At 54.5% G+C, this 230686-nt stretch carries 171 protein-coding genes, 2 tRNA genes, 1 pseudogene and 1 CRISPR repeat array (1 of these 175 cut by a window edge); of the genes and pseudogenes, 86 read left to right on the top strand and 88 right to left on the bottom strand.

Going from position 1 to position 230686, the window contains the following annotated elements; all coding sequences use genetic code 11:
- The 4 genes from C5Y83_RS23635 to C5Y83_RS23620 form a co-directional block, all read left to right on the top strand.
- Nucleotides 1-1147, top strand: the 3' portion of a protein-coding gene (locus C5Y83_RS23635) for a type II secretion system protein GspK (RefSeq protein ID WP_105332267.1). It extends 440 nt beyond the left edge of the window; only the last 1147 of its 1587 coding nucleotides appear in the window; the start codon falls outside the window, past its left edge; the stop codon is at nt 1145-1147.
- A gap of 63 nt (nt 1148-1210) precedes the next feature.
- Entirely contained in the window at nt 1211-2860 is a 1650-nt protein-coding gene (locus C5Y83_RS23630) for a hypothetical protein (protein ID WP_105332266.1), read from the top strand.
- Entirely contained in the window at nt 2857-4038 is a 1182-nt protein-coding gene (locus C5Y83_RS23625; protein WP_105332265.1) for a putative Ig domain-containing protein, read from the top strand. Before C5Y83_RS23630 ends, C5Y83_RS23625 begins: the two co-directional genes overlap by 4 nt.
- Nucleotides 4039-4315: 277 nt before the next feature.
- Entirely contained in the window at nt 4316-8032 is a 3717-nt protein-coding gene (locus C5Y83_RS23620; protein ID WP_158262490.1) for a secretin N-terminal domain-containing protein, read from the top strand.
- Between the two features lie 1009 nt (nt 8033-9041).
- Here C5Y83_RS23620 and C5Y83_RS30205 read toward each other — a convergent pair.
- Nucleotides 9042-9485, bottom strand: a complete 444-nt coding sequence (locus C5Y83_RS30205; RefSeq protein WP_409994600.1) for a BON domain-containing protein — start codon at nt 9483-9485, stop codon at nt 9042-9044.
- A 677-nt stretch (nt 9486-10162) separates the two neighbouring features.
- Here C5Y83_RS30205 and C5Y83_RS23610 point away from each other — a divergent pair.
- The 4 genes from C5Y83_RS23610 (at nt 10163) to C5Y83_RS23595 (ending at nt 14871) form a co-directional block, all read left to right on the top strand.
- Nucleotides 10163-11956 carry a hypothetical protein gene (locus C5Y83_RS23610; RefSeq protein WP_105332262.1) on the top strand — a complete coding sequence of 598 codons (1794 nt, stop codon included), beginning with the start codon at nt 10163-10165 and terminating at the stop codon, nt 11954-11956.
- Between the two features lie 255 nt (nt 11957-12211).
- Nucleotides 12212-13213: an alpha/beta fold hydrolase gene (locus C5Y83_RS23605; protein WP_105332261.1), complete on the top strand. Its 1002-nt coding sequence runs from the start codon at nt 12212-12214 to the stop codon at nt 13211-13213.
- A 123-nt stretch (nt 13214-13336) separates the two neighbouring features.
- A complete protein-coding gene (locus tag C5Y83_RS23600; RefSeq protein ID WP_158262489.1) occupies nt 13337-14017 on the top strand; it encodes a DUF2461 domain-containing protein in 681 nt (226 codons plus the stop codon).
- An 86-nt stretch (nt 14018-14103) separates the two neighbouring features.
- On the top strand, nt 14104-14871 hold the full coding sequence (locus C5Y83_RS23595; RefSeq protein WP_158262488.1) for a DUF1080 domain-containing protein: 768 nt from the start codon (nt 14104-14106) through the stop codon (nt 14869-14871).
- Here C5Y83_RS23595 and C5Y83_RS23590 read toward each other — a convergent pair.
- Nucleotides 14868-16004: a Gfo/Idh/MocA family protein gene (locus tag C5Y83_RS23590; RefSeq protein ID WP_105332258.1), complete on the bottom strand. Its 1137-nt coding sequence runs from the start codon at nt 16002-16004 to the stop codon at nt 14868-14870. The genes C5Y83_RS23595 and C5Y83_RS23590 overlap by 4 nt on opposite strands.
- Nucleotides 16005-16024: 20 nt before the next feature.
- A complete protein-coding gene (locus tag C5Y83_RS23585; protein WP_105332257.1) occupies nt 16025-18046 on the bottom strand; it encodes a WD40 repeat domain-containing protein in 2022 nt (673 codons plus the stop codon).
- A gap of 461 nt (nt 18047-18507) precedes the next feature.
- Between C5Y83_RS23585 and C5Y83_RS23580 the strand changes: the two genes are divergently transcribed.
- The 8 genes from C5Y83_RS23580 to C5Y83_RS23545 all read left to right on the top strand — a co-directional run bounded on the left by C5Y83_RS23580 (nt 18508) and on the right by C5Y83_RS23545 (nt 27077).
- Entirely contained in the window at nt 18508-18897 is a 390-nt protein-coding gene (locus C5Y83_RS23580; RefSeq protein WP_105332256.1) for a response regulator transcription factor, read from the top strand.
- A 731-nt stretch (nt 18898-19628) separates the two neighbouring features.
- The gene (locus C5Y83_RS23575; protein WP_105332255.1) at nt 19629-21683 is read left to right on the top strand and encodes a PrkA family serine protein kinase; all 2055 of its coding nucleotides are present in this window, start codon (nt 19629-19631) and stop codon (nt 21681-21683) included.
- A 211-nt stretch (nt 21684-21894) separates the two neighbouring features.
- Nucleotides 21895-22998 carry a DUF444 family protein gene (locus tag C5Y83_RS23570; RefSeq protein ID WP_105332254.1) on the top strand — a complete coding sequence of 368 codons (1104 nt, stop codon included), beginning with the start codon at nt 21895-21897 and terminating at the stop codon, nt 22996-22998.
- Between the two features lie 26 nt (nt 22999-23024).
- On the top strand, nt 23025-23237 hold the full coding sequence (locus tag C5Y83_RS23565) for a hypothetical protein (RefSeq protein ID WP_105332253.1): 213 nt from the start codon (nt 23025-23027) through the stop codon (nt 23235-23237).
- 16 nt (nt 23238-23253) lie between these two features.
- The gene (locus C5Y83_RS23560) at nt 23254-24780 is read left to right on the top strand and encodes a SpoVR family protein (protein WP_105332252.1); all 1527 of its coding nucleotides are present in this window, start codon (nt 23254-23256) and stop codon (nt 24778-24780) included.
- A 231-nt stretch (nt 24781-25011) separates the two neighbouring features.
- Complete coding sequence (locus tag C5Y83_RS23555; protein ID WP_105332251.1) at nt 25012-25482, top strand: hypothetical protein; 471 nt, start codon at nt 25012-25014, stop codon at nt 25480-25482.
- 201 nt (nt 25483-25683) lie between these two features.
- Nucleotides 25684-26538, top strand: a complete 855-nt coding sequence (gene hemQ, locus C5Y83_RS23550) for a hydrogen peroxide-dependent heme synthase (protein WP_105332250.1) — start codon at nt 25684-25686, stop codon at nt 26536-26538.
- A 68-nt stretch (nt 26539-26606) separates the two neighbouring features.
- Complete coding sequence (locus C5Y83_RS23545) at nt 26607-27077, top strand: hypothetical protein (protein ID WP_105332249.1); 471 nt, start codon at nt 26607-26609, stop codon at nt 27075-27077.
- 165 nt (nt 27078-27242) lie between these two features.
- On the opposite strand, the gene C5Y83_RS23540 is transcribed toward C5Y83_RS23545, so the two are convergent.
- Entirely contained in the window at nt 27243-28178 is a 936-nt protein-coding gene (locus tag C5Y83_RS23540; RefSeq protein WP_146117899.1) for a YdjY domain-containing protein, read from the bottom strand.
- 151 nt (nt 28179-28329) lie between these two features.
- Here C5Y83_RS23540 and C5Y83_RS23535 point away from each other — a divergent pair, with 151 nt between their 5' ends.
- The 5 genes from C5Y83_RS23535 (at nt 28330) to C5Y83_RS23515 (ending at nt 35925) form a co-directional block, all read left to right on the top strand.
- Nucleotides 28330-30132 carry a hypothetical protein gene (locus tag C5Y83_RS23535; RefSeq protein WP_146117898.1) on the top strand — a complete coding sequence of 601 codons (1803 nt, stop codon included), beginning with the start codon at nt 28330-28332 and terminating at the stop codon, nt 30130-30132.
- 17 nt (nt 30133-30149) lie between these two features.
- Complete coding sequence (locus tag C5Y83_RS23530) at nt 30150-30842, top strand: YggS family pyridoxal phosphate-dependent enzyme (RefSeq protein WP_105332246.1); 693 nt, start codon at nt 30150-30152, stop codon at nt 30840-30842.
- A complete protein-coding gene (locus C5Y83_RS23525) occupies nt 30839-31147 on the top strand; it encodes a DUF167 domain-containing protein (protein WP_105332245.1) in 309 nt (102 codons plus the stop codon). The genes C5Y83_RS23530 and C5Y83_RS23525 overlap by 4 nt, the downstream gene beginning before the upstream one ends.
- A 147-nt stretch (nt 31148-31294) precedes the next feature.
- The gene (locus C5Y83_RS23520; protein ID WP_105332244.1) at nt 31295-32644 is read left to right on the top strand and encodes an efflux RND transporter periplasmic adaptor subunit; all 1350 of its coding nucleotides are present in this window, start codon (nt 31295-31297) and stop codon (nt 32642-32644) included.
- A 17-nt stretch (nt 32645-32661) separates the two neighbouring features.
- On the top strand, nt 32662-35925 hold the full coding sequence (locus C5Y83_RS23515) for an efflux RND transporter permease subunit (protein ID WP_105332243.1): 3264 nt from the start codon (nt 32662-32664) through the stop codon (nt 35923-35925).
- A 26-nt stretch (nt 35926-35951) separates the two neighbouring features.
- Here C5Y83_RS23515 and C5Y83_RS23510 read toward each other — a convergent pair whose 3' ends face one another.
- The 6 genes from C5Y83_RS23510 to dnaG form a co-directional block, all read right to left on the bottom strand.
- On the bottom strand, nt 35952-36674 hold the full coding sequence (locus C5Y83_RS23510; protein WP_105332242.1) for a hypothetical protein: 723 nt from the start codon (nt 36672-36674) through the stop codon (nt 35952-35954).
- Between the two features lie 93 nt (nt 36675-36767).
- A complete protein-coding gene (locus tag C5Y83_RS23505; RefSeq protein ID WP_105332241.1) occupies nt 36768-37715 on the bottom strand; it encodes a PmoA family protein in 948 nt (315 codons plus the stop codon).
- Nucleotides 37716-37849: 134 nt separating this feature from the next.
- Complete coding sequence (gene greA / locus C5Y83_RS23500) at nt 37850-38341, bottom strand: transcription elongation factor GreA (protein WP_105332441.1); 492 nt, start codon at nt 38339-38341, stop codon at nt 37850-37852.
- 198 nt (nt 38342-38539) lie between these two features.
- Entirely contained in the window at nt 38540-39247 is a 708-nt protein-coding gene (locus C5Y83_RS23495) for a zinc ribbon domain-containing protein (RefSeq protein WP_105332240.1), read from the bottom strand.
- A gap of 171 nt (nt 39248-39418) precedes the next feature.
- A complete protein-coding gene (locus C5Y83_RS23490; protein WP_105332239.1) occupies nt 39419-41092 on the bottom strand; it encodes a sigma-70 family RNA polymerase sigma factor in 1674 nt (557 codons plus the stop codon).
- A gap of 100 nt (nt 41093-41192) precedes the next feature.
- Nucleotides 41193-43067, bottom strand: a complete 1875-nt coding sequence (gene dnaG / locus C5Y83_RS23485; RefSeq protein ID WP_158262487.1) for a DNA primase — start codon at nt 43065-43067, stop codon at nt 41193-41195.
- Between the two features lie 301 nt (nt 43068-43368).
- On the opposite strand from dnaG, the gene aat reads away from it, so the two are divergent.
- Nucleotides 43369-44046 (top strand): leucyl/phenylalanyl-tRNA--protein transferase, encoded by a 678-nt coding sequence (gene aat, locus C5Y83_RS23480; RefSeq protein WP_105332237.1) that lies wholly within the window; start codon nt 43369-43371, stop codon nt 44044-44046.
- 3 nt (nt 44047-44049) lie between these two features.
- On the opposite strand, the gene C5Y83_RS23475 is transcribed toward aat, so the two are convergent.
- Nucleotides 44050-45234 carry a CinA family nicotinamide mononucleotide deamidase-related protein gene (locus C5Y83_RS23475; RefSeq protein ID WP_105332236.1) on the bottom strand — a complete coding sequence of 395 codons (1185 nt, stop codon included), beginning with the start codon at nt 45232-45234 and terminating at the stop codon, nt 44050-44052.
- A 289-nt stretch (nt 45235-45523) separates the two neighbouring features.
- On the opposite strand from C5Y83_RS23475, the gene C5Y83_RS23465 reads away from it, so the two are divergent.
- From C5Y83_RS23465 to C5Y83_RS23455, 3 genes are all read left to right on the top strand, one after another.
- Nucleotides 45524-46318: a YkgJ family cysteine cluster protein gene (locus tag C5Y83_RS23465; RefSeq protein WP_105332234.1), complete on the top strand. Its 795-nt coding sequence runs from the start codon at nt 45524-45526 to the stop codon at nt 46316-46318.
- A 160-nt stretch (nt 46319-46478) separates the two neighbouring features.
- Complete coding sequence (gene murB / locus C5Y83_RS23460) at nt 46479-47357, top strand: UDP-N-acetylmuramate dehydrogenase (protein WP_105332233.1); 879 nt, start codon at nt 46479-46481, stop codon at nt 47355-47357.
- 256 nt (nt 47358-47613) lie between these two features.
- A complete protein-coding gene (locus tag C5Y83_RS23455; protein ID WP_146117897.1) occupies nt 47614-48501 on the top strand; it encodes a hypothetical protein in 888 nt (295 codons plus the stop codon).
- 16 nt (nt 48502-48517) lie between these two features.
- Here C5Y83_RS23455 and C5Y83_RS23450 read toward each other — a convergent pair whose 3' ends face one another.
- The 6 genes from C5Y83_RS23450 to C5Y83_RS23420 all read right to left on the bottom strand — a co-directional run bounded on the left by C5Y83_RS23450 (nt 48518) and on the right by C5Y83_RS23420 (nt 59144).
- Nucleotides 48518-48751 (bottom strand): carbon storage regulator, encoded by a 234-nt coding sequence (locus C5Y83_RS23450; RefSeq protein WP_105332231.1) that lies wholly within the window; start codon nt 48749-48751, stop codon nt 48518-48520.
- 262 nt (nt 48752-49013) lie between these two features.
- Nucleotides 49014-50486 (bottom strand): PQQ-dependent sugar dehydrogenase, encoded by a 1473-nt coding sequence (locus C5Y83_RS23445; RefSeq protein ID WP_105332230.1) that lies wholly within the window; start codon nt 50484-50486, stop codon nt 49014-49016.
- A gap of 56 nt (nt 50487-50542) precedes the next feature.
- Complete coding sequence (locus C5Y83_RS23440) at nt 50543-53278, bottom strand: c-type cytochrome (protein ID WP_105332229.1); 2736 nt, start codon at nt 53276-53278, stop codon at nt 50543-50545.
- Between the two features lie 235 nt (nt 53279-53513).
- Nucleotides 53514-55784 carry an ATP-binding protein gene (locus C5Y83_RS23430; RefSeq protein ID WP_105332227.1) on the bottom strand — a complete coding sequence of 757 codons (2271 nt, stop codon included), beginning with the start codon at nt 55782-55784 and terminating at the stop codon, nt 53514-53516.
- Between the two features lie 4 nt (nt 55785-55788).
- Complete coding sequence (locus C5Y83_RS23425) at nt 55789-57276, bottom strand: sigma-54-dependent transcriptional regulator (RefSeq protein WP_105332226.1); 1488 nt, start codon at nt 57274-57276, stop codon at nt 55789-55791.
- 284 nt (nt 57277-57560) lie between these two features.
- Complete coding sequence (locus C5Y83_RS23420; protein WP_105332225.1) at nt 57561-59144, bottom strand: alginate export family protein; 1584 nt, start codon at nt 59142-59144, stop codon at nt 57561-57563.
- Nucleotides 59145-59603: 459 nt separating this feature from the next.
- Here C5Y83_RS23420 and C5Y83_RS23415 point away from each other — a divergent pair, with 459 nt between their 5' ends.
- From C5Y83_RS23415 to C5Y83_RS23365, 11 genes are all read left to right on the top strand, one after another.
- On the top strand, nt 59604-61088 hold the full coding sequence (locus C5Y83_RS23415) for a CmpA/NrtA family ABC transporter substrate-binding protein (protein WP_105332224.1): 1485 nt from the start codon (nt 59604-59606) through the stop codon (nt 61086-61088).
- A gap of 100 nt (nt 61089-61188) precedes the next feature.
- Nucleotides 61189-62892 carry an ABC transporter permease gene (locus C5Y83_RS29905; protein ID WP_233207340.1) on the top strand — a complete coding sequence of 568 codons (1704 nt, stop codon included), beginning with the start codon at nt 61189-61191 and terminating at the stop codon, nt 62890-62892.
- 39 nt (nt 62893-62931) lie between these two features.
- On the top strand, nt 62932-63777 hold the full coding sequence (locus C5Y83_RS23405) for an ABC transporter ATP-binding protein (protein ID WP_105332223.1): 846 nt from the start codon (nt 62932-62934) through the stop codon (nt 63775-63777).
- Between the two features lie 32 nt (nt 63778-63809).
- Nucleotides 63810-64718 carry an ABC transporter ATP-binding protein gene (locus C5Y83_RS23400; RefSeq protein WP_105332222.1) on the top strand — a complete coding sequence of 303 codons (909 nt, stop codon included), beginning with the start codon at nt 63810-63812 and terminating at the stop codon, nt 64716-64718.
- A 21-nt stretch (nt 64719-64739) separates the two neighbouring features.
- The gene (locus C5Y83_RS23395) at nt 64740-65603 is read left to right on the top strand and encodes a GAF domain-containing protein (RefSeq protein WP_105332221.1); all 864 of its coding nucleotides are present in this window, start codon (nt 64740-64742) and stop codon (nt 65601-65603) included.
- A gap of 4 nt (nt 65604-65607) precedes the next feature.
- Nucleotides 65608-67218, top strand: a complete 1611-nt coding sequence (locus C5Y83_RS23390; protein ID WP_105332220.1) for a DmsC/YnfH family molybdoenzyme membrane anchor subunit — start codon at nt 65608-65610, stop codon at nt 67216-67218.
- A 23-nt stretch (nt 67219-67241) separates the two neighbouring features.
- Nucleotides 67242-69479 carry a molybdopterin oxidoreductase family protein gene (locus tag C5Y83_RS23385; RefSeq protein WP_105332219.1) on the top strand — a complete coding sequence of 746 codons (2238 nt, stop codon included), beginning with the start codon at nt 67242-67244 and terminating at the stop codon, nt 69477-69479.
- Nucleotides 69480-69712: 233 nt separating this feature from the next.
- The gene (locus C5Y83_RS23380; RefSeq protein ID WP_105332218.1) at nt 69713-71716 is read left to right on the top strand and encodes an FAD-dependent oxidoreductase; all 2004 of its coding nucleotides are present in this window, start codon (nt 69713-69715) and stop codon (nt 71714-71716) included.
- Nucleotides 71717-71719: 3 nt separating this feature from the next.
- A complete protein-coding gene (locus C5Y83_RS23375; RefSeq protein WP_105332217.1) occupies nt 71720-73069 on the top strand; it encodes a cytochrome c3 family protein in 1350 nt (449 codons plus the stop codon).
- A 69-nt stretch (nt 73070-73138) separates the two neighbouring features.
- Nucleotides 73139-73750: a DUF3365 domain-containing protein gene (locus tag C5Y83_RS23370; protein WP_105332216.1), complete on the top strand. Its 612-nt coding sequence runs from the start codon at nt 73139-73141 to the stop codon at nt 73748-73750.
- A gap of 240 nt (nt 73751-73990) precedes the next feature.
- Complete coding sequence (locus C5Y83_RS23365) at nt 73991-74485, top strand: hypothetical protein (protein WP_105332215.1); 495 nt, start codon at nt 73991-73993, stop codon at nt 74483-74485.
- Here the strand turns inward: C5Y83_RS23365 and C5Y83_RS23360 are convergent.
- On the bottom strand, nt 74482-75945 hold the full coding sequence (locus C5Y83_RS23360) for a hypothetical protein (RefSeq protein WP_105332214.1): 1464 nt from the start codon (nt 75943-75945) through the stop codon (nt 74482-74484). The genes C5Y83_RS23365 and C5Y83_RS23360 overlap by 4 nt on opposite strands.
- 321 nt (nt 75946-76266) lie before the next feature.
- Nucleotides 76267-77559 carry a DUF6666 family protein gene (locus C5Y83_RS23355; RefSeq protein WP_105332213.1) on the bottom strand — a complete coding sequence of 431 codons (1293 nt, stop codon included), beginning with the start codon at nt 77557-77559 and terminating at the stop codon, nt 76267-76269.
- A 365-nt stretch (nt 77560-77924) separates the two neighbouring features.
- Here C5Y83_RS23355 and C5Y83_RS23350 point away from each other — a divergent pair, with 365 nt between their 5' ends.
- The gene (locus C5Y83_RS23350; protein ID WP_105332212.1) at nt 77925-78533 is read left to right on the top strand and encodes a hypothetical protein; all 609 of its coding nucleotides are present in this window, start codon (nt 77925-77927) and stop codon (nt 78531-78533) included.
- 165 nt (nt 78534-78698) lie between these two features.
- Here the strand turns inward: C5Y83_RS23350 and C5Y83_RS23345 are convergent, their stop codons facing one another.
- Nucleotides 78699-79844, bottom strand: coding sequence for a trans-sulfuration enzyme family protein (locus C5Y83_RS23345; RefSeq protein ID WP_105332211.1), 1146 nt, complete (start codon nt 79842-79844; stop codon nt 78699-78701).
- Between the two features lie 15 nt (nt 79845-79859).
- Nucleotides 79860-81059, bottom strand: a complete 1200-nt coding sequence (locus C5Y83_RS23340; RefSeq protein WP_105332210.1) for a trans-sulfuration enzyme family protein — start codon at nt 81057-81059, stop codon at nt 79860-79862.
- A gap of 473 nt (nt 81060-81532) precedes the next feature.
- Between C5Y83_RS23340 and C5Y83_RS23335 the strand changes: the two genes are divergently transcribed.
- A complete protein-coding gene (locus C5Y83_RS23335) occupies nt 81533-83713 on the top strand; it encodes a peroxiredoxin family protein (RefSeq protein WP_105332209.1) in 2181 nt (726 codons plus the stop codon).
- Between the two features lie 49 nt (nt 83714-83762).
- Here the strand turns inward: C5Y83_RS23335 and C5Y83_RS23330 are convergent, their stop codons facing one another.
- From C5Y83_RS23330 to C5Y83_RS23305, 6 genes are all read right to left on the bottom strand, one after another.
- Nucleotides 83763-84416: a hypothetical protein gene (locus C5Y83_RS23330; RefSeq protein ID WP_158262486.1), complete on the bottom strand. Its 654-nt coding sequence runs from the start codon at nt 84414-84416 to the stop codon at nt 83763-83765.
- A 71-nt stretch (nt 84417-84487) separates the two neighbouring features.
- Nucleotides 84488-84925 (bottom strand): hypothetical protein, encoded by a 438-nt coding sequence (locus C5Y83_RS23325; RefSeq protein WP_146117895.1) that lies wholly within the window; start codon nt 84923-84925, stop codon nt 84488-84490.
- A gap of 148 nt (nt 84926-85073) precedes the next feature.
- Nucleotides 85074-85406: a hypothetical protein gene (locus C5Y83_RS23320; RefSeq protein ID WP_105332206.1), complete on the bottom strand. Its 333-nt coding sequence runs from the start codon at nt 85404-85406 to the stop codon at nt 85074-85076.
- Nucleotides 85407-85721: 315 nt separating this feature from the next.
- On the bottom strand, nt 85722-86195 hold the full coding sequence (locus tag C5Y83_RS23315) for a hypothetical protein (protein WP_105332205.1): 474 nt from the start codon (nt 86193-86195) through the stop codon (nt 85722-85724).
- A gap of 31 nt (nt 86196-86226) precedes the next feature.
- Nucleotides 86227-86862: a hypothetical protein gene (locus C5Y83_RS23310; RefSeq protein WP_105332204.1), complete on the bottom strand. Its 636-nt coding sequence runs from the start codon at nt 86860-86862 to the stop codon at nt 86227-86229.
- 165 nt (nt 86863-87027) lie between these two features.
- Nucleotides 87028-88641, bottom strand: coding sequence for an NAD-dependent malic enzyme (locus C5Y83_RS23305; protein ID WP_105332203.1), 1614 nt, complete (start codon nt 88639-88641; stop codon nt 87028-87030).
- A gap of 437 nt (nt 88642-89078) precedes the next feature.
- Here C5Y83_RS23305 and C5Y83_RS23300 point away from each other — a divergent pair, with 437 nt between their 5' ends.
- The 4 genes from C5Y83_RS23300 (at nt 89079) to C5Y83_RS23285 (ending at nt 91598) form a co-directional block, all read left to right on the top strand.
- On the top strand, nt 89079-89618 hold the full coding sequence (locus C5Y83_RS23300) for a CAP domain-containing protein (RefSeq protein WP_105332202.1): 540 nt from the start codon (nt 89079-89081) through the stop codon (nt 89616-89618).
- 219 nt (nt 89619-89837) lie between these two features.
- The gene (locus C5Y83_RS23295; protein ID WP_105332201.1) at nt 89838-90572 is read left to right on the top strand and encodes a family 16 glycoside hydrolase; all 735 of its coding nucleotides are present in this window, start codon (nt 89838-89840) and stop codon (nt 90570-90572) included.
- A gap of 40 nt (nt 90573-90612) precedes the next feature.
- The gene (locus tag C5Y83_RS23290) at nt 90613-91011 is read left to right on the top strand and encodes a TA system antitoxin ParD family protein (protein WP_105332200.1); all 399 of its coding nucleotides are present in this window, start codon (nt 90613-90615) and stop codon (nt 91009-91011) included.
- Nucleotides 91008-91598 (top strand): zeta toxin family protein, encoded by a 591-nt coding sequence (locus C5Y83_RS23285; protein ID WP_105332199.1) that lies wholly within the window; start codon nt 91008-91010, stop codon nt 91596-91598. The genes C5Y83_RS23290 and C5Y83_RS23285 overlap by 4 nt, the downstream gene beginning before the upstream one ends.
- A gap of 4 nt (nt 91599-91602) precedes the next feature.
- On the opposite strand, the gene C5Y83_RS23280 is transcribed toward C5Y83_RS23285, so the two are convergent.
- The 3 genes from C5Y83_RS23280 to C5Y83_RS23270 form a co-directional block, all read right to left on the bottom strand.
- The gene (locus C5Y83_RS23280) at nt 91603-92283 is read right to left on the bottom strand and encodes a DUF2293 domain-containing protein (protein WP_105332198.1); all 681 of its coding nucleotides are present in this window, start codon (nt 92281-92283) and stop codon (nt 91603-91605) included.
- Between the two features lie 91 nt (nt 92284-92374).
- On the bottom strand, nt 92375-93775 hold the full coding sequence (locus C5Y83_RS23275; protein ID WP_105332197.1) for an AI-2E family transporter: 1401 nt from the start codon (nt 93773-93775) through the stop codon (nt 92375-92377).
- Nucleotides 93776-93868: 93 nt separating this feature from the next.
- Nucleotides 93869-95737 carry a sulfatase-like hydrolase/transferase gene (locus C5Y83_RS23270; protein WP_105332196.1) on the bottom strand — a complete coding sequence of 623 codons (1869 nt, stop codon included), beginning with the start codon at nt 95735-95737 and terminating at the stop codon, nt 93869-93871.
- 201 nt (nt 95738-95938) lie between these two features.
- On the opposite strand from C5Y83_RS23270, the gene C5Y83_RS23265 reads away from it, so the two are divergent.
- Nucleotides 95939-96838: an amidohydrolase family protein gene (locus C5Y83_RS23265; protein WP_158262485.1), complete on the top strand. Its 900-nt coding sequence runs from the start codon at nt 95939-95941 to the stop codon at nt 96836-96838.
- 104 nt (nt 96839-96942) lie between these two features.
- On the opposite strand, the gene C5Y83_RS23260 is transcribed toward C5Y83_RS23265, so the two are convergent.
- From C5Y83_RS23260 to mch, 12 genes are all read right to left on the bottom strand, one after another.
- Nucleotides 96943-100437: a beta strand repeat-containing protein gene (locus C5Y83_RS23260; protein ID WP_158262484.1), complete on the bottom strand. Its 3495-nt coding sequence runs from the start codon at nt 100435-100437 to the stop codon at nt 96943-96945.
- Nucleotides 100438-101035: 598 nt separating this feature from the next.
- Entirely contained in the window at nt 101036-101848 is an 813-nt protein-coding gene (locus tag C5Y83_RS23255; protein WP_105332193.1) for an enoyl-ACP reductase, read from the bottom strand.
- A gap of 38 nt (nt 101849-101886) precedes the next feature.
- Nucleotides 101887-102318 (bottom strand): 3-hydroxyacyl-ACP dehydratase FabZ family protein, encoded by a 432-nt coding sequence (locus C5Y83_RS23250; RefSeq protein WP_105332192.1) that lies wholly within the window; start codon nt 102316-102318, stop codon nt 101887-101889.
- 31 nt (nt 102319-102349) lie between these two features.
- Nucleotides 102350-103801, bottom strand: coding sequence for a phytoene desaturase family protein (locus tag C5Y83_RS23245; protein ID WP_105332191.1), 1452 nt, complete (start codon nt 103799-103801; stop codon nt 102350-102352).
- 252 nt (nt 103802-104053) lie between these two features.
- Nucleotides 104054-105445 (bottom strand): phytoene desaturase family protein, encoded by a 1392-nt coding sequence (locus C5Y83_RS23240; protein WP_105332190.1) that lies wholly within the window; start codon nt 105443-105445, stop codon nt 104054-104056.
- 250 nt (nt 105446-105695) lie between these two features.
- Nucleotides 105696-105947 carry an acyl carrier protein gene (locus tag C5Y83_RS23235; RefSeq protein WP_105332189.1) on the bottom strand — a complete coding sequence of 84 codons (252 nt, stop codon included), beginning with the start codon at nt 105945-105947 and terminating at the stop codon, nt 105696-105698.
- Between the two features lie 26 nt (nt 105948-105973).
- Nucleotides 105974-107227: a beta-ketoacyl-[acyl-carrier-protein] synthase family protein gene (locus C5Y83_RS23230; protein ID WP_105332188.1), complete on the bottom strand. Its 1254-nt coding sequence runs from the start codon at nt 107225-107227 to the stop codon at nt 105974-105976.
- Between the two features lie 64 nt (nt 107228-107291).
- On the bottom strand, nt 107292-108344 hold the full coding sequence (locus tag C5Y83_RS23225) for an NAD-dependent epimerase/dehydratase family protein (RefSeq protein WP_233207339.1): 1053 nt from the start codon (nt 108342-108344) through the stop codon (nt 107292-107294).
- A 39-nt stretch (nt 108345-108383) separates the two neighbouring features.
- Nucleotides 108384-109313 carry an MJ0042-type zinc finger domain-containing protein gene (locus C5Y83_RS23220; RefSeq protein ID WP_105332187.1) on the bottom strand — a complete coding sequence of 310 codons (930 nt, stop codon included), beginning with the start codon at nt 109311-109313 and terminating at the stop codon, nt 108384-108386.
- Nucleotides 109314-109374: 61 nt separating this feature from the next.
- Nucleotides 109375-111063, bottom strand: coding sequence for a fatty acid CoA ligase family protein (locus C5Y83_RS23215; RefSeq protein WP_105332186.1), 1689 nt, complete (start codon nt 111061-111063; stop codon nt 109375-109377).
- Complete coding sequence (locus tag C5Y83_RS23210; protein WP_158262483.1) at nt 111045-111950, bottom strand: RimK family alpha-L-glutamate ligase; 906 nt, start codon at nt 111948-111950, stop codon at nt 111045-111047. Before C5Y83_RS23210 ends, C5Y83_RS23215 begins: the two co-directional genes overlap by 19 nt.
- A 7-nt stretch (nt 111951-111957) precedes the next feature.
- Nucleotides 111958-112905, bottom strand: a complete 948-nt coding sequence (gene mch, locus C5Y83_RS23205; RefSeq protein WP_105332184.1) for a methenyltetrahydromethanopterin cyclohydrolase — start codon at nt 112903-112905, stop codon at nt 111958-111960.
- A gap of 249 nt (nt 112906-113154) precedes the next feature.
- On the opposite strand from mch, the gene C5Y83_RS23200 reads away from it, so the two are divergent.
- Together C5Y83_RS23200 and C5Y83_RS23195 are read left to right on the top strand one after the other, a co-directional pair.
- Complete coding sequence (locus tag C5Y83_RS23200; RefSeq protein WP_105332183.1) at nt 113155-114339, top strand: tetratricopeptide repeat protein; 1185 nt, start codon at nt 113155-113157, stop codon at nt 114337-114339.
- A gap of 127 nt (nt 114340-114466) precedes the next feature.
- On the top strand, nt 114467-115423 hold the full coding sequence (locus C5Y83_RS23195) for an RluA family pseudouridine synthase (RefSeq protein ID WP_105332182.1): 957 nt from the start codon (nt 114467-114469) through the stop codon (nt 115421-115423).
- A gap of 22 nt (nt 115424-115445) precedes the next feature.
- Here C5Y83_RS23195 and C5Y83_RS23190 read toward each other — a convergent pair whose 3' ends face one another.
- Entirely contained in the window at nt 115446-116195 is a 750-nt protein-coding gene (locus C5Y83_RS23190; RefSeq protein ID WP_105332181.1) for a PIG-L family deacetylase, read from the bottom strand.
- Nucleotides 116196-116257: 62 nt separating this feature from the next.
- Nucleotides 116258-117511 (bottom strand): precorrin-6y C5,15-methyltransferase (decarboxylating) subunit CbiE, encoded by a 1254-nt coding sequence (cbiE, locus tag C5Y83_RS23185; RefSeq protein ID WP_233207338.1) that lies wholly within the window; start codon nt 117509-117511, stop codon nt 116258-116260.
- 153 nt (nt 117512-117664) lie between these two features.
- On the opposite strand from cbiE, the gene C5Y83_RS23180 reads away from it, so the two are divergent.
- Entirely contained in the window at nt 117665-118639 is a 975-nt protein-coding gene (locus tag C5Y83_RS23180) for a phosphoglycerate dehydrogenase (protein WP_105332179.1), read from the top strand.
- 178 nt (nt 118640-118817) lie between these two features.
- A complete protein-coding gene (locus tag C5Y83_RS23175) occupies nt 118818-119870 on the top strand; it encodes a linear amide C-N hydrolase (protein WP_199195118.1) in 1053 nt (350 codons plus the stop codon).
- A 273-nt stretch (nt 119871-120143) separates the two neighbouring features.
- Here C5Y83_RS23175 and C5Y83_RS23170 read toward each other — a convergent pair whose 3' ends face one another.
- The 4 genes from C5Y83_RS23170 to queA form a co-directional block, all read right to left on the bottom strand.
- Nucleotides 120144-120476 carry a HesB/IscA family protein gene (locus tag C5Y83_RS23170; protein ID WP_105332178.1) on the bottom strand — a complete coding sequence of 111 codons (333 nt, stop codon included), beginning with the start codon at nt 120474-120476 and terminating at the stop codon, nt 120144-120146.
- Nucleotides 120477-120701: 225 nt separating this feature from the next.
- Nucleotides 120702-121883 carry a cysteine desulfurase family protein gene (locus tag C5Y83_RS23165; protein ID WP_105332177.1) on the bottom strand — a complete coding sequence of 394 codons (1182 nt, stop codon included), beginning with the start codon at nt 121881-121883 and terminating at the stop codon, nt 120702-120704.
- A gap of 213 nt (nt 121884-122096) precedes the next feature.
- Nucleotides 122097-122717: a phosphoesterase gene (locus C5Y83_RS23160; RefSeq protein WP_105332176.1), complete on the bottom strand. Its 621-nt coding sequence runs from the start codon at nt 122715-122717 to the stop codon at nt 122097-122099.
- Nucleotides 122718-122992: 275 nt separating this feature from the next.
- Nucleotides 122993-124039: a tRNA preQ1(34) S-adenosylmethionine ribosyltransferase-isomerase QueA gene (queA, locus tag C5Y83_RS23155; protein ID WP_105332437.1), complete on the bottom strand. Its 1047-nt coding sequence runs from the start codon at nt 124037-124039 to the stop codon at nt 122993-122995.
- 126 nt (nt 124040-124165) lie between these two features.
- Here queA and C5Y83_RS23150 point away from each other — a divergent pair, with 126 nt between their 5' ends.
- Both C5Y83_RS23150 and rsmH read left to right on the top strand, forming a co-directional pair.
- Nucleotides 124166-125299 carry a glycosyltransferase gene (locus C5Y83_RS23150; protein WP_105332175.1) on the top strand — a complete coding sequence of 378 codons (1134 nt, stop codon included), beginning with the start codon at nt 124166-124168 and terminating at the stop codon, nt 125297-125299.
- 485 nt (nt 125300-125784) lie between these two features.
- The gene (gene rsmH, locus C5Y83_RS23145; protein WP_105332174.1) at nt 125785-126675 is read left to right on the top strand and encodes a 16S rRNA (cytosine(1402)-N(4))-methyltransferase RsmH; all 891 of its coding nucleotides are present in this window, start codon (nt 125785-125787) and stop codon (nt 126673-126675) included.
- 22 nt (nt 126676-126697) lie between these two features.
- On the opposite strand, the gene C5Y83_RS23140 is transcribed toward rsmH, so the two are convergent.
- A complete protein-coding gene (locus C5Y83_RS23140; protein ID WP_105332173.1) occupies nt 126698-127207 on the bottom strand; it encodes a hypothetical protein in 510 nt (169 codons plus the stop codon).
- Between the two features lie 503 nt (nt 127208-127710).
- Here C5Y83_RS23140 and C5Y83_RS23135 point away from each other — a divergent pair.
- Nucleotides 127711-127977, top strand: a complete 267-nt coding sequence (locus C5Y83_RS23135) for a hypothetical protein (RefSeq protein WP_105332172.1) — start codon at nt 127711-127713, stop codon at nt 127975-127977.
- Between the two features lie 119 nt (nt 127978-128096).
- Here C5Y83_RS23135 and C5Y83_RS23130 read toward each other — a convergent pair.
- From C5Y83_RS23130 to C5Y83_RS29495, 3 genes are all read right to left on the bottom strand, one after another.
- A tRNA-Lys gene (locus C5Y83_RS23130) sits at nt 128097-128169 on the bottom strand.
- 188 nt (nt 128170-128357) lie between these two features.
- A complete protein-coding gene (locus C5Y83_RS23125; protein ID WP_233207352.1) occupies nt 128358-129728 on the bottom strand; it encodes a DUF1501 domain-containing protein in 1371 nt (456 codons plus the stop codon).
- Nucleotides 129729-129789: 61 nt separating this feature from the next.
- Entirely contained in the window at nt 129790-133098 is a 3309-nt protein-coding gene (locus tag C5Y83_RS29495; RefSeq protein WP_158262482.1) for a PSD1 and planctomycete cytochrome C domain-containing protein, read from the bottom strand.
- Nucleotides 133099-133218: 120 nt separating this feature from the next.
- On the opposite strand from C5Y83_RS29495, the gene C5Y83_RS23115 reads away from it, so the two are divergent.
- Nucleotides 133219-133788: a DUF1802 family protein gene (locus tag C5Y83_RS23115; RefSeq protein ID WP_105332171.1), complete on the top strand. Its 570-nt coding sequence runs from the start codon at nt 133219-133221 to the stop codon at nt 133786-133788.
- Nucleotides 133789-134239: 451 nt separating this feature from the next.
- Here C5Y83_RS23115 and C5Y83_RS23110 read toward each other — a convergent pair whose 3' ends face one another.
- From C5Y83_RS23110 to C5Y83_RS29900, 3 genes are all read right to left on the bottom strand, one after another.
- Nucleotides 134240-135070, bottom strand: a complete 831-nt coding sequence (locus tag C5Y83_RS23110) for a DUF1559 domain-containing protein (protein WP_146117892.1) — start codon at nt 135068-135070, stop codon at nt 134240-134242.
- A 20-nt stretch (nt 135071-135090) separates the two neighbouring features.
- Nucleotides 135091-135861 (bottom strand): DUF1559 domain-containing protein, encoded by a 771-nt coding sequence (locus C5Y83_RS23105; RefSeq protein ID WP_261341477.1) that lies wholly within the window; start codon nt 135859-135861, stop codon nt 135091-135093.
- A 191-nt stretch (nt 135862-136052) separates the two neighbouring features.
- Nucleotides 136053-138959: a zinc-dependent metalloprotease gene (locus C5Y83_RS29900; RefSeq protein WP_233207336.1), complete on the bottom strand. Its 2907-nt coding sequence runs from the start codon at nt 138957-138959 to the stop codon at nt 136053-136055.
- Between the two features lie 384 nt (nt 138960-139343).
- Between C5Y83_RS29900 and C5Y83_RS23085 the strand changes: the two genes are divergently transcribed.
- The gene (locus tag C5Y83_RS23085; protein ID WP_105332167.1) at nt 139344-140357 is read left to right on the top strand and encodes a phosphotransferase; all 1014 of its coding nucleotides are present in this window, start codon (nt 139344-139346) and stop codon (nt 140355-140357) included.
- Nucleotides 140358-140563: 206 nt separating this feature from the next.
- The gene (locus tag C5Y83_RS23080) at nt 140564-143182 is read left to right on the top strand and encodes a thioredoxin family protein (RefSeq protein WP_158262481.1); all 2619 of its coding nucleotides are present in this window, start codon (nt 140564-140566) and stop codon (nt 143180-143182) included.
- Between the two features lie 63 nt (nt 143183-143245).
- Here C5Y83_RS23080 and C5Y83_RS23075 read toward each other — a convergent pair whose 3' ends face one another.
- The 3 genes from C5Y83_RS23075 to C5Y83_RS23065 form a co-directional block, all read right to left on the bottom strand.
- The gene (locus C5Y83_RS23075; protein WP_105332165.1) at nt 143246-143563 is read right to left on the bottom strand and encodes a hypothetical protein; all 318 of its coding nucleotides are present in this window, start codon (nt 143561-143563) and stop codon (nt 143246-143248) included.
- Nucleotides 143564-143671: 108 nt separating this feature from the next.
- Complete coding sequence (hisG, locus tag C5Y83_RS23070; RefSeq protein ID WP_105332164.1) at nt 143672-144523, bottom strand: ATP phosphoribosyltransferase; 852 nt, start codon at nt 144521-144523, stop codon at nt 143672-143674.
- Nucleotides 144524-144557: 34 nt separating this feature from the next.
- Nucleotides 144558-144914 carry a phosphoribosyl-ATP diphosphatase gene (locus tag C5Y83_RS23065; RefSeq protein ID WP_261341475.1) on the bottom strand — a complete coding sequence of 119 codons (357 nt, stop codon included), beginning with the start codon at nt 144912-144914 and terminating at the stop codon, nt 144558-144560.
- A 173-nt stretch (nt 144915-145087) separates the two neighbouring features.
- Here C5Y83_RS23065 and miaA point away from each other — a divergent pair, with 173 nt between their 5' ends.
- Nucleotides 145088-146044: a tRNA (adenosine(37)-N6)-dimethylallyltransferase MiaA gene (gene miaA / locus C5Y83_RS23060; protein WP_105332163.1), complete on the top strand. Its 957-nt coding sequence runs from the start codon at nt 145088-145090 to the stop codon at nt 146042-146044.
- 25 nt (nt 146045-146069) lie between these two features.
- On the opposite strand, the gene C5Y83_RS23055 is transcribed toward miaA, so the two are convergent.
- Nucleotides 146070-146789, bottom strand: a complete 720-nt coding sequence (locus C5Y83_RS23055; RefSeq protein WP_105332162.1) for a hypothetical protein — start codon at nt 146787-146789, stop codon at nt 146070-146072.
- 251 nt (nt 146790-147040) lie between these two features.
- On the opposite strand from C5Y83_RS23055, the gene C5Y83_RS23050 reads away from it, so the two are divergent.
- Both C5Y83_RS23050 and mqnC read left to right on the top strand, forming a co-directional pair.
- Entirely contained in the window at nt 147041-148030 is a 990-nt protein-coding gene (locus C5Y83_RS23050) for a menaquinone biosynthetic enzyme MqnA/MqnD family protein (RefSeq protein WP_233207335.1), read from the top strand.
- Nucleotides 148008-149135: a cyclic dehypoxanthinyl futalosine synthase gene (gene mqnC / locus C5Y83_RS23045; RefSeq protein WP_105332161.1), complete on the top strand. Its 1128-nt coding sequence runs from the start codon at nt 148008-148010 to the stop codon at nt 149133-149135. The genes C5Y83_RS23050 and mqnC overlap by 23 nt, the downstream gene beginning before the upstream one ends.
- A 126-nt stretch (nt 149136-149261) precedes the next feature.
- Here mqnC and C5Y83_RS23040 read toward each other — a convergent pair whose 3' ends face one another.
- The 6 genes from C5Y83_RS23040 to C5Y83_RS23015 all read right to left on the bottom strand — a co-directional run bounded on the left by C5Y83_RS23040 (nt 149262) and on the right by C5Y83_RS23015 (nt 159899).
- Nucleotides 149262-151304, bottom strand: coding sequence for a prolyl oligopeptidase family serine peptidase (locus C5Y83_RS23040; protein ID WP_105332160.1), 2043 nt, complete (start codon nt 151302-151304; stop codon nt 149262-149264).
- Nucleotides 151305-151448: 144 nt separating this feature from the next.
- Nucleotides 151449-155372: an AAA family ATPase gene (locus C5Y83_RS23035; RefSeq protein ID WP_105332159.1), complete on the bottom strand. Its 3924-nt coding sequence runs from the start codon at nt 155370-155372 to the stop codon at nt 151449-151451.
- 51 nt (nt 155373-155423) lie between these two features.
- Nucleotides 155424-156644 (bottom strand): exonuclease SbcCD subunit D, encoded by a 1221-nt coding sequence (locus C5Y83_RS23030; protein ID WP_105332158.1) that lies wholly within the window; start codon nt 156642-156644, stop codon nt 155424-155426.
- A 192-nt stretch (nt 156645-156836) separates the two neighbouring features.
- Nucleotides 156837-157286 (bottom strand): hypothetical protein, encoded by a 450-nt coding sequence (locus tag C5Y83_RS23025; protein WP_105332157.1) that lies wholly within the window; start codon nt 157284-157286, stop codon nt 156837-156839.
- A gap of 182 nt (nt 157287-157468) precedes the next feature.
- On the bottom strand, nt 157469-157765 hold the full coding sequence (locus C5Y83_RS23020; protein WP_146117891.1) for a hypothetical protein: 297 nt from the start codon (nt 157763-157765) through the stop codon (nt 157469-157471).
- A 172-nt stretch (nt 157766-157937) separates the two neighbouring features.
- On the bottom strand, nt 157938-159899 hold the full coding sequence (locus tag C5Y83_RS23015; RefSeq protein ID WP_105332432.1) for an ATP-dependent helicase: 1962 nt from the start codon (nt 159897-159899) through the stop codon (nt 157938-157940).
- A 425-nt stretch (nt 159900-160324) separates the two neighbouring features.
- Here C5Y83_RS23015 and C5Y83_RS23010 point away from each other — a divergent pair, with 425 nt between their 5' ends.
- A complete protein-coding gene (locus C5Y83_RS23010; RefSeq protein ID WP_158262480.1) occupies nt 160325-161245 on the top strand; it encodes a YihY/virulence factor BrkB family protein in 921 nt (306 codons plus the stop codon).
- Between the two features lie 149 nt (nt 161246-161394).
- Here C5Y83_RS23010 and C5Y83_RS23005 read toward each other — a convergent pair whose 3' ends face one another.
- The gene (locus C5Y83_RS23005; RefSeq protein WP_105332154.1) at nt 161395-162840 is read right to left on the bottom strand and encodes a PLP-dependent aminotransferase family protein; all 1446 of its coding nucleotides are present in this window, start codon (nt 162838-162840) and stop codon (nt 161395-161397) included.
- 174 nt (nt 162841-163014) lie between these two features.
- Here C5Y83_RS23005 and metE point away from each other — a divergent pair, with 174 nt between their 5' ends.
- The 8 genes from metE to C5Y83_RS22965 all read left to right on the top strand — a co-directional run bounded on the left by metE (nt 163015) and on the right by C5Y83_RS22965 (nt 172584).
- Entirely contained in the window at nt 163015-165303 is a 2289-nt protein-coding gene (gene metE / locus C5Y83_RS23000; protein WP_105332153.1) for a 5-methyltetrahydropteroyltriglutamate--homocysteine S-methyltransferase, read from the top strand.
- A 157-nt stretch (nt 165304-165460) separates the two neighbouring features.
- A complete protein-coding gene (locus C5Y83_RS22995; RefSeq protein WP_233207333.1) occupies nt 165461-165874 on the top strand; it encodes a Dabb family protein in 414 nt (137 codons plus the stop codon).
- 295 nt (nt 165875-166169) lie between these two features.
- Complete coding sequence (locus C5Y83_RS22990; protein WP_105332151.1) at nt 166170-166493, top strand: hypothetical protein; 324 nt, start codon at nt 166170-166172, stop codon at nt 166491-166493.
- Nucleotides 166494-166714: 221 nt separating this feature from the next.
- The gene (locus C5Y83_RS22985) at nt 166715-167329 is read left to right on the top strand and encodes a carbonic anhydrase (RefSeq protein ID WP_105332150.1); all 615 of its coding nucleotides are present in this window, start codon (nt 166715-166717) and stop codon (nt 167327-167329) included.
- A gap of 29 nt (nt 167330-167358) precedes the next feature.
- Nucleotides 167359-169083: a SulP family inorganic anion transporter gene (locus C5Y83_RS22980; protein WP_158262479.1), complete on the top strand. Its 1725-nt coding sequence runs from the start codon at nt 167359-167361 to the stop codon at nt 169081-169083.
- A gap of 417 nt (nt 169084-169500) precedes the next feature.
- Complete coding sequence (locus C5Y83_RS22975; RefSeq protein ID WP_233207332.1) at nt 169501-170985, top strand: OprO/OprP family phosphate-selective porin; 1485 nt, start codon at nt 169501-169503, stop codon at nt 170983-170985.
- Between the two features lie 115 nt (nt 170986-171100).
- Complete coding sequence (locus C5Y83_RS22970; protein WP_105332147.1) at nt 171101-171634, top strand: hypothetical protein; 534 nt, start codon at nt 171101-171103, stop codon at nt 171632-171634.
- A 140-nt stretch (nt 171635-171774) separates the two neighbouring features.
- Nucleotides 171775-172584, top strand: coding sequence for a TrmH family RNA methyltransferase (locus tag C5Y83_RS22965; protein ID WP_105332146.1), 810 nt, complete (start codon nt 171775-171777; stop codon nt 172582-172584).
- A gap of 1 nt (nt 172585) precedes the next feature.
- Here C5Y83_RS22965 and C5Y83_RS22960 read toward each other — a convergent pair whose 3' ends face one another.
- The 7 genes from C5Y83_RS22960 to C5Y83_RS22930 form a co-directional block, all read right to left on the bottom strand.
- Nucleotides 172586-173374 (bottom strand): biotin--[acetyl-CoA-carboxylase] ligase, encoded by a 789-nt coding sequence (locus C5Y83_RS22960; RefSeq protein WP_105332145.1) that lies wholly within the window; start codon nt 173372-173374, stop codon nt 172586-172588.
- A 3-nt stretch (nt 173375-173377) separates the two neighbouring features.
- On the bottom strand, nt 173378-176821 hold the full coding sequence (locus C5Y83_RS22955; protein ID WP_105332144.1) for a pyruvate carboxylase: 3444 nt from the start codon (nt 176819-176821) through the stop codon (nt 173378-173380).
- Between the two features lie 185 nt (nt 176822-177006).
- Nucleotides 177007-177414, bottom strand: coding sequence for a hypothetical protein (locus tag C5Y83_RS22950; RefSeq protein ID WP_105332143.1), 408 nt, complete (start codon nt 177412-177414; stop codon nt 177007-177009).
- 120 nt (nt 177415-177534) lie between these two features.
- On the bottom strand, nt 177535-178308 hold the full coding sequence (locus C5Y83_RS22945; RefSeq protein WP_105332142.1) for a response regulator: 774 nt from the start codon (nt 178306-178308) through the stop codon (nt 177535-177537).
- Between the two features lie 33 nt (nt 178309-178341).
- Nucleotides 178342-179028: a phosphate signaling complex protein PhoU gene (gene phoU / locus C5Y83_RS22940; protein WP_105332141.1), complete on the bottom strand. Its 687-nt coding sequence runs from the start codon at nt 179026-179028 to the stop codon at nt 178342-178344.
- 132 nt (nt 179029-179160) lie between these two features.
- Entirely contained in the window at nt 179161-180948 is a 1788-nt protein-coding gene (locus C5Y83_RS22935; protein WP_105332140.1) for an ATP-binding protein, read from the bottom strand.
- A gap of 228 nt (nt 180949-181176) precedes the next feature.
- Nucleotides 181177-182565, bottom strand: coding sequence for a Gfo/Idh/MocA family protein (locus C5Y83_RS22930; RefSeq protein WP_105332139.1), 1389 nt, complete (start codon nt 182563-182565; stop codon nt 181177-181179).
- 187 nt (nt 182566-182752) lie between these two features.
- Between C5Y83_RS22930 and C5Y83_RS22925 the strand changes: the two genes are divergently transcribed.
- Nucleotides 182753-183817 (top strand): FAD:protein FMN transferase, encoded by a 1065-nt coding sequence (locus tag C5Y83_RS22925; RefSeq protein ID WP_105332138.1) that lies wholly within the window; start codon nt 182753-182755, stop codon nt 183815-183817.
- 10 nt (nt 183818-183827) lie between these two features.
- On the opposite strand, the gene C5Y83_RS22920 is transcribed toward C5Y83_RS22925, so the two are convergent.
- Together C5Y83_RS22920 and C5Y83_RS22915 are read right to left on the bottom strand one after the other, a co-directional pair.
- The gene (locus C5Y83_RS22920; protein ID WP_105332137.1) at nt 183828-184355 is read right to left on the bottom strand and encodes an opioid growth factor receptor-related protein; all 528 of its coding nucleotides are present in this window, start codon (nt 184353-184355) and stop codon (nt 183828-183830) included.
- A gap of 109 nt (nt 184356-184464) precedes the next feature.
- Nucleotides 184465-185325, bottom strand: a complete 861-nt coding sequence (locus C5Y83_RS22915; protein WP_146117890.1) for a hypothetical protein — start codon at nt 185323-185325, stop codon at nt 184465-184467.
- 339 nt (nt 185326-185664) lie between these two features.
- Between C5Y83_RS22915 and C5Y83_RS22910 the strand changes: the two genes are divergently transcribed.
- Complete coding sequence (locus C5Y83_RS22910) at nt 185665-187206, top strand: cryptochrome/photolyase family protein (RefSeq protein ID WP_105332135.1); 1542 nt, start codon at nt 185665-185667, stop codon at nt 187204-187206.
- Nucleotides 187207-187249: 43 nt separating this feature from the next.
- Here the strand turns inward: C5Y83_RS22910 and C5Y83_RS22905 are convergent, their stop codons facing one another.
- Both C5Y83_RS22905 and C5Y83_RS22900 read right to left on the bottom strand, forming a co-directional pair.
- Nucleotides 187250-187666, bottom strand: a complete 417-nt coding sequence (locus tag C5Y83_RS22905; protein ID WP_146117889.1) for a carboxypeptidase-like regulatory domain-containing protein — start codon at nt 187664-187666, stop codon at nt 187250-187252.
- A gap of 101 nt (nt 187667-187767) precedes the next feature.
- On the bottom strand, nt 187768-188829 hold the full coding sequence (locus tag C5Y83_RS22900; protein WP_105332133.1) for a DUF1559 domain-containing protein: 1062 nt from the start codon (nt 188827-188829) through the stop codon (nt 187768-187770).
- Between the two features lie 279 nt (nt 188830-189108).
- On the opposite strand from C5Y83_RS22900, the gene C5Y83_RS22895 reads away from it, so the two are divergent.
- Nucleotides 189109-189792 carry an AraC family transcriptional regulator gene (locus tag C5Y83_RS22895; RefSeq protein ID WP_158262478.1) on the top strand — a complete coding sequence of 228 codons (684 nt, stop codon included), beginning with the start codon at nt 189109-189111 and terminating at the stop codon, nt 189790-189792.
- A gap of 21 nt (nt 189793-189813) precedes the next feature.
- Here C5Y83_RS22895 and C5Y83_RS22890 read toward each other — a convergent pair whose 3' ends face one another.
- On the bottom strand, nt 189814-191412 hold the full coding sequence (locus C5Y83_RS22890) for a M20/M25/M40 family metallo-hydrolase (RefSeq protein ID WP_105332131.1): 1599 nt from the start codon (nt 191410-191412) through the stop codon (nt 189814-189816).
- A gap of 195 nt (nt 191413-191607) precedes the next feature.
- On the opposite strand from C5Y83_RS22890, the gene C5Y83_RS22885 reads away from it, so the two are divergent.
- Nucleotides 191608-191696, top strand: a tRNA-Ser gene (locus C5Y83_RS22885).
- Nucleotides 191697-191907: 211 nt separating this feature from the next.
- Here C5Y83_RS22885 and C5Y83_RS22880 read toward each other — a convergent pair.
- Complete coding sequence (locus C5Y83_RS22880) at nt 191908-193122, bottom strand: tyrosine-type recombinase/integrase (protein ID WP_105332130.1); 1215 nt, start codon at nt 193120-193122, stop codon at nt 191908-191910.
- A 23-nt stretch (nt 193123-193145) separates the two neighbouring features.
- Nucleotides 193146-193391 carry a helix-turn-helix domain-containing protein gene (locus tag C5Y83_RS22875; RefSeq protein ID WP_158262477.1) on the bottom strand — a complete coding sequence of 82 codons (246 nt, stop codon included), beginning with the start codon at nt 193389-193391 and terminating at the stop codon, nt 193146-193148.
- A 178-nt stretch (nt 193392-193569) separates the two neighbouring features.
- Between C5Y83_RS22875 and C5Y83_RS22870 the strand changes: the two genes are divergently transcribed.
- From C5Y83_RS22870 to cas2, 9 genes are all read left to right on the top strand, one after another.
- Nucleotides 193570-194817: a hypothetical protein gene (locus C5Y83_RS22870; RefSeq protein ID WP_105332128.1), complete on the top strand. Its 1248-nt coding sequence runs from the start codon at nt 193570-193572 to the stop codon at nt 194815-194817.
- A 261-nt stretch (nt 194818-195078) separates the two neighbouring features.
- Complete coding sequence (locus tag C5Y83_RS22865) at nt 195079-195249, top strand: type I restriction-modification system subunit M N-terminal domain-containing protein (protein WP_105332127.1); 171 nt, start codon at nt 195079-195081, stop codon at nt 195247-195249.
- 399 nt (nt 195250-195648) lie between these two features.
- Nucleotides 195649-197847: a CRISPR-associated helicase Cas3' gene (cas3, locus tag C5Y83_RS22860; RefSeq protein ID WP_158262476.1), complete on the top strand. Its 2199-nt coding sequence runs from the start codon at nt 195649-195651 to the stop codon at nt 197845-197847.
- Nucleotides 197848-197870: 23 nt separating this feature from the next.
- The gene (cas5c, locus tag C5Y83_RS22855; protein WP_105332125.1) at nt 197871-198581 is read left to right on the top strand and encodes a type I-C CRISPR-associated protein Cas5c; all 711 of its coding nucleotides are present in this window, start codon (nt 197871-197873) and stop codon (nt 198579-198581) included.
- The gene (gene cas8c / locus C5Y83_RS22850; RefSeq protein ID WP_105332124.1) at nt 198578-200359 is read left to right on the top strand and encodes a type I-C CRISPR-associated protein Cas8c/Csd1; all 1782 of its coding nucleotides are present in this window, start codon (nt 198578-198580) and stop codon (nt 200357-200359) included. The genes cas5c and cas8c overlap by 4 nt, the downstream gene beginning before the upstream one ends.
- Nucleotides 200360-200362: 3 nt before the next feature.
- Nucleotides 200363-201229, top strand: coding sequence for a type I-C CRISPR-associated protein Cas7/Csd2 (gene cas7c / locus C5Y83_RS22845; protein ID WP_105332123.1), 867 nt, complete (start codon nt 200363-200365; stop codon nt 201227-201229).
- 37 nt (nt 201230-201266) lie between these two features.
- Nucleotides 201267-202016, top strand: coding sequence for a CRISPR-associated protein Cas4 (gene cas4 / locus C5Y83_RS22840; protein ID WP_105332122.1), 750 nt, complete (start codon nt 201267-201269; stop codon nt 202014-202016).
- A complete protein-coding gene (cas1c, locus tag C5Y83_RS22835; RefSeq protein WP_105332121.1) occupies nt 202013-203044 on the top strand; it encodes a type I-C CRISPR-associated endonuclease Cas1c in 1032 nt (343 codons plus the stop codon). The genes cas4 and cas1c overlap by 4 nt, the downstream gene beginning before the upstream one ends.
- Nucleotides 203045-203053: 9 nt before the next feature.
- A complete protein-coding gene (gene cas2, locus C5Y83_RS22830) occupies nt 203054-203344 on the top strand; it encodes a CRISPR-associated endonuclease Cas2 (protein ID WP_105332120.1) in 291 nt (96 codons plus the stop codon).
- Between the two features lie 210 nt (nt 203345-203554).
- Nucleotides 203555-205635: direct repeats of the CRISPR family, unit length 32 nt; unit sequence ATCGCTCCCTGCGCGGGAGCGCGGATTGAAAC.
- A gap of 824 nt (nt 205636-206459) precedes the next feature.
- Here cas2 and C5Y83_RS22820 read toward each other — a convergent pair.
- From C5Y83_RS22820 to C5Y83_RS22790, 7 genes are all read right to left on the bottom strand, one after another.
- Nucleotides 206460-206870, bottom strand: coding sequence for a glyoxalase superfamily protein (locus tag C5Y83_RS22820; RefSeq protein WP_146117887.1), 411 nt, complete (start codon nt 206868-206870; stop codon nt 206460-206462).
- A gap of 940 nt (nt 206871-207810) precedes the next feature.
- The gene (locus C5Y83_RS30020) at nt 207811-208110 is read right to left on the bottom strand and encodes a transposase (protein WP_261341476.1); all 300 of its coding nucleotides are present in this window, start codon (nt 208108-208110) and stop codon (nt 207811-207813) included.
- Nucleotides 208082-208612 carry a transposase gene (locus C5Y83_RS30015; protein WP_199195116.1) on the bottom strand — a complete coding sequence of 177 codons (531 nt, stop codon included), beginning with the start codon at nt 208610-208612 and terminating at the stop codon, nt 208082-208084. Before C5Y83_RS30015 ends, C5Y83_RS30020 begins: the two co-directional genes overlap by 29 nt.
- 932 nt (nt 208613-209544) lie before the next feature.
- On the bottom strand, nt 209545-210510 hold the full coding sequence (locus C5Y83_RS22805; RefSeq protein WP_105332116.1) for a WD40 repeat domain-containing protein: 966 nt from the start codon (nt 210508-210510) through the stop codon (nt 209545-209547).
- A gap of 8 nt (nt 210511-210518) precedes the next feature.
- Nucleotides 210519-211859 carry a DUF1501 domain-containing protein gene (locus C5Y83_RS22800; RefSeq protein WP_105332115.1) on the bottom strand — a complete coding sequence of 447 codons (1341 nt, stop codon included), beginning with the start codon at nt 211857-211859 and terminating at the stop codon, nt 210519-210521.
- Entirely contained in the window at nt 211837-213957 is a 2121-nt protein-coding gene (locus C5Y83_RS22795; RefSeq protein ID WP_105332114.1) for a DUF1549 domain-containing protein, read from the bottom strand. Before C5Y83_RS22795 ends, C5Y83_RS22800 begins: the two co-directional genes overlap by 23 nt.
- Nucleotides 213958-213980: 23 nt before the next feature.
- A complete protein-coding gene (locus C5Y83_RS22790; RefSeq protein ID WP_105332113.1) occupies nt 213981-214961 on the bottom strand; it encodes a hypothetical protein in 981 nt (326 codons plus the stop codon).
- Between the two features lie 654 nt (nt 214962-215615).
- Here C5Y83_RS22790 and C5Y83_RS22785 point away from each other — a divergent pair.
- The 7 genes from C5Y83_RS22785 to C5Y83_RS22755 all read left to right on the top strand — a co-directional run bounded on the left by C5Y83_RS22785 (nt 215616) and on the right by C5Y83_RS22755 (nt 227579).
- Nucleotides 215616-216362: a DNRLRE domain-containing protein gene (locus C5Y83_RS22785; RefSeq protein ID WP_105332112.1), complete on the top strand. Its 747-nt coding sequence runs from the start codon at nt 215616-215618 to the stop codon at nt 216360-216362.
- Nucleotides 216363-216495: 133 nt separating this feature from the next.
- Nucleotides 216496-217851, top strand: a complete 1356-nt coding sequence (locus C5Y83_RS22780) for a DUF1501 domain-containing protein (protein WP_199195115.1) — start codon at nt 216496-216498, stop codon at nt 217849-217851.
- A 297-nt stretch (nt 217852-218148) separates the two neighbouring features.
- Complete coding sequence (locus C5Y83_RS22775; protein WP_146117886.1) at nt 218149-220401, top strand: hypothetical protein; 2253 nt, start codon at nt 218149-218151, stop codon at nt 220399-220401.
- A 64-nt stretch (nt 220402-220465) separates the two neighbouring features.
- The gene (locus tag C5Y83_RS22770) at nt 220466-222937 is read left to right on the top strand and encodes a DUF1549 domain-containing protein (RefSeq protein ID WP_158262474.1); all 2472 of its coding nucleotides are present in this window, start codon (nt 220466-220468) and stop codon (nt 222935-222937) included.
- 10 nt (nt 222938-222947) lie between these two features.
- A complete protein-coding gene (locus tag C5Y83_RS22765) occupies nt 222948-225020 on the top strand; it encodes a c-type cytochrome domain-containing protein (RefSeq protein WP_105332108.1) in 2073 nt (690 codons plus the stop codon).
- Between the two features lie 51 nt (nt 225021-225071).
- The gene (locus tag C5Y83_RS22760) at nt 225072-226313 is read left to right on the top strand and encodes a PQQ-like beta-propeller repeat protein (RefSeq protein ID WP_158262473.1); all 1242 of its coding nucleotides are present in this window, start codon (nt 225072-225074) and stop codon (nt 226311-226313) included.
- 246 nt (nt 226314-226559) lie between these two features.
- Entirely contained in the window at nt 226560-227579 is a 1020-nt protein-coding gene (locus C5Y83_RS22755; RefSeq protein ID WP_158262472.1) for a DUF1559 domain-containing protein, read from the top strand.
- Nucleotides 227580-227710: 131 nt separating this feature from the next.
- Here the strand turns inward: C5Y83_RS22755 and C5Y83_RS30200 are convergent.
- A pseudogene (locus C5Y83_RS30200) lies at nt 227711-228221 on the bottom strand (integrase core domain-containing protein); the annotation flags it as partial.
- A 508-nt stretch (nt 228222-228729) separates the two neighbouring features.
- On the opposite strand from C5Y83_RS30200, the gene C5Y83_RS22740 reads away from it, so the two are divergent.
- On the top strand, nt 228730-230686 hold a 1957-nt coding region (locus C5Y83_RS22740; RefSeq protein WP_158262470.1), incomplete at its 3' end, for a pre-peptidase C-terminal domain-containing protein.

Below are 230686 nucleotides of genomic sequence, written 5' to 3'. Positions count from 1 at the left end.
ACAGTCGGAAGGCGCCGGCAAGACGCTTCTACTGGCGTTGCCAGGCATGACGGAAGACATCGCCGATTGTATTCTCGACTACCTAGACGAAGACGACGAACCTCGCGACTTCGGAGCGGAATTCGAATACTACAACACGCTTGATACCCCTTACAACCCAAAGAATGGCCCGCTCGAAACGGTCGAAGAATTACTTCTGGTCAAAGGTGTCGTGCCGGAGCTTTTGTTCGGACGCGATACTAATCGCAACGGCCAGGTCGACGAGCACGAGTGGGCAACCAGCCCCAACATGGACCAAGCCGAGACCGAGATGTTGTCTTTGGTACCTGACCTCGGCTGGTCTTCCTATCTGACCCTGGTCAGCATGGAAAAGAACTACGCCACCGACGGTCAGCCGAAGATCTACTTGAACGAGGAAGATCTGCAGACGCTGCACAACAACATCACTGCGATCTTCCCTGCCGAATACGCGGACTTCATCTGTGCGTATCGAATCTACGGAAGCAACTCCAACGGATCGAGTGGCAACAGCGGTGGTGGCGGACAAAATGTAAACTCAGTTCAACTCGACCTGAGCCAGCAAGGTCAAACGCAGATCACCAACATTCTCGATTTGGTCGGTGCGTCGGTGCCTGTGCAAAACGGTACACTGCAGTCGCCGTTCTCGGACGATTTGATCTCGATGAGCACCTACCTGCCCGAACTGCTAGACAACATGACGATCAATCCGTCGCCGGTGATTCCTGGCCGGATCAACATCAACCAGGCCCCCTACGAAATCCTGATGGGTATCCCTGGTATGGATGAAGAAATCGTGAGCCTGATTCTGGAACAACGAATCCCGACGCCAGATCCAGAAAACCCGATTACACGACACGAAACTTGGATCCTGACGCAAGGGCTTGTCACGCTTGATCAAATGAAGACGTTGTCACCATTCATTTGTGGCGGTGGAGATGTTTACCGAGCTCAGGTCGTTGGTTATTTCGAGGACGGCAAGGCTTTCAGCCGTCATGAAGTCGTCTTGGATGCGACGCAACCGCAACCTAAGGTCATGCTTTGGCGTGATTTGACCGAACTTGGCCGGGGACACCCTTTGGAGGTTCTCGGGGTTGAATTAGGAATGGACGACGGACAAATCGACTGATTTCAGCCAGCAAGCGGGCGAATTTTACCCCCGCTATCGGCCTAAGTGAAATACAATAGAGACATGGCTAAAAAACTCGCAATAGAATGGGACTCGCAAGCACTGCGGATGGTGGTCGCCCGCCAACGCGGCTCGAGTATTACCGTCGAACAGGCGATCGTGGTGCCGCTGAGCGCGGCGGGCGAAGGTTCCGAATCTGCTGAAGCACGCGCGGGCCGACTGTTGACAGAACAAGTCGCCAGCTTCGGTTTGAGCAAGGTACCAGCGATTCTGGGTATCAATCGCTCATCGATCGAGTTGCAAATCTTTTCTGTTCCTCCCGTACCCGACGCAGAACTTCCGGAAATCGTCCGCTACCAGGCGATCCGCGAATGTGCCACGGTCGGCGATGACGGCGTGGTCGACTTCGTTCGCCTTCCGATGACGGCCGAAGGACAGACACGTGTCCATGCCGCGGCTATTTCAGCCAAGCAGTTGAAGGCCTGCCACAAGCTGTGCAGTCAGGCCCAGCTTCAACCACAAAGCTTCTACATTCGCCCGTTTGGTGCTGCCCGCCTGGCCGCCAGCCAGTCGAACTTGGCGGGGCAAACGTTTCTGCTGATCGAAACGTTGGCCGATCGAGTCGAGCTTACCGTCGTTCATCAGAACGAAGTGGTGATGACCCGGTCGACGCGACTTCCTGGCGAACCTGGCTCCGAAGAGTTCGTGAAGGCGCTACAAGGAGAAATTCGACGTACGATCTTCGCCGCTCGGACCAAGGATTCTTCCGTCGCGATCTCGCAGATTGTCATCCTCGGCCAACCGACCGCGCAGACTCAGTGGGAGGAATTTGGTCGAGACGTAAAGACGTCAGTCTCGTTCCTTAATCCACTCTCGGCGGAACATGTCACCAGTTCCGTGGAAGTGCCACCCGAAACGGCCGGTCAGCTTGGTGCCCTCATCGGGTTGCTTCTCGCCGACTCAACCGGCAGCCACCCAGCGATCGATTTCCTAAACCCTCGCAAGAAACCTGAGCCCCCCGATCGTCGTCGCACGTACGTCTTGGGGGCACTCGCCGCAGCGTGTGTCGTACTGGTGCTTGGTTATGTCATCTGGGGAGGCATCGGCGCCAAGGACGCTGAGATCGAGCGATTGAAAGCTGAAATCGCGAAGATGAAGAAGTCCAACGAACCACTTCTCAAAATCGAAGAACAGATCGGCGAGATCGACCGCTGGGTTGCCGCCGACGTGCAGTGGCTCGACGAGTTATACCGACTTTCCGACAAGATGCCGCCCGCCGATGAAGCGATCATCAAGCAGATGCATATGGGAACCCGTAATGATGCCGGGGGAACGATCTCGTTCGATGGCTACGTTTCGGATCAATCGGTAATCGCCAAGCTGGAAGGTAGTCTGCGAGATGACTATCACCAAATCCAAGGTCGTGAGAGCAAGTACGAAGAATATGCAGGCGGTGTTTATCGCTGGAGTTTTCTGGAGAGCATCACCGTGATCGATGACGAATCGGATCGGTTTGCTCCGCAAGCGGTCGCTTCGGCAAAAGAAGAAGCCGAAACCGCTGAGTCCGAAGAAGCTTCTCCTGAAGACACAACCGAAGGAGAGACCGAGGCAGTCAGCACCGAAGAAGCAAACCAAATCGCCCCAGAAGAAAATCCTTCGCCGGCTACTGACACGGCCGACACGAACATCAGCAATCAGCAGGACCAGTCATGAGCCAACGCGAACGATTTCTAGCCATCCTGGTTGGCGTCCTGGTGTTGGGCGTTGGTGGCTACTACTTCATGAATCAGTACTTCAGCGCGATCAAGCACCGAGATCGCCAAATCGACGCGCTTGCGAAAGCCCTCAAAGAAGAGGAATTCAGCGAGGCGAAGGCAAATCAAGCGCTACAGCGTTTGGATACCTACCAGAAGCATGCCTTGCCGGAAAGTGTTCGTGCGAGTCAAGCTTTCTACCAAGATCGCTTGCGTGACACGCTTGAGGCGAACGGTTTCAGCAACGTGAGTGTCAAACCGAACAACTTCCGCCGGGCTGGCAATCATGGTCAGCACAGCTTCAACCTCTCAGGCAAAGCAACCTTGGAAGAATTGGTTCAGTTCACTTACGAGTTCTACTCGTTCAACGTGCTGCACAAGTTCACCAAGCTGTCAATTCATCCGTCAAAGACGAGCGACAAGCTCGACATCTCGATGGATGTCGCCGTGCTCAGCGTGGATGGAGCCGCTGAAGTTCCTAACCCGGACGACGTTCGTCTCAATCAGCTGACTCACGGTAACGTGAAGGACTACATCGACAAGATCACCACTCGCAATCTCTTCTCGCCAGCGAACAAGCCGCCGCTATTTACGTCGAAAACTCAGGTCGAAGCCGAGCGAGGCAATTCGTTTAAGTATCGCGTGAGTGCTAGCGATCCGGACAAGGACGACAAAGTCAGTTTCTACCTGGGTAAGGAATTTCCTGAAGGGCTCGAACTTAGTGAAAGTGGTTCGTTGAATTGGACGCCGGCGGAACTGGGTGAATATAAGGTCACCATCGAAGCACGCGATAATCGAACCCCTGCGAAGTCGACAACTCAGGAACTGGTGATCAACGTCAAGGAACCTGCCCCAGTCGAACCGCCCCGGGAGCGTCCACCGTCGTTCGATGAAGCGAAGTACACCTATCTCACTGGTACCGTCACCGTGGGTGGCGAGCCGCGAGCTTGGTTGAACAACCGCCCTAAGAATCGCCAAATGCGACTCGCACCCGGCGAAACGTTCACGATTGGGACACTCAAAGGCAAGGTGATTGACGTTCGCGACCGAGAAGTTGTGATCGAGATCGAAGGAGATCTTCGTTTGCTTTCCATCGGTCAACCCGTGGCCGATGCCCTGCCGATGGGGCCTTCGTAAAACTTCATTCGAAACACGATTCGACATCCAATTTCTGTCGAATAACCAAGAGCCCGCAGCTAGCTGCGGGCTCTTTTTGTTTCTACGGCCCTTCTCCAGGCGTCAAAGTCTAACATGGCGCGAATATTTGTCGGCTGTACCGATTGAAATCGGTGTAGGGGTTAATCCCCACCTTCCGAATATTCCAAGTAGTGCGAGGTGCGCGGTAATCCAGCTAACTTCAGCTGCGCCATGGAAGTGAGGACAACGGATGATCACCCCCAACGATCAAAGTTTTATGGCTCGAACTCTTGCCCACACAATCGTCGTGGTGCTAAGCAGCCTACTGTGCGTTCCCGCCTGGGCCCAAACGCCCATACAGGATGCCCAGATCCAGGCATATCGAATCGCTCCTGAGAAGTTGGACAACTTGTCCAATGTGCTCAAGCAGTTGTTCGACGGCAAGTCGGGCGTCTCGATCAGCATGGACAAATCGAATAGCCAAATGATTGTCTCGGCGCCTGCAGCTACGCAGCAGCAGATCGCTGAATTCGTCAATCGTTCGGGCTATCAAGTCGCTTCGCCAGCAGAAACTCCGCAGCCAACGATGCTGGAGCAAGCCGAAGTTCGAGTTCGCCCGCAACCACAAAAGCCCACCACCAAGGCGACATCGCAGACCGCTAAATACCAACGCACCAAGGACCTGGGGGATGGCATGCTGGAGCTTGAGATCCAGCTGAAGAACCTGCAAGGTGAAGGTCTCGAATCAGGCATCAACAAACTAGTCGGCAAGCGAATTCCCGTCAGCTACTCGGCCGAGGGTGCGTTGGTGATCATGACCCTGCCAACCAATACCGCTAAGAAGGTCAGTCTGCAAGTTTATCGCAATGACAACACCGCGATTCTTCGTGGCGATCAAGATGCCGCTCGTAGCTGGGGCGAAGTGATCCGGGCGATGGACACGCCTTCGCATAGCGATGCGTTTCGAACGTCGCTGGTTGCCTTCCGCAACGCCGATCGCGCAGACGTTGCCAAGGCCCTCGATCCGTTGAAAGACGTAGAAAACAGCCTGGCCAAACGCCAAGTCTTTGAAGCCCTTAAGGGTGTCGCCGATAAAAAGACGCTGCGTTGGAGTGGCGACATGGCAGCAATGATCTTCCAGCCAGAATCGCCAGAAGCGACTGCTGACGATGAAGACAACGCAGCCCAGATCATCGGCCAGCCAAGCGGCCAAGGCCCAATCGATATTCCCGCCGAAGCTGATCCTAACAATCCGCAGTTCACGATCACCCCCGAAGAAGATGGCGGTTTGATCGGTCCTGTTCAAATCGAATTCCTGGAAGGTTTGGATGTCATCGTTGTTCGTGGTCATGCTCGGGATGTCGCCCGCATCACGCGAATCATCAACGATATCGAAAAACTGAGCGTCGAGACGCGTCCGGTCATCGAAGTTCGCGAACTGCTGCACGCCAACAGCGAAGCCGTCGCCACAATGATCAATGAACTGTACGAGAGCATGCTCAACACCCGCTACGGCCAGGTGAGCATCGTTGCGTTGAACAAACCCAACGCAATTCTCTTGATCGGTCGCGAACAAAGCGTTGAGGGTATCATGGAATTGATCGACAAGCTTGATACGCCAGTCGGTCCTTCCAAGTCGATGCGTGTCTTCCTGCTGTCCTACCTATCGGCGGCAGAAGCACAAACCAAGCTGTCGGAGTTTTACGCAGAACCGACTGCCCTGGGTACACGCGTTCGCGTCTCGTCCGATGTCCGCAGCAATGCCTTGATTGTCTCCGCCAGTCCACGTGACATGGTCGAGATCGAAGCATTGATCAAGCAGATCGACGTTCCTAAAAGCGAATCGACTCTCCAATTGGAAATCGTCCAGCTTCGCAACTCCGTCGCGGAAGACCTGGCTCCGATCCTGCAAGAGGCGATCACAGGTGTCTCGACCGGTACCGGTGGTCAGCAGCAGAACCAGACCAGCGCCCAGGTTCGTGCGGCGATGCTGACCTTCATGACCTTGGATGCTAGTGATAAGCAGATTCTGCGATCAGGTATCTTGAACGAAGTTCAGGTCACTGCCGATACCCGCTCGAACAGCCTGATTATTCGGGCTCCGGAAAACAGCATGGCCTTGGTCTTAGCCGTCGTGAAGCATCTCGATTCACAGCCATCGGCCGAATCGCAGATCAAAGTCTTCACGATCGTCAATGGCGACGCCACACAGTTGTCGAACATGTTGAACGAACTGTTCCAGACCGTTCAATCGGCGAACAGCCAGGCTCAGCAAGCCAACCCCTTCTTCGCGGCCGCAGGTGGTGCGGGTGGAGCAGGCGAATCGAGTCTCATCCCGCTTAACTTCACCGTTGATACACGAACGAACAGCATCATTGCTTCCGGTTCGTCGGCTGCCCTAACCGTGGTCGAAGCGATCTTACTTCGCTTGGATCAAGATGAAGCAACGGAACGTAAGAGCACGGTGGTTCGCCTGCTGAACGCTCGAGCCGACATGGTGGCCGAATCGTTAACCGCCCTTTTGGACGAACAACGTCAGCTGCAAACGCTCGATCCTTCTGTGGTCAGCCCGTTCCAGCAATTGGTGCGAGATGTGATCGTGGTGCCGGAACTGTTCAGCAATAGCCTGATCATTAGTGCCACACCGCAATACTTTGACCAAGTGCTCGAGATCATCCGTGAGTTGGATGCACGCCCACCCATGGTGATGCTGCAAGTGCTGATCGCGGACGTTCGCTTAAATGACACCGAAGAGTTCGGCATCGAACTTGGCTTGCAAGACTCGCTACTGTTCGACCGTAGCGTTGTTTCCAGTGGCACCTCAGTCCCTGGTTTCAACTTCAACAATCAGCCACTTGGCAATAGCTCGAGTGCCGCGAGCCTCGCCACGGCAAGTGCCGTTGGATCGCAGGGTCTTACCAACTTCGCCCTGGGCCGCAGCAGCAGCGACCTCGGTTATGGTGGTTTTGTCTTCTCAGCCGCCAGCGAATCGGTGAGCGTGCTAGTCCGAGCATTGGAACAAGAAAGCCGTTTGGAAGTCTTGGCTCGTCCACATATTCAAACGATGGACAATCAGCCTGGCTTCATTCAGGTTGGTCAGCGTGTTCCCTATATCACGTCGACCCAGCAAACCAACAACGGTACGATCAACTCGACCGAGCTGATCAACACCGGTATCATCCTGAGCGTGACACCACGCGTCAGCCCAGATGGGATGGTCGTGATGGCTCTTCAAGCAGAGCGTTCGGCGACCGGCTCCGATGCGGACGGCGTGCCAGTTTCGATCAACCAGAACGGTGACGTAATTCGCTCGCCACGAATCGACACGCAAACGGCAACCGCCGTGGTCAGTGCTCGCTCCGGTCAAACAATTGTCTTCGGTGGTTTGATTAACAACTCGGTCGAAGTCGAAAATCGTCAGGTTCCGCTGATTGGTGACATCCCGCTCTTGGGTCGCCTCTTCCGCTACGATCGCTACAACTCGCAGCGAAGCGAGCTGTTGATCATCATCACTCCGATCGTGGTACGCACGGAAGCCGACGCGAACTACCTGAAGGAGCAAGAGATGTGCCGCATGAGCTGGTGCTTGGCCGACGTCGCCAACTTGTATGGTACGGACGCCTTGTCTGGTATCGACCCGTCGATGCCAATGGATTCTGGAATCATGGCGATCAACCCTGATGAAAACCCAACGGGCTTCCCAGAGATCGTGCCACCGCTGTACCAAATGCCACCGGCCGGTCCACAGAACCCAGTGATTCCATTCCCGGAAACCTTGCCGCAGCCGAACATGCCGCTGCAAGGCACTCCGCAGACGAACTTTCCCAGTATCCAACAACCAAACGGCTCGCCGCTGCGTCCAGTGAACCTGGAAGCAGCTGGGGTCCGGCCTGTTGGCTACCAGCAAGGCTTCTATCCAAATACGCCACCGCAAGCTCAGCCACAACAGGGCTATTACGCCCCACAGGCTCCGCAACAACAGCCGGTTCGCTAGTGCCATTGGGAAGACAAAAGGAGAAACACCATTATGCGACGCTTCACCATCGCGATCAGTTTGTTTTGCCTGACTATCGTCTCGGCCAGCGGATGTGCTTCGGTCGGCAAGATGCCAAAGATGCCGTGGGAATCGGATGAACCAGAATACAAGATGCCCATTAAGATGGTCGTCAACTGGAAGGACACGGTACGGTATAACCCCAACGATCCTCCGATTCGCGGCTTTGGCGGACGGGTCCACTTCTACGACGAATCGAATCGTCCGGTGCGTGTGGAAGGTCAACTAACGGTCTACGGTTACGATGAATCGGGTCCCGAAGGATCGGACCCAGAACGTCCCGATCGCAAGTTCGTCTTCGAGCCAGATAAGCTGCAGAGTCATTACAGCATGTCGAAGCTGGGACACTCGTACAGCTTCTGGGTTCCTTGGGATCGAGTTGGCGGAGAACAGAAAGAAATCATTCTCGCTCCGTTTTTCCGAACCACCGCAGGCCAAGTGCTAATGGGGGAACAAACCCAGCAGCCGCTGCCAGGCATTGTCAAACAACCTACGCAGCAATATCCGCAGCAAACGGCACCGAGCCCCAGCGATTTCCTTCCGCCAGAAGTCGCTCAGGTCAACTATCAGCGCAACTCGTATCCAGTGATGAACACTCACAGCAACATGCAGCCAAGTGGATCGCAGTTACGAACTACGACGATTTCGTTGCCAACATCGGTCGAAGGCCGACTGCGCAATTCGTCATTGCCAGCCCAAGCACCGAGTCAGCCTAATGCAGCAGCCTACCCGACTCAGAATGTGGCCCCGAAGATCGAGCGAACTTCGCGTCCGCTAATGCAGCAGCAACAGGCCATTAATAACGCGGGGCCCTTTCAGAGTCGGGCCCCTCAATCGATGCAGCTGAAGCCGGGAATCAACATGCAGAGTTACCGGCCGGAGTTCACCAACGCGTCGAACTATGCCGACTACTTGTCAAAGGGGAACTCGTTACCAAACCAGCAAAGTGTTACTTATCCTCTAGGTTCGGTTCCAGGACAACAACCTGGTTTTCAACCTCAGACACCCCAGGCTCAAGCGACACAAATCGGTCCACGAGGTCAAAATCATCTTGTGATGCCACAGTCCCCGTCACCGTGGCCACACGGCCTTCCACAGTCACGGTAACGTTTGGAAACTTAGCAACCTTGCTAACCCGCCGGCTCACATCGCTGTTGACCACATTTGCGGGAATCGAAGGATGCTCGAATTTGATCGCTAACTTTGTGGGCAGACGAGGAGTGTCGTTCTGCCCGAAGCCGTTTTGGAATGCTTGGTTACCAAATAGGCTATTGAACGCACCGAATTGACCGAAGCTGCTCGCCCGGGAACTGCTTCGACTTCCCAACGCGCTGGTCGCACCCCCAGTGGTGCCCGTTGCTCCGCCAAACGGATTTAGCGCGTTCTGAGACATCATCGAGGCGCCACCGTTCGTAGCGCCCGATGTTCCGGCAGCTCCCGAAGTCGAAGAAGCACCAAAGTTGCCACTTGCCGAGCTCGAACCGCTGGAGATCGAACCGTTACCGAACGTAGGGGTCGGTAACGGCGATGAAAACATATTGTTGCCTGGGCTAATGGAATTGCCGAGGTTGCTGTTTGAGTTTGAGCCGAAGTTGCTGCTTGGCTGCTGAATGGTTTGAGCCGACGCGTCCCAGGCTCCCCAGCTGAGGGTTCCTAGCAAAGCGACACAGGCACCGGCAATCCAGTTCTTGCGCATGGTTTTTCTCGTCCTTGGCGAGCAATCTTCAAATTGGGTAACCGCGCGTTCTATCTGATACGCCCCATTATCGCGGACATTCGAGGAAATACCAAGGGAATTTCGCGATTCACGGCCCCGCAGTGGGTCATGCTATCGCTTTTCCAACGAACAACGGGTTGATCACTATCATCGGTCAAACGGCCGCGACAGCAGCGGCTTTCCCGTGCACCACGGTACAATAGGTTCGTCTGGAAACGTTCGGCCACTTGTTAGGGATACCCCAGCGGTATATTCCGCTACAATCTTGAAACTTTACCTGATCGAATCTGGTATGAAGTTTTAGTACGTCAGCTCAGAAACCGTTCTCTGTTCACCACTTAAGGTGCTTTGCAATGCGATTCCCGCCCACCCTCTTCAGTCTGCTCCTCGTATCTTTGGTGGCTGCCAACTGCTTAGCGGCCGAGCCTAATGCCGCTCAGATCATGTCAGACCAGACGGTTGCCTTTATCCGGGTGGCCGATACTCAGGATTACGTCAAAAAGCTCGATCAAACCGCAATTGGGCGTGCCGCGAACGACCCTCAGATGAAGCCGTTCGTCAACGGCATCTGGCAGACCATCAAACAATCGATAGCCGACGCCGAAGAGCGAAGTGGTATCACCTTGGAAGAACTGCTGAGCATTCCCCAGGGGGAGCTTGCTATCAGCGTGGTCGCGATGCAGGAAGGTGTTCCCGGTGTGGTGATCTTCTGCGAACTGGGGGACGACACACGTGTGACCGAGAAAGTTTTGGACCTGCTGGAAAACCTGGCCGCGAATGACGGTGCCCCGGTCGAACAAAACAAGTTCAAAGACTCCGAAATCATGTTGATCCATGGTCGCGGCGGCCCCTTGGCAGTCTGCATCCACGACAACACCTTGTTGGCCTCGAATCGCATCGAAGCGCTCGAAGATATTATTGATCATTGGGAGGGTACACGAGAAGACAGTTTGGCATCGGATGATCGTTTTCGCACGATTGTCGCCTCGTCGCGCGGCACCAAGGATGAGCCTGCCCAGATGGTTTGGTACGTCAATCCAATGGAAGTCCTTCGTTCGATCGTTCGCAATCAAGACGGCGGCGGGTACATCATGGCCTTCATGCCCGTGCTCGGGTTGGACGGCGTGAAAGCCGTCGGTGGAAGCACGATCTTAGCAGCCGAGGAATTCGATACCATCAGCCATTTTCACGTGATGCTCGAACGCCCGCGAACTGGGATCATCGAGATTATTCAGATGAAGAATGCTTCGACCGAACCAGAAGCATGGGTCCCGGACGACGTTACCAATTACATGACGATGAACTGGGAAGTTGATAAGAGCTACAAAGCGATCGAGAAGTTGTACGATAGTATCATTGGCGAGGGCAAACTGGCCGACGACATCGATCGCCGCATCAATCAGCCCACCGGGATCGACTTCAAGAAAGAAGTAATTGACAACCTGGAAGGCAAGTTCACGCTGGTTCAGTGGTACGAACCGCCGGCTCGAATTAACAGTCAGGCTACGTTTATCGCCGCCAAAGTTAAAGATCGAGCCGCGATGCAGCGAACGCTCGACGGTCTTGTGGAAGCTTTGCCACGCTTAAACGATATGGTCGAACGTCGGAATTTCGGCGATGCGACTTTCTTCCAACTGAAGATCGCGGATGCTCCGATTCCAGAAGATGTCTCTGACGAACGTCGGCAACGCATGCAGAATCGTCGTTCGCTTCGTCCCCATCCTTGCTTTGGCTTGATTGGCGACTTTGTATTCTTCGCGGATCGACCCGGCATCGTCGAGCATGTCGCGCTAACGCAGGGTGGCGACACGCCTCGTTTAGCGAATGATCTCAGCTTCAAGCTGATGATGAATCGTTTGCTCGAGCAGGCCGGGGAACGAAAAGTTGCCATGGTCAGCTTCTCGCGTCCGGAAGAAGGACTACGGATGTTCTACGACCTGATCCAAGCCGATTCGACGCGGAGCTTCATCAACGGCCGCGCTGAGAACAACAACTTTTTCAGCAACCTGGAAGGCAACTTGAATGCCAATCCGTTGCCCGATTTCAAGGTCATCTCGCAGTACCTTGCTCCCCAAGGTTCGATCATGGTGGATGATGAAACAGGCCTGCACCTGATTCAATTCTCCTTGAAGCGATCTACGGATTAACACTCAGAGCGTTCCTCCACGATTCCCCACGCCTCAGCGTTTTTAGCTGGGGCGTTTTTATGCGCCCGTCATCGACGAAACTGGCACGTTCCGCTAACGGAGCGTTTTCATTTCTTTGCGAAACATTTCTTCCGTACACCTTTTGCAACGGTCTGGTTCCCCGAGACGGAAGGATTGGCTGAAGCCTCTTGGGCGCTACAATCCGAGCGAGAACTAGCTGTCCCTAGATGTGCCCAACAATTGAGAAGAGACTGTATGACTCGCGTTCTAATCCTGGCGATCACCATCATTACTGGGCTGGCAAGCACCGCTGTGGCGCAACAAGACGCCCTATCGTTCGACCAGCGGCTCAGCGGCTACGACTATCCCTTTCCGGTTAAGACGTACGATTTCAGATCGCAAGGACACGATTTGGAAATGGCATACATGCACCTCCCGCCCACCACGCAAGGGATGCCAAACGTTGTTCTGTTGCATGGTAAGAATTTTAACGGGGCCTACTGGCAGCGTACGGCGAAGTGGCTTCAATCGCTCGGTTACGGTGTGGTGATGCCAGACCAGATTGGCTTCGGCAAATCAAGCAAACCGAAGGATTATCAATACAGCTTCGCAGCACTCGCCAACAATACGCACGGCTTGTTGGAATCTCTTGGAATCGAAAAGCCGATCGTTGTCGGTCATTCCATGGGTGGCATGCTGGCCTCGCGATATACTCTGCTCTACCCAGACTCCACGCAGCAACTGATCCTCGTCAATCCAATTGGCTTGGAGAACTATCTCCAATATGTCCAGTACAAGGACGTCGATTTCTTTTTCCAGAATGAATTGCAGCAGACGCCTGAGAAGATCGTCGCTTATCAAAAAAAGAACTATTACGACGGTGCCTGGAATGAACAATACGCTGCCCTCACCGAGCCCTTGGTCGGTTGGGTGCAAGGACCTGACTGGAAGGATCTAGCTTACGTCAACGCGCTGACCTACGACATGATCTTCACCCAGCCGGTCGTCGAAGAGTTTAAAGACTTCCAGGTGCCAGCAACGCTTATTGTCGGAACCCGCGATCGCACTGGCCCCGGCCGAAACTGGAAACGCGATGGTGTCGAATACGAACTGGGACGTTATGACGCGATTGGTCCGAAGATCAAAGGCCGAAATCCCGACATCGATGTCATCGAACTTCCCGGTCTCGGCCACCTGCCACAGATCGAAAACTTCGAGATGTTTCAGGAAGCGTTCAAGCTGGCGTTACCAAAATGAGCATTCTGTCTTCTTAAGGAAGCGGGCATATGTGGTGACGGTGGTTCGAATGAATTACAAATGAAGACTTTAGTGAGCAGGTTGCCCTGCTCCGCAAGCGACTCATCTTATTCAATCAACACGATGACCAAATTTGGATTCGCGAAACGCTCGTTCCAACTGCTGGAAGAACTGCACGACAACAACAATCGCGAGTGGTTCCAGCCCCATAAGCAGGAAATCCGTGAACTGTTGCAAGATCCATTCGCGGATCTGTTAGAAGTTACGTCGCGCAAGTTGAAAAATGCCCGGCGGCCGATGTCTGGCAGCAAACAGACCATGTTCCGCATGAATCGTGACGTTCGCTTCTCCAAAGACAAACGTCCCTACAGCGAACACGTGAGTGGTCTGCTGACGCCGTCCGGCTTCAAGAAAGACGACACCGCCCTGCTCTACGCGCACCTTGCTGCCGATGGCGGATTTATCGCGGCAGGTTTCTATCAATTGGAAACAAGAGTCTTGAATTTCTTTCGCGATCGTATCCTCGAAGATGCGAAGCAATTTCGCACGATTACGAAGAAGCTGCTCAAGTCCGGTTACGAATTCGCCCAGTTCGAGCCACTTAAATCGATGCCGCGTGGTTACTCGCAATACTCCGATCACGAACACGCCCCTTACCTGAAGCTGAAGTCCCTGGTTGTTACGCAAAATCAAACACCTAACGTCTGGATCGACGGGACGATCGTAAACCAGCTGGTCAAACTGCATAAGGCGAGTACGCCACTCCTGGAATTTGGTTTGGATGCGATCAGAGCTGGCCTCTGAAACCGCGTCAATCGAATTGAGACGGGGATCGTGATAGAATGATGCGATCTTACCTTCCCCCCACAATCCCTTCCCGGAAGCTCAACATGCCCACGTTCCGTCTGGCTACTTACGCGGTCATTACTCTTTCGCTGTTCACTTGCCACAGCTTCGCGGGCGAATTCCAGCCGACACAGTCGCCGCTGCCAGTTCAGCCGCCGGAAGATGCGATTGTGCTTCTCGGCGAGAATCAGAATGGATTCTTGAGCAAATCTGGCGGTACGATCGATTGGCCGAACGAAGATGGCGTGGTGACATCGACTCGTGGCGAAACACGTTCCAATCATATCGTCTCGCAATTGCACTTCCGCGACGCCGACATTCATGTCGAGTTCCTGCTTCCGGAAAAGGGAAGCGGGAATAGCGGCATCTACATTCATGGCAACTACGAATTACAGATCATCGACTCGGCCGACAAAGAAAAGCTCGACCAGGGAGACATGGGCGCCGTCTATGGTTTTGCCCCTGCGTTGGTGAATGCCGCCAAAGGCCCTGGAGAATGGCAAGTTTATGACATCCGCTACCAAGCCCCTCGCCGCGATAACAATGGGAAGATCACTGAAGAAGGTGAAATCACTGCCTGGTTAAACGGAAAGAAGGTGCAAGACGCCACGAAGCTCAGCGAACCGCGCTCGAACTATCATCCCTTTCGCTATCAGACAACACCTTACCTCGATGCCATCGCCGAGCAGCAGCTAAAAACATCGATCGGCCCCGTCTTTCTACAAGATCATGATAACCCGGTGCAGTTTCGTAACGTGTGGGTGAAGCCGCTGGATAATCAGGCGTTTTCTTACCAGCCTGAAGAGAACTAGTCGCATGGACTCGGCATTCGCCGAACCTCCCCCGGCACAACCACCTCCCCGGTTTCCGCACTGTGAACCGCCGCAAAGCAGGTCGCCAGACCAGTAAGGTTCTGCCCAGCACTGTTGGTCGGTTGACGGTTTTCCGCGATCGCCGATAACAACTCGCCCATCGTGCCGTGAAAGCCATCGGGGAACCAGCATCCTTCGAGTTTCGGCTGGGCAATTCCTTGTTTGGTGGAAAGCGTAAGCGTTTGCTCTCGCTCGTGCGGACCGGTGCTAAAAATGCTTCCTTCATTGCCCGCCAGATAAGTACTTTCCTGTTGGCCATACGGTGTGGCTGCATCGTAGGTGAGCGTGACTTGGGTGTGCGGGTAGAGAATCGTTACGTTCGCTGACAGTGGCGGCATTAGCGTTTGATCGCTGGTGCGTGTGGTTGAAGCGAAGACTTTCTGCGGGTTCTCACCGTCAAGCAGATAGTTAACGAAGTCGAACGCATGGATTGCGAAGTCGTAAAGAAGCAAGTGTTTGATGTTCTCGAACGGTGTCCCAGCGACCCAACGATGATCCCAACGTTTGGAAACGTGGACACCATGAAGTCGCCCTAGTAGACCAGTTCGATAAGCCTCACGCGCATAACTGAAGTGAGGAGCCCAGCGGGCATTCTGGTTCACCGCGAGCAGTCGCTTCTTTTCGTCCGCCAAAGCAACCAATTGCCGCCCGACGTCGAGATCCAGCACAAACGGCTTCTGACTTAAGACATGCTTTCCAGCATTGAGTGCCGCTTCAATCAGCGGTGGCCGGACCTCCGGGTGAGTTGTAATATCAACCACCTCAATATCGTCGCGGGCAAGAAGGTCGCGGAAATCAGTGTAGATGTCGGCCTCAGGAAAGTATTCCTGCTGACGCTTCTCAGCATTGCTACGAATCACATCGCACAACGCTGCGATATCGTACTTTGCGTTTCGGTAAGCGTTGAGATGTTGCCCTGTGATTCCGCCACAGCCGATTAGCCCAATCCGCGGTCGATAATCAGGGGGATCGGACGGGCGATAGGGAAGATCGGGAGCGATGATTGTCTCATTTGAATGGTCAGGCTTGTTGGATGCTTCCTTCGACGAGCCTACCTTCCTTTTGGCGGTCATAAATCCTTCTTTGAATCTTCCTATTTTGCCATTGCCTCGAACTTTGCTTTCCTTGCATCGGCGATCGCTTTATCGATTAACTCGAATTTCCTCGGCCAGATCTCTGAACTTGGCTTTACATCCAACTCGAGAAACTTGTCAGCGAATTTGCGTGCCATCGCTGCATCATTCAATACATTGGAGGCAAAAATTCCAAGATTTAATGCGTTATGGTTGGACTTCTGCTGCCCCAGCAAAAACATCCCCCGTAAAAAACGCTCGTGATCACAAGCAGGATCTTTAAGGATTTCCGTGACACTCGTGTATCTCGAAACGTAACGAAAGATTTGAGCGTAAAGGATATCTCCTTCGTCTCCACCCACGTTTTCCGCCATTTTACTAGCGAACCGAGCCGTATCCCCTGGCTCTCCTCCCCAGCGAGGTAACCTTGCCACTGCTTCCTCGGAGTAGGTGCGATGATATTTTGGCCACTTGGCGGCAGAAGCGCGGAGATAACTTTCGATTACGGCAGGCTCCCATTGAAAATTCTTGCCGGCCATAATGGCACAGGTGTAAGCTTCCGCTGGAACGTCCTCTTGATCGAAGATCGGCTCAAGAACCTCCCAGGCCCGTTTCATGTAGTCCTCATACTTGACGGCACCTTTCTCGGTAACAGTTGAGGCCGGCCCGTTACCTCGATGCAGATAGGCAGTTCGATAGTAGACATGAAACATCACCAAACGCATGAACTGACAATCCTCGGCATGGCTCGCGATCCAGTCTAAGTAACGCGAGTTACGTTCTTCCTTGGGCAGATCAACCTCTTCGTAAGTGACCAATTCGTCGATCAGATACGAAGTTGGAGTCTCGTGAGAACTGTACCGAAAATGATCGATCTGCCCATTCCAACGCCGGGCAATTTCTTCAATCACGTCGAAACGCTCTTCGGCGATGAGTTCGTTTACGCGACTTTTCGTCCCCTCGATTATCCCCATTCGGTCACCGGTGAGTTGCCAGAGCGAAGCATTGTCCCCCTTACAAGTGACCAGCATACGTTCCTCGTCGGGAAACAGATAACACACGGTACCGGGATAAATAACCTCCATCCATGTCGCGTTTGCTACTCTTTCATCAGTCTTCGTGTCGTAAACTTCTAAGGATTCGCGGTCCATCCGCCAAAACGTCTCGCCAGAGCGATCGAAGGCCATGGCGATGCCACCTCTTTGCTCAAGCGGCATCGTCTTGAAAGTCTCCCCGTTTGGGCCAGTCTCCACCCTTCGAATCCAATATTTCGATGCCGCATCTAGCAGCATGATGTAATTGGGGCCCGATTTCATCCAACCAAATGTATAGCCAGCGCGAATGGGAGAGTCACTTTCATCGAGTGGACCTTCTGAGCTGAATTGGTGAATTTCTGGCCTATCGCGCATGTTGAGCACTTTCCACCACCGATTGTTGCTAGTCGCAGCCATCAGAACATGTTTGATGATTTTGGTATCGATACCAGGATCGATCTTCGTAGTCCTCTGAAGTAGAGGTGTAATGAAAGAGAAGCCTTCCATGTCAGCGCCAAAAACCTGGCTTCCGTCGTATGTGAACCCGACGGTAATTACAGCTAAGTCTCGCAATTGATGAGTGATGAGAACTTCCCCCGTCTTTCCATCCAGCACGGCCACCTTGCCGGCGTTGTATCCAATCGCGGCATGCGCACCGTCCGGCGATATAGCAATCGAGCGAACATTCTCTGGCATGTCTTTCCGTAAGAGAGTCCACAACTTCTTGCGATTCTCAACGTCCCACAGAAACACATCTTCTGATTCAGTTTGGCAAAACAGTAGTCGTCCGCCATTTGCTGGCGATTGCGCAACGACACCGAATTCTTTCAAAGGAATGTCAGCGATCTTCTCGAAATGAAATTTGACTGGGTTCTCAATTGGATCAAGGACTTCCCGAGCCATGCGAGCAACTTCCGTTGTTGACTCGGCGCACTCTGAGGTATCTGAACCGAACAGCACAACCACAATAAGTCCTGCCGCCCACACCAATGGATTGAGTTGCCGCATGTATAAGTCCTTTCGCTGACAGGGGAAATAAATCCCCCAAAATCTACTGCCTGAGTATTGAGCGACTCATGATACCCCGATCGGACGGCAGCTTCATCTTTTATTTTCCTTTCCCAGTATTTTCTAACGCCAGTGCAGTATGACTGACCCTGGAAACTCCGTTCTTAATTGATTTGCAGGTAAAAACAGACTCCGCATTCCTTGCATCAAAGCGTCGCGAAAGTGCTTGAGACAACCGCTCCCACTGAAGCTCCTAATTCGCGATCGATTGGGAGAACGCTCCATTTCCCCACCGATGTAGGTAAACCCTGCGGATTAGGAACCTTACGTGTGCCCCGAGGCACTGCCGAAATCGGTTGCCTACCGTTGCGATTGGGTGCTAAATCGAGTAGTAGTATAAAATTACCGATGGACAACGTATTCGCTTCGACAACTCTCTTTTCACAAAGCAGCCACTCGTAATGAGCGAAAAGGAAGCCAAGACGGCCGATCAGAAGACCATTCTGCTGGTGGACGACGATACCGAAATCGTTGAAACCATGCGTTTCGCTCTCGAGGGGAACGGATATCGTGTGCTGGTTGCCCGTGACGGCAATCAAGGTCTCGCCTTGGCCGAACGAGACGATCCTGATTTGATTGTCCTAGACATGATGATGCCTAAGCGCAGCGGCTTCCTCGTGCTAGAGAAATTGCGACAGACCAACCGCGTGCCGACCAAGGTGATCATGGTCACCGGCAACGAAGGCAATCGCCATAAGGCTTACGCTGAGATGCTGGGCGTTGATGACTACATCCGCAAACCTTTCCCGATGGATCGACTGCTCGAAGCGGTCCGGAAGGTATTGGGTTAGTTGCAACTCGTTCGTTAAGCGCACGATCGGCTGAGATGTGGGAGCGCATTCGCCGATGCTCCGATCAAGTTAAGCTGTGGAATTTGGGCGAAATCACTTCGCTCAATCACGCTGATTTGGACGTTGCAAAGCGATATCTTGCGATTACTTTCTACCGATCGCCCTAAGACGTACGATATCGCGTTTTCTGGCCAATTTCTGATCACTAACACCATTTGGTTTGCTTCTATCGCGCGCAAACTTCTCTATTTTGAAAAAAATACGGGCATCCGATTTCTGTCTGACAATCGCACCGAAAGCGAAGCTAATTGCCTAGTTACAACTAGTGCCATTTTTCACAAGCCGCAGCCTTTCAAAATTCGATCCAATCTTTCTATTGCTTATATTCACCCTTCGGTCGATACTTCAATGAAGGGAAGGCAAAGTGATCTTGTAGCCGATCCGACGCAAATTCTTCCCATTTGTTCTTTCTTCGCGACGTTCTTTCTCAATCGCGCTCGGCGTTTGGCAACCTTTTATCCGAGATGTTGCGTGCGCATGCGCGGACCGAGAGAATAAGCAAGTAAGATACGACTTGGCAAGAATCGCAGAATTCGTCATACAAGACCCAACTGCCCCATCCCCTAGAGCTTTCGTGGCCAAGATTGGCTATCGATCTTGGTCGCGGTCTCATTCCTAATTCAGGTCTACCGAGTTGGACTCGGTAACCAAACTCAGGAGGGATCAGCAATATGGCCGGCGGTCGTGAAATCGTTTCTTTCCTGGCAGAACGCCAGAACCTGGATCAGTTTCGCAAAAAGAACTGGCAGGGAACGTTCGAGGCGTACCTCGATCTCATTGCGGAACATCCCGCCATCACGCGAAATGCCTTTCAGCGTTGCTACGACATGATCCTTTCCTACGGGATCGATACGTACGAAGTATCGCGTGAGAAGAAGGTTCATTATCGCTTCTTCGACGATCCGCTGGATGGTGGTCGCGATGCGATCTTCGGCCTTGAAGACGCCCAGGTCTCGCTGGTCAACGCATTGAAAAGTGCCGCCCACGGTTATGGAATCGAGAAGCGTGTACTTCTCTTACATGGACCGGTCGGTAGCAGCAAAAGCACCATGGCTCGCTTGCTCAAGAAAGGGCTCGAACGGTACTCCGCCACAGATGAAGGTGCCATTTACTCGCTGGGCTGGATTGATCCCCACAAGCCGGACGACATGTCTGCCGTTCACTGGTGCCCGATGAATGAAGAGCCGCTGCATCTAATTCCAGAAGAGTTCCGGGCTGATATCGCAGCACAACTAACCAATCCAGCAAAACAGAGTGAGTACCCCCTCAGCATCTCCGGCGAACTCTGCCCCTTCTGCCGGTTCATGTACATGGACAGCCTGGCACGACATGGTGGTGATTGGACGAAAGTGATTCAGGACGTGCACGTCCGCCGTATCCTTCTCAGCGAAAAGGATCGTATCGGTATCGGTACCTTCCAACCAAAGGACGAGAAGAACCAAGATTCGACGGAACTCACCGGCGACATCAACTATCGCAAGATCGCCGAGTACGGCACAGATAGTGACCCACGTGCATTTAACTTCGACGGTGAATTCAACGTCGCCAACCGTGGCATCATCGAGTTCATCGAAGTGTTGAAGTTGGACGTCGCGTTCCTGTACGACCTGCTAGGTGCCAGCCAGGAACACAAGGTGAAACCAAAGAAGTTCGCTCAGACCGACATCGACGAGGTGATCCTCGGTCATACGAACGAACCGGAGTATCGTCGACTTCAGAACAACGAGTTTATGGAAGCCTTGCGAGATCGTACCGTTAAGATTGACGTGCCATACGTTACCAAGCTCTCCAATGAAGTAAAGATCTACGAAAAGGATTACAACAACCAAAAGGTCAAAGGGAAGCACATTGCCCCGCATACCATCGAAATGGCCGCAATGTGGGCAGTCCTAACTCGGTTAGAAGAACCAAAGAATGCCAGCCTGACGTTGATGCAAAAGCTGAAGCTTTATGACGGCAAATCACTGCCTGGTTTCACCGAAGAGAACATCAAGGAACTCAAGTCTCAAGCCAAACGGGAAGGGATGTTGGGCATCTCGCCTCGTTATGTCCAAGACAAGATTTCCAACGCACTCGTGGCACATCCCGACGCGACTTCGATCAACCCATTCATGGTGTTGAACGAGCTCGAGTCGGGTCTCGGCAACCATTCGTTGATCACCAGCGAAGACCAGCGCGATCACTATCGCCAACTGCTCGAGGTGGTCAAGGAAGAATACGAGAACATCGTCAAGAACGAAGTCCAACGCGCCATCGCCGCAGACGAAGACGCGATGATGCGACTCTGTGCCAACTACATCGATAACGTCAAAGCGTACACCCAGCGTGAGCGTGTGAAGAACAAGTTCACTGGGCAGTACGAAGAACCAGATGATCGTTTGATGCGATCGATTGAAGAAAAGATAGACATTCCCGAGAGCCGTAAAGACGACTTCCGCCGTGAGATCATGAACTACATCGGTGCTTTGTCAATCGATGGTAAGAAGTTCGATTTCAAGACGAACGAACGGTTATACAAAGCTCTCCAGTTGAAGTTGTTCGAAGACCAGAAAGACTCGATCAAGCTCACTAGTCTCGTCTCCAGTGTCATCGACCAGGAAACGCAAGAGAAAATCGACGTGGTCAAGCAACGACTCATCCGCGACCACGGTTACGACGAAGAGAGCGCGACCGACGTGCTCAATTACGTCGCCAGCATCTTCGCTCGAGGAGATGTGACCGAATAGCAAGCTGCCACAACCACTCACAACGAGGTGCCATGCGAACGTCCTCGCTTGGTAGTTGCTGTATGCTGCTTTCCCTGTCAGGGCCAAGCAAGCGACACAGCCGTCCATGAAGACGAGAGCATGGCACCCGTTATCGGACAACGGGCCTTCGACAATGATCGCCCGTCCTATTTCCAACTTTCCGATATTGCCCGCGCAAGGAGATCGTGCCATGGGGCTGAAGATTGATCGCGACGTCCACCGCTTCCGCGAAATCGTGCGAGGTAGGGTCCGTGATAATCTTCGTAAGTACATCACGCACGGCGAGATGATCGGGCGCAAGGGGAAAGATCTCGTTAGCATCCCGGTCCCCAGCATGGATGTACCTCACTTTCGTTACGGCAAAAACAAAGGTGGCGTCGGCCAAGGTGATGGTGAGCCAGGCGATCCAGTGGGTAAAGGAGATGATGGTGACGGTGCTGGGCAAGCTGGGAGCGAGCCGGGCAAGCACATGCTGGAAGTCGACGTCCCGCTCGAAGAACTCGCCGCGATGCTTGGCGATGAGCTAGAACTCCCCAAGATCGAGCCGAAAGGGGATGCGAACATCTCGCAATATAAAAATCGGTACGACAGCATTCGATCGACCGGCCCCGAATCGCTACGACATTTCCGACGTACCTATGTCAAGGCATTACGCAGGCAAATCGCCTCAGGCATCTACAACCCCAAGAATCCCGTCATCGTACCGGTGCGGGAAGATACGCGTTATCGCAGTTGGACCAGCATCCCCCAACCAGAAGCGAACGCCGCCGTGATCTACGTGATGGATGTCTCTGGCTCGATGACCGACGACCAGAAAGATATCGTCCGGACCGAAGCATTCTGGATCGATACCTGGCTCCGCAGCCAATATAACGGCGTCGAAACTCGTTATGTCATCCATGATGCCAGTGCCAAAGAAGTCGACGAGCATACCTTCTACCACACCCGCGAGAGCGGCGGCACGCGGATTAGTTCTGCTTACAAAGTGGTGCAAGGCATCTTAGAGAAAGAATTCCCCACGTCGGAATGGAACATTTACTGCTTCCAGTTCTCCGACGGCGACAACTGGGGAGAAGACAACAAAGCCTGCATGCGGGTACTGGAAAATTCGCTGATCCCGGTCTGTAACTTGTTTTGTTACGGACAAGTCGAGAGCCCCTACGGGAGTGGCGAGTATATGAAATCGCTTGCTAATCAATTTGGCAAGAACCACGAAACCCTCATCTTGTCCCACATTGAGGACAAAGATGCGATTTACGACTCCATCAAGCTCTTCCTAGGTAAAGGTAAGTGAGGTTCTTCATCTTAAGGTAACGGTTTATGTCGACAGCTGATTTTGATTCCGTCATGCCACATCGCTACTTGGTACGCGTGGGGCACAATCAGGTTACGGTGGTTTGCCAGACGGCGGCCGAAGCAATCCAACGCGCGAAAACACAATTGCGTCACGACTTCCCAAGACTGTGGGATGTGATCAGTTCGCTTTCGGAAAGCAAGTTCGAGGTCCAGGATCTCGATCAACCATCGAGCTAGGCGAGGGAGGAAATCCATGCCCATCACGCATCGAAGTTTCGCGAATCTGCCCGAGGAACTGGCAGAAGTGCAAATCGAAATCGAGCAACACGCGCTCGATTACGGCTTGGACTTCTTCCCCACGATCTTCGAACTGGTCGATGTCGACCAATTGAACGCGATCGCGGCGATGGGTGGTTTTCCAACTCGGTATCCCCATTGGCGTTTCGGCATGGAGTACGAACGCCTCTCGAAAGGTTACCACTACGGTCTTCAGAAAATCTACGAGCTGGTGATCAACAACGACCCATGTTATGCGTACCTGCTTTCCAGCAATATGTACGCCGATCACAAGCTGGTCATGGCTCATGTGTACGGCCATTGCGATTTCTTTAAGTGCAACCAATGGTTCAGTAAGACCGATCGCAAGATGATCGATCAGATGGCCAACCACGGAAATCGTATTCGCCGCTACATGAATCGCTTCGGTGTCGAGGAAGTCGAGAACTTTATCGACGCCTGCTTAAGCATCGAAGACCTGATCGACATTCACTCTCCCTTCATTCAGCGGTCACGCTCGGAAGATCGCTATAAGTTCCACGCTCACACTGACGAGGACGCCCAGCCAGAATCCGCTCCCAGCTTTCGACTTCCCGCCAAGGGATACATGGATAACTTCATCAATCCCCGCAAGAAAGCGAACGATGCGGAAGAATCACCACGGCCAGCCCGAGCGATCCCGGTGCCGGATGAACCGACCAAAGATGTGATGCAGTTCTTATTGAACTATGCTCCGCTGCGTCCTTGGCAGTTAGATGTGCTGTCAATGATTCGCGACGAAGCCTATTACTTCGCCCCGCAAGGGCAAACGAAGATCATGAACGAAGGGTGGGCTACTTACTGGCATTCCACCATTATGACTCGGCATGGACTGACCGCGTCGGAAGTCATAAACTACGCCGACCATACCTCCGGCACGTTAGCCTCGAGCCCCACTCGCTTGAACCCGTACAAGCTGGGACTCGAACTTCTACGAGATATCGAAGATCGCTGGAACCGTGGCTGCTTCGGCCAAGATTACGACGACTGCGATGACTTTTACGAACGCCAGAACTGGAATACCGATGTCGGCCTCGGACGTGAAAAGATCTTCGAGGTCCGCCGAATCCATAACGACCTGACCTTCATCGACGAGTTCTTCACGCTCGATTTCTGTCGCCGTTACAAGATGTTCCAGTTCGGTTACAACGAAACAACCGAATACTACGAGATTGAAAGCCGCGAATTCCCCAAGGTCAAACAGCAACTTCTGTTCAGTTTAACCAACATGGGCCGCCCCGAGATCTTCGTCACCGATGGCAACTACAAGAACCGCGGCGAGATGCTGCTGACCCACCGCCATCAAGGCATTGAACTGAAAATGGACTATGCCCGCGATACGCTTACCAACTTGTTCACGCTTTGGAAGCGTCCAGTCCACATCCATACCATTCTCGATGAGCAAGAAGTCGTGCTGAGCTGGGATGGAACGCATCACGAATGCGTCAAACTCGAAACGAGCTAGTTGATTGAAAGAAGATGTTTAGCCACAGAGGACACCCCGTGAACGGAAGAGTCTAGTCAGAGCAACCACTGATCCCGAATACGTGAAGCAAATCAGGAAGAAAGCATCCATGCTTATCGGTGTAATCGGTGGTTAAAACCTCCCGCTGCTCTTCGGTGATCATCGTGTCCTCGGTGGCAAACCCTCTTCTCCTTGTTTTTATCATTCATACTTCCCAAAAGGAGAAACATCGTGTCTCACGGACTAAGACAATCGCTGGATAACCATCCAGCGCCGAACAGGAAGTTCGAAACGGCGCTAAACCAGGGAAAGGTCACGGCTACCGACCTGACGGTCGAAAAGGTGGGCGTTTCGGCTCGACAAATCGATTACCGATTCAACGAGGTCAAGTCTCATGAAGAAGCAACGGACGTTGCGGAAAACCTGGTTCGCCGTGTCGACTACTTGTTGGAACCGCTGGCGATCATCGAACGTGATCCATCCGGACGTCAGATTCAAATCCGCTCGCAAAAACCAAGCAGCGACGGCGATACGCGGCGTTATTATGAAATGAACGTCGATCACAGCGGCGTCTCGATCGAACGTTATGCAGCCGCTGGAGGTGATCGAGAACAGGACGAAATCCATCTCACCCGAGAATCGTTCGAACGCCTCTGCCACGACCTGGACGATGCTTCCGTAAATTCAACAACGAAGCGATGATTGCCTGACCGATCGGAACAATTTGTAACCACGGATGGGCACGGATATTTGGAAGCGAATCGCCGTTAAATCCGTGGTTAATATTCTCTTCGTTCTGCTTCGCCTGCTCTCACAACTCGGGCTACTTCGACCGGACCGCGCGATTTGATAGACTGAATGTTTCAGTTGTCATGTTTCGCCCTCTTGTAAGAAGTCAGTTCCATGAGCCACGGTCGTCCCGGTTCCGCCCCACTTCCTGAACCCTCTATTATCCCGACCGAGGGTTGGCACTGCGGTCATTTCTATTACTCGTTCGATCGGGCCCTTCTTTTAGGATTCTCGCCGGAAGAACTCGCTGACGGCTGCCAAGAGATCATCGCGATTCTCAATCCGGAAGCGGAAGGTAATCCGCAGCGGCTTCAGGTTTCGATCGTCAGCGGGCACAAAGCCGATTTCGCCTTGATGCTAATGGACCCAAATCCATTGGTGATCGATATGGTTCATCAGAAACTATTGGCCAGTAAGTTCGGCGCGGCGATCACACCGACGTATTCCTTTGTTTCGGTCACCGAAATCTCGGAATATGTTCCTTCAATTGAACAGTTCGCCGAACGTTTGATTCGCGAGGGGGAAGAGAAGGACTCGCCTTCGTTCGAGGCCAAGGTCAATGCCTACGCCAAGCGTTTGCCGATGATGAATAATCAGCGTCTGACACCAGACTTCCCTCCTTACCCGGCGACTTGCTTCTACCCGATGAACAAGAAGCGTAAAGTCGGTGAAAACTGGTTCACGCTCCCTTTCTCCGCACGAAATGCGTTGATGGCCGAGCATGCTCAAAGCGGGATGCAGTTCGCGGGAAAAGTTTCGCAGTTGATCACGGTCAGTGTTGGCCTGGACGACTGGGAATGGGGTGTCACGCTCTGGGCACGCAATCCGGAGTACTTAAAAGACATTGTCTACAAGATGCGATTCGATGAAGCGAGTGCCCGGTACGCCGAGTTTGGTCCGTTCTATACCAGCTATATCAGCACGGCTGAAGAGATGCTAAAGCATTGCCGAATTGGTAAGCTGGATTAGTCACGCTACCAGCCATAGCGGTTTGCGTAATGGCTATTCATCCTTCTTCCGTCTGACGGGAAGCCGACATGACCTCTTCCAACTCCAATCGTCCTTTGAGAATGGACGACTTGAAGAAGCCTGATTTGGCCGAAGGGGGAAATCCATTCCGGGACGAGTTGGCGGAAGAAGGAAAAGAAGCGGACGTCAACGCGCCTGCCGATTATCGTGGCGCGTACGAAACCGAGGCGAACTCGCGGGGCATCGTGCTTTTGCTTTCGTCGCTAGTTGCCTTCTTCGCAAGTGCAATGCCCATGACTCGCTTCTTTTGGCCCATTGCCAGCGGACTATTGGGACTTTTCGGGTGGGTCGTGTCTCTGATCATCGCTCCCGTTGCGCTCGCCTACGCCGTAGCTGACTTGAAGGCAATTCGCATGGGTCAGCTCTCGGGAGATGGTGCCTGGCAAACCCACTGTGCATTTTGGATCTCGCTGCTTACCATCCTCAACGCAGCGGCGACCGTCGTCGCGATCATTTATGAAAGCTTCATGGTCGTCTAGCAGTCTGTTGATTTTCTGCTTCGGTAGCGAGTCATTGAGATTGGAGCGAGGGCAAGACGTGAGTCCGCAGGCATATCCACTAGATATGTCGAGGAATTCACAACGCCGCAATCGCCCCAATCTCAATTAAGTAGCCGATCTGAGAAATTCAACAGGCTGCTAAGCTTACGACTCTGGCGCTTCTTTGTTTTCTTCCTTCATCGGGGCCCGCTTGAGGTTTTCTGCTGCTTTCGCCTTTTGAGCCGCCTCGAGCTTGGCCGTTTTTCCCTTATTCGGGATCAAGAAGATTCGAACCTTGGTTCCTTCCGGTGGAATCTTTTCGGTGTTGGCCTCGAACCAAAGATTGTTATTCGCATCGGTGCTAGGCACGGGCAGGTCAAGCATGGAAGAACGGAAGTTACTCACACAGATTAGCTCGCCTCCTTCCGCCGCGTATACCTGTTTGCCAGGCAAGGTATCCGGATCGATGCCTTCCTTTTTCGCCTTCTGGATCTCTTCTAAAGGAATATCCTTCCAGAAATAACTGCCTGGAAATACCCAGTTGTAAGCCATCTCTTTCTTTCCTTGTGCTTCACGCACCCACTGCTGAGCTCGAACCGATTGCAACTTCTTTTTGTCGTCGGTCCACTGAACAAGCACGTCGATGACATCACCAGACGGGGGAGTGTACTCTGGATCAAACGAGACTGGCTCGCCCTGTTTCGCACCAATTCCCAGCAAGGCAGCATGCACCACATAGGCGTCAACCGGCACCGCCACAATCGACTCGTGTTCCTTCGTTCCCCTTAAACAGGCAAACATTTCCAGCGACCCCTTACGAAGGCAGACTTCGCCGTCCATGATCACCATCTTCCGCTTGGTGTCGATCCAGACCGGCATATTTGGCATGAGCTTACGAATCCCGTTGGATTCCTGTAGCTTCACATCCTCAGGGTTTACCATCGGAGTTTCGGCTTCCGCCGGCTTTGTCTCGGCGGGCGAAGCTTCCTTTTCTTCTTCCTCTTGAGCGTTAACCGTCGTGATCGGTAAGAGGCAAACCGTTAACATGAGGGTTAGAAAAAGGCAACGAACAACGCTCGACAGGAGGCTAGACGCGGGCATGGCATTTCTCGGCGGAAAACGGTAACCGGGGGGCGTCAAAGTCAGCCCATATTGCTAAGATGATCAAGCCAGCATGCTCCCCTTTGACAGGCATTCCGCATGCGGCGATCACGATGGACCTATTCTAACAAACTCTTGCTCGATGGAAGCCATGGCCACGGATACTAGCTCCCAATCCCAAGACGCCCCAGCCACCCACAAAACAAAACTTCCGGCTTGGGTAAAGCTTGCCAAGACAGCCCCTAAAGAGGCTGATTGTCGCGATTGGCAACAGTGGAGTAGTTACCTTGCAGCCCGAAAGGATGTGGCACCATTACAAAGTCTGGTTTCTGGTAAGAAGTCATCTCCATTCGCCTGGGCGCTATTCGCCGATGAAGTGATCGATAGCTGCACAATCCCGCTGTTGGAAAAGCTGGGAGAGGTTGCCTCAGGACGAACCAAACCAACCGCTAAGCTGGCCGATGAATTGGAAGCTTGGCTGGGAAGCCTTGATCGTCGAATTGCCGAACGCAATTTGGTGCTCGAATTGTTGGCATGCACCCATGCCTTGCCACAGTTGACCTCGGTGCTGGATGCCGACTTGTGGTGGCGAATTCTCGACAAGGTCATGAGCCACGCAATCGATGCGACCTCCACCAATTTCGAGAAGAAGATCTTCGAACAAGGACTCGCCGGCGAGTTACCTCTGACCCTTGCGTACATCTTCCCCGAACTGAAAGCCTGCCGCGATCTAGGCAAAGCAGCAGTTCAGGTAATTGATGAAGGGATGCAATCGCTGACCGACGGCGAAGGCCTGGTAAAAGTAGACCAGTTACTGCACCTGCGTGCGTTGTTGGCATGTTGGACGCGTAGTCAAGCGATGATCCAAGCAACCGACGGCTGGAAGCTTTCGTCCGATGCGTATACGCAGTATCAATGGACGGTTCGCCATTTATTGCGGTTTACCCGAGCCGACGGAACTCAAACGCTGGCCTCCGGTCTCTCAGGGGTTTACAACAAGCACCTATACCATACCGCATTAGCCCAAGGCAAAGACGAAGAAGATGACGTCATTGCCCATCTGACACTTCCCAATGCCAAAGGGAAAGCGTCCGAGTGGCAGCTTCCCTACCCCAGCTATGAATCAACCTGGAGCGAGTTCGCGTACCTGCGTGCCGATTGGCACCGGACCAGTCCTCGCTTTGCCGTTCGACACGACCTAGAACCGCTAATCGTCGAACTCGAATCGCGTGAAGACGTCCTCCTAAGCGGAGCATGGGACACCAAGATCACCGTCGACGGCTTCGTCCTGTCGCCGACCAGCAACTGGGAACAAGTCGGCTGGCTGGCGGATGACGACGGCGATTACCTGGAACTTGAGCAAGAGTGGACTGAAGGGGTTCGCCTACAGCGGCTCTTTTTCATGGCTCGTGAAGACGACTTCCTCTGGGCGATGGATTCGGTCTTGCTAACCGACCCAGCTCAAAAGATTGAATACCAAGCCCATCCACCTCTCACACCACAAGCCCAGATTGGTTTGGCGGAAGAGACGAACGAAGTGTTCCTCGATTTACCCAAATCGAAAGCAACCTTGCTTCCCGTCGGTATCAACGAATGGCAAAGTGACTCTTCGCTGGGCAAGTTCGGTATGGTCGAAGACAAACTCACGTTACGTCAGACCGGTAGTGGCAAGGCGTTGGTGGCCCCAATGTTCTTCGACTTGGCGAAGAAGGGCCAAGGTAAACCGCTTACCTGGCGACAATTAACCGTGGCCGAAAAACTGGTTATCCAGCCGCGAGATCGTGCGGTTGCCTACCGCGTGCAGACTGCCAATGGCCATTGGGTCTTCTATCGGTCCCTCACCGAAAAGGCCAGTCGCACGTTCCTGGGTGTGAATTTGATTTCCGAGGCCGTCGTGGCTCGGCTTGACGAAAACGGCGACATCGAGAAACTTCTGGAAGTCCAAGCTTCCTGAACACCAGCGATCCTCCCATGCAGACTCGATTACGCGAAAATCTCGACCGCGTACGGCAAACCTTGGCAGAAGCCGCCGCGGCATCTGGTCGCCAGGCGGACGCGGTACGCCTGATCGGCGTAACGAAATACGTTGATATCGAAACGACCCAAGCTCTCCTCGAATTGGGCTGCCAAGACCTGGGGGAAAGCCGTCCGCAGCAACTTTGGACGAAAGCAGAAGCCTTGGCCAGTTTCTCGCCGCGGTGGCACATGATCGGTCATTTGCAGCGCAACAAAACGAAGCGAACCATTCCGCTTTTATCCGTGCTGCACTCCGGAGATAGCTTGCGTTTGCTAAGAGCAGCAAACGACGATTGGACAGGTGAAGCTCCGCTTTCGACGCTGATCGAAGTCAATATTTCTGGCGACTCTGCCAAACATGGCTTCCCGCCCGTGGATATCGAGCCTGCACTGCGACAAATTGCCGCGTTGAAACAGCTGAAGATTGTGGGCTTAATGGGCATGGCTTCGCTTGAAGGAGGTCGAACCCAAGCTCAAAAGGATTTCGCGGCATTGCGTCAGTTACGCGACAAGCTGCGTGAAAACTGCCCGGATGAAATCTCGCTCGACGAGCTTTCGATGGGAATGAGTCATGATTTTGACTTGGCAATTCGTGAAGGTGCCACGATGGTGAGAGTGGGTTCCATACTTTTCGAGGGTATTGCGTGAACGTCAACGTTCAGCCGCACGAACTGGGTTGCGTTTTGGAAATCAAAGCGCAACCCGGTGCTCGCAAGGCCGAACTCCGCGGTTTGCAAGCTGGAGCCTTGAAAGTCTGTGTCACTGAGGTGGCTGAGAAAGGGAAAGCGAATAAGGCGATTATTACCCTTTTGCGCAAAATGTTTAAGCTTCGCGGTTCGCAGCTTGAGATCCTTTCCGGGGAAACTTCCTCGCAAAAGAAGTTGTTAATCCGAAACGTTTCGCCTGATTCGTTGGTACAACTCTTAGTCGCCCATGGTGTTACTGACGAGTAAAATGGACGATCCGTCCAATTTATCTTGTCACCGATCGTTTCCTAAAATACGATCTACCAAAATTGCTAGTCCATTACCTTCCTATCGAGCTAGTCTTGAGGCAAATCGGCGGGAAGAAACCTTATCATTTCAACGCGCGGAAAATTCATGAAACGGCGGATTGGAAAATTCGTTGGTCTCATCATCGTCACCATCTTTGCCCTGGCTGTCATGTACGTCAGTGGCGGGCGCAACCATTTTAGTGCCCCCCAAAAAGAAACCGGCGAGACCACCGTTCCCACTTCAGGCAGCGAATCTCTGGCACCTGTCACATTGATGCCGTTGCATCGACAGCCAATCGAGATTCTCGACACCTACGCTGGTACCATCGAGCCACTGGAAAGCTTCTCGCTTGCATTCCAGCAAGCCGGGCGGATCGAGTCGCTTGGCACCACCCCCGAAGGCAAGATGCTGGACATTGGCGATCGTGTTTCTGCGGGACAGGTGCTCGCGAAACTCGATACTCGGATCCTCCAGGCTCGTCGCAACGAAGCCAACGCCAACATCGAAAACGCCCAAACCGAATACGAGCGTCTCGCCAATTTGCAGAAGCGGAGCCCGGGTGCCGTTACCGAAACATCCTTTCAGCAGGCCATGCAGCAACTGGCCGTCGCCAAGGCGATGCGCGACATTGCTGAAAAGAACCTGGAAGACGCCGTCTTGATCGCACCGGAAGATGGCGTAATCTCGAAACGATTAGTCAACGCGGGCGAATCGATCAACATGCATCAAGCGGCCTTCGAGATCGTTCAGGTTGACAAAGTCTTGCTGACCGTCGGTGTGCCCGAATCTCGGATCATCGCCATGCAGCGTCAGTTCAATCAAACACGCCGCAAGGTAGAACCTTCCAACCGAGCAAGCTCGCCGAATCCGGCCTCGGACTTTAAGGTCTACGTCCGACGATTTGACACTTCGTCCAATTTGGAAGGGGATTCCGTTTTGGAAGGAACCGTGTATCGTATGGCGGAAACGGTGAGCGACCGTAACGGATTGTTCGAGGTCGAGGTTCTACTCGATAACCCGAATCGTTTGCTAAAGCCCGGTTTGGTCGCCAAGGCTGACTTTGTCATCAGTGAAATCGAAGGGTACCAGATTCCGGTTGAGAGCGTCGTCTTCAACGATCGGACTGCAAATTTGTTTTTCGCCGCTGTTTCGCCGGAGTCTCCCACTACCAAAATCGACTTCGCTGGCATGGACCTGGCGAACGTGCCACACCTGATCGCTCATCGTGTCGAGATCCCCCGCTACATCGAGCAAGGTCGTCACTTTATTCTTTCCTCGATCCCAGGTAATTACGAACTGCTGGTCGTCCAAGGCCAACATCGCCTGGTCGACGGTCGGCCTTTGGAAGTGATGGGAGCAGTCAACGAAAAACAATCTCCATTGTTCTCGCCTGCCAACGACCAGGGTCCCATGACAGAAGTATCGCGTCTGAAAACCGACAACTCCGGAAAGTGAGCTAGGAGCAACTTCCCATGAAAATGAGTGCCGGAGCGATCGAGCAGCCGCGGTTCGTGATTGTTTGCACGGTGATTGTCCTATTTGCCGTCGCACTGGTGATCATGAATATCGCCGTACAGCGTACGCCTGCGATTTCTAAGGCGGTTGTTCTCGTCGCCGTCCCCTACCCTGGGGCACAGCCAGTCGAAGTTGAAGAACAAATCACCAGCAAGATTGAAGATGCGCTGCAGAAGCTAAAGAACGTCGACTTCATCGCTTCGACCAGCATGCGTGGATCGAGCATCACGCAGATTATCTTCCTGGACGGCGTCGATCCCGATCAGGCTCGCGGTGAAGTGAAGGATTTGGTCGATGAAATCCGCCGCGATCTTCCCGTTGCCCGCGAAGTTCAGCCGTCGGTGACCGATATCGACTTCGAGAACACACCACTGATGCTCGTCAATATGACCGCTCCGCAAGGTTTCGACGAAGCAGCCCTGAAAACGCTGGCCGAAGAAGTTCAGGAGGAACTTGAGACCATCCCGGGAATCGCCAATACGCAGCTCTTTGGCGGCCGTGAGCGCGAGATTCATGTCAATGTGAACGTTGATTTAGCGGCGGAATATGGCTTGACATTGGGCGATTTTCGCCAAGCCCTGGCGAACTTTCATGCCGAGATGCCTGCTGGTGAACTCGATACTGGTACGTTCGACTTCCGCGTCCGCAATGAGACCCAATTCCGGGGTGTCGATGACATTCGCAATGCGATCATTAGTAACTCTGGTGGCAAGCTGATCAAGATTGGTGATGTCGCCGAAGTCGAAGACACGTACCGCCGACTTCGCAACGTCGCCCTGCTCAACAGCGATTCGTGCGCGACGATCATCGTTAACAAAGAAGCCGATATCAATACTCTGGCTGCCGCGATTTCGGTGAAAGAGAAAGTCGAAGAACTGCGTCCACAGTATCCAAATATCAAGTTCTCAATCACGCGCGACACGTCGGCCGAAATCTCGATCATGTTCCGTGTGCTCGGTTCCAGCTTTGTCTTTGGAGCGATGCTGGTATTGGTGATCCTGGCCTGGAGTATGGGTCTGCGAATCTCGCTGCTGGTGCTGACCGCGATTCCTTTAAGTTCGGCCGTGGGATTGATTTCGCTTTATGCCTTGGGGATTCCGATCTCCAACATGGTGATCTTCGCCTTCATCTTGGTGCTCGGTATGGTGGTCGACGGTGCGATCATTGTGGCGGAAAACATTCACCGTCATATCGAACGTGGCGAAGATCCAGTCGATGCCGCCAAGATTGGTATCGAAGAGGTTGGCACTCCGGTGATCATGGCCGACCTGACAACGATCGCCGCTTACCTTCCGATGCTGCTAGTCCCCGGCATCATGGGGGATTTCATGCGGGTGATGCCTCAGGTGGTGAGCGTGTCGCTGTTTGGAAGTATCTTGGTCGACCACTTCTTTATCCCGGTGGTTGCGGCTCGCTGGTACGGACGCCGTAAACCGAGTGAAGTGGTCGCCGACGAGTCGGTTCACTCCGCGATTCCGCGAACCCACGACGACGCCGAGATCCGGATTCGCCCAAACCTCGGCTTCTTCACCAAGGTGTATATCTACGCATTACGTTGGAGCCTGCAAACTCGCTGGGCGATTGTTGCCTGTACGGTGTTGGCCTTAGTTTGGGCTGGCTTCATGATGGTACATGTCGAGAAAGAGTTCTTCCCACCGAGCGATCGTGGCCAGTTTGAAGTAAAGTACGAGCTTCCCTTGGGCAGCAGTATCCACCAAACAATCGCCGCAGCAGAAGCGATTCAAGAACCACTCCGCGAACTTGCAGCCCGTCCAAATAGCGAGTTGGTGAATTTCGTCTCGGCGCTCGGTTCGTCGGAAGGTTTGGCTAGTCGCTTGGAAAACGACCCAGCGGTTGGTCCGGAATTCGGCACCATCATGGTCGAATTGCTTTCTCCTTTAGATCGCGAACGCCACGAACGAACGATCCTAGCCGAGCTTCGAGAACGATTCGATCAAACTATCAAACAGTTCCCCGGCATGACTTACACCATTAAAGAGGTCGAGGAAGGCCCGCCTGGTGGTGCCAAGGTGGCTGTCCGCTTCACTGGGGACGATCTTGATCAACTTGGTTATGCAGCCGACTACACAACCGAAGCACTTCATAAGATCCCACAAGCAGTCGACGTTCGCTCAGACTACCGCAATTTGAATCCAGAAATCGTGGTCGAGCCATTCCCGGAAATTGTCGGCTTGTATGGCATGACCGAAGCCCAGGTTGCTCAGGCGATTCAGACGGCGATTAACGGCGACACGACGATCGAACTGAATCTAGGGGACGAAGATATCACCCTGCGTCTACAAGCTTTGGATGAGTATCGCGCATCCAAGGATCAACTGGAACGAATCATGCTGACCAGCCCCAGTGGGAAGAAGGCGACGATTGGGCAACTTGCTGAGCTTGATCGAACGACCAGCTTGTTTGCGGTGAATCGTTACGATCGAAAGCGAGCCGTCACCGCCAAGTGTGATGTGGTCGACAATCCCGATACCGACCTGATCTTCGAGCGGTTGCGGGAGGAAATTCTGCCCTCCCTTGGCTTCCGTGCCGTAAACGATCCGTCGATCAGTTTCATGGATATGGCCTTCGTCGGAACCGTCGGCACACCCTCGGAAGGATTACGGGCCGAGTTCACGGGTGAGAGTGAAGAAACGGCCAAGAACATGAACTATCTCACGGCCTCGATGGCGATTGCCGTGGTGTTGATCTTCGCGATCCTGGTTTACCAGTTTGGTAGTTTTCGCCAGGCGTTCATCGTGATGCTAACCGTTCCGCTGAGCTTTGTGGGGGTGGTCGCGGGCATGTTTATCAGCGACTTCCCGTTTAGTTTGGCCACGTTCATTGGCTTGGTCAGTCTCACCGGCATTGTGGTGAACGATGCGATTGTGGTGGTCGACTTCATCAACCAAGCAAGAAAGCGTGGCTTGAACGTTCAAGATGCGATCATTGAAGCAGGTATCAATCGCTTGCGCCCGGTGATGCTAACCACGGCAACCACGATTGGCGGGCTGCTGCCGCTGTACTTGAACCTAAGCGGCGGAGCTGAATTCTGGCAGCCGCTGACCGGGGCGGTGATCTTCGGTTTGGGATTTGCCACGATCTTGACGCTGTTGGTCATTCCGGTCGCGTACAGCTTGGCTTACTTCAACGCCGATTGGCAACCAGGTGCGTTTGCCCGCTGGTGGGGATCACGCTTCGGCCGGAAAGCAGCGGCCAACTAAGCCGCTGCTTGAACACCAAAGGAAATCTAGTTGGTCGCTTCGACCTCAGGCTTTACTTCTTCCTTTTTGCCATCCAAAACTTCATCAACCGCCTTCTTCATTTCGGCGGCGAAATCGATCTCGTAGTTTTGATCTGGAATATCTTTTGAATCGGCCAGATCCTTACAGGCCGTGATGAATTGGCGTAGCTCTTCGTCAGAGACCTTTTCACGAAACTCCAACTTGCCGTCGGAGTTTTTATCGGCGATTCGTCCTACGACGAGCTTCTCGAATTCTTTCTCGTCAATCTTCTTTTCAAACATACCGTGCGCGATGCGCTGTAGCTGTTTGACGGCATTCGCTTTCTCTTCGTCGGACAGTCCGGAAGGATCAATATACTTGGTCCGGGCAACTTCTACCGGAATCGCCGCGATCATTGGGGACTTCATAATCTTCTCCCCCACCTGCTTCAATTGCTCGAAGGTGATCTTTCCATCGCGACTTCCGTCGGCCAAACGAGTGATCTGGGCTTTCATTCCTTCCTTCTGCTCTTCTGGCAGATCGGTGTCGTCGATCATCTGCTTCATGCCAGGCTCGACCACGTTAGCAGCCACGGCGTTCCAGTTCGTCGTCGCGTAGAAGTAATAACCGACGCCGCAAGCGACGCCTGCCAAAACGAGACACACCACCAAACAACCAATGACGATGGTCGTGCAGCCGCTGCCACCAGAGGATCGTCTGTCTTCTACCGTGAACTGATCGTTGGACATCGCCGCAAACTCCTTTGACTAATGAATTCAATACGAGAGCTCGTCTGCAATCGCATTGATACCTCCCCGGAATGGGGACGATTATCGCCGATTCTACTTGGCAGGCAATAATGGAACTTCGTGGTAGGCGGCAAAAGCTTGCTCGATTTTTTCGGGAGAAGCCACTCCAGCATGCACATAAAGTCCATATCGCAGCAAAAGCGACTCGCCTTGTTTTAGTTGTACCGGTTTTTCATACGACATCGTGGCCCCCATCCAACCATCGTTGCGCACATGGAACGCGCTCGGGAAGGTTGGGTTATCACGGTGATTCATCAGCGTAATGCCCTCGTTGGTCGCCGGCGCGATCGGCCCCGAATAGTCAACCCAACGGGCTGGCTTACGGAACACTTCCTTCTCGTCAACTTGTCCCTCACTGTTACGAATCGTTCCCCCGCCGTCGTGCACGCCGACCGTTTTCGCCATACGCACTCCCAGCGGACCAAATGGCGTATCACCGAAAGTCACGGGTTCGTTCTTCGCGGTCAATTGAATGTCGATCGCCAACAACCATTCATCGTTCGTCAAAGGAACGAACGTCATCGTACGTGATTCTTCGAGTAGTTGCTTGTCACTTTCGGTATCAATCCAAGCGTTTGTCATCTGTATCACAGCACGATCGTCGCGATCGACGAATTGACCGATGCGGGTATGCTTGATCTTGCCAGGAGAAGGATCGGCCCAAAAGTCGACACCGTTGACGTCGTGATGCGTCACCCAAACCGAGTTGTGATGGCTGTGCCCATTCGGATCGTGCGGATGCCCCATGCGGGTCAAGCTTTTGCCCGACGGTCCTACCATGGGATAGAGGAACGGCCGCTCAAGATCGGGGGCGAAATGGTACCGCGATATCTCCTTACCGTTGCGTGTGACCGAGATCTGATCGTGTGGCAAAGGCAAGACCTGCATTTGCGGAATCGGCTTAGCTTGAGGCAGCGGCTCGTCAGCATGGACCAGAAGCGGCAAGAACATCAGCAGTAGCAGAGAGAGGCGGGAAGCCATCGAAAGAACTCCAGGCAAAGGTGGGAAATCAGAAGGAGTTCCTACAGCGTATCCGCTGGCGACATGGTGCTCAAACAAAAACGGCCTGACAAATTGCCAGGCCGTTTGCTTAAGCTTGCTCTGAACTGTGCGATTTATTCGTCTTCATCGAACTTATATTCGATCTTCAGCACTTCCAATTCATAGGTGCCCTTCGGTGCTGGAATCTCGACGACATCGCCAACTTTCTTACCGATCAGCTTCTGCGCCATCGGGCTGTCAACAAGGATCTTGTTGTTCATGAAGTCCTCTTCGCCCGAACCAACCAGCGAATAGACTTCTTCTTCGTCCATGTCGACGTCGCGCACGGTGATCGTTGCGAAAAAGCCAATCACGGAGGTGTCGACCGACGACGGATCGATGATGTGGGCTTTGCTCAGCTTGGATTTCAGCAGGTTGATCTTAGCCTGGATCATGCCTTGAGTTTCCCGCGAGCCGTGGTACTCGGCGTTTTCTTTCAGGTCACCTTCGGCACGGGCGTTAGCTACCTTTTCCGTGATTGCTGGCATTTCAACGTCTTCGAGATGCTGCAACTCGGCCTTAAGCTTCTCGTACCCTTTACGGGACATGGGCATTCTATCGGCCATGCTCGACATGTCAGAAACTCCCTAGCTGAAAAAAAAACGCGACCTGGGTCAGGCCGCATGTTGGTCTTGTTTGTGTTGTTCTTTTTATTGTTATTGAAATGTGAGGCGTTTGTAAAGCCAGCTTCCGCCAACCGCTAGCGTATTACCCTAATTGGGCATAACACGCCGAAAAATCGGCAGTAAACGATTGCTTTTCGTCTATTCAGGGAAGTAAAGAAACGCCCCGCACGACGAGCAAAACACGGGCTTACCAAGCTTCAAGTCGCTAACCGTCTGGATTCGCAGCTGTACATTACACTGCGTGCAATAGCCGTTAACGACGGAGGATAGTGCTTCCTCACCCCTAGTTTTCACCACGCGTTTGTAGTCGGCTCGAATATCAGGAGGAATGTCTTTCTCAACGCCTTCTAACTCTTCGAGCACGCGTGCGATTTCCGATTCTAACTGCCCACGTTGCTGCTCGACTTCGGCTTCAACTTTCGCCAGATCGGCCTGAGCACGCTCGACACCTTTGTTGGCTTCGATCGCTTTCGCTTCCAACTGGTCAATCTTTTCCAGTGCCTCGAGAATTTCGTCCGACATCACGCTGTTGGCCATTTGAGCGGCCGCGATTTGTTCCTTGAAAATCTGGAACTCGTCGTTCGTCCGGGCGGCATTCAGCTTACCTTCGGTCGCCTCGATCTTGCTTTCGCTTTCCTTGAGCATCAACTGCTTCCGGTCAGCGGTCATCTTGGTTGACTTGATTGCTTCCTTCGTTGCGCTAACCACTTCCTCGGCGGCCGTCACGCGATTGCGCGCGGCGTTCACACGAATCGGGCACCGCGTCAAACGACTTCGCAGGTCGCTGAGCTGTCGGTGGATCCGGTGAAGTTCCTGGAGCACCTCGCTGTATGGTCGGTCGGACATATTCCATCCATCAGGGGGATAAAGCGTTTCGATGTTCTGGATAATGTACCAGTCCCCTTGGTTCTAGCACACGCCACACCCTTATTTTACCCGTGAGCGAAAACAAAAAAGCATGGGCCCTTGGACAAGACCCATGCTTTTCAGGTTCACATGATTTGAAAATCACTTAGCCTACGCGGCATCCGCCGTATGCAGGAAGCCCGCCAATTGCTGGCTACGAACTGGATGTTGTAGCTTTCGCACGGCTTTGGCCTCGATTTGGCGGACACGTTCGCGGGTCACTTTGAAAATGCGTCCCACTTCTTCCAGAGTATATGTGTAACCGTCTTGGAGGCCGTATCGCAACTTAATGATCTCGCGTTCGCGATAAGTCAACGTCTTCAGCAGCCCGCCGATCTTGTCTCGCAAGATTTCGTTGGAAGCCTTGCGGATGGGGGTTTCTTCATGCCCATCCTCGATGAACTCGCCGAAGCTGCTATCTTCGCTCTCGCCGATCGGACGATCCAGGCTCACCGGGTGGCGGCCGATGTCCATCACACGGCGAACTTCTTCAACCGGAATTTCGCTGCGACGTGAAATTTCTTCCATGGTCGGCTCACGACGCAGTTCCTGCAGCAAACGCTTTTGAACGTTACGCAGTTTCGACAAGACGTCGATCATATGAACCGGAATGCGGATCGTACGAGCCTGATCGGCGATTGCCCGGGTGATGGCCTGACGAATCCACCACGTGGCATACGTCGAGAACTTGAAACCACGGCGATATTCGTACTTGTCGACGGCACGCATCAGGCCTGTGTTGCCTTCCTGAATCAAGTCGAGGAAGCTCAGACCCCGGTTGCGATATTTTTTCGCGATCGAAACGACCAATCGAAGATTACCGCTGGAAAGTTCGCGTTTGACACCTTCGTATTGATCGAATTGCTTGCGGAATTTCTCGCAGCGAGCACGCAAGCTACGGGGACTTTCCAGGGTGAGCAGCATCAAGTCGCGAAGTTCTTTGCGGAGATTGGCGCGTTCGTCCTTGGCCGCGGGGATATCGCGGATCAGGTCCAAGCGAGCTCGGATTTCTTCCATCCGTTCAGCAAAGTCTTCTAACTGAGCCATGACCGGCTGCACTCGACGCGTTCGCAGGCTCAACTCTTCGACCAACTGCAAACACTTCTGGCGACGGCGAATGAAGCGTTTGCGAGCGGCCAAGCGTTCTTCGCGTGGCGTGCTCTTTCGCAGCAGACGCTGGAAGTCGCGACGATTTTGTTCCAACATGACGCGCAACGTCTTCAAGTTGTGCGGCATGCGACCTTGAATTTGTTCCTTGGTTAGATTCTCGGTAAGCGAGACCTTGATCGTACGATCAAATGGCAATTCACCGCGGTGAACCTTTTCCAAAATCTCTACGGTGTGACGTAGTGCGAAGTCGCAGCCGAGAACCAAACGGCGGAACTGCTTACGAGTGATTTCAATCTTCTTGGCAAGGGCGATCTCTTCGGTGCGAGCCAATAGCGGAATGGAGGCCATTTGCGAGAGATACATACGAATCGGATCGTCGCTGCTCTTCGTGATTTCCTCCGAGCCAAACGATTCGCCACTGCCATCTTCATCGAGCGCTTCAGCAAATTCGCGGGCCGAAGGTGATTTATTGGAAGGAGCGTCATCGAAATCATCTTCTGGCGGATCGGTAACCAGTTCGATCCCGCGATTCTCGAGTTCAGCCAACAGGCCGTCGAGCTTTTCGCTTCCACTGGCTTCGTCCGGGAGATATTTATTGACCTCGTCATAGGTCAAATAACCTTGCGACTTGCCTTTTTCCAGAAGTACAGCCAACTCTTGATCGGCGAATTCCATAGTGAAGACCTCCTTGCCTTCCCATAAAATACCTTGGTCATTTACGCAGTGAAATTGAAATGCGGGTCAATTCAATCTCTGCGACGTCAAGCGGTATCCTTTACCCATCCGTGGGAAAGGAAATACCCTGGCGATTTCGTTGTTGCTCGATGATTTGATTGAGGATGTCGAGCTCGTCCTCAGGGGAAACCTGTCTCTGTTGTATGGAAGCTTCTTGTTGACCAGAGAATCGATTCTCATGTTCACGTCGATAGGCATCGACAATGAGTTTCAATTCTTCGCTCGGATCTCCAAACTTCTTGTTTGCAGCTGATTCGTCGAGCTCTATCAACAAGTAACGCAACGACTCGTTTTCAACGGCATCCAAGATCCCAGGAAACCCACAATCCTGATGGGCATCGCTACGGGCCTTGAATACTTGATAAACGGCTTTGCCAACCTGACTGTGAAGTTCGTCAGGTCCAATCTCCTCAATACACCAGTCGATTGTTTCGGGTAGCGCCAACATTAGCTGGAGCAGTGTTTTATCCCAAGTATGAAGTTCGTCAATACGATAGACCGTGTTATTACTGACCGGCGACTTCTTTTCCTCAGACGCGAATCGATCTTTCGCGCCGGTAGCCTGTCGCAAGGCCGACAATCGGGTTCGTAATGCGGAATCTTCCACCTGAAACTGGCGAGCAATGCGCGCCAGAAATTGATGTTCGCGAAGCCGGACTTCCGAGGAAGTTTCCGAGGCCAGGTTGGGTGCTTTGGCCAAAGTATTTAGGACGTCTTCCAGCGCATCGTTCGCTCCGTGCAGGTCATTCGCCAGGTCGATGCCGGCGGTCGCGATTCGAATCTTGTGCTCTAAGGCATCCAGCGATTTGGCCAGGTGAGCCCGGAATGCGTCAGCTCCTTGCTGTTGCACGAAGTCACACGGATCTAAGTTGCTGGGGAGCGTCGTAATTCGCAGGTCGACTTGTTGAGCGATGAACAGTTCCAGCACTTCGCTGGTTCGCTTTTGCCCAGCTTCGTCACCGTCGAGCACCAGGTAAACGGTGTCGGCGTATCGTCGCAGAAGTTGAATGTGACGTGCCCCTAAAGCGGTTCCCAGCACGGCCACGGCATTTTTCACGCCAGCTTCGTGCAAGGCAATCACATCGGTGTAACCTTCGACGACGATCACTTTCTTACTGCTGGTGATGTGATCGCGAGCCAAGTCCAACGCGTAAACATTGTCGCTCTTCGAGAACAGTCGCGTTTCTGGCGAGTTCACGTACTTGGCCGACTTGTCATCGGCGTAAGCCGGCAGAATTCGACCGCCAAATGCGATCGGACGGGACTGAGCATCGCGGATCGGAAAGATCACGCGTCCCTTAAAGCGATCGTACGCGTTGCCCGACTGCGACTTGCCGATTAAGCCCACCTTTTCCAAAACGGGCTGCGTGTACTGGCTTTGGTGCGATTTGTTGCAAAGCCACTGCCAATCGTTCGGCGAGAACCCGATATGAAAATGGTGAATCGCGTCCTGCGTAATACCGCGATCGTGTAGATAGCGTCGGGCTTCGTCGGCAATGGGATCTTTCAGCAGCAACTCATGGAAGAGTCGCTCGGCCCAAGCCAAGGCGTTGTATTGATACTTCTTGTCGTCCGGGCTTCCAGCTGGGGCGACAGGCCCTTGCGATGGCAGGGCAATATTGGCTCGATCGGCCAACAACTCCAGAGCTTCTCGAAATTCGATTGACTCGCGACGCATGACAAAGCTGAAGACGTCGCCACCGATCCCACAGACCCAGCACCGCCACGATTGGCGTTGTGGATTGACCTGAAAACTGGGACGCGAGTCGTCGTGCCAAGGGCACAAGGCGACGTAGCCGCGACCTTGCCGTCTCAGATTCAAGTACGAACCGAGGATATCAACGATGTCAGATGCGGCACGCACCTGCTCTTTGATGTCTTCTTTCGTCGCGTTGTTGTCTGGGGGTAAAGCCACCCTTTGGACTTCCTTCCAGGGTTGAACGGGAACCCTTTGCCCGAAAATGTCAGCGTGATTGCAACATCCTTGCGATCACCACTCAGCCTGAGTTTGACATTCTAGGCAGTGCCTTCCGTGACACGTGGGAGCAATTTAGCCCATTTCCCGATTTTAGGTCAAGTTCGCATTGACCTCTGCCGACACACTTTTGGTTTCACGCTAGCGGTTATCATTTACAATATCGATTTTGGGCTTTTAAGCGTAGTACTTTCGACTTTTTTCCCGTTGCCAGCATTGCTGTAAGAAAAGAGCAAATAATTTGGTCTCTCGTTTTTTTCCTCCCGCCGAACAAGCTGATGAACACGATTTGGTGTTGGTGGGTGGCCGACTGACATCGGAATGGCTGATGGACGCTTACCGTCACGGAATTTTCCCGTGGCCCATGTGGGGCGACTGGATGCCAATGACCTGGTTCTCCCTTGATCCCCGTGCGATCATCCCCCTAGATGGCCTATACATTAGCAGCCGGCTGAAACGAACCATCCGAAGTGGCAAATTCACCGTGACCTGCGATCAGGCATTCAGCGACGTCATGCGTGGCTGCTCGAAGCCGCGCCACAAGAAGGATGGCACTTGGATTACGCCCGCCATGATCAAGGCCTACAGCAAGCTAAACGAAGAAGGGCATGCCCACAGCATCGAGGTATGGCACGAAGGAGAACTTGCTGGCGGGATCTATGGTGTATCCATCGGTGGGGCATTCGCCGGCGAGTCGATGTTCCACAAAGTCCGTGATGCTTCGAAGGTCGCGTTAGTGGCGCTCGTTTCACACTTGAACGCACGCGGCTACCAATTGTTCGACATTCAGCAATGGACCGAACATACCGGCAGCATGGGAGCGATCGAGATCAGCCGACACGACTATCTGACACTCTTGAAGCAGGCCGTGGATCTTCCCGTTACCTTCGGCACCGAGCTGGCCCCAATCCTGCCGTAAGCATTACTCGCTGATAAGTTTCTTCCGCAGTAGATCGAGTCCCTGCTTGGCCATTCGTGGTGCCCAAATCTCTGGGTGCCCGGCCAGGCCGCTAGTAAGCGATTCAACGCCGTCTGGCCCCGCCAGTGCGATGGCATATTCGTCGGCCGACTCTGGATCGCAAAAAGTCCCCAGGGCCAAAGCAAAGTCAGTTTGATTCCCTTCTCGAGCAGAAGCCGCCGCCTGTTCGACTTGCTGTTTGGTGGCTAGTTCGCTCAAGGGGAGAATACTTCCCGCGACGAGAGACGTTCGCTTTTCGTCTACACTTCCCAGCCAGAAAGCTAACATCCCAGATGTGGAAGATTCGACGGTCGACAAGGTCTTGCCCTTTTGTTGAAGCAGGTAAACAACCACATCTTGCAGCTCTTGCTCTCCTTCGCCAAAGACCAACTCTCCTACGGCGTCATGAATCTGTCGGACGGTATCGTCAATCGCCGCATTGCACTGTTCGGCGGAAGTCCCGGTCGCAGTAATTCGGAGCGAAATGGTCGCTTGATGAACCGTAATGCCAACGCGCGGTTCGCGACCTCGCTTGATCAGATCGGGCAGCAGCGCCTCCATGTGGCTCTCACCGACACCAAAGCACTTCACCACGTGGTGGCGAATGATTTTCTTGATGGTCCCCTGCCCTCCGAGTGAAGGAACGACGGTTGCCTGCCACATCTCTTTCATTTCCGCCGGCACGCCGGGGAGGGCGATGAAGCGAGACGCATTGCCATCGATCTTGCAATCGAGATCGATCCCTGGCGCAGTCCCGTTGGGGTTTGAAATGACACGACTTCCCTGGGGAAACATGGCTTGAATCTGATTCTTGGGTGGCATCTGCCGTCCACGCATCGAGAAACGTCGCTCGATATGCTCCAAGCTCTCACCATGCAGTTCCAATTCAGTTCCGGTTGCTTCGGCGAGTGCCTGCCGAGTGAGATCGTCGTCGGTTGGTCCCAACCCGCCAGTCGCGATGACTAATGCGGCACGCGACAGGGCAATGCGAAAGACCTGGATGTTCGATGCCAGATCGTCACCGACGGTTGAATGGAAACGAACTTCGATTCCCAACGCTTCCAATTGCTGACTCAACCACTGCGAATTGGTATCTAAACGTTGCCCGCTGGTCAGTTCGTCTCCGATGGCGACTATCTCTGCAAACATACGCTTCCGTCTTCCTAGTGCGAATCTCGAGTCGATTGGTGGATGGAATCTATTCCCTACGATACCGAAAGCTGCCCGTTTCGGCACGACCCCGATATTTTGCGAAGGCGCACGGCGGACGCCAATCGTTATGACACGTCGCGCCTAACCACAATTGGCACGTTTATGGTTCCCCTCAGACGCGGGACAATGCTTTTCCTGCCGATGCTTGCCATGAAAGCGGTTCCCCACATCCGGACGTGCCGTGGCAAGTCCGACTCCGCCAACCTCAAGATTTACGTACTTAGATATGGCCTCAAATAACGCAAAGCCTTCCGTCTCGCCCCAAATTACCTCGATATTCCATCAAGCATCGCGCGATGGGCGTCAGTTGGTCGAACGTTTGCTCCGGCAGAATGGGGAGAGCTTGGACTGGATCGACGATCTTCGCCAACTTCAGGGACGATACCTGGAGAAGTCCCCTCAAAAAGCTCAGCGTGATTGTTCGGCCGGCTGCCCTGCATGCTGTATGACGGCTCAAGTTGATGCCACACCAATTGAAGCAATTGCGGTCAGCGAGTACCTCAGGGCCTATCTCGAACCAGACGAACTGTACGCCGTGAAAGCTCGACTCACGCGTGTCACGAAATTGCGCGAAGCGCAGCTCAACGCGCAAGCTCCGCAACGACCGCTCGCGTGTGGTCTATTAGGGATGGATGGAAAATGCACGGTCTATCCTGTCCGCCCGGTTGTTTGCTCAGGCGTCTTTTCCTTGAACCAAAACGAATGCCGAAAAGCGGAGCGAGAGGCGAAAGCAGGCGACTTCTCCCAATCGATCCCGTTGGACAACGAGGCGATCCAGGCAACCGGAGGGATTTCCGGAAGTTTGCAGCGCGTGCTAGTAGAACATGGCTTGGACGGCAATCTGTACGAGCTCAGTTCGGCCGTGTTGGTCGCGATTCAAATTCCCGATTGCTTGGAAAGATTCCTCAACCGAGAAGATATTTTCAAAAACGCGATCTGCACAGATGCTCACTCCCCCCCCAGAAAACGTATCGTCCCAGCCCCGAAATTCCTCCGCCGCCCTGCGTCCCGACCTGCCTAACGAGAATCCGCCGTCTGTCTATCCCAGGTTGCCAAACCAAAATCATAATTGGTACCGTAGAGGATTATTGATGCGATCATGATGGAACGTGGACGAGGGATTCATCTTTAAGGTAGATGCAGTTCCCTTGGGGCTTCTTATCTTTTGGAACGATAGACCTATGGAATTGACGGCAGGATTCGAGCACTTCGTTCGCACAGATGAACCATTGGCCCAATACACCGGATTAAAGCTGGGTGGATCGGCCGAGTACTTCGCAGAACCTACCTCGGTCGAAGAATTGGCCGCTGTGGTGAAACGAAGCCGCGAACTCAACATTCCGACCCGTGTTCTCGGAGGGGGCTCGAATCTCCTTATCAACGACGACGGCGTACCTGGATTGGTCATCTATCTGCACCATCCTGCGTTCAGCACGATCGAAATCGACGGAAATCGCCTCACCGCGGGTGGTGGAGCCAAGCTGGCCCACGTGATCAGTACGGCGGTCGGAAACGGACTCGCCGGGCTCGAGGGACTTGCCGGTGTTCCTGGAACGGTTGGTGGTGCTTTGCATGGCAATGCTGGTGGAAACGGAGTCGACATCGGTCATCGCACCGTGGAGGCCACTGTGATGACACGCGCTGGCGAGATTGTCACCCGGACGGCACAAGACCTTCATTTCACATACCGCGAAAGCAGCCTCGACGAATTAGTGATCTTAAATGGCGTGTTCGAACTCGAACCGACCGATTCTCAGGAATTGACTCGACGGATGCAGAAGTTCTGGATTGTGCAGAAAGCTTCCCAGCCGGGCGGTTCCGAGAATATGGGGTACCTCTTCTTCGATCCCCCGGGTTTGTCAGCGAGTTCACTGATCGAGCAGTCAGGTCTCAAGGGGACCAAGGTAGGGGGAGCCGAAATCTGTGCTGAGCACACCAACTTCGTCCTTACCAGTCCCGAGGCAACTGCCAGCGACGTTGCTCGTTTGGCTGAACTGGTTCAAGGCCGTGTAAAAGAAGTCACTGGCATGGACCTGAAGTGCCAGCTGACATCTTGGTAGCACCGGCAGCAGCCCGCCCCCTTCCCCTCACGCACCATACGAAGGGGGCGATTCCGCCGTAGCAAAATAATCGTTAAACCAGCAATCAAGTTGCCCGACTCGCGCTGCCGATCTGACATCATGGGTAAGACTTCGTTTCCATAAAATCGTGCAGAGACACGTTTATAGGAAGCGAAGGATGCATTATGCTCTTCAAAGTGGAATGTGGAACTCTCCACAAGCCAAGGATTGGCCAGCTTTCACAAGGATGTCTCCATTGAGTCGCAGCACTCAAACCCCATCGGGTTTGTTGGGCTTGGGTTCGCCCGTTGCTCGCCAGCTATTGGTGTGCGTCGTTATCGTCGCCGCGTTCGCGCTGATGATGATTGCCGGGTGGAACCACTATGCGGATAAGTTCGCATCGCGGGAGGAGTTCCTTCTCACGCCGCGTGACATTCTTATCAACAAACAGCCCGATTGGATTCATTCCAACGTCTTGGTCGATACCATCGATGAACAGAAGCTTCCCGAGAAGCTCGACTTGCGCGATCGCGACCTAACGTCGAAAATCGCCGCTGCGTTCTCGAACCACGCCTGGATCCGCAAGGTCAACAAGGTCGTTAAGCAGTATCCTGCGAAAGTCCTGGTCGACGTCGAATACCGACGCCCTGTCGCGGTTGTCGAAGTCGTTTATGTTGAAAAGAATACCCAGAAACGCGGTCTCGTCCCGATCGATATCGAGGGAACCATCCTTCCGGATCGCGACTTTTCGCCAGCTCAGGCCGTGCAGTATCCACGAATCTTAGTCGACCTGAAAACGCCCAGGGTCGGGCCAGGTCGTAAGTGGGAAGATCCTCGCATCACGGATGCCGCCACGATCGCTGCGGAATTGCTTCCGTACTGGAACGACTTGAAGCTAACCCGGATTGTGCTTCGGGAAGATGGTGGCAGCCACTTCGAGTTGGAACTGGCGGATAACACGCGTATCATCTGGGGCAGTCCACCTGGCAAAGAATTGCCACAAGAGGCGATGGCCAAACACAAAGTACAGGTCATCTTGCAGAAAGCTGCCGAGTCGAGCCTATCGAGTAACGAAACTCAACCTTCACTCGATCTACGAACTGCCGGCCGCGGAACGACCGCCGCGGACACAGTCCACCGGTAACCCGCTTAACGGCCAGTCATGCAAAGCGGTTGCCCGCTTGAGATGGATCAAACGTCGCTGGATTGGCGTCATCCGATTCCGGCGGCGTTGGCCACGAGCTCGGAGCACAAATCTCCGAGCGACGAATCGGGACTTCATCAGGGGCTTCAATCCCCAAGCGAATCGTTTTCCCGGTGACTCGCAGGACGGTGATCGTAATCCCGTCTCCAATGTCGATCTTCTCGCCAACTCGGCGGCTTAGAACTAACATCGCTTCCCTGCCTCTGTAACAAAGAGAACTCTCAAAACCAGCGACCTGCCCCTGGAAGGTGTTACGTGCCTTCAATCGCGGTTCCCTTCGGCGATAGTGCACGCAGTCTACCGCAGGTAACTGAAAGCCAACCTACGGCTTACCGAGAGTATAAGAAGTTGTCATAAAATTCGGTCAAGAAAATAGAAACTGCGACCAGTTTTCCTGGAAAATGCGCGGAATGACCAGAGCGACAACTTCTAATGAATTCAGTAAGAAATACTTACTTCGCAGGTATCTGATTCAACGTGTAATACAGTACATCGTGCCACAGAGATTCTCCACTTGCATTCTTGATCCCAGGGAAGTGGATCTCGTGAACATGGCCTTCCTGTGGCTTATTTAGCGTAATTCTTAGGGACTTGTTGTCTGGTGCAACTTCGATCCCGGTGATCTCGGGCTGGGTATGATCGACTTCAGGGCTACCATAGCTCGATTGATAGATATAGGTATATGTTTCGATCTGTATGGCATCCGCTTTCTTCGCTGACTCGGGATTGATTGGCTTAGTGAAGCTAACCGTGAATCCGTCAGGATTGGCTTTCACATCCAAGATCTCGAATGGTGTAACCCCCGTCCAATTGATTCGTTCTAGGGAAAACGGCTTGTTACCACGAGAACCCCAGCCACGATTCGTGCCACCGACGAACAAGTTTCCGTCTTCGGTCACCAGAATCGGTAGCGTGCCTGACCCGATGTTTTCCAGAAACGGAATACACGCTCCCTGGTAGCGACCATTCACCTTTTCCATCACGACACGCATGATCGTGCTGTGCGATTGATCCCCAACCAGCATCTGGCCGGCGAATGGACCGAACTTGCCACCTGAGCGATCATAGTCGATACCACTGGCCGATTTGCCCATCTTGTCGTATGGGAACAAGACCGCGGCCGGCATGTATTCCGGGATCTTCTTAGCCTCGATGTGAAAGCGACTATTGCTTTCTGGCTCCTTCGGCGGTGTGCCAAGATTCGGTGCCAGATCGTACCACTGGTTGCCGCCCGGATGCCCAACGAAGTGCCCCGGCACCAAGTGCTTCAAACCACTCGTTCCGTTCCAGGGACCTTGATTGTCGGTGTAGAACATGTCTCCTTCCGCGTTCATTCCCATTCCGCCTGGGCTGCGAATCCCACTAACCGTCGGCACGGTCGTTCCATCTTCATTCACTCGCAAACACCAACCTCGAAATGGAACCTGGCTCGAGAACGAACCGGTCAGGCAGAGCGTAACCCAAATGTTGCCTTCCTTGTCGAACTTCGACCCGAAAGCGTACTCGTGATAGTCACCGGAAACGCCCCAGCCATCGGAGACCACTTCGAACTCGTCCGCTTCGCCATCGTCGTTGGTATCGCGAATCTTCGAGACATCGCAGCGTTGGGTCACGTACAGCCACCCTTTGCGATAAGCCAAGCCTAAGACTTCGTGTAGACCATGTGCATAGCGTTTGAATGTCGTATCCGTTTCTGGTGAGCTCGCCTTGGGGTTGGTCACCATGTAGATCTCACCACGGCGAGTTGAAACAGCCAGCTTACCATCTGGCATCATCTCGAGAGCCCCCGCCTCTAAAACCACTCCATCCGGCACGGGAAGCGGGGTGATCTTGTAGTATTTGTCTTGCTCCTTCTCTTGGGCCACTGAGATGCTGGCCGTTAGACAAACGAGAGCGAAAAGCGATGCGGTGCAGTAACGAATCATAAGAAACGCCTTTGAATTCTCGGCGGGTAATTTATGCGGGAACAAGTGTGATCGGCTTACCAGACGTACTTGAGCGTGAATGTCCGCTCGACACCTTCTGGGACTTCGATCACCAAGTCGGATTGATCATTGCGAACGATTGCCTTCGCGCCGGTTACTTGAAGTTTCAAGCCGTTGCCCATCTGATACCAGCCGTCCTTCAGAGGATGGATATCAGCTCCGGTCAGGGCGCGGAACAAGAGCTTACCCTCCGGCGCGTGCCCCTCAAGCGTGATTGTCCGCGTGAGTGAAGGGAATTCCCCCTGTTTCTCGGCATCGTAAGCTTCCGAGACCGTCAAATCGCCATATCGGTAGCGGAATGTGGGATTGTTGAGTTCGTCCAGGCGGTACCCAAGAAACTGATAGCCTGCCTCCTTACCGCTCGCTTCCGGCCACTTGGCGGACGGATCGGAAAGTACGGCCAGCGGGGCACCTTCTGGTAGATGGACAACGTTGTCTCCCAACGGCGGCTGGAATCCTTGCCCACGGCCGGTCCAGTGACGGGAGGCGTCGATAAAGGAGCCTTGCCAGATCATTGCCAGGTTCAAATTCGCCGCGTCGAAGGCTAGGTTGGCTTTCTCCGGAAAACCAATTCCGATCGCGCGGCTACCAGCTCCTTCGATGAAATTGCGATAGATAACTGCTTTGCGCCAGGCAACCAGTTCAATTGGCTGTTGGCCAACACCGAACGGCTTCGCGGCATCGGTGCCATCTTTCAAGTACCGCCAAATAGCCTCGACTTGTTGATCAGCGTCGCCGCTGAGGATGTTGCGCATTACCGACTTACCGTTGGGCCACGCGGTTGGCATACGGGTTCCTTTGCGGAAGCGTGGTGGATCCATGACGTAAGCTAAGAACCAATCATGATTGAGTCGCTTCGTCATTAACGTCATATCAATCCCTTGAACACCAGAGGCCTTCTCGCCGGCGAAGGTGTGACATTTGATGCAGCCGAAGACTTTATCGCCGACCATATGACGACCAGTCGCTTTGATGCGACCTTCCGTCTCAGGAATTTCGATAGGTGGATGTTCGGGTAGCGTGTCCAGTTCAGCGAATAGCGGAGCGAGCCCGCCAACGTTTGCGTAACCAAAGTTTGGCATCACGGTCTGCATGTAAGGACGATCCTTCGCGCCTTCGCTGAGCACCTTCTTCATCCAGGTTTCCGTCAGCTTCGCCCCCACACCTTCGAGCGTTGGCGGAATTCGTCCTTCATCTCCCATTTCCGCCTGAGTGGTATGGAAGAAGGCATTGAGCTCAGGTGTCACGCCTCCAATTTCATTTCGATCGTGGCATGCGTAACAATTGAACGTGACCATGTGCCGTTGAACCTTTTGCCAAGGTTTCCATGGTTTGGCGTCACTTTGCTTGCGATGGTTGATTGCCGCAGCCAAAGCTTGACGTTGCCCTGCGGTCAATTGGTAATTCGGAGCGTTTTCAGGGCTTTCGGCCAAGCATCCTTTCGCCAGATCAAGCGAGGCGAAGCTCGGCCCCAGCAGAGCGTTAGGATCTGGCTTGAGATCTCCCATGCTGTGACAGTTGGCACAGCCGAGCGAGACGAATTGAACGCGTCCTTTCTCAACCCGCTGTGGATCGACCTGAAAAGATTTATTGGCTTCGTCGCTGGCCGTTTCCTTCTTCATGAAGACATGATCAGCAACGTAAGCATTGCGGAGACCGCCTGGTCCGTCGAAGGTGACGTCAAACTCTTCTTCGCCACCCCCTTCGAAGTACTCGACACGCAGTTCATGCATACCGGGCTTCAATCGAACTTTGCCCGAGCGTCGCTGTTTGGGGTGAATGCCGTCATTGATCGCGACCTGCTTACCATCAATTTCGATGCGGCTACCGTCGTCGGAATCGATATGGAAGGTGTACTCCCCTTCCTGTCCAATGTTCAGGAAGCCTTCGAAGACCAGGGCAAAGTTATCCTTACGATGGGCGATTCCCAGATCGAACGACATCGTTTCGCCTGTTTCCTTCGGCGTCAGCTTCGAGAAGTCGGGCAACTTGCTGAAGTTCGGTTCTTCATAGTAGGCATACTGTAAGTTCGCTGGAACTTCGACATCGAGATCTTGCAGCAAGTATTGGGCAATCTTTCCCGCGTCAGCACTGCTCAGTCGCAGCGACGGCATGCGACCGGAGGCACGAACTTTCAGTGGATCTTGCAGAAAAGCAGTCAGCGAAGGAACCGAGTATTTCGCGGTAAGATCACCGAGCGGCTTCCATTGGCCTGATCCGGCCATGTTGCCTTCCTGAGGCCCATGACACGCGACACAACCGACTTCGTGGTAGAGAGCTTTCCCGTCGTTGATCTCCCTCGTTCGTCGTCGACCTTCCTGCAGTCGTCCGGTCGAAGCTAAGAAGTGGGTGAGATTCGAAATCGCGTCCTCTCGCTCGGCCGCTGGCAATCCGCCGAGAACATCGGGCATGGTCGCCCCTGGCTTCAGCTGGTGCGGATCTTTCAAATACGCCGACAAGTACTCTGGTCGAACGCGACTACCAACCAGCGACAAATCAGGAGCGGCCTTGGGAGCCAGGTTACCCAGTTGCGAACCAGTGTCGGCATGGCAGGCCACGCAGTTCAATTCGCTCAGCAGCAATTCGCCACCGAAAGCGTCACTGGTCTGCCCATGAAATCGCTCGTAGCCAGGAATCACCGGGCCTGATTGAGCGTAAAGAGAAACGGAACCCAGTGCGGCGAAAGTCCATGCCGCAACGGCCACGAAAGTACAGCGCTGCAAGCTCATCATGCGTCGTGCCAATAGTCAGAAGCAAGGATTGGGAGGTTGTCAGGAGATATTGCGAGGAGAGCCAGGAAGGCGACTGACCACGGAAGGGCAAATCGTTCAGGCCGAAATCGACTTTGTCAGGGAGGGGTATCTGATGATTCTGCGCAATAATCTCGCCAGGATCAATAACTCTCCTGCCGAGAACTTGTTATCACCGCCCGATCAAGCGGAGCCGTGGCCAAAGAATTGATACCACCTATAACGAGATATTGCGGTTGGCTTCTTCCGCGAGTTGCTGGAGCACCTCGAACAGGCGGTCCATTTTCTCTGGAATGGACGGGTTCTCGAGATCAATGTTGTCCTCGTCGAACTCGCGCAAGATTGGGATCGCGTCGTTAAACCCAAAGTTAGCTGCCATACCTAACAATCGATGCGCCGCAAAAGCAAAACGCTTGGAATCCTTCTCCGAAAATGCGGATTGCAGCTCTTCATACTGCGGCAGATAGGCGTCGCAGTACATCGTCCACAGCTTGTGACGCAGCGACAATGGGTAGGACGCCAATGGATCTTCAACGGTTTCCCCTGACTCTCCCGATGGCTCAGCCGTCGATGCCTGATCGTTAGCGGAATCAGACGACTCAGCTAACGATTCTGGTAACAAACGAAGCACCATTCGCAAGCCTTCTAAAGTGACAGGCTTGGTGAGAAACCCATCCATGCCGGCATCTTCGGTCTTGGTCCGGATTTCCTCCGTGGCATGGGCCGTGAGGGCGATAACCAACGGCCGGGCATGATCCGAATTCAAGCACTTACCGATCAGATCGTAAAAGAACTTGAAACCGTCGCCATCGGGCAATTCCAAGTCGAGCAAGATCATGTCAGGCCAACTTTCATCGACCTTCGTAAGTCCATCTGCAATCGAAACGGCAAACCGGTGCGGAACGGCCAACTCGCCTAACATCTCGCCAACAACTAGGCGATTCGCCTCGACATCTTCAACCACCAACAAATTGGCGGACTTCAAGGCGGGCATCACTTCAATCGGCGCGGTCTTATCGTGTCGCCACTCGTCGAGTTGCTCGATGTGGCCTAGCGATCGCGGGAAAGGAATGTCGACGATAAAAGCCGTCCCCTCGCCCAGTTTGCTAACCACACGGACACGACCGTTCATCGCTTCGACAAGCCGATAAGCAATGCTCAGCCCAAGCCCGGCTCCCCCATGCTTGTCACGATCTCGTTCCGCTTGTTTGAAGGGCTCGAAGATCGTCTTTTGATCTTCGGCTGAAATCCCAGGCCCCGTATCGCGGATACAGAGATTAACGAGCACTTCGTTCGCCTGCTGACGCTGCACGGACGCTTCAACTGAGATGCTTCCCTCGGTCGTAAACTTCAGTGCGTTTTGAATCAGGTTGACCACAACTTGCCGCAATCGGTTCTCATCGCCGAGTACCCACAAATCGAGGTCTTCGTCGATATCGAGATTCAATTCCAGGCCGCGGTCGATGGCTTGATGGGTGAACATCTCGGCCACCCTCTGGAATGTTTCCTTCGGATTAAGCGGTTCTCGACGCAGCTTGAGCGATGTATCGACTTCCAGCTTGGACATATCCAATAGGTCGGTCAAAAGCCCCATCAGAGACTGGGCCGAGTCATGAATCGTGGTCAGCAGCTTCTTTTGATTATTGACCAGTTGCCCACGGAGCAGAACTTCGGAAAGCCCCAAAATCGCGTTCATCGGAGTCCGTAATTCGTGACTCATTTTGGCAAGGAAGCGAGACTTTTCTTTGTTCGCTGTCTCCGCAGACTCTTTCGCTCTTTCCAGTGCCGAGGTGTTTTCGCGTAAGTCATCGACCATGCGGCGGATCTGCCCCACGGCTGGCCGAAAGACAAAGAGCCCTTCGAGCAGAAGCACTGTGAGTGTCACGAGCAGCAATCCATGCTCGACACGTTTCAGGCTCGAAACACGACTTTCGGCCTCCTTATCGTACAGATAGACAATCTGATCCATCCCTGCGAGGAAGTTCGCTTCGTGGGCCATAATGGTCTTGAGCGTCACGGGCAATTCTTCTGCGGGCTTTCGATCAGCCGTTTCTTGGACGAGAAATTGCTCTGCTGCGTCTCGGATAGTAATGAATTCCGGTTCCAGCGTTCGATACAGCTCGGTTACATTCTCACTGTTATTGCCTGGCAAACCCAGCTTTTCGTTGCCATCTTGTAGACCACGATGACATGTTTCCCACAGCGTCAGCGCACTCCGCAGGTCAGCCCGGTCTTTACTACGTTTGAAGGGATCGTCCGACGCGTGGATCTGCAGCGCAAGCTTGGTAATTTTCTGGCTGAGCATTCGTTGGCGACCCGCGATGTTAATCACCGTCGAGTCACTTAGCTGCCGTTCGAGGCTTCGTTGGACCAAAATTTGACCAACGATGGTCAACAGAGCGACCGCACTCAGAGCGAGAACGTACAGAACGGTCAATCGATTGGAAGACGATTGAGCAGTGGGAACCTGTTCCCCCTGGGCGGGCATAGGCTTAAACCGTACTTACGAACTCTTCAATTGCCAGCCCGAGATAGTGGATCTTCTTACGAAGGCTGGTCCGTGTAATTCCAAGCATACGGGCCGCCTTAGCCTGATTACCAGACGTCTTTCGCAGAATTATGGTTAAGACATGCCGCTCCATCTCCATCACCGCGTCAGAATAGAGATCGTTCGAGCCGGCATCAATCTTATCTTGAATGAAGTCTTCCCAATCACATACGTGGGTAGAGAGCATTTTAGTCTCAAGACCCACGTCGTTTCGTGGCAGGTCTCGCAAAGCCGTACGGAGGTAATCACCGGCTATCACGGTTCCCCGCGACTCGACGAGTGCACGCCGCAATACGCTTCGCAGTTCGGCGACATTACCTGGCCAAGGGTAATCGGTCAGCAAACGCAAAGCGTCAGGAGAAGTTCGCACGGCGCCCGTCTGGCCGATTCGTTCCACTCGGCAGAATTGTCCCACGAAATGATCGACCAATTTCGTCAGGTCAGCCCCACGCTCGCGTAATGGTGGGATGCGAATCATAAATGAGTTGAGCGAGTAGAACAGATCGTGGCGAATCACCCCTTCGGTCGTCAGTCGCTCGGCGTTCTTGCTCGACGTAAACAGAAGCGTAGTGTTCACTTGAATCGCTTCCTGCCCGCCGATTCGCTCGAAGGTTTTGTCTTGAATGAAACGTACTAGCTTGCTTTGCAGCGGCTGCGGAATCGCGGAAATGTCCTCTAACAACACGGTTCCGCCGTGGCATTGCTCGATCTTGCCGATTCGGCGTTCGGTCGCCCCAGGGAAGGAGTTCGGTTCGTGGCCGAACAATTCGCTTTCGAGCCATTCCGGGCCAAAGTCGCTGCAAACGACTTTGACGAAGGGGCGATCTTTGCGGCGTCCATGTTGATAAATTGCTCGCGCCACGAGCTCTTTACCCGTGCCGATCTCACCTTCTATTAGCACAGGCACGTCGTGGGCCGCTGCCCGACCGATTGCCTTGTAAACTTCCTGCATCTCCGGACACTGACCAATCAAGTGGTCCGCGCCGTCGATCATGGGATCGACTTGGGAAGGAAGTTGCACCGGCATCAACATCAAGCGGCGGCTTTCCAGAGCCTGCTGCGTCTTTTCCTGGATTTTCTCGAGTTGCAGAGGTTTGGAGAGGAAATCAAACGCCCCCTGCTTCATCGCCTCGATCGCCAGTTCACTCGAGTTCCGAGCGGTGACGAACAGCACTGGCAGGCGGGCATCAATGCGATTCACTCGTCCTAGGATCTGCAGGCCTTCGCCGTCAGGAAGAAGGTGATCGAGTATCAAGACATCGGGACGAAACTGGACCAATTGCTGCAGTCCGTTAGCACCGGTTTCCGCATGTTGAATGCGCACTTCGTCCTGCGAAAGGGCGGAGGTGACCACCGTTGCTACGCTGGGATCGTCATCGATCACCAGAACGCGTCGTTCCCGCTTCGCTCCGAGGTAGTTTTGCGTTGTCAATTTGTCTTGATGCTTCTGATTGAAAGAGTTTTTGCCGCGATAACTCCGTGGGTTCGCATCATTGCATGCAAGTCATGTACCGACCGCCTTACGGCTTCCCGGCACCAAGACATATCTCTCTATACAGAAAACACTTACATCTACACCTATCTCATGTTAATTATGGAGAAATTCCCCTTGCGCGGTTTCCAGGGCCTGGGATGCAACCTTTTTAGGCAATAGAAAAAGGGATGGCGGTTGCCGCCATCCCTTGTGTGTGGTTACCAGTTGTGAGAACCAATTTCTTAGAATCGCAGGGTGAATTGCGTGTAGAAGAAGTTGGCGTCATCATCCGTCACGTTCGGATTCAGGGCGTGCTGATCCTGGAAGTACGTCCCCGTGAAGAAGTGGGAGTACCCGAAGATGATGTCCGAGTGTGGCGTCATCTGGCACTTGGCCATAAAGTCGATTTCCTGACCCAAGTAACGCGATCCAGCCGCCGTGGTGCCAGGGTACGGTGCGTTAACCACCGTGTACGGCACGTCGTTGCTGTCCTGACGGTTGAAAATGTGATGCCACAGAATCAGCGTCCAGGCATCGCAGGGCTTCATCGTTAACTGGAAGTTGAAGTCTTCGATGTTGCGACGAGCGAACAAGTCCATCCAGCCTAAGTAGGCGTGGGCAAGCGGAAACAGTTGATCGAACCCGTTCCCCGTGATCGCATCGCCAGAAGCCCAGTCGTAGTAAGCCATGAACTTCGGCTTCCAAGCGAGGTCTTCAAACTGGTGGCCAAAGCCAATCGTGTAGAAGCCGGCGTTATGGTTGGCTTGTTGGTATTCACCAAACTGGTAGGCGGCTTCGATGTCGTATAGCACACCATGTTTGCCACCGTTGAGGCGGCTACCGGCGGTTTGGTAACGGAACGGCGAGGCGTTGTTTTCGTAGCCCAGCCAGTACATATCGATCGTCCCCCAATCGCTCTTCTTGTAGGTCGAAAAGACGCCGTAGAAAGATTGATCGAGGTTGGTCGAATCCCACTCGTACAAGGCTTTCTTGATCGGCCGGGTAGCGAAAGCATCAATATCCCAGGCATCCCCACGGTAGAAGACCTTGGCACCGTCGAATCGGCGACGAATGTTGGCCCAGTCGAGCGGCGACACGAGACGTTGGCTACCGTACAACAACTCTTGGCGACCGACACGAGCGAACCAGGCACCATTGCATGTATCGAGCAACTTACCGTCAATGAACGCATTCTGGATTTCCCAGTAGTTTTCATCGATCGGGCGTGGCGGGGCCGTTTCGTATTGGCTGTAGGCGTGCAGAATTTCGCCGTAAACGCGCAGGTTTTCCGAAACCTCATAATTCCCGTAAACACGCAACCGCTGTAGCAGAAAGTTGTCGTTTACGTTGTTGAGGAACGGCTTCATGTGTGCTTCGTTGTGGAATCGAAGGCGATACTCACCGCCGATGTCCAAGACACCATGATTGCCAACACAAAGCCGCTTGAGATCTTCCCCTAACAAGCAACCGTCGTAGCAGGGATCGCATAGGTAGTCGAAGTTATTATCAAAGAAGAGCGGTTTATAGGCACTAGCCGCCGCCTTCTTGAGCGCCTTCATTTTTTCTGCATCGCAAGCGGGTGCCGCCATGTCCATGTTGCTGGTTACGTTTTCGTACCCAATCATAGAATCGGCACTCTCAGCGATTGGAATCGCCGGGATGAAGGCAGAGTCTTCCTCGGCCTCATCGGTGATTCGCGTAACCGTCGCGTTCTCCAACAATGCGGACTGCGGTGGCACTAGCTCTTGGGCTAACAGAGCCAGCGGAGATGCCGCACCTAGACTCACTGCCAGGGCAGCCAGCCAAGAACGTTTCGTGCGGGTCATAAGCCGTTGTTCCTTCAACGAAAGTCATCCGTGGGTCGTCCATATTGTGGGGTATTGCTGCTTTCGGCCCCTTAATCGCGGATTCTCCAGGCAATTTGGGAAAGATGCCGCAAATGCGTTTCCCAGGAAACGGAATGAACAGCATGTGGTCGCAAGTGGCACCAGAATGACCGCCTCAAATTAAGCACCGCGCGATTACTGCGCGTCGGCTTTGCTGCATTTGCCGTCGCGTCTTGCAGTAAGACACGTGCCTGGATCTGGGCGTGAATCGAAACATTGTCATCGCAACCTCTTACTCTTATGTGCCTTACGACTTTCTTTTAAGAAACGGCACACCTCTTGCGTTTCTCCTGACAGGTACCAAAGCACATGGTGCCTATGGGTCCAGAGGCGGTTTCCCTTTATTTACAAACGAACATTCAACATCCCCTCCCGATCAGACTCAGTTAGGAAACAAGCATGAATTGGATTGGTATTCTTAATCGCACACTGTCTCTCTTGGCCTTGCTAGCGGCAGTCGGCCTAAACGGTTGCAGCAAGCCAACCTATTCTGGCCCAACTCTCGACGAGCTCGATCTCAGTTCCTTGGCAGCCGCTGCCAAAGCGCCGACCGACGGAGCGGCAGTACCCAAAATTGCCGATGTCGCCCCACTCGGCGGTGCTCCGGAAAAGGTCAACCTGAAACTAGGATTCATCAAACTGACCGATTGTGCCCCGCTGGTGATCGCTAAGGAGAAGGGTTTCTTTGCCGACGAAGGGCTGCAGGTTGATGTGGAAGCTCAGCCGAACTGGAAGACACTACTCGATCGAGTCATCAATGGCGAACTCGACGGAGCCCACATGCTTTCCGGTCAGCCCATTGCTGCCACAATTGGCATCGGCACCAAGGCTCACATCGTGACGGCGTTTACGATGGACCTAAACGGAAACGGCATCACTGTCTCCAATAGCATCTGGCAGAAGATGCAAGAAAACGATCCGCAGCTGAATAGTCCAACGCCGCCCCACCCGATCTCAGCCGAATCACTTCGCCCAGTGGTTGACGAGTACAAAGCCAGCGGCACGCCGTTGAAGATGGGAATGGTCTTCCCCGTGTCAACGCACAACTACGAGCTCCGATATTGGCTCGCTGCTTCAGGGATTCACCCTGGTATGTACACCCAGACCGACACCGTGGGTGAAACAAACGCCGACGTTCTGTTGTCAGTCACACCTCCGCCAATGATGCCGACCGTACTGGAAGCTGGCAACATCCAAGGCTATTGCGTCGGCGAACCTTGGAATCAGCAAGCCGTCGCCAAAGGTATTGGCGTGCCGGTAACGACCAACTACGACGTTTGGAAAAACAATCCTGAAAAGGTGTTCGGCGTTACCAAGTCCTGGAACGACGAGAACCCCAACACGCACGTCGCCCTGGTCAAAGCATTGATCCGAGCCGGCAAGTGGTTGGACGAAACCGACGCTGACGGAAACCTGGTCAACCGCGAAGAGGCCTGCCGCATTCTGGCCAAGTCGAACTACGTAGGTGCCGACTACGAAGTGATTAAGAACTCGATGACCGGCTTCTTTTACTTCCAGAAGTCGAACAAGCGACCAATGCCCGACTTCAACGTCTTCTTCAAATACAACTGCACCTATCCATGGTACAGCGACGGGGTTTGGTTCCTGACACAAATGCGTCGCTGGGGTCAGATCACCGAACCGAAGCCGGCTGAGTGGTACGACGAGACAGCGAAGAAGATCTATCGCCCCGACATCTACCGCCAGGCTGCCGCTGCGTTGATCGATGCCGGCCAACTTAGCGTAGAAGAGATCCCGGCCAAAGACACCGATGGTTATAAGCCGCCCACGGAGAAAGGCGACTTTATCGACGGCGTCGTTTACGACGGACACGATCCGATCGGCTACCTGAACTCGCATACCATCGGAAACAAGGACAAGTAATTCCGGTATGTGGGGTGGCCGGGGGAGGCGTAGGCGGAAGCCACCTCCGGCCCGTTACCGTGCGTAGTTCCTCGATATCCATTCACTCAAAAGCTTACCCATGAAATACAAAATCATTCGCGTACTGGACGTCGCCGGGCTACGGGTATTCGAGCCGGTCGTCCTTCTCTGCTACGGAGAAGCACCCCGCCAGCAACTCAAGCAGATTGGTCTGTACATTCTGATTCCAATCTTGGTGATGGTTGGCTGCGTTGTCGCTTGGGACCTGTTAGGTCCCCGCATTAAGACACGTGCTGGCCAAGTTCCGACGCCCGGCCAGGTTGTCGAAGCGTATGAAGGAATCGCCAATTTTCACACACGCGAGTATACGAAACTAAGCGACTACAACGAGGCTGGCAAAGCCCGCGAAGAATCACTCGCGAAGACCGAAGCAGCAATTGACGGGCTCGACACAAAATGGGCAGACATCAGCGCCCAATGCGATGTGTTGTACGAACGCCTGATCTCCAAGATTCCGCCCGAGGCTTCCGAAAAGAAGACCGAGATTGAAACGAACTGGTCGCAGCTCAATGCGCAGTTGGCCAAGACCGACGCGTCTCCTGCCGCAATCGCTCGTGACAAGTTCAACTTCGTCGAACAGATTTCCAGCGAGTTCATCGCCGCGAATCTCTCAAAGCTGACCGAAGCGGTCGCACTGCAAGATGCCGTCTACAAGAAGGAACAAAAGAAGCGTGCCGACGCGTTGGTCGCGGAAGCCAACAAGATCGCGACCGATGACTATCAAGGCAAGGTCGCCTACGTGAGTCTTGTGAACGAGCACGTTCAACAGACCAACCTAGAAAGCGATCACCTCAAGAACCTACGGGCCGAACTTTCCGAACGGCGAGGCAAGTCGCTGCCGGAAGTTGAAGCACTGCGGCAACAAATCAGCTCCACGGGCCAGCAAGCCGAGTTCCTTAAGACTCGCGTCAATCTCCTGACGGAAGGTAATCGTCAACAGAAGGTGGATAACGCCGCTTCCGGCATGGAAGACCTCAAACAGCAGTACGCTGTGGCTTCGGGTCCAGAAATGTTCACGTTGGCTCAAAAGCTGATTCAACGTGATGAGCTAATCAATACGATCTCAACTTCCGAGTTCGCCAAGCCGCCAACATTCTTCGATCAGATCTGGACAAGCTTGAAGTGTGTGTTCACCGGGTTCTTCATCGCCACAGCGATTGCGATTCCAATCGGCATTTGCTGCGGGATGAGTCGCGTGTTCATGGCTTCGATGACACCGCTTATCTCGCTGTTTAAGCCAGTCTCGCCGATTGTTTGGTTACCGATCGTATTCTTTATTGTGGGTGCATTCATTACCAAGCCCGAAGATGCCTGGATTCAGCCGTCGTTCCTCAGCTCGGCAATCACAGTCGCGCTCTGCTCGCTGTGGCCCACTCTCGTTAATACAGCCCTTGGGGTTTCAGCAATCGACCAAGATCACTTGAACGTAGCACGCGTCCTGCGACTTAGCTTGTGGGATCGTTTGACCAAGATCATCATCCCATCCGCCTTGCCGCTGATCTTTACCGGACTGCGAATTTCGTTGGGTGTGGGCTGGATGGTGTTGATCGCTGCGGAACTTCTCTCGTCGAGTCCCGGTTTGGGCAAGTTCGTCTGGGACATGTTCAACAACGGTTCGTCCGCCACCTTCGCCCAGATGTTTGTCGCGTGTGGATTCGTCGGAGTCATCGGCCTACTGCTAGATCGCATCATGATCGTGCTGCAGCGGATGGTCAGCTTCGACGGCGCCCCGACTGCCCTTTAATCTTGGATCGCTCACGTTAACTCGGAAGGTACACGCCTCATGGCTATCCTCGAACTGGACAACGCAACCGTGGGATTCGGCGAGTCGCATCGCCGATACACGGTGCTGGAAGATGCGAACCTGAAAGTCCACGAAAACGAATTCGTCGCGATCATCGGTTTCTCCGGCAGTGGCAAATCGACTTTAATTTCCCTGCTGGGCGGGCTCGTCCTGCCAGACGCCGGCGCCGTTCGCTTCAAAGGCAAAGAAGCTGGCGGCCCTGGTCCTGACCGCGGCATCGTTTTTCAAAACTATTCGCTGCTGCCGTGGCTAACGGTTTACGGCAATATCGAACTCGCCGTGAAGACGGTCTTTCCGCAAATGAAACGGAATGAACGTCGCGACTACATCCAAAAGTACATCGATCAGGTTAGCCTGACTGGTTCGGAAAGCAAACGCCCTTCCGAACTTTCCGGCGGGATGCGTCAACGACTATCGCTGGCTCGAACCTTGTCGATGCAGCCTGAAATTCTCCTGCTCGACGAACCACTGAGTGCGTTGGATGCTCTGACCCGTAGCGTGCTGCAAGACGAGATCATTCGTCTTTGGGAAGAAGATCGCCGCACCGTCGTGATGGTAACGAATGACGTTGACGAAGCCGTGTTGATGGCTGATCGCATCGTTCCCTTAACCCCTGGCCCGTCTGCTCAACTAGGCCGTGAGTTCGCCGTGACACTCGATCGCCCACGTGATCGAGCGACCCTTAACTTCAATCCCGAGTTCAAAAAGCTCCGTAACGAAATTACTCGGTACATGCTCGACATCAACGAAGACGCTAAGCAACTCCGCGTGGCTTCTGAGTTAGTCCTGCCTGATATTCAGCCTATTCGCATTGGCGTTGCATAACAGCAGCCTAGAACGACCGGCAAGGAAACATCATGTCGCAAGAACAACGATTCGTTGAAATGTACCGCCTCGTCAAGGCGTATCCCAATCCGTTTGGGGACGACGTGAAGGTGGTCGATGGCTTCAACCTGATTCTTAAGAAGGGTGAAGTCGTCAGCTTGATAGGTCACTCCGGCTGTGGCAAGTCAACTGTGCTAACCATGGTCTCGGGACTTAATCCGATTTCATCTGGCAGCGTGGTCGTCGCCGGACGCGAAATCCAAGGCCCAGGTCCCGATCGCAGCGTGGTCTTCCAGTCGCCTTGCTTGTTGCCTTGGATGACCGCGATGCAAAACGTTCGCATGGGAGTCGATCGCGTTTACCCACATGCCACGCGAAACGAACGTCGACAGATTTGCGAATACTACCTCAGCATCGTCGGCCTGGCCGATTCAATGGACAAGTATCCTCGCGAGATGTCGGGTGGGATGCAGCAGCGAGTCGGCATCGCCCGCGCAATCGCGCTCAAGCCAAACATGCTGCTTCTGGACGAACCATTTGGACGACTCGATTCGCTCACGCGAATGGAACTGCAGGACGTGATCTTGAAGATTCTCGACAAAGAAAAGATCACGACCATGCTAGTCACCCACGACGTCGACGAAGCCATCTACATGGCCGATCGCATCTGCATGATGACCAACGGCCCGGCAGCCAAGGTCGGACAAGTGCTCGAGCTTCCCCTGCCCCGCCCTCGCAACCGTGCCGAAACCTTGGAGCACCCGTTGTACTACGACCTGCGTGGTTCGCTAGTCTCGTTCCTCGAGGAACAAGAACGACACAAGCATCACAAGCCCAAGTCGGCCCAGCCAGAACAGACCGAAGCAGCACTCACCGTCTCGATTGAATCCGAGTCGGACGTCGATTCTCCCCAGTCCAACAGCGTCACGGCCAACGCCTAAGTTCATAAGGTTATCTCGTCCATGACCACGACCATTGCCGAATCGGTCCTCACACACGTGCAGCTCTGGATCTACGATCTAGAGCAAGAGAAGTTTCTCCCCCGTGGCGGCTTCCCAGAAGCCCCTTACGGCGAACTACAGCACGACCTACTCCAAACGGCCATTGATGAACGTCGTTCGGCCGTGCGTGACCTTGGCACCGAAGCGATCGAGATTGCACTTCCGATCACCATTTCGGAAAGCGTAATCGCTGCCGTGCTTCTCACGATACGCACCGACGAAGGCTGCAAAATCGCCATCGAACGCTGGACACGTACTGAACGCGACGAACTCGGACTTGCGGAAGCATGCTACCGTAGCCTCGAGCACTTTGCCCGCATCAGTCCGTACGTTAAATTCCCGCGCGGATCTGGCCTGCCGGGCGAAACGTGGGACGACCGATCGTGCCGTATTATCGCACGCATCGATCAAGCCAAGGCTTTCATGCGTGCTGCGGGGGCTCGTAAGGAAGGTCTTCGCTACGGGCTCGGTATCCCGACGATGAAAAGTGAGCATGAACTGGAAAGCGTTTTGCTTCTGTTGAGCACGGTCGACTTTCCGCTTTTGCTTTCTTACGAAACGTGGAAGCCATCCGACGATCAGTCGCAACTCACGCTCGGACAGTCGTGCTATGCCCTGGGCATCGATGCTCCGAAAGCAGATCAAATTGCTTACGGCGAAGGCATAGTCGGCGAATGCTTTGCCTCGCGACTCCCCGTTTACCGCAGCGAACCTGATAACGACATGGCGTTGGCCAAGCTGTTCGACCAGGACGCACGATTTGCTTTGGCATTACCAATCTTCAACGGCGACCAGCTCGTCCAGGTCCTCCAACTCATTGGCTAGTTGAATGGCGATTGTCCAGCAGAAACCGGATGAACTCAGCGGACACGGCTTCGACCTCGTCGAGATGCTCCTGGCCGAACAACGTGATCTGTCCGCCGTCGAGCGATTCTCGCAGCGGCACGAACAGCACGCCGGTCCGCTCCTGGAACCTACCTATCGCGAACTCATTCCCTTGACCGAGCCAGGCCCTGGCGAGCAATACGCCTTCGAGGTCGACCTCGATGCCTGCTCGGGCTGCAAAGCGTGCGTCGTCGCTTGCCACAACATGAACGGCTTAGAAGAGTCCGAAACCTGGCGGCGTGTCGGAATGTTGCAAAGCAGTGTCGCGACGCAGCCCGCCGTGCAGCACGTGACGACCGCGTGCCACCACTGCGTCGAACCAGGCTGTTTGCTCGGTTGCCCAGTGCAAGCGTACGAGAAAGACCCAGTCCTAGGGATCGTCGTCCACCTCGACGATCAATGCATCGGCTGCAAATACTGCACACTGATGTGTCCGTACGATGTTCCCAAATTCAGCGATACCAAGGGCATCGTCCGCAAATGCGACATGTGCCGTAATCGCCTGGCTGAAGGTGAAGCACCAGCTTGTGTTCAGTCGTGTCCCAACGGAGCAATCAAGATCACCATCGTCGATCAGTCCGAAGTCACCACGCAATCGGACGAAGGTCAATTCCTTCGAGGTGCCGCGAATCCCCGGACGACCCAGCCGACAACACGTTACATTGGAAAGAACCGGCTGAATGCCGAGATGCAATCAGCAGGCACTCAAGAGTTAACCGTCAATCACGCCCACATGCCATTGGTCGCCCTGCTAACGCTTACCCAGGCAGGCCTCGGGATGCTGATTGCCAGCGTGGTGACTTGCCTCCTGACAGACACCGGAATGGTAACCGCCGTGCTGGCGACGTTAATCACCCTGGCTGGTGCCGCGGCGGCCGGTGCCCACCTCGGCCGTCCGATGTACGGCTTCCGTGTGTTCCTCGGGCTGCGTACCTCCTGGCTAAGCCGGGAAGCCGTATTGATGCCTGCGTTCGTCGGTCCGCTGGTGGGTTACGCGGCTTCGTTCTTTGTACCAATGATCGAACCGTTCCAAGTTCCGCTTGGCTTAGCCGCGATTGGTGGCGGACTGGTCACGATCTTCTGCTCCGCGATGATTTACATTGTCACACGCCGACCGTTCTGGAAAGAGTCGATCACGTTCGGGAAGTTTGGCACCACGATCGTCCTCGCCACTTTTGCCGCAGCAAACTTGGAAGCAGCCGTTTCAACCGGCAGCACATCTTTGGTGATCGCTTTCATGCTGGTTGCCATCACGGCGGTACGTCTCGGTTTAGAATTCCAATTCCTCAAGTCAAGTACGCACGACTTGTCGAATCCGTTGGCGCGGTCTGCTCGATTGATCCTGGGTCCGTTGGCACCGATTAGTTGGGGACGAATCGCACTATGGAGTCTCGGTGGAATCGTGCTTCCCCTTTCCGTGTTGGCAACCGGTGGCACAGCCGCGATCGCCTTGACAGGCTTGTCTCTCGCGGCGGTGATTGGGGCGGAGCTGCTCGACCACGTACTTTACTTCGCTGCCGAATCGACGCCTGCTATGCCTAATTTGCCAAAGTAATCGCACTCGCAAAGGATGTTTCGATGAGTTCGACCACGCCAGCTAAGAAGTCCAACGCTTTGCAACAGTTGATTTACGCGAAGGATGGCGAACTGACGCGCGACTTGTTGCTTAATCCAGGCGAGTACGGCCTCGGTAAAGTTCCCGCTAAGGCAAAGCCGAACGGCACCACGACTTCGGTCTGCGGCTTCTGCTCGACAGGCTGCGGACTCGAACTGCATCTGCAAGATGGTCACGCGGTAAACCTCACCCCGGCGGTTGATTGGCCCGTCAATCTTGGCATGGCTTGTCCCAAGGGTTGGGAGTCGTTGACGGTGTTGAAATCAAACGATCGCGCCACGCAACCGCTTTTGAAGGGTGCAGACGGGAAACTCGCGCCGGTCAGCTGGGATACCGCGATGCGTGCATTCTGCGATCGCTTCAAAGCGATTCAAGCTGAGCACGGCAACGATTCAATCGCCTTTCTCAGCACCGGCCAGATCGCCACCGAAGAGATGTTTTTCCTGGGCACGCTTGCCAAGTTTGGGATGGGTATGCTGCATGGCGACGGCAATACGCGACAATGTATGGCCACCGCCGTGGTTGCCTACAAGGAAGCGTTCGGTTTCGACGCGCCTCCGTTCACCTACCAAGACTTCGAAGAGTCGGATGTGATGGTGTTCGTCGGCTCGAATCTTTGCATCGCGCATCCGATCATGTGGGAACGGGTCCTCCGCAATCCACACAATCCCAAGATCATCGTCATCGATCCACGCCGGACGGAAACGGCCGTCGCTGCGACGCATCACTTGCCACTATGCCCCAAGACTGACTTGGCGCTGCTGTATACGATCGCGAACATCTTGATCCAAAAGGGCTGGATCGACGACGACTACATCGCGAAAAACACCACCGGGTTCGATGCCTTCAAAGAGGCAATCGCGGACTACACACTGGAGCGCGGTGCTGAAACGTGCCAGCTTGATGCCGAAGGTATCATGGCTGTCGTCGAGGCAATCCATGAAGGCAAGCGGGTTTCTTTCTGGTGGACGATGGGGGTCAACCAAAGTCACCAAGGCGTACGCACCGCCCAGGCGATCATCAATCTCGCGCTTATGACCGGCAACATGGGGCGTCCTGGGACGGGTGCCAATTCGATCACCGGGCAATGCAACGCGATGGGATCGCGGCTGTACAGCAACACGACCAACCTGGTCGGTGGACACGATTTCCGCAATCCAGAAGATCGCGAGAAGATCGCTGGAATTCTTGATATACCGGTCGTAAACATTCCTACGGAAAATAGCTGGTCGTACGATCGCATCATGGAAGGCATCCGGGCTGGCGAGATCCGCGGGCTGTGGGTTATTGCCACGAATCCAGCACACTCCTGGATTCATCAAAAAGAAGCCCACGAAACATTCGATAAGCTCGACTTTCTGGTCGTGCAGGACATGTATCACTCGACCGAAACCGCTCAGCGGGCTGATCTCGTTCTGCCAGCGGCGGGGTGGGGAGAAAAGGAAGGGACATTCATCAACTCCGAGCGTCGCATTGGCTTGCATAAGAAAGTCATCCCGGCGCCAGGCGAAGCACTCGCCGACTTCCAAATCTTTCGCCTCGCCGCCAATTATTGGGGCTGTGGCGAGATGTTCGACAAATGGAAGACACCTGAGGATGTCTTCCAGTCAATGAAGAAGTGCTCAAGTGACCAGCCGTGTGATATAACGGGCATCCGCGACTACCGCATGCTCGACGATGCCCGCGGAATTCAGTGGCCCGTTAAAGCCAGCGAGAGTACCGCCGATGATTGGATGCCCGAGCAACAGCGGCGTCTCTTCGAACAAGACGGGCAATACTTCCATGCCGACGGGAAAGCGAAGTTCATCTTCGAAACCCCACGGTCACCAGGCGAACAGCCACATGACGCATATCCGCTGCGGCTTCTCACCGGTCGTGGTACAGCAGCCCAATGGCACACGCAAACCAAGACATCGAAGTCGGCGGTCTTACGAACGCTCTACTCGACTCAGCTGTTAGTCGATATGAACCCAGAAGACGCGACCGTACTAAAATTGAAGCCGCATGACGAAGTGATCGTTGAATCGTTGCGCGGCAGCGTGAAGGCGCGTGTCAACATTGTGGCCAGCGTGCAGCCGGGGCATGTCTTCTTACCCATGCACAACGAGCTAACCAACCAGCTGACATTTCCTGAATTCGATACCTATTCCCGTCAGCCGTCGTACAAAAACGGCGCGGTTCGCGTTCGCAAACTCCATTAGCAGATGCCGCCAGGACAAGCAGCAAAATGCGACTGATCTAAGCAACTCGCACGTACTGATCACAGAATGATCACCCCTTACTCCTAGCTACCAAAAACTTTTGCAACTCAAAAGTGGACACACATATCCACTTTAAGGCATTCGAAGCCGGAGCATCGCGATCGTTCAATGAAAAACGGCGCATTCTTTGCATAAAAGCGAGCAACTCTCATCCCAACCTAAGGATCGGCGATTTGCATCGAACGCGATTCCAGCGCGATACCGCTCTTGCCACCAACGCTGCTTTAGGGCGTTTGGTCGTGATTGGCAATGGGATGGTCGGGCATGCGTTTTGCCAATCGCTCGTTCGTCGCGAGGCAACCGCTTCCTGGCAGATTGATATCTTCGGGGAAGAACCGCACGCGGCCTACGATCGAGTGCGACTCACTCAACTGTTTAGCTCTGCAACGCACGACTCGCTCACCCTTTCGCCTCGTTCCTGGTACGAAGAGAACAAGCTCAATCTACTGACCTCGCAGAAGGTCATTCAGATCGATCGCGTTCAGCGAGAAGTGGTCACGTCGGACGGAGGAAGTTATCCATACGACCGCTTAGTACTGGCCACCGGAAGTAGACCGTTTGTGCCACCGATTGAAGGGGTCGATCTTCCTGGCGTCTTCCTGTATCGCACTGTCGACGATCTGCAAGAGATTCGCCGCTTTGCAGAGCGTTGCCAATCGGCTGCCGTGATGGGAGGGGGCCTCCTCGGACTGGAAGCAGGCAAGGCCATCCTCGACCTTGGTTTAAAAGCCCACATTCTGGAAGTTGCTCCAACGCTCATGCCACGGCAACTTGATACCGCTGGGGGTGAACTGCTGAAAGCTCGCGTCGAAGCATTGGGCGTTCACGTTCATACCCTCGCGCGGTGTGATCGCATTACCGCGAAAAACGACCGACTTCGTCTGCACTTCACCAATAGCGACTCGCTAGACGTCGATATGCTGATCATCTCGGCTGGGATTGTCCCGCGGGATGAACTTGCTCAAGATGCCGAATTGACGCTGGCTCACCGAGGTGGCATTGTCGTGGACGACCACCTGCGAACGTCCGACAAGAATATCTACGCGATCGGTGAATGTGCGGTCCATCGAGACAAACACTACGGACTGGTTGGTCCCGGCATTCAGATGGCCGAAGTCTTGGCAGCCAACCTCTGCGGCGAGAACAAACTGTTTGATTACGGCGACCAGTCCGCCAAGTTGAAACTGATGGGAATCGATGTCGCAGCCCTCGGCGATGCCCTTGGCGAAACACCCAATTCATTGATCATTTCCTACGATCACGACGATTCGTATCGCAAGTTGATTTTTCAAGGCACCCGTGTGGTTGGGGCGACGTCGGTTGGCGAGTGGAACGAGATCGACCGCATCCGTGACTTCATCGCTCATACCAAGCGTCTTTGGCCTTGGCAGATTCAGCGTTTTCGCCGCACCGGTCGCCTCTGGCCGGAAGACGAGATGGACCACGCCGATAACTGGGCGGAAACCTCGGTCATTTGTAGCTGCATCGGTGTGACCAAGGGGACGATTTGCCAGGCGATTTGCGAAGGAGCGAAGTCCACCGCTGAAGTGGCGGAAGCAACCAGGGCATCGACCGTTTGTGGAACATGCCGCCCACTTATCCAGCAGCTCATCGGTCAGCCGCATGCCGCCGAAAAATCATTGAGCTGGAAGGTACTTCTTGGTAGTTCAGCATTCGCAATCGCCTTCATTTTGGCCATGCTACTGATCGGTCCCCTCCCTTTCTCCGACTCTGTGCAAACCTCTTGGCATGCGTTCGATGCTATCTGGCGAACGGAAACACCGAAGCAAATTACCGGGTATACGATTTTCACCCTTACAACTGTAGGGCTCCTGTTCTCCTTTCGGAAACGAATCTCGCGGATGAACTGGGGTGACATCGCCTGGTGGCGGATCGCTCATGCAGTCCTGGCCACCTTGGCGGTGATTGGCTTAGTGCTGCACACCGGCTTTCGATTCGGATCGAACTTGAACTTCGCTTTGGCGACAACCTTCATCATTGTCAATCTCACCGGCGGTCTGACGGGCATGGTTGTCGCGCTAGAGAATCGCATCACCGGATCGGTAGGGCGAGTCATTCGTCGACTGCGACCTCGGCTAGTGTTTTTGCACCTCATGCTGTTTTGGCCGTTGCCGGTACTCGTTCTGTTTCACGTCATCACGGTCTATTACTACTAATCGATGTCGACCACGGTTTACATTTCGGCATGGGTACTGTTGACGCTGCTGATTGGCAGCAGTCTGGCAGCGGCTCTATTGACCGAAGATGGATCGTGGAAGAGTGCTTATTTACCTGGCGAGACGACACATGGACATTATCAGATCGAACTGAAATGCTCCGCCTGTCACGATCCCGAATCGGGAGTCACTAGCAAGTCGTGTCTCGAATGCCATGAGCAAGAATTGGAAGACGCGAACGACACCCACCCGGCCAGCAAGTTCAACGATCCGACAAATGCAGCCCGTCTTTCGGTACTCGATGCTCAGAATTGCATTAGTTGCCACAAAGAGCATGTACCGCACGTTACCCATAGCATGGGCGTCAGTTTGCCGGATGACTTTTGCTTTCACTGTCATCAGGAGATTGCCGAAGACCGCCCCAGCCACCAAGGAATGGCCTTCAACACTTGCCAAACAAGTGGTTGCCACAACTATCACGACAACCGTGCTCTCAACGAAAACTTCCTGCGTAAGCATCTCGAAGCCGCAGAAGTACCAGAAGCGCAAACAGTGCCTACTCGTAACGGACTGGAACGCTACCTGGCCAAGCAGAAACAACCGGTCATTCCGCTAACGACAGCTGAGGTCCACTACCCGACCAACATCGAGGCAAGTGACGAGCTGATTGCAGACTGGGCTGGATCAGCCCATGCCAAGGTTGGATTGAACTGCTCCGCGTGCCATACCCAAGACAACGACATGGCCACCTGGCAAAACGCCGTCTCGCACAATACCTGCAATGGGTGTCACGAGAACGAAACCGCCGGATTCCTGCAAGGCATGCATGGTATGCGATTGGCTCAAGGACTCTCGCCGATGTCACCAGCCATGGCCCGGTTACCAATGAATCCCAATTCATTGCATGCGGAACTTTCATGCAGTTCTTGCCACGGGCCACACGATGCCGATGTACGCGTCGCCGCGGTCGAGTCTTGCTTGAAGTGCCATAACGACGAGCACTCCTTGGCCTACCGCCAGTCGCCCCACGCGCAGCTTTGGCAAGACGAACTGGATGGCAAATTGCCGGAAGGAAGTGGCGTCAGTTGTGCGACGTGCCATCTTCCGAGGGAAGTCCACGGCAGCCGCAAGTCGCCGCAGACGCGTGTGCAGCACAATCAAAACGACAATCTTCGCCCGAACGAGAAGATGATCCGTGGCGTTTGCCTTTCATGTCATGACTTACAGTTCAGTCTCGATGCCATGCACGACGCGGCGGAGATTCAATCCAACTTCAGCAGTTCACCCGATCATTCGGTCGAAAGCCTCGAAATGGTCCGCAAATGGTTCGAATCGCGCGGTAATCAAAACTAATCACCCTCTCCCATCTATTGGATTACTTGGACTTCCTCCTTCGTACTTCTAACTCAAAGAGATGAATTCATGAACAAGTTCCTGGGACTCTTCTGTGGCGTGATCGTTGTTTCCTGTCTTGTTACAGCGATGGCCGGTTGCGGCAACAGCACACCGCAGCCGGTCGAATCTGCCAGTGGTAGCATATCCCCTAAGCAGTTTGCCGATGCTGTCCATGCCGTGATGATGGCCGACCGGACCGTCTATGCGAAACACATCGTGACACGCTTGAAGGAACAAGGAAGCGACGTTTCTGCAAGCGAATATTGGGAAGATGAAGAAGGTACGATTCCACTGCCCGCTCAGATGTTCCGCATGGGTTCGGAACTGGTTGCCAAGAACGACGGTGCAGGCTTCACCTATGCCTTGAAATCACTGTGGCCGCTAAACTCGCAAAACGCCGCGAAGTCGCCACAGGAAGAAGAAGGCTTGAAGTTCATCGTCGATAATCCAGACAAGAACTTCTACGGCAAAGAAAAGCTTGGAGACAAAACTTACTTCACGGCAGTTTATGCCGACAAGGCAGTCGCCAAAGCTTGCTGGGACTGTCACAACAATCACTCCAATCGCCCGGATGACTATCCTGAGTTTAAAGAAGGAGACGTCATGGGAGGCGTTGTCGTGCGTGTTCCTCTCGACTAACACGAACCCGGTTTTACCGGCATTGCGGCATTCGACCTTACCAGAATGCCGCAACCGACCAGTGTGTTGCTGTAGACGCCCACCGGCATGAGAAACGACTAATCGCTACAACCGTCACGGAGTGAATCCGAAAAGTTGTTGCTTCCCGCGTTGGCCGACGGTCCTGGATCGACTTTCAACCAGCAACGAGCGGCAAGTTATGCTTTTGGTGTTGCATATCATGTTGCTGGAGGGAAATGAATGTCTTCCAATGGTCCTCGGGATCGACGCCGACACTTCTGGGTCGATCCTAGCCTCCAGGGAAGCCTGGTCGCTCGTGTCGTGATGTATTGGGTGGTTTGTCTTCTGACGGTCGGCGTTGTGCTGATGATCGTCGCCGCGCTCAGCGACATGAACTCTCCGGTAGTCTCCGTAGTCAACATGCTGCTGTGTTACTACGTGCCAGCCGTCTTGGTCAGCTTGCTAGTACTTCCGGTGATTGTGATGGACAGCATCCGTCACAGCAATCGATTTGCCGGCGCGATTGCCCGCTTTCAGAACGCGATGGAGCGTTTGGCCGATGGAGAAACGGCTAGCCCGTTGATCGTCCGCCACGGCGATAGCTGGAGATGCCTGGCCGATCAATTCAACCGGATCGCGCTGCGCATGGAAGAACTCGAGAACGCCCGGAACAGCGAGGCCCCGCCAACCTCTTCCGAGCAGTCGGAAGAGGTTTTGCAGTCAACCAGCTTCTAGCTGTCTTTGCGACGATCGCGTCCGCCGCTACCTCGGCGACGGCGACCGCCACCGCTGTTGCTACTGCGTCCACCACGTTCATAAGGGCGCGACGGTGGTGCATTTTCGTGACGTGTGATGTTGGCTTCGACCATCGCCGAAACCGCATCGGTCCACGATGGGATCTTCTTGTGCTTCTCTTTCGTTCGATCGGTATCGTCACCCGATTCCTTTCGCCGACCGCGTCGCGAACGTCCGCGTGAGCGACTGCGAGGTGCTTCATCCTCGTCGGAATCGAGATCGTCGAGCACGTCGACATCGTCTCGATCATCATCGTCGTCGTAGTCGTCTTCCGCACGTGAACGGGAGCGACGATCGTCTTCGTTTTCGGTCGGGGCCGCGTCAGCATCAACCGCTTTACGGGAGCGACGGCGGCGTCGGCGACGGCGGCTTGGACGTTCTTCGTCATCCCCTTCCGCGCGATCTTCACGATCGGAACGCGATGAGCGACTTTCTTCCTCGGCTTCCGATTCAGCTTCGATTTCGTCATCGTCCGGAGTTTCGCGGGCGGTGACTTCTTCATCATTGCTTCGCGAACGGCGACCACGGCGACGACCACGCGAACGACCGCGACCGGAACGTTCGCGGCGGGACGAACGTTCTTCCGAAGCTTCTTCGTCGTCGGAATCATCTGAGTCATCGGCTTCCGCTTCGACGTTCAAATCGGCAGTGCCTTCATCGATGAAGATTCCGTCGAAGCCCTCGAAATCTTCGTCACTGGTGGCGATTGGCTTTTCTGGGCGACCGATCAGCTCTGAAGCGCGCGATTCTTCCGGCGAGCGTTCCAGGGGTTGGCGGAATGCTTCGAGGTGAGGACTGATCTCTTCTTTTTCTTCCTCCGGTTCCGGCTCTGCCGTCGGTGCGGCGGCTTCTAGGGCCACGGCCTCTTCGACAACCGCTTCCTCTTCTTCGTATTCGTCCTCTTCCTCTTCTTCCGCGGAGGAAAGGCCGAGCATCGAAGAGAGCGAAGCCCAATGGCTACGCTTCTTCGGTTTCTTTTTCTTCGGCTTGGGCGCTGGCTCTTCGACGACCGGTGCCGGTGGCTCAGGCTCGTGATGAGGTGGTTCGACGATTTCCTCGTTGTCGACCGGACCGTCCGAGACCTGCGAGAGCGAATCTTCGACATCGACGGTCGCTTCCGCCGCTGCTGCTTCTTCAGCAGCCTTCTTCGCAGCGGCTTCTTCTTCGGCCGCCTTTTCCGCAGCGAGACGTTCCGCTTCGGCAGCAGCCTTGTCAGCTGCGGCTTGCTCGGCGGCAAGCTTTTCGGCTTCTGCGGCAGCTGCCTGGGCAGCTTCTTCCTCTTTTTTGGCGGCTTCGGCAGCGGCTTCTGCGGCTTGGGCTTGCTCGAATTCTTCCTGAGAGATGGCGCCGATTTGGGCGGCGAGGGATCGCCAATGGCCCGACTTGTTAGAACTGCTCATGAATTGCGTCAATTTGTGCCCTGTTTTCGGGGCAGTGCTTTCCTGCAAAGGGTTATTATCCCCCGGAATGGGTAATTGGCGGGCTTTTCCTAAGCTTCCGCGGCGACCTCACGCTACCTACGACATTTCTTGTGGTCGCCAACCCGGATGGCGGGGATGCTTGCATATTCCCGCTCATCATAACGTGGTCAAAGAATCTTGGAAAGGTGATTCGCTGCTTTAAGTTAGGACGTAACGATTACACCAATTAGGACAAGAACGGCAACAAGCCAGGCCCCTCGCAAAGGCCCGGCTTGCTGAATCCCCCAACGGATTACGGTACTAGTTGGTCGGGTACATCGAGAACGTACCGTTGGTCGCTGTGTTAAACAGCGGTCGGTAGTAACTCTTACCCGCACTCGCGGCACTGCAGGCTCGCGGGTACCAAACCAGGTTGAATCCAACGTTCCAAGTTTCGTCGACGTAAGGAGTTGTGTGCGTGTCGTCGTCCTTTGGAATCAGGTACAGGAAGTTGGTTTCGACGGCCAGGCACTGGGTGATTGGGATGTTCATATCCGCACTCAACAGGCCCATCTGGTCTTCGGTCCAACCACCCGAGAATCGCATCTCGCCACCACAGATATCGAGCGGAGTGCGATAGAAGAACGCAAACATATTGTTCGGTTGATAGTTTTGGCTGATCGTTAGCGGAGCAGTTGCTCCTTGCGGCGTGATCAACGCGTTGACGGTGCTCACATGGTCGGAAGCAGTAAACCAGAAACCGAATTCGTTACGGCTCTGGAACTTCCAGCTCAACTCACCGCGGATTTGGCTGGAGGTCAGACTGTAGTACCAGTCATCGCTCATGTAGTCGAACACGACACCACCTTGCCAGCCCCAGTCGACTCGACGGAATAAACCGGCCGTCAGGAAAAACTGGTCGCGGGTGTTGTCTGTGAAACTTGCTCCATGCAAGTTGGCACTGGTTCCGTTTACACCCAGCTGAAAACCGAGTCCGCTGCTCTTACCAAAGAACGGCGTGCCCCAGTTCAAACCGTACAGAAAACCGAAGCTTCCGTCGGCACCGCGGTTGAGCGGACCTTTGAAACCTTCGACGCCTGCTCGGACTGAGAGGTTTTCCAGCGATAGGCTGAAGCAGATCGGAATGCACCAAGTATTGCACGCCTCGCCGCAGGTGTCGCAGCCCGTACCCGAGCAGGACGTGCAGCCGCCGTCGACATGCATTCCTTCGTGATAGATGCCGGCCGTGGCGTGACCAGGCATGATGACCTCGCCTTCCACGACGGTACCTTCGATGATTTCGCCTTCCATGTACTGTTCGCCGGCAGCGTTACTCAACACCGAGTAATCGACCGGTTGAACATCCCCAGCTTGCACCTTTGAGGCGACATAACTGGCCCGAGCGACGCGTTGGCGTGCGGCATTGACTCGTTCCTGATTGTTCGGGAACAAGCTTCGAATGGCTCGTTGGGGCGATGGGGGACGTGTCGTGTCGTCAACAACGACTTGCGACAACTTGGCAGGTTCACGAGGCTCAGCCGCGGTTGCGAGGTCCGCGAAAGAGCTAACGCACGAAGCCGTCAGCAGGGCAAAGATCCAGGGGAAGACTCTCATGGCCTTACCTTCCTATATGAAATAAACACCGAGGGGGGGACGGTCGACAGCCGCGCAATAGCACGCTGTCCGTTTCATTCATCGTCACCCGAAGACTCAGCACTTTCGGAAAACTCGCAATAATCCGCAAAGTTTTCCCAAGCCACCAAACACCACCACTTGGATGCCCTAGAAAAGCTTTCTATTCCCCCAAAACGCCATGTTTTTGTGATACTAGGTAATTCAGGACAGAATTACGGGTCGTTACGATTGTTCTGTTTTTTTCTGTGATGACGATTCGATAAGCAGTTCTGTAAGCGGAGACTTTAATTTTTAGCCGCGATCCGTCCCCCGGACGAAACAACCTATCGAGAAGGATCTCAACCATGAAAACGCCACTTCTGGCCGCCGCACTCGTGCTGCTCTCCAGCATTCAAGCATTCGGCCAAACCTGCGGCTGCGATAGCCATCCGGTTATGGCGTCGCCCATCGCTTCCTGTGGATGCAATCAGTGCTGCAATCGCTGCGAGCGTCCGTTGCTGGAACTGGTCGAAGGCATCGGCTTTACCTTGAAGACCACCGCTTGCACCATCAAGAGCGGCGTTCACCGCCTCTTCCACCCAATCACTTACTGTGGTTGCAACTCGTGTGCAAAGGCAACGCCTTCGTGCGGTTGTGGTGATAGCGTCCACTCGGTTGGCAGCTACGAGATGATGGAACCAGGCATGGAATACATCGAATCGACGCCTGTCGAGTCGGCTCCTTCCCACCCGAAAGTTCCTAGCATCCCAGGTCCTCCAACCACTCCGTCGGCAACCCCGCAAGCTACGGAACCATCCAAGCTGCAAACGACGCCTCACAAGTGGGAACCCGTTGGCAGCCGTCCTGGCCAGCGTCCGCAAGTTACCCGCTCGACTCGCAGCGTCTTGAGCGCCCCAGGCCGAGCCAATTCCTCGACCACCCGACCGGTCACGTACTACGCTCCTCAGAAGTAAAGCTCGGTAGTCGTTACTACCCCAGTTGTTCTCACGAACAACGACCCTGTCATCCTAGGAAAAAACTCCGGCCCTTCACGAGCCGGAGTTTTTTTATGCGTTGGTACTACCGCAATGCGTTAAGCCAAACGTGCGATAGCGCTTCATTGGTGCTGGCAAGTTTACTTAGATCTGATCCAGCACTTGTCCAAGGTCAGCTGTCAGGTCTTCGGGATCTTCCAGGCCAACCGATATCCGGATGAGTTCATCCTTGATTCCATGGGCCAGGCGAGCTTCCCGGTCGTAACTGGCATGCGACATCGATGCAGGCTGTTCGATCAGCGATTCGACGGCCCCTAGGCTGACCGCCAGTTGGAATAGCTTCGTCTCTTCGACCACCTTCTTGGCTGCCTCGAATCCGCCAACAACCTCGAAGCTCATCATCGCCCCGAACCCACCTAACATCTGTCGGGCGGCAATATCGTGACCAGGATGCGAGGACAAACCTGGATAAAGAACACGCGTCACCTTGGGGTGTTCGTTTAGGAAATTGGCCACGATCTCAGCCGAGCGACACTGTTCACGAACCCGCAGTTCCAGTGTCTTGATCCCACGCGAAGCGAGAAAACATTGGAATGGATCGAGCACCGCACCGGTCGCGTTTTGAATGAAATACAAGCTATCGAACAGTTGCTTATCCTTCACCACCAAAGCCCCACCCAGCACGTCGCTATGCCCGGCCAGATACTTCGTGACAGAATGCTGTACGATGTCGACACCCAATTCGAGCGGACGGGTCAACACCGGCGTGGCGAAGGTGCTATCGACACCCATCAAAATACCGTGCTTCTTGGCAATCTTGGCACATGCCGCCAGGTCGGTAATCGACATGAGCGGATTGCCAGGACTTTCGACCCACATCAGCTTGGTATTTGGCCGGATGGCTGCTTCCAGCTTTTCCAAGTCGGTAGAGTCGGCCAGCGTCACTTCCACGCCGTTCTTTTGCGTGATCTTGTGCAGCAGACGATAGGTCCCGCCGTAGATGTCGGTGCCAGCAACCACGTGATCGCCTGCTTCCAGAAGCATCGACGCACAATGGGTAGCCGCCATGCCGGAAGCAAAAGCCAATGCACCGCAGCCACCTTCCAGTTCAGCCAAGGTGGTTTCCAGGTTTTTGCGGGTGGGGTTGCCGCTACGTGAGTAATCGAACTCGCCCCATTCCCCTGCCCCCGGCTGGACGAATGTGGAAGCAACATGAATCGGCGGAACAACGGCCCCAGTTTGCGGGTCCTTCTTGTTACCGACGTGAATGGCCTTGGTGCGAAACTTCATGAGAGGGCATCTTTCTTAGGCGTTGTCCAACGCTTGCTTCAAGTCTGCAATCAGATCTTCCGTGTCTTCAATACCACAGGCAATTCGGATCATGTTGTCATAGATGCCGAACTTCGCTCGATTTTCAGGCGTCTGCTGGTAATAGCTCATCACCAGTGGCTGTTCGATCAACGATTCCACACCACCCAGGCTCGGTGCGATCTTAAAGATCTTCGCCCCGTCGACCACGTTGGCCGTTTTTCGCCAGTCGGCATCTTTCACCAGGAAGGTCACCAATCCGCCGTAACCACGCATCGTTTGCTTGGCGATCTCGTAGTACGGATGCGAAGGCAGACCAGGGTAATAAACTTTTTCGACCTTCGGATGATCTTCCAGGAACTGAGCGACGGCCAGACCATTCGCATTGTGCCGTTCCATACGCAGGCTGAACGTCTTCAATCCGCGAAGCAGCAAGTAACAGTTATGCGGAGCGTTGATGCCCCCCATCACGCCGCGGAGCTGACGGACCGACTCCAGTTTCTCTTCACTCCCAATGATCACACCGGCAAGCAAATCGTTATGCCCGGCAAGGTACTTGGTGGCTGAGTGCAGCACGTAGTCGACGCCGTAGTCGAGCGGACGCAGGTTGTACGGCGTGGCCAGGGTGGCATCGATCAGTGTTTCTACGCCGTGCTTCTTGCCGATTGCGGCAAACTTCTCCAGGTCGATACAGCTCAGGTGCGGATTGGTGGGCGATTCACTGATCAGCATTTTCGTGTTGGGGCCGATCGCTTTTTCCATCGCTTCATAATCGCCCGTCTTCACCGTCTTGGTTTCGACGCCGAAACGAGCCAAGTGCTTACCGCAGAACTCACGACTACGGTGGTAGCATTCGTCAAAGAAGACGACCTCATCGCCCGAGCTAACCTTAGCCATCAACAGCCCGACAAAGGCCGCCATGCCACAGGAGTAAAGGACGGCCGATTCTCCCCCTTCAATCGCAGCCAGCTTGGCTTCGGCGGTCTTTTCACCAGGGTTACCGTAGCGGCCGTATTCTTCGCGGACCTGCTTCTCTTCGATGTAGCGGATCACCGAATCGGTATCGTCGAAGGTATAGGTCGACGCGCAGAAGATTGGGTCGGTGATCGAATTGCCGGGCTTCATCCGGGCTTCGCCACCTTGCACGGCTGTCGTGGACACGCCACGGTTTGCTTTTTGTTCAGGAGCGACTGACATGACGGGGGTCTCGCGTGAATGCGGGAACTCGGCAGATCCAAGAGGCGAGCGAGCCTCCAAGAACGCAACGGAACCCTTTGATTGAACAGGGCCGCAGCAAATGATCTGTGTTCAAGAACTTGTCACCGGGAGAGCGACAACGGCACTTTAGCAGATACGGCTGCAAGCGGCCACAAATCCCTATTAAATCCAAGCCTCCAGTGTAACCGCAGCGATTCTGGGCCGCAACTGGCCGCATTTTCTATTTTGTCACGGACGCGGTTTCTTAATCGTTCCATCAAGGAACTATTTCCCAGGCGGTCTCGCCAAATACTTAGTGGGTGGATGCTCTATCTCTTTGCTTTCTGCAATTTCCTTGACATCGATTTCCAACCGCCAGTAGCATCGCGACTGTCTCAATATTCCTCGCGACAGTTTCTCTGCGTGACCAACCTATCAGGTCGACAACACCTCAGCCCCAGCGAGTTTCTGACATGTCTCAGCGCACCGATGCTCTAAGCGGCCCAATTCTCGTCTGTTTGGCGATGATCCTCTGCGGCCTAGGCCAGTTCGCGGAAGATCGACGCTTGCTGGCGGCCGAAACGAAGACGCCCGATGTCAGTGTGCTGCTGCATGTGACCGATGAGAACGGCCAAGCGGTTTCCGGCGCCGAACTTCTCGTGACGAAATGGACCGGACGCTACGAGCCGCTGGGAGAAGTTCACCAGACGAATAATCAGGGTGAAGCGAAACTATCGTTTCCCTTCTCGGACGATTTCTTCTATCTGCTGGTCCGTGCCGAATCGAAAGCGAACAAGATCGTCGATCTGCACGTCGACAAAGATTCAACCAGTAAAGAGTTCGATGTCACCCTGCAAGCGCCCACGCCAGGCTATGTGCAGGTAACCGCCAACGACCATCCTGTCGAAAATGCCGAATTCTCTTGGATCGAGTTCACCGACAACAACGGCGAGAAAATCGTCTGGACTAAAGATGGCGTCAGCATGCTCGATATCGTGTGGCCGCAAAGCGATGCCGAGGGTCGCCTCCCGCTTCCTTTGATCCCACATGATGCCATTCTGGACTTCAAGGTGATTCATCCCGATTTTCGACAAGTTCGTTTGGAAGGTACGCCAGTCAAAGAGGGAGAAATCGCGAGCGTCTCGCTTTCCTCGGGCGTTCCCGTCGTCGTCACGGTTGAAAGTCACAACAAAGACGGTTCAACCCTGGCCGATGGAACGAGCATCATGGTGCAGATGTTTACGTCGGGTGCAACACGAGCCGCGGACACGGTCTACCACCCGTTTGCTGTGCGAGACGGCAAAGTCACGTTTACAGCCAGTCCAGAGAAGTACAATCGCTTGCAACTCACGACGAACGACTTCTTTCTTAGTCCGCCCTACTTCAACTACTCCACGGTCATCGAACCACGCCTTGATCTAACGAGTGGTCAGGAGGTGAGATTCGAGGCAAAATCGCATCCCAAGCGAACCGTTCGCGGTCGCATCGTCGATCCAGATGGGAATGGCATTCCTGGTGCTTTCATCAGTACTAGCTTCCAACACGCGGGTAATGACGAAGGAACGGAAAACGAACAATACACCTCTATCGAGGAAGCACTACGTACGTGGACGTCTGCCGGAAATGGCGAAACGGATGCCGAAGGTAATTTTGAAGTCGAGGCTCCATCAGGCACGTTGCAGATTGAACCGATTTGTGCAGGCTATTTCTCCGATCCACCGGTGATGTATTTTCAATGGTCAGGCGATCCAGAGTCGATCATCCCCGACTACAAGTTGCACCGTGTTCCTAAATTAAAAGGAAAGGTCGTCGATGCGTCAGGAAAGCCTCGCTCCGGCGTAGTGGCTCGGTTGCGGCATGAGGGACGTGGCGATGCCGACCCGGTTGTGATTACCGACGCGAACGGCGAATTCGAACTACAGATGCGGCGCATACCTTATTCCACGAAGACGACCAACTTGCAAACCAACCTGGGTGTGCTCGCATTCGATCCCCACAGCAATCAGGCAGGTTTGACCACGTTTGAAGTTACAGACGAAGCCGCCACGCAATCGATTGTCGTTACCCTTAGTGAACAACCGGTCGGTTGGCTGCGTGATCCCTATCACACTTCTGCAACCGAAGGCACCGATACCGAATGGGCGGAACAGGTCGCTCAAAATCGAAAACAGTACGCGCAAGGTCTTCCCGGTAAGACGGTCCCCGACATGCGGGATGGAACTTGGCTGAATACTGAGGCGAAAAGCCTGGAAGATTTCCACGGGAAATACGTGTTACTCGATTTCTGGTTTATCGGCTGCGGCCCATGTGCCCGCGATCAGCCCAGCGTACACGCTGCCTACGAAGCTTACAGAGAACTAGGATTTACCGTCGTCGCGATGCACATCAATGGACAAACGGCCGAGACGGTGGCCAAGTATGCTCGGGAAAATAACATGGACTATCCCATCTTCGTCGACGATCCGGAGGGAACGGTAACCAAGCAGTTCCGCGAATTAGGCGTCAATTACTTCCCGATGTATATCTTGCTCGGTCCCGATGGGAAGATCATTCACAACGACGTCCATGCCCTGACGACATCATTACGTGGTGAAAAGCTAGAACTGATTCACGAAGCAATCCATTCGGCTCAGGATCGGCCGAAGGGGAACTAGAAGTTATTCGTACATGGAGCTACTCGACCTGATTCGTCTCGTCAGACAACTAACTTGGCAACTTAGGGATCTCACATACCTCGCTGCGATCCAGCCAAACTTCGGTACCTTCGGCGATGTCTGGCAACGAATGCGCATCGATTTCAACGATGATTCCCCATTCGCTGACCGACTTCGCCTCCGGGTTATGATCGTCAGCTTGTATCTTCTTCACGCCATTAAACTGTACCGGAATCATCGCATCGTTCGTCCGCAGAAACACCGAGTTGCGACGAATTAAATGTGTTTTAACGTCGCCGACAAGGATAACCCGATCCGCTTCATGCCGCACTTCGGTCACTGTTCCGATAAACAACTCGACCTCGAATTCCGGCGGGTCAAGTTCGGGAAAGAACGATTCTCGAAGTCTCCGACAGCCCCAGTAATATTCCAACCGTAGTTGGGCGTCCCAATCGCTAAGAGCTTCGCCGGGAATAACGCTCTTCCCAGAAATCATCGCGACATCTTCTGGATGAGCCGGAGCGTTACGGGCTCGCTCCCTTAGATCAGCCATTGCTTTGGCAGATGTGAACTCACCTAACTCAGCCAGGTCGGTGTAAGCGGAGCAGCAAACCAATTCAATGACGTATCCATGCCAAGTCAGTATTCCCCGCTCATAGCGAGGGAGTAAATGCTTCACTCGTTCGACCAGCGATTTGAGCAACGTCAAGGATCCTGTGCTTTTCCAACAGATTCGTCGATCGAAACATTGAAAGATCGCAGAGAAGCACGTCACTAAAACTTGTGCATCGACTCGATCATTGCTGGCACCAACGCCAAGCAATCGAGGACGGCAGGTTCGTCTTTTCGTGTTTTGTTAACCTCGGCCGACATCACGACCAACGCATCCTCAAAACCGACCTGCCAAAAGGTCATATTGAAGTCTTGTCCATTCTCATTTCGGCTGCCAGACTCCGAAATCACCAGATTCTTCCCCATCTCTTTGATCTCCATGCCATCTTTTTCGGCCTGAGTCAGCAGAAAGTCTTCCGCGATTGGCTCGGGGAGATTCTGCAAGGTGAACCGCAAAATGATTCCCGCGTGCTCGCTGGGTCGCACCATGATGCTCTCATCCTGTTCGTATCGTAGTTCGTATTTTTCTGGAATATCGAACTGAACGTTGCCGTTCGCGAATACGGCGAGCTTATAACCGGGCGGACTAGGCGTCGGCATGCTGGCGGGCTCGCAACCTACGAGGACCAGCGCGAACGCGATACAGCCAATCGCCTTGAGTGCCGCGGGAGGAAATGGGTTATCTGCGATGGGAAACTCCTTCTCAATTGGAACGAATGTGCCCACCGCCAAGCAGGCAAAAACAAATCTACCACACCATCCCAGGCTTACCATGCCGATAATCAGCTCCGAGCGGTGCGAGGTATTCAGACACAAACCGATACGAACTCGTCAGCGTCGCTTCGTCGACATACAAGACATAACGATACTCGTGATTCACCATGTAATCGTAAAGGGGTTGCCCGGTATCCATCGAATCGGTGTCGTCCATCTCTTCCAACGGCTCCCACGATTCGGATAGCGTCTCGCACAGAGTGATGCATTCGTGCTGCTGCTCTGCGGAAAGGGATTTCCACCATCGCAGGGCATCACGCCACTCCGCTTCATTCAGCAATGTGATGAGGTTGGTGGGAAATTCCATTAAGTCCCTATGAGCGATTCGAGTGCGTGCTGAGCCAGAAACACATCAATTCGATTCGCTGATTCTCGCGGAATTCACCACGGTCTACAAACGAATTCAAACAGTCAACGGACTGATGACTGAATCAGGATCTCAATCGGAAGGAAAGCATATGAACATTCGGATGGGTCACTGAGAGATCCGAGGTTAGTCTTTCGATACGGTAAACCTATTTGAGCCGCGTCTCAAGCGAACACCCCAATCGCGGGAGGCGGTTAAAATCCAAAGTGTGATGACATTCTTCGGATACATCGCAACTATTTTGCGATGCTGAGATTATCCGTCTCCCAGCAATTCTTTTCGAGCGTCACACAGATCTGGCAATTTTCCATGAGCTGGATTCTTTTCGCATAAGCACTGCAAGTGGTAAAGGGATTGGCGTTCCGCTTCGTCCTGAATCGATAACTCGTCCGTTTCCGAGAATCTCCGCAAAACCGAATCCAGCATCACGAATTCTGCTGGAGTAAGCGTCAGATGAACTTCGTGAATGTCATCTTCCCACGACGAAGAACGAGCGGCCAGCTGGATTATTTCGGCCCAGTGGATCAATTTTTTACAAACCGCTTCGCTTCCCCAGCTATCGGTTGACTCAGTTCGTAATCGCACGATACATCGGCGTACTTCCTCCAGGAACGAATCGGAATAATGAGTGATAATGAATTGATCCCAAGCCGCGGCATCATTCGCTCCATCTGCAAGTTGAGTAAGAAACTTCGCAAATGCGTTTCGCAATTCAGAATCGATCTGCATCAAAGCCTCCTTTTTCATCCAACGATTTGACCTAAATGATTGCCGGATTGTTGGTCGTGTACATCACGACACTCGGGAAATCGATCGACTCGATCCCAAACACCACAAATCCACACTCAGTGGTTCCATCATTGAATACAGCGAATTGCAATCCATGATCACGAGCCGTACTTCTAATTCCGAAATAGTCATCTGGCAAACAGAACCGAGTAAACGGCTCAGCAGCGAATAGTATCTTTCGCCAATGCGGATCTAGGCTTAAGTCAAATCGCAGGTCACTCACTTGCTCGATCGCAATATCCCGTAGCGGCACTTCGCCTTCATGCGATACAAACGTACCAGGAGCGACTTCTTCCGAGTCCCACACATAAAGTTGAATCGGCTTGCGACCTTTCGAGAGCGGTTGCCAATCGTTGGCGAGGCCGTACTTGACGATCTTCGTTACGTCAGTTGGAGTTAGCGAACGACCTTGACGGCAAAACGACCACTTCCCATCCCTGTTTCTTCGAAACTGATCGTGCGGTTCAAAGCGTGCTTGCAGCACTTGTCCAGGTGAACCAGCTGCTTCGATGGTCAAATTCAATGTATGGTCACGCACTGACACCATCCAGCGATATCGTATTTCGTCTACCGTGATCGTACGACTGCCCTTGCGCGGTAATGTCATAGTGATCTTCGTTTTAGTTCGAGCAATTCTAACGTAGACGCAATCTGCTAATCCGGGAAATGACAAGCAAACTCAGCAAACTTCCCATATAGCGAACACGGGCTTCCTCACCTAGATGAGAAGGCCCGTGTTTGGAAGGTTCGCGATTTGCCAATTGGCTACTGCTTAGTACGAGGGATGGTAGACCATCGACTCGATCCACGCTCGAATGTTCGTCGGCCGCTCGACGGTTGCCTCTCCTTGATCAAAGATAAATTCCGCCACCCTCGTTGCCGTGGTGATTTCGGTTTCCAAAATCGAGTCTTGACGCGGGAACAGCATGCCGTGATCTCGCTCGAACTGCCCGACTTGATCAGCGCTGCCGTGGGCGGCGGCGATGAACATGGCGTCGTTGATACGTTTCGGCTTGGTCGCGTAAACGGCCATGCCAACGGCTGGGAAGATATAGAAATTATTGGCCTGACCCGGATGGAACGTCTGACCGTTGATCGTCACGTCGGGAAATTGAACGCCGGCGGCGACCAACGCTTGGCCTTCAGTCCAGGTATAAATCTGCTCGGCAGTTGCCTCGGCGTGATCGGTCGGATTGCTTAGCGGGAAGATCACCGGCCGATTACATTGAACATGCATCGCCTTGACGACCCCTTCCGTGAACAGGCCGCCCACAGTGCTTACGCCTATCAAAATCGTCGGTCGAACTTGCTGCACAGCTTCTTCCAGATCGTGCGTGTCTTGCAGCTCATGGGCGTAAACCAATTGCGAAGGAGTCAAGTCCTCCCGCTTCTTGGTCAGTAGCCCATTGGCGTCGAACATCGTGATCTTCGCCCGAGCGTCCTCTTCACTGACGCCCTGCATGACCATCGCTTCCACAATCATGTTGGCGATACCAATACCGGCCGAGCCAGCCCCAGCAAACAGAATGCGCTGATCCGTTAGCTTCTCATGCTTAATCTGCAGCGCGGTGATGAGTCCGGCCAACGTCACGCTGGCCGTTCCTTGAATGTCGTCGTTGTAGACCAGGTATTTATCTTGGTACCGCTTGAGCAATCGGATTGCATCGGTTCCCTTCCAATCCTCGAAGTGCACACACACACCGGGGAAAACCTCGTTGGCGGCTTCCATAAACGCGTCGACAATCGAGTCGACTTCGTCATCGCCTGGCGTCGTTTCTCGCAAGCCGAGGTAAAGAGGATCGGCTCGTAAGGCCGCGTTCGTCGTTCCGATATCGAGATGAATCGGCAGCAACCCCTCAGGCGGGACGCCAGCACAGGCGGTGTAAAGTTGCAGCTTGCCAATTGGGATCGGCGCACCGTTCACGCCAATATCGCCCAACCCCAAAATTCGTCCGCCACTGGTCACGCAAATAAAGCGAACTTCTTTATTAGGCCAATTCGACAAAACGTGCGTGAAGCGATCCTTCATGTTCTTGTTCAGGTACATGCCTTGCGGACGACGGTAAATCTGTCCGTAGGAGAGACACGCGTCGGCAATCGTCGGATCATAAACAATCGGCACGAAGCGAGCCGGATCGCTCATTAACGTAGCGTAGAATAATGTTTCGTTACGTTCGACCAGATCTTGCAGATAGACATAACGTTCGATGTCGGTCGGCTTGGAAGCGAGGTGTCCCAGCACGCGTTCGATCTGACGATCCAACGTGTCGACTCCCCAAGGCAAAAGTCCCTCAAGCCCCAACGAACAGCGCTGCTCTTCGGTGAAAGCGGTTCCGTGATTGAAGTGTGGGTCGTTTAAAATCCCCAGCTGGCTGGCACTTTGCATGTTCTCGATCCGCGTAAAAAAGGGCCGACTTTTAACTGCATAAAGGTAGGCCAGCTTTTCCGCCAGACAAGCAAAGCACGCAGCTCGTTCCGATTAACTCGGTTTTATCGGGTGTCGTCGGCACTTCCATTGGTGGGGAAGCGGCAAAATCCCCCCACAAAACTACGGCATCGTGATAAGAACGATATGCAAATTGACAATCTTTGCCCCCCGTACGCCGCAGCCATCCTAGCTCGCCACGGCATCCAAGTCCGCAGGAAACACCCTGTTTCGCGTCAGTAAAATGATGTGGAATCTTTTACGTAATCGTCAAAGTCAGCCACTTGATACGTCCACCGGTTCGCTTTAAAACCGGGGATTCGTTTTCCGATCCTGATACGGACAAAGGACGGAAAGACCCGCTTCGATTCCCGCCTCACGGAGGTTAGTTTCTCCCGATGACCCGATTCCCCCTCGCCCTGCTTTTGACCTTTGTTTTCAGTTCCTGCTTGCTGGCCGCTCCCGAATCTGGCGACCAGACTCCCAAGAAGGAAACGGAAACCAAAAAGGTCGAAGCCCAGAAGTCGGACGACGCCCAGAAGTCAGAAGATGACTTTCTGCACAAGCATCCGACGCTGGTGAAGATGTGGAAGCACTCCAACGAAGTTCGTGCCCGCTATCAGCTTCACGCTCAGCGAATCAGCCCCGAGTTGACCAAAGCTGCGCAAGACCACGCCTGGTACATGGCCCGCACTGGTCAGTTCAGTCACTCAGTAAATGGTGGCTTTGTCGCCCGCGCCCGCCGGCACAAGTACCCAGGTGCACCCTACGGCGAAATCATTCTGTACGGAGCCGGCAGCATTCCGGATACGTTCAACGGATGGTTGAACAGCCCTGGTCACCGTGCAATCCTGCTAAGCGGTGCCCGCGAAGTTGGCTACGGCTATGCCGTCGGTCGCGATGGCCGCACCTATTGGGTCGGCGTCTTCGGTAACTAACGTACCGCTTTGCGACCCACTTGATTTCAATCTTCACGAGCGAAGGCAGACCACGCCTTCGCTCGTTCGCGTTTGGACAAAAGAATTGCTTGCGATACGGGGCCAATCGCGGCATAACTTAAGTTCGTGCAGCGAACAACCGAACCCTTCAGTGACTTGTTAAGCTGCAGCTCTCACCGATCGATCGTTCCACCCCTCTGCTTATCACGAGAGTCCTTCATGCTTCACTTTCCCGTTACCCTGATTGTGCTTGGCCTGACAGTTTTGTTTACATCTCCATTGTTTGCCGCGGATGTTCCCACCCCGGAGTTGTGCGAACTTCAATTCGAAGACGCCTTCGAGCGTGACGAACCAACGCCTGGGAAAGAAGAAGTCGGCGGTGGCTGGACTACCAACAGCCGCTGGCGAGCAGCCGGTAACCAGCAGGTCGACCTCGTCGATGGTGCGATACATATCACCCGCTACCCTTCGGCCGATCACGGTGTGGCCGTCTTTCACCCGGTCGACTTTCAAGACGGTACAGTGCAGCTTCGTTTTAAGCTCGACAAGGGAGACCAACTGGGTGTCGACTTCGCAGACAAAGAACTGAAGACCGTCCACGCTGGCCACCTGTGCGTAGCGCGCGTGTCGCTTAACAAACTGGTCATCAACGATTCGAAGACAGGACGCATGGACTTGAAGAATCGAGAAAAGCTGCAAGCGGGCGACAAGTCACCTGAACTGATGAAGCTTCTGCAAACTAAAACGGCCAGCTTTCCAGTTCAGTTGAAACCCAACACTTGGCACGATCTACAAATCACGATCACTGGCGACACAATGACCGTTTCCATCGACGGCAAAGAAGCCGGCCAACTGAAATCACCCGGGATAGCTCACCCCACCAAACGCCACATCTCCCTAGCCGTCAACAAAGAAGCCTGGGTAGACGACGTGAAAATTTGGAAGAAGAAGTAGTCGATTTGCCGCCCGGGTAGCATTATGCTACCTTTAAGGCATGAGCCAACCTGTCAAACTTTCCGATACCCTCGTCAACGATGCGAGGGCGACTAGTTCTCTGGCCGAGCGATCGATTGCCGGCCAGATCGAATTTTGGGCGCAACTTGGCAAGGCGATTGAGCCGCTGCTCTACGGCGATCAAGTCTTCGCACTTCGGAAGCGTGGAGATCTCATTTCGCTGACGGAAGTTTTAGAGACTGTCGATACTTCCGCAGGAAAAGCTCGGTTGGAGACACATCTCCAGCAACTTCCCTTCCCACATTACGAACCGACCGACGATCCAGATTATCTAGTCCGCATCGAACAGGATGGTTCCAGAACGACGGGCCGATTCGTCGAGGGCAAGTTCGTCACCGGCAACCCCGCACGAAAACCGAAAGGTAAGGGGCATTCGTGAGCCTCCGGCCTTTATTGCAGCTCGGCGACCCACCTCACCTTGTTGCCATTGCCGGCCCGAACGGCGCCGGCAAGACTACGTTCTACCATTCGCAGGTTTCCCATACTGGGCTTAGACTAGTTAACGCAGATGTCCTGGCGAAGCAACTGAATCTGGCCCCTTACGCTGCCGCGAAAGTTGCAATCAAGATTCGTGACCAACTTGTCGTTCAACGTGAAAGCTTCGCGTTCGAGACCGTCTTCTCTGATCCCGTGGGCGAGAAAGTTCAATTCTTAATCGACGCGGCCAAAGCTGGCTATGATGTCACACTTTGTTTCGTTGGACTGGCGTCCGCCAAGCTTTCCATTCAACGAGTCGCAATGCGAGTGAGCCAAGGTGGACACGATGTACCGATGGATAAGCTGAAAGCTCGCCATCCTCGTACCATGAACAATCTGAAGCTGGCAATCCCCAAGTTAGAACGCGTTATCGTTTTCGATCAAAGCGATCTACGCACGCCGTATCGCTATTTAGCTCGTTTCGAGAAGGGCAAAGCCGTTTTTCTGGCGAAGCATACGCCAACTTGGCTCAAGCGAGCGTGCCCCTGATGTATTAGGCCAGTGTTTTCTGCCCGAGTGCCATTCGCAGCGGGCAGTCCGTGGGGATCTCGCGGCCTTGCCGGTATCGTTGCAGCAGTTCTTTCGAGCGTTGGGCCAGCATACGGCGGACTTCACGGCGTTTTCCTTTAACGCGTGCGATCTTCATCGTGTCGTAGGCGGTCGTTTGATGCCGCATCCAGGCAATCACGGCGGATTCGGCTCGGCGTTCGATCGGGATGCGTTTGGTTCGAGCGACCGTTCCACTGCCGACAGGGGTCGCATGTTTGGTGACCGCTTTGGCGAAGCGATGCGCCATGACGTCGAAGTCTGGATGGAAGTTGAGGAACTTGACGACTGCTCCGAAGAAGTCTTCCACGTACTCTTCTTGGACCTTCTCACGCTTTTCGGCGACTGCCTTTTGGCGTTTTGCGTAGGCGTCGGTCGAGCGTTCCGCGGTCAGGCCTGCCTCGACTTTCCGTATCGTCGCCGCTGGGGCCCAAACGCCACGAGAGAACATGCGACGCCCTTTTTTCTCCTGCACCACCATATGGTCGCCAGCCGCTTTGACACGTCGAGTGAGACCGGCATCGCCCGGGGGAAGCAATTCCCACCCGGTTGGCACAGCATGAACGTTGCCCGCTGCATCGCGAACCGTTCGATCGCGGGGACCAGGGGAAAAAGCAGGCTGGGGCATCGATATCCTTTCGCGTTCAAGACTTCCATGAGCAACCGAGGCAGCTCATCTTACGAAGAATCAGCACGAAATCGAAGAGGGCCAGCACTGCTTACATGTGATGGATATGTTCGTCTTCTTCCGGCAACACACCGGCCATAAGACGTCCGATTGGCTCCGTCGTTTTGAATCGCATCAAAACGATTCGCACGCTGGCCGTGATGGGTGCAGCCAGAAGCATGCCAACCGGTCCCCACAACATGCCAAAGAAGGCAAGCGCCAGCAGAATCGTCGCGGGGTGCAGTTGGAGGCCATCTCCCATGATCTTTGGCTCGATCACGTTCCCCATCACCATCTGGACGCTGCCAGGCAGAAGGATCGCCGCGGCGACCATCATTGGCGAGTCACCGAACTGCACCAAGGCAATCGGCAGCGGCAAGAACGTTGCAATGATCGAACCGATCGATGGAATGAAATTCAAAAAGAACGCAAACAGCCCAAACATCGAAGCGAACTGCATTCCCATCATCGATAGCAAAATCCAGACTAGCACACCTGTAACGGCCGAGATGAAGAACTTGGTGGAAATGTATTTCCGAACGTTCTGATCGATCTCGGCATAAATGCCTTTCGAGATCTTGTACGGATCACGACCAGCCAGCATGAAACCAACGAAGATGGACGTCAGGATTGTGCTGCTTAAGATGTTCAGCAGTGTCACCCCGGCCCAACTGGCAACCGCCAGGTCGATCTGTCGCAACACAAGTGTGATGAGTTGCCGAAATCGATCTTTCTGACTCTTGGTGCCGACCACCAAGCCAGTATCGTCTTCCGATGCATCGGATTCACTTTCCTCATCGGTCGCATCATCAGCTGGCAGATCTTCCAAACCGAGAGGATCGTTCCCTTCATCTTCCGACGGGGCCTCCTCATCCTCTGGCAACGGCAAAACGGGCTCTGGATCGGGCTCTTTCTTAGGAGGATCGATCTGGGCCTCCAGATTCACGTCGGCAACGTCCGGAGCATCCTCTTTCGTGATGACGGGCTTGCCGGTGGCCGGGTCTTCGGTCTCTGGCAGGACAGGGGCATCGTTCCCGCTTCCTTCGTCTTCTTCAACAATGCCCATCTGTTCAAGAATGCCAAACGCCCAGTTCACGGGTCGTTCGAAGGCCTGTTGAACCTTGCCCATAAAGACGCGGTTATTGGTCACTTCGGAAACATTCTGAATCACAGAAAGTGCCAAGAGTGTCATCAGCACCAACACCAACACCACCATCAAGAGTGTCAGTGTGACCGAAACGAACTTGCTGAACTTCAACCGGATCATCTGAAAGTCGACGACCGGAGCAACTAAATAGTTGAGAAAGAGGGCCAGCGTAAACGGCACCAGAACGGCCCGCGCATACGACAGGCCGAAGGAAAACGCGATGAAAGCCAACACGAGAAGCGCGCCGGTTTGAAGCCACGATTGTTCTTCCGTCAGCTTCTTGACCGACAATCCTTCTTGATTCATTGATGCTCCTAAGTTCCCAATGACACGGCGTTCCGACACGTCATTATTCCCGCGAACGGGGGCGCCGTGCAATGGGTTGGAGCCGGCTGGCAACTACTTGCTTAATTCCGCAGATAGTTCCTGCAGTAATCGATTGACGTAATTTCCCATCCGAGGTGGCGCTTGTTTCGCGCCATCGGGCGTCGATTTCAGGGTTTCAGCCAGCGGTTTTGCTCGCTCGTCCATGGCATCAATCGAATTGAGTGCCAGCATCGACACGTAGACTCCGTTCTTCGTCGGGTCGACCATCTCCCCTAGTTGATCGAGGGCCAACTTCACGTCTTCTTTATTTCCGTAGCGTCCTAATGCTTCGGCCGCGATACAACGCACACTTTTCGACGAATCTTCCAAAGCTCCACGCAGGGCTTCTCGCGACTGGCCGATCGCTGGTTCCCCTTGCATCAGGATCCCCAGAGCCGACCAATATCGAACCGTGATATCGTCCGATTTCAGCCCATCCATCAGGTTCGGCAGGAAATCAGGGCTTCGCTGAGCCGCCATTTCGGCGGTTGCTTGCACGCGGGCCAGGTGGTAACGCTTCGGATCGTGCCCCAGTTCGTAAGGGGAAAGATCACCACGCTGCGAATGGATCTCCGCTTCCGGCATGAAGCCGATATCGCGGATTTCCTGCTGCCACTGATGAATCGCGAACCGCATCTTCTCGAGCTGATCGGCATAGGCCGGGTCGTCGGCCAGGTTGTTCACCTCGTCCGGGTCGGTCGTCAGATCGTATAGTTCCTCGGCGGGCTTTGTCTCCCAAAAATGACTTTGCGCGGCGTTCAGTTTCCCTTCGTCGTACAGCTTCTTCCACACCTGGGTCGTCGGTGTCTGGAACATGTAATCGATGTGCTGACCGTAAATTTTGTGCGGCATGAACTGGCGAATATAGACAAAGCGACCATCGGTGCACGAACGAACCATGTCGTACCGTTCGTCCATTCGACCACGGAAACCATACATGTACTCAGGGTTCTTAGTTTCGAATGGCCCCATGAATGCATCCCCATCCATCCACGGCTTCGGCTCGATGCCGACCAGGCTTAGCACGGTTGGTGCCAGGTCGATGAAGCTGACCAAGCGATCTGATTCGCCGCCAACTTCATAATCCTTAGGAGCCAGTTTCTTAAACTTCTCCGGCACATGGACGATCATCGGGACATGCAGGCCCGAATCATATGGCCAACGTTTGCTGCGCGGCATGCCGCTGCCGTGGTCACCGTAATAGAAAATAATCGTATCTTCGTCCAAGCCATCTTCTTTGAGTTGGGCCAAGACCTTGCCGACCTGTTTGTCCATCTCGGTGATCTTGTCGTAGTACTGCGCCCAGTCGTGACGCACTTCCGGGGTATCAGGATGATAAGCCGGGATCGGTGCTTTCGCTGGATCGTGAACTAGCGTGTGCGGACGTTTCCGTAGTTGGCTTTCGTGACTTGTCGTGAAATTGAACACCGCGAAGAACGGCTGCCCTTCCTTGCGACCTCGCCAGTGAGCCTTGCCGTTGGACTGATCCCATACGAAACCTTCTTTGGCCAGGTTGTAGTCCTCCTTGGAATTGTTCGTACAGTAGTAGCCCGCTTCGTGCAAATAGTAAGGGAACATATGCACATCAGCCGGCAGCACGGTATTGCTTCGCATATGCTCGGCACCAGTCGCTGGCGGATAGATGCCTGAAATGATCGTCGTACGAGCTGGCGCACACACGGGGGCATTCGACCAGGCTCGCTTGTAACGCATTCCCTTCGCCGCGATCGAATCGATGTTCGGCGAGTCAGCGTAGCTATCGCCGTAACAGCCCAGCTCCGGTCCGTTATCTTCGCTGGTAATCCATAAGATATTCGGCCGCGGCGCCTCGTCCTTCTCTTGGGCAGCCACCCAGTGGCAACTGATGACAACGAGCAGCAGAACCGACAAATATCGCAACATGGGGAATCTCGCGTACTAGGATTGGGGCAATCGAGGAATGTTCGCCGAAGCGTGATCGAAGAGGCCTTTTATCATACCCCCTTTGAGATCGCTTGTCATTTTTCTCAGACAACCAATTTTTTCTTGCCGCAGGGGCCCAACTGTTTCAGAATGCGGGCTCGGAAATCCCCCTTCGCGTCCCCTACCCTGCTTACCTCGATCATGCCGACATCAAGCCCTGCGATTATCGATACGCACCAACACCTTTGGGATCTGGCCAAACTGGAACTTCCCTGGCTCAACGGAGCCGGACCTCCCTTGGCGGGTAAACACTGGACCGAGGAATATGCCAAGGCCACCGAGGGACTGAATATCGAAGCATCGATGTACATGGAAGTCGACGCTGCCGCAGATCAGAAGCAGCGCGAGGCGGACACAATTCTTGGCTTGATTACTTCCGGAAAGACTACGACTCGCTACGCGATTCTGTCGGCCGATCCTGGTAAGAACGGGTTTCGCAAGTTCGTCGATCAGTTTCGCGAAAACGACGCGGTCAAGGGATTCCGCCAAGTGCTGCATGGGGGCAGTACGCCCGCTGGTTACTGCTTGCAACCCAAATTCATCGAGAACTGTCGCTATCTCGGGTCGCTTGGCAAAACGTTCGATCTCTGCATTCGCCCCAAGGAACTAAAAGACGCCGCGCGTCTGGCAGAGGCCTGTCCGCAAACCCGCTTCGTGCTCGATCATTGCGGCAATGCCGATCCGAAAGCATTCTTCCCAAGCAACGATTCACGGCGTGGGACGCCTGATCACGACGCCGACCAGTGGCGACAAGACATGGCCACGTTGGCCGAACAAGAGAATCTATTCTGTAAGATTTCTGGCATCGTCGCGCGCGTACCGGACCAATGGAACCCGGACGACCTGCGCCCGATTGTTCAACATTGCGCCGAGGCGTTTGGTGAAAGCCGGATTGTGTTCGGCAGCGATTGGCCGGTCTGCAAGATGGGTGCCTCGCTGCAAGATTGGGTCGCAGCCCTCACGCAGATCATCACGCCCTGGTCAGCTGACCATCAATCACGGTTGTGGCGCGAGAACGCCCTGGCCGTCTACCACATCTAAGATCAGGGGAAGCAAGAACCAAAAACGAGGAGGACCACGGATGCAATCCTCCCCGCCTCAGGGATCGTGACTTTTTGCCGAGGCCAATTTAGGCCGGCGTTGTCTTAGGCAAAGTGACAAGGATTGAACAGATCGTCCAAATCATCGTCGCTTCCGACGATGGAGTCGACACTGTCCCCTTCCGAAGCAGGAGCATCGGCACTTCCCTCGACACCGCCGGTCGCGGCTGCCGCAGCCACCGCAATCAGCACGCTATCGGCGTCCGCCTTCGCACCACCAAAGCCCGTATTTCCAAGGTCGTCAGTCACGACGGTCAGCGTCGCCGTTCCCTCAAAACCAGCCGTCGGAGTGTAGACCAGGCCGTTGAGCAGTGAGTTGATCTGATCGATCGAGCCTAGCAGCTTATGGCGGAAACTTTCGAATCCGTTGGCTAAGGTCAGCACTCCGTTGTCGACACTGACGGTGACTTCCACCATCGCGTCACCGGCGTCCATGTCGGAAACCGTGATCGCATTTCCGCCAGCTGCATCGAAGACCAGCGGCGTATCGTTGTCAGTAGCCTGCTCACCTGGCACCGAATTGATCGGAGCCGCGTTCTCGTTGGCGACACCACTCGGTGCGGATACAGTAACCACAACCGTTGCCTCGGAAGTCAGGCCATGCGAGTCCGCGATCGTATAGCTGAAGCTAACGTTCGCTGGCTCAGCCAGATCCTCGAATTGACCATTCGGGTCGAAGGTCATACCTCCGTCGGCGTTAAGGGTCAGCAACGCGCCCGATGTCAATTCGACCGTTTGCCCGACGTCTTCCGCGACACCATTCACGGCGGTGATGGTCATCGTGTCGCCATTATCGACATCGGTATCATTCGCCAATACGCCGGTCACTGTCAACGAGAGTGCGGTGTCCGATTCGGTGGCATACGCATCGTCGGTAGCAATCGGAGCGTCGTTGACACCGGTGATCGAAATCTCGACGTCCGCGGTTGCGGTCCCTGCGGATGAATCGGTGGCGGTATAAGAAACCGTTTCTACCGTCGATTCTCCTTCGGCCAAGGAAGCATACTTGCCAGCCGGGTCGAAACTCAGGCTGCCATCGGCGTTGATGGTTACCGTGGCCCCGGAAGTCAGTTCAACCGGATTTCCAACGTTCACGGCGTCGCCATTCACCTCGGTGACCGACAATGCATCGCCGGTATCATTGGTAAGCACGCCAGCCGGATCGACCGACAACGGCGTATTTGCGTCGGTAGCATAGCTATCCAACTCCGCCAGCGGCGAAGCGGTCACCTCGTTCACCGTGAGAACAAACGACTCGGTGGTCGTCTCTTCACCGTCGCTAACCGAGATCGTGACATTCGCCGAACCAAACGTTCCTGCGAGCGGGGTCACAATCAACGTCTTGTCCGCCCCCTCACCCGTGACGATGATTCCAGCCGGATCGACCAAAGCAGGGTTGTCTGACTCAACAACAACGGTCAAATCTTCAATCGCGGATTCTGCGTCGCCAATCGTGAACGCCAACGGGTCGGTCGCCGAATCTTGATCGATCGCTTGGTCCTCGACCGAAGTGATCGTCGGAGCGGTGTTCGCCACCACTTCATTCACGGTTAGCAGAAACGATTCAGTCGTCGTCTCCTCACCGTCGCTAACCGAGATGGTGATATTCGCCGTGCCTGTGAGGCCTGCGAGTGGTGTAACGATTAGTGTCTTATCCGCACCTTCCCCAGCGACAAGGATTCCAGCCGGATCGACGAGTGCTGGATTGTCCGATTCGACGCTGAAGGTCAAATCTTCAACTGCAGATTCCGCGTCACCAATGGTAAACGCCAGCGGATCGGTCGCTGAGTCTTGGTCGATTGTTTGGTCATCGACCGACGTAACCGTCGGCGCCGTGTTCGCGACGACTTGGTTTACCGTCAGCAGAAATGATTCCGTTGTCGTCTCTTCACCATCGCTAACCGAGATGGTGATGTTTGCCGTACCGGTGAGGCCTGCGAGTGGCGTGACGATCAGTGTCTTATCCGCCCCTTCCCCGGTCACGATGATCCCAGCTGGATCGACCAAGGCAGGGTTATCTGACTCAACACTAACGATCAGATCCTCTATGGCAGATTCCGCATCACCAATCGCAAATGCCAACGGATCAGTCGCTGTGTCCTGGTCGATCGACTGATCGTCGACCGAGGTGATCGTCGGAGCGGTGTTCGCCATCACCTCATTCACGGTCAGCAGAAACGATTCAGTCGTGGTCTCTTCACCGTCGCTAACCGAGATGGTGATGTTTGCCGTACCGGTCGCTGTTGCTAGAGGAGTGACAACCAGCGTTTTATCCGCCCCTTCACCGGTAACGATAATCCCAGCCGGATCGACGAGTGCTGGATTGTCCGATTCGACGCTGACGATCAAATCTTCAACCGCGGACTCGGCATCACCGATGGTAAAAGCCAACGGATCGGTTGCAGCGTCTTGATCGATAGACTGGTCATCTACCGAAGAAATCGTCGGCGCCGTATTGGCAGCCGCAGAAACCGTGAGTACGAACGATTCGGCATCGGCCATGCCATGTTGATCGATGCTCATCACGCGGATGACATACTCGCCTGGCTCGACATCGGCACCTGGGGCAATGCCCAGCGTGGCTTCCCACGTGCCTGGTTCTTGCGTCAGCGTCACATATTCCGGTGTTTCGACATCGAGCAACAGGAACAGTTCGTCCCCTTCGTTCTTATCGGTCGCCGTAATCACGACCTCAGCACTTTGGCCTGCTTCGATCGATTGATCCTCGATTGGCTGCAAATCAGGGGCGTGATTCACAGCGATAGTGGCCGTGGCCACGGTGCTCTCGTACTCGCCGTCACTTACCGAGATCTCAACGATTCGCGATGTGGGATCGGCATCGGAGTTGGCGTTGTCGTACGTGAGAGTTTGAAGAACCTGCGCGTAGTTCTCAGCTGTGTCTTCGCCGGTGAGCAGGATCGAACCTTCGCTGTACTCGACATTGATATTGGTCCCTTCCACATTGACCGACAGACCCTCATCCGCTCCGTCGAGGGGATTCGTCAGCGTGATGGTCGCCGATTGAAGCAGGTCGTCGTTTTCGTCGGAAACGCTAACATCGCCACTCACCACGTTCACAGGGCCGTGCTCCACCTGGAACACGGCGTCATAGTCGACACCTTCCTGTTCTTCTCCGTTCAAGTCGACCACCGGGCGGCCGACACGAACGTCGATCATCAGTTCTTCGACGTCGGCATTAATCGGGTTGCCGTTCTCGACGGCGATAATCTTAACGCTGTACAGACCCTCCTGCTCTGCAGTTGGTGTCCATTGGAAATCACCGGAGAACGTCATCGACATTCCTTCCGGTCGCTCGTCGGCATCTGGATCGAGCTGATACATGACCGTCCCTGGCCCACCTTCCCCTTCGCCGACCGTGGCGCCGAGTTCACCGAGGTTGAAGCTCAGTGTCTCGCCGGCGAACACGGTTTGCGTGGGAACCGCTGACAAATCCAAGTCCAGCGGAGTTCCACTCAACATGCTGCGATCTTCCAGTTGCTCCCCGAAAGAGGATTGAAACCGGGGTCGTTTGAACCGCATTGAGAATCTCCGTAAGTCTGATGGGCAATCGTTCGACCTCGCTCCCATGCGTGGTCGGTTACGAGGGGCATTGTCCGCTCGACTTGAGAGAATTCCACCGTGATGAAAAGTTTTTGACAACTTTCCACGGTGACAGCATCGTCGGTTTCGATCTCCCAATGCTTGCGCGATCGCAACGTGCTGATGAATGCGAACGCTACCAATCCAAGGAGACTTTTCGTTCGAACCAACTTCGAAGTTTCCCTCAGAAGCGAATGACACGGTAATGCACGTACTTCTGAAGAATTTTCGCAAAGCTCATCAAAAGATCCGCATTGATTGCTTATCAACATGCCAATACGCTTCGATGCATTCAGGTAGCACGAAAAAAAGTGAGCAAATCTTGCTCAGGTTCGTTCCTACTTGACCAAATGTCATGTGATAGCAGCACCACGAAAGTGGTAGACGGAGTGGCGCGAAGAACATCTAGCAAATTTGGTGGGTCGAGACGCATTCTTCCGGCACTCTGCTTATCAGCAAACCGGACGACAGGCCCCTCACCCTAACCCTCTCCCCCGCAGACCGTGGAGAGGGGACAAGACATGGAAGAACTTCCTATTTACTCGCCGTCTTGCGACAGCACGCCGCGGATGATGTCGCGATCGAAGTAGTTGGTGCTCATGCCGGCATCGACAGGGATGTTCTGGGCCTGAATGCCACTAGAACGCGGGCTCAGTAGAAACACTGCCACGTCCGCAGCCTCCTGCGTGGTGACGGCCGATTTGCGTGGGATCGCTTGTTCGGCAAACAAGTAGGCATCGACATAACCGGGAATGCCCGCTGAGGCGGAGGTCTTCAGCAAGCTAGGACCAACTGCGTTGAATCGCACGCGCGAGAACGCACTGAAGCTCTTCGCCAAAAATGCCAGCGACGAATCTAAAGCCGCTTTGATGGGGGCCATGAAGCCGTAGTTCTCACTGGCCATGCGGGTGGTCGAAATCGAAATGGTCACTACCGATGCGTCGGGATCGAAAACATCCTTCATCGCATTGGCCAGCTTGACCAACGAGAAGCAAGAGATGTCAACCGCTTGCAGAAACTGGGCCTTGGTCGTTTCGTGAAACGGCTTCATCCCTTCCGAATAGTCAGCGAACGCGATCGAGTGTACCAAGCCATGAATCGTGGTTCCCAAAGCATTCAGTTCGTCGCGAACGCGATCGATCTCTTCCTGACGTTCGACATCGCACACCAACACCTGCCGATCGGCCAGCAGCTTGGCGGTCGACTCTTTGCGGGCTTCGCTACGGACGATGTAAATCACCGTCGCACCAGCTTCTTCCAGTGTTTTGGCGATGTGCCAGGCGACACTCTTGCGGTTCGCCACGCCGGTCACGACGATGTTCTTGCCAGCGAGTTTCAGAAAGTCGTTCACGCGTGAAACCTATTGCGTCGAGACCTGTCGCAGGTCGATTAGTCGAATTGCATCTTGGCAACGGTGCAAGCAAAGTCGAACCGAACTGCCAGCTTGCCACCCACGGTCACTTTGCCGGTCATGAAGAAGGCATCCGCCAAACGATCGTTCAGCTTCACATCCATCTCAATGCAGTCGCCTGGGCGAACCATCTTCTTGAATTTCACTTCATTCAGCCGCGTGGCAACCGGAACACCTTCCCCTTCGACGACGAATTTCGATAGCAAGATGGCACCTGCTTGCATCGTCGCTTCGCACAAGATCACTCCCGGTACCAGCGGATAGTCGGGGTAGTGACCTTGGAAGAAGTACTCGTCCGGCGTGAAGGTCTTTTTGCAAACGATGCGATCTTCGGTTTGCTCGACAACTTCGTCGACCAGCAGCATCGGTCCGCGATGCGGGATAGCTGCTTCGATAGCAGGATTCGCCATGGTGGTTCCTGAGATGATTGATTCGGGAGTTCTAGTTGGGGCTGTCGACCATTTGCGATGGCGTCGACGACTTCATCAGGAACGAATCGACATCGTTCGCCACGATCACGCCATAGTTGATCGCACCCAGCCAGCCCGACATGATGATGCCGACGCTGCCAGCGTGGTACAGACCAGGAATTTGCTCCGGCAATGCCCGACTGACGGCCAACCCTTCAAACTTCGTCCCGAAGCTGGAACCGAGCGAATGCTTGGTGTAGTGCTGGAACGTCTTCGGTGTCGAGACCTCCACATGATCGATTCGCTCGCGAACATTCGGAACGTACTTCTCGAGTGCGTCGAGCGTCGTCTCGGCCAAGTCGTCTTTGCTGGCCTTGTACTCGTCTTCCGACAAATTCGCCCAGTCTTCAAACCGAGCATTCGTGCTCGAGACAACCAGCGATCGGGGCCGACCTTCGGGACGGGTTCGCGGGTAATAGAACGAATAGGTTCGGCTCGTGATGTCGCGGCTCAACAGCAAATCGGTACGGAACGTCGGTGCCGTGCTGCTGAACAGCAAGTCGCCCGTTTCTTCCGGGATTTGTTCGTCCGGCTTCATCGCGATGTAGACCTGAGTGCTGGAATTGTTTAACCGCACCTCTTTGGCCTCGTCGATGAACTTCTTGTCGAAGTATTGCTCGCCAATCAGATTGAAAATCGTCAGCTTCAAGTTCGAGTTCGAGACAATCGACTTGCAGCGAATCGTCTTACCGTTGACGACGATACTGTTCACCTTGCCGTTCTCGAGATTGATCTTCTCGACGTCAGCGTTGATGCGTACATCAACGCCTGACTTCTTGAGATCGGCGTGCATCAACTGAATCAAGCGGTCGGTGCCTCCTTCAAAGGTGAACACCCCCTTGCTCATGAAATTCGAGAACACAATCCCGTAGCTGATCGCCGGATCTTCCAATGTCGAGCCGTTGGCATAGGTGATCGGCTCCATCAATAAGCGGATCACGTCTTCCCGGCCTGGGAAGAACTTGGCGAACAACTCCTTCGTGGTCATTCCCTGATCGTCGTAAAAGTTCATGCCGCGGGCCGTATCGAAGAACGCCTTGACAGTTTCTTCGGGCAGCTTGAACTCTGAGATCAGCAGTTTCGTGAAGTCGTCGCGGTTGAACGTTGTCGACAGCGAGAACATCGGGTTGTCGAAGCGAATGTTCTTCAACTGTACGATCGAGTCGGCGATCTCGCGCGTCCAATAGCGACGGCAGCTCTTGATCATCCCGATCGGAAAACCATGCAGCGAGATGTCGAAGATATGCCCCCCCGGTCGTTTGAACCAGGTTGCCATACCGCCGAGCTTGTAATGCTGTTCGCATAACAACACGCTCCGTCCCTGGCGAGCCAGTGTGTTGGCCGCGGTCAAACCGGCCAGCCCGCTACCAATCACGACAACGTCGTATTCGTCTTGCGTGTCTTTGAGAAAGTCTTTCGGCATGATTTACCTATTGGCATTCTGGTCCCCTCGTCCCCGTCCTCCAGGGAGAGGGCTAGGATGAGGGGGGCGAAGCAATGAACGTGTGCTATTTAGGTTGTGTCGTAGTCAGGAAGAAAACAGTTTCTGGATTTCTTCCGATGGCTTGTCGTGGTGCAAGTTATCCCCCCTCACTCTGGCCAGCTCCCCTCGGGGGCGAGGGGACGGCGCTGGGCTTGAAATCCCAGGCGGTGAGTGGCGTGGAACGTACTTCCGTCACGCGGCATCTTTCAGGCAATATCGATTGGCAACTGAAACGCCGCTCATAATCGAGCCGATGATGCCGACGTAACCTTGATCGGTACCACAAATATACAAATTTTCGAGGTGCGTGGTGCCGTCGAGATGTTTTTCTGGAGCGCCATACACCGCCCCATTCTTGTGCCAGGTGTAACGATGGATCGTCTTCGGCGTGAACATATCAACCGCCACCACATGTCGGCGAAATTCTGGGATGAAGCGAACCACGCTGTCGCTGATCAAGTCGTACCAGCGATTCTTCTCAAAGCGATAACGCTCTTCCGATAAGTCGGTCCAGCGGTCGTAATTCGCCAGCGCTGTCACACGCAGGAAACCTTCGTCCAGGTTGGCGCCGTCCTGATAATCAAAGTTGTTCGGCGAGCAGATGACGCCCGTTCGGACGTCGCACAGGTCGTCTTCCGGTTTTACCCAGTGGAACGTCGGGGAATCGTTGAAGAAGACGATCGTCGAGTCGTATCCAACTTCGACTGGCTGCTTCTTGATTACCGAGATCGTTTCGACAAAGCTCAATCGGCCGGGTTCGCTCGGAGGTGGCGTGATCCCCTCTTCGCACATCCGCATCGTTTCCCACCAACCTGCGGACGAAATCACTTTGCGGCCAGAGATTTGTCGGCCGTCATCAAGCGTCACGCCAACGGCGTTGCCATCTTCGATCTTGATCGAAGAGACACCCGTACGAAGCTTTAACTCGCCGCCCAGTTCGCGATATTTCTTGACCAGGTTTTTCAGCAGCAGCCGCACACCTTTCAGCGGTCGGGCGAACCCTTCCATGTAGATGCTGCGGAACATGATGCAGAATTGGCCCCAATCCATGTCCTGCTCGCGGGCGTTGCCGTACCACATCAGAGGACACAGTAGCATTTCGATCAGCAATGGATCGGAGATAATCTCGGCCAGGCGAGCACGCGCCGAACCCGCATAGTTTTCCGCGGTGATGTCATCGTAGTCGATGATCTGTCCGCGTAGGCGATCGAAGTTATCGACCTGCTTGGGAAATCGTTGGGCAATCTGGCTTCGCAGCAACTCGATATCGTTGTCGAACTTTAGTTCCACACCGGGGAACATCACCTTCGAGCCCAACTGCGGGCAAAGCGCGAACTCGTCCCACTTGAATCGCAGCTGGCGTAGCAGCCGCCCCAGCGGGCCCTTCTTTTCGCCCTTCTGGGTGAAGTTGGTCACGGCGTGCAAACCAACATCGAAGTCGCGGCCAGCCATGCGATAGAACGAATTCAATCCGCCGATCGTGTTGTGCCGTTCCAGAATGCAGACACTTTGACCGAAATAGGCCAAGCGAATTCCGGCCGCCAGTCCGGACATGCCAGCGCCGATAATGATCGTGTCATACATGGTGACGAGATAGCCCTTCTAACGTCCAGCTTCTGGTCTCAACGCCCCCAAGGGAAGAGGGCGTGAGGGGTTTTGAAAAAGTAGGGTGCGTCTCGACGCACCAGAACCTGCCCAGAGGCATGTCGGCAACCGCCGCGTGGCTGCGTTACCACGCGGATAGGCTTGAATTGGCTGCTTTGCAGGGCTTGGTGCGTCGAGACGCACCCTACATTGGATTTCGCACCCAATGGTTGTTGGGCAGCGACCCTGCTTACAGGTCTTTCATCTTCGGTTCGAGATAGGTGACCGTGCTGGTCATCGACGCCAATTCCGGATAATCCTCTTCCGGAATCTGAACGCGATGGCGCTTGCGGAGCTCCATCACGATGTCGAGGAAGTCCATGCTGTCGAGTTCCAACTGGTCACGGAAGGGCTTATCGTCGTCGATATCCGTGATGTCGTCATCCGGAGCGATGTCCCGCAAAATGTCCAAAATCTCTTCACGGATTTCTCCTGGCGTCATCCCGATGTGGCTCCTTCGACCGTCGTCTAAAGCTTTTTAATGATTACTACTGAGTTGATTCCAAGCATCCCGAACGAGTTGTTCAGAATAGCTTTCACGTTTCCAAGTTCTCGTGGTTGATTCAAAACCAACCCATCGATCGCACATTCCGGATCGAGCTCGTCGACGTTGATCGTCGGGTGACAAACACCGTCCGTAAACGCCGGCAAGTTGCCGGAAAGCTCGAGTGCCCCAGCGGCACCCATCGCGTGACCGATGAAACTCTTGGTATTGTTGATGAACGTCGTCTCGCTCTTGCCGAATACCTCGCGGATTGCGGTGCATTCCTGCTGATCGCCCAACGTCGTTCCCGTGGCGTGCGTGCTGACAATGTCGATGTCGGTCGCATTCATCCCGGCTCGCTTCAAAGCCAGGTTCATGCACTGCACTTGCCGTTCGGGGTTCGGCAGCACAAAGTCGGTCGCGTCGGTGTTCATCGCGTAACCGGCCAGTTCGCCGTAAATCTTTGCACCGCGTTTTTTGGCGTCCGATAACCGCTCAAGTGTATAAATACAGCCACCTTCCGAAACAACGATGCCGTTTCGCTTGGTATCGAACGGACGCGACGCTTTCGTTGGATCTTCGTGCGTGGCCAAGGCTCCCTGGCTCTTGAAACCTGCGAAGATGCCGAACGTTTGCACGCTTTCCGAGACGCCCCCGGCCAATGCCAGGTCGCATTCGCCCAACCGTAACATCTGGGCACCTTGAATCAGCCCCGCATTGCCGGCGGCACATGCAGCCCCGATGGTGTAATGCGGGCCGACGATTCCCATCGTCAGGCAAATTTCACCCGCCGGATTATTGGCGACCGTGCGTGGGTTGTGGTGGTGCGACCAAAACGAGGTGTCGTAGTCGTAACCTTTGATGTTGTAGACCTCGTTTTCGGTCTCAACATTACCATGTTCGGTCACGCCGATGTAAACGCCGACCATGCTTTTGTCGGTGTTTTCCCAATCGATCCCACTATCGGCAATCGCTTCACCGGCGCAGTAAATGCCTACACTTCCGGCGCGGGTTCCGCGGCGGATCTCACGCTTCTTTTGGTAGCGGGTTGCTTCGTAATTGCAGAGGCCGGCCAGTGTCTCACCGATGTAACGAATCTCGTAGTTCGAGACACCGCTTTTGCCGTTTAACAACGCTTCCCGATACTCCACGTACGAATTGCCGTTCGGAGCGGTCAGACCGACGCCCGTGATGACAATGCGTTGCGAATCGGGTAGTTGTTCGGCAGTGGCAATCATTTGCCCATCCTCGGCAATTTAACGGAAACCGTTCAAGCTACCGATTCCCAGGAAGCTTGACAAGTCACCTGCGAGAAGCCAATTCCTCGCCCAGACGACGCATCCCCTCTTCCGTCGAGACTTTGGGTGCATATTGCAAGTCGTGACGTGCAGAGGAGATATCAAAATAATGATGGGTCGCTAACTGCCTCGCCAGGAAGCGAGTCATCCGTGGTTCTTCCTTCATTCGACCGACCATTTTATAGGCCGTTTCCATCATCGCACCGGCATAATAGGCAACGTTTGCCGAAACCCGTTTGCGAACCGGGGGAAGCCCCTCCAACGCCAAAATGTCATTGATCCAGTCCCACAGGCGGACAGGAGCCCCTTGCGTAATGAAGTAGGCCTTGCCCCCAACCTGATCTGGAGCGATCAACAGCGCTCCGGCGGCTTGAATGTGGGCAGATGCGGCATTCTCGACGTAAACCATATCAACCAAGTTTTTACCATCACCCACAATCCGCAACTTGCCTGTTTTCGCACGCTGAATGAGGCGCGGAATCAAATGCTGGTCGCGTGGCCCCCAGATCAAATGGGGTCGCAGGGCACACGTCAGCAGCGAACCAGGCCGATTGGCGGCCAGCACCATCTGTTCGGCGAGTGCCTTGGAATGCGGGTAATGAGCCAGCCACATTTCTGGATAGGGGGCTGATTCGTTCACCCCTTTTTGATCAGTGCCGTCGAAGGTCACGCTGGGACTGCTACAGTAAACCAGTCGCTCGACGTTCCAAGCTTCGCAGGCCGCAATAATGTTCTGGGTTCCTTCCACGTTGATCCCGTAATAGTCGGGCCAACGTCCCCAGATGCCAGCAATTGCAGCGACATGAAACACAACCTCACAGCCGCGAACCGCTTTCTCCACGGCCTCTTTGTCTCGGAGATCGCCTTGGAAGCATTCGACCCCCAACTGCTCGAGCTCTGGGTAGCGCTGCCGGCTGAGAACGCGGACTTCTTCCCCCAGTTCCAGTAACTGCTCAACGATGTAGCGGCCGAGGAATCCTCCTCCGCCGGTGACCAGCATGCTCAAGTATTGCTCCGCGTAGTTACCAACTAGCAGTCGGTTGATTTTCTGCTTCAATCTCAAGAACGGAGCCGATCTGAGAAACTCAACAGTCTGCTAGAGGCCTTGAATCATCGATTTAGGAATCTGGAAACGGTACGATCCGCTCATTGCCGAACTCGCTCCATCGCGTGTGACCGCTTCGCCTGGCAGGTCGAGGTAAAGGTTCTCGATCGAGGCCGGATCGAAGTCTTCCGGAACATCAAACACGATCACGTCGGTTCCCTCTTCCAGCGGCACGAAGGTTTTCTCCTTCGTCCACCATTTCAAATCGGCCAGGTCATCGAACATGATCGGATCGAAGGTCCGCTTGTTATCGTCCGAAATCTGTGCCGTTCTCAGGGCGCCACTCGGCGAGGTGAAGACGTTGCCGTACCAGCTTTCGAAATGGAAAGTCTTATCGGATCGGTTCGATAATTCCAAGTAGACATTGATATACGGACGGCCTGAAGTGACCAACTCGCCCCGTTCATCCCGACCTCGAACTTCGCCCCAATCGACGTGGTTGACCTTCACTTTGAAGCCTTCCATGGTGGCGGAATTCTTCGCGGGAATCCACTTGATGTATTTCTCACCCGTCTCCGATTGGGTGATACGTTCCTGAATTTGATTGCCTCGATTGAAATCGCTCTCGTCGACCACAACCTCTTCGGGATCGCCAACGTTGGCCGTGACAAACAGGTAAATCAAAAACAGAGCCGCGGCTGAAAACAAACTGCCAAAAACGATGTAGCCCGTCTTGATGATCGCATTCCAAGGGATTTCGCGTCCCGTTCCGTCGGCTTCGGCGTCCCCTTCTTCCGTGCCGGTGGCCTCAGGCTTGGCGGGTGCTCGGCTGCCAGTCGCCTTTGGCGTAACCACGGGCCCAACTTGTGGCGTGGCTTGGGGCACCATGAACACGCCCTGGCAGGTGGGACATTGAACCTGGGTCCCCGCCGGCGAGGTAACATTCAGCACGGTCGAGCAGTGAGGGCACTTCAAATGCATGGGTGGGACAAGCCTTTTCGGTCAGACGAGCGAGATCAAATCCGGGCAGTCTATTGCTAGTTTACCCCGGCAAAATCGCATCCAGGCGATCCTCGGCCCAGATCGTCAGCTTTTCGCGGAATATCTTCGCGTTATGCCGGACATCGACCGGGAAGTTGGGGTGCAGCAGGAAATGTTCAATTCGCTGCGTAAGCGGGTTTTTATTGCCGATCTCGTGCAGTTCGTCCAATAGGGCGTCAATTTCTTCCGGCGTATTAGGATACTGCCCAGACCACGGCTCGACGATCACCACGGGTATCTTTGCCCCTTCCGGCCCAATACCGACCAGGGCACTACGGAAGATCTTCTCATGCGTGTTGAAGATCGACTCGACCGGAATCGTGAACATCGTTCCTTCGGCCGTCAGGACGCGATGCGATTTTCGCCCGCAAAACCAGAAGCGATCTTGTTGGTCGAGATAACCGACATCCCCCATGCGATGCCATATGGCGTCGCCATCGTGGATTTTCGCCAAACGGGTCGCTTCCTCGCTGGTGGCGTAGCGATGCGTAATCACCGGACCGTGGACAATCAGCTCGCCGATCTCGCCCCGGGGAAGCGGTTGAATCTGATCGATCGTATCGAGCGGCTCGTCCGAGATCGCGATCACTTGCCAGTCAATCCCGCGGAAACGACTGCCAACGCACGTGCCGCCCCCTTCGCGCGATCGCTCGATCGTTTCGCCCAGCACTTCGCTGGCCGAGATCGACGCCACCGGTAAGGCCTCGGTCGCTCCGTACGGTGTGTACATTTCGGCGTTGGGCGCGGCCGCTTTCATCCGTTTCAAGACATGCGGAGGAACCGGTGCCCCGGCCGAAAGTACGCGTTTGAGACTGGGCATCCACAGCCCTTCCCGCTCGCAAAATTGCCCCACCGCGTTCCACACCGCTGGCGAAGCGAACGATTGGGTTGCTTCCCAATCGCCAACCGCTTCCAGGATATTCTTCGGATCGACAGTTGCCGGGCGGCTGAAATCCATTTCCGGAATCACCGACGTCACTCCCATCGCGCTGTTGAACAGCCCAAACAACGGGAAGCCAGGCACATCGACCTCGCCCGGTTGGATCTCGTATCGCTCTTGAATGAACTGCACTTGGCGGCGGAACCCTTCGTGACGGAACTCCACTCCCTTCGGCGGACCGGTGCTGCCAGACGTGAAAATGATCGCGGCTTGATCGTCTGCTTCCGCTTCAAACGGACGGAAGTCGCCTACCTCGGTCTTACGCAACTCATCCAACGTCGCCCCACCCCAGAACCAACGTTTGCCTGCGGTCACATTGAACGTCGATTCCTTGTAGCGTCGACCACACAGCTTACGAACCGCGTGCACGATCGGAATTGCCACGAATCCCTTTGGCTTGACCTGATCGAGGCAGGAAAGAACGTTCTTCTTGCCCATCCCCGGATCAATCAAGATGCTAACCGCCCCGACTTTAAACAAGGCGAACACTAAGGAAACAAAATCGATTCCCGGCCGCACCATCAAAGCCAGTCGCGTCCCTGGTGTCACCCCCATTTGCGCGAGGCCAGCGGCGACCTTTGTACTGTCTTCAGCCAGGCCAGCGAACGTGATCGTATCGTACTTTCGGCTGCCATCCTTGTTTCGTTTACCAGGCACCGCGATGGCGACGCCATCCGGACGTGTCTGAGCGATCTCGTCTAGCAAGAGACCAACATTGAAGACAGGCGTAGTCAGTGTGGCTTCCGACATGCAATCCTTTCCCTCACGTAATCGATCAACTTGGCGGCGATATCGACTTCACATGCTGCCGACAGCCCTTTCCAGCCTGGTACCGCATTCACTTCCAAGAGGTACCAGCCCCCTTCCCCATCGGGCAAGAAGTCGAGCCCGGCGATCGAAAGATCCAATGTTTTCATCACCGCTTGAGCCACCTCGGCGACTTCGCCGGGGATCGATTCCGGTGCGGCAGTCGCGCCGCGGCTGAGATTGGTTCGCCAATTGTCCGCCGAGCTACGCCGCATGCCCCACATCTGATCACCCAGGACCATCACCCGCAGATCATACCCGGGATGTGGAATGAAACGCTGCATGTAGATGATTTGTCCCATCTGCTCGAGCGTTTTGAACACGCGATGCCCTAGGTCCGGATCATCGACCCGCATGATCCCCCGCCCTTCTCCACCGAAAATCGGTTTCACGACCACCGAAGGACCGAGTTGTTCCAACGCCGTCACGGCGTCTTGCCAGGTTTGGCACACATGGGTCTCAGGAACCCGAAAGCCCGCTTCGGCTAGTTTGGAGAGTGAAAGATACTTATCAATCGCCAGTTCCATCGACTTGGGCGGGTTGACCACCAGCACGCCCTGCCGTTCGAGTCCCGCCAAGGCATCCATCCGAAAGACGACCTGCTCCAGCGAACCGGGTGGCATCGAACGAACGACAATCGCATCGTACTGGCCTGAGATTAACGACTCGGCGCTGATCGTCTCCGGTCCTCCAATCCTGGATTGCAGGGACGTAAACTCAATCCGCTGAACGTCGGCAAGCCCCTGGGCGGCGCGTTCCAGATCTTGGAAATACCAGCTATCTTCGTTGGCAAGCACCCCAACGCGGGGCAGCGTGTCGGTTGAATTCATGCGGCGATTAACCTTGTCCGAACGACTTCGCCAGGACGGCGTCGTTCCGCTCGCCGACGATCGTCGTTTGCCCATCCTTCAGGCTAACCAGGCAAACTTCCGCCGGGCTGAATAGCAGCGGATCGATCTGGTAGAAGTCGAACTTCGCGTCCCGCAAGATCTTCTCGAACGGTTCGCCATACATCGACGACGTATTGCTAGGGAGCTTCTCACCAACCTCGCGCAGCTTCTCCGTTGACTCGCGAACCCACAGCGTGACGCTTGCTCCGTACAGAATCGCATCATTGGTTCGTCCGATCCCCACGACATCATCCGCGGCAATCGGCGGCAAGGGAGCGATACCGTAGCCACTTTCGATGGTGCTTAAATCGAAATGAAGTTCGTGCAGCTTGTGCAAACAGGTTTCGACGCTGCGAGCGACCACTTGCACATGCCCGGCGATGCTGGCTGTTCGGGCGGCTAACAAAAACAGCTGATCGGGTGAAACCTGGCAGTCGGCGGCCATCTTTTCGCACACGGCGTCGTCAGGAAGCTGGGAGGTTTCCAGGATACCGACGGCCAGGGGCGAATCGTCTTTGAGGCCCAACTCCTGAATGACCGGCTCTTTGCCCGCTTTGATCCGCATCGGCCCCGAGCCCATGCCAAAGAACTTTTCCCTTTTGATCTGCCAGCCGGCGTATTGCGATCCCAAACAGGCCAGCAGCGGGTGATCGGAGCGAACTTGGACCGAGGTGCGCGTTCCGTGAAATTGGCTCGGCACGAAGTCGACGTTCGCCAGTCCTGCCAGACAGATCTCGGCCAGCTGTCGGCCCGCTTCCAGTCCCCCGCGTCCCGCTTGGACTCCCAGATCGAGCACATGGGCTCCACATGCCAGCTGCGACACTTCGGCGTTGATCTCGCTTGGGGCGGCGAGAATCGGCTGGACCAAGGCATGGGCCCTTTGGTTCAATTCCAAGGTCTTCTTCCTTCTGGGTCGACGAGCAGCGAATTTGCGACAAGTTAGGGTGGTTCTCTATCATCCCTGGCTTCGCAAAGTGATGCAATGACGCCCCAAACGCATGCCCGCAGTGCTATTGACGCTATTTGTCGCGTTCTCCTATACTCAGTCGCTTGTATCTAAGCATTTTACAGGAAACATTTTAGCGGTTATTTGCCGCTAACGTCCGTTTCCCTTACCGCCCCACTATCCAGCGTTGAAATAGCGATGAAGTCGGAACGACGGCACGAAATTCAAGAGAATTCCCTGGCTCACTTCCTGGAAGGGGCTTTCGAATCGGCACGCCCACATGCCACGCTGATTGGCGGCATCCTTCTGGCCGTGTTGCTGGCCTACATCGGCTACGTGGTCATGATGCAGGGCTCCGGTCCGATTCAAGATAAGGAATGGCAATCGGTTTACACCGTGCTCGATCAGTCGTTCCGCGTTGCTGACGACGACGTTGCTCAGAAGCAAGTCGCCGACGACTTCGCCACCATTTCCAAAGATTACGGTAAGTCCCGTCCCGCGCTGTGGTCGGAGTACTTCTACGGTCAGCAAATCTTGACCCAAGCCAGTGACTTGGCGTTCAGCGATCCGAAGTCCGCCACCGCCGACTTGGACCGCGCCGTCCAGGCCTTTCAGAAGGTGTACGACGAGACCGACCTGCCAATCCTGAAAGTCAAAGCCCTGTGGGCGATGGCGGAAGCTTACGAACTGCAAGCCACCAAGGAATCGCTCGGTAAGGCGAAAGCCAACTTCGAAGAGATCATCACCATCTGGCCAGAGACCAACACTGCCAAGGTCGCTCAGGAACGGATCGATCGCCTGAACAACCCCGCCGTGACCGGCGAAGATGGCTTTTATGCTTGGTACCGCGAGCAAGACTTCGCCGCACACACCGCGGAAGCAGCTGCCAAGAGCCGAACCCCGCTGGGTGGCAGCATTCCAGGTATGGACATGAACCTCGAAGCCCCGTCGGGCGGTTTGTTCGACTCGCCAGGTGGTGCCATGCCAGGTACCGGACTGCCAGGAACGGGCCTTCCGGGAACGGGCACCCCAGGCGGTGCCTTGCCAGGTAGCGAATCAGATCCGCTCTTCACGCCTAGCATGGACCTGAATGGTGCCAGCGGCGAAAACGCACCGAAGCCATCCTCCTTCACCGAGAAGGAAGAAGCGGCGAGCAGCGAAAAACCAGCGGAAGAGCCCATGAAGGCCGAGGAACCTAAGGCGGAAACCGCAGCCGAACCAGAAAAACCTGCGGAAGACGCAGCGAAGCCTGAGGAACCGGCAAAGGAAGAAGCCATGAAGGAAGAGCCAGCCGCAGAAACTCCCGCTGAACCGGCCAAAGAAGAGCCGATGACGGAACAGAAGCCAGCGGAAGAGGAAGAAGCCTCGGCCGATCCCAAGTAGGCTTCCGCCTGGCGGCTTGGTGTGCCGCTCACATTTCCAACAATTCATCCGCATGGCTGGGTAAAGGCCATGCGGTTTTCGTTTGATACCCCCACTTCCGCGACCTAATCGCGGCTTCAGAGCAACCATGCGATACACGGTCGAAAGCGCAGATGCCGGACAGCGGCTCGATCAATTTCTGACCCGCCGAATCAAGAAGGCGAGCCGAGCTCAAGTGCGTGAGGCGATCGACGCCGGCCAGATCACCGTCGATGGACAACCTGCCAAGCCGTCGCATAAGCTGCGCACCGGCGACGTGCTCGACTACCCGCAAATCGACGCCCGCGAAGAAGAGCAAACCCCGGAAGAAGTCGACCTCGATATCCTCTACCAGGACGAACACCTGGCGGCCATCAACAAGCCGCCCGGCATGGTCACGCATCCGGCCAAGGGGCACTGGGACGGCACGCTCACCGCGGCCCTGATCGCCAAATTCCGTCAGCTGAGCGACATTGGTGGATCTTCGCGACCTGGCATCGTCCATCGCTTAGACCGCGACACAAGCGGCGTGTTGGTCATCGCCAAGAACAACGAAGCCCACGAAGAACTCTCGCGACAATTTGCTGACCGCGAGACCGAGAAAGAGTACTTCGCGATTGTTGCTAACTGTCCCGACCGTGATCGCGACATCATCAACGAACCGATCGGCCCTCATCCACGGTATCGCGAACGAATGTCGATCGTCCGCGACGATCCTGATGCCAAGGAAGCCCAAACGTTTTATGAAGTCGACGAACGCTTCGAAGGCTTCGCCGCGTTTCGCGTTTTCCCGAAGACGGGCCGCACGCATCAAATTCGCGTTCACCTGGCCCACGTTCGCCATCCTGTTCTATGCGATCGCATGTACGGCAATCGAGCCCGGATGACGGTCGGTGATATTGCTCGCAACGACAACGCTCAAGTCGTTCTCACGCGAACGGCATTGCACGCACGCCGCTTAAAGGTCAAGCATCCCGTAACCGGCGAACCGCTCGAATTCGAGGCCCCGATCCCAGCCGACATCCTGGCGACGCTTGAATGCTTGCGGAAGTATCGCTCGGTTTAGCGGCCCAGCAGCCTGTTAGACGTTACGCTTTCTCTTCCGGAAAGAGCAGCTGCATCATGTCTGGCGTGGCGACAGCCCGGGTGGTGTAGAACAACTCGCCCGCTCCATAGCCAGCGGTCGCTCCCAGGTAGATAGCCGCGCCGCGAACGCGGTCGTAGATGTAATCTTTAGCCGGCGGAAATTGCGTTTGGTAGCAGCGCACACTTTCGATCTTCCGCTCTAGCGTATCGGTGATGTCGTGCACAAAGCTGCCAGCCGCGTCCAACTTGTTGATCGGCTCGAAGGCGATTTTGTAATACAAGTGCCGACTTACCGTGTGAACGGGTAGGTTGTCGAAGTGCTCGTCCCACTTGGTCAGACGCGAATAGAAAACGGCCGCATCGGTGATCTGCATGGCCTGCCAATGATCAGGGGAAGCCATCGGCGTACGATCGCCAAATCCGAGGACCACTTTCGGCCGATACTTGCGGAACTCCTTGGCCAGCATCACGCGGGCCTCGAACGAATCGAACAGCCGCCGATTGGGCAAGTCGAGCGTGATTCGCTTATGCACACCCAGCACCTTCGCCGCTTCCATCGCTTCGGCCAAGCGAATATCTGGGCCGGGCGAATGAGGTGTGGGTTCGCCGTCGGTCAGATCGATGATCGCGACCTTGTGTCCCAGGTCCGATAGCCGGGCCAGCGTGCCGCCACAGGCAATTTCCACGTCGTCGGGATGAGCCCCCACAGCAATCACATCGTACTGCGGGAACTCTTTTTCTACGTCAATCATGAAAGCCTTTTTCGGTCCAGTCTGCAGTGTGGCGGGCGGGAACGAGTTTGCCGCGTGACGCGTTACTTCTTCAGCGGCTTCTTCGCGCTGACCAGGAAGGTCGGGTTCGAGGCCTCGAAGCGGTGTCGTTCCAGTTGGTAGGTCGCGTGCGAGATGTTCACCATGGTCACCTTGGCGGCTTCCGCCTCGGCGTCGAACAAGCGATGAACATCCGCCAGGTTCTCGATGCTACTGATATTCGCCACGATACGGCCCCCTGGCTTCAAGCGTTTAAGGGCTTGCTCGCAGATGCCGCTAATCTGACGACCGGTGCCGCCGATGAAGATGCAATCAGGATCGGGAAGCGAGGTCCATGCTTCCGGTGCTTTGCCGAGTACGGCCTGGACGTTCTTCACGGCGAAGTTGTCGATGTTGGTACGAATCAGCCCGTGGTCTTCCGGATCCATTTCAATCGCGTAGACCGAACCTTTTTCGGCGATCATCCCAGCCTCGATCGAAACGCTACCGCTCCCGGCGCCAACGTCCCACACGACACTTGAATCTCCCAAGTCGAGCAGCGAAAGCGCGATGCAACGGACTTCCATCGGCGTCAGCAAACCACGCTTGGGCTTCGATTGACGGAAGACGTCGTCCGGGTTGCCGAACTTGCGTTTGCCGACCAGCGACATCGGTCGATCCGGCACGTCGGGCTTGCGAACCAGGATCATCACGTTCAGCGGGCCAAAGCTTTGCTCGGCGATTTCTTTCAGATCGCCTTGCGTCACGCATTCGTTGGGCGAGCCAAGGTTTTCGCAGACGTAGGCATGGAAGTAATCGAGGTCGTGTCCTAACAGCGTTTTCGCGACTTCCTTCGGCGGGATCGCTTCGGTGGTGAACAAGCCGATCGCTTCCGAGATGCGGGCGGCGGCAATCACCGATTCAAGCGGTTGATTGGCCAGGTTCGCCAAGTGTGCGTCGTCCCAGCTTTCCTTGATGCGGGCAAACGCCAACTGCATGCTGCTGACGTGCGGAATGACATGGAAGCGATCTTTGCCAAGCTTGTCGCACAAGTACTTCGACACGCCGTAGAACAGCGGATCGCCACTGGTCAGCAAGACAACGTCTTTGTCCTGGTGCTTTTCCAATGTTTCGACGATTTCGCCAAGATCGCCACTCACTGGCACCTTCTCGGCGCTCAGCTTGTCGACGTGGCCTAAGACCTGGGCATTGCCGACGATCACCTGGGCGTCTCCCAGAATCCTGGTCGATTGGCTGGTCAGCCCCTCGAAACCGTCGTCGCCAATTCCTACGATAAATATTTTCGGAGACGTGCTCACCGATCGTTCCATTACCAAGCGTCTGAAATAGAAAAGACTTGCGTCGATTCTACGAGATGCGACGATCTCTGGAAAGTTCACCCACCCTATCCAGTGATCTTCCTCCGCGACTCATCTTGCCCCTTCCCGCTAACTCGCTCCCGAGGCCCCATCATGCCAACCGTTTGCGTCACGCCGGCCCATTTCCATTCGTACGAACTGCCATATTGCCAGATTTTGCAAAAAGCAGGCTTCGAGATCCGGTTTATCGATCCCGAAAAGCACAACCTGCGTGACCCAGCCACGCTGATCGAACAACTCGGCGATTGCGAGGCGGTGCTGGCCAACCCCGAGCCCTATACCCCAGAGGTTCTATCGCAGTGCCAGGTTCGCGTCATCTCGCGGGCCGGGGTCGGGTTTGATTCGGTCGATCTGGAAGCCGCCACGACCAACGGAATCGTTGTCACGCGTACCCCAGGCGTGCTGCATGAAGCCGTTGCCGAACAGACGCTCGCGTTCCTGTTCGCCATCTCTCGGAACGTGATCCCGCGCGATCGCGATGCGCGCCACGGACGTTGGCAACGGGCCGCATTCCCACGACTGAAAGGGCAGACACTCGGGCTGGTCGGCCTGTGTCCGATAGGTCGCTGCGTGGCCGAAAAGGCGTTGGCACTTGGATTGAAGGTCATTGCCTACGATCCGTACGCCGCACCGCATGCAGGGGTCGAACTGGTGACGCTCGATCGGTTGTGGAGCGATGCCGACATCGTCAGCCTGCATGTTCCTTGCCTGCCCGAGACCGCCCACCTCATCAATCGCACTACGCTTGCACGGATGAAGCCGGGAGCCGTCTTGATAAACACTTCGCGTGGTGGCCTCGTCGACGAAGCCGCACTGGTCGACGCGTTGACCTCGGGGCATCTCTCAGCGGCCGCACTCGATGTATTCGAAGAAGAACCAACTCGGCCAGACAATCCACTGCTGAAACTCGACAACGTGGTGCTGGCCCCACATGTGGCTGGGCTCGATATCGAGTCGCTGAAAGACATGGCCAACATGGCAGCGGAGAACATTGTGGCTTTACATCGCGGCGAGTGGCCGTCCGCGAATATCGTCAATCCTGAGGTACGTCCCAACTGGAAGTGGTAGAATCCGAAGAAGTGAACCCGGAATCGGCTTCGGCACGGAATGCGATGTAGAGTTAGACAGCATGTGGCTGAATTCTTGCTCGCGAGGACATCCCTGGCTGGTCCAGGCCACCTGGGAGTTGCGTCCCTCGCGCAAACCTAACTTCCCCCAGCGTCCCATAACCCCAAGGGATTTTTCAATGCTTGTTCGCCTCACTGAACTGCTTACCATGGCGATGCCGCTGGTCTTCAGCTTGCTAGCCGTCACCCCTGTCTTGGCCTGCTCGCGCATTTTGTGGAACGACAACGGATTTGCTGTCGTCAGTTCCCGCACGATGGACTGGCCGGAATCGACCGAGCCGAAGTTGGTTGTCTTCCCCCGCGGCGTGACCCACAACGGTGGCAAGCTGGCCGGCATGGATGTGGTCGCCGAGAACCCACAGATTTGGAACGCCAAGTACGGCAGCGTGGTGACCACTGTTTACGGGATTGGCACCGTCGATGGGCTCAACGAAGAAGGGCTCGCGGTCCATGCGTTGTACCTGACGGCAACGAACTACGGCGAGCGCGATCCGAAACTACCCGGCGTCCATGCTGGCTTATGGGCCCAGTACATTCTGGACAACGCCAAGTGTGTGGAGGAAGCCGTGCAACTTACCAAGGACATCCAAGTCGTGATGGTCGAAGCCCACGGGCGGGAAGCGAGCATTCACCTTGCTTTGGAAGACCAGCTAGGTGACTCGGCGATTTTCGAATATATCGATGGCAAGCTGGTCATCCACCATGGCAAGCAATACCAAGTGATGACCAACGACCCCGCCTACGACGAACAATTAAAACTGCTCTCGAAGCTCGACTTCTCCAAGCCCAGCAGCGACATGCCACTGCCAGGTAACGTGAACCCACGCGATCGATTCCAACGGGCTTCCTACTACCTGGGCTTGTTGCCCAAGCCGAAAGATGAACGCCAAGCTGTGGCTAACGTGCTGGCGATTGCTCGCAACGTTTCGGTCCCGTTCGGTGCCCCCTACAAAGACTTCGGCGTTTACAACACCGAATACCGCACGGCGATCGATTTGACCAACCGTCGCTACTTCTTCGAGCTGACTACCAGCCCCAGCGTGATCTGGGTGAACCTAGACAAGATGGACTTCTCACCCGGAGCTCCCATCCTGGAATTGAATCCGTACGACTCAGGCCTCACGGGTAATGTCGACGGAAAGTTCAAGAAGCTCGACAAGGCTCCGTTCTAAAGCGATTCCATGAGAGCTGTAGCGTTTCTGGCGTAAGCGAGGCAAGCTGGACAAGGCGACCGAAGCAGGCGAAACAGAAGATTCGTCGATGCAGGTCAACGAAGACCAGCGCCGCCGCAGCTAACTAGCACGCTGCAGACAGAATGGAACCGCCCTAACTCAAAGACTTCTGATTAACCACCAAGAAGCAAAGAACGCCTCAGCATGTCCGCTGAGGCGTTTCTTTTTGTCTCGTGCAATCCGCTGCTTCCGGCCTAAGCCTGGAACGCCAAATTAGGCCTGGAACGATTGCCCGCAACCGCAGCTGCGGGTCGCGTTCGGATTGTTGAAGGCGAAGCCGCGACGATCGATACCGTCGTAGAAGTCGACCGTGGTGCCGTCCAGGTAGAGGGCATGCTTCTTGTCGACCACGACTTGAACGCCGTGATAGTCGTACTTCGTATCTTTTTCTTCGTCGAAGTCTTGGGTCAGCGTCAAGCTGTAAGAGAAACCACTGCAACCACCGGCAGCAATTCCAATGCGCAGCTTGGTGTCGCTTTCGTGCTTCTGATCATCCAGGATTCGCTTGACTTCGTCGGCCGCTTTTTCGGTGATGACGACTGCCATGTTTCGTACACTCCAAACGTTGAATTAACGCAAAATTGCTTGTGTTTATTATTATCGATGCCCCGCAGCGGGGAAAGGGTGCAAAAAAGGTTTCGTTTCGCACCATTTCAGCTTCAATCGCCACGAATGGCTATTTTGTCAGGACAAAACGCTATCAAATTGTGAAACCTAAGATCGTTCGCCCCTCAGCCTAGCCCTCTCCCCTGGGGGGCAAGGCAATCAGTTTCAGGCGATCAATTTCCTTAGTTTATCGACCGCCGAGGCGACAACGTCAACGGCAAACTCCACTTCCTGGGCTGTGTTGAACCGCCCCAGACCAAATCGAAGGCTGCTTCGGGTCAGGTCCTCGGACAAACCGATTGCTCGTAACACGTGGCTGGGCTGAGGGTTGGCCGATGTGCATGCCGCGCCGCTGGAAACGGCGATCTCGCGGACATTCATCATCAACGCTTCGCCGTCGACCTGCTCGACCGCGAAATTCAAATTGCCAGCCAGGCGGGCCTCGTCCTGCGATAGGTCGGGGCCGTTAAGGTGTAAGCCGCTGATCCGCTCACAGAGACCACTCCACAACTTCGCACGAAGTTCACGTAGACGTTCGGCCTCGACTTCCATTTCGGTCACACCCAGGCGAACTGCTTCCGCCAAGCCGACAATTCCGGTCACGTTCAGTGTCCCACTACGAACGCCCCGTTGCTGGCCGCCACCAAAGATGCTGGGCTGCAGCCGGACACGAGGGCCTTCTTTGCGAACATACAGCCCGCCACTTCCCTTGGGGCCGTAAATCTTGTGGGCCGAGAAGCTCATCAGGTCGACACCTAGCTGCTGTACGTCGACGGGGATCTTACCCACGGCTTGGGTCGCGTCGCAGTGCAGGAGGACACCTTGCTGTTTGCAGAGCTGACCAATCTCGGCCAGTGGCTGGATCACGCCAATTTCGTTGTTGGCCAACATAATCGAAACCAGCGACGTGTCAGGGCGAATTGCTGCGGCAACCTGATCGATATCAAGCTGCCCGGCTAAAGGATCGCCTGCCTGACGAGGCTCGAGCCGTGTGACTTCGTATCCGCGCTGTTCCAACTGCTCCAAAGGATCGAGCACCGCTTTGTGCTCGGTCGTGACGGTAATCACGTGATCGCCGCGTCGCCGACGCTGCGTCAGCACGCCACTGATCGCCAGATTGTTGCTCTCAGTCGCCCCGCTGGTGAAGACAATCTCTTTCGCATCCGCCCGAATCGCTGCGGCAATCGTTTGCTGCGATTCCTCGACTAGTTCTTTCGCCGCCTCGCCAAACAAATGCCCCACGCTCGACGGATTACCATACGTTTCGCCGAACGTCGGCAGCATCGCCTCGACGACCCGGGGATCGACCTTGGTGGTGGCGTGATTGTCGAAGTAGATGGGAGGCATACGGAATCAACTATCCGGGTGCCATGCTCTCGTCCTCGTTGAGCATGGGAAGTCGAGAAGACATGCCGACGAAGACGACGGCATGGCACCCAAGATTTCTCAGTTACGTCGAAATCCCCGTAGGTCAGGCTGTGCCTGACTCGGACCTGCTGGTTGGTTTGCCACTACGAATCGTGCGGCTTATCAGGCGCAGCCTGACCTACCGTCGTTGGCTTAGTCGCCGTAAATCGCCTGCAGGCAGATGCTCGACCAGGTTTCGAATTCTTCCAAACGGCCCAGCATGTCGTTCACCGGGCGGAAGCCGGCGTCGAGGATATCTTCTTCGTTGGGCATCACTTCGGGGCGTTCGATCTTGCACAGGTAAACCACGCCGAGGTGGACGCGGCCGACTTCGCTTTCGTCGTCGTTGATCAGCCCGGCACAGGTCATCACATGGGGGGCGCTGAAGGTGACCTCTTCGGCCAGCTCGCGACGCATCCCTTCCAGGAAAGGATCTTCCATGTTGCCGGGGGCGTCGTCTGACGAAACATGCCCGCCGATGCCAACGCTTCGCTTGCTGTGCAGGCGAGCTTCTCCCTGGCCCTTGCCGCGGACGTACTGAAAGACGTGCTTGGTCCCCTGATCGTCTTGGTATTCGAAGATCACGTAAGGGATGAGCTGCTTGAACTCAGGCGACTGTTCCATGACGTCGCGAGGTTTGAAGCTCATTTGCTCTGGCGTTAGCAGTTGGTCCAAATAGTGGTCGACGTGATTGCTGAAGCCCTGAAACTTACCAATCTCATGGAACTTCTCGGTCGGGACGACCAGCACTTGTTCGACTTCTGCTACGCTCATTCCATTTCCCTTCCGTGCGGGGGTACTGTTTGCGGTTTTTCGTAACGTCGACATGATAGCGAATTGCTAGCAAGAGATCGACCACCTTTTGGGGCAAACAACTATTCGTTAGCAGTCGGTTGATTTTCTGCTTCGGCAGCGAGTTATTGAGATTGGGGTGAGGGCAAGGCGTAAATCCGCAGGCATATCCACTAGATATGTCGAGGAATTCATAACGCAGCAATCGCCCCAATCTCAATAACGGAGCCGATCTGAGAGATTCAACAGGCTGTTAGCTAAAGAATGAGCATCGCATCGCCGTAACTGTAGAAACGGTACTCTTCTTTGATCGCTTCGCGGTAAGCTTGACGGAGCAATTCGTCCCCGCCAAAGGTACGTACCAAAATCAGCAGCGTCGACTTCGGCAGGTGGAAATTGGTCAGCAGAGCGTCGACTGCTTTAAACTCGTACGGGGGGCGAATGAAGAGGTTCGTCTTTCCGCTCCATGGTTTGAGTTCGCCATCGGCGGCCGCCGTTTCAAGTACACGTGTCGCGGTCGTTCCAACCGAGACGACGCGGCCTCCCTTGGCCTTCACCGCGGCCAATTTGTCGACTGTATCTTGGGTAATCTCGCCGAACTCGTAGTGCATCTCGTGCTGTTCGATGTCGTCGACACCAATCGGGCGGAACGTTCCCATCCCGACGTGCAGCGTTACGAACTCTCGCTCGACTCCCTGGGCCGCCATCTTGTTCAAAAGTTCGTGCGTGAAGTGCAAGCCAGCGGTTGGGGCAGCCACCGCGCCCGGCGTTTCGGCAAAGACGGTTTGGTACTGCTTCCAGTCTTCCGGCATCATCTCGCCGCCACGAATGTAGTGTGGCAACGGAACCCGACCGACACGTTCCAAAATATCGAACGGTGGCTCATCACTCAGCGGTTTCACGGCCCATTGGCCGCCCCCCAAGTTGGCCAGCAATTCGAGCTCGACATCTTCGCGGGTTTCGCGATTCTCGAGCACGACCCGCTCGCCAGGTTGGATCTTGCCACGTGTTTTGGCCAGGATCAGCCAATTGCCGTTGGCATCGGTTTCGATGAATAGTCCTTGCCAGCGACCGCCGGTCATCGAACGCCGTCCCATCAGCCGGGCCGGAACCACCTTGGTGTTGTTCAGCACCAGGCAATCGCCGGCATCCAACAGTTCCGGCAGATCGCGGATATGTTGATGCGAGATTTCCTGTGTCTGACGATTGACTACCAGCAGGCGCGAATCGGTCCTTTTTTCCAATGGTTGCTGCGCAATCAAATCGGAAGGAAGATGGTAGTCGTACTGGTCGATATTGGTCATAGAACTCCCGAAACCGTTTTGGATTCTTCCCGGAAAACGCTGCTCCTTCGCGTCGTCCATGGTTGAGTATATGAGGAAGGGCCAGAATTCGACTAGGCCCACACCGTTTCCCCTTTTGAATCCGACATGCCTGACGACCAGCCCAGCGAGCCTCTGAAAATCGTGATCGTTACCACCGAACTGGGGATGGGTGGGGCCGAACGATGTGTGGCCAACCTGGCATGTCGCTTGAACCCGCAAAAATACGAGGTTCAAGTCGTCGCGTTATCTTCCCCGCCAGAAGCCCCACGCGACGGGCTGGTGCAGCAGCTTCGCGAAGCGGGCATCACGCTCACGTTTTTGAACTGTCGCCGCAGTTGGGAGCTATTCTCGGCCGTTTCGCAATTACGCCGCATCGTGCAGGACACCCAGCCAGCGGTTGTGTGGAGCTTTCTGTTTCACGCCAACGTCGTCTCGACCTGGGCAACGCGGGGGATTCGCATACGGCAGCTGCAATCGCTACGGGTGATCGAACAAGGCACATGGCGGCGAAAACTGCAGTCGTTGGTCGCGGCCAAAGCGGATCGCGTGTTGTGCGTCAGCGAGGGGGTCAAGATTTTTGCGGAACAAACGTTAAAAATTCCCGTCTCGAAACTGCAAGTTATCCCCAATGGAATCGACCTCCAAGAGATCCGACCCAGTGCGTACTGGCCGCCTGAGAAAAGGGCGTATCGCGTTCTGGCCGTCGGCCGACTCGAGCAGCAAAAAGGCTTTGATTGGCTCATCCAGTGCCTCGCACCGATCTTGCGCGAGAAACCAGAGTGGGAGTTGGTAATTCTCGGGGATGGATCGCTACGAGCGTCGCTGACGACCCAGATCGAAGCGGAAGGGTTGGAAAAATCGATTCGGCTGCCAGGTTGGCAAAGCGATCTAGCAACATGGTTCTTCCAGAGCGAGATTTACGTGCTGAGCTCCCGCTGGGAAGGAATGCCCAACACCTTAATCGAAGCGATGGCCCGTGGTCTTCCCGTCGTTGCGACCGATGTGGAGGGGGTTCGAGAGCTCCTTCCCGGCAGCTTGAGCGAGCAAATCGTTCGCATCCACGAACCTTTACCGGCGGAAGCCTTGCTGCGGCGTTTGATCGAAAATCCACCTCTTCGGCAGCAATTTGGCGAAGCGAACCGCCAACAGATCGAAACGCACTTCTCTCTTCACCAAATGGTGCAGCATTACGAGGCCATGCTAGACGACCTACTCTCGCGCGAAGAACAGCAACGCTAGCACCTGCTTTTCTGATGAAATCAAAACTTTTTCTAACGGGGGGCAAACGCGCAACTCTTGCAATCCATACCCCTTAACTACGCTAGCGAAATTCGCTAGCAGTTTTTTGGCGTTGTTTTCCGGATTGACGAAAAATGGCAGCCGAATATCTTCAAGCACATGCTCGTCGAGCGACAACGATTGTTGATTTGTTGCTCAATAATATTTGCCTAACTAACAAATAATTTGTGAAAATCTTAGGCTTGTCCCGTAAGTTGGACGCACCCCAATTAGGCCACTATTGGGAACCAGTGCGCCAGTCCCATCTCAATGATTGAGCTGGATCGGGCAGGCCTTGTGAGGTCGCTAGTGCAGCGGTGGCTTCACAAGATCCGTCGGTAGGGGCACGGACGCGCCACGACGGATTTTTTTCGTTGCCCGCCCTGCCCTCGCGGGGAATGCTCTATTAAGCTGGAGTTTTTCCGATTCCTTCTGCTGCACGCACTATGGCTCCTCCGACCATTCATGTTCCCGTTTTGCCCGCCGAGGTGCTTCATTGGCTCGATCCTCAGCCAGGCAAGCTACTCGTTGATGGGACGCTTGGTGGCGGCGGTCACACACGAATGATGTCCGAGCGTGTGGGGGATGAAGGTTGTGTGATTTCGGTCGATCGCGATGTGATTGCTCTCCAACGCGCCGAAGAGACACTGGCCGGCTTGCCTGTGAAAATCGCCCACGCCAACTTTGTCGAGATTCCCAAGATTCTCGACTCGCTGGGGATCGATAAGGTCGACGGCATTCTGCTCGATCTGGGCCTTTCCAGTGACCAACTAGCCGACGACGACCGCGGTTTCAGCTTTGAATCGGAAGGCCCGCTCGATTTGCGTTTCGATGCCCGCGACAAAAAAACGGCTGCCGACCTGGTCAATCACTTGCAGGAAAAAGACCTGGCCGATTTGATCTACCAGAACGGCGAGGAACGACTCAGCCGACGTATCGCCCGGAAGATTTGTCACGTGCGAAAGGAAACTCCCTTCATCACGGCCAAGCAGTTGGCGGACGTCATCTGCAGCTGCTACCCCCACACGGCTGGCAGCGGGCGAGGCCGAATCCATCCGGCAACGCGTACCTTCCAGGCATTGCGGATTGCGGTGAACCGGGAATTGTCTTCACTGGAAACGGCGTTGGAAACATTGCCCGACCGTTTGAAGCCGGGTGGCCGCCTGGCGATCATCAGCTTTCATTCGCTGGAAGATCGCCCGGTGAAGCAAGCCTTCCTCGACGATCCGCGTCTCAACCGTTTAACGAAAAAGCCCGTCACGGCCGGCGACGAAGAGATCGCCGCCAATCCTCGTAGCCGCACGGCAAAGCTCCGTGTTGCCGAGCGGGTTGGCTAGATTTTCGCGATAAGTGGCGACGTCATTTCTTTCGCTTGCCGCGATACTTCCTTGGCCCCACACGACCGATACAACGTGTTCGCTCGTCGGGTGATGGTGCGGCCATCAGCGCGTCCACCAAGGCCGTGGCTTCCGCGATTTCAGCTTCCGTCTGGGAGGCCGCCTGAGCTGAGGCATGGTCGCTTTGATCGATAGCAGCCTGGTTCGCGCCAACTTGGCTAGGGATTGGTGCCTCTACCTTGACGACCGATTCGTTGTTAGACGGCAGTGGGGATTCTTCTGGAGATTGCTTCGCCGGACTTTTCATGGGAGTCGGCTTGGTCGTCGCTGCTTCCGTGCTGGGCAGTTTGTCGGTCAGATGCTGCAGTTCATCGCGATTCTTGGCCTCTTTCAGCAAGACTTTGAGCATGGCCTGGACCATCCTGGCAGCCTGCAGACGAACGGGCGTCGTCTCGCGCCGATTGAGAGCGACCTCGGTCGGAAATTGTAAAGCGGCTTGCCAATGCTCGGCGGTGATGGGTAACAGATGCATCAATTGGATTCCTTGATGTGGGCGCGCAGACGTTGCGATCCGCGAGGGCGAAAACAGACGACGCGCGCTGAGATGTTCGATTCGTAGAAACGGCAAGCAAGGTCAGGTGGATCCAATGCCTGATCGATGGCCGCGGCGATGATTTAGATGTACCAGCGAGGCGCTTCAAACTTGAAGCGTCGGCGAACCATTTTTTTGTGTCGCAACGCACTAAGGCACGTCTGACAAACGCTTTAAGTCGCCCAAAAAAACTTTTCTTAAGTTGACATCGCATCCACTTTGCGGTCGAAATCGCGAGTCAGTTTGCCTCGAATTCCAACCTCTCTTGGGGACTGAACCATTAGCAGGCGAACCACCCTGCAGAACAGGGATACCCCCACCAGGTGTGTGGCAAGCCGACAATTTGAGATTTATTTGTCCGATTTATCTTGGTAGGAGATTACCCTCTGAGCTTTCTTGCTGCTGTGGTTACATTCTTTACTTCATGTCTGGAGGGAATCACCGTGTTTGCGAAGGTTCAAGGCGAGATCCGAGGCACCGATGGCTGGAAGCTGGATCCTTGTAAACTTACGGAAGACGGTAGCTTGCCACCCTGCCCCGATTGCGGCACCCATCTTGCTCCCTTCGACGAAACAACGATTCGCCATACTTGTGCGTGCGGGTCGGAGTTCGACATCTGGAAGCCCAACTGGGGCGAGGCGCGTTTAGTGATGGCCCGCTCGACCTTCAGCCGCAGCGGCCACTATCTAAAGTGGCAGCACCTGGGTTAGGGCCGTCCCGGTAGTTTGAGATTTCGCAGCAGACGGCACCTGTTTTCAGCCGTTGAAAACGCCTGCCCAGAGCGCAAAAAGAAAGCCGTAAGCCACTGCTAAACAGCGACTTACGGCTATGAGATTGCTGGGGCTCGAACCCAGGACCTACGGATTAAAAGTCCGTTGCTCTACCGACTGAGCTACAATCTCGCTTGGGAAGGGAACCAGTTTCGGCCGTGGGCGGCTAATTGTCAAGGGGCCGTTCGGATCTTGGTCGACGTAAGTCAGTGCGGCCTGACGTTTTGCTGCGAAACTTCGCTTCTCCTGCTTTCCCTAAAGGACCGCAACGGCAGCTGAAAGTTCACAGCAAATCGCTCAAATCGCCCGATGGCGGCCAGTTAAGCCAAGATATCGTGCAGGATGTGGCCGTGGACGTCGGTCAATCGCATGTCGCGGCCACTGAAGCGGAATGTGAGGCGTTTGTGGTCAACGCCCAGAAGGTGCAGGATCGTGGCGTGGAGGTCGTGCATCTCGACCCGGTTCTCAAGCACCTTGTAGCCGAACTCGTCGGTCTGGCCGTAGATCGTGCCCCCTTTCACGCCCCCGCCGGCCAGCCACATGCTGAACCCGTACGGATTGTGATCGCGGCCATTCTTTCCTTGGGCGAACGGTGTCCGGCCGAACTCGCCACCCCAGACCACTAAAGTCGAATCGAGCATCCCGCGTCGCTTCAAATCGGCCAGCAAGGCGGCAATCGGTTGGTCGACGGCCAGGCAGTTCTTTTCGTGCCCGTCCTTCAGGTTACTGTGCTGGTCCCAGCGATCGTGACCCACGTGCGGAACGGTTAGCTCGACGAAGCGAACGCCTCGCTCGACCAGGCGCCGCGAAAGCAAACAGAGCCGACCGAAGGTCTTGGTGTGCTCGTACGAGTGGTTCAAGCCGTACTCTTCCAGCGTCCCTGGCGTTTCGTCACGCAGGTCCATCAGGTCGGGCACGGCCGATTGCATGCGGTAGGCAAGTTCGTAGTTGGCGATTGCCGATTCCATTTGATCGTTGCGGCCGACTTTGTCGAGCGTCAGCTGATCGAGCTTATCAAGCAGGTCCAACTTACTGCGTTGGGCAGCGGGACTCTTATCGCGTGACTTGATGTTGGCCACCGGCGTATCGCTGGCAGCGAAGATTGATCCTTGGAACGCAGCTGGTAGAAAACCGCTGTTGAAGTTATCGAGTCCACCCGGTGGAATCAGACCGCCGTTCAGGACGACGAAGCCAGGCAAATTGTCGTTTTCGCTTCCCAGTCCGTAGGTTGTCCAGGCACCCATGCTGGGACGGCCCTGCAAGCCACTGCCGGTATGCAGGAAGTAGTTGGCGGTCGTGTGCTCCGAAAAGTTCGAGGTCATCGAACGAATCACGGCCAAGTCATCGACATGCTTCGCCACGTTGGGAAACAAGTCACTTACTGGGATACCGCTTTCGCCGTGCTGCTTGAAGTTCCACGGACTGGCCAGCGTGCCGCCCAGATTGTTGAACTGAGTTGGCTCGGTTTCGGCTGGGAATGGCTGTCCGTCGTACTTTTTCAACAGCGGCTTCGGGTCAAACGTATCGACCTGCGATGGACCACCGTCCATGTACAGGAAGATCACGCTCTTTACTTTAGGGCTGGCATGGGGAGAACCCAACAGACCCAGCTTGTCGGAAGCAGCCGCATCGCGTTGCAGCATCCAGTTCAACGCCAACGAACCAAAGCCGCACGCAGCGCTGGTCAGCAGTTGACGGCGAGAGAAGCAACTTGATTGTTGATGGCAACGATCCACGTGAGACTCCGTGGGATTAACGAACGAAAATGAATGGTTTGGCGTTGACCAGCACGTGGGCCAGATCCCGCCACAACTCGACCGAGACCAACCGTTGTTGCGGTTCGATCTGCAAGGTCTGCGAATGCGAAGTGAGGAATTGGTCGGCCAGTACTCGCTCGGCATCGGTTGGCTTGCGCGAGAACGCCTGTTCGACCATGCGCTCGAAGCGTAGATCGGCATTGTCGGGCGTTTCGGCGATGGCCCGCTTGGCCCACAGTTCGCACTGCTCGATCACGAAAGGATCGTTCAGCATAATCAACGACTGGGCCGGCACGTTCGATTGATTTCGGCGTCCGATCGTGGTGATCGGCTGCGGCGTGTCGAAGGCCAGCATCATGGGCGAGAGGAAGTTACGACGGATCTCAAGATAAATACTGCGCCGCCCTGCCCCGTCCAGCGGTCCACTGTTACCAGGCCGGCCGCGACCTTGCATGAACGAAGTGAGATAAACTTTGACGCTCGGGCCAAACATCGTTTCGTCCAACGAACCACTGACCATCAGCAGACTATCGCGAATCGCTTCGCCCCCAAGACGCTTCACTTGAGCACGGTGAAATAGATCGTTCTTCGGATCCGCCGTCTCGGCCGGATCGAGTTCCAGCGAGGACATCTGGTAGGTTTGTGAAAGGACGACGCGGCGAATCATTTTTTTCAGCGACCAGCCGTTCTCGACGAATTCGCTGGCCAGGTAATCGAGCAGTTCGGGATGCGTCGGTTCTTCCCCGAGGACACCGAAGTTGTCGACCGAGCGGACGATACCGCGCCCCATCAGGTAGTGCCAGATGCGATTCACGGCGACACGCGAAGCGAAAGGGTTGGTGGGATCCATCATCTGGCGAGCGAGTTCCAGGCGACCACTGCCATGCGAATCGAACTGCGTGGGCGACTGCTCCAAAACGGTGAGCAAGCGTCGCTCGACCGGATCGGCCGGATTGCGGGCGTTACCGCGAATCAACAGATGCTCTTGTTCGGCCGAGTTGTCCCACATGCCAGGCGCGGTGCGAGAACGCCACTTCACCTGACCGAGCAATTGCTGCGACTTCTCCGCGTAAGTTTTCGCTACGTCTTCCAAGGGTGACTTCTGCCCAGGAACGATCATTTCCCAGTGACTGAGTAGCCAGGCTTTGAGGTGTGGATCGCTATTTCCGGCCAGGGCGGCACGCAGCGCTTCGACGAAAGCCACACTGGCGGGCAGTTCCCCCTTTCCTTCCACGGCGCGGACAAAGGCCGCGGCGATTTCTGCTTCATCAGATAACGTGGGCGGGGCCGCTTCCCCTTCGACTACCATTAACACTTCCATCGGCTTGCCATCGATCGGCGAGAACTCGACGTGCGTAGCATGGCCGCGATAGTCGCTCAGGTTTTGCGTGATCCAACGTGCTTCCTCATCGACGGGTACGTTCCATTCCATCGTCACCACGCCGTGCAGCGGGCCGTTCACCAGGCGATGCGAATCGACCACGGCAAACGCACGCCCCGATCCTTTCACCAGGTAGTGCACCCGTCCATCTTTCAGTGGGAACGATCGTGACTTGAGCGTTCGTCCGGCGCGGTTCCAATTGCGAATCCGTCCGAAGTCGTCCTGCACACCGCTTTGCAGTTGCAGCGGTTCCCAGCGTGTGTCGAAGACTGCGGCGGAAGCGAGTCGCACGCCTGGACTGGCGTCGCCGTCCCACTGCAGTTGGCCGGCAGATCGCGGCCCCGTGCCGTACACGCCGCCGTCGGTTCGCCATTCTCCTTCCGGCAAATTGGCGAAGTCGTTGATGACTTGCACGTTCGCATTCGCAATGGTTTCCTGTTCGGCAGATACACGGGCCTGCGCGGTTGCGACCTCGGCGGTTCGGCTTTCTGGAGCCGCCGCGAGATAGCGATTCCACCAGTAAAGCGGATGCTTGGCGTCCGCTGCCGCTTCGACCAGCGTGTCGGACCATTTCGACTTGCCGGCGACCAGGTCGGCTTCGATCGCTGGAACCGCTTCGTCGAACTGGGTCGTCAGCAAGTTAGCAGCTTGCTGGTTGGTTTCCGCTTCGAGCTTGGCCAACGCGGCCGCGATTTTAGCATTGTGCTCTTCGCTCTCGAAGCGGACTTGCCGATAAGACGAACTTTGCAGGAAGCCCATCTGCGCGTAGTAATCAGCCTGCGAGATCGCGTCGAATTTGTGATCGTGGCAGCGAGCACAGGTTACCGTCAGCCCCAGGAACGCCTTGTTCATGACGTCGAGCATGTTGTCAAAGCGATCGGTTTCGTCCTTGCGGATGTCAACCGGCGAGTGCACCCAGTCACCCATGTGCCAGAATCCCGTGCCGATCACCGCTTCGTTGAAGCCGCTCTCCGTGTTCCTACGTGGATTCTCGAGCAGGTCACCGGCGATGTGCTCGATGACAAGCTGGTTGTACGGCACGTCCTGATTCAGCGCGCGGATAACGTAGTCGCGGTATTCGTAGGCGTTGGGAATGTCGTAATCGAATTCGTGCCCGCGCGATTCGGCGTAGCGGACCAGGTCGAGCCAGTGGCGTCCCCACTGTTCGCCAAAGCGGGGAGAAGCCAACAGTTGATCGACCACCTTGGCAAACGCATCGGGTGACTCGTCACTGAGGAACGTTTCCACTTGTTGCGGCGTCGGCGGTAGTCCGGTGAGATCGAAATAGATTCGACGCAGCAGGGTCGTTTTCTCGGCGGGTGAATTCGGCGTCAGATTGGCTTCTTCCAACTTGGCGAGAATGAAGTGATCGAGCGAGTCTTTCGCCCAAGCTCCTTCCTTCACCACGGGAACTTCCGGACGACGAACTGGCTGCCAGGCCCAATGCTCGGCCTTACGCTGCTCGATGTCAAACGTCTGTTTCTTGGGCGTGTTTGCTTCGTCTTCCGCGGGCCAGGCGGCTCCGCTGTTGACCCATTGTTCGAGCTTGGCGATTTCGTCGTCCGGCATTCGCGACTTAGGAGGCATCTGATAGATACCGTCATAATGGATCGCTTCGATCAGTGGGCTTTCGTCTGCCTTGCCGGGAACGATGGAAGCCCCGCTGTCTCCACCTTCCAAAATCGCGGAACGAGAAGTCAGATAGAGACCGCCACCTGGGGTCTCGGCATCGGGACCGTGGCACTCGTAACAGCGCTGGACGAGAATGGGACGAACATGTTTCTCAAAGTATTCGAGCTGACTAGCATCGAACTGGGGAGCAGAAGCTGAGTTGGTTTCCGCCTGGGCGGCGCGCGGACTGAATGCCGACAAGCAGCCGATCACAGCGAGCGCAACAAGTGGGCGGACACGGATGAGAGCCATGGGCTTCGGTCCAACGAGTTGAGGTGGGCACATTGATAGGTAGGACTCTTTTACCTTAGCATCAATTGCCCCGGGATGTCACTATGTTTTTGGTCGTAATCGGGCCAGGAAAAGAACTCAATGTCTTTGCAATTAGCCTTGAAAGAATGGAACGTCGTCTGCGAAGCGATTCGCCAAGGTCAGCAGATCGTGCTGGCCCGCAAGGGCGGAATCTCCGAGCCGGAAGGGGAATTCGAGCTCCCCAAGGACCGGTTCTGGCTATACCCGACGTTCTTCCACGAGGCAGCGGCAAAGCTCAACCCAAGTGGCCTCGATTTGCTTGCTGCGCACCCAGAGTTCTCCCAAGCCCCACCTTCGAGCAGCGTGCGTTTGGATTTGGTGTGTGAGGTAGTGACCTCGATTTATCTGGAAGACGAGCAAAAGCTGCGTGCCCTTACCGAAGAGCAGCTATTGAACGACGAGGCATTGGCCATGCGATTTCATTATCGCCAGCCAGGAATTCACGCGTTGGTGATTCGCGCCTACGAAGCGGTTACTCCGCATTCGATCACGCCGACCGACGCGATGGCAGGTTGTAAGAGCTGGGTCGAGCTTATCGCCGGGCTCGAAACGGGGGGCCTGCGTCCCATCCTGGACGAGGAGACATTCGCAGCGAGAAAAAATTTGTTACTTTCCTCGCTCTGCCCGTGAACCTACAATTTGGTTGCCCTGTCTTTCAGGGGCGTTCACGGAGAAACGGGTTTTGAAAATTGGTCTTGCCAATTTAAGAGACCTGATTCAAAGTGAGTTTAACAAGGGTCGCGACACGCATCGCGGCGTTACTGAAGACCTGAGGCTGGCTCTACACGGCGTTCTGTCCGGCCATAGGGTATGCTTTAGTAGAAAGGAGGTGTTCCAGTGGAATATGTCTGTAGTTGCCGTAGAGGTGGTACTGCCTAACGGCTACCGGCGGGTTGCCGGTAGGCAGCCACATTCCCTATCGGAACCTCTTCTGAGAGAATCCGAATAGGCTACCAATAGAGGCTCCGCAAGTCCTAACCGGATTTGCGGAGTCTCTTTTTTTTTTGCGCTCGCCCCATCCTCAACAACTCGCTAACGAAGCAGAAAATCACCAAATTGTTAGCGCTGAAATCGCTGGTAGCTAACTGTCTTTCAGTAGAACCGGCTCCGCTGCTAAATCGAGGCGATAACCACCAGGGGCGTTTTCGTCTTGGATGATCTTTTCGCCGCCATCAATCGTGATCATCGCTTTCAACACTCCTGGCGGCAAATCGGGGCCAAGTTGGCTCACACTGCCATCGCAGAATACGACGTGCGGGCCTTTCACATGGTGGCTGGAGATCGATGGTTTGTGAGGGTCGTTAATCTGAAGCGACATCGTCTCGACATCAAGATCCTCCGGCTCGAGCCACTCGATATCGTGCGCAGCAATTTCCGCGACAATGATCGTGGTCGCAGGGTCGTCGGTGATATCAGCCAGAGAGATTCCTTCCTCTTTTCGACCGGCCGCATGAGGACCGACCAGCATCACGTAGTTAGTGTGGGGCGATTTCGGTTCACGATCGCTGGGGCATTGCCACAGAAACTCGGCCATCGAATAGGGGCTGTCCGGATCGATGTCGCCAACAACGACGTCTATCTTGTTTTTCGCAGTGATTCGCCGTCTTTCCAACTCTCGATTCCACGAACTATTCCACGGTTCCTCGAAGCGATACATTCCATAAAAAGGATCTGACAGCATGTACGGCAAGATGCGAACGCGCCAGCTATGCCCGTCCTCTTCGGTTGCCGGAAATCGTTGGTAAGTATCGTGCAAGTTCTGAAGCGCGAGCCCGATCTGCCTCATGTTATTTCTGCACTCCATTTCCGAAGCCGCCTCTTGAGCTTGCTGAACTGCGGGAATTAGCAGTGCCACAACGAGAGCGACCACCGCAACAACAAGACTTGCTCTAAGGACCATTCTTTTGGACACGTGCGAGTTCCCTTTGATGATTACGGCTGCGATGACGCCGATTTGTCTGTCGTTGATTCTTCTTCAAGCCGATAACGACCGGGGGCATTTTCGTCCCGAACGATCTTCTCGCCGCCGTCGACGGTGATCATTGCTCTCAATACTTCGGGCGGAAGATCAGGCGAAAGTCCGTCGACGCTACCATCGCAAAACACGACCCACACGCCGGTTGGATGGTGGCTGGAAAGCGACGTTTGCTCAGGATCGTTCAGAAGCATCGACATTGTTTCAACGTCGAAGTCTTGCGGTTCGAGCCACTCGATTTCGTGCGAGTCGATCTCCGCGACCGCGATTGTGGTGGCAGTGTCATCAGTAATATCCTCCCACTTAAGCCCCCCTTCTTTTCTGCCAAACGCGTGCGGACCCACGGGCATTAGGTAACTAGCATGGGATGAAGCTGCGTCCTGATCGCTGGGACATTGCCAATGATGATAGGCAACGGCATAACGAATCCCGGTTGCCTGTTCTCCGCCGACCATATTGCCAAGTTTGTCTGGTCCCGGCTTTATTTCGAGTTCGCGATTCCACGGGCTATTCCAAGGTTCATCAAACCGATACCGCTCGATGTAATCGCTCTGCTCTAAGAACGGCATCAAACGTACACGCCAGCTATGACCGTCCATCTGGGCAGGCGGGAACACGCCATACGTATCGTGGTAGTTATGCAATGCCATTCCGATTTGCTTCAACTGGTTTGCGCATGCGACACGAAGTGCTCTCTCGCGCCATTGCAGAAACGGCCTCCCGCACATAACGCTGAAGACCGCCAAGACAACCACGGTGAAGACTAACAGAACGATTGCTTTAGCTGACAATCGACATCCCCCAACAAAAATAGAAACCAAGCGAACCGCGGCGTAGATTCTAGGTTAGCCGAGCGCACGAAAAAACGCCGGACGTTGGTCCGGCGTTTTTCTAGTTTTTTTCTAATCGCGTGGTCCGCTTACGGACGCGACAAGGTCAGCTCGGCATCGAGAACCTTCTTGATGCGACGCGAGCTTTCTAGAAGGTGGGCACGGGTGTAGGCGTCGAACTCGACTTCCTTATCCAGTGCTTCTTCCAGTTTCTCTTGCAGGTCGATCAGTTCGGCATAGGCGATTGTCTGACAATCTTGCGGAGCGAATCCGTTGCCCATGGCCAGCGTCGAAAGTCGCTGCAGATAATCTCGCTGCAGGTTACGACGCAAGCTGCTGATCGCTGGGCTACGGTTGCTGTACTCGCCATCGTCCATCGAATCGAGTTCGCTGAAGATGCTGTCAGTCAACGTTCCGAACATCTCGGCCGTGGTGAACGCGTCTTGATCGGCTGGAACCTTCAACTCAGCGTCGTGCATCCGCTCGAGCGTGATCGAAGAGAACAGACGAGACAGAATCGTGCTTTGCCACTGCGAGATCGTGTCGTGGATCGGGAAGTCACCACGAACGCTGAAGCTGGTGCCCCAGTGATTCCAGTGGGAAGGAGCCAGCTTGTTGTACAGCTCGGGCGAGAACTGGAACGGTTCGTCGCTGAAAACCTGTTCGCTGACCAGCTTCATTGCGGCACGCTGCTTCTCGGCGTCGACCACCTCGAAAGGAGCCTTAGCGTCTTCCTGACCTTTGTGGGTCCGGTTCACGTGCACACCACCGATGTAACGCGAGGCGAAGTACATCGCTTGACCATGGGTGTTCAGCAGCGAGTTAAACGCCTGGCGAACGCGGGAGTAATCGTCCCCGTCTTCAACAACACGATCGGCCAGTCCGTCCATCGCTTCTTTGACGACGGCAGCCTGATTGGTCGCGAATTCGATCGCATCCTTACCGAAGTCGAATCGGTTGGAGTCAGGATCTGGCGACATGCTGGTCGTGTCTTCATCGGTGCTGAACGCCAAACCATGTTCGGTGCTCCGCGAAGCGATCTTGGCGAGTTCTTTCTTTTCGCCGTCGGTACCACCGCTAAGCGGCTTGTAACCGTAGGTGATCGCCCAGACGTCGTACTTGCCGATGGTTTGCGTGTAGAACTTGCCTTGCTTCTTGCCAGGACCGGCGATGTGCGGCGGAGCGTAGTCCATCACACTGGCCAGGGTGGCTTCGTCTTCGTCAAGTTCGCCCATTTCTTCCAGGCTGTACATCTTGCTGGCGACGAAGTTATGACGCAGACCCAAGGTGTGCCCCACTTCGTGCATCGCCACTTCCTTCAAGCCTTCCATGATCATGCGTTCGAGCAATTCTTCACGCTCTTGCTTGATCTCTTCGGCCGAAGGTTCTTTCTTCTCTTCTTCTTTGGACTCTTCCTTCGCTTCTTCGGCGTCTTCCTTCTTTTCTTCCGAAGCTTCTTCCGAGTCCTTTTCTTCTTCCTTGGATTCCGCTTCCGCTTTTTCTTCCTTAGCTTCGGCTTTTTCCTTCTTCTTTTTCTTCTTTTCCTTTTCCGCATCGGCCATCACGGCGGCAGCTGCAAAGGCGAACTGCTGCGACATGCCACCCGAGAGCATGCACTGATGCTTCGGCGAAAGGACCGGATTGTTCTTCAGGAACTCTTCCATGTTGTGGACATCAACCGGGCCACCCAACAAAGCTTCGGTCGCTTGCGGGTTGTAGTTCTCGAAGGCCTGCTTCCAGTAGTTCAGGAAGTCGGCGTCGAAGATGATGTCGGCATCGAGAATCTGGCCGGTGTAAGGATTCACGCGGGAAGGGCCCATCGCGAAGCCAGCGTCGGAGGTGATCCAGCGGAACGTGTTGTAACGCACGTCTTCCGGATCCCAATCGGCATCGTCTTCCTGCTGACGGACATGAATGGCATCGATGAAGCCCGCTTTTGCGAAGGCCTTGTTCCATTCCAGAATGCCGTCACGGATCGGCTTGCGATACTTGTAGGGAATCGTGTTTTCCATGTAGAAGATGATCGGTTCTTTCGGTTCCGACATCTTGGCGGACGGATCGGCCTTTTCCAGCTTCCAACGATTCACGTAACGGACAAACTGGTTGTCTTCCGGACGCGAATAATCTTTGACGGCCGTCAGGAAGTAACCAATCCGATCGTCGGCAACACGTGGCGTATAACCGCCGGATGGGATCTTGCTGATCGAGTAGTGAACGTTGAGGGTCAGTCCACGCGAGTCTGGCACCGAGTCGAGTTCCAAGCGGCCGCTCGAGGCGTAGGTCGCTTCGACCCCGATTTCGATGTTCTTTTCAAAACCCTTCACTTCGTCGAACAACGACTTGGTGCTCGAGAAACCGAAGCCTGGCAACGTTTCGCCAATCATCGGCAGGTCGCTCATGAAGACGGGCGTCACTTCGACGAGATCGCCGCCGCCAGGACCTTTGGTGGCGATCGGCAAGCTGAACAGCACGCTATCGCCGTAGGCATGCTTCACAGCACGCGACTCAGGCTTGCCGTCGGTGGCCTTGAAGCGGACGTTCTTACGGATGATGTGCACACGGTCGTCGACTTTACGGAACTTCCAGATCCAGTCGTCGCCGAAACCCCACGACATACCGCCGTACAGAGGTTCGATCCCCACACCGCGGGCAATCGAGATCAACACGATGAATTCGCCGTTGTAGTGCGAATTGTTGAGCTCGAAGAACATCCGGTTCCCTTTGTGATAGGTAGGAACCAGGCCGTCTGCTTTCTTGAAATCTTTCAAGATGGCGACGTGAGGAGCGGAAGACGAACCGCTGGACGATCCGCCGCCAGAGCTCGACGAGGACGAACCACCGGTCGTGGCGGCTACTTCAGGGCCGGCAGCAGCAGCCGTTTCGCCGCTGGTATCGGTGGCCATGTCATCGGCAGATGCAGGGCTTGCCGAGGCCAGTGCGACCAAAGCCGTCGCGCACAGCGCGGACGACCATCGCCATAATGAAGGCATTTTCATGCGTACTACTCTTCTACAATTGATAAAGGAGGGGGAGATGATCGACAGGTTTGTCGTGTTCCGGTTTCAGCGGGAGGTGGAAGACTGTCCCATTCTTCCCAGGCTGCGAAAGACTCTCTGCTTACTAGAGGCTCCTCGTCCCGTTATCTTGCGAAAAAAAGACAACGAAACACGAAAAACTTCCCGAAAGGGTCTGCTTCGAGTGTCTGGAAAATATACCCTACACTGAGCACATGCCGTAATTGTTCTATTCTGCGCACGCAAAATTAGGAAAGAAAAGCCGGTTGTAGCAATAAATTGGATTAGAGTCGCAAAAAACGGCCCGATCTCAACACCGCAGAATCTCTTTGCCTCGAACGCGAGGAGTCAGAAGAAACTGGGAAAATGGACCATAATTTTGACACGCTTCGTCACGTTCTCGCCAACTTCCGCTTGGAAGGGATCCGGAGCGGAAACGTCACGCGACTCAAGGGTGGACTGAGTGGAAGTGACGTTTGGCAAGTCGAAAGCCCCTGGGGAAGCTTCTGCTTAAAGTGTATGCCGGAGGGCTTTTCGGTCCAGCGCATCACGGCAATTCATCAAGCCGTCACCTGGCGACGAGACGCCGGCATGAAGTGTTTGGTTGGCTACTGCCAGGCAACTTCCGGACAGACATTCGTGGAACATGATGGCCGAATTTGGGAATTGCAGATGTGGGCTAAAGGGGAAGAACCGCTTCCCCCCTACACGAACTGGCAGAAGACCGGCATGTTTCAAGCGGTTGCCCGCTTTCATCGAATTCTACAAGACACACCGCACGATCGATCCCAACTCGCCAAATCGGAAGGGGTCTCGGTACGACTCGACATGTTGCGGACCTGGCGGAAACATCGCCTGCAGGAACTCGATCCCCGACTAGCGAGCTACGAACATCCGAGACGCAAGGAGCTTCTGAGCATTATCCTTTTTGCTTTCCAAGAGTATCAACACTTGCTTGAGCCGCTGCTGGAAGAGGTTGGGCGTCATGAATACCTGGTCGATCAGTGCATCGGCGATCCGCGGCCCGAGAATTTCCGCTTTGAGAATCACCAGATCTCCGCTTTGATCGATCTGGGTTCGATGCGGCGAGACAATATCGCACTCGATATTTCCCGCTTGGCCAGCGAGGTTTCGTTTCAAACACCCGTCGACTGGCAGTTCACCTGGGACTGCATCGAGGTGATTCGCCCCCTGAAGGAAGCAGAGAAGCACTTGGCCCACGTGCTCGATGCGGCGAATGTCGTTCTCACCGGTTTGAAATGGGTACAGTGGCTACTGCTGGATGGTTACAGTTTTCAAAACGAAGAACTTGTCGACGCTCGATTGCACCATTTGTGCTATCGCTTGCGAGAGATCGACCAACATCCAGCGTGGAAATAGATCGAGTTTGTCTCGAAACGCCAAACCGTAAGTGGCATCACAGACGGTAATTGACTGCCCCCGCATAATTGAAGGTAAGCGATCCATCGTGCCGCTCGACGGGTTTTACGGTTTCTGCATTTACGAAGCGGCGATTTTTTTGGAAGATGGTATCAGATCGTTTGACCGGTCTTTCCTAGCTTAACTAACGGTAAATGATATCTCTCATGATGCGTCTGGCTTCCCTCGCACTGATCCTGTCCCTCTGCTTCCTACCCGTTACCAGTACGGCCCAAGGCCTGGGTGACGACTTGCTTCAAGGCCTGGAAGGTTTTGATGGCCTCGGAGGAGGTGGCGCCAGTGATCCCGGATTGAATGTGTCGGCTAAGTACGTGGTCGATCCCTCTGGAACGCATGGCGAATTAAGCATCACCGCGAGCGTTGGTAGCGGCTGGTGTCTCTATTCGACGACACAGCCTAAAGGCGGGCCGCTGCCTACCAAGTTGAAAATCGCCGATGCTCCGGCCATCACGGCGCTGGGAACCTTCAAGCCTGATCACAAGCCCAAGATCGTTCCTCCGGACGAGATCATCACCGTTGCGCAAGAGAAGTTCTACGGCTCGACAACGTGGACTGCCCCGTTCCTGCTGGCAGAAGACATCAAGCCTGATGCTTTGAACATCAAGGTGATTCTCGATGGTCAAAGCTGTCACGATCGCGGCACCTGCTTCCCCGTCAAAGGAGAAGCGGTCGCCAAGTTCGGTGGCATGAAAGAAGTCCCGCTCGACAAGTCCCTCGTTGCGGAAGAACCGGAGAAACCAGCCACCAACACGCCTCCTGCCGACTACAAGCAGAAGGGTGTCGTTGGTCCCTACAAGTCAGCCAGCGGTCACGTTGTGCTGAGCGGCACCTACAACCCAACAAAGGTTGCTCCTGGCGATCAAGTCACGGTTAGCTTGACCGTGAAGCCTAGCGGCGATTATCACGTCTACGCCTACTCGCCAACCGATTCGACGATTGGGTACAAGTCGACGCAGATTGCCATGTCGGATGTGACCGGTTGGTTCGCCATGCAGCCAACCACCGACAACCCAATCCATGAGAAAGAGTTCGCTCCCGGATTCGATCCGATTAAGTACCACATCGGCGAAACGACTTGGAAGTTTAAGGTTCAAGTACCGATCGATGCCCAGCCGGGCAAGTATCCATTGGTCGGCTACATTGGTTTCCAGACCTGCACCGATGTGACGTGCGATCGCCCGGAAGGCGCAATGTTCGAGGGCATGGTGGAAGTCGGCCCAGGTGCGGCGTTCACCGAATCAGCTCCCTTGGCCTTCTCCAAAGCGGATTACTCCAAAGCAGCCGAGCGCGCGAAGATCACGCATGCTGCTGTTCAAGAAGATGCCGGCAATGACAATGCCGCTGCTCCGCCTCGCGGTGCTGATAATCCGGTAGCAAACAACGACAACGCCGCCCCGCCGGTTGCAGCCGCAGATAGCAACAAACTCGAATGGACCGTGTTGAACCAGCCAGAAGGCTCGAGCCTGGGTTGGATTCTGGTGCTCAGTTTCGCAGGCGGAGCCATCTTGAACCTGATGCCGTGCGTCTTGCCGGTCGTTGGTTTGAAGATTCTCTCCTTCGTCAATCAAGCGGGCAAACACCGCGGTCAGGTCTTCATGCTGAACCTGGTTTACTCGGCCGGGGTGATCTCCGTGTTTTTGTTCCTGGCCGTCCTTTCGACATCGCTCGGAACGATTGTCGGCTTGTTTGTGAAAGCCGAACCAGGAGCAACTGGCGGTTTAGCCTGGGGCCAGTGGAGCGGCAACGTTTGGTACATCCTCGGCATGATCGTGTTGGTTTACACGATGGGCCTGAGCATGTTGGGCGTGTGGGAACTGTCGATGCCCAGCTTCCTGGGAAGTGGCAGCGTTGCTCAAGCTGCGAACAAAACCGGTTACGGAAGTGCCTTCTTCAAAGGGATCGTGACGACGCTGTTGTCGACCCCGTGTAGCGGCCCGTTCCTGGGACCAATCTTCGGTTACACCTTGGCGGAATCGGCGATTATCACCTTCCTGGTGTTCGGCTTCATCGGTCTGGGGATGGCTTCTCCTTACCTGATTATCGGTATCAATCCTCGCCTGATCGCGTTCCTACCGAAGCCAGGTAACTGGATGGTCGCGTTCAAGCAAGCGATGGGCTTCATCATGATGTTGACCGTTGTCTACCTGGTTTACACCATGGAAGACAAATGGGTTGTGCCGACGCTCACGCTATTAGTTGGGTTAGGTGCCGGCTGCTGGATGCTGGGCCAGGTACACACCTTGGAACACCAAACCTCGAAGATGGCGACCACCATTGGCGCGTTTATCGTTTCGATCGGCATCGGCTACTTTGCGTTCAACTACCTGGTGGAAGGTGGTGCCGAGGCGATTGCTTGGGACAAGTACACCCAAGGTCGTTTCGCCGAGCTAGAGACCGACATTCGAGCACGTCAAAACGCCGGCGAAACGGTGATGGTCGACTTCACCGCCGACTGGTGCCCAACGTGCAAGCTGAACTACTACCGCGCGATCAACACCGACAAAGTTGCGCAGTACGTCGAGGCCAACGACATCGCCCCGGTTCTGGTCGACTGGACGACGAACGAAAAGAACGATCCTGTCCAGCTCTTCATCAACAAGCTCGGCTTCAACAGCATTCCCCTGCTGGCCATCTTTCCCGGTGGCCGCCCGGGCGAAGTCTATGTCCTGAGCGACTTGCTCGACGAAGCCACCGTCATCGACGGCTTGAACACGGCCCGAGGCACCTCGAAGAAGGTGCCCAGCCAGACGGCGATGGGCAACTAAGGACATCATGCCCGCTCCTAGGCATAACGGCCTGATGGGCACACCTGCAATCAGAGACTCGGCCTAGCCGCCTCGGGCGAAGCTGAGTCCGAAGATGACGACCACGTGGATTACGACGAACAGTCCTGAGATCAGGAAAGAGCGTTTGATTTCAACGCCGTAAATCGCGGAGATCGCTACGCCTAGCAGGCCAGCGGCGATGATAGCGCCTACAGGAATGCCTGCGATACCCATGGCCAAGTAAAGCCCCGAAATGGCCACGTTGGTTCCGATAGCGCCGCCCAGTGCCAAGCCGCACGCAGCGAGTAAACCTGCGTCTTCATCGTTGATGACCTTTAAAAGTCCGATCAGAGCGCAAGCTTCTAAGAAGATGACTAACATGGCTGCCCCTATTGAGTGCTTCCCTCGGAAAGCAGCTCAAACTAGTTCAGTAGAGGGGCATTGTCCAGTATTTTTCTGGAATCTTAAAGCCTCGTCACTTATCTCGAATTACAGGCGGCAATTGGCGATGTTCGTCTGCAGGATCGCGGAAGCACCCAGTTGATCGAGACGTTCCATCACGTCGATCACTTCCTTCCGCTTCACCATCGCCCGCACCGCACACCAGGCGTTGTCTTCTAGCGGATTGATCGTTGGTGAGTTGAAGCCAGGGGTGATCTTTTCCGCTTCGGCCAATTTGTCACGCTGAATGTTGTATTCCAGCAGCGAGTAGTCTCGAGCGATCACAACCCCTTCCAAACGGCGCACAATGCGATCGGCCAATTCTGGTTGCCGCATCTGCTTGTTCTGAATCAGAACCGTTTCGTAGCTGCCGATCTCGGCGAAAATCTTCAAGCGGTTCGCAGCGAGTGTGCTTCCAGTTTCGACCAAGTCGACAATCGCGTCGGCGATGCCCAGCGAGATCATCACTTCGACCGAACCCGACAGATTCACCAAGTGGGGCTTAGCTCCGTTGGCCTCTAGGTAGTTGCGCGTGACGTTGGGAAAGCTGGTTGCGACGCGGCATTCCTTCATGTCCTCGACGTTCTTCCACTCGGTTTCGTCGGGAACGCACAAAGCCAGACGACACTTGCCGACGCCCAATTTCATGCGGGTTTCGACGTCGACTTCTGCTTCTTCCACCAGGTCGCTGCCGGTGATGCCCATGTCGATCGCCCCTTCGGCACACAACACGGGGATATCATCGGTTCGCAGGAAGGTGATATCGATCGGCATATCGCGCACCCGAGCGAACAGGCTGCGATCTTGTCGTCGGAATTTAAGGCCCGCTTCGCCGAGCAATTCGGTCGCGACTTCGGCCAGACGACCTTTGCTGGGAATACCGATGCGGAAGTTTTCCATGGTGAATGCTTGGGGTTGGGTGCGGTTAGAAATTTTACTTTTGCGGGCGGGAAGCTTTTTCGTCGATGCCGGAAACGCCAAAGCGACGTCCCAATTCCGCTTCCACTTCCGAGAGGGGGATCTCGCGATGTCCGAGCATGACGAACAAGTGATAGATCAAATCGCCCGCTTCGTAGATCAAATGCTGGCGTCCTTCTTCCCCCTCTTCGCCGGCGGCTTCGACCACCTCGGCGGCTTCTTCCATGATTTTCTCGCCAATCTTAGGTACCCCCCCCTTAAACAATTTGGTGGTGTACGACTTTTCCGGCGGATTGGCGCGACGATCTTCGATCACCGCCATCAGCGCGGCCAAGACATTGGTTTGATTACTGGAGTTCGGTTCGCCGGACAAAGTTCGGCCCCTTTTTAAGGAAGAATCAACGCATCAATTGTCCCAGCCCCCTTCGTCGAGTGTCCGGGAATCTAGTATTGTAGTCGCCTAGGGGTAAACTGAAAATTGCACCCCTTTCGAACGTTTTCGCCCGAAGAATCCAGGTCGTCTGGCCTATTGCAGCTTGCTTGAGAATGACGAATCTCTCGACTGACAAAGAGTTTAGTTTCCTTGACGCTTGGTTTTTAAGCGGGGCCACCGCCAGCGGGAAGACCCGCATCGGGCTGTGCTTAGCGAAGAAAATTAACGCGGAAATCATCGCCCTCGACTCGATGTCCCTTTACCGCGATATGGACATCGGCACCGCTAAACCAACGCGGGCAGAACAAGCCGTCGTTCCGCACCACCTGATCGACGTGCTCGATCCGACCGAAAACTCAAGCATTTCGCACTATTTGCAGTTGGCAGCCCAGGCCGCCCAGGAGATTCAAGGCCGCGGCAAACAAGTGCTGTTCGTCGGAGGTACGCCCCTTTATCTCAAGGCGCTGCTGCGAGGTCTTTCGGAAGGACCTGCTCCTGATCCGGCGTATCGACACGCGTTGGAGGAGGAAGCCGCCAAGGTGGGCAACGCGGCCCTGCATGCACGCCTGAAGCAGGTTGATCCCTTGGCAGCCGCCCGCATTCACGAAAATGACACGCGCCGCATGATCCGTGCCCTCGAAGTCCACCGAGCAACGGGCCAACCGATGAGCCATTACCAGTTCGAGTTTGAAGACCATGTCTCCCCAGACCAGTGCAAGTCGTTCTGGTTATCGTGGGATCGCCCCGTGCTGCACGACCGAATTAATGCGCGTGTGGAAGCGATGTTCGAGATGGGTCTGGTCGAGGAAGTCCAGCAGTTGCTCGATAAGCACTCGCCTCTGAGCACGACGGCCTTGCAAGCGGTTGGATATCAGGAGGTGATCGACTACCTGGCGGGCAATCGCGAACTGGAAGCTGCTAAAGATCGAGTGAAAGCCCGAACTCGCCAGTTTGCCAAGCGGCAATGCACGTGGTTTCGCAGCTTGGAAGAATGTCGCGAAGTTCCGCTCGTCGGCGAGCTGGACGCCGAAGCGGTCGCCCAGCAAATCGTCGACATGGCCGGTGATTAGTCGCTGATAGATTTCACCAATAAACTCAGTTCCACCAGTAGACGTAATAGCCCGACAATCCCATCGTCAATCGCAAGAGCAGCGTGACGAGGATGTAGAACGAGAAGTGCAGAAAGCCCGATAGGGGCTGAATATCAAATGAGCCTGCTGCGGCGAAACCACCCATCACCAGGCAAACCGCAGCCGTGATGACAAAGTAGGGCAAGTATTCGTTCAAGTTGTTACTAAGATCCCAGTAACTGATCAGCAGCCCATACAGTCCCCAGATGGCCGCGTAGGCGACCGAGCAGACCAGGACCCGCACCCAAAGCTCTTGCCCCATGTACGGTTCGTATTCGTCGTCGCGGAGGAACCAGTAACCACTCCAGCAAATGGGAATCGCCACCAAAATCGATCCGGCAGCGACCATCCAAGTGAGGCTGTCTTTGTCTTCGGCCGCTGCTCCCACGAAGTAGGCGATCGCGAAGGCGACCATCGTGCAGGCCAGCACCACCCCCATCACCATGGGCGAAAACTTCACGTCGGTGCGCGCAACAGGTTTGAAGACCAGCTTACCTGATGCACTCTTAACGCCGCCAAACTCAGCCTGCTCGCGCAGCACGACTTGTTCGTCGAGTGCGGGAATTTTGATCGGCTTCTTACAATTAGGGCACGGCCCTTCTCGTCCGGCGAACTTGGCGCTCACCTCAAAGCGTTTGAAGCAACTGGGACAGGTTACGCGTATTTTTTCTTGCTGTTCGGCCATGTGGTTCCGCGAAAAGATTCGAAAGCAGGGCTGCCCGTCAAGGTAAAGGATAAGCTGAGCCGCGCGTCTAACATGGCCCGAGGCCACATTTTAGTCAATCGTCTGGCAGATGATAATCGGTTGAATCGCGTCGTGCTAAGTCATTTTGCCCAGGAAACTTCCGATTTCATGGCCCCATTTTTCAGGTCCCCTGGCCGATTTCAACTAGAGAGTCGGTTTCTGACGAGATAATCGAAGGTAAACGCCCTGGCATGGCCGATTACGCGACCTTCCCTTCTCGGCTCAATCCGCGTAACCTAGAACAGGAATCCCCGATGCGGTTTTGCCAGCTCGATTTAGGGGGTTACGCTCGCCTGCGTTGTCCGGTTGGCTTCGTGAGGAAAGCTTTGCAACTTTGTTCGTCTAACTCACAGAAGAAGATCGTGAACGACGTCGCACTCAAGCCCCGTGTGGGGGCTGTCCGTTACCTGAACACGAAGCCGCTGGTTCATGGCCTGGACCGTGATAGCACGCCGTTCACGCTCAGCTTCGACTACCCGGCTCACCTGGCCGATCAATTGTCGCTAGGGCTGCTCGATGTCGCGTTGATTCCCTCGATCGAATACTTCCTGGGGGAAGATTACCGAATCATTACCGATGCCTGCATCGGCTGCCTCGGGCCGGTGTGGAGCGTGAAGATCTTCTTCCGCACGCCACCCAGCCAGGTGAAAACCTTAGCCTTAGACGAAGGCTCGAGAACAAGTGCAGCATTGGCAAAGATCTTGCTGGCCGAGCGCGTTGGTGTTCGTCCCGAACTGCAAGCTCTGCCGCTGGGAAGTGACATGCGGGATTGCGAGGCAGACGCGATATTATTGATCGGCGACCGCGCGATCCATCCTCCGGCAATCGATGCGGTCGAGGTATGGGATTTGGGCGAAACGTGGGTCGAGTGGACCGGGCTTCCCTTCGTGTTCGCGATGTGGGTGGCTCGCCCCGGAATATCGACGGAAGTGATCGCCAAGAGCTTGATGGAAGCCCGCGATGGCGGGATGGATAATCTGGAAATCATTGCCGAGCGGGAAGCGGCCAAGTACCAGCTGACCACGAGCGAGTGTTTCCACTACTTCCACGATAATTTACACTTCACGCTGGGCCCTCAAGAAAAAGAGGGGCTTATGCGATATTACAACTACGCAGTGCAATTGGGACTGGCACCAAGCGGCAGGACACCGATTTACGATGATTGCAAAATTGCTCGATAAAGCCGTCGCCGGCGAACGACTTACTCCGGAAGAAGGCCTGCAGATTCTCCAGTCGAACGACCTTCTGGCGATCGGCCGCGCCGCCGATGCGGTCTCGCGTCGTTTGCATCCGGAGAACTACCGGACGTACAACATCGACCGCAACATCAACTACACAAACATCTGCACTGCCGTGTGCCACTTCTGTGCGTTCTATCGGGGACCGAAGAGCGAAGAAGGTTACGTCCTTCCGCGCGAAGAGATCCTGAAGAAGGTGGAAGAAACGGTGGCCCTCGGTGGCGACCAAATCTTGATGCAAGGTGGCCTCCACCCGAAATACAAGCTGGAGTGGTACGAAGAACTGCTGCAGGATATCAAGCGAGCGTTTCCGCAGGTCAATCTGCACGCATTCAGTCCGCCTGAGATCTACCACTTCACGAAGGTAAACAATCTCTCGCTGCGTGAGGTCCTTTCGCGCTTGAAGGATGCTGGCCTGGGCAGTTTGCCTGGTGGTGGTGCTGAGATCCTGGTCGATCGCGTGCGCGACGTGCTGACCCGCGGTAAGGTGATGACCGACGACTGGCTGAACGTGATGCGGGTCTGGCACGAACTGGGCGGGCACAGCTCGGCCACGATGATGTTCGGTCACGTTGAAACGCTGGCCGAGCGTATCGAACACCTGGAACGTGTCCGACAGCTGCAGGACGAAACCGGCGGCTTTACCGCGTTCATCTGCTGGACCTTTCAGCCGGACAACACCGACATGGCCGATGTTCCAGCTCGCGGCACGTTCGAGTACCTCAAGACGCAAGCTGTCTCGCGGCTGTACCTCGACAACATCCCCAACATCCAATCGAGCTGGGTCACCCAAGGGCTTAAGGTGGGACAGCTCGCGATGCAGTACGGGGCCAACGATATGGGCAGCTTGATGATCGAAGAGAACGTCGTTGCCGAAGCGGGCACAGTTCACTTCCTGACACTGCAAGAGATCCGGGACGCGATCATCGAGCTCGGATTCGAACCACGCCAACGCAACGTCCACTACGAGCTCTTCCCCAAAGAGCACGAAATGAAAGCCGTTCAGGCCAACGCTCTGCGCCAGAAAGAACTGGTGACTCTTACGTAATCTGCGGTTAGGAAGAAATTCTTCACCACGGATTACACGAATAGGCATAGATAAGACATAAAAAACAGCTCGCCAATGGCGAGCTATTTTTGTGTATGTGAAATTTGTGATCACACTTTCTTCAAGCTACTCAGCCGGCTTCAACTGCCACGATTCGTCGAAGAAGTTGGCGTCGACGATCTTTCCTGGCCACAGAGCATCAGGAGCGGTGGTTGTATCGACGATCGCCCAGTCTGGCAGCTTTGGTACCTGGCGGGCATTGTTGAGGTAGGCATATTCGCGGTAGGTGAAACCGCTGTTAATCACTACATACTTCTTAGGATTCAACGGATTGGGATAGATCAGCACCGGGGCGTGCTCGTTCGCCTTGTACGTTTTCTCTCCCACGGTGACTTCGTCCTTACCCCATTGAATGGGCAACTGGTCAGCAATTTTTGCCAACACGGAGTTACTGCCGGGATCGCCAAAGAGAATGAGATTACTGTTGGCGATATCCTCGTCGGAAAGCTTGTCGTCTTCTCTCACGATCGCGTCACCACGAAACTGCCGACGCCACTCTTTGACGAAGTGGTCCATCTCACCGACCGCCCAATCGTTGACCTTCGCATTCCAGGCCTCGCCAGTCGGCCTTACGACAACGAACGAGTCAAGGAATGCATCGTCGATAGGACCTTGCAGACCAGGGACTTTGGCGAGCCCAGTCGGCTCGGACCAACCTTCCTTCCAACCGTCTGCTGTTTTCTCCAGCTTACAGGTCCAGGAACGATCCGTCTCGGGTCCGTCGACTTTCAAGGTTTGTGGTTCTTGGCGTTCGGTTGCGTTGGCATTGAAGAAACTTAGCTGCACCTTCCGGCCCACATACAGGTCGGTTTGCCCTGGCGGGAAGACTAACTCTATTCGCGATACGTTTTCAGTGGCGAGCGAAACGTTGTTTTGAAAATGGACCATCGCTCGGACATGCGCCGGTTTCCAATGTTCCTCCAAGCCATTCACACGAACCCAAAACATCTGCGGATAGCGGAGTGTGAAGGTCGAGAACTGAATGCGACGCGGCGTCGTGTCTCGCCCGATCGCGGCCAAGGTATCTAGCTTGTCCGCGATTATCTTCTTCGAGTCGGCGTGGATCGAGTGTTTCGTTTCGGGGCCAATGATATGCGTCAGCGGCATTTCTTCAGCGGCCAGGGCAGCTTCCATGACATCGGCGGCCTGCTTCTGAATGTCGAGCTCGCCACTGTAGGCGACCGTCGGCAGATTGAACAAATTCTCGGCATAGCCAGGACAGTCGTACCACTGCCAAAGCTTCTTTTCGTACCAGGTCGGTTCCAGCTTTTCCTTCTGAAACACATCGAGGAACAGCGGTGTTTCGGAGAAGCCCGCGCCTGGGTTCGCGGCGAAGAACAAATCAGGGTAATGCACGGCCATTTGCCAGCAGCCGGCGCCTCCCATCGAGAAGCCACGAATTGCCACGCGGTTGTCGTCGATGCGATAGTTCGCTTTGACATCTTCCATCGCTTCCAGGATGTCGATCTCGCCGGCGAATTTGAATGCGTTGCAGTAGCGACCGAAGGGATGCAGCACGATCGTATTCTCTGGCTGGTATTGTCCTGGCTTACGCATGTGTTCGGCTAGGAAGTTTGCCTCCGTACTTCGTTCACCTCGGCCATGCAGCCAAATGTCGAGTCGAAATTTGTCGCCGTGATCGAATGTGTAGTTCTCGGGAATCTCGAGCCCGTACGGCTGGACCGTTTGATCGATCTTCGAGCGATACCCGCGAACGACCAGCCCGGTTTGGGTTGTCCAGGGCGTTTTCCCTTCCATCAGGCTTTCTGCTCGGCTGATTCCTTCCTCAAGCGTTTTCTTCGCGGACTTCACGTCGTTGGGATTGAAAAGTTCCTGATGCTCAAGCGCTTGATGGAGTGCCCGAGAAAAGATCTCGACGTCAGGCAGCATTTGCGGCGTTCGCATATCGCGTCGCATCTGTAACCGCTTGATCAGATCGTCCAGTTTCGCGAGGCCTGATTTGAGTTGATCAGCATCTTCAGCGGGAAGCTCGATACCGATGGGTGGCACGGGGCGAACATCACTGGCAATGTTGTCTGCCGGCCCATCGGCCCAAACAAGCGAAGGTAACAGACAGAGAAGGAGCGTAGGTGGTAGGAGGTGGCGCATGAGGTCGATCCAGGTGGGAATTTGTTAGGCCAGCCTAACCACAGACGTAGCCCTACAAGGATCGATTTTAACTACTACCAACACCTGGGGAAACAAGATGCCCCCAGCGAGACCGCCAACCAGCGAATCGGACTTAGCAGTCTGTTAGCGGTCTTCTTCCACAACTTCCTCGTGGACGATCACTTCATCGTGATCTTTGCGTGGGTCTTTCTCTTCGTACCAGCGGCGCGGCGAATCCCAGCCGAATTCGTCGTGGGCCGTGTAAACGTAGCGAATCCGCATCTTCTTCGGAGGAGGCGGGGCCAGCTTTGGTTCGGGCTTAGGCTCAGGCTCTTCGACCGGCAGCATTGCCAATTCGGGCTCCGGTTCCGGCGCCGGATCGGGTTCGTAGTCGATTTCTGGTTCCGGCTGCAAAATGGCGTCGGCAACGGGGAACTCTTCCTCTTCTTCCTCAACCGGCTCTTCCGCCAGCAAGGCATCCCAGTCGATCGCTGCCGGGCGTTTACCGTCGGCATCCTTCAAGCGGTAGTTCACGTTTTCGTTCAGGTCGACGTCGAAGTCCGAGAGCGACAAGTGATACGAATCGGTGACATCGCTCCCCTTCAAACGATAGTTCACGTCTTCCTGCAAGATGTCGCAGGTAAGGCGAACCGTTTCGGCCGGCAGTTCGACGATCGGTAGTTGAATGTCCTCAAACTCTTCTTCTTTCAGTTCCAGCTCAACGACTGGCTCTGGTTCCGGAAGCGGCATGTACGAAGGGAGCACGACTTCCGTGTATTCCGGCAATTCAAGCTGCATCACTGGTTCCGGCTCGGGATCGTTGATTTCCACGGTCACGACTGGCTCGGGCAGTGGAACTTGCTGAACGACTGGCTCGGATTCCGGTTCAGGCTCTGGCTCCGGTTCCGGCTGGACCGCAACCGGTTCTTCTTGGAGTTCAAGCTGCGGTAGTGGCTGCTCGATATCGATTAGGCCCGGCTGACAAACACCAGTGAACTTCGGCAACTGACGAACGTCTGCGCCCATCTCTTGGAACATGGCCGCAATGTGTTCGTGACAGGTGAAGATCAGCAGTTGGTGCCCTTCGTCCGCAAACTCGCGGAATAAGCGCGCCGTCGCCTTCGAGCGTTTCGAGTCGAAGTTCACCAGCACGTCGTCCAAAATCACCGGCAGCACGCGGCCCTGGCGGGCAAACAAGTGAATCAACGCCAAACGCACGCTGAGAAAAACTTGTTCGCGTGTCCCTTCGCTGAGGTGAGCAAGCGACTTGGAATCGGCGTCTCGTTCTTCGACGAACAGTGTATTCTCGTGCAGCGGTGTCCAGATGCGGATGTAGCGATCGTCGGTCAGCTTTCGCATGTAGCTGGAAGCCAATCGCAGCGTTTCCGGCTGGCGATCGTTTTCGTAAACACGACGGATCTGTTCGAGAATGCATGAGGTCGTGGCGAGCGTCTGCCACTTCTCAATTGCCTTTTCGAGCTGAGCCTCCACTTCGGTAAGTTCCAACTGAGCGTGCAACAGGCGATCGTTTTTCTCGAGCGATTCGAGCTGCACTTTCAATTCGCCACGTCGCTCGAAACACTCCTGCATTCGCTTTTCGGCGTGCTCGTGATCGGCCAGTAGCTTAGCCAATTGTTCGTCGGCATCTTTACTGACAGTCGTTTCAAGCCAGGCTTCCACTTCTTCCAGCGTGGCCTCAGCACCAAGCTTGTCGTCGACTTTTTCGTTTTGGTCTTGGAGTTTCAACTGAAGCTCTTCGACCTCTTCGGTCTTCACGATCCAACTGAGGTACTGCTCTTCATCTTCGCTGGAAGCTTCCTCGAGAATCTCTTCCCGCTGAGCAATCAGTTCCTTGGCTTCTTCAGCCACGCGGCGGAAATCGGCCCGCACCTTCTGTCCTTGCTCGAACAGTTCGGTCCGCTGCTTCTGCTTACTCTCTTGCCGCAGGAGATCGTCTTCCAGCTGAGCCAACAGCTGCAGGGCGTCTCCCGTCTTCGCGGAAACACCGACGTCTTTGGCCAGGTGGGTGATACGTCCCAACAAGGCTTCGCGTTCTCGTTCCGCAATCCCTTTTTCACCGTTGAGTGTCTTCAAACGCTTGCGGAATCGATGGATCTGGGCCAGGTAACGGCCGAGCGACTTGACCTTGTCGGGATTGATATCTTCCGGCAGATCGAGGACTCGCAAGGCGTCCTTCCAGCGGCGCTTGGCCTGAAGAACGGCCTGCTCCATATCGCTGATTTGTCGCGTGCTCGACTCTTGCTTTTCGCGAACTTCGCCAAGCTTGTGTCCCAGCGGGATCAGTTCTTCCAAGCGAGCGAGGTGATCTTCGGCCGTCTTCAACCGAGCCATCAACGCCCCGTTACCGCGTGGCAACAAGATGTCGAGCTCTTTCTGCTCGGCAACGGCTTTGTCCATTTGGCTATCGAGCAGCATCAGCTGGCGTTTGGCCGAATCGAACTGTTGAGCCGATTCGGTATCCATCCGCCGCTTCATCATCACGCCGCCGAAGACCATCAAGCTGCCGAACAGAAACTGAATGACCCCCAGTCCTTCGGCTAGTGCGAGTGGTCGCCACAGAAACGCGTGCAGGGCCAACGTTCCGCCGAGGACGCACATCAGCGCGATGCCAGCCATTTCAGGCTTCGGCATCATTTGGTTTTCCAGCAGGTCGTGCGTTTCCGCTTCCGACTCGCGGTATTGGATGCGAATCTGGTCGATCTTATCTTCGACCTGGATTCGACGGCGAAGCAGATTGACGAGTTCGCCAGCCTTGTTCAGTGCCTTGTTGAGATCTTCTTCCCCCAGCGAAGTGAGCGATTCCTCGACTTCACTTTCAACTCCAAGAAGCTCTTCTTCGTGCGTTGAAGTATGCTTGCGAGCTTCCTCGAGCTGTTGCGTTTCTTTCTCCAGCGTTCGAAGTGGATCGCGGAGCGAGCGTAGTTGTTTGCGCGTCAGATCGGGCCGCTTGCCGGCACGTGTCTTAACGCCGCATTGATCCCACAGATCGTCGATCTCGGTATTGATCTGCGCGATCTCTTCGTCGCCACGCTCTAACTGCTGCGTGAGCGAGAGGATCCATTGCCGCTGTTCACCAAGCGCGTCGACACGTGCGGCTTGTCGGGCGAGCTCCTGATTGACAGGAATCGCACTGTGTCGTTCGCGTAGCTCGGTGTATTGAGCACGTAGATCGCGGCACTTGGTTCGCTTTTTGGAGATCTGATCTTGTAGGCCGTGCAGCTGCCGCAGTGTCTCACGCGAGACATCCGGCAGTTCGCCGTACGAATCGATCTTCTCTTGCAGCTTATCACGGCGCTGAATCTCAGGCCGCAACGCCTGACTGAGTTCGACGAACTGTACCAAACGTTCCAGGTCGTTGACCTTCAACTGGAACTGATCGATTTGCGTTTGCAAGGCCCGGCGTTGATTCAGGAGGTTGGACCATTCCTGCGTACCACCGCGAAGCTGCTCGATCTCCCGCTTGAGAACCTGATGCTTTTCGAGCAATTGATCGACAAGGGCTTCCTCTTCCCCACCAGAAATCAGTCGGCAGCGTGAGGTTTCCAGCTCGCGCATCACCTCGGCCAACGAGATTCGATCGAGGCCGCTGGTTAGTTCATAGATTTTTTGGGCGGCGACACTATCATCTAACGTCGCCAGCAACTGCATTTCGCGTAAACCGACGGCGAAAATGTTGCTGTAGGTCAGCCGGTCGACCCCTTCCAGCAGCGCATCGAATTGCGCTCGGCTTTGACGCGAACCATCGTTGGCTTCGACCCAGACTTGCTCTTCGCTGCCGTCATGGTTGTAGCGGCGGACCACTTTAAAGCGGCCCATCTGGCCGGTCACACGAAGCGCACCGCCAGGCTCGCCACCGTGCAGCGGTGGTAAATAGCGACGTTCGAGATCAGGTTCCGGGCCGTACAGCATCGTACGCAGAAAGTGCAGCAGCGTACTCTTGCCGGCTTCGTTATGGCCAAACAGGACCGTGATCGTCGGCGAAAGCTGCTCGACACTCAGGTCGTGCCAAACACCGAACCCGTCGATTTGAACTTGATTGAGTTGCATCCCTTCACTCCTTGAGATTGCCCAGTTGCAGGCAGCCGGCGGACTGGTTTATCACTCGGCTCGCAGCAATTGGACGCCTAACCGGCGTGCGTCTTGCAACACGCGGCGGCGGTTTTCTCGTGATTCGATGGCGACTGCCTCGGACAGCTGACTTTCCTCATGGCCAGGGGCCAGGAAAGTATGCAGGTCGATCGGCAGGCTGGGATCGGCGGCGAGCTCACGCGTCAAACGTAAGTAATCGCCACAGATCGATTGTTCCTGGTACCACGCTTCGGGAATCACCGCTCCCGTTTCGACAGTCAGTTCGTACGTCCACGAACCCATCGGTTCGAGGCCGAACTGTTTGTTCAATTCGTTGGTGACTTGCTGCCAGGTTTCTTCCTTCAGCAGTTCGCGTGTCGCTTCGTTGGCAACAATGACTCGCCAGTCGATCATCAACTGGCGGTTGCCCTTGGTGGTGTTGAGCGTGTTGAGCCGGTTGCGAATGATCTGCGTCAGGTCGCTCACCTTTTTGCAATTTTCCAGCTCGATAATTTCACTTTGCCAGCGGCAGACGTCCGTGGGGATCGCTTCCATGGCGATGTCCCCTTCTTCGTCGACTTCCACCAGCGTGCAACTGCGTTGGCCATTGTGGGTGATGGTACGTCCCTGGGGCGAGCCAGCGTAAATGGCGATTGCCGGGGAGGCGTTCAGCTTGTCGCGAAGCTCTTTTCCCCCGAGGGCCCAATAAGGAATCCCGCTGCGGGCGATCGATTCCGATTCAAAGTCGCCATGCAAAGCGGCGATGGTGAACAAGCCAGCAGCATCCGGGCGAAACTGGCCCCAGCTAGGATCACGACCGATAAAACCTTGGGCGATAATATTGCAGATCGCATCCTCATCGCGAGTATGCAGAATCTCGATCGGTTTGCCGGGGCCAATCGTATGGACGTTGGCAGGCAAGTGAATGGAAGCTGGCCAACGAGCTGGCGGATCGCTTTCGCCACCAACCCAGTAAACCTTGATACCGGCGTCGTTAAGCGTTTCAAGTTGATCGAGCAGAAATCCGACAATCACCGGGCTGCTTTGCCGAACGTCGAGTACGTTCCCCGTGATCAGGACGAAGTCAACCTCATGCAGCAGCGCATTCTCGACCACTTGCTGAAAGGCCTGGCGCGGAGCGCTCAGGAAAATTTCGCGCAGATGTTTCGGAACTTCGGCGAGTCCGCCGAGTGGTTGATCGAGATGAATGTCACCGGTCTGGATGAACCGGAAGGGGGAACCAGGCGTCACGGCCTCTCTCCATGGCTGACGGCCCTCGAAATGTCAAGCGATAGCATCGTGCATGCTGGCACTGCCCGACTAGTTTAACGAAACGACAAAGTTTCGCCTATCCAGATTTATTCAAGTCAAACGGCCTAGAGTGCCGAGACGCCAAAACCCACCTGCAGAGGTAACCCCTCACCATTCAACAGTGTGCACATCTCAAGACAGCTTTGTCGTGACGTCTACAAATGGCAAGCAAACGCCTACCGCAGCAAACACGACCAACATAAAGGCGAGAAGAATGAAACTGGTAAACCAGATCCAGGTCACCCATTGATAGCGACGCGGCAAATAGCAGACGGCGACAGCTGTGGGCAGATCAAACAGCAACAACCAAATGCCTAGTAGGTACGAGTAATTGACGAAAAAGATCGAGATGTGATAGACGAGCTCTGTGATGGGCGCTAAATCGAGATCTTGCAGATCGGCAAACTCCATGGACATGGGCACCGTTTTCACGAAGACCAGCAACAGCCCCGCTGCTACCAAGACATGAACTGCCCAAGCGATCATCGAAATCAAAAGTCGTCCGAGGATCGTCGCCAGTGTGAGTTTGGATTGATCGCTAGAGATAGGTTCTTCCTGAAATGTCGTGGCATAAGGATCCACTGCGATCGTCTCCCCGTCTACCAAAGGCTTACCGTCGGACTCTAGCTAGGAAATTAAATCTTAACCGAATCACATCGTCCGCGATCGCGACTAATGAGGGCAATCGACGAATCTTAAAGAAATTGGTCGTCCTACGGCCGACACCATTTGGGCGGCGGCACCCCACAAGTGGACCTGACCGATCAGCCGATATTTACGATGAAGTTCTTCGTTGCCACAACGAGCAAAACAAATAGCAAAACCATCCCGAGCAAATAACTGCCAAACCAAAGCCAGGTCAACCAACGAAAGCGGCGGGGTACATAGGCGAGAGCGATCGCAAACAGGAGGTTGATCATCACCTGGGCTGCGACAATCAGGTACCAATAACTTGCCATCGTGTTGGCCAAGTAGAAAACCCACTGCGAAACCACTGGCAACTCTATCCCCAAGTCCTCGGCACCTTGGCGTATCGTTGGGACAAATCGGACGTAGGCCATGACGACAACGCCGGGAATAATACAGTGCACTACCCAGCAGTTGAAAGACAAAATGAGTTGTCTCTTAGGGTCATCCGGCCCTGAAATGGTGGAGTCTGAATCAGGAGAGTCCGGCGGTTCATATAAAGATGTTTCGTATGGTTCCATCGCGAAGGACGCTCCCCGTCAGGATTTATTTTCGCTGAGCCCTAGCGGAAGGTCGTTTCTGGGGACCTTTCGTCGCGGCTGGCTGGGTTTTCGCCTTCGAGGCATTCGGGTTATCGGCCTGGCCGGTTAACTCGTAAAGGAATCGGCTCGTCTCGGTTGGGCGGGGCTTACCCCATTTCTTTCGTGCCAGGGCGAACGAGAAAGTCAGTCGCTCTTGAGCGCGGGTGATTCCGACATAACATAAGCGGCGTTCTTCTTCGATCGCTTCGTCGCCGTCCTTCAAACTACGCTGATGCGGCAGGATACCTTCTTCCATGCCGACCATATAAACGTAGGGGAATTCGAGCCCTTTGGCGGCGTGCAGGGTCATTAGAATGACCCCGTTCTTTTTGAGTTGCTTTTCCTTCTCATTGTCGAAGCCGTCGCCTGCCAAGGCGGTATCGTCGAGGAAGCCAGCCAGGGTAGCTTTCTTTTTCTTCTTTTCCTCGTAGGCACTCACGGCGTTGACTACTTGTTCAACGGCCGCTTCGCGAGATTCGCGGTCGTTGGGGTCAGGGTAAAGCCGCTGGAGTTCCTGCTGGTAACCGATCGCCCCGATCAAATCGCGGACGATATCGGTCAGCGAGTCCTTGCCCAAACGGCCGTGATAATGCTTGACCAAGCGAACAAACTTTTGAATCGCGTCGGTGGTCGTCGTCGATGCCCCACCTCGCAGCGCGGCAGCCTGAGGCAGCACATCCCACAGCGGCTTGCCCTCGTTGGTTGCGTGATCGAGCAAGTCTTTCACCGTCTTTTGCCCGATCCCACGCGGTGGTACGTTGATGATTCGCAGCAGGGAGACTTCGTCTTGATGCGAATTGATCAGCTTCAAGTACGACAAGATGTCACGTACTTCTTTACGATCGAAGAACGACATTCCACCGATCAAGGTGTAAGGAATGTTCATTGCCCGGAACTGCTGCTCGAACGCTCGCGGCTGTTCGTTGGTACGGAACAAGATGGCGAAATCACGTGGTTCGACGTTGGGATCGTTGATTTTGCGGGCGATATCGCCAACGACTTCCTCGGCTTCTTTTTCCTCATCCTTGAAATACAGGACCTTGGGCTGGTCGCCGCCAGGTCGAGCCGCGTTGAGGATCTTGTCGTAGCGAGTCGTATTGAAGGCGACCAAGCGGTTGGCGACGGTGAGAATCGCACTGGTACACCGGTAATTGTCGGCCAGGTAAATCATCTTGGCGTCCGGCCAGTCTTCGCCGAAACGCAAAATGTGTTTCACTTCGGCCCCGCGCCACGAATAAATCGATTGGTCGTCGTCCCCCACCACGCATAGATTACGGTGCCCTTCGGCCAAACCGCGGACGATGCGGTACTGCGAGGCGTTGGTGTCTTGGTATTCGTCGATCATCACGTGATCGAACATAGCCGCTTCCTGATCGCGAACGTCGGGGAAGTTCGTGAACAGCTCTTCGGTACAAAGCAGCAAATCGTCAAAGTCGAGGGCACCGCACGATTTGAGCGCGTTTTGATAGCGCCGAAAAGCAACGGCTGCCAGGTGTGCCTTATCGGTATCAGCATGGGCGAAGGCATCCTTCGGGCGGATACCGGCCGATTTCCAACGACTGATAAAGTTGAGTAAGTCCCCCGGGCGGAGTGTTTCGTTGGGGACGCGGATTTCGCGTAGAACCCCCCGGGCAACCATTTCCTGATCACTACGATCGTAAATGGTGTAGGTGTTTGGATAGCCCAGGTGGTTAATATGTCGACGAAGAATACGAACACAATGAGAGTGGAACGTCGAAACGACCGGTTCGTCCTCGGTATGCTTACCCAGCAGTTTGAGGGCCCGCTCCTTCATTTCGGCGGCCGCTTTGTTGGTAAACGTCACGGCCAGAATTCGTTGTGGCTTGATACCATGCCGAATAAGATTGGCGATCCGGAATGTCACCACGCGGGTTTTGCCCGAACCAGCCCCGGCCAACACCAGCATGGGGCCTGACAACGTATTGACCGCTTCTTGTTGTGGCGGATTGAGTCCGTTCACCCGATTCTCGTCCGAATAATCCGTTTAGTTTTCCTAGCAGCCTGTTGAATTTCTCAGATCGGCTACGTTATTGAGATTGGGGCGAGGGCAAGGCGTGAGTCCGTAGGCATATCCACTAGATATGTCGAGGAATTCACAACGCCGCAATCGCCCCAATCTCAATTACTCGCTAACGAAGCAGAAAATCAATAGACTGCTAACCATTGGCCCGGCTTTTGCCGCGTACTAGGCCAGGAAAACGATACCCTGAAAAGCCCATTGATGGTACGAGTTTGTCCCCCCAGATTTCAATGGGGTCTTGCCTAACTTTCCAAGTCATGTCGCGAACAAGTTACGCCAGCGCGTAAATCACGGCTAAAATGGCGGTCTTGATGCACGAAAACTTCCCTTCCCAGCGCAAACCGGATTTCGGCATGCTCGAGCCGTGGAAAACATTTATTTCCAGGTTTTTTACTCGGTGGATCGAACACGACCATTCGACGTCGGCTGCTGCGGTCGCTTTCTACGTTATTTTCTCACTGGCACCGATTGTGGTCTTTTCGATTTCGATCGCCGGCCAGATTTTGGAGAACGACGCGGGTGCCCGCGAGATGGCGAGCGAGTTTCTCGATAATGCCATCGGCGAAAACTACGGCAAAGCGATTGTCGACCAGGTGAAGCTGTCCGCATTTCGCAAAGCAACCGTCTTGCCGACCGCGTTTTTCAGCTTTATCGCGGTTTGGAGTGCCTCAGCGACGTTTATGCAACTGCGGGTCGCACTCAATCGCATCTATGGCTTCACGGTCGAGGGACTACGTGGCGGTTTGATCTCAGTGGTTCTCGGCCGCGTGCGAGCAACGCTGTTTTCGATCGGTACCGGATTGCTGCTGGCCTTAGCGACACTGCTTAGTACGTGGTCGCATTCCATTTGGGTGAGACTGCCGATTGGCCGCTTCATTTCGCTGGAGAACCAGAACTTCATCACGTTCCAAGTCATCTCGTGGGTGGCCGTGGCAATTGTCTTCTATTGCATGCTGCGATTCCTACCCATGAAGCGCCCGCCCTGGCGAGAAGTGCTAGGCGGTGCGATCATCGGCACGGCCCTGTTCCAAGGTGGCAAGTACATCATCAACCGAGTCGCCGAAGGCAACGTCGTCGCCACCGCCTACGCCACGAGTGGCGCTTTGGTGATTACCGTGATGTGGATTTTCCTCTCAGCCCATGTGCTGCTCTTCGCTGCCGAAGTTGGTCACATGCTGTTCTCGCCGGTCGATAGTCCATTCGCAAAGTATCGGAAGCCAAACGACGATTAGCACTGGCCCGCGTTCTATTAAAGTCTGCGTCAGGAATTTAATAGGGACGACCTACGGAAGTCCCGGATTCGTGGCCAATCGGCCCATTGCCATGTTGGATCGCGCGCGCAGAAATCAATAAACGCCTACTTAGCGGTCTAAAACAATCACTACTTCCCATGACGGATGTAATCGCCCATCCGTTCGACCTGTCGGTGTAGCACCGGTGACCAGGGAAAGCCCGTGTTAATGCGGATGTAATTTCGGAAGGCGCCGCTGGGGGAAAAGATCGGCCCTGGGGCGAATTGGATTCCTTCGTCACTCAGCGTGTGATACATCTGCATCGCGTCGACATGGCGAGGCATTTCAATCCACAAAACGTGGCCACCCAACGGTCGAGATGCACGAACGCCGGAGGGGAAACAATTGCGGACCGCACGTAAGGCGTCGTCCATTTGCTCGGCAAACGAAGCTCGGACTTTTCGCAAGTGGCGATCGTAGGCGCCTGTCTCGAGAATCTCGGCGGCGACCAATTGAGGCGCGACCGACGTGCATTGATTGACCACCAGCTTCATGAGCTGGAACTGTTGCAGATAACGTCCAGGGATCGACCAACCGAGGCGGAGGCCAGGGGAAAGAGTCTTGCTGAACGAACCGCAGTACAGCACACGCCCCTCGGTATCGAATGCTTTGACCGCCCGAGACCTAGGCGAACGGAACGACAGATCGCCGTAGACATCGTCTTCGACCAACGGCACCTGGTAACGATTTAAGATCTCGACCAACCGCTCTTTATTTTCCTCCGGCATCAAACTACCGGTTGGGTTGGAGAAGTTCGAGACGATCGCACAGGCGGCGATATCGTACTTTCCGAGTACATGGTCCAAGTGATCGAGCTGGATGCCTGTTTCCGGATCGCAGGCCACTTCCACCGCTTTTAGCCCCAGTGATTGAAGCACTTCGAGCAGAGCATAGTAGGCGGGCGACTCGATCGCCACGATACTGCCGGGAGGGGCAACGCATTTGATCGACAAATAAACGGCTTCTTTCGCGCCGCTGGTAATCACGATGTCGTCAGGGCTGACCACATAGCCCGCTTCGGTGCCACGTTTGGCAATCGACTTTCGCAGCGTTTCATGCCCAGGAACCCCGTCGTAGCCAAAACACGCGTCGGGAAGCTCGCGCATCACTTTCTGGTACGAGCGATTGAGCACTTGCAGCGGCATCAATTGCGTTGACTGCACCGCGGCACCCAGCGTTGGCTGAGCCCCCGATCCAATCGCGGCGTTCATGCGGGTCGGAATGTTGGTCTGAATAACACAGGCTTCGCCGTTGGGATTCGTCGTGGAAAGCTTCGGCAGTTCCTCCGCAGGTCGACGAACGTAATGGCCAGATTGCGGGCGAACTTCGATCACGCGCCAGTCTTCCAGCAAGGCGAGTGCTGACTTCGCTGTATTTAAGCTAACCCGATGTTCTTCGCTGAGGCGCCGAATGGACGGCAACTTCTCGCCCGGGGTAAACGCCCCCGATTGCACCAAGCGACGGATCTTGTCCGCCAACTGGTAGTAGAGCGTGCTCTCGTCGCCCGACGTCGATTTGCTGCTGTTGGAAGCCATTTTCAACTGTCACCCATGTTCATCACGAAATCTGCCACAGGCCTGGCTCGGGGCACTTCTGTAACCACGAACAAACCGACAATGCAAAACTGTGACCACCCTTATCGTAGTTGTAGACTGCTCCCAACCGCAAGTGTTATCACCCAATTAACTCAAACAAGGACTGTAACCATCATGGCAATTGCGACGAACCTGGGATTTCCACGAATGGGAGCCAACCGCGAGCTCAAGCGACTGCTGGAGCGATACTGGCAGGGCAAAATTGGTGCAGAAGCCCTCAATGAAGGGGCCGCTGAAGTCCGCGCCACGAATTGGCAATGGCAAGCGGAAGCAGGGATTACGCAGGTTCCTGTCGGTGACTTTTCGCTCTACGACCATGTGCTCGACTGGGCAATTCGGGTCGGAGCGGTCCCCGCCGCTTATCGAACCGCGAAATTGGTCAGCCATCTCGATCGCTACTTCGCCATGGCACGGGGATCGCAACAAGGTGTTGATTTGCCGGCGATGGAGATGACGAAGTGGTTTAACACCAACTATCACTACATTGTGCCGGAGTGGTCCACCGACCAGGAATTCCACTTGGACGCCGAGTCGTTCCTGAAGCAGGTGATCGCCGCTCAGCAGATTTCAGCAGACGCACGGCCTGTTGTGTTAGGGCCAGTTAGTTTGCTTTTGCTGGGAAAACTGAAGGGATCGAACGAATCGCCGCTGGTGCTGCTCGACCGTTTGTTGCCGGTGTACGAAGGCTTGCTTCAGCAACTAAGCGAAGCAGGATGCACGTGGGTGCAATGGGACGAGCCTGTCTTAGCCCTCGATTTAGACGACGAAGCGAAACAGGCTTTGCGGCACAGTCTGAACGTGTTGAGTGGTTCGTTCGGCAAATCGCAGTTGGTCCTGACTAGCTACTTCGAGTCGTTGCGCGAGAACTTGCCGTTGGCCTTTGAACTTCCCGTTGCCGCCGTCCATTTGGACTTGGTCTGCGGCCCAGAGCAATTACGTGAAGCACTTCAGCATGTTCGTGAAGATCAGTTTCTTTCGCTGGGGCTGGTCGATGGACGCAATGTCTGGCGAACGAACTTGACGAAGGCAATCGCATTGGCAGAGTCGGCCGCGGCGGCAATCGGTAGCGAACGGTTGTTCATTGCGGCGAGCTGCTCGCTGCTGCATAGTCCCGTAGACTTAGCGACAGAAACGGAGATCGACAACGAAGTAAAATCATGGTTAGCGTTCGCCCGACAGAAGCTCGACGAGATTGCAACGATTACTAAAGCGATCAACAACGGCCCCGATTCCGTTGCGCCGGCACTGCAGCAGAATGCTGCGGCGATCGAATCGCGACGGTCTTCGATTCGTACCCATAACCCGGCCGTTCGCGATCGCGTGGCCGCTGTTTCGCCTGAGAGTTTGCGTCGCCAAAGTAACTATGAGAAGCGGCAATCTCGGCAGCGAGATCGCTTGAAGTTGCCACTATTTCCAACCACCACGATAGGTTCGTTCCCACAAACCGGAGCCGTTCGTCAAGCTCGAGCTGCGTTTCGCAAAGGGGAACTTTCCGCTGAAGAATACCGCCAGTTTCTGCAAAGCGAGACGGAAGTGTGCATTCGTCGACAAGAATCGCTAGGGCTCGACGTGCTGGTGCATGGCGAGTTTGAACGGAACGACATGGTCGAATACTTCGGCGAGCAGTTAGAAGGATTCGCCGTTTCGAAGAACGGGTGGGTGCAAAGCTACGGATCGCGTTGTGTGAAGCCTCCCATCATCTTTGGGGATGTCGATCGATTGACGCCGATGACTGTTCCGATGGCCGCATACGCCCAATCGCTAACCGATCGACCGGTGAAGGGCATGCTGACAGGCCCAGTAACGATTTTGTGCTGGTCGTTTGTGCGAGACGATCAACCTCGGCAAGAAACCTGTCAGCAAGTTGCGTTAGCGATTCGAGAGGAAGCGATCGACTTGGAACGCGCCGGCATCGGCGTGATCCAGATTGACGAGCCAGCCCTCAGGGAAGGATTGCCGCTACGGAAGTTTGATCAACCAGGCTACTTGGCGTGGGCGGTGGACGCGTTTCGCCTGGCATCGAGTGGGGTTAAAGACGAAACGCAGATTCACACACACATGTGCTACTGCGAGTTCAACGAGATCTTGCCGTCGATCGCGGCCCTCGATGCCGATGTCATTTCGATTGAAACCAGCCGATCGCAGATGGAACTTCTGGAGGGATTCGTGGAATTTCGTTATCCAAATGAAATCGGACCAGGTGTCTACGATATCCACTCGCCCCGCGTTCCTTCCTCGCGCGAAATGGTCGGCCTGCTGAGCAAGGCAGTCGATGTGATTCCTGCCCGGCGGCTGTGGGTGAACCCCGATTGTGGCTTAAAAACCCGCGGCTGGCCCGAAGTCGAGGCGGCCCTGAGTGCGATGGTCGAGGCCGCTCAGGAGGTGCGTTCTTTGCTGGCTTAGGGAGGCGACTGGTGTGCCCGCGGAGAATTTTTTCTGCGGGCATACCACTTTTCTTTGGGGGTAACCGTTGAAATACTCGGGATATCGTGTCAAATTAGAGAAATCTCGCCAGCATTTCCCCACTCCCTCCCCCCTGATCTCACAAGGTCCTTCCTCTATGAAGTTTCCAGGCCTGGAACTCCGCTGTTTTTCCTTATGCGCTGCCCTGATGATCATGGGCATGGTATCGATGACGAGTCTTTCGCAAGCTGAAGAAAAAGAACCATCGGGCAAACTGCGACATGTTGTCGTGTTCAAGTTCAAGGAATCGGCATCCGCAAAGGATATCGAGAAGGTCGAGAAGGCTTTCAGTGCTTTGCCCGAGAAGATTCCGCAAATCAAGGAATACGAGTGGGGCACCAACAATAGCCCGGAGATGCTCGACAAGGGCTTCACGCACTGCTTCCTGGTGACATTCGCCAGCGAGAAGGATCGCGAGATTTACCTGCCACATCCAGAACACAAGAAGTTCGTTTCGATCCTGGGGCCTTACCTGGACGAGGCATTTGTGATCGATTACTGGGCCAAATAGCGCCAGAACGAACGATAATATTCAACAAAGAGCCGCATTGCTTAACAGGGCAGTTGCGGCTCTTTTCATAGAAAAACGGCATGTTAAGGTAACTACGATTCACTTTACATATAAAGTTCTCTCTTTTTTTGCCGGTTGCCGCCAGATCGGGGTTGGACGTGGGGGCTTGGTTTACCTATTCTTTTTTTAGGAACATTAATGTGGATTCTTAGCATTCGATGCCGATACGAACGTCGAATGACCGAATTGCATAGTGGTCATCTAACGGCTTAACCCCAGGTCGCTAACCAACTCCATGAAACCCCGCTGGCTACTTCTGTTGCTGTTGATTCTGGCACTTCTCCTGCCGGGCACACGTCCGCGTTTGGTGAGTGCTATGAATGGCGCCAGTACCAGCAGTTCTGGGGCGCCAGCTGAAAACAGCTCGGAAAGCGAAGGGGAAGAAGAGGAAGTCCGCGAAGGGTTCACCACGTGTCGTCATCGCTTGGCACTCGAAGCCCAGCGTTCGCTCGACAAACGCCCGATTCCTCAAATCACGCGATTCTCGCATCCTAAGCCGCCGGCTCAGTCCATTACGCTGCAAAGCAACAATGGATTCGGCGGGCACATTCTCTGTTAGCTCTGCTAAGACTGCTACGCGCTGGCCGGCCTCGTGATTTCGTTTTGCCTAGCGTTGGTTAGCAGTCTGCTCTGAAGCATTTCCCGGCGGAAGATCCGTTTGTTTTATCGCCGGAACGCTCTCATTTCCCTCCCACTCGTTGCTAAGAAGCTACACGGTTTCGGTTCGACGAGCGGCTTGAACTCAATAAGCAGAATCAACAGAGAAGGTATATCGGTTTTATGCGAGATCTATTTGCAGGCGTAACCCGTTTTCAACAGCGAAAGCACCCAGAGCTACGGAGCAGATTCGAGCAACTGGCGAACGGACAGCAGCCAGATGCGTTGCTTATCACATGCAGCGATTCCCGGGTCGATCCGGCGCTGCTGACGGACTGCCAACCGGGCGAGCTATTTGTAATTCGCAATGCCGGCAACATTGTCGGTCGTCATGGAGAAGCAGACCTGGGGATTGCAGCCACGATCGAATACGCGGTCAAAGCGCTGCGCGTACCCCAGATCATTATTTGTGGCCACACAAGGTGTGGCGCGATGTCCGGACTTCTCAATCCGGAATCGACTTCATCGCTTCCGAATGTGAGTAAGTGGGTCGCCACGGCTGACCATGCCTTGAAAGCTTCCCCCCTCGATCAAGATGCTGATCGCTTGACTCAGGTGATTCGGGCGAACATTCGCTTACAACTCCGTAACCTGATGACCTTCCCTTGTGTCGCCGATGCCGTGGAAGCTCGACGACTGAAGCTGAAGGGATGGCTGTACGACTTCGAGTCAGGAACGGTCGACGTGCTATCGCCCGAAACAGATCGATTCAACAGTCCGGCAAGCTGCACCGTTTAGCCTCATCCTTCATTAACGGATACCAAGCCATGAGATCGAACGAATCGTCAAATGGAACGGCAACGAGTTACTTCTCTGGTGCCTTTCGGAAAGACTTTGTTTCCTCGATCGTTGTCTTCCTCGTCGCACTTCCGCTTTGTATCGGAATCGCGGTGGCGGTGGGCGTAAACCCTGCTCGGGCTCTGATTACGGGAATCATTGGTGGCTTGGTTGTCGGGTTCTTTTCGGGATCTCCCTTACAAGTCAGCGGCCCGGCGGCTGGCTTGTTCGTCATTGTCGCCGACATTCTGGCCAACCAGAGAGCAAAGTTTCTCACGCTCTACTCAGGCCCGGAAGCCGGCGCTGAATCAAGTGCGGTCACCTACTCCTTGGCCGCACTCGGCTTTGCCGTTCTCTTGGCTGGCGTCATACAGATCGTTGCCGGACGATTGATGATTGGACGTTGGTTTCAAGCGGTATCACCCGCTGTGATTAATGGAATGTTAGCTGGGATCGGAGTGCTGATCATGGTCAGCCAATTCCATGTAATGCTGGACCACGAAGCGTTATGGCACGGTCATAAAGCTCATGGTGGGTTGCAGTACATGGCCACGATTCCTGAAGCGATTTGGAAGTGCTTCACGCCAGAGGAAGCCGGTCACGTCCATCACTTGGCCGCGGCTATTGGGATGGTGACCATCGTCACAATGCTGCTCTGGCAATCGCTCGCACCGAAGAAGATGCAATTGATTCCCGCTGCTTTGCTGGGGATCGTTATGGCAACGATCGTCGCGCTCGTTTGGAATTTTCCACTCAAGCAGTTAAATGTCCCGCAGAATCTCCTGGAAGAGGTTTCGCTGCTCAATTCAACGCCGGAGTGGAAGGCGATCTTAACTGATTCTTCGTTGTACATCTCGGCCCTGGTGATCGCCCTGGTCGCCAGTGCCGAGACTTTGTTGTGTGCGACGGCGATCGACAAAATGAAGCAAGGGCACAAGACCAATCATGACAAGGAACTAACCGCCCAAGGCATCGGCAACGTTCTGTGCGGTTTGGTTGGTGCGTTGCCAATGACTGGCGTGATTGTTCGTAGTTCGGCCAATGTTAATGCCGGCGGTCAGACGCGAGGCGCTACCATTATGCATGGGGCCTGGCTGCTGCTGTTCATTGTGCTGCTTCCTTCCATCTTGACGATGGTTCCCAAAGCGGCTTTGGGCGCCTTGTTAGTATTCACCGGCTTCAAGTTGCTGAACATCAAGCAAATCAAAGAGCTCTACAAGACAAGCTGGTCTGAATTCGCCATCTATGCGACGACGGTCGCGTTGATTGTCAGTTTCGACCTGCTGGTCGGGGTTGTCGCTGGGATTGTCCTGTCGGCTGTGAAGTTGCTGGTGACGTTCACACGATTTGAGGCCGACTTAGTGGTGAATGATGAAGAGAGTACTGCCGAACTCAGCTTGAACGGTGCCGCCACCTTCTTGAGGTTGCCGGTTCTGGCAGCCCGACTGGAAGAGATTCCGGAGGACGTTGCTTTGCATGTTGATCTGACGAATCTTTCCTACATCGACCACGCGTGTTTCGAGACCTTGATTGACTGGGCCAAGCAACACGAGAAGTCGGGAGGTGAACTGACGATTGATTGGAACCTGCTGCACGGCAAGTTTCAAAAGGAAGTTGATATCCGCGGTACAAACGGAGTTCCCTCCCCCCACGCGCGTAGTGGCCTGACTTCGGGGAAGACGATCCCAGTCAAATCGGGGGCAATTGCGTCATAGCCGATACAATCGTTTTGAGTAGCAATTGTGAGATGCCGCACACTGGTTAAGACTCTGTAAATATCTCACAGTTTTGGCTAAACAATAGCCAGAAGATAGACGTTAATCCGTCCGTTTGAGCGGAATGTTTGGGACGATCATAAGCGATTTCTCATTCGCGCGGGGAAAATCGTCAGCATCGCTAGCAACAGATAAACCGATTCTAACGGTTATTCAGTGCGATTCTCGCGGCTGCACTCTCTTTGACGATTCTTCCGGTTCTCGCAGTTAGCAAAAGTCTCCCGGTGGATTTAGATCTACTGGTATGCCTGGAATCGATCTGCGACCAGTAACAGCGGTGACGATTATCGCAATGCAACGGCATTCGTTCCTTTAGCTCAGGATGAGCGTTACCGCTGACATATGGATACCCCAGCAATGAAGACGAGTTGGACTTGCCGCGCTCTTGGCATTTTCCTCGGTGCCTTAGCGCCGACGATTAGCTACGCGCAAGAACCCTTTTACAACGCGCCAAATGCAGGTTACGGACAACCTGTGTTTGAGCAACCATCAGCAAACACCCAAGGCACCCCGAACTACTTCGCCGATGATGTTGCCCCACAGCATTTGCCAGAAGTTTACGGTCCGGGCGAAACGGTGTCTGCGGCCTCTTACTACAATCTGCTCGATCGCGTTGAAGCGTTAGAAGCTGACAAGGCCGAAGATGCCTGCAAGGAAGTCGAAATCCTTAGCAAGCCGACGCAAAAGTGGTCGGGGCGTGTTCACTTCGACTATTGGCACTTCCCCGATGAATCGGCATTGCCGAACTTCCTCGATACGGGCAACGCCGCCACTAGCCCTCCTGACTTCATTGGTTTCCGTCGTTTGCGATACGGTGTGTCAGGCGACATTAATGAAACCATGAACTATAAGATCGAGATGGAATTCGCATCGCCAGATTCCCTGGCCTTTAAAGATGCCTATCTCGGTTGGACGGAATTGCCTTGGCTGCACACGGTGCTGCTGGGTAACCAGAAGCGACCTTACGGTTTGGATCACTTGAATTCCAGCCGTTACAACGTCTTCATGGAACGTCCGTTCGTGATTGAAGCATTCAATCAAGATGCTCGACGTTTAGGTCTGCAATCGTACGGTGTTTCGGACAACGAAGCATGGAACTGGCGATTTGGTACGTTCGCCATGCAAGACCTCTCGAAGCCTGGTCATCAATACGCCGACAACTACCAGTCGGAAATCGCCGGTCGTCTGGCCAACACCATCTGGTACGACGAAACCTCCGGTGGTCGTGGTTATGCTCACTGGGCCGTTTCAGGCTCGGCAGCTTTCCCCAGCGGTGGCGGCACGGATCGCTTCCGGACTCGCCCTGAATCGCGTACCGACGGTAAGTGGTTCGATACCGGCGTGCTGGGTGCCTCGAACTACCAACTGCTCGGGTTGGAAAGCGTGATCAACGTCGGTGCACTTAGCATCGTCGGTGAATACCAAACGGTTCACGCCAATCGTACGGCTGCTCCAAATACTAACTTCGGTGGTGGTTACGTCTATGTCGCTTACTGGCTGACCGGCGAGTACACCCCATGGGAACGCGATTCCGGTACCCTGGGTCGCACCAAGCCGCTGGAAAACTTTTGGCTGGTCAACCGCTGTGATGGCTGCCGCAGCTACGGCTGGGGTGCCTGGCAGATTGCTGCTCGTTACTCCTATTGCGACTTCACCGACCAAGACGTCTTCGGTGGTGTTGGTGAGAGTGCCACGTTGGGCGTGAATTGGTGGTGGAACTCGCATGCTCGCGTGCAGTTCAACTACATCAACGGTCGGATCTCTGATCGCGTTGTCGCCGGAGCACCATCCACCGCCGGTTGGTACGACGCCCTCGGCTTGCGATTCATGGTCGACTTCTAAACCGAATCGGTCGTCCGCTTGTCGGACATTGCCAACACGGCTTGTCGGAAGCTTTCCCCAAGCCGCCGGAAATGCAAAATACCAGATCAATTAAACTATATTCGGAGCTATCTCCATGAACCGTTATCTTGCCCTGTTGGGGCTCCTTCTGCTGGTCTACGGCAGCGGATGCTGCACGACTCGCTGCTGCACGCCAACGTGCTGCTCGTCGTGTGGAAAGACCTGCTCGCCCGAAATCAAGGAAACCGAAACAGCACACAACTGCTACGCCGACAAGTGCAAAGACGTGTGCATTCCCGCCGTTCGCTTCCCTTGGGAAAGCTGCTGCGATCCACTTCGCTGTGGCAAAGTTCGCTCGGTCAAAGTGCTGACCAAGTGGGAATACAAATGCCCAGATTGCGAAGTCCAATGGAACGTTGTTAACTCCGGTTGCTGCGGTAATGGAAGTTGCAACGGTAGCTGCGGCGGTAATTGCGGCATCGCTTGCGGTAGCGACATGTCGAGTGGCGTGATCTCCTCGCCAACGCCAACCGAAGCGCCACAACCAATGCCACCAGTCGTTACGCCAGACGACGCCGCGCCCTCGGAAGTTCCTCCAATGCCACCAATGGTGATCCAGCAAACCCAGTTTTCGACGCCAGCCATCTAACGAGTCTCCCTCCAACTAGACTCAGAGGAATTCCGTTCTGCCCTTGGAGACCATCCCATCTCCAAGGGCTTTTTTCGTTCGAAGAACCAGGCTAACGCCAGCCTCTTCTCAAACTCGCAAACTGAGTAAAATAGCTCGCCATGAGCGAAAACATTATCCCCATTGATTCCCCCCAAGATCCGCGACTAGTACGGTATCAACGCGAGTTCGAGCGTAAGAGTCACATGCGTGATGGCTACTTCGTCGCTGAAAGCCAGTTCCTGGTACAGCGACTGCTCGATAGTGACTTCGAAATTGATTCGATCGTGGTCGACGGGGTGGAAAAGATTCCTCAATTGCCGGATCACCGACAAGGAACGCTTCCGATCTATGTCCTTTCGCGTGACGCCATTAAGGTACTAGCCGGGTACAACTTTCATCGCGGGATCATGGTTTGCGGAAAGCGGTCGCCACGGCCTTCCATCGATCATGTCCTGCCGATTGATCATTCCCCCAAACTAACCGTTCTGGCTGCTTCGATGATTGGTGACTTCGAGAACCTAGGAGCGATCATACGTACAGCATGTGCCTTTGGTGCCGATGCCATATTGCTCGACGATGGCTGTGCTGACCCGTTCTCGCGTCGTAGCCTAAGAGTATCGACCGGGCATGCATTCAAGATCCCGATCGTCGAATCCGAGGACTTTGTCGCCGACCTGGCAAAGCTCAAGTCATTCGGCTTTGAATCGTATGCTACGGTGCTCTCAGAGCAGGCAACGCCCCTCAAGGAAGTTACCCGCGCTGATCGCAGTGTGCTCCTGATGGGGAACGAGGGATATGGCCTCGAGGAAGGTACACTTACGCATTGTGATCATCAGATTACCCTGCCGATGCAGCGTGGTAGTGACTCACTCAACGTGGCAATGGCCACTGGAATCTTCCTGTATCACTTTTGCTACTTGCAATCGTAACTTACCAGCGGACGATTTCACCCGACATGATTTCCCGCTGGCCAGACGAGGTTTGCACCAACAGTGCTCCATTGGCATCAATGCCGTGACATTCGCCGATGATCTGCTGCCCGCCTTGCACGGTCTCAACCTGGCGTCCCGTCAACAAACAATGGTCGCGCCAGTATTCCAAAAGCGGTTCGACGGACACAGCATTGGTTGTGCAAAGCTGGCGAAAGCGAACCAGAAACTCGAGCAGAATCTCCGGCAGAAAGTGCTGCTGATGTGTCACATCGGTCAGCGCGATCGCTCGTTGCTGCACCTCTTGCGGTGCGTGCTCTAGCGAGTTGTTGACATTGACGCCCACGCCCAGGCACAACACCGGATCGGTTAGTTCTCGTTTTTCCACGAGAATTCCACACACCTTTCGCCCAGCCAGATAAACGTCGTTCGGCCATTTGACCTTGAGAAGGTCAGGAGCCGCATAGGTTTCCAATGTCTGGCACATCGCTACGCCGGCGATCAGCGAGATGCGCGGCCAGATGATCGGCTCGATAGGAATATCCGCTTTGGATAACAGGGCGGAAAACGTGAGCGCACCGTCACCGGCAAACCAACTTCGAGATCCCCTACCCCGCCCTTTGGTTTGTTGCCGGGCGACGAACAACGCCGGCATACGATTGCGGAACGACTCCATGTTCGCCAGTGCATGATCGCTGGTCGAAGACAATTCGTCAAAGACCTCAACGCAAGCGAAATGTGCCTGACGTTCGATTTCAATTCGGGCAAGCTCAGGAAACCAGTCGCTCATCGCCTATGCCAACTTGATCATCAAGTCGCCCGCTTCCACCTGGCTGCCAGGTTTGACCAACACCTGATCAACGGTCCCTTCGACTTCGGCATAGACGGTCGTTTCCATTTTCATCGCTTCCAAGGAAAGGAGTTTTTGCCCTTTGGCAACCTTTTCGCCTGGTTCGACGGCAATCGTGACAACCATTCCGGGCATCGACGAACCTATCTGCTTGGGATCGTCGGCATCGGCCTTTTGTCGTTTCGGCACGTCCGATTCGAGCGATTGATCGATAACACTCACTTCACGAGGTTGTCCGTTCAATTCGAAGAAGACAACGCGTGATCCATCGGGGTGAGGGTCGCTAATGGTCAGGAATTTTACGATCAGCGTCTTACCTGTTTCGATGTCGACAGCCAGTTCTTCCCCTGGTTCTTGACCATAGAAGAAGACGGGCGTCGGCAAACCGCTTACATCACCGTAGCTCAATTCGTGCTTGGCGAAGTCTTCGTACACTTTCGGGTAGAGGAGATACGAAACCACCTCGCTTCGTTTCGGTTTGCGACCGAGAAACTTCTCGACTTTCGTTTCCGCATCAGCAAAGTCGGCAGGCTCGAAGCTCTCGCCCGGACGCGTAGTGAGAATAGCTTCATCCCTCATTACCCGCTTTTGCAGAGCTTCTGGAAAACCTCCTGGGGGTTGCCCCATACGGCCACCGAGCAGGTCTTTAACGGAAGCCGGGAATGCCAATTCTCGATCGGGATTCAGCACGTCAGTCGGTGTCAGTTCGTTGGCAACCATAAACAACGCCATGTCGCCGACCGCCTTCGACGTGGGTGTCACCTTCACGATGTCCCCCAGCATGTCGTTGACCTGAGCATAGATCTCGCAGATTTGGGCCCATTGATCGGACAGTCCCAATGCGTGAGCTTGCTGGAACAAGTTGGTGTACTGACCGCCAGGCATTTCATGACGATAAAGGTCGGCCGTCGCCGGTAGAACCGTGCTTTCAAACGGCGTATAAAACTCTCGCACGGAACGCCAGTATTCAGCGATCTCATCAATCGAGGCCGTCTTCAGGTCACTCTCCTGCGGCGTGCCTCGCAGCATTTCAACCACGGTATTCAAGTTCGGCTGCGAAGTGCCGCCCGACAGCGGGGCCATGGCGGCGTCGGCAATATCGAGCCCGACTTCCGCACCTTCCAAGATCGACGCTGCCTGAATGCCAGCCGTATCGTGGGTATGGAAGTGAATCGGCAAACCGATCTCTTCTCGAAGTGTTTTGATCAACTTACGAGCAGCCGTCGGCTTGCAGAGACCGGCCATGTCTTTGATCGCCAGGAAGTGAGCTCCCATCGACTCCAGCTGCTTCGCTAAGTCGACGTAGTACTTCAGGTCGTACTTATCACGCTTCAGGTTGCTAATATCGCCCGTGTAGCAGATTGACGCTTCACAGATTCCCCCTGCGGCGATCACTGCTTCCATCGCCACTTTCATGTTCGGCACCCAATTAAGGGCATCGAACACGCGGAACACATCCATTCCGGCCTGAGCGGCTTCCTCGACGAACGCGACAACGACGTTGTCTGGATAGTTGGTGTAACCAACCGCGTTCGAGGCCCGCAGAAGCATCTGGAATAAGATATTCGGAATCTGTTCGCGCATGTCAGCGAGTCGCTGCCAGGGTGATTCCTTCAGGAATCGCATCGTTGTATCGAACGTCGCTCCACCCCACATCTCTAGAGAGAACATCTCGGGGCAATTACGGGCATATGCCTCGGAGATGTTCAGCAAGTCCTTCGTGCGGACACGTGTGGCCAGCAGACTTTGGTGCGCATCACGGAAGGTCGTATCGGTGAACAGCAATTGCTTCTGATCGCGAACCCACTGGGCGAACTTCTCGACGCCCAGTTCCTTGAAACGATCACGTGAACCTTTGGGGTTTGGCTGATCGGCGATAAGTGCCGGTGTCGGTGCTGGATCGCGACGTTTAGAAATCACGCGATCTTTGACCAGCGGATTTCCATTCACGGCGACATCACCCAGAAATTTCAACAGCTTGGTCGCACGGTCGCGACGTGGTGTGAACTCGAGCAACTCGGGCGTTTCGTCGATGAAACGTGTCGTACAGGTTCCTTCGATGAACGTGGGATGATTCATGACACGAATCAGGAACGGAATGTTCGTTTTCACACCTCGAACTCGGAACTCTTGCAGCACACGATTCATACGCCGGGCCGCATCAACGAATCGACGACCGCGCGCCGTCACTTTGACCAGCAGAGAGTCGTAATAGGGGTGAACGACCGCTCCACTGAACGCACTGCCGGCATCCAGTCGCACGCCCATTCCAGCGCCGCTGCGATAATGCGTAACGCGGCCATAATCGGGTAGGAATTTATTGGAGGGATCCTCCGTGGTCACCCGGCACTGCAGCGCGAAGCCAAAGGGCACGACTGATTCCTGTGTAGGAATGCCGATCTCAGGATGATCGAGCGAATCCCCTTGGGCGACCAGAATCTGGGCTTTGACCAAGTCGATGCCGGTGATCTCTTCGGTGACGGTATGCTCAACTTGAATACGTGGGTTCACTTCAATGAAGTAGTACTCGCCGGTGTCAGCGTCGACCAGAAACTCGACGGTTCCCGCCGCGTAGTAGCCGACCGCTTGGCCGATCGCTACCGCGGCATCACACAAGCCTTGGCGAGTCTTTGGATCGAGATTGGGGGCCGGTGCGATTTCGACCACCTTCTGATGACGACGCTGCACGCTGCAATCACGCTCGTAAAGGTGAACCAGATTACCTTGGCGATCCCCTAACAACTGGACTTCGATATGACGGGCCCGTTGAATGAATTTCTCAATGAAGATATCGGGGCTGCCGAACGCATTGAGCGATTCTCGCTGTGCTTCATTGAAAGCAGCCTCGAACTCTTCCGCCGAGCGGACCACACGCATGCCACGGCCACCACCGCCCTTGGCCGCTTTTAAGATGATCGGAAAGCCCATCTTCTCGGCGAGTTCGCGGCCGGCCTTGGCGTTCTCGATTGCGGCATCACTTCCGCCCAGGATCGGGACGCCTGCCTTTTTGGCGACACTACGCGCGGCAGTCTTATCCCCCAGCATCTCCAGACATTGTTTCGAAGGGCCAACGAATACGATACCGTTCTTCTCGCAGGCATCGGCCAAGTCAGGGTTCTCCGACATGAAACCGTAGCCGGGATGGATGGCGTCGATGCCATGTTCCTGGCAAAGGCGGATCACTCCGGGGATGTCGAGATAAGCGCGAACCGGTTCTCCTTGCTGACCAATCAAGTAGGCTTCGTCAGCTTTGAATCGATGGAGGGCAAATCGATCTTCATATGAATACATCCCCACGGTGCGAATTCCGAGTTCGTGGGCACTTCGGAAGATGCGAATGGCGATTTCACTACGGTTGGTAACGAGAAGCTTCGAGATTTTTTTCATGGTTGGCCGTCGTGTCCGTGACGAATCCCCAAGACCAGGGGAGTCGGCTAGAGAATCATGATGTGAGGTGAGGCGAACCAGTATACCAGAATCAAGTCACCAACAACGAGCGGAAACCATCCCAGGCAGGTGTTAGAAAGGAAGCGAAACCGTAACGATCCCGACGATTGAACCCGTTGATCCTGTTATTCAATCATCGATGCGAGGTTTCCCCCGCAAGGCGTAAGCGCACCGCATGGGAAATGCCCATCTCGGTAGGCACACCAGAGGGCATTTACCCAATCGTCTCGTTCGTCCAAGAGAAGGTACGTACCAATCAATCCAAAGTCATCGGCGACATACCCACTTAGCTCGGAGTTCTGCGTCAACTTGTAACACCGTAGATAGGCAGCTTCACGAAGTTCGACCAGCGATGGCCGGTCACGAGTATCGATGTCTTCGTCGGAAACCCTAGCGTGGGCCTTGATCCAATCCGAATCGAAAGGCTCGACATCGCGTTTATCGAGTGCCTCGTCGATGTCGATCTCGAACATCGAAGGGACCAGAAGCCGATGAGCGTCAATGTGTTCGATCAACCGCAGAATCGAGTCCATTTCTTTCATCCTTCTTAAAACGACCGGCCGCCTGCGATTAGCATACGCTGCCGCTGCGCATAAAAAAAGAACGAACCCATGGTCCGTTCTTTCGAGGATTATCTTTGCCCTAATTCAGGACTAGATATTGAATCGCGAGATGCTGCCGCTACCTGCGGGTTCAACCGAATCGTCATCGGCGTCAACATCATCGCTCGGCTTTGCACCGGGATCGCGAAATCGGTAACCAACGCCACGGACCGTTTCAATTAGATCAGCAAATTCCGCCATCTTACGGCGAAGTGCTCGCACGTGAACGTCGATTGTACGTTCCATGACCACGGTATCTTCGCCCAACGCGGCATCGATCAACTCGGACCGATCGAACACACGACCTGGCTGACGAGTGAGGGTTTCCAAGAGGCGGAATTCGCTGCGAGTCAGTTGCAAGGGTTTGCCATGAATCGTTGCGCGATGGCGGCGACGATCGATCGTGACACCTTGGCTCGACACTACATCGGCTGCCGGCGTTTCGCCTCCGCGCCGGCGGCGTTCAAGGGCCTTGATCCGCTCGAGGAGGACCTTCACGCTAAACGGCTTGGTGACATAATCATCGGCACCAAGCGAGAAGCCGATCAGTTGGTCAGACTCTTCCGCTTTGGCGGTCAACATCAGCACCATGATATCTTTGGTTGCTGGATCAGCTCTCAGACGGCGGCAAACTTCCAAGCCGTCGACAACCGGCAACATCAGATCGAGAATCACCATGTCAGGCGTCTTTACTTGAGCCTGAGTCAATCCATCCTGACCATCGTAGGCGGAGAGCACGTCGTAGCCAGCCTGGCGAACGTTGTAAGCCAACACATCGGCCAGGGCTCGGTCGTCTTCGACAATCAGAATCTTCATGCGGGCCATTTTCTTGGTCCAATTTAAAAGCTAAATGGGAAGTTAACCATTGGCAAAGGGACTGTTCGCGCCACCCGAAAAACGGTGCCGCACGATCGTTCCTTCCACCATGTAAATAACGTCGTCAGAGATGTTCGTCGCGTGATCAGAAATACGTTCGATATGCCGACTCGCCGAGAAGCAGTGCAGTGCTGGAACAACCTGGTCAGGCCGCTCGCGCATCGTTCGTTGCAGTTCTTCGATGACTTCACAGTTGAGGCGATCTACGCGTTCGTCGGTCGCACCAACGCGGGCCGCCGCGGCACAGTCCATGTTGACGAACGAATCCAACACGTCCGAAACCATTCCCTTTGCCATGTCGGCCATGCATGCCAACCGTTGCGGGATGACAAACATTGGGTATTCGATCACTGATTTCGCACGTTCGGCCAGGTTAACGGTTAGGTCGGCCATTCTTTCGAGGTCATTGTTGACTTTCAAAACGGTGGCAATCCGTCGCAAGTCAACGGCCACCGGTTGATGAAGGGCGAGGGCTTTCAGGCACTCTTCCTCAATCTGGACTTCTCGCTCGTCAACGATAATATCGATGCCGATGACTTCGTCAGCGATTTGGGCGTTGCGTTCAAAGAGAGCTCGTGTTGCCTTTTCCAGCATCTCTTCCACAATGCCCGACAGCGACAACACCTCGTGGTGAAGGTGGTCTAAGTCGCGTTGGAGGTGGAGAGGCATCGGCTATCAGCTCGTTATCAATCGATTCTGCAGGTTGCAGAGCACGGCCGTCGACTTCCCGTGTCGACGATTGGGTGCTTTTGATAACGCTAATATTAACCGGCGATTGTTAAGACAATGTAAACTGAATTGTTAATTTGTAAGAACGCGGCTCATTTTCAGGCGCACTGTGAACGTCGATCCCTTGTCTACCTGACTTTCGAGCTCAACACTCCCCCCGAATGAGCTGGCAAGATGCTTTACAATTGAGAGCCCCAGGCCGGTCCCCCCCATTTCGCGGGAGCGGGCCTTATCGACACGGAAGAAGCGTTCGAAGATTCGATTCTGGGCTTCCTCAGGAATTCCGATCCCGTGATCTTCGACTGAAATCGCGACCTGATCTCCTTCCGTCTGCCATCGCACGAGGACGTCGCCTGGCTTTCCCGAGTACTTCACAGCGTTATCGACCAGGTTGCCGACAATTGTGCGCAGCCCTTCTTCGTCGGCCCGTACATACACTTCGTCATCCTCCGCCGACTCAACGATCAGGCGAATAGCTTTCGCCGCGGCCTTGTCCCGCAGTGAGTCGACGCACCATTGGGCGATATCGGCGACGTTGACATCGGTGATATCGAACACTTCCTGACCTGCTTCCACGCGGGCGAGCTGTAGCATGTCCATGATCAAATCGTGCAGACGATCGCTCTGGTCGGTGATCTGCCCCAGGAAGTAATCTCGATTCTCTGCATCGTTGACCGCCCCCATGTGGAGCGTCTCAGCGTACGCCCGGATGGCAGCCAGGGGAGTTTTCAATTCGTGAGAGACATTCGCGACAAACTCCCGACGAAGGTTCTCCAAGCGGCGAAGCTCGGTCATATCGTGCAACACCAATACCACGCCTGGACACGGATCGCCGGGCAAACAGTTTGCATGCAAATTCAAGACACGCCGAAATGGAGAATTGACCTCAAACTCAGCCGAGCAAGGTTGGCCACTGGAAAGGGCTTGCTGAACCGATTGATCCAACGCGCGAATGCGAGTGATCTCAATTAACCGCCGGCCTTCGACCTTGTCGGCACGTATTCCAAGCAGCCGGCGAACGGCCTGGTTAGCAAGCAATACCACGCGATCGGCGTTCACGGCGATGACGCCTTCCACCATACTTCCGAGGACAGTTTCAATTCGATTCGCCTGATCGCGAAGATCCGTTTCGCGTTGAGTAACAGCGCCGGACATCGTTTGGAACTCTCGAACCAGCTGGCCCAATTCGTCTTGCGAAGAGTTCCACAGGTTTTTGCGTTCGCCCCTGGTAGCCAGCGTTTTACAAGCGTCGATTAGTTCCACGACGGGATCGAACAAGCGCACTTCCAAAGTGCGTGTAAGAATGATGCCGACCCCAATCGCCCCAACAGCGATGAGCCCCATGACCAGAGTTATCGTGCCGCTAGTGCTTTGCAGCTGTTCAACGGGAAGCCCTGCTCGGACAAATGCGATGGTGTTGCCGTCGTGTTCGACGCGCCGCACGACCATTTGCATCGTGATGTCCTGGTCAGGCAAGAAGCGCTGCGTATAACCGAACTCATCGCGAGAAGCAGCACGAAACTCGCTTTGCTCGCGGAGGTTCTCCATGCGGCGAGGCGGGTTCAATGAATCGGCCAAGACACGACCACCAGCATCGATGATGGTGAGATAGACGCCCGTTTCCGCGGCAGCACTGGCAATGCGTTTCTGAAGTCGCTCTTCGTCGATGTGGCTTTCGGTGCCCTTCTCAAGGACGCTGGATTGAATCAGTTGGACGATCGTCTGCAGCTTCTCGATACGTTCGTGGCGGATCGCTGAATTCCGATCGACTCTGGCCGCCCATGTCATTGCCACGAGAGACACGAAGCTGATCGTGACCACTAACAGCAAGATGTATGTACCAATGCGCGACCGAAGCATGACGTCCCGTTACCAATCGACTTCCCAAATGAGTCATCTTGTATGATAAGCGTAGCGAAGCTTTTCAGCAGGGGTCGGGACCGGGAGATTTGATGAAGATCCGTTCATAAAGTCGTATCCACCGACTTCGGAGTCCCGCAAAGTGTTGAAATCCACGAAAAAGGGCGGTTCCGCCAAGCGGACCGCCCTTCGAGATTGGATGTCATCAGCGAACTTCGCCGGCGAGGCTTAGATCGTGATCGATTCGCCTGGCATCGGAACCACATATGGCGATTGTTCCAGCTGCTTCTTGACGGCTTCCGGATTTGGCTTGACCGGAGCTTCGTCTTCCATGCTGGTCAACTTGTCGAAGTCAGCCAAGGCGATTTCCGAGTTCAAAGCGTCTTGGTACTTCAGAACCTGACCACCCTTACCACTGTGACCACCGGAGTAGGTCGCCATACGACCGAAGATTGCGGTCATCGTGCTGTGGGCACCATATTCCGCTTCATTCGGACGTTCGCCCTTACGTAGGACGGCGAACAGATCATGGTGCTCTTCCTGGTGACCGTTGCGACCACCTTGGCCGTAGCTCCAAACCAAATCGCCCTTGGCATCGTAGATCTTGCCGCCGCTGATGTCGGCATAACCACGCGAACCATGAGCGTGCTCGGAAACACTGTTCCAGCAACCAGGGATGTGGCGGCACGAGCTGAGCATCTTGACGCCGTTCGGATAGGTGAATTCGATCATGTGGTGATCGTAGATTTCACCGTTGTCAGCCCCCTTACGGACCTGACGACCACCCATACCTTCGGCCGATTCCGGCGGACCGTCCATCAACCAGTTGATGACGTCGAGGTTATGGATGTGCTGCTCGACGATATGATCGCCACACAGCCAGTTGAAGTAGTACCAGTTACGCATTTGGTATTCGAGTTCGGTCTGCGAAGCCGTACGGTTACGGGTCCAGACACCGCTCGAATTCCAGTAAGCTCGGCAGAAGATGATATCGCCGATCGCGCCATCCTTCAGGCGATTGATCGTTTCGATGTAGGCCTTTTCGTGGTGACGCTGCAGACCAACCGCGACAGCCAAGTTCTTTTCCTTGGCGATCTTGTTGGCTTCCAACACGCGACGAATACCTGGAGCGTCGGTCGCAACCGGCTTTTCCATGAAGACGTGCTTGCCGGCGTTGACGGCAGTTTCAAAATGGAGCGGACGGAAACCAGGAGCCGTTGCCAGAATCACCAAGTCGATGTCAGAATCGAGAACCTTCTTGTAGGCGTCAAAACCAACAAACTGGCGATCAGCAGGCACGTCGACCTGCTTCGAGTGTCGGCTGGTAAGGGCACGGAGACTTTGCGAGAGGCGATCTTCAAACACGTCGCCCATGGCGACCAATTTGGTTTCGCCTTCGGTGTTCATCGCTTGGTCGGCGGCACCCGTACCACGACCACCGCAACCAACGAGACCGATCTTGATTTGATCGCTACCAAAAGCGTGAGCACTCTGAGCAATGCTCAGCGAACCGGCGATCGCGCCACCGGCGACCAACATCGAGGAACCGGTCTTGATGAAATCGCGTCGCGACGTCTGTGCCGCGTCCGATTTTTTCTTAGATTCTTTCTTGGACATGGATGGAGACTCTCCGTATTCGAGAAATTAGAAAGGGGCAAGGTGGGAATAATCGACGTGCGTGCTACCGTGAGGGTAAGCTTTATAGCATAGCGAAACGAGAAACCGAATTCAATTATTCCCAGCACAGATAAGGGCTTACGTAGAATTTCACGTAGCTCACAGCTATCCATTCCGAGGAGTCGACATGACCAATTGCCGTATCGCCAACACCACTTTTTGGGGGATTTTATTGGCGTCGTTGGGCATGTCGTTCGCAACCGCGAGCGCGGAGGAGAATTCCCTTCTCTCGGTTTCTCAGTTGCACATGGGGACAATGGTCCGCATTATGGCCGACTTTGACGATGCCGAAAATTTCCAAAAAGCCTCCAATGCAGCCTTCGACCGGATTCGTGAGATCGAGCAGATCTGTAGCGATTATCGGAATGATTCGGAGGTATTAATTCTCTCGGCAAAATCTCCGACAGCCAAGCCAATCGCAGTGAGTGACGATCTGTGGTACGTCCTTTCGGAAGCTAAGCGGATCCACCAATTGTCCGGCGGAGCCTTCGATGTAACTGTCGGGCCGTTAACAAAAGAGTGGCGACGTTTCCGCCGCCGCAACCGATTGGACGAAGCGCGTATCGAAGAAGTACGTGGTGCGGTTGGGGCAGACAACTTGAAACTGCTTCCTGATATGCAAGCGGTGAGTCTGACGACGGGCGACATGCGGATAGATCTTGGTGGAATCGCCAAGGGCTACGCTATTGATGCTGCCCTGAAAGTACTTAAAGAACACGGAATCACGCGGGCACTGGTCGATGCCGGGGGTGATGTCGGTGCTTCCGATGCGCCTCGCGGCGAACTGGGCTGGAAGGTTGGCATCGCCGGATTGAATCCGAAGGCCCCGCCCATTCTGATCACACACATCGCTAACAGTGCGGTGGCCACGTCGGGCGACGCGTATCAGTTTTTGGAACATAACGGCAAACGCTACTCCCATGTGCTCGATCCACGCACCGGATATGGTGTGGCTCATCGTGGAACCGTGACGGTCTTCGCTGAAAATGCAACGCTTGCTGACGCCTGGGCGTCGGCGCTAAGCGTACTTGGGCCTTCGAAGGCAGGCGAAGTCTTGGCGGATCAGAAATCGGTGGCGACCTGGATGGAAGTTCTGGTCGACGAAAAACCGACGACCTGGACTAGCAGCAACTTGGGTCACTGGCTGAGTGAGCATCATGCCAGTGAACCCGAAGAGGATTCTGCCCCGTAGTGCGGTCACCCTATCGTAACGATTCGAGTGGCGGACGTTTCAAGGCACGCTGCCAATAGGCAAGCGTTCGTTCGTTAACGCAACCCGATTGCTCTGCCGCCTGATACACCGCGTCGTAGAATGCGCGAGACTCTATTTCGAGCCCAAAAAGTCGTAGGCTACGGATCACGCGCGTAATTCGCAGGTGATTGTGATTCAAAGGGGTCTGCCAGTTGGCTCGATTGGCTTCAAGCTTTGGATTGGCAACGAACTCTCCATTGTGGAGTCGCTCGAAGCCTAAAAAGTGAGCGAATCGAATTAGGACCTCACGCATTCGCTTCTTCGCAATCGAGCTCTGTTGAAACGAACGCACCGAGGCTTCATCGATGAGTGGAGCACGCGCATTGAACTGCGATGCTTCGTGAAGCGGAAACATCCACTGGATGATGTCGTGGTGGGATTCTAATTCATGATCGGTCATCGCGATCATGTCGGCTAAAGAGCGGCCCTGCGGATCGGTGCCCGCATGACAGAAGAAGTCGATAACGCTAGGTTTCATATCGGTACTCCCCTGTGACGGAAGATTTCAGAGTACCTTAACCAGCATAAAAAATCCTGGTTGTCGGGAAACAACCAGGAACGAGTTGAGCAGTCAGTCGGATATCGCCTTAGTTGACGCGAGCAGCGACCGTGCTGGTATCCGTACTGGCAGTTTCTTCCGACGGGGCTTCCGGTTTGCTGACGGTGACATCGGAGGCAAATACCCAGTGTTCGTTCTTATCGCCACTGTAGAAATGTCCCTTCGCCTCGACCTTGTCGCCAACCGAGGCGAAAGCAAGATCTTTCACTTGAACGTGGGCGACCGTTTCGTCGGAGATCTGGAACGATAGACGACGCAGCGAACCAGATGGAGTCTTTAGCAAGAGGCGGTTACCACGTAGGCTGGCAACGACGGCCACGATCGATTGTCGCTTACCCGCGACAACGGGGTTGGGCTCGAAGCCTGGAGGAATTGTCACGATATCAAGTTGTTCCAGCGTATCTGGACCGTGGCCGCTTTCATCGACCTGACCAACCAAGCGAACTCCCATCCCTGGCTTTAACCAGCGTGCAGGAACATCGCCGGTGACGTCGATGCGAGAAACCCCAGCCGGGTGGACCGCAATCTTCTTGATCTTACCATCTGCCTGACGCACAAAGAGCTGGCCTTTACCGACACGCATCACGATGCCTTCCAACTTGCCTTCGGGCATCTTGTTAATGTCGAGGCGATTGTTAGCGACCGGAATCGTGATCTTTTTGTTCGTACCAAGGCAGGCCCCCATGTTCCAAAGCTTTTCATAGTTCGCTTGCAGACTAGCCGACTTGTAAAACACAGGCCAGTTCAGCGAGCCATCGGCTGCGATCGGTGGTTCTTCGACTTGAGGAGCGTAAGGATCGTACGGCGCCGATTGAGCGAATAGAGAAGAGGAAGCGAGGCTAGTAAAAGCCAGAGCGGCGAAGGCCGCTAGAAGAGAAGTCTTGTACATGTTGTCTCGCGGATCATTGGTGATTTGCTTTGTAGGAGCCGGGGTTCCTTGGTCTCCCAAAGCTCCCATCCTACATTACGCGAATAGTCGATACAAACCTTCGATTGACGATAACGTCCTTAGTTTTCAGTAGTTAACGGCCATCTTTGATGCTTTGCTAACGAATGACCGCCAATCCCCTTCTAAAGAGGATGACTCGCACCCTCCAGCACGGCTGCAAGGTCGCGACCAAATCGTGACTTCCCTACTACTAATGCGAAATCGCCCAAGCGGCACGTTGCTTGCCCGCCTAGTTGGCGGTTCCCTCCCTTTGCCTCTGCCAACACGAAGAGACTTCCCATGCGGCACTTGCTTCTGATTCTCGGTGACCAACTCGATCGAGACTCGGCGATTTTCGATGGCTACGATTCCGAGCAAGATCAGCTCTGGATGGCCGAATCAGATCACGAGATCACGTACGTCCCCAGCCACAAGCAGCGGATCGTCTTGTTTCTCTCGGCGATGCGTCACTTCCGCGACGAGTTGAACGAAGCGGGTAAAGCGGTCGCTTACCATCAATTGACGCAAGATCGTCGAAAAGACCGCGGCAAGTCGTTTACCGATCTGTTAAAGCGAACATTGAAAACCGACAAGCCAGAAGCTATTCGGGTCGTCTTGCCTGGCGACTTCCGTGTCAAACAGGAACTCGAAGCAGTCGCCCAAGATCACGACGTCCCAATCGACTTCCTGCCAGATCTTCACTTCTACGCTACCGTCAACGAGTTCAATAAGTTCGCCAAGGGGCGAAAATCACTACTACTCGAAACGTTCTATCGGCAGATGCGAAAGAAGCATGGCATCTTGATGAACGGCAGTAAACCGATGGGTGGCCAATGGAACTACGACCACGACAATCGCGAACCACTGCCTAAAAGTGGTCCACGCGATTTGGGCCGTCCGACTTCATTCACTCCGGATGACATCACGCGTGAGGTCATGGACTTGGTCGAGGCACGCTACGAAGATCATCCAGGGACACTCGAAGACTTCGACTTGCCAGTTACGCCCGGCCAGGCTCGGCGGATGTTAGCTGACTTTATTCGGAAGCATTTGCCTGATTTTGGCTGGTATGAAGACGCGATGTGGACCGACGAACCGTTTCTTCATCATTCGCGGCTTTCGACAAGCATGAACTTGAAGTTGCTCAATCCGCGTGAGTGTATTCAAGCCGCACTGGAAGCCCATCAAAGTGACTCAGCTCCGCTGGCCAGTGTAGAAGGTTTCATCCGTCAGATTGTCGGGTGGCGGGAATTCATTCGGGGCGTCTACTGGATCAAGATGCCTGACTACGCGGAGATGAACTACCTGGAGCACGAAGCATCGATCCCTTCTTTTTACTGGGATGGAGAAACCGACATGCAGTGCATTCAGCAGTCGATCGGACATGTGTTGACGCATGGTTATGTTCACCACATCCATCGTTTGATGGTCTTGGGAAACTTTGCGTTAACTCTGGGCGTTCATCCGTACTCATTCCATGAGTGGCACATGGCGATGTATCTGGACGCGGTCGATTGGGTTTCTCTGCCTAACACGTTAGGCATGAGTCAGCATGGCGATGGCGGTGTCGTGGGCACGAAGCCGTATGCTTCGACCGGCAATTACATCAACAAGATGAGCAACTTCTGCGGGAACTGTCCGTACGACTATAAGAAGTCGGTCGGCGACGATGCGTGCCCGATCACGACTTTCTATTGGGATTTTCTGGATCGCCATTATGATCGGCTTCAAGAGAATTCGCGGATGAAGTTGCAGCTGAAACACATTGAGAACAAGCGATCATCTGGCGAGATCGAGGAAATCAGACAGCAAGCCGAACAACTGAGAAAGTCTTGGCAATAACTCTCTCAAGAAAAGACGGATTCAAATCTTTGCCAATCCGTTCTTAAAAGTCGAAATCGATCGTGTTGTCGGAACGGCTTACCTCGATGTCTTCGGGCCAATCGATATCCTGTCGGGGTATAGATTTCACTGGTTTAGCCCGCCTGGTAGGATCGCTCGCATCTGGCGGAGCTTGTCTACCTCCGTAGGTGATATTCACGCGATGTTTCCCCACCATGGCTCCATCCAGATCGCGAGTGAATTGTAGCGAGTAGCGCCCATCACTATCGGTGACGCCCACCGAAGGTCGCCCTTCCTCAGGAAAAAACGTTACCGTTGCATCAGAAATTGGAGAGCCATCTTTGGTCACGCGGCCTTCAACGCTGCCCAGAGGGACTCCATTTCCACCAAAACACCCCGGCACGAGCAGCATTAATAACACTGCTGAGATGACGCCAGACACCTTCTGGAGATTTGTCATGACAAATAAGTCCACCGAATTAGGGAATTGGATGTACGATTGAAATTGTCGAGAGGACGGATGTATAGAAATCACGTCCTCCCGGCCTATCTTGTTAGCGATTAGTATTCTCCGACGGGAACCCCATCAGCACGATCCATCAATGCGGTATACGTGGAAAAGCTGATCGTATCGGCAATGAATTGAACTGATCCATCGGTCAGAGCAAACTGAGCTCCACCAGGATGTGCGGAACGAAACGCGGTGTTGTTGTACGTAGCATTTTCATTTCGTGACGTGCCCGGCCAACCAACACTGACGGCGTTAATTGGGAATACCGTGACGACGTAGTTATTCATTTCCGAACTCATGACATCGGATGACCCACCCGACCAAAATCCCCCACGAACGTAACCAGCCCGCGTGTCTTTATCCCGCTGGTAGAAATCAGACTGCTCACCGATCGCAATGGTATTACTGGAACCGTCGATGACACTCGCGAAGCTAACCTTCGATCCAGTCCAAGGCGTCGAACCCACATTGCGGAAAATGCTGGGGATAACTCCATTATCTGCGCTGCGTCCACCCCATCCCCAGAAGGTCGTAGGATGCTGAGTATTATTGGTGCCTCCCTTGAAAGCACAGCCACTGTTGGCGGCGTAATCGGGAATCTGAACTTCAATCTCGGCAGGTGCGCCGAGCGATTGCGTTTGCGAGGACGTCGCCTGCGAGTAGACTTGCGGCAGCGGGCTTGAGGGACAATTAAAGATCTCGACTCTTGCTTGGCTCATCGGTCGCCAGGCACGATTAGGGGCTGTCCAGCCGGCAGAATGATTGTCGAAAGAACTGTCAATAAAAGGAGCATTATCGTAAGCTGCCTTCTGCTCGATAAAAGGCAGAATCCGTACAAACCAAGATGCTTGGCGTGCCCAACCGCCAGCCCCGTGGGATTGCGGAAGTCCTTGAGGAGGAAACTGCTTGTAAGTGTCGTGGTAGTTGTGAATTGCCAAGCCGAATTGCTTGAGATGATTGCTGCAAGACATGCGACGCGCTGCCTCGCGTGCTTGCTGGACAGCCGGTAAGAGCAAGGCGATCAAGACACCGATAATAGCGATGACTACTAATAACTCGACCAGTGTAAAGCCATCAGTGGGTCGAAAATGAGGCCGTTTGTTGGTTATCATGAGACAGGTAAATCCTAAAATTAAGAATGGGCGAATAATCAGATGAACACAGGTTCAGACGCCGCAGGACGATATCCAAGAGCGACACAACTGAGGGATTTATTTTCCGCAGGAAGTAGGAGAGGGATGTTCCTGACTTTCAACTCATTTTCCTGAAGTTCCCATAATTTGTCTTTGACACAATCCATACCATCAATGCCGAATTCATACAAAAATGAGTGGCAGGCACATCTCGCGAAGCTTTTCGCACAGGCTCCCTCACTTGCAATAGTGGAAGAGTTGTTTGCCCGATTGGACGAAGTGAATGTTTGTATCAAAGACCTTCAAGGTCGCTATCTCAGCGTAAATAACGCATTTCTGCGGAGTGTTCCGAAGCTTCATCGCGATAACGTTATCGGCAAGACAGCCTTTGACTTGTATCCGAAAGCCTTAGCGATAGGCTACCAACAGCAGGATCAGCAACTGCTGACAAACGGACAAAATCTTCACGATCAGCTCGAAATGATTACGAACCCCGATGGTACCTTAGGATGGTTCATTACCAGCAAGGTATTGGCGAAAGATGTCGCTGGCGAGGTGATCGCAATCGTCGGAATGTCTCGCGATCTCCACGCCCCTACGCAGAAGGCGAAACGGTACAGCAAGGTCGCTGTGGCACTGAAGAAAATCCAAAACGAGTACGCCAAACCGCTACGTGTCCAGCAATTGGCCGAAGAGTCGGGCCTGTCCGTCAGCCAGTTCGAACGAATCATGCGTTCCATGATTCAGATCACGCCGTCGCAATATCTCATTCGCCAACGCGTCGAAGCCGCGGCTGTCCTTCTGCGAGACAGCGACAAAAACGTGGCCGCCGTCGCCATGGATTGTGGGTTTAGCGATCAACCCTCGTTTTGCAAACAGTTTAAACGCGTCACTGGACTATCCCCGCTAAAATATCGCAAGATGACTCGCGAAGGCTTGTAACGATCGGACGACACCAACGAGTTACTGCTTGGGTTCTTCCTCAGGCTTGTCCTTCTTAAGCAACGGACGGATGGTGTCCAGCGGCAATTCGATCTCAAGGATGTGCCCTTCTCGATCAACCAATAGCTTGGTCGGACTTGCAAACTCGGTGATCATATCTTTGAACTGCGTGAGCCCTTCGACTTGTCGTCCGTTGACCTCGTAAATGCGGTCCAGCGGTTTCAGGCCCGCTAATCCGGCCACGGATCCTGGTGTGACACTAGTCAACATGACCGCCCCCGGCTCTGCCGATTCGCTGGTCCATGCGATCCCGACTGGCGCTGGAGTCAGGTTGAGTTTGACCTCCAAAGCAACGGGTTCCTCCTCACCATCACGTGCCACTTCCAACGCAACGTCGCTCGGTGCAGCTTGAACTTGTGCCAGGAAATCTTGCTCGGTAGTGAACGGAATGCCTGCAAACTTCGTAATCCGATCGCCCGCCTGTAGGCCTCCCTGCTCTGCCGGACCGCCAGGAGTAACCGCCGATACGAGTAATTCACCTTCCTTATCTTGTTGTTCACGATTCCAGCGAATACCCAGCCGCGAGCGATTAACGACTCGGGGCACTTCATAGCGACCACGGGCAGATTCTGATTCTGAGCGACATTGCGTTCGGAACGGAGGTAGCGTCTCTTGGTTTGCTGCTTCCCATACGGTTCGCGCCGTAAGTCGGGCAACCCGTTCAATTCCTTCGTTGTTGATCAGATGGGCATCATCCTGAGGGCGATGGTATTCGTCATGTAATCCAGTGTGGTACATCAGTGTAGGGATCGAACGCGAATAAAATGTATAGTGATCGCTGTTGTCGGTCATTTCCCAGCGGAAGTCGAGTTTCAAGTCACTCGCTGCGTTCGCTCGTGCAATCACTTGCCGTAGCCCAGGCATCGTACGAGTACCAATCACCTCGACTCCTTGCGGGCGCAAACGGCCTACCATGTCTAGATTGAGGTAGAGCTTGATTCGGTTTAGATCGACCGTTGGATGCTCCACCCAATATTTGGATCCCAGCAGCCCAGCTTCTTCGCCATCCCAGAGAGCAAACAGAATGGATCGCTCCGGCTGTTCTTTCAGTTCGGTTAGTGCTTGAACTACTTCTAGCAAAGCCGCCGTACCGCTGGCATTGTCGTCGGCACCGTTATGCACATAGCCAAACGGACCGAAGCTGTTAGCTCGATTGCCGTAGCCGACGTGGTCGTAATGAGCCCCCACCACAATTAGGCTTCCACTGCCATCGCTATCTTTCCCCGGCAACAGGCCCAAGATGTTACGCGATCCGCCGTGGAACAATTGAAAGTAGGTGCCACCATCGCCTGCAGGTTTCAAACCATACTTGGAGAACAGCTGTTGCAGATAATTACCGGCGGCACGGCCGCCCCGACTGCCGGCGGCTCGACCTTCAAAGCTATCGTCGGCCAAGACATCGACATGCTTTTTGGTGTCTTCCTTCTTAATGGTCTCGATCGCCGCGGAAAGCGACAATTCGCCAGCCACTGCCATATTTCCAGCTGCGAACCCAACGAGCCCCACAATTGTCCCAATTCGCATCCACATGTCGTTCAACTCGCGTAAGTTCGGCGGCAAATGCAGCCTTCCCCCCTTCGGGAGAGGCCAATTCCAGGCGGTTTCGATACCAGTTAATCCGATTTTGCCAGTCGCCCGCTTTCAGAAGCGATGCGACAAGACTGATTTTAGCCTAACCATAGGCCATAGTTGGAAAAAGCGAAGGAGGTCCCGTTGAGGACAACAGCAAAAGCGTGTAGACTTTCGCTTTCCTCAGGAGAGATGGCAGAGTGGTCGAATGCGCCGGTTTGCTAAACCGGTGAACGGGTCACACCGTTCCACGGGTTCGAATCCCGTTCTCTCCGCTTCCCCTTTTTCGGGGCAATGCAAGTCGTTATCTGACAATGACTTACTGAAGTGTGTCAATGAATGCCACATCAACTGTGGCATTCATTGTGTCATTCAGGGCTCTATCTAAAGAAGCGATCACACAAGTAAAGGCTGACTCGCTTCCCTTAGCTCATACGGCACTTCCCTCTCTCTCACCACCGCGACGCGGTCATGGACAAGCTCAAATTAACTGGCCGCAGACACGGTGTCATCGGCCGTAAACGAGAGTGAACTCATTCGCTGCTGCGCTTGGTCATCTCGAAGGTGTCGGTAGTGCTCGACCATCTTGCTGTCGGCATGACCAAGCCAGTCCTGGACTTCGCCGACGCTTGCTCCACCACTCAATGCGTGGGAACAAAAGGCGTGTCGGAACGAGTGCAGACGCCCGTCCTGGAATCCGATTTCGTTTTCAGGCGTGGGAAACGTGCTTGAGAGCGGCGTGATGACTTCTCGAATGAAAACTTCGAGGACCACACGCGGCCGCAGCTGTCCCCCCTTTTGTGCCTTAAACACGTATCCACCCGCTTGCTCCCGGAGTGGCCGAAGAACCTCTTTAAGCTCAGGGTGCATGGGAATGACTCGGGAACGCTTTCCCTTGGTCGTCCGCACAGGCCCCGTGTTCTTCTTTCGACTTCGTGATCGCTCGTCAACGACATGAATATGATTCGTGTCAAAGTCGATGTCCGACCAGCGTAGGGACGCCAACTCTCCAATTCGCATTCCAGTATAGGTGAGCCCAAGGATGACCAACCGCAACCACTCCAATTCCTGGGCAGCCTCACAATGGCGCACCATGGCGGAGATCTCTTGCTGACGATAACAGTACGTGCTGGTGCCTTTTGGTTTCGGCAATTTAACACGTAGTCGCAACTGCTCTGGCAACATTTCTTCGTGAACCAGCCAAAGGTTAACGCCCTTAACCAGATTCAGCTCGAAGAACACGGTCCGAGGCCCGGCAACCTTCTCCCGTTCCTTCCCAAAAGCCACGAACTCTTGCTTGCCGAACTGCTGCCACTCGGTGATCCCCTTCTTCTTCGCGAAGGCTACGTGGTGAGCCCGCACGGCTCGGTATCGCTTCAAGGTTGTCGGCGAGACGCCCCCCTGCACTTGTCCGCGATCACGATCATCGAGAAAGGCCTGCCATCCGTCTTCTATGGTCACTTCCCCTGAACGATTGCGTCCCTCGAACTTCGGGGCGAGTCCATGCTCTTCGGCCTCGTGCCGATCCAGTTCCGTCAGGGCCTCCAGCGCCTCGTCCCAGTCCTTGGTCCCCAACGATCGCCGAATTCGGCCAACTCCTGCGACATACGTCGTTGCTTGGAGACAGCCGTCGTTCCGTTCATTGATACTCCACTCGAAGAAGTCCTTCTTGATCTTCGGATTTTTCGTCGGTTTCGGCATTCGCACCTACCTTTCTCAATATGCTATTTCTTTCGCTTAAACCCGGCCTTAGGCCCAGGCCGCTTTGGGGCTGCCACCGGTTCTTGGCCCGGCGTCGTGGAATTCGGCGGGTGCTCGAGTGCGTCGTTCTTAAAGAGCACACGCGAACCGCGTCCCCCTGGCTGAAGAAAGCCAATCTTGCCTTCGCCTTTAAGCCGCCAGACCGTCGCCACCGAAATGCCAGCCACTTTGGCAAGCTCGCTGGCGGACAGATATTTGCTCGATTTCATTCGAATCTCACTTTGTGAAACTGGCTGGAAACTCATCTGTTGTCTTCCGTTGTCACCATCATCTACAAAGGAGAACTGGAAAATAGATCAGTGAGCTTGGAAGCTGACTGACCCTGTTTGCGGTCGTTGAATCTCGGTGATTGCGGCGACGTCCACCACTGTGACCCCAGAGTCTTTGATGACATCCAAGAAAAAGAACACCCAGCCGAAAGCTCAGTCCAGCCCTCCGGCAGGAACGGAAAAAATCTGGCGGCACAACCTGTCTGAAAACACGCTGTCCGACAAAGCCGACCAGATCCAAGCCACCCCAGAAGTCCCCACTTTCGGGTCTGTACCATCGACCGATGAGAACATGCCCGACTTCGAGCACGAATTTGTCAGAAACCGCTACTTCTACACCTTGCCAAATTGGATGTGCCGAGCCCTAGAAGGCGAAGAGTTTTCGGACAAAGTCGCCCCCGAAATGGCCGACGTAGAACAGAAACTCTCACAATGGGCGGCCGAGACCAACCACGTCGCCGTCTACAACGGTCACCCGTACAAAGATCCCTACGTCCAGATCGATTCGCCTGTGAGCTTCCGCAGTCAGGAAAATGACCCCGACGAACAACCCGATCAGGCGACTCCAAACGCAGCAGCACTCGACAACGCAGCCCGTATTCGAAACGAAAGCGTCAAACGTCCCTTCGTTCAGGCACTCCGCGGCTATCAAGGGTGGCTCATGTCCAATCCACAATTCCTAGAAGAATTGGACAGCTTGCTGGTCGATCATGGCGTTGAAATTGAAGCGAACCACTTCGACGCCCAGGCGTGGCAAGCCCAGCTTGAAATCGATTGGATGAATCAAAACACGGGCGGCACCCCGCTTCCGCAATCCTTGACGACCTTCCAGGCATTTCTGAGCCGGTGGCGACTCGCCAGACTCGCTGGCCCGTCCTACCCAATTCCTTTGGGCCCGTTGGCGAGCGGCCTTATTCCCCAATCCATGTTCCACCAAATTCAATCTTCTGGGGGAATGTTTTTCCTGCCTGACACCATCCCGATTCCCTCTCGAGACGAACTCCGTAGCCTCATCACTGGGGCTCTATCGGCCGAAGAAGATACCCAGCATCTTGCTGATTGGCGCCAACTCATCGACTCCAGCAAGCGGAATAAAACCGCCATCGACCAGTACACGCGGCGATTCCAGGTTCAACACTGCTGGCGGCTTTTGCACGAGCGTCATCCGGACATCTTCTCCCGCAATCGAGGCAAGCTCCAAGAGTTGCTTGCCAGTGCCCTGGATACCGGCGTGAACTCGATCAAAAAAGACTTCCGAGCGATTAAGAGAAGCCTCGGAGATCACTGGGAAGAACGTGGATTCCAGCTAACCTCGAACGTCTCAGCTCGCACACCTTCGGCAATTTCCCCTGGTGCCGATAATTAATTCACTCCATCAATTATTTATGACACAAAACGGGCCGAAATTTAGCGCGCGGTATCCCAACAGCTAATCTCCCGCTCCGCGGACTCTATTTCACCTCTGTTTTTCGTGTTATGACACGATTCGCCCCGGAATTTAGCTGGCGGCCCTGCCCCACAAACTTGCCCTAACCGGAACTCCCGCTGATAGCTGCGACTTTCCCCCTCCCCCAGCTAGAATGGCGGGTTTGCCATTTCCCTACCTGCTTAGGAAGCCCCTCACCGGATGATCACAGGGACCGTTAAATCGCAAGTCGACAAGATCTGGAATGCCTTTTGGTCAGGCGGGATCTCGCATGGGCTGACCGTGATCGAGCAGGTTACCTATCTGCTGTTTGCTCGGCGGTTGGATGAGATTCATACGGCCAAGAGAACTCCGACCCACTTTCAGAATTAGTTGATAGCGGACTCAACTTTGAATCAGGAGTAATTTGGAAAAATCGAAGTCAAAGAAAGCCGCTGGACCTCGCTCGCACTCTCGATACTAGAGCTAGTTTCTCAACATTCTTGATGATGAGACTTGAGGTGCCACCACTTCTACTTGTTTCATTTATCCATCGAAGCGTCCAGACCATCAAATCTTTTAAATGCCTTAACTTACGATGACCAAAGGTGTCAATCTCTGACTCAACACTAACTCCGTACTACAGAGCTTTCCTCTTACCTTAAAAACCAAAATCCGATCATGAGATTTCGATAGAACTCAAGTATTTCATCTGTTTAACCGCTGAATTTGAAGACAATAATGCACTTTGCTCACACCCAGGGACATGGGCCGGACGAATGGGAACCCCTTTTGGACCACCTTAAATTGGTCGCTGAGGGAAACGACATTTTTCCAGGAACCGCGGCGTTTGCAGAGCGTCTTGGTGCACGCGATTGGGGATGTCTGCTCGGATGGTGGCATGATCTCGGTAAGTTTGCTCCTCAATTCCAAGCATATTTGCGTCAACAGAATGGCTTCGAGGCGCATCTCGAAAACCTGCCGGGACGAGTGGATCATTCCACGGCGGGAGCACTCTACGCAGCACGACGATTTAAGAATGACAACCCAGCCGTGGGCCGAATCTTGGCTTATTGCATTGCTGGGCATCATGCTGGCTTGCCCGATTGGAATACAGAAAGCGACGCCAGTCTTTATCGGCGACTGAATGCCAAGAAACCGGAAACGGCAGCTGCATTGGCACAGGCGAGCCAGCAAGTTCTAAGCCTCCCCGAGCCTGCGATGCCTGCCATTCGGCCAGCCAACAGCAAAAAAGAGTGCGGCTTTCAGATGGCCTTTTTCACTCGCATGCTTTTTTCCTGCTTAGTCGATGCGGACTTCGTTGCGACAGAGATTTTCATGGATCAGCGACGTTCCGATGAGCGTCAGCGACAAAGACCCGGTCTTGCGCGGCTAAATCAGAAGCTTGAGGAGTTTATCGCCGTTCGACGCAAACAATGTGAATTGACGCAGGTCAATATGATCCGGGGCGAAATACTCGCTCAATGTCAGAACGCTGCGAGTCTTCCCCCAGGGTTTTTCTCCCTAACGGTGCCTACCGGCGGTGGCAAAACACTTTCGTCCCTTTCGTTCGCTTTACGTCATGCGGTAGAGCACAACCACGAGCGCGTGATTTATTCCATTCCGTTCACCAGCATCGTCGAGCAAAATGCCGACGTATTTCGCGACGTCTTTCAAGAGTTGGCAGAGACGGGGCTGGTCGAGCATCACAGTAATCTTGATCCAGAGCAAGACACGACCTGGAATCGACTCAGCAGCGAAAACTGGGACGCACCTCTAATCATTACGACAAATGTGCAACTCTTGGAAAGCCTCTTTGCCTCTCGCACCTCTCGCTGTCGCAAACTGCATCGAATCGCTCGTAGCGTTATTATTTTGGACGAAGCACAGACTTTGCCAGTCGAACTTCTGGAACCATGCCTACAGGCTCTCCGAGAACTAGTCCGCAACTATCACTGCACTATCGTTCTTTGCACGGCAACGCAGCCTGCGATTCAAGCGAATGAGTCCTTTAAAATCGGAATACCGCGGGAGCAAGTGCGTGAAATCATTCCTGATCCGTCTCAGCTTTATAACGCTCTTAGAAGGGTAAACGTTCGGTATGTCGGTTCCTTACCGGATAACGACCTTGTGGCACAGTTCGCCTCACGCCAACAGGCACTTTGTATTGTCAACACAACGCGTCATGCAGCGGAAATCTTTCAACAACTGAGGGAACACGGCGTCGACTTTCACCTCAGTGCGCGAATGTGCCCGGCCCATCGCAGCCGTATTATCGACAAGATCCGTCAGCGTTTGAAAGATAAGAAATCGTGCCGGCTCGTCAGTACACAGTTGATCGAGGCAGGCGTCGACATCGATTTCCCAGTTGTTTACCGAGCCATCGCCGGCTTCGACTCAATTGCCCAAGCTGCCGGACGTTGTAATCGCGAAGGACGGCTGAATTCGGGTGAAGTTATCGTATTCAACGCGGAACAACCTCCGCCACTGGGGCACTTTCGGCAAACTGCCGAGACGGCTAAGGAATTGATTCCAATGTACGATGATATCCTCAGCCTCGAAGCTTTGGAGCAGTATTTCCGGATGCATTATTGGGAGAAGAAATCGCAGTGGGATAAGCGTATGGTGTTGGACTGTTTTGACATGGACCTTAAAAAGGCACCGATGGCGGATTTCCGTCAGGCTGCGGAACGGTTTCAGATGATCCCGCAGGCGACGAAGCCGGTGATCGTTCCGTGGCGGAGAAAAGGGGAATGGCTTGTAAGGCAACTACGAAAGTCTCTGCTGCCAAGCCTTGAAGTCCGTCGAGCCTTGCAGCGTTACGCAGTCCAGATCCACCAGTTTCACTGGGATCGCTTCAAGGCGAACCAATGGATCGAGTTGGTCCACGACCAGTACCCTATTCTCATCGACTCTACCCGCTACCACAAACACCTCGGAATTTCCCTGGATGACAATCTTTTACTGGACCCCGACCTAACAGTGGTATAGATATAGCTCTCCGGAGGTTGAACATGTCCAAATCCGTCAAATTACATGTCTGGGGCGACGCCGCCTGCTTTACACGTCCCGAGATGAAAGTCGAACGCGTCAGTTATGACGTGATGACTCCGTCAGCTGCCCGCGGGGTACTGGAGGCCATCTATTGGAAGCCGCAAATGCGGTGGGTAATTGAGCGTATTCATCTGCTTAAGCCGGTGCAATTCACGAGTGTACGCCGCAACGAAGTAGGCACGAAGGCATCGGCCTCGAATGCCAAATCAGCCATGAAGAAAGGCACTGGAGCTTTGGGGCTGTACATTGAAGAGCAGCGACAGCAGCGTGCTGGAACTATCCTGCGCGATGTGGCCTATGTGATCGAAGCTCGAATCGAAGTAATCGATACCTCCGAACCGGTCGAAAAGCACTATCACATGTTCAAGCGTCGGGCCGAGAAGGGACAGTGCTTTCATCGGCCCTACCTGGGATGCCGCGAATTCATTGCTGACTTTGCATGGATCGAAGGCGATCTTCCACCAACGGAGTTGCCCGAGCCCCAGTCCAATCGCGATTTGGGCTTTGTACTGCTAGATATTGATTACACTCCAGCAGAAGGCAAATCATTCGACGTGATCGAAGCGAATACAGGAAAAAAGCTGCTGGCCAGGCCACAGTTCTTTCGTGCAGAGTTGAAAGATGGCGTTATGGAAGTACCTCCTGTTTCCGCCCGAGAGGTGGTTTCGTGATCCTGCAAAAACTCAATGACTATTACGAGCGACTGGCAACTGATCCTGATCATGAAATCGCTCCCTTCGGCTACAGTGTCCAAAAGATGAGCTTCTGCGCCGTTGTTCCCTTGCAGGGCAACTCGGTTCAGTTTCGCTCGCTGGTATCAGTAGTCTCCAATGGTCGGGCTATTTCGCAGACGCTAGTCGTTCCGGGACAAAGCAAGCCACCTGGCGTTGGTGTGAACCCCTGTTTCCTATGGGACAACGCGGCCTACATGCTGGGCTATCGAGCAGACGATCCTAAACCAGAGCGAACGCGACAACAGTTCGAGGCATTTCGAGATCGCCATCTTTCCTTGGAGTCCGCCATTGGTGATCCCCATTTTTCAGCCGTATGCCGGTTTTTGGAGTGGTGGCAGCCGGAACACGTCGCCGAGCATCCCGAATTGGCCGAGATTACGCAAAGCTTCGGCTGCTTTCGTATCCAGGGCGAGATCGGCTACGTTCACCAGCGTCCCGCTGTCCGAGAGTGGTGGGGCCAGCAAGACAGCGCCGAGGATTCACGTCGTGGGATATGCTTGGTAAGCGGTAAGCAGCGAACGATTGCCCGCCTGCACTCGCCCAAGATCAAAGGAGTAAAGGGTGCCCAACCCGCTGGCGGCGCGATTGTGTCCTTTAATCTGGATGCCTTCGATTCTTACGGAATGCAGCAAAGTTTCAACTCGCCAGTTTCGGAACAGGCCACGTTTCAGTATGCGACGGCCCTAAATCTATTGCTGAGCGATCCCTCTCGAACCGTGATGCTCGGCGATGCGACGACGATCTTTTGGACCGAGTCGCCAACTCAGGCGGAAACGTATTTTCCAAGTATATTTTCAGGCCCGCCACTAGCAAGCAATGAGGCAGAAGACGCGGAACTGAAGACACAGTTGGCGGCCTTCTTCAAGCGGCTTGCTCAGGGCAAGCAAGACGATTTGGCTCACTCGATTGAAGATGCGACTACCCCCTTCTATGTGCTTGGCCTTTCCCCCAATGCCGCTCGCGTGTCCATTCGCTACTGGCTAGTGAGCACGGTTGGGCAGGTGTCCGAACATCTCACTCGCTATGTGAACGAGGTGGAATTAGTCAATTCGCCAGATCCGACACCTCCGACTGTGCGACAACTGTTACGGGAAACGGCCCGGGATACCAAAGACATCCCTCCCGTTCTGGCCGGCTCATTTATGCACGCCATCCTCACCGGCGGCCCCTACCCACTCGCGTTTTACCAGGCCATCCTGCGACGCATTCGTGCCGAGCAACTTATCGACAAAGACTTCCGCAAGGACTGGATTCGCGGACTACATCGTCGTATCGCAGCCATCAAGGCCGTTCTCGTCCGTAACTTCAAGAAGGAGATTTCCGTGGGTCTCGACACTACCCGGCCGGAACCGGCCTACCACCTGGGGCGTTGGTTCGCCCTGCTAGAGAAAATTCAAAGAGATGCTCAGGGTGAAAACCTAAATACGACGATTAAAGACCGCTTTTTCACGGCCGCGTCGTCAACCCCAGCTTCGGTGTTTCCTCGCTTGATCAGTTTGAGCCAGCATCACCTTAATAGCATTGAGTCGAAAGGATTAAGAATCAGCCGGGAAAAGCTGGTTCAGGAAATCGCTAGTCGACTCCAGGGATTCCCAAATCACATGAACCTTGAGGATCAAGGGCTGTTTCACTTGGGGTACTATCACCAGGTGCAAGACCTCTACACGAAGAAGTCAGCTTCGAAATCCATCCCTTCTGCCGCTGAAAGTGAGTAACCCATGAACCGCTACGACTTCGTCTATTTCTTCGATGTTACCGACGGCAATCCCAACGGCGATCCAGATGCCGGAAACCTGCCGCGAGTCGATCCGGAAACTGGTCATGGGCTTGTTACCGATGTTTGCTTAAAGCGGAAGATTCGCAACTATGTCGGGCTGGTGTGGGGTGAGGAGCCTCCCTACGAAATCTATGTCAAGGAGAAGGCAGTTCTCAACCAGCAGCACGATCGGGCATATCAGGCAACCAAGATTTCAACGAATAAGGGCAAGCTTCCGAAAGATGCTGCCCAGGCCAGGAAAATTACCGACTGGATGTGCCAAAACTTCTTCGATATTCGTGCCTTCGGTGCCGTGATGACTACGGAGGTTAATTGTGGACAGGTCCGCGGACCAATCCAAATTGGCTTCGCTCGTAGTGTGTCTCCCGTCGTTGCACTGGAGCACTCCGTCACACGCTGCGCGGTCACCACGGAACGTGAGGCCGAAAAGCAAGAAGGCGACAATCGCACGATGGGGCGGAAATATTCGATCCCCTATGGGTTGTATCGTGCGCATGGCTTCATCAATCCATTTCTGGCCGAAAAGACTGGATTCTCCGATGAGGATTTAGATCTCTTCAAGTCCGCCCTGAACAACATGTTCGAATATGATCGCTCAGCCAGCCGCGGGCTGATGACCCCCAAGGCCTGCATTGCCTTCAAACACAAAAGCCAACTTGGCAATGCTCGTGCCGACCAATTGTTCGCCCGTGTGCATTGTGCCCGTCAAGAAATGGAAACCGAGCCCGCACGAAGCTTTGATGATTTTGGCCTGAGCGTCGTAACGGAGGATCTACCTACGGGAGTTTCAGTCGAACGCTGGGTTTAGCCGGGATGTATTAGATCGGGCGTTAGGAGTTCAATCATTGCCATACACCGAAGCCGAACTGATCCCGCTTTCCGCACTTCAGCATCTGCTGTTTTGCCCACGGCAAGCGGCACTCATTCATGTTGAGCAGCTTTGGGCAGAAAATCGACTAACCGTCGAGGGAATGCATCTTCATCGCCGTGCCCATGAGGCGACGGACGAGTTGCGAGGCGACACGCGGATTGTTCGCGGACTGGCCTTGCGTTCACTAGCACATGGACTGGTGGGGATGGCGGATATCGTGGAATTTACCCCAAACGATGAAACACGAGCTACCACACTTCGCACAACACCATTACGAGGACTCTTTCAGGCCGTAAAAGCGGAACCCGCTGCTTGGCAGGTGACACCCGTGGAGTATAAGCGGGGCAAACCCAAGAGCGACGAAAGCGATCGAGTTCAGCTCTGTGCCCAGACGCTTTGTTTAGAAGAGATGCTCATGGTAAAAATCGCCGAAGGTTCACTCTTTTATGGCAAGCGGAAACGTCGTACGCGCGTCTTATTTGATGCCGAGCTTCGCGCCACGACGGTAGCTGCGGCCGAGCGTTTTCACCAACTTTTTTCGTCCGGGGTGACTCCACCTGCGGTCTACTCAGCGAAGTGTGATAATTGCTCGTTGATATCGCTTTGCTTGCCGAAGATTGCTGGTCGTGGACTGGCGCAACAATTCCTAAATCGACAGTTTTCCTTGGCTCTTTCCATGGAAGCGCCACGTTCGGATCCGGATGACCACGAGGAGTCGGCATGAAGCAACACCTCAATACCTTGTTTGTCACGACGGAAGGTACTTACCTAGCCAAAGATGGCATGGCCGTGGCCGTTCGAATGGAAAAGAAGACTCGCCTCCGGATACCACTACACAATCTCGATGGAATTGTCTGCTTCGGCCGTGTAGGAGTCAGTCCATCGCTGATGGCCATCTGTGGTGAATCTGGCGTAACGATTTCGATGACGGATGCCCACGGGCGTTTTCGTGCCGCGATCATAGGATACTCACCCGGTAACGTCCTTCTTCGGAGGACACAGTATCGCGTTGCCGATGATCCATCAAAGTCTTGCGAAATTGCTCGAATCATGGTGGCCGCCAAATTGGCCAACTGCCGAGCCGTCTTGCTTCGAGCAGCGCGGGATTCGAGGGTTGAATCACGTAGAAGCACTCTAACTACGGCTGCTCGGCGTTTGGTTACGAATTTGGAAGCTGCCCGTGCGTGTGATTCCCTGGAGCGATTGCGAGGGATTGAAGGCGAGGGGGCAAGCACCTATTTCGAGGCCTTTTCAGCGATGGTGAATGTGCCTGAGGATGCATTCCAGTTCACAAGTCGAAGCCGGCGGCCTCCGCTCGATCCGTTGAACGCGTTGCTCTCATTTCTTTATGCACTACTGGCCCATGATGCCCGATCGGCTTGCGAAGCGGCAGGCCTCGATGCGGCCGTCGGTTTCCTTCACAGAGATCGGCCTGGGAGGCCAGGCTTAGCACTTGACCTGATGGAAGAGTTTCGTCCATTTCTAGCCGATCGACTGGCGCTTTCTTTGATTAATCGCCGACAAATATCGGCCAGCGGATTTACCACTTCGCCAACGGGCGCAGTCAACATGAACGATGCGACTCGCAAGACATTGCTCAAGGCCTATCAAGTCCGGAAGCAGAAAACGATGTTACATCCTTTCCTTCAGGAAAAGACATCGGTCGGGATAATGATCCACCTCCAGGCTCGTCTGCTGGCTCGCCACTTGCGAGGTGACGTTGATGCCTATCCGGCCTTCGTTTGGCGTTGAAAAGCTAATATGTATGTTCTAGTAACCTATGACGTGAACACAGAGACTCGCGAAGGCCGTCGCCGTCTCCGTCAAATTGCAAAAACGTGTCTCGACTATGGGCAACGAGTCCAGCAATCCGTGTTCGAACTGAAGGTCGATCCGGCACAATGGGCCGAATGTAAAGCCAAGCTCACGGGTATCATGGATACCACCAAAGACAGTCTTCGCTTCTACTACCTGGGTGCCAATTGGAAACGTCGCGTCGAGCACTGTGGAGCCAACCCTTCGCTCGACATTGATGGCCCCCTAATCGCCTAGCAGCCTGCTATTACGTCGACCTTTTGTCGGTCTTGCGAACCTATAGCGCTCGATTCCTTCCCGGGAGGTTCGCGATACGCATAACCTCTTTTCTCGTATTGGGTTAATGCGAGCCAATACGAGATGAATGAGAGACTCACCATTCTGATGCATAAGGTTCGCGAATACCCCATCGTTGCCCCTTCCCCTGTCTAGAGTTACGTTAACGGTATCGCTCCCTGCGCGGGAGCGCGGATTGAAACCGTCATAAGTTCGACGTCCTGCATTTCCGGCTGGCGATCGCTCCCTGCGCGGGAGCGCGGATTGAAACGTCGATCGCGGGCGATAGGCGAAGACGTAACCGAATCGCTCCCTGCGCGGGAGCGCGGATTGAAACATCTTTACGGCCGTTGTGATCGGGATAATCGCCATATCGCTCCCTGCGCGGGAGCGCGGATTGAAACCTTTCGCTCCTTATTGCATCGGTCGATCGCGTAATCGCTCCCTGCGCGGGAGCGCGGATTGAAACCAGATGAGGCCAGCCACGATGATGAAGATGCCGCCATCGCTCCCTGCGCGGGAGCGCGGATTGAAACATTCGGCGGCGTGATACCTAAGGCGGGCGGTAAGATCGCTCCCTGCGCGGGAGCGCGGATTGAAACACATTGGCAATCGTTTCCTCGCCGCCATCCACCGATCGCTCCCTGCGCGGGAGCGCGGATTGAAACACCTTGCCATTATGTGGCTACGTGGTGACTCTGCATCGCTCCCTGCGCGGGAGCGCGGATTGAAACGCTTTACTCGTCTGCTCCGCCGAGTGGCGGTGGAATCGCTCCCTGCGCGGGAGCGCGGATTGAAACTTATCGAGCGAGCGGTCTACGCCCCAGTGAGCCATCGCTCCCTGCGCGGGAGCGCGGATTGAAACCGTAAGGAGTTCAACGTCGATATAACGGTCTTGGCATCGCTCCCTGCGCGGGAGCGCGGATTGAAACCGTTTGACGCTCGCGATGATATGCGATCGGGTCATCGCTCCCTGCGCGGGAGCGCGGATTGAAACACCGCGAATAGAGCCCTCGATCCCGACGGCGCGAAATCGCTCCCTGCGCGGGAGCGCGGATTGAAACGTATTGCCGGCTGGGCCATAGATATCGATCGAGCATCGCTCCCTGCGCGGGAGCGCGGATTGAAACAGCTCGGCGTCTTCATTACCGACTGGCAACTTGAATCGCTCCCTGCGCGGGAGCGCGGATTGAAACTTTGAGTCTCTAGCTCCACACCTCTCCAGCAATATCGCTCCCTGCGCGGGAGCGCGGATTGAAACCTTGTTTTGTGTCCGCCAACCGTGTCCGCCAAGATATCGCTCCCTGCGCGGGAGCGCGGATTGAAACCAGTCACAAAGCGAGCTTGCCAGTCTCTGTTTGATCGCTCCCTGCGCGGGAGCGCGGATTGAAACCAGGCACAGCAGATCAAGCTCGGCAGACATAAAATCGCTCCCTGCGCGGGAGCGCGGATTGAAACTTCAGTAGGTGAAGCCATGTGTCGACGATCTCTTATCGCTCCCTGCGCGGGAGCGCGGATTGAAACACCATAGCCTTGCCCGATTACCCAGACAGTGCGAATCGCTCCCTGCGCGGGAGCGCGGATTGAAACTGAACCACTTGGCCCAGCTTGGCAAACGAGAACATCGCTCCCTGCGCGGGAGCGCGGATTGAAACATCGCGTCAACGATGAACTTCTGAACCACTTGGCATCGCTCCCTGCGCGGGAGCGCGGATTGAAACTTTGCCCACTGTCCATTTGCGTGTGCGTACAAAGATCGCTCCCTGCGCGGGAGCGCGGATTGAAACGCCTCTCTGGTCACGATGAAGGCATTCGCCAAGAATCGCTCCCTGCGCGGGAGCGCGGATTGAAACCACTGGTGGCACTGGCGGTATCGGACCGGTTGATCATCGCTCCCTGCGCGGGAGCGCGGATTGAAACCTGCTTGACGCCATGCAGAAAGCAGCTGCCGGGAAATCGCTCCCTGCGCGGGAGCGCGGATTGAAACTTTACGCGGTCATTGACTGCTAATCCGATCTCGCATCGCTCCCTGCGCGGGAGCGCGGATTGAAACATTCCGAGGCCGAGAAGGTTTTGGTTAACGCGGATCGCTCCCTGCGCGGGAGCGCGGATTGAAACAATGCTCGCAAGTCCGGTCGACGACACAAACCGCATCGCTCCCTGCGCGGGAGCGCGGATTGAAACCATCCGAGTAGTATGTCGTGTTACTCGCATCCTCAAATCGCTCCCTGCGCGGGAGCGCGGATTGAAACCTTAATTTAAAATGTTGAGTGGAACGACACTCAGGATCGCTCCCTGGTTGTCCGCGTCGATTGGAAGTCGACTCCAGGCTCGACATTGCGATGCTAAGTTATCAATTACGTCGAATTCGCTGCGATAATGTAATCAAGGCAAGGCTTAAGACATCGGAAGAGGACAGCAAGCATACCTTAATCACATTGTCCTTCCTCAAGTCGTTTTGCCGTAAAGACTTGCGATTTTCGATCTAGGCTCATCCGATTCTCTCCCAAGAGACTTTCGCCATCAAATCGCTGCAAGTTGTGCCAATGGACTCCCGGGACGTTTCATTCGATACGTTATTGAGTTGAGCGTCCGGGACAAGCCCTTCTTACGCATTTTGAAAGGCGGTACTCACAATGATCAGCGATATACTTGGCGAGCCAACTCCGGTTCACCGATTTTTTAATTGACGGTTTGGAAGGCCCTTCAAATGGTGTTCCTCAAACATCTGAAACTCTCTATTTCGCCTTTGGTTTACTTGGGCCGTTGAAAGTATCATTGTCATGCCGGCAAGTGACCATTCGCCCGTCGGTTCAAAACAGACTTGTTGATCATGGAAAACGACTCCCCGAACACCCTTTCCACGCACCCATTTCTGGATCTTGTCACGGTACGTTTTAATGTGTTCGCGCAGGGCCTGTGCGTACCCTGGCCCCCCGCAGACGAAATACAGCGTTGTCATGCGTATCCAATTGTCGCCAGATCGACAGCGGCAACGGGACCCCCGCCAAAAAACTCTGCTTTCGAAACTCGCAACACCTGCGGCTCCCGTTCACCACAGGGTTATCGTTTGCCCCTATCCCTCTGTCGTCTGCGAGCAGAAAACCAGATAGTTGCCGAACGGGTCCCAGATATTTAAGTCTGTATTCCGCCCCTGATATCGTGGATCCACGGCAACTGCCTCTGGATATTCAGCTCCCTTTGCATTCAGATAGTCACAATAGTTTTGCAATCCGAGGATTGGAATATTGACCTCAGCGATCGGCGCGGCCTCCTTCGCATGCCCATCTAGATGAAGGATCGCATCTCCGAGATGGATCTGCATATACAGTGGCGCCGTTGACGAAAATCGAGACTCCCAGTCTATCTCAAATCCTAAATACGCCAGATAGAATGCCTTCGCCTTGGCTTCATCGAACATCCGCAGTACCGGGATTGAAGATCTGACCTCGAACCCGCGCGGTGACTCGTTAAGTGATTCGCTCATGGTCGTGTGCCTGGATGGTCAGATACGCAAATGCTGTCCGGAATGACTACCTATTTAGAGTACGTTTCCACCTATCACCTGCAGGCCGGAAATGTGCTACCCAACGAGCAGGCAGTTGATTTTCGTAAGTCGAATTCTAGTCGTAGGTTGTTCATCTGTCATGTCTTTTTGTGCGTGATAGGCCCCCCCCTGCCTAACGCTCGGCGGGGCGACGCGTCCGTGCGTTTACGTCGGTTCCAAGGTTTCCCAATGAGCTTCTACGCGTTAGTGCAGAATTGATACTCTTCGATCACGTCCAGCGCGAAGACTCAACTAGGAGCGGGCCGAACAATTATTTGTCTTGCGTGCAAAGGACGAACCCCTATATGGCCTCTGATGTCAAGGGAGCGTACCGACTTTGTTCCGTTGATCCGGCTCTATTTGACTCTCGCCTCGGTTGGATCAGAACGCTTTAGGTTGGTCGATCCACGTCGAGTCAGGTACAGCTTGAACGGTTTTGGCGAGTGGACGTTCTAATCGGTAAGGATCTCGGATTGCGTGAGTGATTCTAATCTTGGTTGTACCACGTCGAATGATATATCGACGTGACGCACACAAACCCCTATCTGACGGTCGGCCCCGAACGGCGGTAAGCCGACCGAGACAGTGGCGATGGGTTAAGTCCCCGGTTCAAGGCCAGTCGCCACGCCGTGGAAACTCATCGTTTCCCTGAGCACCGTCCATTCATTCTTGGAGTTCATCCCACGCACGGGGAGCCTCAGTTCGTCATGGGCTCGGGGCAGGGGCAATCACGTCCTCTCGGATCAGCCGTCCGATTGGTTTGGTGCAGGCACCGGCAATGGTCCAATCCATCCGTGCAGGTTCTGAGCTTCAGGTGTCCAATAAATACCTGCATAGTTCGACCTGAGTTCGTCCTCATGGCTCCATTGCCGGTCCTGCGTTAGTTGGCGAAGAACTTCACCGCATCAAACGTCTCCTCGCGTTTGAGTATTTGGTAGACAGCCCGAGCGATCTTGCGTGCTAACAACGTCAGGGCTCGCCGCTTGCCGTGCTTTTTCTCCTTGCGTTTGAGAAATGCCTTGGCCTCGTCGCTGTAGCGGAGTATCATCAGCGCGGCTTCGGAGAGTGCCCATTTGAGGTGCACGTTGCCAATCTTGGATCCGCTATGACCAGTCACCTTGCCGTCGCTGGTCTCTTGGGGAGTAACCAGCCTAGCATAGGATAAGAAGTCCCCCCACACTGGGAAATCGCTCAATGCAGTGGATCTCGTACAGCAGCACCAGAGAAAGGATCTTGCCAATTCCTGGAATCGTTCGCAGAAGATCGCAGGACTGGGAATCATGCAGCTTGGCCTGTCGCAGCAAGCTGTTCTCCAGTTGCCTCAAAAGTTGATCGTAGTGACCAATCATCTGCAGGTCGGCTTCGACGCTTAGCCGGGCAATGCACTCAGCGAACCGATAGAGGATGTCACGGTTGCCGGCGTATTGCAGCATCTTGTCGAAGGGGTCGTTATTGTACTGTTGGTTGATTAACTGCACATGGGTCAACAATTCGCTACGACGACGCACGAGAAACATCTGTCTCCGGACAAGGTCACGAGTTGCTCGCATCTCTCGTGGATAAACGTAACTCAACGGAAAAGTACCGCCACGCATGAGTCGAGCAAGCTTCTCACTATCAAGCTTATCTTCCTTCTTCTTGCCTCCATGAATCGCTTTCCTATACAGAGCGTGACCAAGCACGAAGTCGATTCCTTCGTCCTGGCCCTACCAAATTCTACGGCCTATTGACCCGGCGCTAGTGTCTCTTCCAAATAGGTGAGACAAAGGCCAAAAAAGGCCGTCAGCATCTCGTTTTGTTGTTGGCCGGGTTATGTCTCTCTTAGATTGAGAGAAGCGATTAGAGAAAACGCGTCATCGCAAACCGTTGCGTGTTCATGGGATAAAAAGACGCGATTTGAGGAGCAGTTCGATTAGGGCATGAAAAAACCCTGGTTGAGCTTTATTTGCTGAACCAGGGTTTAAGTGGCGCGAGAATAACGCTCTTCGGAATAAAGGAGAGACCTTTGTTCCAGTCGAGTTTACGAAGCCTATGATAAACTTCTATGCCAAATCTGGACGGCAATTCGACGCTTGTGATGGGCACACAGAACTAAGCCTACGTTCGGTTTCACCGCCCGTTCTTCGCAAACACGTACGTCTTGTAATTCCTCAATGTGCTCAAAACGGATACTTAGCTACCTCTATTGTGGCTAATGAGCTGCATATCGATTCCGCCATCACAATTCGATTCGTGCGATCTGTCAAGGACTGGGTTTGTACGAACGATCTCGAGGGTTCGGGTCCGCCTAGAACGCTCTTTTCTTACACCATGTCGCCCTTTAGCGGAGGTAGGCTAAGAAGTTTTAAAAAGAGTTGCCAATCATCGCATTCGGTCGCACTAGCTCACAGCAAATGTGCGTATTAGAAGTACTAATAGCGTTATCGAATTCTCACACGGTACGCGATAGTTCAAACCCGTGTCATTTGCCGCACTTTGGATTCTACACTCAATTGACAAGACGATCAGTTCCGACGTTCTACAATTCATCTTTCTCGTATGTTTCCGCCCAAATAGCTGAGGTTACACAAATCGAGACTGGCTTCGAGTTGATCTTCGGCAGGTTTCCGAGAGACTAATGATTTGACGGCATAACGCGAGTGATTTGGCCGCCGGTGCCGCCAACGGCGAAGCTACCGTCGTTCGCGGAAGCGACACTATGGATCCATCCATCGATTCCGTGGCACGTTTGATCAATCTGCACGGTCGCCGGATTGATAATCCGCAACGAGCCATCGGCACAACCAGCGGCTAGTCGACTTCCATCGCGGCTCCAAGCCAAGCAAGTAGGTTCGACTGGTACCCTCGCGAACTTTACCAACCGGCCGATGATAGGCTGCCAAAGTCGAACCGTTCTGTCGACACTCGCTGAAGCAACCATAGGTTGTGGCTGCCGGCCTGGCCGTAGTGCGAGATCACAAACGGGGCCAGTATGATTATCGAGATTGCGAAGTGCTTGTGGCGACTTGTGTTCAGTTACATCCCCAGGCCACACTCTTAGTATCTGATCGACACCCGCGGTAACAAAGAAGTCTTTATCCCTCAAAGCTTCGACGGCCAACACGCCCCGCGAATGGCCAGCCCATTCCACAAGTTGTTCGGCAGTCTTCCCATTGAGTCTCCAAACAATCCACTTGCTATCAACCCCTACGGTCACAAAGCGGTTCTCGTCGATCCAGGCTGCGGAGTGAATCGAATCGTCGTGTGCGATACTTTTAGCGACGACATTGAGTGACGGCCAAGAGAAGATTTGCCATTCGCCAAATTCGCTTGCCACACCGCCAACGATCATCAGATATCTTCCATTTGGCGAGAAGATCAAATCGTGGATGCTGCCAAACTCGACATCTAACTTGGAAGTTGTTTCCAATTGGGGCCAACTATGAATTTCGATGCCTGATTGCGAACCAGCAATGACGCTCGTTTCATCGGGGGAAAAGGCCAATGCAGTGATGGGTGCTGCTGCCGCGACTGGAGTACAAGCCAGCCAAATGACAGCGACAAGTGAAATCGTGAGACTCGTTTTCGCAGTGAGAGACATCAGACTCTTTATCCCACAAGTTCCTTGAGCGGTACGCCATTATGACTGATTTTCACAGGGCGACCGTCGGATGTTTGTAGCGTTTGTTTCGGATCGATACCAAGTAGTTGATAGATCGTGGCAGATAAATCAGCTGGTGTGACAGGTCGTTCAATGGGGCTCTCGCCCATGCTGTCACTAGCACCGATGACTTGTCCACCGGGAATACCAGCTCCCGCCAAAATCACACTAAACACGCGCGGCCAATGATCGCGACCAGCCTGTGTATTCAGTTTCGGAGTACGACCGAATTCACCCATGGCCACAACCAGCGTGTCGTCGAGCAAGCCCCGCTGCTGTAGATCGGAGATAAGTGCCGAGAAAGCCAAGTCGAGAGACGGGACGAGGCCTACTGGAGTCTTAGCACCGGTGTATCCGTCCTTAAGCCGCGTGACGAGGTCGTTATGCGTATCCCATCCGCGGTTGTTGACAGTGACAAACGGAACGCCCGCCTCAACAAGCCGGCGTGCCAACAGGCAGCATTGACCGATCGATCTATCGCCATAACGTCGCCGAGTGTCTTGGTTCTCGCTCGAAAGATCGAAAGCCCGCTTTGCAGAAGGGGAAGTCATTAGTCGATAGGCCTGCTCAAAGGCAGGATCTGACGGCGGAGCATGCTCAACAGCGTGCTGTACACGATTGAGCTGTTCGAGGTAGCGTCGGCGTTGTTCGAGACGTTCGTCAACAATACCGGGAAACATTTCAAGATCACGAACGCGGAAGTCGGGCTTGGCCGGGTCGCCTCCCACTTCGAAGGGAGCGACGCTCGTCGGTAAGTATCCCGGGACGACAAACTTGCCACCACCAACGCGCATATCAGGAATCGCAACGTGCGACGGAATATCGCCTTGCTGGCGATGAAGGTGCGACACGACTGACCCAATTGCCGGGTAATTGAGCGCCGGGGTGGGTTTGAAGCCGGTTAATAAGTAGTGCGTGCCAAAATTGTGCTCGCCTAGTGGCGAAGTCATTGAACGAATGATGACTGAATGCTGCATGACTGCTGCCGTGCGTGGCATGAGTTCACTAATGTGGACGCCCGGCACCGTTGTGGCGATGGAGCCGAAAGGTCCACGGACTTCTCTATTGGCCTCCGGCTTAGGATCGAACGTTTCGAGATGACTTGGTCCACCATCGAGCCAAATCAGGATACACGACTTCGCACGTGCCGAATGCGACGCAACGGCGGAGCGGATGTAGCAACTTGCAAGTCCAAGCCCCATGGCCGCAAGTCCACCGACTTGTAGAAAGTCACGCCGTGCCAAATTGCGGGACAGCAGTTGCTTGTTAATTGTTTGTCGAGAATTCATGGCAGTTCAACAATGCCCATAGAAAGTCTTCGAGCCTTGTAGCTCTCAGTTGTTCATTTTCAGCCGAGTCAATCTGTTCGACCCAACGGGCCAGCTCGTCTTTAGTTGGCGTTCGACTAAGCGCGCGAAGATAAAGTTCCTCGATGATCTCTCCCGTCGATCTTTGCGCCATTAACAAACGATAGAGTCGTCCATTGGGATCTTGGATTTTCTTATTCAGGAGATCACCATTCATCAAGTGCAATTGTCCGGAGATGCCCCGAATACCGACTTGATCCGCTTGGCACGTTTCGCTAGGTAGACATTGCCCAAGGAATTCGAGCTTTGCCGCAGAAACGGTTCGATCAACCACATTGATCGCCCGCGTGGTGCCGGCGTAGTCATCCGCAACTCCAGTTACGTCGCTAATCGCATCAGCAAGAACCTCTGCCAGCAACGGCTTGGCAATCGCGTGAGAGTAAAAACGGTCGTCGATCGATTTACCATCGCCCGCGTGATAGTCACGCTGGTAAGCAGCGGAATTGCAAATCGTACGGATCAGTGGCCGAAGTCGATAGCCTTCTTGGACGAACTCGTCAGCCAGGTGTTCGAGAAGCCGAGTGTGGGATGGAGGATTGGTCGCACGCAAATCATCGACGGGAGAGACGAGTCCACGCCCCATCAGGCTCTCCCAGATTCGCCCTGCCATCGCCTTGGCAAAATAAGGGTTTTCACCACTGGTCAGCCAATCCGCGAAAGCCTCACGAGGATCACCCTCGTCTTTCACAAATTCCGCGCCTGGCAGCTTTGCAACAGCGGCATCACCGGTGCGAGGATGCGTGACTTCGCCCCCCGCTATCAATCGTACTACTTGCCCCCGTTCGATCCCTGCGAATACGGCCGCCAGTCCGTGATAGTCGTCTTGCGTCCAGTGGTCGAGCGGATGATTGTGGCAATTCGCACAGCGGAGCCGAACGCCCATAAGCGTTTCGCTCATGTACTCCGCCTCCTCGCGAGCAGTCGGAAAGTAGCGATGGACAGTCGCTGCACCTACTGTATGTGAATCCCCCGTTGAAAGGACTAGTTCGCGGGCGATTTGATCCCAACCGACTTCTCCTGCCAACTGAGCTCGCAGCCAATCGTACAGGGCCACGGCCGCTTTGTCATCGTTACCAGGCGTCTGTACTCGGAGTTGCGTTGCTAATCGATGCGTCCAGTACTCGATGAATTCCTGGGAGCTGAGCAACTCGTCAATGAGTCGTGCTCGCTTGTTCAGAGTATTGTCACCTTGGAATTGCTTAACAAACTCAGGAGTCGGCAAACGGCCGGTGAGATCGAGCGAGACGCGACGCAAGAATGCACTGTCACCGGAAGCTGCAGCAGGAGCGAGCCGAAGAGCCGCCAGCTTAGTGTTAATTGTGTCGTCGATCCAATTTCCTCGTGGCGACGCTGTAAGTGCCGGCATATGCATTCCAAGGGGTGAAACAATCGTAACCGCCTGCACTTGATTTGCGAAGCGGACAATCACCGTTTGTTGTCCCGGTTGTCGGACAGTAACGCGCCCGACGGCATCGACCGACACAGCATCCTCATTATGGCTGATGTAAACAGCTTCCTTCTTGACGTGGCGGACGGCACCGTCGTCAAAGTGGGCCACGACGTCAAGCTGAAACTCTACCGGCAATTGAATCGCTGCAAAACTTGTCGGTGTGACGGAGATCTTATTTAGTATTCGCAACTTGCGACGCACTGCGCCTTGCTCGATCCATCGCATGAGCCTTTGCGCGGGATCGCTGTCGTAACTGAATACCTCGCCGCCACCGTGATCTAGTGCGTGGGTTGCCTTAGCGAGCAACAAGCTGTCGGACGGCGATCTGTGATTGATCCGCCGCCCTTCGAATTCATTGACAATCGAGCGGTAGTCAAACCCAGGATCCCCACCAAACAGCGACAGGCGAAAACCAGCTTGGCCCGCAGAACTGCCGTGACAACTGGCAGCGTTGCAACCGGCCTTTGAAAGCAGGGGAACAATCTCCGTATCGAAATCAATTGCATCAGCAGCCACGGCGGTGGCGCCGCTGCAAACGAGTACAAGTACCAAGGAGACCGCAATGCGCATGGATATTCGTTACCGCCTCGTGATTAGTCGTTCGATGAATCAGATGATTCCTTGGTCGTCTCTCCGGTCGAATCGTCGACGGGTGCCCGCCGCCGTTCTAAGCCCGCTGGTTGGTCAGGTGGCGCAAACTCCTTGGCCCATTTCTGAATATACTCTTGAGCATCGGAAGTGCCGTAATCAGCCAGTCGAGGACTGGATGAGATCAATTGGGATGCTTTGTACACACGTTGTTTGAACCAGGGTGTGGTCGCAGCAAAATCCTCGACCGCTTTCGCGGCCGCCTCGACTTCTTCGGGAGTCGCCGATTTCTGAATCACTGGAGCCATGTATTGTCGATACAACACGTCGTGTTCAGCAACCGTTTGCTCCGGAGCCATATTGGGGCGAACCATTCCCCTTCGTTGCTCATCAAAGCCCATCTCTTTCAGTGATGGTGCTTCGGTGCCACCGAGGACCTTCAGAATTTCATGGCCAATCTTGGGAGCGTCGGCCTGAATACTAGGCTGAACTAAGGGAAAGTTGGCCGTCACCTTACCTTTCGAGCCCACCAGTACCGTGAGAGTCATCTTACGATTCAAACCATAAGCACCTGGACCCTCGATGCCGTCGGTCGAAATGCATGGATGCACTCCCTGGGGAAGCGCCCGGCGGGCTCGCTGCAGCAGTGCTTTGGTATCGGTCGGGTCGTCAGTCAAGAATACAAGCCGGGACTTCAGCCCTTCCTTCTCTTTGGTTGCTGCATACTCCATCAGCAAGCGCGTCAGGCCTATCGACGGGCGCGTCACTTGATGGACAAATATCAACAGCAAAGGTCCGTCGGCAGTACCATCGAGCACGGGAACTGTTTTGGACTCGTCAAACGCTCTTTGAGCGTCGAAAGCGGCGAGTTCTTCACCTACCTGAGGCCCCGAGAACAATAGCTCGCCCTGTTCCGCCGCGTTGACCACGGATGTCACCAAGAGAAGAGTCAGACACGCTAAAGTCTCACGCAAACAAGTCGTCATTGCCGAACCTTAAACCGGGATTTCCCATCTGAGCTAGACCCAAATTAAGCCTTGAACGGCTCAGGGACCAATTTCTCATCATCCTAACACCGCGCGACCTACATGTGCCTATTACTTGCTGGGATTTTTCTTGTAATTTCTTTCCGTTGCGACAGGAGCAAGACGCCACGAGATTGGGTCAAATGGCCCGGTACGCCTCGAGAACCTAAGTCAGCACGTAGCGTTCCCCGCTGACTGATGACACCCACGAAGAGTCCTTAGGTCCTGTTATAAGACCATATCAAGACACCACATTTGAGTATCGCTGAATGAATCCCCATTGTTCATCCGCAAGAGGAATCCGAACCATACCAAGACGAGTCTCCGTGCGTTGAAAAAGAGGTCCAATTCTTCAAAATTCGGCGTCCACGAATGGAACGCTAGATTACCGTTTTCCTGATGCGCCTAATCCATTACCAGGGAGCCATAAGTAGGTCGCGTCGTCTGGGAGGGATGAGAAGATAAACTAAACATCGAGTGACAATCTTTTCAGCTCCCGAGGCAATTAACACAACATTGACGAATACCTCGCTCTAATCTCCGATTTGCTACTTACACTGCCACCGTCGCACCTCTCGTTAAGCAAATCCCCCACAACGTCCAGCGAGGTTCGAGATGAAAACCGGTGACCAGGGTCGCTTTCGGATACCCATGTTCACCGTTGCTTCTGTCAGTTGTTTGCTTACCGTAACGACTCTGTCGAGCGGAAAAATAAGCGCAGCCGAACGAGTAGAAGAAGCAACGGTTGAAGTGTCGTTTCAGCATGGCGTCGACGACTACGAATCGGTCGTCGATACCGAGATTTGGGAATTGGCTCCCAAGACAATTCTCGACCAGAACCCAAACGCATCGAGTGATGAAAACAATGACGGCGGCGAAAGCCAGGTCTTGATGCGTTTCGACGACATTATTGGCGCGACTCAAGGACAAGTTCCAGAACGTGCCACAATAGTGAAGGCTCGCCTGGTCGTCAGCGCTTTCGATCAAGGCACGACGGTTAATCTTCATCGAATGCTCGTACCCTTCGAGGCTTGTTCCACATGGGACAGCATGATCAGTGGCGTGTCAGCCGATGGATACGAGGCGTCCCGTCAAAAGGATGGTTTCACCTTTGGTCGAATTTCAGCTAGTTCCTCGGGGGCCATCTTTGATGTCACCGATACTGTGCAAGCTTGGGCAAATGGGCAACCTAATCATGGCTGGTTGTTCATAAATACCGGGGGCAACGGCTGGGATTTCTATACATCGCAGTTCGACAAGGTTGCCCAGCGACCCAAGCTAGTCGTCCAATACCGTGCCAAACCTTCCGAATCGAGTGTGACAAGCAATCAAGATTCGATTGCGGGCACCAGCGAAGATTAGGCCGTTTTCACCAAAACCTCTTTCAAGCGTTCTGCAGGCAGCCAGAGTGGGCTGTTGGCAGCGCGGCGGCAATGCCCCAGTAGTATCGCACGACCTAAAGTCCAATCCAGTTCATCGACAGGAAGCGAGTTACATGACACGATACGAAAACCGTTCAAGTTGCGGCACATCTTCGTCATTTCGCCCGAATCGCCGCGATGTAATGCGTGTCGGTTGGCTCGGAGGGCTGGGACTCTCGTTGGGAGACTACTTCCAACTCCAGGCCAAAGCGGCCGAATCTGGGGAAGGTCGCCCACCTCGAGCCGAGCGAATCATCCACATCTACTTGCCAGGTGGATTCGCCCACATCGATAGCTTCGATCCAAAGCCCGACGCACCGGTAGATTACCGTGGGATTCTTGAGGCCGTTCCTACGGCCTTGCCCGGCGTGTTCTTCAGCAGTCATATGGAGCATACGGCGAAAATAGCGGACAAGATCACTGTCGTACGTAGTATGACTCATACCGAAGTGGATCATAGCCGAGGCGAACACAGTATGTTTACTGGCTATCGTCCCAGCCCCGCCCTCGTTTATCCCAGCATGGGAAGTGTGGTCGCGCACGAACTCGGACCGCGAGGAGCGATGCCTCCCTACGTCGTCGTCCCCCGGCAAGGTAGCAACTTCCTTGGCAGTGGATACCTTAGCAATGCGTACGGCCCATTTGCACTTGGGGGTGATCCTGGCCGCTCTAATTTTCGAGTGCGTGATCTCGAACTCCCGGAAGGAGTTACCGAGTCTCGCTTCGAGAATCGAAAGAACTGGAAGCAGTTGGTTGATCGGCATTTTTCTGAAATGGAAAGCGACGACAAGCTTTCAACGATGGACTCATTTTATCAACGTGCTTACGAGCTTCTTTCTTCTCGTGAATCGAAAGAGGCATTTAGTCTGAAAGGGGAAACCGATCAGACGAAAGACCTGTACGGTATGAATGCATGGGGTCCAGTTCTGCGTCCTCGAGCCGGTGCAAATTTGTTGATTGCCCGGCGTCTGGTCGAGGCTGGCGCACGTTTCGTAACGGTGACCTACGGATCGTGGGACACGCACGCTTATCACTACCGTGGCATTGAAACGCAGATGCCAGATTTCGACAAAGCATTCGCTGGCCTAATCACGGACCTTGATCAACGAGGCATGCTCGACACAACCCTCGTGTTGGTAACTAGCGAGTTTGGACGGACTCCGCGGATCAATGCCGGTGGCGGCCGTGACCACTGGCCTCGCGTCTTCAGCATCGTCATGGCAGGAGGCGGAATTAAACGCGGATCGATCTACGGATCGTCCGACGCCCTAGCCAGCGAACCGAGTGACTCGCCGCTATCGATCGAAGACTATTCGACCACGATCTATCACTTACTAGGAATCGATGCCGGTAAGAGCTTGATGTCGCCTGGCGATCGTCCACAAGCGATCGTCATGAACGGTAACGTAGTTCAAGACCTGATTGCATAGGCGAAGTATCGGGCCGTCAGACGATGCGCTTCGATCTGAACGCATGGTTGCCGGCTGTTCGTTAGTTATTCTCCAGACTTTATTAAGTCAATGACGACACTGGGAGCTCGCGTTAGAGTGGCCATACAAATTCGAGTAACGTTTCAATGCTTTAGCATAGTCTGCTTGACCCTCGCATGGCCCTTCTCTGTTTTCGCAGCGAGTCCGTCGATAGAGACCTGTGAACCGAGTGTTGGACAAATCGCCACAGAGTTTGACGTTCAAGTTACAGGCGCTGGACTTCAAAACGCTAGGGGAATGATATTTTACTCGCCACATCTAAAGTGTGTGCAGTGGAAACCACTATCCGATTATGAGGCAGTCGGGACAATTCGCGTTGCTGAAAATTGCCCATTAGGGCCAAGTCCGTATCGGATCTTCGGCCCCGAAGGATTGTCCGATCTAAGAACACTTTATATCACACCTCTCGTGGTCGAACGTGAGTCGCAAGATAGAGCGATCGAATCTCCGCAAGCGGTCGGCACAGGGAACGTCACGATTTGTGGTGTGCTGGAATCCGGAGACCGAGATCGTTACGCCATCTACCGCCGTAAGGGAGAGCGTCTTTCCGCCGAGGTTGTCGCTGTTCGTTTGGGGGCTCGCTTATTGGATACCGTCCTCCGTATTTATGGGCCCGACCAAAACCAACTAGCAATGGTCGATGATACGAATCTCTTTCAGCAAGATCCGGCGGCTTCGTTGATTGCTCCGAACAATGGGACGTACATCATCGAAGTTCACGAGTCGAACTATGGCGGCTCTTCCGACAGTCAATATGCGTTGCACATTGGTGACTTTCCTATGGCCAGTGTCGTCTATCCTGCTGGGGGCCCCGTGGGACAATCAATTTCGGTGACCTTTCCAGGCAACCCGAGCGGCCCTGAACAGCAGACCGTGTCCATTCCCCCTGAAGATCAGCCCTTTCAGCTGCGTGCTGAACACGATGGTCAGATCTCGCCCACGATCAGTCCGTTTCGTCGCTCAAGAATGGAAAACGTCCTGGAGCAGGAACCGAATGACAAACTCGACACAATTGATCAGCGCCTCGCCGAAATACCGATTGCATTTAACGGAATTCTGCAGCATCCGGGCGACATTGACCTGTTTTTATTTAACGCGGTTGCCGGCCAACCAATAGTGATCGACGTGTTCGCGAATCGGATCGGGTCTCCGATTGACTCAAGAATTGAAGTGTTAGATTCCGCTGGAAAAGAGGTTGCTTCGAATGATGACTGGGAATCGCACGATAGTCACCTCGAGTTCGAGCCAGCTACGTCGGGGCGGTTTACGATACAGATCAGCGACAAGCTGGGATTTGGCAGAGAAGACGCGGTTTATCGAATAGAAGTCGCTAAGAAGCAACCGGCACTGACGCCGTTCCTACCTCGTCCTCAACGAAAGACGCAACGTGGGCAGTCAGTTTCGGTTCCCTACGGGAATCGCACACTCGTCAGAATCGGCGTTCGGCGATCGCAAATTGAGGGTGCGGTCCAACTGACTTGGACTGACCTTCCCGACGGTATCCTTGCAACGTCTGATGCAATTTCGCGTGATCAATTTTGGGTGCCAGTCATTCTTGAGGCATCGGCTAGTGCAAGTCTCCACCCTTCTCTCGTTCGTCTCAATGCGGAAACTAGAACACCACGGGGCGACTTACTCGCCGGAGAGTTCCGGCAAACCGTCGACTTGGTTGCGGAAAGTGCGGACCGCGTGTTCCAAGAAGTAGAAGTCGATCGACTTGCCCTGTCGGTTACACCTGCGATCCCATTTCGAGTTGAGATCGACAAGCCGACCACCGCCTTACCGCGAGGTGGAACCTTGGATCTTCGCATTCGCGTTGAACGTGAAGAAGGATTCACGCAACCCATCAAAGTTCAGTTACCATTTTTACCGCCTTGGGTTGTTGCGGAACCAGAACTCATCATACCTGGCGACAGTTCCGCATGTATTTATCGTGTTGAGGCCCGCCCTCAGATCGAAGTCCCTCGTCGTTGGTCCATCGCTGCGACTGCCATAGTCGATACCGTTTCGGCAACGGAAGACACCGCGGCCTGGGACGGGCGTGAAGTCGCGAGTTCGCTAGTTTCACTCGACGTTGCCTCACCTCCAATTGACGGACAACTCACTCCCATTGCCGCCGAACAAGGTTCGAACGTGATGGTGGATTGCCAAGTAAGAAAGATGGGTGATGCTCCGCCTCATCTGACCGCCACCCTGGAAGGTCTGCCGAATCGTGTTTCGGCTGATTCGGTAGTTGTCGGCCGAGATGACGACACGATCTCATTTCGCTTAGAAATCGCCAAAGACGCTCCACTCGGAACGTTTTCAGGTATCCAGGTTCGACTTATCGGAGAAATCGATGGTCAGAGTGTTAGTTATGTCGTGAGTCCCCAGTCTTCGCTGAAGGTGGCCGCCCCAGGGAAGTTGTTCAAGGATGACGACGGTGAGGTTCTCACGCCACTTGAAACTCTACGACACGTCCAAAAGTCCAAGTTGCCTGAGAAGACTTAGCTATTTTAACTACGACCGATCTTCGTCCATTCCAATCTCCAATCCGAATAAGAGAAGGCATGCAATGTCCCGCTTGATCAAGCCGCTCTGGAGTAGTCGCATTGCGATTATGTTCGTGTTGCAGTTCGCCTTGGCCTGTTCAGGGCGCGCTGAGACAATCGGAAATCGTACTGACAAATTCGACCTGCATGTTTTTCCGAATAGTATCGACTTTCGGTACCTCACCGATCAGCAGCAACTAATCGTTTTGGCGAACTTCTCTGACGGAAGTACCCAGGAAGTAACCGCCGAAGCACAGCTGACAGTCAAAGACGCTAAGATTGCCAACGTTCTTTCCGAACAGCATGTAAGAATCCACCCTAGATCTTCCGGGCAAACCACAATCCTGATCGAGTGGAAAGGACAGGCCATCGACTTGCCTGTTAGTGTGGCGGAACAAGCTGGGCCACGCCCCCTTCACTTCCGAAACGATGTCTTGCCGGTGTTGACGCGTGCCGGTTGCAACACCGGAAAATGCCACGGCGCTGCGTCGGGGAAAGATGGGTTTCGCTTGAGTTTGTTTGGTTATGACCCGGAAGGGGATCATTATCGACTAACACGCGAACTAAGTGGTCGACGAATCAATCTGGCCGATCCTTTGAACAGTCTGTTGCTGTTGAAAGCGATCGGCGAGGTTCCGCACACTGGCGGCCAGAAAGTAGTTCCCGGCAGCCCGAACTTCCGTACCTTAGCAACCTGGCTGGCAGAAGGGGCTCGCCATGATTCGAAGGATACGCCAAAACCAAGTGGTATTCGCGTGATGCCCCCTTCAGTCGTCGCTGGTGAACCGGGTCAAACACAACAAGTCGTTGTACTAGCTGATTACGACGATGGTTCTGTTCGTGATGTGACCAAGTATGCCGTCTTTTTTAGCAACAATGACGCTGCTGCCACCGTAACCGAAGACGGCCTAATCAAGACAACTGGACCGGGGCCAGTGTTCATTTTGGCACGCTTCGATCAGTTCACAGGAGGAACGTCAGTCGTTGTACGCCCTGGTACTCCTTACGTCGAACCCGACTTCGTTCCCAACAACTACGTTGACGAACTAACGCTCGCTCGATGGCGAGATCTCCATCTCGTCCCGTCGAAATTGTGTTCGGATGAAGTATTTCTTCGACGCGTCTATCTTGATTGCACTGGCTTGCTTCCGACACCAGAGCAGCGAAATAAATTCCTGAACGATGCAACGCCAAACAAACGAAGCCGCCTAATTGATGAATTAGTCAACACAGACGAGTTTCTCGACCTATGGGTCCTAAAACTGGCTGACATGCTTCAGATCCGCCGTGCTAATGGACTCAGCACCAAGGCTCTTCAGCTATATGATGATTGGCTTCGCGAGAAAGTCCACAGTGGTGCAAAGATCGACCAGATTGTCAACGAACTGATTCCCGCAAGTGGTGGAACCTTCGAGAACCCCGCGACAAGCTACTACCAAACTGAAACGACTCCTCAACTTCTCGCGGAGAATCTCGCTCAGGCATTCTTGGGCACACGCATTCAGTGCGCGCAATGCCATAATCATCCCTTCGATCGCTGGACGATGGACGATTACTACGGCTTTGCTACGTTCTTCAGTCAAATCGGCTACAAGCAAGCCAAGGACCCCCGCGAAATCACAATTTACAACGCAGCGGAAGGCGAACTATCACATCCTGTCGAAGGGCGTGAAGTCCTCGCCAAATTCTTAGGGGGTGATGTCGCCGAAATTGAACAAGGTGACGACTATCGCCAACTCCTCGCCCATTGGTTAACGTCTCGCGATAATGCTGCCTTCTCAGAGCATATCGCCAACGTCTGGTGGGACCACTTTATGGGAATTGGCATTGTGGACCCGGTGGATGATGTCCGTGTTAGTAATCCGGCATCAAACCCAGCCCTACTTAAGAAGCTTGGCGAAACTCTCGTCCGTTACAACTTCGATGTGCGACAGCTTGCCTGTGATATCTGTAATAGCAAGACGTACCAGCTGGAAACCAAGACCAACCAGTGGAATCGTTGCGACGCCCGGAATTTCAGCCACGCTCAGGTACGGCGGTTACGTGCCGAGGTGCTGCTAGACTGTATTAACGAAGTTACCGATACGTCGGATCAACTCGCTGGTTTGCCGCTCGGTGGCCGTGCTGTGCAGATTCCAGATGCCAATTCGAACAATTACTTTCTCGAAACGTTCGGCCGTGGTTCGCGTGAAACGCCATGTTCCTGTGAAGTCAGTACGTCCCCCACATTGTCGCAGGCATTGCATCTACTAAACGGCGAAACGACGACCGGAAAAATCGAGCAAGGGAATATCATCCAGCAAATGCTTGACACGGGAGCATCCCCAATCGATGTCGCTCGCGAGATCTATGTTAAATGCCTGACTCGTGAACCGCGCCAAGATGAGCTAAGAGAGATCGAAAGCAAACTCGCCTCTGCAAAAGATCCTTGCACGGAATTAGCTGATCTGTTTTGGGCCCTTCTCAACTCCAACGAATTCGTCTTCAACCACTAAGGGAATCCACGTGCGACGATTCATCCAAGGCTCACTTACGCTGACCGTAGCTATCGCCTCAATTTCGGTGATTGTCTTTTCTCACACCGTTTACGCAGAAGATCCCACGAGCGACGCAGTCAGCTATGACCAGGTTCGCTCCGTTCTGCGACGACGTTGTGTTACGTGCCATAATCCTGAAGAAATGCGAGGAGATCTAGATCTTTCGACCGAGTCAGCGATCGCGGCCGGATCGGGATCTGGCCCGGTAATTGAGAGAGGGAAGCCCAACCAAAGCTTGCTATACACGACAGCTGCTCATCTGGAGGAGCCGAAAATGCCTCCCAACAGCCCTCCAATTCCGGCGCGAGAGCTCGATATAATTCGACGGTGGGTGATGACGGGATCCAAGCAACACAGTTCCCACGAGCTATCACCGGCGATGGGAAGTACTGATAAAAGCGAGTCTGCGACCGCGCCTAGGCAAGCAGAACTCGCAACGATACGCTCATTATTCCAGCCGGCTGCGATTACATCACTCGATGGCCATCCCAGTCGTTCCTTGGTCGCTGTCGCGGGTTTAGGGCAAGCTTGTCTCGTCGATACGGAGACGGGCCAACTACTCGGCGCATATGACATATCCGAGGGGGAGGTAACGGCGGTCCGATTCTCGCGTGACGGACGTCTACTGTTAGTTGCCAGCGGGATTCCGGGGCTCTCTGGCAAGGTTACAGCCTTCGATCTTGAAACACATCAAAAGCAATTTGAAATTGCCGACGAAAACGATTCGATCCTTGCCTTCGATCTCTCCCCCAGTGGAAAGCGACTTGCCGTTGGTGGTCCTAAAAAGATAGTTCACATCTACGACATATCGACGAATAGAATCGTTCAGACCCTACGAAAACATACTGATTGGGTGCTGACTTTGTCGTATAGCTCCGATGGTGTACTTCTGGCAAGCGGCGATCGGTTTGGCGGAATATACGTGTGGGATGCGGTAGAGGGAGAGCTGTTTCATACACTCCGTGGTCATGAGGAAGCCGTTCACGATCTTGCGTGGGATTCCGATTCAGAGACGCTTATCACCGTCGGGGAGGATGGAACTGTTCGGACCTGGAATATGCATCATGGGGAGGAAACGAGTCAGTGGCAAGCGTCCGAGAAAGGTATTACCGCATTGTCTCGTGGTACGAATATAACGTTTACCGGAAGTCGCCTAGGTGAACTCGCCAGTTGGTTAGCTCCAGAACAACAAGCCCATACTGGCCAGGCAGGAGAACAGATTGAATGCATGAGCTTGGCCAATAAAGGCGGGCAATTGGTGGTGGGTGACTCCCATGGCCGCGTTCACATTCTAAATGCGGACAACTTGGAACGCCAACATGTGTTGCAGTTGCCTGTCAATCCGCAGGGAAAGCAACAGTTCTTAAAGCAGTTGGCCACCATACAAAACCAATTCGAGTCGACACGTCTCGCCGAAAGTAAGCCTGAACTGAAGTTTGCAACCGAGTCGACTCCGTTCGTGGATCAATCTCAGGGTAATCCAATCACATCGCCCGATGGCCTTGTCGAAGAACTCAGAACGCTGTTGGCCCAAGCGGAGATTCATGCTGATTCCCAGCGAAAATTGGTAGAGCAGTCGGAGGCATCCGTCGAAACGATGACGGCATTGATACAGTCCCAGCAAACCGTCCTCAGTCAATTGCAGAAACAAGCGTCTGCTTGGAATCATCAGATGGATCAACAGAAACAGTCGCTGGCGGAAGCAGAGCAACAGATCGTCGCCCTACAATCCGTGCTGGGAAAAGTGTTGTCATCGAAGCAAGGAAGCCCAGCGGCACGACGAAAGCAACTCGAAGAGCGCCTACTACAACAGAAGCGTGTCCTAAAAGAAGCAATTGAAATGCAAAAAGCATTAGATCACTTGAAGCAGCTAGAAATAATCTCACCCAAGAATGGTCGTTCGCTGTCGCTAGCCAGGCAGCTTGCCAGCGAGTTGGCAAACGTTGTCGAGGCAACACAGCAAGAACTAGCCGAATTTCAGCAAGAACACAAGACTTCGAGTGACGTTGATTCTTCGATCAGTGGGGTCCGATCTCGTTAACCTAACGCGATAACTCTTTGTAGTACGTACCGTATGTTCAGGATCGCTCTCATGATATCGTTCAGTCGATTGCTTTGCATTTTGATCGTAATCTCAGCCACTTTGATCGCCAAGGAATGCAATGCAGACAATTGGCCTGGTTGGCGAGGCCCGACGGGTGACGGCATTTCGAAAGAGTCAGAAGTTCCATTGACCTGGAGTTCCACAGAGAATGTCGCATGGAAAACTCCAATTCCAGGCGTGGGGCATTCGTCACCGATCGTCTGGGACGACGCGATCATCGTCACCTCGGCTGTCGAAAGCGATCTTTCGCGACGTGTGATTCGTCTTGACCGCGATACTGGTGCAGTTCGCTGGAACAAGCAAGTCGGTGTCGGCCCATTTGAAGAAATGCATCGCGACAACACACCAGCGTCGGCGACACCGGTCACGGATGGTAAGCATATTTATGTGGCTTTCTGCCTCGACGGAAAGTTGCAGCTCACTTCGTTAACGCTGGATGGTGAAATTGCCTGGCAAATTGATGTCGCGACGTTTGAGTCTCGTCACGGTTTTTGCACAGGCTTGATACTTGATGAAGATCGTTTGCTCGTGAGCGGACTGCAAGATGGCCCTGACAGCTGTATCGCTGCATTCAACAAAACGACAGGAGAACAGATCTGGCGGACCCGGCGTCCCCGCGCTATTCGTTCCTTCTCAAGCCCCTGTCTATGTGCAATTGATGGTCAGCCAGCGATGATCGTTTCTGGGGCGGAACAGACCATCGCCTACAATCGACTCACGGGAAAACCACTTTGGCAAGTTGATGGTCCGGCAGAGAAAACTGTCAGTTCGGTCGTCTGTAGTGAAACGCTTAATCTTGCGTTCGTTGCCGGTGGGCGTGATAACCGCCTGATAGCCGTGCGTCTAAGTCGCGATGTTGACGACGCTAATTCAGACCGACTCATTTGGTCGACCACCAAAGGCATTCCTTACATGACATCTCCGCTTCTCAGTCATGATCTGCTACATGTCTTATCCGACGAAGGAGTCTATCACTGCTATGACGCGGCGACGGGAACGATCTTGCGGCGTAGACGGACAACTGGAGCAATCCGTGCGTCAATGGTCGCCACCGAATCGCGCATTTACATCACGGATATCGAAGGACGGACAACGGTATTGGCCAATAATGGTGACTGGAATGTGTTGGCCGTAAACCATCTTGAAGGCACCGTATTGGCATCACCTGCCATCTCGGACGGTGACATCATCATTCGCACGGACAAAGACGTATATATGGTCCGTGAATAGATCGCATCTCAAATTTCTGACCTATCTAGGACCGGCAAAGGCAAGTTAAGTTCGTTGTGTTAGGCAGCGTGCTCGACGCCTTTCGCAACACAGGTTGCCAAACGTCTTGATTTGTTTGTGGGTTTAATGATGCAAACATTAAGTCTTAATGAGCGTCCTTCATAACAAAGGGATGGTCGGTCTCCTTTAACTCTCTCTAACTGTGTAGCGAGACGGAGACTGGTCTTCCTTATGCAAGGACCTTTTATGATTCAACGGAAAGTGGGTTTTACGCTCGTCGAACTTCTGGTCGTGATTGCGATCATCGGCGTATTGGTTGGGCTCTTGTTGCCAGCAGTGCAGCAAGCCAGAGAAGCGGCTCGACGCATGTCTTGCCAAAACAACCTCAAGCAAATTGGCCTCGCTTTGCATAATTACAACGACACCTATGGTCGCCTGCCATGTGCAATTTGGTCGGCAAATCCAGCCAAAGGTGAGCCGTCATCTTTCGATGACGATGGCTATGGATGGATGGTGTCAATATTGCCCTTTGTCGAGCAAGGTGCTCTGTATGACATGCTCGATACAAGCGTGAAGACGGGGACACCCGGTGCTGTGGAAACGTACTACACGAACAATAGTCGACCAATCCCGGGCGGTGAAACGGTACTGTCAATGTACCGTTGTCCGAGTTCTGCTCTGCCAGAAATCGTTCCGGCGACTTACTCCATCCCAGGAACAACCGGAGGGATGACAACCAATCATAGCCAGTCTGTGGGTTACGCAGTTACCGACTACAAGGCAGCCGGTGGAAGCTGCTACGGTGACGATGGTGCCATGCACAAACTTTGGGAAAATGTCAACGATAACGGTTCGATCGGGCGACGTTTTGCCGAAGTGACCGACGGCTTGACGAATACAATCTTTGCGGGTGAATCTTCCTACGTCTCGCCCACGGCGTCCACTTGGCAAGGTTACACGGGACCTTTCCCCGTTGATGCAACGAGCGCTAAAGTGGACGACTGGCCTGTTTGGATTGGTGGCGCTGGCACCGATGAAGGTGCCCGCATCAATGGAAGAACGAATTCCCCAATTAACTGCCGCTGCAGTGCGAGCAAGATGATTACGGCCATCAATGACGACTGTGCATTCAGCTATCATCCCGGTGGCGCACAGTTCCTATTTGGCGACGGGTCAGTTCACTTCCTCACGGAGAATTTATCCTCGGATGTTTATTGCAATCTGCACTCGATTCGTGATGGCCAGGTTCTAGGCAATTGGAACTAGCAAAGAACGAATTAATGAATTAGCAAACGCTCGCGGCCTTGTCAGTTCACGTCAATCTGACGAGGCCGTCTTTTCCAAGCCTGGGTGTTCTCAAGTTGTTCTGCTGAACACACTAAATTCTAAATCTTCTCTCGTCCTGTGTTGTACTCGACGCGCCACCGTTCGATCGACACTTTTGCGTCCAGCAACGTGTCGAAGATCTCTCGATCGAGTAGGTCATCTCGAAGCTTCCGGTTGAAGGATTCGATATAGCCGTTCTCCCAGGGACTGCCTAGTTCGATGTACAAGGTATTCACTTCGACTCTTTCCAGCCAGTCGCGGACCTTCGTCGAGAACCGAGCGAACACGGCAAGTCCTCCGTTCAGAGACTCCCTTGCGCCCCAAGGTATCTCACACATGCTCGACGATTTGCCGTCGCTTGTCCGGGCTCAGAAGTTTCGCGAAGCGGCCTCCTTCAGGATCGCCTTATTCAGTTCGGCGTCCGCCAGCAGTCGCTTCAGTCGAGCATTCTCTTTCTCAAGTTCTTTCAAACGCTTGGCCTGATCGGTACGAACGCCACCGGACTCCTTCCGTCAGCGGTAGTAAGTATGCTGTGCGGAGATGGCAGATAATCTGTTCAGGCGTGAATCGTCTTCTCGGCATAAGAAATCTCCCTTCAAGTGAGCACGCATTCCTCAAAGACTAAACTACCGAATTAACGCAGTTGAAGGGGGCAGGTCAATGATCCGAGATAGGGAACTCGACTCCGTTTCGACCAAGATAATCCATGCTCTGGCAGTCGATCTTCGATACCACGTACAAGCAGTTTTCGATGAGAATCGGATACTCGTTAAAATCATCGACGCCATTACAGATGTTTGCGAAGTAACCATTCGGCCTTATTTTTTGGCTTTAAGGCCTATCTATCAGCCGCAACATTTCTTTCAAAAAACTTTAATCGATTTCGGTTTTGTCTTGCTTGCGCATTTCAAGCGGGTATTCTGAAAGCCCCACAAACCCCTCACAGTGAGGTGGCCAACCGCATTCTAAAGGGCGGGACTAATCCCTATCGCCCTCAAAAACGGACGTCGACATGAAAAAGTCAGCACGCCTCCGCCAACGATTTCGAAAGCAGGCGCGTCGCCACGTGGAGATGCTTGAAGACCGCAGAATGCTAGCAGCCTGCGTTATTGAAGCATCAGACAATGACGATACGACCGGTGCCTTAAGCCTGGCATTCACGGAGGAGATCGCAGGAAGCGGCCTGCTGCAAGGATGTGCAACCGGCGAGATCAGTCCCAGTGGAGATGTTGATTATTGGCGGATCGAAGCCGTAGCCGGTGATCAATTGACTGTCCACATTCGTGCGACGTCTAGTCTCGATACTTACCTGGAACTGCGTAACTCTGCCGATGGTTATTTAACGGCTAACGACGATGGTGGCCCCGGATACGATTCCCTCATCTCGAACTACCTCATCAATTCGAGCGGAACATACTACCTGAGGGTCAATGGATATAGATCGTCAACCGGCACCTACCGCGCTGAAGTCGATATCGGTCGATCCGTTGACCTTGAAAATGATTCAAACTCTCAAAACGATACTTTAGGCGGAGCCACGCCAATTAGCCTTTCGCCGTTGGGGACAACGCTCGAAGGCGATATCGCAGGTAACTTGTTTACTGCTGCCGACCAGGATGTCTACGATCTGGGGTTTCGCAATGGCGGCAACACGGTCAATCTTACGATTGCCACCGAAATAGGCAGTACCCTCAGTGCCATGGCGGAGGTCATCGATAGTTCGGGCACTTCCGTCCTTAGTGTCGATGGAGACGGTGATGATTCGACCTTCGAAGGAACCTTACCGTCCAGCGGGCGTTACTTTGCACGAGTAACGGGAGATGCCGGGGGACGGTACCTTCTACAAACCCAGATACTCGACACGATCGAACCGAGCATCGTAAGTCTTTCTGGATTGCCAGCCGAAAACGAAACCACTGACCAGCCAACAATTGAATTCACGCTCGGCTTTGACGAACCCCTCGCCATCAATTCGGTTGCGTCTGCCAATTTCGATCTTGTCTCCAGCGGTCCAGATGGGCAGTTCGATACACTGGATGACGTTAGCTACGACCTCCAGATTTCCCCCGCGTATACCGGAGGAACGAGCGTCTCGCTGCTGGTCACCGATGGGCCGCTTGACCGGGGTGACTATCGACTGACGGTTGCCTCGTCCGTGACCGATGTGGTGGGGAACCCGTTGGACGGTAACGGAGATGGAACAGGCGGAGATGCCTTGGTTCGTCACTTCACGATCGACTTCCCCGATGTCTACCAGTTGGAGAGTGGTGCGAACGGAAGCCTCGCCGAGGCAACAGCAGTTCCGTTAACGGAAGAACTCGCCGGAAGCGGGCTGGCGATCGGACGCGGCCTGGGAGCGATCGACCCAGCAGGCGATCAAGACTGGTGGTCGTTCGAGGCGCAAGCCGGAGATCGGATCGCGGTGGCCGTTGATCGGTTCGGCGATCATCAGGCACTCGACTCCGAGATTTACCTTTACGATTCGACCGGCAACTACCTTGCCAGTGAACGAGATGCGGGCCCTGGGGCGAGTTCCTACTATAGCCACTACCAAGTAGACGAGGATGGTACTTACTACGTACGTGTCTTCGGGGACTCGACCTCGAACGAAGGGACTTACCAGTTGCGTATCGAGCGGGCTCGCGGCATCGATCTCGAATCGGATGGCAGCTACAACAATGACTCGATTGCCAACGCCGATCCCATTACGTTGACCGCCTCGGGGACGATCCAGGTAGGCACGGTCGCCGGAACGTTGATGGGCCCCGAAGGGGCGAACATCGACGAAGACGTCTACGCCCTGGGGACATTCAGCGCGGGCAACCAGGTGGAACTCGATATTCGCACGCCGTCCGCCGATGGCATTTCCGCGATCGTACGCCTCCTCGATGCTGCCGGGAACGTGATTCCGGATGTAGACGGGGACCTAACCGATGGCCACTTCCTGGCGACGCTCACCCAGGGCGGAGCTTACTTCGCCGAAGTGACGAGGGTCTACCAATATCAAGGACACCGTTATTACGTTGGCTCACATCGGAGTTGGCAAG

Origin of the sequence: Blastopirellula marina (genome assembly GCF_002967765.1) — a bacterium.
In the GTDB taxonomy this organism is placed as follows: Bacteria; Planctomycetota; Planctomycetia; order Pirellulales; family Pirellulaceae; genus Bremerella; species Bremerella marina_A.
The sequence above is the reverse complement of the archived record's forward strand: the minus strand, read 5'-3'. Positions and strand labels throughout refer to the sequence as shown.

What these genes read in the sequence shown, in the direction of transcription:
- C5Y83_RS23240 (WP_105332190.1), bottom strand. Translation starts at nt 105,445, where the DNA reads ATGTATGACACGATCATTATCGGCGCTGGCATGTCCGGACTGGCGGCC.
- C5Y83_RS23335 (WP_105332209.1), top strand. Translation starts at nt 81,533, where the DNA reads ATGTCTCAGCGCACCGATGCTCTAAGCGGCCCAATTCTCGTCTGTTTG.
- C5Y83_RS22965 (WP_105332146.1), top strand. Translation starts at nt 171,775, where the DNA reads ATGAGCGAAAACATTATCCCCATTGATTCCCCCCAAGATCCGCGACTA.
- C5Y83_RS23600 (WP_158262489.1), top strand. Translation starts at nt 13,337, where the DNA reads ATGACCAAATTTGGATTCGCGAAACGCTCGTTCCAACTGCTGGAAGAA.
- C5Y83_RS23625 (WP_105332265.1), top strand. Translation starts at nt 2,857, where the DNA reads ATGAGCCAACGCGAACGATTTCTAGCCATCCTGGTTGGCGTCCTGGTG.
- C5Y83_RS22975 (WP_233207332.1), top strand. Translation starts at nt 169,501, where the DNA reads ATGAAGACGAGTTGGACTTGCCGCGCTCTTGGCATTTTCCTCGGTGCC.
- C5Y83_RS23305 (WP_105332203.1), bottom strand. Translation starts at nt 88,641, where the DNA reads ATGCAAAGTGCCAGCCAGCTGGGGATTTTAAACGACCCACACTTCAAT.
- C5Y83_RS22770 (WP_158262474.1), top strand. Translation starts at nt 220,466, where the DNA reads ATGTCCCGCTTGATCAAGCCGCTCTGGAGTAGTCGCATTGCGATTATG.
- C5Y83_RS22955 (WP_105332144.1), bottom strand. Translation starts at nt 176,821, where the DNA reads ATGAAAAAAATCTCGAAGCTTCTCGTTACCAACCGTAGTGAAATCGCC.
- C5Y83_RS23355 (WP_105332213.1), bottom strand. Translation starts at nt 77,559, where the DNA reads ATGAGAGTCTTCCCCTGGATCTTTGCCCTGCTGACGGCTTCGTGCGTT.
- C5Y83_RS22785 (WP_105332112.1), top strand. Translation starts at nt 215,616, where the DNA reads ATGAAAACCGGTGACCAGGGTCGCTTTCGGATACCCATGTTCACCGTT.
- C5Y83_RS23340 (WP_105332210.1), bottom strand. Translation starts at nt 81,059, where the DNA reads ATGTCAGTCGCTCCTGAACAAAAAGCAAACCGTGGCGTGTCCACGACA.
- C5Y83_RS23610 (WP_105332262.1), top strand. Translation starts at nt 10,163, where the DNA reads ATGCGATTCCCGCCCACCCTCTTCAGTCTGCTCCTCGTATCTTTGGTG.
- C5Y83_RS29905 (WP_233207340.1), top strand. Translation starts at nt 61,189, where the DNA reads ATGAAATACAAAATCATTCGCGTACTGGACGTCGCCGGGCTACGGGTA.
- cas7c (WP_105332123.1), top strand. Translation starts at nt 200,363, where the DNA reads ATGAACCGCTACGACTTCGTCTATTTCTTCGATGTTACCGACGGCAAT.
- C5Y83_RS23440 (WP_105332229.1), bottom strand. Translation starts at nt 53,278, where the DNA reads ATGATGAGCTTGCAGCGCTGTACTTTCGTGGCCGTTGCGGCATGGACT.
- C5Y83_RS23630 (WP_105332266.1), top strand. Translation starts at nt 1,211, where the DNA reads ATGGCTAAAAAACTCGCAATAGAATGGGACTCGCAAGCACTGCGGATG.
- C5Y83_RS23085 (WP_105332167.1), top strand. Translation starts at nt 139,344, where the DNA reads ATGGACCATAATTTTGACACGCTTCGTCACGTTCTCGCCAACTTCCGC.
- C5Y83_RS23565 (WP_105332253.1), top strand. Translation starts at nt 23,025, where the DNA reads ATGTCGACAGCTGATTTTGATTCCGTCATGCCACATCGCTACTTGGTA.
- C5Y83_RS23115 (WP_105332171.1), top strand. Translation starts at nt 133,219, where the DNA reads ATGTCTTTGCAATTAGCCTTGAAAGAATGGAACGTCGTCTGCGAAGCG.
- C5Y83_RS23415 (WP_105332224.1), top strand. Translation starts at nt 59,604, where the DNA reads ATGAATTGGATTGGTATTCTTAATCGCACACTGTCTCTCTTGGCCTTG.
- C5Y83_RS23275 (WP_105332197.1), bottom strand. Translation starts at nt 93,775, where the DNA reads ATGAATCAAGAAGGATTGTCGGTCAAGAAGCTGACGGAAGAACAATCG.
- C5Y83_RS22780 (WP_199195115.1), top strand. Translation starts at nt 216,496, where the DNA reads ATGACACGATACGAAAACCGTTCAAGTTGCGGCACATCTTCGTCATTT.
- C5Y83_RS23300 (WP_105332202.1), top strand. Translation starts at nt 89,079, where the DNA reads ATGACCCGATTCCCCCTCGCCCTGCTTTTGACCTTTGTTTTCAGTTCC.
- C5Y83_RS23310 (WP_105332204.1), bottom strand. Translation starts at nt 86,862, where the DNA reads ATGACATTACCGCGCAAGGGCAGTCGTACGATCACGGTAGACGAAATA.
- C5Y83_RS22865 (WP_105332127.1), top strand. Translation starts at nt 195,079, where the DNA reads ATGATCACAGGGACCGTTAAATCGCAAGTCGACAAGATCTGGAATGCC.
- C5Y83_RS22875 (WP_158262477.1), bottom strand. Translation starts at nt 193,391, where the DNA reads ATGAAATCGAGCAAATATCTGTCCGCCAGCGAGCTTGCCAAAGTGGCT.
- C5Y83_RS22930 (WP_105332139.1), bottom strand. Translation starts at nt 182,565, where the DNA reads ATGTCCAAGAAAGAATCTAAGAAAAAATCGGACGCGGCACAGACGTCG.
- C5Y83_RS23520 (WP_105332244.1), top strand. Translation starts at nt 31,295, where the DNA reads ATGAAACGGCGGATTGGAAAATTCGTTGGTCTCATCATCGTCACCATC.
- C5Y83_RS23290 (WP_105332200.1), top strand. Translation starts at nt 90,613, where the DNA reads ATGAGCCAACCTGTCAAACTTTCCGATACCCTCGTCAACGATGCGAGG.
- C5Y83_RS22755 (WP_158262472.1), top strand. Translation starts at nt 226,560, where the DNA reads ATGATTCAACGGAAAGTGGGTTTTACGCTCGTCGAACTTCTGGTCGTG.
- C5Y83_RS23390 (WP_105332220.1), top strand. Translation starts at nt 65,608, where the DNA reads ATGGCGATTGTCCAGCAGAAACCGGATGAACTCAGCGGACACGGCTTC.
- murB (WP_105332233.1), top strand. Translation starts at nt 46,479, where the DNA reads ATGGAATTGACGGCAGGATTCGAGCACTTCGTTCGCACAGATGAACCA.
- C5Y83_RS23280 (WP_105332198.1), bottom strand. Translation starts at nt 92,283, where the DNA reads ATGCCCCAGCCTGCTTTTTCCCCTGGTCCCCGCGATCGAACGGTTCGC.
- C5Y83_RS22775 (WP_146117886.1), top strand. Translation starts at nt 218,149, where the DNA reads ATGATATTTTACTCGCCACATCTAAAGTGTGTGCAGTGGAAACCACTA.
- C5Y83_RS23315 (WP_105332205.1), bottom strand. Translation starts at nt 86,195, where the DNA reads ATGCAGATCGATTCTGAATTGCGAAACGCATTTGCGAAGTTTCTTACT.
- C5Y83_RS23360 (WP_105332214.1), bottom strand. Translation starts at nt 75,945, where the DNA reads ATGAGCAGTTCTAACAAGTCGGGCCATTGGCGATCCCTCGCCGCCCAA.
- C5Y83_RS23230 (WP_105332188.1), bottom strand. Translation starts at nt 107,227, where the DNA reads ATGATTGCCACTGCCGAACAACTACCCGATTCGCAACGCATTGTCATC.
- C5Y83_RS22805 (WP_105332116.1), bottom strand. Translation starts at nt 210,510, where the DNA reads ATGTCTCTCACTGCGAAAACGAGTCTCACGATTTCACTTGTCGCTGTC.
- C5Y83_RS23395 (WP_105332221.1), top strand. Translation starts at nt 64,740, where the DNA reads ATGACCACGACCATTGCCGAATCGGTCCTCACACACGTGCAGCTCTGG.
- metE (WP_105332153.1), top strand. Translation starts at nt 163,015, where the DNA reads ATGGCAATTGCGACGAACCTGGGATTTCCACGAATGGGAGCCAACCGC.
- C5Y83_RS22915 (WP_146117890.1), bottom strand. Translation starts at nt 185,325, where the DNA reads ATGTACAAGACTTCTCTTCTAGCGGCCTTCGCCGCTCTGGCTTTTACT.
- C5Y83_RS23050 (WP_233207335.1), top strand. Translation starts at nt 147,041, where the DNA reads ATGGCCGATTACGCGACCTTCCCTTCTCGGCTCAATCCGCGTAACCTA.
- C5Y83_RS22790 (WP_105332113.1), bottom strand. Translation starts at nt 214,961, where the DNA reads ATGACGACTTGTTTGCGTGAGACTTTAGCGTGTCTGACTCTTCTCTTG.
- C5Y83_RS23495 (WP_105332240.1), bottom strand. Translation starts at nt 39,247, where the DNA reads ATGTCCGACCGACCATACAGCGAGGTGCTCCAGGAACTTCACCGGATC.
- C5Y83_RS23260 (WP_158262484.1), bottom strand. Translation starts at nt 100,437, where the DNA reads ATGCGGTTCAAACGACCCCGGTTTCAATCCTCTTTCGGGGAGCAACTG.
- C5Y83_RS23560 (WP_105332252.1), top strand. Translation starts at nt 23,254, where the DNA reads ATGCCCATCACGCATCGAAGTTTCGCGAATCTGCCCGAGGAACTGGCA.
- C5Y83_RS23245 (WP_105332191.1), bottom strand. Translation starts at nt 103,801, where the DNA reads ATGCCGAAAGACTTTCTCAAAGACACGCAAGACGAATACGACGTTGTC.
- C5Y83_RS23020 (WP_146117891.1), bottom strand. Translation starts at nt 157,765, where the DNA reads ATGGCCTACGTCCGATTTGTCCCAACGATACGCCAAGGTGCCGAGGAC.
- C5Y83_RS23010 (WP_158262480.1), top strand. Translation starts at nt 160,325, where the DNA reads ATGCACGAAAACTTCCCTTCCCAGCGCAAACCGGATTTCGGCATGCTC.
- C5Y83_RS23175 (WP_199195118.1), top strand. Translation starts at nt 118,818, where the DNA reads ATGCTTGTTCGCCTCACTGAACTGCTTACCATGGCGATGCCGCTGGTC.
- C5Y83_RS23450 (WP_105332231.1), bottom strand. Translation starts at nt 48,751, where the DNA reads ATGTTAGTTCTAAGCCGCCGAGTTGGCGAGAAGATCGACATTGGAGAC.
- C5Y83_RS23570 (WP_105332254.1), top strand. Translation starts at nt 21,895, where the DNA reads ATGGGGCTGAAGATTGATCGCGACGTCCACCGCTTCCGCGAAATCGTG.
- C5Y83_RS23430 (WP_105332227.1), bottom strand. Translation starts at nt 55,784, where the DNA reads ATGCCCGCCCAGGGGGAACAGGTTCCCACTGCTCAATCGTCTTCCAAT.
- C5Y83_RS22935 (WP_105332140.1), bottom strand. Translation starts at nt 180,948, where the DNA reads ATGCTTCGGTCGCGCATTGGTACATACATCTTGCTGTTAGTGGTCACG.
- C5Y83_RS23605 (WP_105332261.1), top strand. Translation starts at nt 12,212, where the DNA reads ATGACTCGCGTTCTAATCCTGGCGATCACCATCATTACTGGGCTGGCA.
- C5Y83_RS23165 (WP_105332177.1), bottom strand. Translation starts at nt 121,883, where the DNA reads ATGCCTCCCATCTACTTCGACAATCACGCCACCACCAAGGTCGATCCC.
- C5Y83_RS23595 (WP_158262488.1), top strand. Translation starts at nt 14,104, where the DNA reads ATGCCCACGTTCCGTCTGGCTACTTACGCGGTCATTACTCTTTCGCTG.
- C5Y83_RS22945 (WP_105332142.1), bottom strand. Translation starts at nt 178,308, where the DNA reads ATGGCCCGCATGAAGATTCTGATTGTCGAAGACGACCGAGCCCTGGCC.
- C5Y83_RS23015 (WP_105332432.1), bottom strand. Translation starts at nt 159,899, where the DNA reads ATGCTGGTGTTGGCCGGGGCTGGTTCGGGCAAAACCCGCGTGGTGACA.
- C5Y83_RS30205 (WP_409994600.1), bottom strand. Translation starts at nt 9,485, where the DNA reads ATGTCTCAGAACGCGCTAAATCCGTTTGGCGGAGCAACGGGCACCACT.
- C5Y83_RS23140 (WP_105332173.1), bottom strand. Translation starts at nt 127,207, where the DNA reads ATGCATCTGTTACCCATCACCGCCGAGCATTGGCAAGCCGCTTTACAA.
- C5Y83_RS23365 (WP_105332215.1), top strand. Translation starts at nt 73,991, where the DNA reads ATGTCTTCCAATGGTCCTCGGGATCGACGCCGACACTTCTGGGTCGAT.
- C5Y83_RS23160 (WP_105332176.1), bottom strand. Translation starts at nt 122,717, where the DNA reads ATGAGCGTAGCAGAAGTCGAACAAGTGCTGGTCGTCCCGACCGAGAAG.
- miaA (WP_105332163.1), top strand. Translation starts at nt 145,088, where the DNA reads ATGACGAATCTCTCGACTGACAAAGAGTTTAGTTTCCTTGACGCTTGG.
- C5Y83_RS23420 (WP_105332225.1), bottom strand. Translation starts at nt 59,144, where the DNA reads ATGACCCGCACGAAACGTTCTTGGCTGGCTGCCCTGGCAGTGAGTCTA.
- C5Y83_RS23295 (WP_105332201.1), top strand. Translation starts at nt 89,838, where the DNA reads ATGCTTCACTTTCCCGTTACCCTGATTGTGCTTGGCCTGACAGTTTTG.
- C5Y83_RS23490 (WP_105332239.1), bottom strand. Translation starts at nt 41,092, where the DNA reads ATGGAATTCGCCGATCAAGAGTTGGCTGTACTTCTGGAAAAAGGCAAG.
- C5Y83_RS22760 (WP_158262473.1), top strand. Translation starts at nt 225,072, where the DNA reads ATGATATCGTTCAGTCGATTGCTTTGCATTTTGATCGTAATCTCAGCC.
- C5Y83_RS22795 (WP_105332114.1), bottom strand. Translation starts at nt 213,957, where the DNA reads ATGCGCATTGCGGTCTCCTTGGTACTTGTACTCGTTTGCAGCGGCGCC.
- C5Y83_RS23180 (WP_105332179.1), top strand. Translation starts at nt 117,665, where the DNA reads ATGCCAACCGTTTGCGTCACGCCGGCCCATTTCCATTCGTACGAACTG.
- mqnC (WP_105332161.1), top strand. Translation starts at nt 148,008, where the DNA reads ATGATTGCAAAATTGCTCGATAAAGCCGTCGCCGGCGAACGACTTACT.
- C5Y83_RS23150 (WP_105332175.1), top strand. Translation starts at nt 124,166, where the DNA reads ATGCCTGACGACCAGCCCAGCGAGCCTCTGAAAATCGTGATCGTTACC.
- C5Y83_RS23005 (WP_105332154.1), bottom strand. Translation starts at nt 162,840, where the DNA reads ATGGCTTCCAACAGCAGCAAATCGACGTCGGGCGACGAGAGCACGCTC.
- C5Y83_RS23535 (WP_146117898.1), top strand. Translation starts at nt 28,330, where the DNA reads ATGGCCACGGATACTAGCTCCCAATCCCAAGACGCCCCAGCCACCCAC.
- C5Y83_RS22880 (WP_105332130.1), bottom strand. Translation starts at nt 193,122, where the DNA reads ATGCCGAAACCGACGAAAAATCCGAAGATCAAGAAGGACTTCTTCGAG.
- C5Y83_RS23080 (WP_158262481.1), top strand. Translation starts at nt 140,564, where the DNA reads ATGATGCGTCTGGCTTCCCTCGCACTGATCCTGTCCCTCTGCTTCCTA.
- C5Y83_RS23265 (WP_158262485.1), top strand. Translation starts at nt 95,939, where the DNA reads ATGCCGACATCAAGCCCTGCGATTATCGATACGCACCAACACCTTTGG.
- rsmH (WP_105332174.1), top strand. Translation starts at nt 125,785, where the DNA reads ATGGCTCCTCCGACCATTCATGTTCCCGTTTTGCCCGCCGAGGTGCTT.
- phoU (WP_105332141.1), bottom strand. Translation starts at nt 179,028, where the DNA reads ATGCCTCTCCACCTCCAACGCGACTTAGACCACCTTCACCACGAGGTG.
- C5Y83_RS23590 (WP_105332258.1), bottom strand. Translation starts at nt 16,004, where the DNA reads ATGACCGCCAAAAGGAAGGTAGGCTCGTCGAAGGAAGCATCCAACAAG.
- C5Y83_RS23475 (WP_105332236.1), bottom strand. Translation starts at nt 45,234, where the DNA reads ATGTTTGCAGAGATAGTCGCCATCGGAGACGAACTGACCAGCGGGCAA.
- C5Y83_RS29900 (WP_233207336.1), bottom strand. Translation starts at nt 138,959, where the DNA reads ATGAAAATGCCTTCATTATGGCGATGGTCGTCCGCGCTGTGCGCGACG.
- C5Y83_RS22870 (WP_105332128.1), top strand. Translation starts at nt 193,570, where the DNA reads ATGACATCCAAGAAAAAGAACACCCAGCCGAAAGCTCAGTCCAGCCCT.
- C5Y83_RS22800 (WP_105332115.1), bottom strand. Translation starts at nt 211,859, where the DNA reads ATGAATTCTCGACAAACAATTAACAAGCAACTGCTGTCCCGCAATTTG.
- C5Y83_RS23210 (WP_158262483.1), bottom strand. Translation starts at nt 111,950, where the DNA reads ATGAATTCAACCGACACGCTGCCCCGCGTTGGGGTGCTTGCCAACGAA.
- C5Y83_RS23075 (WP_105332165.1), bottom strand. Translation starts at nt 143,563, where the DNA reads ATGTTAGTCATCTTCTTAGAAGCTTGCGCTCTGATCGGACTTTTAAAG.
- C5Y83_RS22820 (WP_146117887.1), bottom strand. Translation starts at nt 206,870, where the DNA reads ATGAGCGAATCACTTAACGAGTCACCGCGCGGGTTCGAGGTCAGATCT.
- C5Y83_RS23575 (WP_105332255.1), top strand. Translation starts at nt 19,629, where the DNA reads ATGGCCGGCGGTCGTGAAATCGTTTCTTTCCTGGCAGAACGCCAGAAC.
- C5Y83_RS23465 (WP_105332234.1), top strand. Translation starts at nt 45,524, where the DNA reads ATGGCCTCAAATAACGCAAAGCCTTCCGTCTCGCCCCAAATTACCTCG.
- C5Y83_RS22920 (WP_105332137.1), bottom strand. Translation starts at nt 184,355, where the DNA reads ATGAAACCTAGCGTTATCGACTTCTTCTGTCATGCGGGCACCGATCCG.
- C5Y83_RS23545 (WP_105332249.1), top strand. Translation starts at nt 26,607, where the DNA reads ATGACCTCTTCCAACTCCAATCGTCCTTTGAGAATGGACGACTTGAAG.
- C5Y83_RS23505 (WP_105332241.1), bottom strand. Translation starts at nt 37,715, where the DNA reads ATGGCTTCCCGCCTCTCTCTGCTACTGCTGATGTTCTTGCCGCTTCTG.
- C5Y83_RS22925 (WP_105332138.1), top strand. Translation starts at nt 182,753, where the DNA reads ATGACCAATTGCCGTATCGCCAACACCACTTTTTGGGGGATTTTATTG.
- C5Y83_RS23195 (WP_105332182.1), top strand. Translation starts at nt 114,467, where the DNA reads ATGCGATACACGGTCGAAAGCGCAGATGCCGGACAGCGGCTCGATCAA.
- C5Y83_RS23620 (WP_158262490.1), top strand. Translation starts at nt 4,316, where the DNA reads ATGGCTCGAACTCTTGCCCACACAATCGTCGTGGTGCTAAGCAGCCTA.
- C5Y83_RS23515 (WP_105332243.1), top strand. Translation starts at nt 32,662, where the DNA reads ATGAAAATGAGTGCCGGAGCGATCGAGCAGCCGCGGTTCGTGATTGTT.
- hemQ (WP_105332250.1), top strand. Translation starts at nt 25,684, where the DNA reads ATGAGCCACGGTCGTCCCGGTTCCGCCCCACTTCCTGAACCCTCTATT.
- C5Y83_RS23250 (WP_105332192.1), bottom strand. Translation starts at nt 102,318, where the DNA reads ATGGCGAATCCTGCTATCGAAGCAGCTATCCCGCATCGCGGACCGATG.
- C5Y83_RS23190 (WP_105332181.1), bottom strand. Translation starts at nt 116,195, where the DNA reads ATGATTGACGTAGAAAAAGAGTTCCCGCAGTACGATGTGATTGCTGTG.
- C5Y83_RS23040 (WP_105332160.1), bottom strand. Translation starts at nt 151,304, where the DNA reads ATGCGCCACCTCCTACCACCTACGCTCCTTCTCTGTCTGTTACCTTCG.
- C5Y83_RS23540 (WP_146117899.1), bottom strand. Translation starts at nt 28,178, where the DNA reads ATGCCCGCGTCTAGCCTCCTGTCGAGCGTTGTTCGTTGCCTTTTTCTA.
- C5Y83_RS23345 (WP_105332211.1), bottom strand. Translation starts at nt 79,844, where the DNA reads ATGAAGTTTCGCACCAAGGCCATTCACGTCGGTAACAAGAAGGACCCG.
- C5Y83_RS23385 (WP_105332219.1), top strand. Translation starts at nt 67,242, where the DNA reads ATGAGTTCGACCACGCCAGCTAAGAAGTCCAACGCTTTGCAACAGTTG.
- C5Y83_RS23325 (WP_146117895.1), bottom strand. Translation starts at nt 84,925, where the DNA reads ATGCCGACGCCTAGTCCGCCCGGTTATAAGCTCGCCGTATTCGCGAAC.
- C5Y83_RS29495 (WP_158262482.1), bottom strand. Translation starts at nt 133,098, where the DNA reads ATGGCTCTCATCCGTGTCCGCCCACTTGTTGCGCTCGCTGTGATCGGC.
- C5Y83_RS23215 (WP_105332186.1), bottom strand. Translation starts at nt 111,063, where the DNA reads ATGTCGGAAGCCACACTGACTACGCCTGTCTTCAATGTTGGTCTCTTG.
- cas5c (WP_105332125.1), top strand. Translation starts at nt 197,871, where the DNA reads ATGTCCAAATCCGTCAAATTACATGTCTGGGGCGACGCCGCCTGCTTT.
- C5Y83_RS22980 (WP_158262479.1), top strand. Translation starts at nt 167,359, where the DNA reads ATGAGATCGAACGAATCGTCAAATGGAACGGCAACGAGTTACTTCTCT.
- C5Y83_RS22905 (WP_146117889.1), bottom strand. Translation starts at nt 187,666, where the DNA reads ATGACAAATCTCCAGAAGGTGTCTGGCGTCATCTCAGCAGTGTTATTA.
- C5Y83_RS23235 (WP_105332189.1), bottom strand. Translation starts at nt 105,947, where the DNA reads ATGACGCCAGGAGAAATCCGTGAAGAGATTTTGGACATTTTGCGGGAC.
- C5Y83_RS23200 (WP_105332183.1), top strand. Translation starts at nt 113,155, where the DNA reads ATGAAGTCGGAACGACGGCACGAAATTCAAGAGAATTCCCTGGCTCAC.
- cas2 (WP_105332120.1), top strand. Translation starts at nt 203,054, where the DNA reads ATGTATGTTCTAGTAACCTATGACGTGAACACAGAGACTCGCGAAGGC.
- C5Y83_RS23445 (WP_105332230.1), bottom strand. Translation starts at nt 50,486, where the DNA reads ATGATTCGTTACTGCACCGCATCGCTTTTCGCTCTCGTTTGTCTAACG.
- C5Y83_RS22970 (WP_105332147.1), top strand. Translation starts at nt 171,101, where the DNA reads ATGAACCGTTATCTTGCCCTGTTGGGGCTCCTTCTGCTGGTCTACGGC.
- C5Y83_RS23370 (WP_105332216.1), top strand. Translation starts at nt 73,139, where the DNA reads ATGAACAAGTTCCTGGGACTCTTCTGTGGCGTGATCGTTGTTTCCTGT.
- C5Y83_RS23530 (WP_105332246.1), top strand. Translation starts at nt 30,150, where the DNA reads ATGCAGACTCGATTACGCGAAAATCTCGACCGCGTACGGCAAACCTTG.
- C5Y83_RS23105 (WP_261341477.1), bottom strand. Translation starts at nt 135,861, where the DNA reads ATGTGCGGGAGGCCGTTTCTGCAATGGCGCGAGAGAGCACTTCGTGTC.
- C5Y83_RS23580 (WP_105332256.1), top strand. Translation starts at nt 18,508, where the DNA reads ATGAGCGAAAAGGAAGCCAAGACGGCCGATCAGAAGACCATTCTGCTG.
- C5Y83_RS22900 (WP_105332133.1), bottom strand. Translation starts at nt 188,829, where the DNA reads ATGATAACCAACAAACGGCCTCATTTTCGACCCACTGATGGCTTTACA.
- C5Y83_RS22910 (WP_105332135.1), top strand. Translation starts at nt 185,665, where the DNA reads ATGCGGCACTTGCTTCTGATTCTCGGTGACCAACTCGATCGAGACTCG.
- C5Y83_RS23320 (WP_105332206.1), bottom strand. Translation starts at nt 85,406, where the DNA reads ATGGAATTTCCCACCAACCTCATCACATTGCTGAATGAAGCGGAGTGG.
- greA (WP_105332441.1), bottom strand. Translation starts at nt 38,341, where the DNA reads ATGGCCGATAGAATGCCCATGTCCCGTAAAGGGTACGAGAAGCTTAAG.
- C5Y83_RS22995 (WP_233207333.1), top strand. Translation starts at nt 165,461, where the DNA reads ATGAAGTTTCCAGGCCTGGAACTCCGCTGTTTTTCCTTATGCGCTGCC.
- C5Y83_RS23055 (WP_105332162.1), bottom strand. Translation starts at nt 146,789, where the DNA reads ATGGCCGAACAGCAAGAAAAAATACGCGTAACCTGTCCCAGTTGCTTC.
- C5Y83_RS23400 (WP_105332222.1), top strand. Translation starts at nt 63,810, where the DNA reads ATGTCGCAAGAACAACGATTCGTTGAAATGTACCGCCTCGTCAAGGCG.
- C5Y83_RS23170 (WP_105332178.1), bottom strand. Translation starts at nt 120,476, where the DNA reads ATGGCAGTCGTCATCACCGAAAAAGCGGCCGACGAAGTCAAGCGAATC.
- C5Y83_RS23220 (WP_105332187.1), bottom strand. Translation starts at nt 109,313, where the DNA reads ATGCATTTGAAGTGCCCTCACTGCTCGACCGTGCTGAATGTTACCTCG.
- cas1c (WP_105332121.1), top strand. Translation starts at nt 202,013, where the DNA reads ATGAAGCAACACCTCAATACCTTGTTTGTCACGACGGAAGGTACTTAC.
- C5Y83_RS23350 (WP_105332212.1), top strand. Translation starts at nt 77,925, where the DNA reads ATGAAAACGCCACTTCTGGCCGCCGCACTCGTGCTGCTCTCCAGCATT.
- C5Y83_RS23405 (WP_105332223.1), top strand. Translation starts at nt 62,932, where the DNA reads ATGGCTATCCTCGAACTGGACAACGCAACCGTGGGATTCGGCGAGTCG.
- C5Y83_RS22985 (WP_105332150.1), top strand. Translation starts at nt 166,715, where the DNA reads ATGCGAGATCTATTTGCAGGCGTAACCCGTTTTCAACAGCGAAAGCAC.
- C5Y83_RS23270 (WP_105332196.1), bottom strand. Translation starts at nt 95,737, where the DNA reads ATGTTGCGATATTTGTCGGTTCTGCTGCTCGTTGTCATCAGTTGCCAC.
- queA (WP_105332437.1), bottom strand. Translation starts at nt 124,039, where the DNA reads ATGACCAATATCGACCAGTACGACTACCATCTTCCTTCCGATTTGATT.
- C5Y83_RS23585 (WP_105332257.1), bottom strand. Translation starts at nt 18,046, where the DNA reads ATGCGGCAACTCAATCCATTGGTGTGGGCGGCAGGACTTATTGTGGTT.
- hisG (WP_105332164.1), bottom strand. Translation starts at nt 144,523, where the DNA reads ATGGAAAACTTCCGCATCGGTATTCCCAGCAAAGGTCGTCTGGCCGAA.
- C5Y83_RS22960 (WP_105332145.1), bottom strand. Translation starts at nt 173,374, where the DNA reads ATGAGCGACTGGTTTCCTGAGCTTGCCCGAATTGAAATCGAACGTCAG.
- C5Y83_RS23035 (WP_105332159.1), bottom strand. Translation starts at nt 155,372, where the DNA reads ATGCAACTCAATCAAGTTCAAATCGACGGGTTCGGTGTTTGGCACGAC.
- C5Y83_RS22990 (WP_105332151.1), top strand. Translation starts at nt 166,170, where the DNA reads ATGAAACCCCGCTGGCTACTTCTGTTGCTGTTGATTCTGGCACTTCTC.
- C5Y83_RS23510 (WP_105332242.1), bottom strand. Translation starts at nt 36,674, where the DNA reads ATGTCCAACGATCAGTTCACGGTAGAAGACAGACGATCCTCTGGTGGC.
- C5Y83_RS23375 (WP_105332217.1), top strand. Translation starts at nt 71,720, where the DNA reads ATGTCGACCACGGTTTACATTTCGGCATGGGTACTGTTGACGCTGCTG.
- C5Y83_RS22950 (WP_105332143.1), bottom strand. Translation starts at nt 177,414, where the DNA reads ATGGACTCGATTCTGCGGTTGATCGAACACATTGACGCTCATCGGCTT.